The organism is Methyloversatilis thermotolerans, from assembly GCF_000372885.1.
Classification (GTDB): Bacteria; Pseudomonadota; Gammaproteobacteria; order Burkholderiales; family Rhodocyclaceae; genus Methyloversatilis; species Methyloversatilis thermotolerans.
In genome coordinates this window covers 2,175,698-2,403,419 of record NZ_KB889967.1, presented here as the reverse complement: position 1 = coordinate 2,403,419, position 227,722 = coordinate 2,175,698, and the positions used below count along the sequence as shown (strand labels likewise).

Here is a 227,722-nt window from a genome sequence, read left to right as displayed (position 1 = left end):
CCAGCGTGCTTCGCTGCTGAAGGCCGAGGACGCGATCGAGGCGGCAGCGCTCGACAAGTACGCTTACATTCGTGACGCCTACCTGCAACGTCGCCGTAGTCTGATCCATGATGGCAATCCGCCACGCGAGAAGGACGACGATTCTGCAGCGCTTCCGTTTGACAACCGGCAGCTCGTCGAGTCGCTGGAACCGACCTGGAACCTCATGCTGGTGGGCGATGGTTTCGATCCGAAGATTGAACTTCCCGCCGCGAATGGCGTCCCGGAAGAGGTTGCCAGCGTTTCCAACTGAGATCCGCGGCAGCGGCCCGAGCGGTCGCTGAGCGTGTCGGGATGGCCTGTCGCCTGGCGACAGGCCTTCTTTCATTTCAGGAGTACATGATGTTCAAGTGGATTGTTTCCCTGTGCCTGGCCTGCTTTGTCGCTGCCACATCCGCGCAGAACGCGCCCAAGGCGCCTGATGCGCTGGTCAAGGACGTGACAGAGGAAGTGCTTGCCGCCCTGCGGTCCGATCCGTCCATCAAGGCGGGCGATACCGCCAGGACGGCTGAACTGGTGGAAACCAAGGTGCTGCCGCACTTCAATTTCACGCGCATGACCGCGCTGGCCATGGGCAAGGAATGGCGTGCCACCACGCCGGAGCAGAAGAAGCAACTGACCGACGAGTTCCGCACCCTGCTGGTCCGTACCTACTCCAATGCACTGACCAGCTACAGGAATCAGACCATAGACTATCGGCCCTTCAAGATGGGGCCGAACGATACCGATGTGACGGTGCGCACGCAGATCAACCAGCCCGGCGGTCGCCCGATTCCGCTCGATTACGCACTCGAGATGAAGGATGGCGGCTGGAAGGTGTATGACGTGGTGGTGGCTGGCGTCAGTCTGGTGACCAATTATCGCGAAACCTTCGCCGCGGAAATCCGCGCCGGAGGGGTTGATGGACTGGTGAAGTCCTTGCGGGCGAAGAATGCGACCGGCGCAACCGCGCCTGCCGCCCCCACCGCATCGGTCGCCAAATGATTTCGCTGGAAGGGGATGTGCTGCGCGTCGGCGGTCCGATGCGCCTGCCCGAGGCCGCTGCTTTGCGCGATGCCGGTCTGGGTCTTCTGAAGGCCGCACGTTGCATCGACCTGTCGGCGGTAACCGAGGTGGACTCGTCCGCGATTGCCGTCCTGCTGGCGTGGGAGCGTGCCGGCGGCAATGGCAGCGCGCTGCCGGTGAATGGCGCTCCGGAAGGACTGACCAGTCTGGCCCGGCTGTACGAAGTGTCGTCGTTCTGCGGCCTGGAGGCCGTCACCCTCTGACTTTCCGCGAGCCGGCCCGACGCACCGCGCCGGCCGCTCCGCTGTAATCATGCCATCCTGTCCCGCCCTGATCATCGACGGCGTCTGCAAGCGTTTCGGCGCGCTGCGCGCGCTGGACGAGGTGTCCTTCGAGGTCGAGCAAGGCGAGTTCTTTGGTCTGCTTGGCCCCAATGGTGCCGGCAAGACGACACTCATTTCCTGCATGGCCGGGCTGGCCCGCCAGGACAGCGGACACATCCGCGTCATGGAGCACGACACCGTTTCGGACTACCGGGCGGCGCGGCGCAAGCTGGGTGTCGTTCCGCAGGAACTGGTGTTCGATCCGTTCTTCACGGTACGTGAAACTCTGCGCATCCAGTCCGGTTACTTCGGCTTGGGCAGGAACGATGACTGGATGGACGAAATTCTCGCGCGCCTCGATCTGACCGCCAAGGCGGACGTCAATATGCGCGCACTGTCGGGCGGCATGAAGCGGCGTGTGCTGGTGGCGCAGGCGCTGGTGCACCGACCACCGGTCATCGTGCTGGACGAGCCGACCGCCGGCGTCGATGTCGAACTGCGCAAGGGCTTGTGGGTGTTCATCCGCGAGCTGAACCGGCAAGGTCACACCATCGTGCTCACCACCCATTACCTGGAAGAGGCGGAAAGTCTGTGCAGTCGCATCGCGATGCTGAAGCAGGGCAGGGTGGTGGCACTGGAACGCACGGCCGATCTGCTGGCGCGTCGCGTACAGCAGACGCTGCGCCTGCGACTGGGCAATGGCGCATCCCTGCCCGCGGAATTCCTGGCGATCGCCCGCGCGACGCCGGACGGCCGGATCGAGCTTCTGCTCGACAGCGCCGACACGGTGGCGGACTGTGTCGCCCGGCTGCATGCCCATGGCGTCCGCTTCGACGACATCGAACTGGACAAGCCCGATCTGGAAGACGTGTTCATGGCCACGATGCAGGATGTGCCGGCATGAGCGTGGCGCTGCGCACTCTGCTCTACAAGGAGTTGCTGCGGTTCTGGAAGGTGAGCTTCCAGACCGTGGCGGCGCCGGTGCTCACCGCGCTGCTCTACCTGCTGGTGTTCGCCCATGTGCTGGACCGGCAGGTCGAGGTCTATGGTGGCGTGAGCTACACCGCCTTTCTGGTGCCCGGCCTGGTCATGATGAGCTTGTTGCAGAATGCGTTTTCCAACAGTTCGTCCTCGCTGATACAGTCCAAGGTCACCGGCAACATCGTGTTCGTGCTGCTGCCGCCGATCTCCTATCGCGAGTTCTTCACCGCGTACGTGGTGGCGGCGGTGATCCGCGGGCTGGTGGTGGGGGCCGGGGTCTGGCTGGTCACGCTGTGGTTCGTCGATCTGCCTTATGCGCAGCCGGCGTGGATACTTTTTTTCGCGCTGACCGGCGGCGCACTGCTGGCGACTCTGGGCATCATTGCGGGCATCTGGGCCGACAAGTTCGACCAGCTTGCCGCGTTCCAGAATTTTGTCGTGATGCCGCTCACCTTCCTGTCCGGTGTGTTCTACTCGATCCACAGCCTGCCGGACTTCTGGCAGGCGGTATCGCACCTGAACCCTTTCTTCTACATGATCGACGGCTTCCGTTACGGCTTCTTCGGACAGTCCGACGTGTCGCCCTGGATCAGCGCCCTTGTGGCGGGAGGCAGTTTCGCGGTGCTTGCGGGCATTACGCTGAGCATGCTCTCCAGAGGCTATAAATTGAGGAATTGAACATGGTGACTCCTGACAGCATCCGTGATTCCATTGTCGCCGGCATCGCCTGTGACCATTGCAATGTGGTCGGCGACGGCCAGCATTTCGAAGCCATCATCGTATCGTCGGCCTTCGACGGACTGCGCAGCATCAAGCGCCACCAGATGGTGTACGCGGCGCTCGGCGATCGCATGCGCGAGGAAATCCACGCCCTGTCGATGAAAACCCTTACCCCGGAAGAATGGAAGACCTGAGTAGCGGATGGATAAACTGTTGATCGAAGGTGGCCATCGCCTGAACGGCGAGGCCGAAATGTCCGGGGCCAAGAACGCGGCGCTGCCCATACTGTGCGCCGCCTTGTTGACGCGCGAAGCGCTGACGCTGACGAACGTTCCGCAGTTGAACGACATCGGCACCATGCTCAAGCTGCTGGCCCAGATGGGGGTCCGGGTCCAGCGCGAAGGACAGGTTGTCACGCTGGATGCAAGTGCGCTCGACAAGCCGGTTGCGCCCTACGAAATGGTGAAGACCATGCGCGCATCCATCCTCGTGCTCGGACCCTTGCTCGCCCGCTGTGGCGAGGCGCGGGTGTCCTTGCCCGGTGGCTGTGCGATCGGTGCCCGGCCGGTGGACCAGCACATCAAGGGCCTTACCGCCATGGGTGCGGATACCGAGGTCGAACAGGGGTACATCGTTGCGCGCGCGCAGCGGCTCAAGGGCGCGCGCCTGTTCACCGACATGGTGACCGTCACCGGGACCGAAAACCTGATGATGGCCGCTGTGCTGGCGGACGGCGAAACCGTCATCGAGAACGCCGCACGCGAGCCCGAGGTGGTCGATCTGGCGAATTGCCTGGTCGCCATGGGCGCGCGCATTTCGGGGGCCGGCACCGACGTGATCCGCATACAGGGCGTGGACCGCCTGCACGGCGCGACCCATCGCATCATGCCGGACCGCATCGAAACCGGAACCTATCTGTGCGCAGCCGCGGCCAGCGGCGGCGAGATCCGGCTTACCGGCACGTCGGCCGGCTACCTGGACGCGGTGATCGACAAGCTGATGGATGCCGGCTGCGACATCCGCACCGAGAAATCGCCATCCTTCGAAGCCATCGTGCTGAAGGCACCGGACAAGCTGAAGGCGGTATCGCTGCGCACCGCGCCCTATCCGGCGTTTCCGACCGACATGCAGGCGCAGTTCATGGCCATCAATACGGTGGCCGAGGGTGCCGCGGTAATCCGCGAAACCATCTTCGAGAACCGCTTCATGCATGCGGTGGAATTGGCTCGCCTGGGCGCGGACATCCGCATCGACGGCAATACCGCCTTCGTGCAGGGCGTGGCGGCGCTCAATGGCGCCACGGTCATGGCCACCGATCTGCGTGCCTCGGCCGGTCTCATCATCGCAGGCCTTGTGGCACGCGGTGAAACGCTGATAGAACGCATCTACCATCTGGACCGCGGCTACGAGCGCATCGAGCAGAAGCTCACCGCGCTGGGCGCGACAGTCCGCCGCGTGTCCTGACGGCACGCATCACACGAGGCCTATCCGTGCAAGGCATCACACTGGCGCTTTCCAAAGGGCGCATCTTCGAGGAAACGCTGCCGCTGCTGGCAGCGGCCGGCATCGTGCCCTCCGACGATCCGGAATCGTCGCGCAAGCTCATCATCGCTACCAACCGGCCCGATGTCCGTCTGGTCATCGTGCGCGCCTCCGACACCCCGACCTATGTGCAATACGGCGCAGCGGATCTGGGCATCGCCGGCAAGGACGTGCTGATCGAGCATGGAGGCGCGGGCCTGTATCAGCCCATCGATCTCAATATCGCGCGCTGCCGCATGAGCGTCGCCGTGCCGGCCGGTTTTGACTACGAACAGGCGGTGCGCCGTGGCGCCCGGCTCAAGGTGGCGACCAAATACCTGCACACCGCACGCGAACATTTCGCGGCCAAGGGCGTCCACGTCGACCTGATCAAGCTCTACGGATCGATGGAACTGGCGCCGCTGGTCGGTCTGGCAGACGCCATCGTCGATCTGGTGAGCAGCGGTGGCACGCTGCGCGCGAACAATCTGGTCGAGGTCGAACACATCATGGACATCAGTTCGCGTCTGGTCATCAATCAGGCGGCACTGAAGGTGAAGCACGCCCTGCTCACGCCGATACTCGAGGCGATCGAAGGAGCCGTACGTACATGAGCAACACCCCCATCAGCAGGCTGGACACCACTCAGGCCGATTTTCTGGCGCGGCTGGATGCGCTGCTCGCCTTCGAAAGCTCGACCGACGACGCGATCGAAGCCGCGGTTGCGGACATCCTGCGTGAGGTACGGACGCGTGGCGACGAAGCGGTGATCGAATTCACCCGCCGTTTCGACCGCCTGGACGTGGCGTCGATGGCGGCCCTGGAGCTGCCGCGCCAGGTGCTCGACGACGCGCTCGCGAGCCTGTCCGCCGCGCAGCGCGATGCGCTCACGCAGGCCGCCGAGCGGGTGCGCATCTATCACGAGCGCCAGAAGCAGGAATCGTGGGAGTACACCGAGGCCGATGGCACCCGGCTGGGGCAGAAGGTGACGCCGCTGGATCGCGTCGGGCTCTACGTGCCGGGCGGGCGCGCATCCTATCCCAGCTCGGTGCTGATGAACGCGGTGCCCGCAAAGGTGGCCGGGGTGAAGGAACTGATCATGGTGGTGCCGACGCCGGGGGGGGAACGCAATCCGCTGGTGCTCGCGGCGGCGGCCATCACCGGCGTGGACCGGGTGTTCACGATAGGCGGGGCGCAGGCGGTGGCTGCGCTCGCCTTCGGCACGCGGACCATTCCGCAGGTCGACAAGATCGTCGGCCCGGGCAATGCCTATGTCGCCAGCGCCAAGCGTCGTGTGTTCGGCACCGTGGGCATAGACATGGTGGCCGGACCGTCCGAGGTGCTGGTGATTTCCGACGGACACGGCGACCCGGACTGGGTGGCCATGGACCTGTTCGCCCAGGCGGAACACGACGAGCTCGCGCAGTCCATCCTGCTGTGCACCGACGCCGCCTTCATCGACCGCGTACACGCATCCATCGATGCGCTGCTCGCCGGCATGCCGCGCCGCGACACGATCGCCACGTCGCTGGCCAAGCGCGGCGCGCTGGTCAAGGTGCGCGATCTCGGCGAAGCGTGTGATATCGCCAACCGCATCGCCCCCGAGCACCTGGAAATCTGTACCGCCGACCCGCGCGCACTGGTTGATCGCATCCGGCATGCCGGCGCGATGTTCCTCGGCCATTATTCGGTCGAGGCGCTGGGCGACTACTGTGCCGGCCCCAATCATGTGCTGCCGACCATGCGCAGTGCACGCTTCTCCAGCCCGCTCGGCGTATACGATTTCCAGAAGCGTACGTCCATCCTGGACATTTCACCGGAGGGCGCCCAGACGCTGGGGCGCATCGCATCGGTGCTTGCTCACGGCGAGGGCCTGCAGGCACACGCCCGCTCCGCGGAAATGCGGCTGCGCTGACCTTCTGCCGCCCTGCTGACAGGGCGGGCGTGCGCCGAGGCTGTCGTGGATCGGTGTGTCGCACCGGCCACCCTTTGTCGGCGGCCTCTTCCATCTCCCTGAATCCGGGCGTAAATTCCGCGCACGGGGAACTTGACGCAGGTCAAGTTCCCCGGGTCTGCCCCGTCGGGCGGCGGGGTGACCGGTGCCAATGGAGGTGCTGGTATGGAACAGTCGGAAACATCCGTGCAGCCACAAGCTGCCGGCGATGCAATCGATCTGCCCTTCCCTGAAATCCGGGAAGTCGAGTTGTCCGATCCATTCGACTGGCTTGCGCGCGGCGCGCGCGATCTGCTCGCGATACGGGGCGCCAGTCTGTTCTACGGCTTCTGTTTTGCTGCCATGGGCTGGCTGCTGATGACGGTGTTCAGCCATGCCTACCAGCTCACATCGGCGCTGGTGTGCGGATTCCTGCTGGTGGGGCCGTTCTTCGCGCTCGGTCTGTACGATCTGTCGCGCCAGCGCGAGAGCGGTGAGGAACCGATGCTTGCGCACTCGCTGACCGCCGGACACCAGAACGCCGGCGCCATCGGCGTGTTCGCGGTCATCCTCATCATCGTGTTCCTGATCTGGGCACGCGCGTCGCTGGTCATATTCGCGCTGTTCTATACCGCTGAAATGCCGACTCTCAACCGTTTCCTGGAACAGGTGGTGTCGATGCAGAACCTCGAGTTCCTGATGGCCTACGCGGTGGTGGGTTTCGTGTTCGCATCGCTGGTGTTCGGCGCCAGCGTGGTGGCGATTCCGCTGATGCTGGATCGCAGACAGGACGCGGTTACCGCCATGCTCGCCAGTCTTGTCGCGCTGGGACGCAATCCGGGCCCCATGCTGGTCTGGGCGGTGCTCATCGTGAGTGCCACCCTGATCGGATTCATGACCTTTTTCCTCGGCCTCATCGTGCTGATGCCGCTGATAGGACATGCCACCTGGCACGCCTACAAGGCCCTGGTCGTGCCACTGCCCGGACGCTGAAGGCCGCGCGTCGGGGGCGGCCATGGGCGGATTTTCCGCGCATGGCCGCGACCGGCGTCAGTGCGGACTTTCGCTGCGCGTCAGCCGCAGAGCGGCTGCGGCGATCACGCCGAGACCGGCCAGCAGCAAGGAGGATCGATCGACTTCGGGAACCGCCGATACCGAAAATGCGCTTGTGTCGGGTACCGCGTCGGCGTGGTTACCGTCGGTGTAGACGGTCCAGTTCGTCTTGTCACCCAGCAGACCAAGATAGTCCGTCATCGAGGGCAGACCGCTGCGTGGCCCTGAATAGAACGCGTAGTCGGTGCCTGAGGGCAGCGCCAGCGCTTGCGCGCCTGCCCCCAGACCGGCCGCCGCGAGCGCTGCTGCCGCATTGGCCGCGGATTCCGAAGACACCCCGGCAAGGAACGCGTCCGGCGAAGCGGCGCTTGCCCCGACGAAGGCGAGCAGGGTGTCGCCGCTGCTGCTCAATGCCGCATTGCCGCTGCTGCTCAGGCTGCCGATGGAAACCGCACGCGCGGCCTGATCGATGGCGCTGAAGCGCACCACGGTGCCGGCAGCGATGACGCTGGCGCCGGAGTTCCAGCGATGCACACCTTCGGCGCTGGTGAAGGTCGCGCCGTCCCAGTTGCTGTCGGTGAAGTAAAGCGTGCTGTCCGCCGCCAGGTCCGACAGCACGACGATGGACCAGCCATCCTCGTCCGTGTTGTAGGCGGTGAAGGCGATATCGCCTGCCGACGGCGCGGCAAAAGCCGCGTGGATGGACAGGCTCAGCGACGCCAGGCACAGCAGTTTCCTTGAAGACATGACACCTCCCTGAATGCGATAGGTTTCCCCTCCCGGACGGAAGGGGCTGGGCGGGTGTGTCTCCGCAGATCGTCCGCGGCCGTGGCCGTGGTCATCGATGCGTTGTGAGTGTTGTGCGCGTGCGTGACCGCCCGCTGCCAATCTATGACATCGGGATTGAATATGTCAAATGCAAGTCAGCGTAAGGTCAGACCGGTCCAGCCCTGCTTGCGCATGCATTCATACAGTCCGCGCGTGACCGTACCGGCCGTGGTGTCCGGCGCATGAGCTTCACCCAGCGTGTCCAGGCAGCGCTTCTGGTCGGCGATCAGTTCCGCCGTGCCGGCACCCATCCTGGACCACATCGCGATGCGCACCCGGGCCATCGGATCGCGCGCTGCAGCCGTCGTGGACGGTGCGGTTCGCGCACTCGCACCCGCCGACGCGGGGGGCGGGGGCGCGGCGGCCGGGGCGGAAACACCGGCCGGAGCGGGCGTCGCGTGCGACGCGGCTGCATCCGCTTCGGCGGGGCTCATGGCGTCCTCCCCGGCCTGCTCGGTCTCGTCGACCGGCACCAGCGTGATCGTGGCCAGTTCTTCGGTGGATCGTGTCCACCAGCCCTTGGCTTCCATGCACTGCAGGAAGGCGGTGCGCTCCGTCGTGGTGCCCAGGCAGGCGCGTTCATCGCGCCTGTAGTCGGCACCCCCGGCGCCCTGCTTGAAGGAAATGCTGGAGCAGCCTGCCGCGAGCAGCGTTGCGATCGAACAGGCCAGAAGGCGGTGCATGCGTGTCATGACGGTTCCGGAAGTGTCGGTGTGAAAGGCCCGGTCCGCGGAGCAAGAAGCGCTCCAGCGACGGGTGCGTGCGCGTCAGACGAGGGACTGCAAGGCGTCGACCAGCGCGTTGCACTGGGCCGTGGTCCCGACCGTGATGCGCAGGAACTGGTCTATGCGCGCCGCCTTGAAGTGGCGCACCAGGATGCGCTGCTCGCGCAATGCGGCCGCCAGTTGTGCCGCATCGTGTTGCGGATGGCGCACGAAAAGGAAGTTCGCGGCGGATGGCAGGACTTCGAAGCCGAGCGATTCCAGTTCCTCGCTCAGGCGATCACGGCTGGCGGCGACGCGCCGCCGTGTCTGGTCGAACCACTCGCGATCGCGCACCGCCGCCGTGGCTCCGACCAGAGCCAGCCGGTCGAGCGGGTAGGAGTTGAAGCTGTCCTTGACCCGCGTCAGCGCATCGATCAAATGCGGCTGGCCGATCGCGAAGCCGACGCGCAGGCCGGCCAGCGAACGGGATTTGGACAGCGTCTGCGTGACCAGCAGGTTCGCGTGTTCGGCGATCAGCGCGACCGCGGATTCGCCGCCGAAATCGATATAGGCTTCGTCGATCACGACCGGGCTGTCCGGCAATGCGGACGCCAGGCGCGAAATGTCGGTCAGCGGCAGCAGACGGCCGGTCGGCGCGTTCGGATTGGGAAAGATGACCGCGCCCGGGCGAGCTTCGATGTAGTCATCGACGCGGATCGCGAAGCGCTCGTCCAGGGCGATCTGGCGGTAATCGATGCCATAAAGACCGCAATAGACCGGGTAGAAGCTGTAAGTGATGTCCGGAAACAGCAGCGGCCTGTCATGCTTGAGCAGGCCGATGAAGGTGTGGGCGAGCACCTCGTCCGAACTGTTGCCGACGAACACGTTCGTACTGTCTATCCCGAAGTGATCTGCCAGTGCCTCGCGCAGCATGAGGCCGGTCGGCTCCGGATAGAGCTTGAGCCGATCGCCGTCTTCGCCCAGTTCGGCCTGGATGGCCGCAACCGCGTGCGGGCTGGGCGGATAGGGGTTCTCGTTGGTGTTCAGCTTGATCAGCCCGTCCAGTTTTGGCTGCTCGCCCGGTGTGTACGGCGACAGGGCGTGGACGACAGGACTCCAGAAAATGCTCATGAGAACCGTGCGACAGGTGTTGTAAACAGGATGTTGCGCCCAGACCTGCTCGGAGTGGCGCGCCACAACTCGATGTTATCATCCGCCTGACCATGCTCCGGCCGTCGGCCGGGGCGGCAACGAAGCGAACTTTTCATGCGGCAAGCCGAAATCACGCGCAACACCCTGGAAACCCAGATCACGGTGCGCATCAACCTGGATGGAAGCGGGCAGGGCAAGCTCGATACCGGCGTGCCCTTCTTCGATCACATGCTCGATCAGATCGTTCGTCACGGCCTGATCGATCTGGACATCCAGGCCAGCGGCGACCTGCATATCGATGCCCATCACACGGTGGAAGACGTGGGCATCTCGCTGGGCCAGGCTTTTGCGAAGGCGATCGGCGACAAGAAGGGGCTGCGCCGTTACGGCCACGCCTATGTGCCGCTCGATGAAGCGCTTTCACGCGTCGTGGTGGATCTGTCCGGGCGCCCCGGGCTGGAATTCAACGTCGATTTCACCCGTGCGCGCATCGGCGATTTCGACGTCGACCTCACGCGCGAGTTCTTCCAGGGTTTCGTCAATCACGCCCTGGTGACCCTGCATATCGACAACCTGCGCGGCATCAACGCCCATCACCAGTGCGAAACCGTGTTCAAGGCTTTTGCCCGCGCCTTGCGCGCGGCCAGCGAACGCGACGAGCGCGCCGCCGACCAGATGCCCTCGACCAAGGGTACGCTCTGATCACGCACCTGTAATTTCTGCCTTTCATGAACCGAGTTGCCATCATCGACTATGGCATGGGCAATCTGCGATCGGTCGCGAAGGCGATCGAGCATGTCGCGCCCGATGCCGAAGTCGTCGTGACCAGCGATCCCGCGGTCGTGACTGCCGCCACCCGCGTCGTGTTTCCCGGACAGGGTGCCATGCCGGACTGCATGCGCGAACTGGATGCGCGCGGCTTGCGCGAAGGGGTGATCGAAGCGGCAGCGAACAAACCTTTTCTCGGCATCTGCATCGGCCTGCAGATGCTGTTCGAGCACAGTGAGGAAGGCGATGTACCGGGATTGTCCATTCTCCGGGGCACGGTGAAGCGCTTCGACGATCCGCACGATGCGGTGACCGGCGCACGACTGAAAGTGCCGCACATGGGATGGAACGGGGTGCAGCAGCTTGCGCCGCACCCCATGTGGGGCGGAATTTGCGACGACGAGCGCTTCTATTTCGTGCACAGCTATTACGTGGAGCCTGCCGAACCGGGCATTGTGGCCGGACTTACCGTCTATGGCGCACCCTTTACCGCCGCGATAGCCCGCGATAATATTTTTGCGGTGCAATTTCACCCGGAAAAGAGTGCGCAGGCCGGTCTGCGACTCCTGTCCAACTTCATTGGCTGGACGCCCTGACGCGCCGGAGCGCGAGCCCGCCCTCCGGCATCGATCCTTTTCCTTTCCTGACCTGACTTTAGCGCCATGCTGCTCATCCCTGCCATCGACCTCAAGGACGGTCACTGCGTACGCCTCAAGCAGGGCGACATGGAAGACGCCACCGTGTTTTCCGAGGATCCTGCTGCCATGGCCAGGCACTGGCTGAACGCCGGGGCGCGACGGCTTCACCTGGTGGATCTGAATGGTGCGATCGCCGGCAAGCCGAAGAACGAATCGGCCATCAAGGCCATCGTGCGCGAACTGGGTGACGAAATCCCGATACAGCTCGGCGGCGGTATCCGCGACCTGGATACGATAGAGCGCTATCTCGACGACGGCATCAGCTACGTCATCATCGGCACCGCGGCGGTCAAGAGCCCCGGTTTCGTCCACGATGCCTGCGGGGCGTTTCCCGGCCATATCATCGTCGGTCTCGATGCCAAGGAAGGAAAGGTGGCGGTGGATGGCTGGTCCAAGATGACCGGCCATGACGTGATCGACCTGGCGAAGAAGTTCGAGGACCAGGGCGTGGAAGCCATCGTCTATACCGATATCGGGCGCGATGGCATGTTGAATGGCGTGAATATCGAAGCGACCGTCAAGCTCGCCCAGGCACTGCGCATTCCGGTCATCGCATCGGGGGGCGTGACCAATCTGGACGATATCCGTGCGCTCTGTGCGGTCGAGGACGAGGGCGTCATGGGCGCCATCACCGGTCGCGCGATCTATGAAGGCACGCTGGACTTCACCGCGGCACAGACCGAAGCCGATCGCCTGAACGGCGAAGGCTGAGCTGCCGCCGCCCCCCATTTCATTGCACGCGCCAGGCGCGGAACCCCTATGCTGGCCAAGCGCATCATTCCCTGTCTCGACGTCAACGCCGGCCGTGTGGTCAAGGGCGTGAATTTCGTGTCGCTCAAGGACGCAGGCGATCCGGTCGAGATCGCCCGCCGTTACGACGAACAGGGCGCCGACGAACTGACGTTTCTCGACATCACCGCCAGTTCCGACGCGCGTGACATCATCCTGCATGTGGTCGAACAGGTCGCCGAACAGGTGTTCATCCCTCTGACGGTGGGCGGCGGCGTACGTGCGGTGGACGATGTCCGCCGCCTGCTCAATGCCGGTGCCGACAAGGTGAGCATGAATACTGCGGCGATCAAGGACCCCGATCTGGTTGCGCGTGCCTCGGGCAAGGTGGGCTCGCAGTGCATCGTGGTGGCGATCGACGCCAAGCGTGTCGACGACCGCGACGGCCGGCCGCGCTGGGAAGTGTTCACGCACGGGGGGCGCAATCCGACCGGCCTGGACGCGGTCGACTGGGCGCGGCGGGTCGAGGCGCTCGGCGCGGGAGAAATCCTGCTGACCAGCATGGACCGCGATGGCACGAAGAATGGTTTCGATCTGGCGCTCACCCGCGCGGTGAGCGACGCGGTACGCATTCCGGTCATCGCGTCCGGCGGCGTAGGCAATCTGGACCATCTGGTCGACGGCGTGCTGGACGGCGGTGCCGATGCAGTGCTCGCGGCCAGCATCTTCCATTTCGGCGAACATACCGTGCGTGAAGCCAAGGAACGCATGCGCGAACGCGGCATCGAGGTGAGACTGTGATCGCTCCGGACTGGATGAAGGATATCGCCTGGGACGACAACGGCCTGTTGCCGGTCATCGTGCAGGAAGCGGGCAGCGGTGACGTGCTCATGTTCGCGTGGATGAACCGTGAGGCGCTCGCACGCACGGTGGAACTGCGCGAGGGCGTCTACTGGTCGCGCTCGCGCGGCAAGCTCTGGCACAAGGGCGAGGAATCCGGTCACACGCAGAAGGTGCTGGACATCCGGCTCGATTGCGACCGCGATGTGTTGCTGCTGAAGGTCGAACAGACCGGCGGTATCGCCTGCCACACCGGGCGGCACAGTTGTTTCTTCCACTCCCTCGTCGATGACCGCTGGGATGAGGTCGAACCTGTCATCAAGAATCCGCACGATATCTACAAATGAGCGCCGGCTCGCCGGAACGGCATCGTGCGCACGGCGGCGAAGCCGCTGGCCGCGGGAACGGCAGGCGCCGGGCTGCATGCAACGGGGCCGTCGCGTCGCCTCCGTAACAGGGAATCAACCGAGGTTTTCAGGATGATCGATATCGAAGTGCTGCATCGCGTCGCCCAGACCATAGCCGAGCGCAAGGGGGCGGATCCGGCGTCGTCCTACGTGTCCTCGCTGTTCCACAAGGGCACCGACGCCATCTGCAAGAAGGTGGCGGAAGAGGCGGCGGAAACCATCATGGCGTCCAAGGACGGCGATCTGGGCCATGTGGTGCGTGAGGTGACCGACCTGTGGTTCCACAGCCTGGTGCTTCTGGCGCATCATGGTCTTACCGTGGATGACGTGCTGCACGAATTCCGGCGTCGCGAGGGTATTTCCGGCATCGACGAGAAGCGTTCGCGCGCGCCGGGTTGATTCCGCCCCGGGGCGACGCGCCCGTTTGCGCCTGCCGTGCGTGGCGATGACAGGTGCTGAGGCGACGGACGGCCGCTGACGCTCGCAATACGGTAATACACGTATTTGAAACTTCCGACCCCGAGGACAGACTGACACCATGCACGACCCCAACTGCATCTTCTGCAAGATCGTCGAAGGCAAGATCCCGTCGCGCAAGCTGTATGAAGACGATCTGATCTACGCCTTCCACGACATCAACCCGCAGGCCCCGGTGCACTTCCTCATCATTCCGAAGGCGCATGTCGCGACGCTGTACGACGCCGACGGAAATCACGAGGCGGTGCTGGGGCGAATGCTCGCGAAGGCCGGCGAACTGGCGCGGGCTGCCGGGCTTGGCGACGGCTTCCGCACCATCATCAACTGCGGAAGGGTGGGCCGGCAGGAGGTGTATCATCTTCACATGCATGTTCTGGGCGGCGAACACCCCCTGCCGCCCATGATCGTTTCCGAGAGGTAATCATGGGTTCTTTCAGCATCTGGCACTGGATCATCGTGCTCGTCATCGTGCTTCTGGTATTCGGCACCAAGAAGCTGCGCAACATCGGTTCCGATCTCGGTGGCGCGGTCAAGGGCTTCAAGGACGGCATGAAGGGCGCCGAGGCGGGTACGCCGTCGGCCGAGCAACCTTCTCAGCAGGTCGGCCACACGATAGACGTGAAAGCCGAAGAGAAGGTCAAGTCCTGATCACCGCGGCGTCTGCCGTCCAAACTGCACACGCGGTCGGCCTGACCGGGCGCGCGTGACCATCTCCCGCCTCCCATGTTCGACATCGGTTTTTCCGAATTTTTCGTGATCGGCATCGTGGCGCTGCTGGTGCTCGGTCCCGAGCGCCTGCCGCGTGTCGCACGCACAGCCGGGCATCTGCTCGGCCGCCTGCAGCGTTACGTGAACGACGTGAAGTCCGATATCTCGCGCGAAATGCAGCTCGACGAACTGCGCAAGCTGCAGGCGCAGGTCGAGCAGCAGGTGAGGGAGGTGGAACGTCAGGCACAGGATGCCGGCGAGTCGGTCAGCAAGGAAGTCGAAGGGCTGAGCGACCAGATGAAGGCGGCTCTGGCCGAGCAGGAGAAATACGCCGCCATCGAGAAGGCGGGCGTCGACAGCACCGGCGCCGACGTCCCCTCTGAACCGATGGCGCCGGTGGCCGACGCCGATGCGCAGCCGACCCCGACCCCGACCGCGCCTGCGGCCCAACTGTCGCTCGATATTCCGCCCGCGGATCCGCTGCCTCTTCCGACGTCCGAAAAGACGGTCGACAAAGCATGAACGAGCAGTCCGAAAGCTTCATTTCCCATCTCGTCGAACTGCGTGACCGTCTGCTGCGTGCAGTGGCGGCGGTGGTCATTGTGTTCATTTGCCTCATGCCGTGGGCGGCGGACATCTACGACCTGCTGGCACGTCCCTTGATGATCGCGTTGCCGGAAGGGACGAAGATGATTGCCACGGGAGTGGTGACGCCGTTCTTCGTGCCGGTCAAGGTGACCATGATGGTGGCCTTCCTGGTCGCACTGCCTGTGGTGCTCTACCAGGCCTGGGCCTTCGTCGCACCCGGCCTGTACGCGCATGAAAAACGCTTCGGTCTGCCGCTCATTGTTGCCGGCACGGCGCTGTTCATCGCCGGCATGGCCTTCTGCTATTTCTTCGTGTTCGGCGTGGTGTTCCACTTCATCGCCGAATTCGCCCCGAAAAGCATCACGCCGGCGCCGGACATCGAGCAGTACCTCAGCTTTGTGCTGACCATGTTCGCCGCCTTCGGCGTGACCTTCGAAGTGCCGGTGGTGGTGATCGTGCTGGTGCGCTTCGGACTGGTGAGCATCGAAAAGCTCAAGGAAGCGCGGCCGTATGTCATCGTCGGCGCCTTCGTCGTGGCTGCCGTGGTGACGCCGCCGGACGTCGTGTCGCAGCTCATGCTGGCGATCCCGCTCTGTCTGCTGTACGAGCTCGGGATCATACTGGCCCGTTTTACCGGCACCTCCAGCCGCAGCGAAGCCACGGACGCCGCAGGCTGAGGCTGGCGCGTTGCCGCGTTCTTCCCCGGACACGCTTCGTGCGCAATGGGTTGGGGGCAGCAGCCAGAGCGGAAGCCGCGCACGCGCGCTGGCGGGAACCGAGCCAGGGCAGCGCGAACGAGCGAACCTGCGCCGGGATTTGCAATCACGCGACGGCGCTGTTCCTCGGCGCTATTCCTGACTGGCCGACGCCTGTCCGTTCACCGGACGCTTGCCGACACCGACCGTGATCGAGCGTTCGCCGCCGCTGCGATAGACCTTCAGCGTGGCCTGCTGGCCCGGAACCAGTGCGGCGATGAGCTGCAGCATGCCGGAGGCGTCCTTCACCCGGGCGCCATTCACCTCGAGCAGTACGTCGCCCGGGCGCACGCCGCCCCGGTCTGCCGGGCTGCCGCGCATGACGCCGGCGATCAGCGCGCCGCCGGTCATCGGGTACTTGAAGCTGTCCGCCAGTTCGGGCGTCAGTTCCTGCACTTCGACGCCTATCCAGCCGCGCGTGACCGAGCCATTGGCCACGATCTGTTCCATGACGCTGCGCGCGGTGCTGACCGGAATCGCGAATCCGATACCGAGCGAGCCGCCGCTGCGTGAATAGATGGCGGTATTGATGCCCACCAGATTGCCATTGGCGTCGATCAGCGCACCGCCCGAATTGCCCGGATTGATCGCCGCGTCGGTCTGGATGAAGTTCTCGAAGGTATTGATGCCCAGCTGCGAACGACCGAGCGCGGACACGATGCCCATGGTGACGGTCTGGCCGACATCGAAGGGATTGCCGATGGCGAGCACGACATCGCCGATGCGCAGCGAGTCGCTGTCGGCGAAACTGGCGGCCGGCAGCTTGCTCGGTGCTTTCACGCGCAGCACCGCGAGATCGGATTCGGGATCACTGCCTATCAGGGTCGCCGAATACTTGCCGCCGTCGTAGAGCGACACTTCTATCTCGTCCGCAGCCTCGACCACATGGTTGTTGGTGAGCACCACGCCATCCTCGCTCACGATGACACCGGATCCGAGGCCCATCTGGCGTTGCGGCTGGCTGCCCAGGCGATCGCCGAAGAAGTGGCGGAAGATGGGGTCGTTCATCAGCGGATGCTGTGGCGTGCGCACCGCCTTCGTGGTGAAGATGTGCACCACGGCGGGCAGTGCCTTCTGGGCCGCGTCTGAGTAGCTCACGACGCGGGCTTCCTCGACCCGCGTCGTCACCGAAGGCGATGACTGCATCCATTGGCCGACCGAGGGAAGCGCCTGACTGACCGCCTCACCGGTTTCCCGGCCAGGGAGCCATTCGGGCTTCAATGTGGACACGACGAACAGGACGGCCAGTGCGACGGTGACCGATTGAGCAAAGACCAGCCACAGACGCTGCATAATTCGGAGTCGGATACAGGGGGACGATGGACGGGATGGACAGGATTCAATTGCTGCGCTACCTCGACGATCTGCTGGAAGCCGCGCGCTTCAAGGATTATTGCCCAAACGGCCTGCAAGTGGAAGGTCGCGCCGAGGTGTCGCGAGTGGTGTGCGGGGTGACCGCCAGCCTGGCCCTGATCGATGCCGCGATTGCCCACGGCGCGGATACGCTGCTGGTCCATCACGGCTGGTTCTGGCGCGGTGAGGACGGTCGCGTCACGGGCATGCGACGGGCGCGCATCGCCCGGGTGCTCGCGCACGATATCAATCTGATTGCCTACCACCTGCCGCTCGATGCTCATCCGGAACTGGGCAACAACGCCCAGCTCGCCCGCGTGCTCGGCCTGCAGCCGCGCGGTACGGCGGGCGACCAGGGGCTGCTGTGGCATGGCGAACCGGCGCAAGCCGCCTCGGCGGACGAACTGGCGGCCCGCTTCGGACGCATTCTGGGCCGCGGCGTGCTGTGCGTGGGTGGCGACGGGCGGCCAGTGCGACGGGTCGCCTGGTGTACCGGCGGGGCGCAGGGCATGTTCGAACAGGCCATCGATCTCGGGGTGGATCTGTACCTGTCCGGCGAGATATCGGAACAGACCACGCATCTGGCGCGCGAATCGGGTGTGGCTTACCTCGCCGCCGGCCATCATGCGACCGAGCGCTACGGCATCCGCGCTCTGGGTGAACACCTTGCCGGTACGTGCGGCGTGCAGGTCGACTTCGTCGATATCGACAATCCGGCCTGAACCGGCTGCCGCAGTCAGAGCAGCGCCAGGCGCGAGGTGTGGGTGGCGGTCACCGACGGGTTCGCGATCAGCCACTCGAGCACGCTCTTCAGCAGCAGGATGTCGTCGATCACACCGAGCGGGAAACCGACGCGCGCGCCGTCGCGGTTGTCGCGCAACAGCTCGGTCATGTAGTCGAGACAGGCCTGGTTGGGCCAGTCGGCCGCAATGCGTGCCATGATGTGCGGGAACTGTTCCACCGTTTCGGTCGTGATCGGACCCTTGAAATCGTCCCAGTCCGGCACCTTCACGTTGAATGCCCGGTTCAGCTTGGGTGCCAGGTCGTTGTATTCCCCTCGCTGTCCGTTCCGGTGATACAGATCGAGCAGCTTGAGCCACGGAATGATGGATTCCTTCGGGTAGTCGCGAAGGAATTCGGACAGCGTCTGTGCCGCACCCTCGGCGCGGCCGAATGACATCATGATTTCGGCCAGTTCGAGCACGTGTTCGTGCGACGGAGGCGTTTCCTCGTTGGCCGAACGCGCGCCCTGCTCGAATTGCAGTCCGCTGGTCGGCAGCGGGTCGCTGCTCACCAGGCGCAGTGCGCGCTCGTCGATCTGTGTGCGGATTCCGTCGTCCAGCGCATTTGCGCTGCCGACGAAGGAGTCGAATTCGAGATCAAGCCGGGTGGTCGCGTTCTCGCCGCTGTCAGGCATGTCCGCATCGCCGAGTTCGAAATCCAGCCGGGCCGGGACCTCCCTGACCGAGTCGGCCGTCGTCGTACCGTCGACCGCAGCCGGGGGCAGGAAGTGCAGATGCTCGATGTGTTCGTCCGGCGCCTCTCCCGGAAAGTGTTCGACCGATTCGACGGTGGGCGAGGTGGCTGCGGCTGCATTGGCGGCCGGCAGTTCACGGGCCGGCACCGGGCGGGACGGCGTGGCGTCCTCGCCGTGCTGCGCATACTCTACGTCGGCGGCACGCTGCTCGCGACGCGACTCCTGTTTTGCTGCGGCAAGCCGCGCATCCAGTTCGAGCTGTCGGCGAGCGCGCGCCTCGGCGATGGACCGGCTCCGGCGGCGCAGCAACCATCCGCCACCAAGTATCGCCGATGCGGCGCCAAGGCCGAGAGCGAGCACCGGCCAGTCCAGGCCGATCCCCGCCGGACCGGGTTCGGTGCTTGCGGCCGGCGCGCCATCCGGCGGCAATTTGGTGACTACGCGAACCGGCTCGTTGGTCAGACCAGGTGGCGGAGCCGGTGCCACCTCCCCTCCATCTTCTTCGGCGACCGTGATCGGCGCCGGCGCTTCGGTCCCGCCGTCAGCCAGCGGCGTGGCCATTGTCTCCACTGCGGCGACCGGCGGAACCGAGGGCGCTTGCCCGGCAGGAGACGGAGCACCCGCTCTGTCCAGCGCCTGGTCGGTCTGGCCCAGTTGCTGCTGCAACGCCTGCAGCCTCGCCTCAAGCTGGCGGACCTTCTCCGAAATGGCCAGATGGGTGGCGATCTGCTCGTCGAGCGCCGCCAGCAGCTTCTGTTCCGTGCGCAACGCTTCTCGTTCGGCCTCGCTCGCGGTCGGGCGCGATGACAGACCGGCCGACATCTGAAGCCCGCCGCCATCCGCTCCGGGCGCAACGAACAGCCGGTCGCGCAGGCGGTTCGCATCGGCCGCAGCCCTCTTTGTGCGGCGTTGACTGCGCGGCGTGTCGCCCGGAACCTTTCCTGCCGTGCTGTCTGCCGTCGTTGCGCGCGCCTGCGGTGGCGCGGCGGTGGTTGCGGCGTCTCCGCGTGTGTCCGCCGGCAGTCTCTTCCCGGCCATCGTGGCGCTGCCGACCGCCTCGGCATCCGGCAGGCGGGCGATGACGGGCTGCAGAAGGACCGTGTATTCGCGCGCGATCTCGTGACCGCAGCCGACGCGTATGCCCAGCATCAGCACCGGATCATTGATGGGCTGGCTGCTGCGTATGCTGAGTGTTCGACCGCGCACACTCAGCCGTGCCTGCGAGAGCCAGGGCAGATCGTCCACGCCGCTTGCGGCCGGAACATCGAGCGCAAAGCAGTTGCTCCCCGGTGTATCGCGATCGTCGCCGAGCAGCGCGATGTCGGCCCGGAATGTTTCGCCCAGCGCCGATTTCTGCGTCAGGCCACCCAATCCGAGCGCGCACGCCGACGAGGCATGAAGGCCCCCGGCGAGCAGGGCGGCGAGCAGGGTCGGACGCAGCCCGTGCCGCGCGCGTTTCTGCACCTTGTCGGACATCTGTATCTGGACCTTCACCGGCTGAACCTGCGCTTGGGGCAACCCCCGATACAGGCGTTTTCGGCCGTGGCAGGTGAAACTTTACTTTCGTGGCGGAGTGTCCGGAAACGCACATCCGCTGCCGCACAGCGCGCCGGGGCGGCGAACCGAATGTATAGAATTGATTCCTGGCATCCACCTGATGGCGTAAGGAACCGCATCCATGCGAGCGATTTTCGAGCTGCCACGCACCGTGCTGCGGATATGTGACAGCGCGCAGTGCTTCCCGGTACGCCGCATCTATTGCGTCGGCCGCAATTACGCCGAGCACGCGCGCGAAATGGGGCATGACCCGCAGGCGGAGGCGCCCTTCTTCTTTTCCAAGCCGGCCGATGCGGCACTGTCTGCCGGGCCGGAGCAGGGCGCGCGCGTGCCCTATCCGTCCAGCACCGCCGATCTGCAGCACGAGGTGGAACTGGTGGTGGCGCTGTCCTCCGGAGGCCGTGCACTGGACGCGGCGGCGGCACGCGACGCCATTTTTGCCTATGGTGTGGGGCTGGATCTGACCCGTCGCGATCTGCAGCGGGCCGCGCGCGACAAGGGGCATCCGTGGGACATGGCCAAAGGCTTCGACTTCAGCGCACCGGTGTCCGGTCTGGTGCCGGCCACCCGCTGCGGGCATCCGCGCAGCGGGCGCATCGAGCTGTCGGTCAATGGCGTGCTGCGCCAGTCGGGCGATCTGTCGGACATGATTCTGGATGTGGATGCACTGATCAGTCGCCTGTCGCAGCAAGTCGAGTTGAAGGCGGGGGACCTGCTGTTCACCGGTACGCCGGCGGGCGTTGCCGCCTTGCTGCCTGGTGATCGCGTCGCGGCTGCAATAGCGGGTGTGGGTTCGCTGGATCTGATGATCGCGCCCGCCCTGGACTGAGCAATTCTTATCCTGGCGTTCGCTGCAGTGCAGCGAACCGGGCATATAATTATGGATTACCTGATCCTGCATTCATGCCGGATCGGGTCGGTACCGCACGCTGACCGGCGCAGCGGTGCCCGACAAGATCCGCGAGGGCCACAACCCGAAGCGGGCATTCAACCATCCCGTGCAGACAACAAGGCGAGGAATACGCATGAAGATTCATGAGTATCAGGCGAAAGAGGTATTGCGCCGTTTCGGTGTCGTGACACCGCGTGGCGTACCGTGTTTCGCGGCGGAGGAGGCGGTGGCGGCGGCGCAGTCGCTGGGCGGCAGTGTGTGGGTCGTGAAGGCGCAGATCCATGCCGGTGGCCGTGGCAAGGGTGGCGGCGTCAAGGTGGCGAAGTCGCTCGACGAGGTGAAGCAGTTCGCCAGCCAGATCATGGGCATGCAGCTGATCACCCACCAGACCGGCCCGGAAGGCCAGAAGGTCCGTCGCCTGCTGATCGAGGAAGGCGCCGACATCCGCAAGGAATACTACGTTGCCGCGCTGACCGATCGTGCCACCCAGAAGGTGGTCATGATGGCCTCGTCGGAAGGCGGCATGGACATCGAGGAAGTCGCCCACAACACCCCGGAAAAGATCATCAAGGTGTTCATCGACCCGCTGGTCGGCATGACCGACGCCCAGGCGAAGGCGCTGGCGGTCGGCATCGGCGTTCCTGAAGCGTCGCAGGCGCAGGCGATGGACACTTTCAGGAAGCTGTATATCTGCTACATGGAAACCGATGCCTCGCTGGCGGAAATCAATCCGCTCATCCTCGAGGGCAACGGCAACATCAAGGCGCTGGACGCCAAGTTCAATTTCGATTCGAACGCGCTCTATCGTCACGAGGACATCGTGGCTTTCCGCGACCTCGATGAAGAGGACGCGGCGGAAATCGAGGCGTCGAAGTTCGATCTCAGCTATGTGTCGCTGGATGGCAATATCGGCTGCCTGGTGAATGGCGCCGGTCTGGCCATGGCCACCATGGACGTGATCAAGCTCTATGGCGCGGAGCCGGCCAACTTCCTCGACGTGGGCGGCGGCGCCACGACCGAGAAGGTGACCGAAGCGTTCAAGATCATGCTGCGCAATCCCAAGGTGCGCGGCATCCTCGTAAACATCTTCGGCGGCATCATGCGCTGCGACACCATCGCGACCGGCGTGGTTGCCGCGGCGCGCGAGGTGCACCTGACGGTGCCGCTGGTGGTGCGCATGAAGGGCACCAACGAAGACCTGGGCAAGCAGATCCTGGCGGAATCCGGTCTGCCCATCATTTCGGCCGACAGCATGGCGGATGCGGCACAGAAGATCGTGGCCGCCGTGGCCGGACACTGAGGGGAGAACCAGACATGTCGATTCTGATCAACAAGGACACCAAGGTCATCACCCAGGGCATCACCGGCAAGACCGGCCAGTTCCACACCCGCATGTGCCGCGACTACGCCAATGGCGCGAACTGTTTCGTCGCCGGCGTGAACCCGAAGAAGGCGGGTGAGGATTTCGAAGGCATTCCCATCCACGCGACGGTGGCGGACGCGAAGGCCGCCACCGGCGCCTCCGTGTCGGTCATCTACGTGCCGCCGCCGGGCGCCGCAGCGGCAATCTGGGAAGCGGTCGACGCCGACCTCGACCTGGTCATCTGCATCACTGAAGGCATTCCGGTGCGCGACATGCTGATGGTGCGCAACAAGATGAAGGCCAAGGTGGCGGCCGGTGGCAAGGAAACCCTGCTGCTCGGCCCGAACTGCCCGGGCCTGATCACGCCGGATGAAATCAAGATCGGCATCATGCCCGGTCATATCCACAGGAAGGGCCGCATCGGCGTGGTCAGCCGCTCCGGCACGCTGACCTATGAGGCCGTCGGCCAGTTGAGCGAAATCGGTCTCGGCCAGTCGAGCGCGGTCGGCATCGGCGGCGATCCGATCAACGGTCTCAAGCACATCGACGTGATGCGCATGTTCAACGACGATCCGGATACCGACGCCGTGATCATGATCGGCGAGATCGGCGGTCCGGACGAAGCCGAAGCGGCGCAGTGGTGCAAGGCCAACATGAAGAAACCCGTGGTCGGTTTCATTGCCGGCGTCACCGCTCCGCCGGGCAAGCGCATGGGCCACGCCGGTGCGCTGATTTCGGGCGGTGCCGACACCGCCGATGCCAAGCTCGCCATCATGGAAGAGTGCGGGTTCAAGGTGACCCGCAATCCTTCGGAAATGGGCAAGCTGCTGAAAAGCCTGCTGTGACGGACTGACCTCGCCACAGGAAGCCCCGGCCGGTCCGGGGCTTCCTGTTTCTCACGAGGGAGCGGGCGACCTCCCGCGTGCGGGGCAGGGCCGCGGGTGATCCGCTCCAGGTTCAGGTTTCTGCCCTTCACGAAGCGCGCAGCCGGTAGAATCCGCCCTTTCGATTTTTTCGAGCGCATTCCCGATGGACCTGACCTCCCCGGATTTCTGGCTTGCAGTCGGCCAGATCATCATGATCGACATCCTGCTCGGCGGCGACAACGCGGTGGTGATCGCGCTGGCCTGCCGCAAGCTGCCCGCCGCACAACGCAAGCTGGGCATCATGTGGGGCACGGCGGGCGCCGTGCTGCTCCGGGTCATCCTCATCATGTTCGCACTCACGCTGCTCAAGGTGCCCTTCCTCAAGGTGGTGGGCGCGCTGCTGCTGCTGTGGATAGGCATCAAGCTGCTGATGCCCGAGGATGAGGACGAACACGCCAATATCCAGTCCAGCGACAAGCTGTGGGGGGCGGTCAAGACCGTCATCGTGGCCGACCTGGTCATGAGCGTGGACAACGTGATCGCGATTGCCGGTGCAGCGGAAGGTGCCGGTGGCGACCACCAGTTGCCACTCGTGGTGTTCGGCCTGCTGGTGTCCATCCCCATCATCGTCTGGGGCAGCCAGATCGTGCTGGGCCTGATGACGCGCTTCCCCTTCATCGTGACGCTGGGCGCCATGCTGCTCGGCTGGATCGCGGGCACCATGCTGGTGACCGATCCGGGTGTCGTGCCCTATATGCCGCTCGCCGACACGAGCACCGAGGCCCGGCCGGAGGTGGCGGATGCGGTGCGCTACGGCGCAGGTGTCATCGGCGCACTCATCGTGCTGGCGGTGGGACGCATCGTCGCGTCGCGCCAGAAGCCGGTGGACTACCCGATACAGTGAATTCATGGCCGCGCTCTACCTGACCGAGGACGAAGTCAGGCAGGTGCTCACCCTGCCCGATGCGCTGGCTGCGGTCGAGGACGCGCATCGCTGGCATGCCACCGGTGAGGCCATCGATACGCCGCGCGCGCGCAGCCGCACCCCGAACTCTGCGCTGCACATCCTGCATGGCGCGGTACTGCCGCTCGGCATCATGGGGTACAAGAGCTACACCACCAGCCGTGAGGCAGCCCGCTTCTGGGTGCATCTGTTCGACGCCGCCAACGGGCGCCCGCTGGCGGTGCTGGAGGCCGACTATCTGGGCATGATGCGCACCGGGGCCGCCGGCGGCTTGGGCGCACGGGTGCTTGCGCGCGACGATGCGCAACGCGCTGTCGTATTCGGCGCCGGCTGGCAGGCGCGCAGCCAGATCGAGGCGCTGTGCGCGGTGCGTGCAATCGGCGACATCCAGGTGGTGGCGCGCAGGCGCGACCGGCTGGAATCCTTCTGTACCGAGCAGTCGGCCCGTCTGGGGCGGCCGATCCGCCCGGCCGATGACGTCGAGGCGGCGGTACGTGCCGCCGACGTGGTCATCACCATCACCACAGCAAGCGAACCCGTGTTCGACGGTCGCTGGCTGAAAGAGGGGGCGCACGTCACCGCGGCCGGTTCCAATGCGCTCATCCGTCGCGAAATTGACGAAGCGACGATACGTCGCGCCGCGCTGGTCGCGGTCGACGCCCGTGCCACCGCCCTGCGCGAGTCGGGCGACCTGCTTCCGGCACTGGAAAAAGGACGGCTGACCGAGCATGGCATGGTCGAACTGGGCGAACTGCTGCTTGGCATGCGACCGGGGCGTCGCAGCGACACCGACATCACGCTGTTCGAGTCGCAGGGGATGGCGATCCAGGATCTGGTGCTGGCGCAGCGCGTGCTGGTGCGCGCCCGCGAGGCCGGACTGGGCCGCACCCTGCCGTACTGACCGTCGTCACCGCGTCCGCTCCGCGATCCGGGTACCACCGCTTCCGACCCGGGAACGTGAAATTCCACCGGCTGCCGCGTTTCGGTGTTTGACTGTCTTCATGGCGAACTGCAAGAATATGCAACAGAGCCCTGTTTTCATGCAGAACCGGGTTTTCCGGGCGCCTTAGGCCGACAGCACATAACAACCGGTCGCCCCCTTCAGACAGCAAGGGGGCGTCGTCAAATTGCAGGGGGTGAGCGTGACCAGGGCCGCAATCTGGAAGACCGACTGGTTTCTCGGCTTGGCCATCAGCCTCGTCCTTCTGTTCGCGGCATCCGGCGATCTCATCCAGAGTCTGGAGCGCAAGGCCTACGATGTCGCGGTGGCGGCCACTGACCGCTCACCCAGCCCGCGCATCGCCGTGATCGCGATCGACCAGCGCAGCATCGACAACATCGGCCGCTGGCCCTGGCCGCGCGATGTGCATGCGAAGATGATCGACGCCCTCGGCCAAGCTCGGGCCAAGGTGGTCGGCACCACCATTTTTTTCGCCGAACCCCAGATCGATCCCGGTCTTGCCTATATCAACAAACTGATCGCGATCGAGCGCGAAGCGCGTGCCGCAGTGCCGCCGGCAGGCGAGGCGATGGACGGCGATGCGCCGACCGCCCCGGCTGCCGCGCTCGAAGCCTTTTCCGGCGTGCTGCACGAAGCCGAGGCGGCACTCAACACGGACCGGCGCCTGGCCGACAGCGTGGCGCGAGCCGGCAATGTCGCCTTGCCGATGCTGTTCCAGGACGGTGAGCCGCAGGGCCGACCGGACAAGCCGCTGCCCGATTTCATGCGTGCGATGGCGCTGAAGAACGTGGCGGGCAGCGAACCCTTGCCGCCGCTGACGCTGGACGTCGCCGCAGGGGTCATCGAGCCGCTGGGCAAGGTCGCTGCAGCGGTGGGTCACCTCAATCCACTGATCGACCGCGATGGCGGCTTGCGCGTGCAGCCGCTGGTGATGACCCATTTCGACCAGTTCTATCCGTCGCTGCCCTTGTTGCTCGCGGCGCGCAGCCTGAATCTGGCGGTCGATGACATCCGGCTCACGCTGGGGGAATCGGTCGCGCTCGGCAAGCTCAACATCGCCACCGATCCCGGGCTGGGCATGTACAGCTTCTACTACCGCGGAGCCGACGGCAAACCGGCCTTTCCGGTGGATTCCTTCTTCGATGTATTGACCGGCAAGATTCCGGCCGACAAGTATCGCGACAAGATCGTGCTGATCGGACAGACCGCTCCGGGCATCGGCAATTTCTATGCGACGCCGGTGTCTCCGGCAATGTCCTCGGTCGAGGTGATGGCGCACGGGCTGTCCAGCATCCTGCAGGAGCACTTCTTCGTCGTACCGCCGTGGGCGGGGGCGGCCGAGTTCGGCGTGTTCGTGCTGGTCGCCCTCTATCTCATCGTGTTGTTGCCGCGGCTGAAGGCCGGCATCGGCGCCGCGGTGACCGCCGTGCTGTTCGCCGCCCTGCTGGCCACGCATTTCGTGCTGATGACGAGGCAGCTCATGTGGCTTCAGCTCATGCTGCCGGCCACCCTGCTGCTGGTCGGCCATCTGCTGCTCACCACAAAGCGTTTCTTCCTGACCGAGCGCGGCAAGGTGAAGTCGGACGAACAGTCGGCCGAATCCAACCGCATGCTGGCGCTGGCCTTCCAAGGGCAGGGCCAGCTCGACATGGCGTGGGACAAGTTCCGGCTGGTGCCGCTGTCGGACGCGGTCATGGACAATCTGTACAACCTGGCACTCGACTTCGAACGCAAGCGCCAGTTCAACAAGGCCGAGACGGTGTTCCGTCACATGGCCGGGTTCGACCCGAAATTCAAGGACCTGGAAACCCGCGTCAAGCGCGCCAAGGCCATGTCGGAAACCGTCATGCTCGGCGGCGCGGGCGGCGGGCGCACCAATGCCAGCATGCTCGACGATGGCACCGTGGAAAAGCCCATGCTGGGGCGCTACCAGGTCGAGAAGGAACTGGGCAAAGGCGCCATGGGCGTGGTCTACCTCGGGCGCGATCCCAAGATCAATCGCGTCGTGGCGATCAAGACCATGGCCCTGTCGCAGGAATTCGACGAGGACGAACTGGCCGACGTCAAGCAGCGTTTCTTCCGCGAGGCGGAAACGGCCGGTCGGCTCAACCACCCGAACATCGTCACGATATTCGACGCGGGCGAGGAACACGATCTCGCCTACATCGCGATGGAGTTCCTGAAGGGGCGCGACCTGGTGCCGCAGACCAAGCCCGGCGCGCTCATGCCCTTGCCCAAGGTGATGGACATCGTCGCGCGCGTGGCCGATGCGCTGGCTTACGCGCACGGGCAGAACGTCGTGCATCGCGACGTGAAGCCGGCCAACATCATGTACGAGCCGGAATCGGATCAGATCAAGGTGACCGATTTCGGCATCGCCCGCATCACCGATTCGTCGCGCACCAAGACCGGCATGGTGCTGGGCACACCGTCCTACATGTCGCCCGAACAGCTCGCCGGCAAGAAGATCGACGGGCGCTCGGACCTGTTTTCGCTGGGCGTCATGCTGTTCCAGCTGGTGTCCGGCAAGCTGCCTTTCGAAGGCGATTCAATGGCGCAACTCATGTTCCGCATCGCCAACGAGCCGCATCCCGACATTCGCGACCTGCGCCCGGATGTGCCCGACTGTCTCGCCGCCATCCTCGACCGGGCGCTGGCGAAGGAGGCCGATGCGCGCTACCAGACCGGCAACGACATGGCGTCCGACCTGCGCGCCTGCGCCGGCAGCTTCACCCAATCCCTTTCGCAGGTCGATTTCAGCATCTGACATGACACAGGATCTCAGCCAAGCCCTCCGGATGGTGAGCCGCACCGACGCCGGCATGGTTCGCACGCACAACGAGGATGCCGTGATGACCGACGCCACGATTGGCGTGGCGATTCTGGCTGACGGCATGGGTGGCTACAACGCTGGCGAGGTCGCCAGCGGCATGGCCACCGCCGTCATCGGCACCGAAATTGCGCAGGGACTCCGCGAGGGGCGCAAATCGTTGCCGGCACTGATCGAGACCGTGATTGCCAGCGCCAACGAGGCGATCTATCGGGCCGCCGACAGCCAGCCCCAGTATTCCGGCATGGGCACTACGCTGGTGATGGCGGTATTCCACGATAACCGTATATCCGTCGCGCATATCGGCGATTCCCGCATGTACCGCATGCGCGGCGAACAGCTCGAGTGCATCACGCGCGATCATTCGCTGTTGCAGGAGCAAATCGACAGCGGCATGATTACAGAGGAAGAAGCGCGGCGATCACAGAACAAGAACCTCGTGACGCGGGCGCTGGGCGTGGATCCGATCGTCGAGCCGGAAATCCACACTTATGATGTCGAGGCAGGCGACGTCTATCTTTTCTGTTCCGATGGCCTGAACGACATGGTCGAGGGCGAGGACATCTCTCTCACCCTGCAGGCCCTGTCGGCCAATCTCGATCTTGCGGCCGATCAACTGGTGCAGATGGCAAACGACAATGGCGGGCGCGACAACGTGTCGGTGATACTGGTGAAGGTGCTGCAACCCTTCCCGGTGGCGCCGCGTGGCGTGTTGTCGCGCCTGCTCGCATGGTTGAAGTAAAGGACTGGAAAATGGCAAAACTCATACTCAGCATGGACGGTCTGGTCCTGAAGGAACTTCCGCTCTCCAAGGAGCGCACGACCATAGGCCGCAAGCCGCACAACGACATCCAGATCGACAATCTGGCGATCAGCGGCGAGCACGCGGTGATCGTGACCATACTGAACGATTCCTTCCTCGAAGACCTGAACAGCACCAACGGCACCTATGTGAACGGGCAGCCGATCAAGAAGCATTTCCTGCAGAACAACGACGTGGTCGAACTGGGCAAGTACCGCCTGAAGTACATCAACGACACGCCCAGCCAGGCGCCGTCGCCGGATTTCGAGAAAACCATGGTGCTGCGCCCGGACATGATGCGCAAGCCGCCCGCCGATGCGCCCGCGGCGCCGGCACGCGGACTGACCGAAACCCAGGCCGGTTTCCGCGCCGGTGCATCGGTTCCCGCCGGCACGTCGATGGGCGGCGGATTGCCGCCGTCTCCGCCCCCGCCGCCGGCACCTGCTCCGGCGCCGACCGCAGCGAGCCAGATCGGGGCGATACAGATACTCAATGGCGCCAATGCGGGTCGCGAACTCGAACTGACCAAGACCTTGACCACGCTGGGCAAACCAGGGCTGCAGGTGGCGGTGATCACCCGCCGTCCGCAAGGCTATTTCATCACCCATGTCGAGGGTGCCAGCTTCCCGGTGGTCAATGGTGCCCAGCTCGATGCCCAGGCGCATCCGCTGAACGATCACGACGTGATCGAGATTGCGGGCGTCAAGATGGAGTTCTTCATCAAGCGCTGAGTGGCGACGCCATGCTTCCGGTGAGCCCGGTGCGACGGCCCGGTCATGCACAGCGCGGGCGCCCCGGGGCGGTGGCGTGAGGCAGCACGCCCTGCGCTACGGGCTGGGGCTCGCCCTCATCCTGCTGCTGCTCGGCCACGCGGCGCGCTTCTACAGCCTGCCGGTGCTGGGCAATCTGGATCTGATCGCCTACGACACCAAGCTCGCGCTCACCATGCCGGGCACGCGTGATGATCGGATTGCCATTCTCGATATCGACGAGCGCTCGCTGGCCGAGGTCGGACGCTGGCCCTGGGGACGCGAGCGCCTCGCGACGCTGCTTGACCGCCTGTTCGACCATTACGGCGTCCTTCTGCTGGGTGTGGACGTGGTGTTCGCCGAGGCGGACACCAGTTCCGGCCTGCCGGCGCTGGAGGCGCTCGCGCGCGGCACGCTCGCCGACAACGATGCCTTCCGCGGTGAACTCGAGCGCTTGCGGCCCTCTCTCGACCACGATCGCCTGTTTGCCGCCGCGCTGAAGGATCGCCCCGTGCTGCTCGGCTATTACTTCAGCGATCGGGGCGAAGGGCTGAGTACCGGGCAACTGCCCGAGCCGGTACTGCCGGCCGGTACCTTCCGCGGCCGCTCCATCGCGTTTGCGCGCTTCGACAGTTTCGGCGCCAATCTGCCCGCCTTCCAGAGCGCGGCGCTGGGTGCCGGTCATTTCAATCCGCTGCCCGATTTCGATGGCCTGAACCGCCGCGTGCCCATGCTGGTCGAGTACAAGGGGGCCTATTACGAGTCACTGTCGCTGGCCATGGTCCGTACCCTGCTCGGCAGTCCCAAGCTTGCGCCCGGTTATGCGGAGGCGTCCTTCATGTCGGTGTCGCCGCGCGACTACGCCGGACTGGAGTGGCTGGAACTGAGCGCGAAGCAGGGCACGCTGCGCATTCCGGTCGACGAGAACGTGGCCGCGCTCATTCCCTTCCGCGGCCGTCAGGGCAGCTTTGCCTACCATTCGCTGGCCGATGTGCTCGCCGGGCGCACCCCGGTGGAGGCGCTGAAGGGACGCATCGTGCTGCTGGGCACCACCGCGCCCGGTCTGCTCGACCTGCGCGCCACGCCGGTGAGCGGCACCTATCCCGGCGTCGAGATACACGCCAACCTGATTGCCGGCATGCTGGACGGCCGCATCAAGCACCGGCCGCAGTACGTGACCGGATTCGACGTGGTGGTGCTGGCGCTGGTCGGCGGCCTGCTGCTGTTCCTGCTGCCGCGCCTGTCGCCGCTGCGTGCCACCGGTCTGTCGGCCGTCGTGCTGGTGCTGCTGGTGGCGATGAACTTCGCGTTCTGGCAGTACGCCGATTTCGTGCTGCCGGTCGCTGCCAGTCTGCTCATGGTGGCCGGCCTGTACGCGCTGAACATGTTCTACGGCTATTTCGTCGAAGCGCGCTCGAAGAGGCAGTTCGCCCGCATGTTCGGCCAGTATGTACCGCCCGAACTGGTGGAAGAAATGAGCCGAAACCCCGAGCACTACAGCATGGATGCCCGCACCGCCGAGCTCACCGTGATGTTTTCCGACGTGCGGGGGTTCACCGGCATTTCCGAGGGCCTGGAACCTCGCGAATTGACGCGACTCATGAACGAATACCTCGGTGCCATGACGTCGGTCATTCAGGATCAGCGCGGAACGCTCGACAAATACATCGGCGACGCCATCATGGCTTTCTGGGGCGCGCCGGTGGACGACGCCGATCATGCGCAGCACGGCGTGACGGCGGCGCTGCACATGCAGCAGCGGCTGGACGAGCTCAACCGCTCACTGACCGCCCGCGGCTGGCCGGAACTGAAGATAGGCATCGGTGTGAACAGCGGCACGATGACCGTGGGCGACATGGGTTCGCCGGTGCGCAAGGCTTATACAGTACTGGGGGATGCGGTCAATCTGGCGTCCCGGCTGGAGGGGCTCACCAAGCAGTACGGTGTGGGCATCCTGGTGGGAGAGGACACCCGGCGCGCGGTCAAGGGCATCGTGTTCCGGGAAATCGACCGCGTGCGGGTGAAGGGCAAGGACGAACCGGTGTCCATACACGAGCCGCTGGCATTCGAGGCGGAATTCGACCGCGGGCGTATCGAGGAACTGAAGCTCTGGAATCAGGCGCTGCGGCAATTCAGGGCGCAGGAATGGGATCAGGCAGAACTGTCCCTGTTCAATCTGCAACGCATGGCGCCGGATTGTCTGCTGTACGCTGCCTACGCGGAACAGATAGGACATTACCGCCGTTTTCCGCCCGGCAAGGGCTGGGATGGTGTGAGAACCTTCGAAACGAAATAGCGATTACGGACGGCAGATGCGGATACGTGTGCTCGGTTGCAGCGGTGGTATTGGTGGCGCACATCTGCGCACAACCTCGCTGCTCGTCGACGACGACATCCTGATCGATGCCGGCACCGGCGTCGGCGACCTTGCTCTGGCCGAGCTCGCCCGGATCGACCATGTGTTCGTGACGCACAGCCATCTCGATCACATCGCCTGCCTGCCGCTCATGATCGATACCGTGGGCGACCTGCGCGAGCGTCCTCTGACCGTATGGACCACCGCGGCGACGCTGGAAGTGCTGCGCCGGCACATCTTCAACTGGTCGATCTGGCCCGATTTCACCGAAATCCCGTCGGTCGACAAGCCCTTCATGTGTTTTCGCGAACTGAAGGTGGGGGACGAGATCGACATGGGCAGCCGCGCCATTCGCGTGCTGCCGGCCCTGCACACCGTGCCTGCGGTCGGTTACGCGGTGCGCGGCCCGGGCGGCACGCTGGCGTTTTCCGGCGATACCACGGCGTGCGATGAATTCTGGGCCGCCGTCAATGCCTTGCCCGATCTGCGCCATCTGATCATCGAAACCGCCTTTCCCGACCGCGACCGGCAGCTTGCCGTGATGTCGCGCCATCTGTGCCCGGAACTGCTGGCGAAGGAACTGACCAAGCTCCGGCATCCGGCGCAGATCCACATCACCCATCTCAAGCCCAGCCAGATGGACATGACCATGCGCGAGGTGATGGACACGCTCGGCGAACACATGCCGCGCATGTTGCGCAACAATCATGTTTTCGACTTCTGACCGCAGCCTGCGCCGTGCAGCCTGTCGTGATCGGAAGGGAAGGTGATGCGATGAGTGCAGTGGTACCTCCCGCCAGCGATCTGGCCACGATGAGCGACGTGTCCAGCCGTCTTGCGTTCTTCAAGAACCTGCAGGGCGTGACGACGCGTATCCACGCCACGACCAATATCGACGAAATCATGCTTGAGCTGTCGCAGGACATTTCTGCGCTGTTCAATGCCGACCGCCTCACCATCTATGTGCTCGGCGACGATCGCTCGACCATCGTGTCCAAGGTGAAGACCGGCCTCAATTCCTTCAAGGACCTGCGCCTGCCGCTGACCGAGCAGTCCATCGCCGGTTTCGTCGCGATGAGCCGCAAGCTGCTGAACATCCGCGACGTCTACGACGAAGCCGAGCTGCACAGCCACTCTCCCAGCCTGAAGTTCCTCGATGGCGTGGACAGGAAGACCGGCTATCGCACCCAGCAGATGCTGGTGGCGCCCATCGTCGATCCGGACAAGAAGGATCTGCTCGGCGTGGTGCAACTGATCAACAACAAGGCCGGCCAGCCCTTCTCGCCACTGGCCGAGGAAGGCCTGCTGAGCATGGCCCATACGCTGGCGGTGGCGTTCCAGCAGCGCAGCAAGCCGGCCCACGTGGTGAAGTCGAAGTACGACTACCTGGTGGTCGATGGTGTCATGTCGGCGCAGGAATTCGATCTCGCGTCGCGCGCCGCGCGGCGCAAGGGCATAGACATCGAGGACGTGCTGGTGCGCGACTTCCAGGTCAAGCTGCCGGCCATAGGCGCTTCGCTCGCCAAATTCTTCGGCGTGGCCTACGAAACCTTCAAGAGCGAACGGGTAAAGCCGTTCGATCTGATCAAGAACCTGAAGCGCGAATACCTCGAGGAACAGCAGTGGGTGCCGGTCGAGGAAACGTCGGAAGGCATAGGCATCGTCGCGCTTGACCCGGAGAAGGTGCGCAGTTCGCGTGTCGTGAACAACATCTTCCCGAAGGCAAAGCTCAATTTCCGCGTCACCACGACGCGCGAATTCGTGCAGACGCTGGATCAGTTCTATGGCGGCACCGCGATGGACGACACCACGGTCGGCGACCTGCTGTCCGACATGGCCGGGCAGGAGGACGATGCGCTCGATGCCGGCGGTGACGATGTCAGCGCGGCGGCCGACAACGAACTGGTGCGGCTGGTGAACAAGATCATCGTCGATGCCTACCAGCAGGGCGCGTCCGACATCCACATCGAACCGCGCCCGGGCAAGGACAAGACCCAGGTGCGCTTCCGCAAGGACGGTTCGCTGCACCCCTATATCGAAGTGCCGGCCAGCTATCGCAGCGCGCTGGTCACCCGGCTCAAGATCATGTGCGATCTCGACATTTCCGAGCGTCGCAAGCCGCAGGACGGCAAGATCAAGTTCCGCAAGTTCGGCCCGCTGGACATCGAGCTGCGGGTGGCCACCATCCCGTCGGCCGGCGGTGTCGAAGACGTGGTGATGCGCATACTCGCGGCCGGCGAACCGATACCGATGGACAAGCTGGGCGTGCTGCCGCACAACCTCGAGCGTCTGAAGAATGCGGTGAGCAAGCCCTACGGCCTGTTCTTCGTGTGCGGCCCGACCGGCTCCGGCAAGACCACCACGCTGCATTCCATACTGAGCCATATCAATACGCCGGAAACCAAGATCTGGACCGCCGAGGACCCGGTGGAAATCACGCAGAAGGGTCTGCGCCAGGTGCAGATCAACAAGAAGGCGGGCCTGGATTTCGCCGCCATCATGCGCGCCTTCCTGCGCGCCGACCCGGATGTGATCATGGTCGGTGAAATGCGCGACAAGGAAACGGTGGCCATAGGCATCGAGGCCTCGCTGACCGGTCACCTGGTGTTCTCCACGCTGCACACCAACAGCGCGCCCGAATCCATCGTCCGCCTGCTCGACATGGGCATGGACCCGTTCAACTTTGCCGACGCGCTGCTCGGCATACTGGCGCAGCGCCTCGCCAAGCGGCTGTGCCCGAGTTGCAAGCAGCCCTATCACCCGGACGCGGCGGAAATGAAGCACTTCCTCGACGAATACAGCGAGGAACTGGGCAATACCAGCGAATTCAAGATCGATGCCGAAGCCGCCAAGGACCGCATCCTGAAGGCCTGGATCAAGGCCTACGCCGACGACAAGGGGCGCTTCACGCTGTATCGCGCCCAGGGCTGCGCCGAATGCGGCAATACCGGCTACCGCGGCCGGCTCGGCCTGCACGAACTGATGATAGGCACCGACCGCATCAAGAAGAACATCCAGGAGCGCGAGCGTGTGGCGACCATGCTGGCCACCGCGCTGGAAGAAGGCATGCGCACGCTGAAGATGGATGGCATGGAAAAGGTGCTGTCGGGGCTCACCGACATGAAGCAGGTCCGTTCGGTCTGCATCAAGTAGGCGCCGCGATGGACAAGCTCGACGATCTGTTGCGGCGGCTTGAGGATCTCAACGAGATCGGCGCGGCACTGTCGAACGAGCGCAATATCGAAGCCCTGCTCGAAAAGATACTGCTGGCGGCCAAGGCCATCACCCATGCCGATGGCGGCACGCTTTACCGCACAGACGAAGCGGGCGGACATCTGCGCTTCGAAATCATGCGCACCGATTCGCTGGGCATCGCGATGGGCGGCAGCAGCGGCCGCCCGATACCCTTTGCACCGCTGCCGCTGCATCGCGATGACGGCACGCCCAATCTGTCCATGGTGGCGGCCTACAGCGCGCTGAACCGCTGTACCGTGAACATCGCCGATGCCTACGCGGCCGAAGGCTTCGACTTTTCCGGCACGCGCGACTTCGATGCGCGCACCGGTTATCGCTCCACCAGCTTCCTGACCGTGCCGATGATGAATCACGAAGGCGCGGTGATCGGCGTGCTGCAGCTCATCAATGCGCTGCATCCGGTGACCGGCGAGGTTGGCGTGTTTTCCGGTTCCGATCGCAAGCTGGCCGAATCGCTGGCCTCGCAGGCGGCGATCGCACTCACCAACCGACATCTGGTGAGCCAGCTCGAACAACTGTTCGAATCCTTCATCACCCTCATCAACAACGCCATCGACGAAAAGTCGCCCTATACCGGCGGCCATTGCCAGCGTGTGCCCACGCTCACCATGATGCTGGCCGAGGCGGTGAATGACACGCGCGACGGTCCGCTGGCCGATTTCACGATGAGCGACGCCGATCGCTACGAACTGAAGATCGCCGGCCTGCTGCACGACTGCGGCAAGGTGACCACGCCGGTCCATGTGGTCGACAAGGCGACCAAGCTGCAGACCATATTCGATCGCATCGAACTGATAGACACCCGTTTCGGCCTGATACGGCGCGACATCGAGATCGACACGCTGCGCGCCTGTGCCGCCGAGCCCGGCCGGCGCGCCGACTTCGAATCCGCGGCTGCCGCGCGCATGCAGGCGCTGGATGCCGACCGGCTCTTCCTGCGCCAGGCCAATATCGGGTCCGAACGCATGAGCGATGGCGATGTGGCCCGCGTTCAGGCCATCGCCGCGCGCTGGTCATGGACCGACAGCAGCGGCCGGACCCAGCCCTGTCTGAGCGCCGACGAGGTGGACAACCTCACGATACGCGCCGGCACGCTGACCGCTGCCGAACGCGAAATCATCAATTACCACATCGTATCGACGATACGCATGCTTGAAGCGCTGCCCTGGCCGCGTCACCTGACCAATGTGCCGGAATACGCCGGCGGTCATCACGAACGCATGGATGGCAAGGGCTATCCGCGCGGCCTGACCCGCGAGGAAATGAGCGTGCAGGCGCGCGTCATGGGCATCGCCGACATCTTCGAGGCGCTCACCGCCAAGGACAGGCCGTACAAGAAGCCGATGAAACTGTCCGAGGCGCTGCACATCCTCGGCAAGTTCCGCCTCAACGGCCATATCGATCCCGACCTGTTCGACGTGTTCGTGCGCAAGCAGGTCTATCTGCGCTACGCCGAACTGTTCCTCGACCCTGAGCAGATAGACGCGGTCGACCTCGACGCCATCCCCGGCTACAACCCCGCGCCGACCCCCGCCAACTGACAATTTTTGTCACAAGCTGCCGTCGCACGGCAGCTCCATCGGGCTTGCCGACCGTGAATATTTCACGCCCGTGCCGGAAAACCCTTGTGCATCAGACAACTGTAAAAAACTGCTAAAGCTGGCATCCGCCTTGCACGTAATGACCCGTGCGCCCCAGCGCCATTCCCGTCAACGAAGGAGAGACAGATGAAGAAGGTTCAACAAGGCTTTACGCTGATCGAACTGATGATCGTGGTCGCGATCATCGGCATCCTGGCCGCGATCGCGATTCCACAGTATCAGGATTACACCGTACGGGCCAAAGTCTCAAGTTTGCTGAGTGCTTTGAACTCGGTTAAGACTGCTGTTGGTATATGCATTCAAGAGAATGGTGGTGATGCCACCGCGTGTGATGCCGGTAGCAACAATATTCCTTCCACGCTCGTTACCAAAGAGATCACAACGCTTGCAGTTACTGATGGCGTTATTACAGCGACGCTCGCTAGCGGTATCGGAACGAACGTCAGCGGCAACATAGTCTTGCGTCCGACCGCATCTTCGACTGCAGCGAACATTACGTGGACCTGGGAAGGCACATCGATCACAAATACCGTAGCTCAACAAGCGATTGACAAGGTTTACACACGTGAAGGAGCCTCTTCCGGCTCCGGCTCCGGCTCCGGCTCCGGCTCCGGCTCCGGCTCCAGCTCGGGCGGCTAATCCGAGGCGCGTATTAGGAAGAGGCCCGAAAGGGCCTCTTTTTTTGCCATGCAAGTCATTATCCGCAGCTACCTTGCCACGCTGTTGTTTCTCGGGCTCGGTCTGACGTTCTACACACAGATCAGCCCGTGGCACTCAGCGGCATTGAACCGCATGCTCGAGTTCGGAAGTCATGGCGCTCTGGTGGGCTCAGTTTTCAATGCCTATATCTGGATCGTGCTTGTTTATGCTGCGCTACTGCCGTTCTACTACGCTCAGACAAAAGTCGAATCCAAGGCGCTGATCGTTTTGCAGCTTGCCTGGAGATTCACTTTCTTCGGGCGCTCGCCAACTGCCGAAGAGCCCCTCGCATTTCGTATTCTGCTTTTGAAATTCTTCTTTGCCCCCTTGATGGTAAGTTGGTTGCTGCAGCATCTCGCAGGGTTTTCGGATATGACCCTGTTTCCCCATGTGCGTGAGAACCTGAGCTGGATCGATCTGTATAACCAGCACATCCATGCGCCGCTGATCCATCTGGTGATCTTCGCCGATGTGCTGTGCTTTACCCTCGGGTATCTGATTGATCATCCAAGGCTGAAGAATGGCTTCGTCTCGGTTGATCCGACGTTGTCGGGCTGGCTGATCTGCATTATCTGCTACCCGCCCTTCAATCAGGGGTTGAAGGCATTCATCGGTTGGTACAGTAGCGACACACCGGTCGTCGGTGACGCTTACCTGCAGTTCGCGATCAACATCGCGGTGCTGCTGTCCTTTTCCATCTACAGCGCCGCCAGTGTCAATCTGGGCTTCAAGGCGTCCAACCTGACCAATCGAGGCATCGTCACCCATGGCGTGTATCGCTGGATGCGTCACCCCGCGTACACATTCAAGAATCTGGCGTGGTGGCTGGGAGCCATGCCGGCCTTGTGGACGGCTTGCGGACGCTCGGCCTTCGAGGTGATCGCGATACTGCTGTCCTTGTGCGGCTGGACGGCCATCTATGCGGCGCGCGCGCTGACCGAGGAACGGCATCTGCTCATGAGCGACAATGGTTATCGCCAGTACATGCAGAAGGTTCCCTGCCGTTTCATTCCGGGCGTGATCTGACTGAAGCCCTGCATTGCGCATGCGCCTCGGCCGCGGCGGACAGGGTTGCCAACCAGAGTTCGTTGAATTGTCGCCAGTCTTGCCGGCGCTGGGTGGCAAGCAGCACCGCGCTCCACTTTCCATCGTCCCGCTTGACCGCCACCGCCGTCACGCCGGGCAGTGAACCGTCTCGCCAGAACAGTCGCCGTCCGCGTGTCGGGTCGAGCAGCACATGGAAGATGAGGCCGTGGCATCGTCGCGGCCCGAGTCCGCGCGGGCAGTCCGGCGCCGAAGTATCGAGCGAGCCCAGCATTTCTGGCGGAAAGCCCGTATCCAGCAGTCGCGCCATGTCGGCTGCCGTCGCCTGCAGTCCTCCGGCTGCAAGCAAGGCATCGATGTTGAAACGGAACAGGCGCGGGTTGTCGCCGGCGTCGTCCGGGCTCGCATGCAATCGCAGTGCGCCTGAAGGCTGCCACCGCGCGAAGCTCGAATGTTCGCCAAGTCGCCGGCTTACGGTTGCCGCCAGCACATCGATGACGGGTGCGGAGGCGTTGTGGCTAAGCGCTTCGCCCAGCAGGCAGTAGCCGGTGTTGGAGTAGTCGAAGCCGCTGCCTGGGGGCCGTGCCAGGGGGATGGCAAGCAACTGCTGGCTGCGGCCGGGGCAACGGGGATGCGGGCGAAGCATTTCGTCCGGGCCAGGCAGGCGCAGGAAGCCGGCCCGGTGGCCCAACAGATCGCCGATGCGGATGCGCTCCACGCCGGCACCGACATGTGGCGAATTGACGCCGAGAATGTCGATCAGCCGGCTGTCCAGCGTCCAGCGTCCGTCCGCCACCGCATCAAGTACGGCCAGACCGGTCACGATCTTGCTCAGACTGGCGAGTGGCAGTGCATCGTCGACGCCAAGCGGTCGTCCCGGGCTCGCGTCGCCGATGGCGAAGGTGAAGGGGTGTTCGCCGGGCAGTTTCAGTGCGACCTGTGCAGCCGGCAGCGCAGCCGCGCGCAGGGACTGCACCACATCGATCCGGAAGTGTTCATCGCACTGGTCGGAGGCCCATGATGAATGCAGTGAGGCCGCAAGGCCGAGCGCTGCATAGACCGCCTTGCACAGCACCGCTCAGTCCGCGTCCAGCAAGTCGGGCGCGAGACAGGCGCGGAGTATGTGTTGGGCCTGTCCCTCCCGTACCCGGTTCGACAGCCACCAGACGGAACCTTTCTTGACCGACCAGTCGGTCTCCTGTCCGGAAAGCAGCAAAGCCGCTACCCGGCCCAGCGTCGGTTGATGTCCCACCACCAGCACCGAGCCGCCGGTCGGCCAGTCGGTGGCGGCGATCAGATCGGCGACCGAGGCGTCGGTGAACAGGGCGCGCGAAGTTTCGAATTCCAGGTCCAGGGCGGCCGCGGTCTGCTGGCAACGGGTGGCGGGGCTGACCAGGATGCGGGTATTGCGCGGCAGGCGGGGCTTGAGCCAGGCGGCCATCTGTTTCGCCTGCTTCTCGCCGCGCGCCGACAGCTTGCGCGTGGCATCGGGCACGGTGTCCAGCGCTTCGGCATGTCGCCACAGTATGAGGTCCATCGTTCAGTCCTGCTGTATGTCGGGCGGCCGCAGTGTCGGCGCGCGCGATGAACGGTTCATGACGGCTGCGTGTTCAGTTCAATTTCGGCAATCGGGACAGCGTGCGCAGCAGCTTGGGCGCGTGGTCGATGATCTGACGGTAGCGCGGCATGTGCAGCGCCGCGATCTGGCTCACCGCGCGCAGCATTGCGGCATCGCCGTCCGCCGCCAGCAGCAGGCGCGGGCCGGCCTGGCTCAGGTCATTGATGAATCCCAGTTTTTCCTGCGCTTCGGTGAGCAGGGCCAGCGTCCGCTGCGCCTTCTTGTGAGGCAGCAAGGGCATGAAGAACTCGACGGCGTAGCGCAAGCGCTTCACGTCGATGCGCAGCGCATGCAGCGCGGCGATGTCGCCGCCGCGCGCGTGGTCAACGGCGGCGGCGACGCGGCTGCGCGCGCGGGCCAGCCGTTTGCGCGCGAGCGCCTGCAGCGACAGCCGGTGCTCGGCGGGCGGGGCAGCATGCAGTGTCTGCAGCAGCGCGATCATGAGGCGCGCCTGACGACCGTCCTGCAGGGCGATCAACACCCGATCGCGCGTCTGCGACCGCGCTGCGGCCAGATGACGCTCGAGCTTCTTCAGCCCGGCGGAACGGTGCGCGACAAGTGCGGGTGACAGCAGTTCCTCGTGCAGCACATCGCGGTCGCGCAGTTCGCCCAGATCGCCCGCCAGTGCGCGCAGCCGGCCGGTCAGCCCGTCGGCCACACCTTCCGGCAGCGCGGGACCGAACACGCGCAGCGCGCTGCGCAAGCGGCGCAAAGCCACCCGCATCTGGTGCACGAATTCCGGCGCTTCGCTGGTGAGCGCGCCGTGCTCGTTGGCCTGGTAGTGCGCGATGCAGTCCAGCGCGATCGCCTTGAAGGCTTCGTCCGGAGTGGCCTCGGCAGACAGCGGGGAGCGGCTGGCGCGCACTGCGACCGGCGTACTGCCCGCCATCAGTTCGTAGCCGCGCTGCGCCTTGCTGCGCGATTCGGCGCGCAGCGGCAAACGCTCGGCCAGCCGGGCGGCGATGTCCAGCAGGGCGGGGACGCTCGCGCCGCCGGCAATCTCGAGTTCGATCTCGGAAATCGTTTCGCGGTGCTCGCCGGAAATGATGTGGCCGCGATCGGCCATCAGCAGGACTTCACCGCCTTCGGCCGCGAAGCGCCATTCGCGCCGCTCGAAATTCGTATCGAATACGGTGGCCAGTGCGCCGCGGTCGCGCAGGCTTTCCAGCTCCGCGCGCACCGCCTCATCATCGACTGCGGAAAAATCGAAATGACCGTCGAAAGGGGTTTCCCATTCCGGTCGCGCGGACAGTCCGGCACGGGCGGCCGCCGCGCATTTCACGGTCTGCACCCAGCGGCGGCCGGTCTGGCGAAGGCGCAGCGCCACGCGCTGGCGCTTCAGCGCCAGGTCCGGCGTGTCGAAGTACAGATTGCGCAATGACTGCCGGTGCGGCGCCGCGATCGCCTCGCGCAGCAGCGGATGTCGGGAGAAGGCCGGCCAGCCGTGTTCGGCCAGCGCCAGTTTGAGTTCGATTTCCTTGGCCATCGCGTCCTGTGCCGGAACGGGCGTCGGCGCCCGCAACCCCCGGATGGTAGAACAGATGGCCGGGATTTCGTCACCTTGACCGGAGCCGAGGGCCGTATTGCCCGCGATGCAGCCCGGGATGGAGCCGGCGGCCTGCATGTGCTGCATCGCGGCCAGAGGCCGCTCCCACAAAAGCTCGCCCAGGCCGCGAACGGAGCCGGGATAGTGGGTGAGCTCGCGGCAAACACGAACGGAGCCAGGGTGTGGTGGGAGCGGGCTTGCCCGCGATTCAGCCTGGAACGAAGCCTGCGGCCGGCATAAGCCGCATCGTGGCCAGAGGCCGCTCCCACAAAAGCTCGCCCAGGCCGCGAACGGAGCCGGGATAGTGGGTGAGCTCGCGGCAAACAAGAACGGAGCCAGGGTGTGGTGGGAGCGGGCTTGCCCGCGATTCAGCCTGGAACGAAGCCTGCGGCCTGCATGCGCTGCATCGCGGCCAGAGGCCGCTCCCACGTAAGCGCGCCCAGGCCGCGAACGGAGCCGGGATAGCGGGTGAGCTCGCGGCAAACACGAACGGAGCCAGGGTTTGGTGGGAGCGGGCTTGCCCGCGATTCAGCCTGGAACGAAGCCTGCGGCCTGCATGCGCCACATCGCGGCCAGAGGCCGCTCCCACATAAGCTCGCCCAGGCCGCGAACGCAGCCGATGAATGCGCGCTCAGCCGGCGGTCCAGTGCCCCGATTTGCCGCCCGCCTTTTCGAGCAGGCGGATGCCGTCTATGCGCATGCCGCGGTCGGCGGCCTTGCACATGTCGTAAATGGTGAGCAGGGCGACACCGACCGCAGTCAGCGCCTCCATTTCGACGCCGGTCTGGCCGGTGGTGTGCGCGGTCACTTCACAGTCGACACGGTGCGCGGCTTCGTCCAGCGAAAACTCGACGCTCACCCTGGTGAGCGCGATCGGGTGGCACAGCGGAATCAGGTCCGATGTGCGCTTGGCGGCCTGTATGCCGGCGATGCGCGCGACGCCCAGCACATCGCCCTTCTTCGCGGAGCCGTCACGCACCAGCGCAAAAGTGGCCGGCAGCATGGTGATGGAGCCGGCAGCCCGCGCGACGCGCGCGGTATGTGCCTTGTCGCCGACATCGACCATGTGGGCCTGGCCCTGCGCGTCGAAATGGGTGAGCGGGGAGGGCGTATCGGCACTCATCGTCTGCTCACCGGCTCATCAGCGAAGGATGCGGCGGCGGGATGTTCAGTTCCAGCCAGTAGCGCGCGAGCAGCGTCAGCGTTTCGGACAGGCTGACGAAATCGAGCGACTTGCGAACGAAGCTGTTGGCGCCCAGTTGCGCCGCGGTGCGGATGTCCTTCTGCTGCGACGACGCCGACACGATGACCACCGGCAGCACCCGCGTCTGCGCTTCGGCGCGGATCTGGCGCAGCACTTCCAGTCCGTCTATGCGCGGCAGGCTCAGATCGAGCATGACCAGGGCCGGCTGGTAGCGGGTGTCGCGACCGGCGAAGGCGCCGCGACCGAACAGGTAATCCAGCCCTTCCTCACCGGAGGCGGCCACCTGTATCTGTTCCGGCGGCACGATCTTGTTCAGTGCCGACATGATGAGCTTCACGTCTTCGGGAACGTCTTCGATCAGCAACAGCGCATGCGAACCAACCGGTAGCGAGGACATCGGAGCCAAATAGTCTGAACTGTGGAGCCGGATCCGGGATCCGGAGGATGTCCTTCGGCTGCGCCGGGGACCGTCTGTGATCATGCATGACCGGACGCCGGCCAGGGGGCGGATACACGCCCTCACCGACACACAGACGCGCGGTTCACATCGCGTCGGTATCATAGCATCCGCCATGAATCTCATTCCGCTCGCCCGTCCCGTCAAGCGTCTCGCGACGGCGCTGCTGTTCTGCCCCTTTGTCGCGGCCGCGGACAACAGCCTGCCCGATCTCGGCGATGTCGCCCAGGCCGATCTCCCGCCGTCACTCGAGCGACGCATCGGCGAATCGCTGTGGCAGGAAATGCGCGTGCGCCAGCGCAATTATCTGAACGACCCGGAAGTGAATGGCTATCTGAACCAGCTCGCGGACCGGCTGGTGTCCAAGTTGCCCAATTCGACACAGGATTTCGAACTGTTCGCGTTGAAGGATCCGACGCTGAACGCCTTTGCCTGGCCGGGCGGCTTCATTGGCGTGCATACCGGGCTGATCATGGCGGCGCAGAGCGAATCCGAACTGGCATCGGTCATTTCCCACGAAATTTCGCATGTGACCCAGCGCCACATCGCGCGGCTCTATTCCAAGCGCGGCGAAACGACAATGATTGCGCTCGCCTCGCTCATCGTCGCGGTGCTGGCGTCGCAGAGCAATTCGCAGGCGGCCCAGGCGGCGCTGGTCGGGGGGCAGGCTGCCGCGGTGGCGAGCCAGCTTGCCTATACCCGCGATTTCGAGCGCGAAGCCGACCGCATGGGCATACAGATGCTGGACGCGGCGGGCTTCGACCCGCGCGGCATGGCCGCTTTCTTCGAGCGCATGCAGCGTTCGGCGCGCTTCTACGAATCCCCTTCGAACGCCTATCTGCGTACCCATCCGTTGACGTCCGAACGCATTTCCGACGCATCGGCCCGCATCAACGAAACGACCTATCGCCAGGTGCCGGACAGCATGGATTTCCTGCTGGTGCGCGCCAAGCTGCGCGCCTACGACGGCGATGCGCGCGAAGCATTCAAGGAATTCGAGCGCCGCCTGCTCGATGTGCAGGGCAGCACGCGAACCGCCATGCGTTTCGGTCTGGCCCATGCGGCGCTGCGGCTGCGCGATTTCGAGCGTGCGGCGGCCGAGGTTCGCGCTCTGCGCGCAGAAGGGCTGGTGTCGCCCATGCTCGATCAGCTCGAAGGCCGCGTCGCGCTGGATGCCGGCGACCACGAAAAGGCGGCACGCCTGTTCCGCGACGGACTGAATCGCGTGCCCCAGGCCAAGGCGCTGACCTATGGACTGGTCGATGCGCTGCTGGCCGACAACCGGCCGGAGGAGGCGCTGGAGGTGGTGAACGCGGACATCACCGCGTTCACGCGCGACCCGCAGCTCTATCAGTACCAGGCGCAGAGCTATGCGATGCTCGGCCGCCGTCTGCCGCAGCATCGGGCACAGGCCGAGGCCTATGTGCTCAACGGGCAGTACCAGGCCGCGATCGAACAGCTCGAACTGGCACAGCGCGCGTCCGACGGCGATTTCTATCAGCAGTCCGCGGTCGACGCGCGCTTGCGCGAGCTGCGTCAGCGCCTGGCCGAACAGAAACGCGACGGACTGTAGGCACAGCTCGAGAGTGCGGGTATAAACGCGCTTCCGGAAAGGGAGGTGTTATGGAAATCGACAAGGAAATCGATACGCGCGGACTGAATTGCCCTCTGCCCATACTGCGCACCAAGAAGGCGCTGTCGGACATGAGCAGCGGCCAGGTGTTGCGCGTGCTCGCCACTGACCCGGGGTCGGTGCGTGATTTCGAGGCCTTCGCGCGGCAGACCGGCCACACGCTGCTGGAAACCAGCGAACAGAGCAGCGAATTCAGCTTCACTTTCCGCTGCAAGTAGGCAGCCCCGCATGATCAAGCTCATCCAGTTTCCGCCCGCGCTCGGCTTGCCCAATGCCAGCGGCTTCTGCCTGAAGCTCGAAACCTGGCTGCGCATGGCGGGGTTGCCGTACGAGAACGTGTATTCGATGAATCTGGGGCGCGCGCCCAAGGGCAAGATGCCCTATATCGTCGATGACGACGGCACGACGGTGGCCGACAGCGGGCTCATCATCGAACATCTGACGCGACGCCACGGGGTAAGGCTGGACAGCCATCTGGATGCGTCCGGGCGGGCCCAGTCGCTGCTGCTGCAGCGTACGCTGGAAGAGCACGCCTACTGGTGCGTGCTGTACTTCCGCTGGGCCGACGAGCGCTTCTGGCCCGCCACGCGGGCCGCTTTCTTCGGCGGCATGAGGGCGCCCTTGAAGTGGTTTGTTCCCGATCTGGCGCGCAAGGGCATGCTGCAGCAGGTGAAGTCCGTGGGCGTGGGCCGGCACTCGCCGGACGAAATCACCGAAATGGGCATGCGTGACATCGCCGCGATTGCCACCGTGCTCGGCGACAAGCCCTTCCTGTTCGGCCAGCCCTCCACCGCGGACGCCAGCGCTTACGGCATGCTGGCCAATGTGGTGTTCGTGGATCTCGATCTGCCGTTCAAGTCGCGCATCGAGCGCGAGCATCCATCCATCGTTCGCTACTGCGAGCGGATGAGGGAGGTTTACTGGAGGGGCTAGGGCCCAGGGCGCAGGGACCAGGGAGCAGGGACTGGAAAGTGTGTCCGGGCGGCTTGGCCGCCGGCAATCCGCTCGCCCCGAATCCCTGGCCCCAAACCCCTCAAGTCATCCCAGTCGCCCCACCTGTTCCTCGAGCTTGGCGAGCAGGGCGGCGAAGTCGGCCAGGCGCTTGCGTTCCTGATCGACCACGGCTGCCGGCGCGCGGCCGACGAAGCTGTCGTTGCCGAGCTTGGCTTCGCATTTGGCGATTTCGCCCTTCACGCGCGCGATTTCCTTGTTCACGCGCTCCCGCTCGGCGGCGACATCGATCTCTATCTTCAGCATGAGCCTGAATTCGCCGATCACCTGCACCGGAGCCGGAGAAGCGGGCAGTTCGTCGCCCACCGCCTGCACCTCGCTCAGCTTGGCCAGCGCGGCGAGATAGGGCGCGTAATCATGGACGGCGTCCACCTTGCCGGCTGCCAGCAGAGGCACTTTGGTGGCGGGCGAAATGCCCATTTCGCCGCGCAGGCTGCGGCAGGCATCCACCATGGATTTCAGTTCCGCCACCCAGGCATCCGCCGTCGCATCGACGCGTTCCATATTGGCCTGCGGGTAGGCCACAAGCTGGATGGAATCGGCGTCCTTGCGGCCGGCGAGCGGTGCCACCGTCTGCCACAGCTCCTCGGTGATGAAGGGGATGAGCGGATGCGCCAGGCGCAGCACGGTTTCCAGCACGCGCAGCAGGGTACGCCGGGTGGCGCGCTGCTGGCCGGGGGTGCCGTTCTGCAACTGCACCTTGGCCAGTTCCAGATACCAGTCGCAGTACTCGTCCCACACGAAGCGGTAGATCGCCTGCGCGACCAGATCGAAGCGGTAGTCGTTGAACTGCCTGTCGACTTCGGCTTCCACGCGCTGCAGTTCGCTCACGATCCACAGGTCCGGCGCCTGGAAGTGCAGCGGGCCATCCGGACCGCAGTCGTTGTTGCACGGTGCGAGGCCGCAGTCCTGGCCCTCGCAGTTCATCAGCACGAAGCGCGTGGCGTTCCACAGCTTGTTGCAGAAGTTGCGATAGCCCTCGCAGCGCTGCATGTCGAACTTGATGTCGCGACCCGGGCTGGCCAGCGAAGCGAAGGTGAAACGCAGCGCGTCGGTGCCGAAGGCGGGAATGCCCTCGGGGAATTCCTTGCGCGTGCGCTTTTCGATCTGTTCCGCCTGCTTCGGATTCATCAGGCCGGTGGTGCGCTTCTTCACCAGGTCGTCGAGCGATATGCCGTCGATCAGATCTATCGGGTCCAGCACATTGCCCTTGGATTTCGACATTTTCTGGCCTTCCGCGTCGCGGATCAGGCCGTGCACATAGACGTCGCGGAACGGAATCTTCCCGGTGATGTGCGTGGTCATCATGACCATGCGCGCCACCCAGAAGAAAATGATGTCGAAGCCGGTCACCAGCACCGACGACGGCAGGTAGAGGTCGAGCGCAGGATTGCTTGTGTCCGGGTTGCCCGGCTCCCGGTCTGGCGTCCACTCCGGTGTCCAGTCCAGCGTCGAGAACGGCCACAGCGCCGACGAGTACCAGGTGTCCAGCACGTCCTCGTCGCGCCTGAGCAGCGGCAGGTTTTCCTTGATCGCGTAGTTGCGGCCGACGTCCGGCAAGGTGTCGCCCGACATTTCGCGTGCCATCGCGGTGGCGACGGCCAGGCGCTTCAGGTCCGGGTTCGATTGCGCGAGGTGCTCGAAATACTTCTGGTAGGCCTCGGCTTCCGTGTGCGCGACGAACACATTGCCCTGATCGTCGTACCAGGCCGGAATCTGGTGGCCCCACCAGAGCTGGCGCGAAATGCACCAGTCCTGGATGTTGTTCAGCCACTGGTTGTAGGTGTTCACCCAGTTTTCCGGGTGAAAGCGGATCTCGCCGCTGGCCACCACATCGAGCGCCTTCTGCGTGATGCTCTTGCCGTCCGGACCCGGCTTGCTCATCGCGACGAACCACTGGTCGGTGAGCATGGGCTCGATCACTGCATTCGTGCGATCGCCACGCGGCACCTTGAGCGTGTGCTTGTCGGTCTTTTCCAGCAGGCCGGCGGCTTCGAGGTCGGCGACGATGCGCTTGCGGGCTTCGAAGCGGTCGAGACCGCGGTATTTTTCCGGCGCGTTGTCGTTGATCTTCGCATCCAGCGTCAGGATGGAAATCATCGGCAGGCCGTGGCGCTGGCCGACCGCGTAGTCGTTGAAGTCGTGCGCCGGGGTCACCTTGACAACGCCGGTGCCGAATTCGCGATCCACGTAGCTGTCGGCGATGACCGGAATCTCCCGGTCGGTCAGCGGCAGCTTCACCGTCTTGCCGATCAGCGCGCTGTAGCGCTCGTCTTCCGGATGCACCATGACCGCGACGTCGCCCAGCATGGTTTCCGGGCGGGTGGTGGCGACGGTCAGATGACCGGAGCCATCGGCCAGCGGGTAGCGGATGTGCCACAGCGAGCCGGCTTCCTCTTCCTGCACCACTTCGAGGTCGGATACCGCGGTGCCCAGCACCGGGTCCCAGTTCACCAGGCGCTTGCCACGGTAGATCAGACCTTCCTGGTACAGCCGCACGAAAGTCTGGGTGACCGTCTTCGACAGGCCTTCGTCCATCGTGAAGCGCTCGCGCGACCAGTCGGGCGAGGTACCCAGGCGGCGCATCTGGCGCGTGATGGTGGAGCCCGAATACTCCTTCCACTCCCACACCTTCTTCACGAACTCCTCGCGGCCGAGGTCGTGGCGCGACACGCCCTGCGCATCGAGCTGGCGCTCGACCACGATCTGGGTGGCGATGCCCGCGTGGTCGGTACCCGGCTGCCACAGCGTGTTGTCGCCACGCATGCGGTGATAGCGCGTCAGCGCGTCCATCAGGGTCTGGTTGAAGCCATGCCCCATGTGCAGCGTGCCGGTCACGTTCGGCGGCGGCAGCAGGATGCAGAAGTTCTTCTTGTCGGGGGTCTGCGTGTCCAGGCCGGCAGCGAAATAGCCGCGCGATTCCCACTCGGGGTACCAGCGGCGTTCGATGTCGGCCGGCTCGAAACTTTTGGCCAGCGTCATGACGGGTCTGCGAAAGTGCAAACCGCCGATTATAAGGGCTGGTCCGGGGCGCCCGCAGGCGACAGTGTGGCGTTCAGCACGGCCTGGCTGCGCTTTTCGATGTCGGCCGCGATCTGTTCGCGCAGATCGATCACCGCCTGTTCGCGTATGCGCGCGGCGGCGGTATCGACCGCGGCGCTCAGCGCCGCTTCGAGCGCGACCTGCATTTCTATGCTGACCAGCGCGGGCAGCGAGGTGGCGCACCAGTCGTCGATGCGCTGCTGTATGCGCTCCGGCAGATCGGCGAATTCGCGGCTCAGCGCATCCGAGGTCGCCTGCTGCAACTGCTCGGTCACGCGCGCGGCCACTTCACCGCTGACGCGTTCGGTCGCTTCGCGCAGCGCGGCCTCTCGCGCATCGTCCGCGACGCCGCTCAATGCGCCGAGGTCCACCTCGTCGGTGAGCAGCGGGATGCCGTCATCCGCTGGCGCAGTGGTCGTGCGGCCGGCGACGAAGGTGCGGCTGCGCCGCATCAGCGAATCGGCGCGTCCCAGGATGTCTTCGCTCATGTGTGGTCCGCCTCGGCCTTGAAGGTCTGCATGTCGAAGCCGCTCTGCCGGTAGCGCACGAAACGCGCGCGCGCGGCGTCGCGGTCGGCGGGGTCGCGGCCCACGATTTCGATGATGTGGCCGCGCTGTTCGAAACCAACCGGCACGTCGCCGGCCAGATTGAGCAGCACCGCCTCGGCCGGTGCCGCGGACGGATCTCGCCCGATGCGCACCGGCGTCTGCGCGCTCAGCGGATGCCCTTCGCGCACATGCGGTATGAAAGCCAGCGGCTCGAACAGCCACAGCATCTGGTCCAGCCGCGCCGCCAGCGGATCGCTGTCGCAATGTATCCACACCTGGCGGCCCTGTGCGTACAGCCGTGCCACCAGTGCGCAGGCGTGGCGCAGCCGGTCGGGCGCGTCATGGTGGAATTCGGCGACCGCCATCCGCTGCTCAGAGCTTGCCTGCGCGGTCCAGCAGGAAGTGCGTCAGCAGCGGTACCGGACGCCCGGTGCCGCCCTTGTCCTTGCCGCTCTTCCACGCCGTGCCGGCGATGTCCAGGTGGGCCCACTTGTACTTCTTCGCGAAGCGCGCGAGGAAGCAGGCAGCGGTGATGGAACCGGCGGGGCGGCCACCGATATTGCCCATGTCGGCGAAATTGCTCTTGAGCTGGTCCTGATAGTCGTCCCAGATCGGCATGCGCCACGCGCGATCCCAGGCATTCTGGCCTGCCGCCAGCAGTTCGTCGGCCAGCGCATCGTCGTTCGCCATGAGACCGCTGGTGACATGGCCGAGCGCGATGATGCAGGCGCCGGTCAGCGTCGCGATGTCGACCACGCAGGCCGGGTCGTAGCGCTCCGCGTAGGTGAGCGCATCGCACAGGATGAGCCGGCCCTCGGCATCGGTGTTGAGGATTTCTATGGTCTGGCCGGACATCGACTTCACGACATCGCCCGGACGGGTGGCCTTGCCGCCCGGCATGTTCTCGGTGGTCGGGATGAGTCCCACCACATTCAGCGGCAGCTTCATTTCGGCCAGGGCCTGGAAGGTACCGAGCACGCTGGCGGCGCCACACATGTCGTACTTCATTTCATCCATGCCTTCGCCCGGCTTCAGCGAAATGCCGCCCGTGTCGAAGGTGATGCCCTTGCCCACCAGCACGATGGGCGCGTCCGACTTCTTGCCGCCGCGGTACTCCATGGTGATGAACTTGGGCGGCTGGCGCGAGCCGTCCGACACCGACAGGAAGGAACCCATGCCCAGTTCTTCCAGTTCCGGGCGATCCAGCACGGTGACCGCGATGCCGTGGCTGTGGCCGAGCGCGACCGCCTGTTCGGCGAGGTAGGTGGGCGTGCAGACGTTCGCCGGCAGATTGCCCAGCGTTTTTGTGAGCGACATGCCGCGGCCGATCGCGGCGCCCTGGGCGAGCGCGCTTTCCGCCTTGCCGGCATCGGTTTTCTTCGGCAACGTGAATGCCAGTGCGCCCAGGCCGGTTTTGTCCGGTGCCTTGCGTCCCTGTCCGGGCGCTTCATAGCGGTAGCTCACGTCGAGTGCGATCAGTGCAGCCTGGCGCAACGCGCCGATCACGCCCAGCTTGCGCGGCGCGGTTTCCGCCAGCGCGACCACGGCGTCGGCCGCGCCGGTGTCCTTGAGCGCCCGCATCGAGGCCGCCACGGCATCGCGAAATTCCTTGAGGCCGAAGTCCTTCTCCCGGCCCAGGCCCACCAGCAGCACGCGGTCGGCTGCGACGCCCGGCAGCTTGTGCAGCAGCAGCGTGCCGCCCGCCTTGCCTTCCATGTCGCCACTGCCGACGATGTCCGCAATGCGCCCCTTGCTTGCCGCATCCAGTGCAGCCGCAGTGGCGGACAGCTTGCGCGATTCGAACACGCCCACCACGATGGCACCGGTGCGCAGTTTCTCGGGGCTGCCGCTCTTTATGCTAAATTCCACCCGCTTCTCCTTCAGTCCGGTTCGTGCTGCCGATCAATCGATTATCGACGTGAAAAAGCGCGCGAGTCAAAAAAGATCAGTGGCGGTCCGCTCTATGCGCGCCATCTTCTGCCCGGAGCCCCAGGCTTGATTTTCCAGCGCGCTGCCCTGCGCGAATTCGCCGGTACCGCGCTGACCGTGTTCGTCGCGCTGTTCGCCATCGTGCTGTCCACGCAACTGGTTCGCTTGCTGGGGCAGGCGGCCGGCGGCAAGGTCGCGTCCGAAGCCGTGATGGCCCTGCTGGGTTTCGGCGCCCTGCGCTACCTCGGCGTCATCCTGTCGCTGACCCTGTTCGTGTCCATCCTGCTCGCCATGTCGCGCACCTGGCGGGATTCGGAAATGGTGGTGTGGTTCGCGACCGGGCTGCCTCTTTCGCGCTGGGTGAGGCCGGTCATGCTGTTCGCGCTGCCCATGGTGCTGGGAGTGGCCGTGCTTTCGCTCTACCTGGCGCCCTGGTCGCAGGTGAAGAGCGCGGAGTACCGCACGCGGATGAGCAATCGCGATGACGTGGCACAGATGTCGCCCGGCAGTTTCCGCGAGTCCTCGCAGGCGAACCGCGTGTTTTTCGTGGAAAGCGGCGACGGCACCGATGGCGCGGTCAAGAACATCTTCGTCAGTTCTTCGGACAAGGGACGTTCGGGCGTTGTGGTGGCCGGAGACGGCTACACGCAAACACTGGAGAATGGCGACCGCTTCGTCGTGCTGTTGAACGGGCGGCGCTACGAGGGGGTGCCGGGCAGCCCTGAATACAGGATGATGGAGTTCGAGCGGTATGCTGTACGCATCGAAACCAAGGAGGCGCAGGGGGTCGAGTCACGGCCCTTCCTGCTGACGCTACCCGAGCTGCTTGACGATCCCAGCCCTGCCAATATGGGTGAGCTGGCGTTCCGCGTCGGATTGCCGATCGCAGCGCTCAACCTCGCCCTGCTGGCCATCCCGCTCTCCTTCGTCAATCCGCGCGCGGGCCGCACCAACAACCTGCTGATGGCGCTGCTCATCTATCTTGTCTACTCCAATCTGCTGAGCGTCACCCAGGCCTGGGTGGTGCAGGGCAAGCTGTCGTTCGGCGCGGTGCTGTGGGGGCTGCACGGCAGCATGTTCGTGCTCGCCGCCGCGCTTTTCGTGTGGCGAACCTACGGGCATCTGCCCCGGAGCTGGCTGAGCCGCTGAATCATGCAGATCCACAGACGCTACATCCGCCGCGAAGTGACGCTTGCGACGCTGCTCGTGCTGGCGGCCTTTCTCGGCCTGTTCGGCTTCTTCGACCTGATCAACGAACTCGACAATCTGGGGCGCGGCAATTACCGGCTCGAGCATGCGGTGATGTTCACGCTGCTCACGCTCCCCGGCCGTGCTTACGAGACGCTGCCCATCGCGGTGCTCATCGGCGGACTCTATTCGCTGACCACCCTGTCGCGGCATTCGGAAATTACCGTGCTTCGCGCATCCGGACTGTCCACCGCCCGCTTCCTCGGACTGCTCGGCGCGATCGGTCTGCCCTTTGTGCTGCTCACCTTCGCGACCGGAGAATTCGTCGCGCCGCCCGCCGAACGGATGGCACAGGAACTCAAGCTGTCGGCCCGTTCGCAACTGCTGACCAGCGAATTCCGCAGCGGTTTCTGGATCAAGGATGGTGACAGCTTCATCAATGTCGGCAGCGTGACGCCGGACGGCACGCTGAGAAATGTGAAGGTGTTCGAGTTCGACGATGATCGCGTGTTGCGCTCTGCCTATGAGGCGGCGACCGGCATCTATGCACAGAACACCGGCTGGACCTTGTCCGATGTGCGCCGCACCGATTTCGACGGCATGACCACGCGTACTTCGCATCTGCCTTCGATGGACTGGGCTGCGGGGCTTGACCCGGATGTGCTCAGCGTGATGCTGGTGGTGCCCGAGCGTATGTCGGTATGGAAGTTGTGGCAGTACATCGCGCATCTGTCCGAGAACCGCCAGGAGACCGGACGATACGAGATCGCCCTGTGGAAGAAGTTTACCTATCCGCTGGCTTGCCTGGTCATGCTGGCGCTTGCGCTGCCTTTCGCCTTCATGCACAACCGCAACACCGCAGTCAGCATCAAGGTATTCACCGGCGTCATGATAGGCGTGTTCTTCCACATGCTGAACGGCCTGTTCTCGAACCTGGGTGCGATCAATTCCTGGCCACCCTACGCGGCCGCATTGACGCCGGGCGCGCTGTTCCTGCTTGCGGCTGCCGTCATGCTGTGGTGGGAAGACCGGCGGTAGGCCTCACTTGATGCGGATGATGCGCGTGCCGGCCAGCCTGTCGTGCAGGAAGCGGTGTTCGCGGTCGAACAGTGCCCACACCAGGCCGGCGCCTCCGAACAGGAGCGAAGGCCAGCTCAGCAGGTAGCGCACGCAGGCGCGCTTGAACGTTGGAGGCCTGTCTTCGAGCGCATCGACCACCCGTATGCCCCAGGTCTGCATGGCCAGCGTCTGTCCGCCGCGCCGCCAATAGTGAACGAAGTAAAGTCCCAGCAGCATCGTGATGTGCAGCCAGGCGAACCAGCCCTGCGGCGATACCCCGAAAGCGAGGCCGACGACGAGGTAGGGAAGCATGAATCCGCCCGCCAGCACGCCAAGCAGAAGCAGCGACTCGTACAGGAGCGAGCTCAGTCGGCGGCGCAGGCCGGCCTCCGGGTATCGATAGGGTGCGTTCATGGGCAAGCCAGGCGGTTCCGCCTGCGAATCTATTTCCGGACCGGGGCCGCCAGCGGCGAGCCCGGTGTCTTCGACTTTGTCTTCTGACCGTCAAGAAGACGCTGGCGTTCTTCCGGTGACAGGCTTTCATAGGCTTCCCATTGCCGGCGCAGCGTTTCGCGCTGATCGGCGGGCAGCGACTGCAGGCGGCGATAGCGCTCGCGCGCCTCGATCCGTTCCTTCGCGCTGAGGCTTCCCCAATAGGCCATGCGCGTGCGCATGCGGGCCTGTTCGTCCAGCGTCATCGACGGGTATCGTGCCGCCAGTTCAAGCCAGCGGCGGCGGCGCTCCGTGTCAAAGCTGTCCCAGTCAGCGGCAAGCGGCGCAAGGATGGCCTGCTGTGCCTGGTCAAGTTGCGGCCAGTCGGTACCGCCACCGCCTGCAGCCAGCGCGCGCGTCAGTGCAAAGGACAGGAAAAGCGCCGCGACAAGGCGGCTACCGGGCCCCGTCATCGGGTTTCGCCCTGGCTGTCCAGCCAGGCGCCGAAACCGCGATCCAGATAGGCGTCGATCGGCAGGTCGTCGATCAGCAGCGCACTGTCGATATCGATCGATTCGTCGATGTGTTCGTCATGCCGTTGCTGATTGGCCAGCACCGCCAGCACCATCAACGCACTGACGGCAAGCGCGGATTTCAGGTTGGTGCGCATCCAGGCGCCCCCCAGCTCGGCGGGAACGCCTGCCAGGCTGGGCAACCGCGCGAAGCGGCGTTGTTTCCGGCCGGACGACCGGAGGGCGTTTTCGCGCGCCTGACGCAAACGGAACGCGATGTCCGGGGGGAGGGTGGCCGCCGAAGCTTCGAGCGCCGCATGAACGCGGCTGCCCAGTTCCGCCTCGATCGAGGCGGCCGGAATGTGGTGCGGGCTGGGATTCATAGCTTGATTCCACGCAATTTGAGTGCGGACGCCAGCGCGTGGGTGGCCCGGGAGCAGTGCGTTTTCACGCTGCCCTCGGAGCAGCCCATGACGCTGGCGGTCTCGGCAATATCCATTTCTTCCCAGTAACGCATCAGGAAGGCCTCGCGTTGACGGGCAGGCAGCCGGGAAATCTCCTTTTCTATCAAGGCCATGATTTCCGACTGTTCGAGGTTCTGTTCGGGTGTGCGTCCCAGGTCCGACGGGTCGTCTACCGCGAGGGTGTCCAGCGGATCGTGGTCTTCGTCCTCGTCGCCGCCACCGAATACGGACAGCAGCGTGGTCCAGGTCGAACGCACCTTGCGGCGTCGGAAGGCGTCGCGGATCACGTTCTGCAGGATGCGCTGGAACAGCATCGGAAACTCTTCGGCCGGCCGGCCGGCGTACTTTTCCGCGAGTTTCATCATCGCGTCCTGCACCGCATCCAGTGCGGATTCGTCGTCGCGCAGCGCGAACACCGCCTGCTTGAAGGCGCGGCGCTCGACGGCAGCAAGAAAACCGGACAGTTCTTCGCGGGAAGCCAGGGCGAGTCTTTCTCAGGGGGTCGTGATGCGGATCAGAACGGACCGCATGCTGCCTACAAATGCCTTGACCGTTAACTGGGCGGCAGCTACCCTTTGCGGCTTTTCCGGAATTTTTTTACAGGTGCAGCGATGCTTTTGACCGGAGCGGAAATTGTAGTCAGGTGCCTTCAGGAAGAAAAGGTCGATTATGTGTTCGGCTATCCTGGTGGCGCCGTCCTGTATCTCTACGATGAGCTCTTCAAGCAGGACAAGGTTCGCCACGTACTGGTGCGCCACGAGCAAGCTGCCCTGCACGCAGCCGACGCCTATTCGCGCTCGACCGAACGCGTGGGCGTTGCACTGGTGACGTCGGGCCCTGGCGTCACGAATGCCGTGACCGGCATCGCGACAGCCTACATGGACTCGATTCCGATGGTGATCATCACCGGCCAGGTGCCGACCGCGGCCATCGGACAGGATGCCTTCCAGGAGTGCGACACCGTGGGCATCACGCGCCCGTGCGTGAAGCACAACTTCCTGGTGAAGGATGTCAAGGACATCGCGCCGACCATCAAGAAGGCCTTCTTCATCGCCAAGACCGGCCGTCCGGGCCCGGTTCTGGTCGATATCCCGAAGGACATCACGATCGCCAAGGCCGAATTCGACTATCCGAAATCGGTCACGATGCGTTCCTACAACCCGATTACCAAGGGGCACCAGGGACAGATCAAGAAGGCGGTCCAGCTGCTGCTGGAAGCCAAGCGCCCCATGATCTATGCCGGCGGCGGCGTGGTGCTGTCCGACTGTTCCGACAAGCTCACCAAGCTGGTGCGCATGCTGGGCGCGCCGTGTACCAACACGCTGATGGGCCTGGGCGCCTACCCGGCGACCGACAGGCAGTTTGTCGGCATGCTGGGCATGCACGGCAACTATGAAGCCAATATGGCCATGCAGTACTGCGACGTGCTGCTTGCGGTCGGTGCCCGCTTCGATGACCGCGTGATCGGCAATCCCGCCGATTTCGCCCGTGTCGCCCGCAAGATCATCCACATCGACATCGATCCGTCGTCCATTTCCAAGCGTGTGAAGGTGGATGTGCCCATCGTCGGCAACCTGCCGGATGTGCTCGATGACGTGCTGCGCCTGCTCGAGGGATCGAGCGAGCGTCCGGACAAGGACGCGCTGGGTGAGTGGTGGAAGCAGATCGAGGAATGGCGCCGTCGCGACTGCCTGAAGTACAAGAACAGCGACGAGGTGATCAAGCCGCAGTTCGTGGTCGAGAAGCTGTGGGAAGTCACCAAGGGCGACGCCTTCGTGACCTCGGATGTAGGCCAGCACCAGATGTGGGCGGCACAGTACTACAAGTTCGACAAGCCGCGTCGCTGGCTCAATTCAGGGGGCCTCGGCACCATGGGCGTGGGTATTCCGTACGGCATCGGCGTGCAGCTCGCCCACCCGGGATCGCCGGTGGCTGTGGTGACCGGTGAAGGTTCGGTGCAGATGAACATCCAGGAACTGTCCACCTGCAAGCAGTACCGCATCCCGCTCAAGATATGCAGCCTGAACAACCGCTATCTCGGCATGGTGCGCCAGTGGCAGGAGTTCATTCACGGCAACCGCTATTCCGAGTCCTATATGGATTCGCTGCCCGATTTCGCCAAGCTGGCCGAGGCCTACGGCCACGTCGGCCTGCGCGTCGAGAAGCCGGGCGACGTGGAAGGTGCGTTGCGCGAGGCCTTCAAGCGCAAGAATGACCTCGTGTTCATCGACTTCCAGGTCGACCCGACCGAGAACGTTTATCCGATGGTGATGGGCGGCAAGGGTCTTACCGACATGATCCTGTCGGCCGAAGACCTGTAACGCAGTACTCCGACACTGCCGTATCGCGGACCCCGGCTGCCATGCACCGCCGGGGCTGCCCGGTCCGCTTACCGGCGGACCGGACAACGGGCACCGGCCTCCGGCAGCCCGCACCGTGGCGGCGGTTCTCCGATTTCCAGAAAGAGGCGCTCGCAATGAGGCATGTCATTTCCGTACTGATAGAGAACGAAGCCGGTGCGCTGTCGCGCGTGTCGGGCCTGTTCTCGGCTCGTGGCTACAACATCGAATCGCTCACCGTGGCGCCGACAGAAGATGGTTCGCTGTCGCGCATGACCATCATTTCGACCGGCTCGGATGACATCATCGAGCAGATCACCAAGCAGCTGAACAAGCTGATCGAGGTGGTAAAGGTGGTCGACCTGTCCGAGGCCGCGCACATCGAGCGCGAACTCATGCTGATCAAGGTGCGCGCCACCGGCAAGGACCGCGAGGAATTGAAGCGTGTGTCCGACATTTTCCGCGGCCGCATCATCGACGTGACCGATTCGACCTATGTGATCGAACTGACCGGCAACACCGCGAAGCTCGATTCCTTCGTCGGCGCGATCGACAGCTCGCTCATCCTGGAGACGGTGCGCACAGGCGTCGCCGGCATTGGCCGCGGCGACCGCATCCTCCGTCTCTGACGAAACACCCGCCTATCACACCGCACACCGCCACAACCCATACTGCACAAGGGAAAACCCATGAAAGTCTTCTACGACAAGGACGCTGACCTGTCGCTCATCAAGGGCAAGAAAGTCACCATCGTCGGCTACGGTTCGCAAGGCCACGCCCACGCACAGAACCTGTCCGATTCCGGCGTCAAGGTCACGGTCGGCCTGCGCAAGGGCGGTGCATCGTGGAAGAAGGCCGAAGGCGCCGGCCTGAAGGTGAAGGAAGTCGCCGATGCGGTGAAGGGCGCCGATCTGGTCATGATCCTGCTGCCGGACGAGAACATCCCGCAGGTGTATTACGGCGACATCGAGCCGAACATCAAGAAGGGCGCCACGCTGGCGTTCGCGCATGGCTTCAACATCCACTACAACCAGGTCGTGCCGCGCGAGGATCTGGATGTGGTCATGATCGCTCCGAAGGGCCCGGGCCACACCGTGCGTTCGGAATATCTGCGCGGAGGCGGCGTGCCGTCGCTGATCGCGGTGTACCAGGACAAGTCCGGCAAGGCGCGCGATCTGGCGCTGTCCTACGCTGCGGCCAATGGCGGCACCAAGGGCGGTGTGATCGAAACCACCTTCCGCGAAGAGACCGAAACCGATCTGTTCGGCGAACAGGCCGTGCTGTGTGGCGGTCTGGTCGAACTGATCAAGGCCGGCTACGAAACCCTGACGGAAGCCGGTTATGCGCCTGAAATGGCCTACTTCGAGTGCCTGCACGAAGTGAAGCTCATCGTCGACCTGATCTTCGAGGGCGGCATCGCGAACATGAACTACTCGATCTCGAACAACGCCGAATACGGTGAATACGTCACCGGCCCGCGCGTGATCGCCGGCGAGGCCCGCGCCGCGATGAAGGAATGCCTGACCAATATCCAGAACGGTCAGTATGCGAAGAACTTCATCCTCGAAGGTCGGACCAACTATCCGGAGATGACGGCACGTCGTCGCCTGACGGCTGCCCATGAGATCGAGAAGGTGGGCGCCCAGTTGCGCGGCATGATGCCGTGGATCACCAAGAACAAGCTGGTCGACCAGTCGAAGAACTGATTCCCGCCCCCGCCACACCCGGCGTATCCGGCACAATAGGGTGCGCCGGTCGCCGGGTTTTTTGTCGGATGTGGCGACCGGCACGCGCAGCATATGAGCGCGTCGGATCCGGCGCAACGCGCCCATGAGGTGTCAATCGCTGCCCCTGACAGGTCCGGAGTGAGTGCATGTCCGAATTCGATCCTCAGCACTGCATCAAGCCTGCCGATCCGGTGAAGCGCCGGCGCGGCATCTACATCCTGCCCAACCTGTTCACGACGGCCTCGCTGTTCTGCGGCTTCTACGCAATCGTGCAGGCGATGAACGGACGCTACGAATATTCGGCGGTCGCCATCTTCATCGCCATGGTGCTCGATGGCCTCGATGGACGCGTCGCACGTCTTACCCGGACGCAGTCCGCCTTCGGGGCCGAATACGATTCGCTGTCCGACATGGTGTCCTTCGGCGCCGCGCCGGCACTTATCGCCTATGAGTGGGCGATGCGCGGACTCGGCAAGTGGGGCTGGATCGCGGCCTTCATCTACTGCGCCGGAGCGGCTCTGCGGCTGGCGCGCTTCAACACGACGATAGGCACGGTAGACAAGCGCTATTTCCAGGGGCTGCCCAGTCCCGCCGCGGCCGCGCTGGTGGCCGGCCTGGTCTGGGTCGCCACCGATAATGACTTCTCGGGCGCGGACATGCGCTGGGCGGCTTTCGCGGTGACGCTGTTCGCCGGGCTGACCATGGTGAGCAATGTGAAGTTCTGGAGCGGCAAGGACATCAATCTGCGGCGCAGTGTGCCCTTCGTGGTCATCTTCGGTTTCGTGCTCGCTTTCGTCGCGGTCTCCCTGAATCCGCCGGTCGTACTGTTCAGTCTGTTCGTCGCCTATTGCCTGTCGGGTTACGTGATGTGGCTGTTTCGCCTCCGCCGCCGCGAAGCGGGCCCGCCAGCAGGCTGAATCCCGGCTTCATCCGAACATTGTCGCGTCGGCTCGCCCCCACTATATTTGCCGGCTCCGGCCGTCACCCGGCTTGCTGACCGTTTCCCCCGCATCACGTCCGGAGGCGTTCCGGATGATCTGGAGATTGCCATGACTGACCGCCTCATCATTTTCGATACCACGCTGCGTGACGGCGAACAGAGTCCCGGCGCATCGATGACGCGTGACGAGAAGCTGCGCATCGCGCGGCAGCTTGAAAAGATGCGTGTGGACGTGATCGAGGCGGGGTTCGCGGCGGCGTCCAACGGCGATTTCGAGTCGGTTCGCGCGGTGGCCGAAACGATACGCGAATCCACCGTCTGTTCGCTCGCCCGCGCCAGCGAGAACGACATCCGCCGCGCCGGCGAGGCGATCAAGCCGGCCGCCAGCGGCCGCATCCACACCTTCATCGCGACCAGCCCCATCCACATGGAAAAGAAGCTGCGCATGAGTCCGGATCAGGTCGTCGAGCAGGCTATCAAGGCGATAGGCTGGGCACGGCAGTACACGGACGACGTGGAGTTTTCGGCCGAGGATGCGGTCCGGTCCGACATCGATTTCCTGGTGCGCGTGTTCGGCGAGGTGATCAAGGCCGGGGCGAAAACCATCAACGTGCCGGATACCGTGGGCTATTCGGTGCCGGCGCAATGGGCCGAACGCATGCGCACGCTGATCGCGCGCGTGCCGGGGGCGGACAAGGTCGTGTGGTCCACCCATTGTCACAACGATCTCGGCATGGCGGTGGCCAATTCGCTGGCAGCCGTGATGGCCGGCGCGCGTCAGGTCGAATGCACGATCAACGGTCTGGGTGAGCGCGCCGGCAACGCGTCACTGGAAGAAGTGGTCATGTCGGTACGTACGCGCCGCGACGTGTTCGGCGTCGAAACCCGTATCGATGCCGCGCAGATCGTTCCGGCCTCGCGCCTGGTATCCACCATCACCGGCTACCCGGTGCAGCCGAACAAGGCCATCGTCGGTGCCAATGCGTTCGCGCACGAGTCCGGCATCCACCAGGACGGCGTGCTCAAGCACCGCGAAACCTACGAAATCATGCGTGCCGAGGATGTGGGCTGGAACACCAACAAGCTGGTGCTCGGCAAGCATTCGGGCCGCAACGCCTTCCGTGCGCGCCTGAACGAACTGGGCATCGTCGTCGAGTCCGAGGAACAGCTCAACGTCGCCTTTGCCGCGTTCAAGGAACTGGCGGACAAGAAGCACGAAATCTTCGATGAGGACCTGCAGGCGCTGATGAGCGACGAGGCGGTCACGCCTGAGGTCGAGCAGTACAAGCTGGTCGCCATGAGCGTGCGTTCGGAGACCGGCGAGGCGCCGCACGCGGCGGTCACGCTGACCGATCAGGGGCGCGAGGTCCGTGTCGAGTCGCAGGGCAGCGGACCGGTCGATGCATCCTTCCGCGCGATCGAGTCGGTGGCGCAGAGCGGCTCGGAACTGCTGCTCTACTCGGTGAATGCCATCACCACCGGCACCGATGCCCAGGGCGAGGTGACCGTGCGCCTGTCCCGGGGAGGGCGCATCGTCAACGGACAGGGCGCCGATACCGACATCATCGTCGCCTCCGCCAAGGCCTACATCAATGCCCTGAACAAGCTGCAGGGCAGCCAGAAACTCAATCCCCAGGGGGCCGAGAGCCCGATCTGAGCGGATTCAAGCGGCCTTGTCGGTGCCGGCAAGCCGGCTCGGTGCCGTATGCTTCGCATAGAAGGTGCAGCCGATGAACAGCAGGACGGACAGCAGCGTATAAAGCGCCGCGATCTGCGCCGACAGGCCGGTGTCGGAAGTGGCGCGTACGATGCCTTCGGTGAAATAGGCCATGCTCAGCAACGACATCCATTGATGGGTGTAGCGTTTTCCGCGCAGGATGCCGAACAGCGCGGCCAGCAACGGCAGTATCTTGAGCACCAGCCAGGACCCGCCCGGACGCAGTGGCGCGAGCCACAGTTCCCAGGCCAGTCCGAGCAGGATGAGGGCGATCAGGCTAGACGACGCGAGCAAGTTGAAGTGGCGGGCATTCATGTCAATCAGCCAGTTTGAGGGCAGCGTACGCCAGCCTGTGGCCGAGGGCGACCGCCAGACGCGTTTCCGCTTCCGACAGCGCTGAACGTCCGTCGTGCCCGGCGACATGGCTTGCACCGTAAGGCGTGCCCCCGTCCCTCGTGGATGAAAGATCCGGTTCACTGTACGGCAGCCCGACGATGAACATGCCGTGGTGCAGAAGCGGCAGCATCATGCTGATCAAGGTTGTTTCCTGGCCGCCGTGCATGGATGCGGAGGACGTGAATACGGCTGCCGGCTTGCCGGCGAGGGCGCCGGAAAGCCATTGCGGGCTGCTGCCATCAAGGAAATGCTTCAGCGGCGCAGCCATGTTGCCAAAGCGCGTGGGGCTGCCGAGCGCGAGGCCGACGCATTCCTCCAGGTCGGTCACCTCGGCGTACGGGGCGCCGCTGTCCGGAATCGCGGGCGCGGTTGCTTCGCACACGGTGGATACCGGCGGAACGGTGCGCAGCCGGGCGCAAGCGCCCGCGACGGAATCGATGCCGCGGGCGATCTGACGCGCAAGGTGCTGCGTGGCGCCGTGACGGCTGTAGTAGAGGACCAGTATTTCTTTCATACGAATTTCGTCGACTTGCCAGGACTCAAGCGAGGGTCGCCACCTTTCATGCAGGATTTCCAGCACTACGAGGGCGGGAGTTTAGCGTCATCGCGCCAGCGCGCCCGCAGACATCTGATGGATGCCCTGCTGCGTTGCGGGCGACTCTTGTCCGGCGCGGCGCGGCGGCACCGCGAAGGTCGTGCCGCACAGTCGGCGGCAGCCCTGGCATTTGCGCTGCTGTTCGCGCTGGTGCCACTGGTCGTATTGGCGCGGCAGTTGATGGCGCTGTTTCCGGACATGCTGCAGTTCGGGGCGCCCTTGCAGGCCTATCTGACAGGCGCCTTGCTGCCCGACGCGACGGGGTCATCCATCATCCGCCATACCGGTCGCTTCGTCGCCAAGGCGCGGCGGCTGTCTTCCGCGGAACTCCTGTTGCTGCTGGTGAGCGCCTGGATCTGGGTACGCACTGCAGACCATGCGATGAATGCCATGTGGTCGCGTGTTACGGCGCGCAAGCTCCGGCGTACGCTCATGCTTTACCTCACCATGCCGGTCATCGCTCCGCTCGCCCTGGGCCTTGCCGCAGCGCTGAGCGTCTACATCGTGACGGCGTCGCTGGGCACGGTCGATGAGCCGGCCTGGTTCAAGTACATGGTGGTCCGGATGGCGGCGGCTGCAGTGACCATCGCCTTCCTGTTCTGGCTCTACCGTCTGTTGCCGCGCACCACCGTGAGCGCCACTTCGGCGCTCACCGGTGCGCTGGTGGCGGGAGTGCTGCTCATGCTGCTGCAGAGGGCGCTCAGTCTGTACGTGGCCGAATTCCACGCCTATGCGCATGTATATGGTGCGCTGTCCACCTTGCCGGTTTTCCTGCTGTGGCTCTATCTGCTGTGGAGCACGGTGCTGTATGGTGCTGCGGTCGTCGCCGAAATGCAGGAAAACGGGGTGCGACGGTGAACGCCGTATCCGCTGTCCTGCGCATTCCCTTGCCTGCCGTTTCCGGGGCACGATGTTCAGCCGATCCGGATTCCGCCCCGATCAGGACGCGGGCAGGCCGCGTCCGCCGCTTCCGTTCTCCGATATTTCGTACAGGTCGAAAACGGGCGTCTGCAGGTCAAGCATGGAAAGCCTCGCTTCGCCAAGGCGGAAGCGTTCGCCCGCGACATGCGCGATCATCAGATCCGTCGACCCGACGCATCCTGTCGGCAGCATCAGCGCCGGGTGAGGGCGCAGGCTGGCCAGTGGCGGCAGCCGCAGCGCGCGGACCACATCCCGTCGCCCGCCCTGGTTGAATACCACCGTCGCCGCCTGGGCGCCATGGCTCAACAGCTCGACGCCGGCATCCACCTCTCCATGGCGGTTGCTGCGCGCCCAGCGCACGACGCAGATCATCCAGGTACGACTGCCGGCATTCTTGATCAGTACCGGGACACCGGGGCGCAGCAATTCCGTCGGCCCGCTGTCCATGCGCAAGGCAAGGCCGTTCGGGCTGTCGTTGAGCAGTGTCCATCCAGTCGTGTGTTGCTCCCAATCCATCGCCGCATCGCGGCGATCGAGTACCGTCCAGATGGCGTCGAGACCGATCAGCATGCGCAAGGCGCCCTGCCGTTCGCGACGCGCATGCTGCCGGCGGGGCGTGGCCATCCAGCGCGCCTGCAGGCCGCGCATGAGCCTGCGCGTGCGCGGCTGACCGAGGCAGGCCGGCAGATGCAGATCCGCCGCCGTGCCTCCCGCGTCGATCTGATCGAGATGGTGCCCCAGCATCTGCCCGAGACGCTGGCAAGAACAGTACAGGATGTGCCCGGCGCGTTCCGGGTCCGGTTTCTCGCGCAGCAAGGGTATGGGGCCCTCATCGTGCCCGTCGTCCAGCCAGAACCAGGAGTCGAGGTCTCGATGCGGCGGGGCATGCTGGATCTGGACCGCTCCCGAGTAGGCGCGCACATAGTCCCCGATATTGAAGAATTCCGGCGGTGACAGGTGGGGCGGCTGTGCCAGCGTCAATGCAAGCAGCTGTCGAAACATCTGTTCCGCATCGGCCCGGCCCGCGGACTGTGCGAGAGGGGTTGCCATGGCGCGCTGATGAACCAGCAATGTCAATGCCGTACGCCAGGTGCCCGGCACTGCGTCGGCGGCAATGAGCACGCACAGCGTGTACGACTCAAGCAGGCACTGCATGGCATGTCCTGCCGCACGATGCGGCCTGTGTACCGCCTTGAGCTGCAGCGCATCCAGATAGCCGGCAGCCAGCCGCATCAGTACGCCGGCCAGTGACAGGCCGGCACGATACGTCTGTTCGCCGACAGGAAGTCCGCTGGCGGCCAGATCGGGTTTGAGCATCTGGGCGCAGGCGAGGGCGCGGTCGTGAAAGATGTCGAGCACGCGGGCGCGCGCCGCGGGATCGAGCACAGCCGTATCGAGCAGCGCCAGGTGGCTGGCAAGCCCATGTGCGTGTGCGCCGGCATCGTCTGTGGCCGGGGTGTTCAGCCAGTCCAGTACCGACTGCAGAGCCGCGCCGCCCAAGGCTTTGGGCGCGACTGGAGTGGAGTCCGGGGATGCGGTGGGCATGGAAGTCGGGGGGCGGGATGGTCTTGGCGGCCTTGGCGTCCGGAGTCGATTCTAGTGCCTGCCAGGTGTTCACATCCGATTCCTGCGTCACACCGGCTTCACCGGCGGCAAACATCGACCGTCACGGGTAAACTGCGCGCTTTGCGAAGTGCGTTGACCGGGCGCGGACCCGTCGCCGTGAGCGGCTGCATGAATGTCCGGAAAGCGGGCATGCACGCGTACCCGGTGCGCACCCTGATGTTCCTAGCCAGAAGAATCCACCATGAACGCTTCCGTCCCGCCCCCCGCTTCCCGGCAGATAGAACCTGCCGACCGCCTCATCGTGGCTCTGGATGTGCCAACCGCCGAACAGGCCAGGGCCATCGTGGACCAGCTCGGAGACGCGGTCCGCTTCTACAAGATCGGACTCGAGCTGTTCATGAGCGGCAACTATTTCGACCTGCTGGACTGGCTCGTCGCGCGTGGAAAGAAGGTATTCGTCGATCTGAAGTTCTTCGATGTTCCCGAAACCGTGCGCTCCGCCGTGCGCGCGCTCTCCTCGAGCGGTGCCGCCTTTGCCACGGTGCACGGCAACCAGGCCATCATGGAAGCGGCCGGCCTGGACAAGGGGGCGGTGAAGATACTCGCGGTCACCGTCCTGACCAGTCTTGACCGCGGGGATCTCGATGACCTCGGGTTTGCCTGCGACGTCGATGCACTGGTGTTGTCACGAGCCCGGCGCGCACTGGCCGCCGGCTGCGACGGCGTCGTGTCGTCCGGGCTGGAGGCGCCGCGCATCCGTGCCGAAATGGGTGAGCGCCTGCTGGTCGTGACGCCGGGCATACGCCCGGTCGAAAACAAGCCGGTGGACGATCAGAAGCGGACCGTCGATGTTGCCCAGGCGCTGGCCAATGGCGCCGACTACCTGGTGGTGGGCCGACCGATACGCAACGCTGTCGATCCGGTCGCGGCGGCCTGGGCCATGCAGAAGCAGATCGCCGAGGCACTGGGCCGCGCAGTGTAAAGACTGTAAAGGCGTATCGCCGCCGGCCTCAGCCCTTCGGATGATGATGCGACGTTTCGACGTCGGGCATACTGGCCTGCCCTAACTTCCGACCGGATGGGTCCCGAGCGAGTGCTCGTGTCTTTCCAATCCTCACGATCCGCGCTGCGCCGGCTGGGCTGCTGTTGCCTGGCGGGCGTCCTGTCGCTTCTGTGCGCCTTCTTTCCCGCCTCCGCCGGGGCCGCTTCCGTGCTGCTCTTGCTCAGCGAGGCCGGCGGCGCCTACAACGAGTTTGCCGAAGCGCTCAAGACCGAGCGGAGTTCGCGCGGCGGTTTTTCGCTCACGGTCGCAACGCGTGCCGAGTTTTCTCCGGGCGATGTGTCCGGGCATGACATGGTGATCGCGGCGGGTGCGGGCGCATTGCGGGTGCTTGGTCAGACTGACGTTTCGGTTCCGGTCCTGGGTGTGCTGGTGCCCCAGGCTGCATTCGAGTCGATCGCGGCCGACCCGTCCCGACGCTGGTCGGCGATTTATATCGATCAGCCGTTTTCGCGGCAGCTGGCACTGATACGCATGGCGCTTCCGGCGGCACGGCGGGTCGGGGTGGTTGTCGATGCCGCCGCCGTCGACAAATTGCAGCCCTTGCGAAGCGCCGTGTCGGCGACACCGCTGCAGCTTTCCGTCGGCACTTTTTCAGGTGAGCCGGCCCTTTTTCCGGTGCTTGCACAGGTGCTGGAGAAGGCGGACGTGTTCCTTGCGCTCCCCGACCCGCAAATCCATAACGCCGGTACCGTGCGCAATCTGCTTCTGACATCGTTCCGCGCTCGTGTACCGGTGGTCGGCTTTTCGTCCGCCTATGCGCGAGCCGGGGCGGTCATGTCTCTGTATTCCTCCCCTGATCAGATCGCACGCCAGACTGCGGACGCGGTAACGCAGTGGATGCGGGACCGAAGCTGGCCACACCCGCAGCACCCCAGACATTTCACCGTCAGCGTGAACGCTCATGTGGCGCGCTCGCTGGGACTGAAGATGGATGATGGCGACCTGCTCCGCGACCGGCTCATCCGTCAGGAGCAGATGCCATGAAGCGCTGGGGAATCCGGCAGCGCGTGCTGCTCGTGGCGTTGGCACCCATGCTCGTGTTCGGCATCGCAGCCAGCATATGGGTGGTGTTGCACCGCCTGTCGGAGTTGGAAAACACACTGCTGGAAAGAGGGCGTGCGACCGCTCGCCAGGTTGCCGCGACCGCTGATTACGGCGTGTTCTCCGGCAATACAGAGGCGTTGGTCATGCTCATCGAAGCGGCGCGGCGTGAGCCCGATATCAGCGGCATCATGATTTCGAGCCGGGATGGCGATCTCGTCGTTTCGGGTGGCCATCTGAGCCCGCCGGCCTATCTGCCGGGAGAGCGCCCGCCTTCGCTGTCGGTATTCGAACTGGACCATTCGCTCATGTTCGTCGAACCCATTGCGCGCAGTGCCGTACTCGAAGAGGACATGTTCGACGGATTGGGCGAGTTGGCGACCGATCGTCGACCGGCGGGCTGGGTTCTGGTCGAGGTGTCGCGCCAGCGGGTCGATGCCCTCAAACGCGATTTCATCGTGTCGAGTGCACTGTTCGCCGCTGGCGCAATGCTGGTCGCCAGCCTGTTCGCCATCCGCATCAGCAGCACGGTTACCCGCCCGGTGCGCGAAGTGTCGCGCGCCGTTCGCCGCATCGGCGAGGGTGATCTGGGCGTGCGCGTATCGCACTCGGGCGGCGGTTCGTTGCGAGTCCTGGTCGAAGGCGTGAATGCGATGGCGGAGCGCCTGATGCGATCACGCGATGAAATGGAAGCCCGTATCGCCGATGCGACGCGACAGTTGCGCACACGCACCGACGAGGCGGAGCGTGCAAATCACGCGAAGTCACGCTTTCTTGCGGCGGCAAGTCACGATCTGCGTCAGCCCATGCATGCGCTTGGATTGTTCGTGGCTGAACTGGCGGAACGGTTGCGCGGATCGGAGCACCGCCGCCTGATACGTCAGATCGAGGAGTCGGTGGGGGCCATGGAGGACCTGCTCGATGCCCTGCTTGATATGTCCAAGCTTGACGCCGGTGGTGTCACGGCGCGCCGCTCCGAGTTCGCGCTGCAGCCCATGCTGTCCCGCCTGGTCGACGATTTCAACGTGGATGCGGTGCAGCGCGGCTTGCGTCTCAAATTGCGTCCCACTTCGCTATGGGTCGAATCCGATCCGGTGCTGCTCGAACGGATCATGATCAACCTTCTGTCCAACGCAGTGCGCTACACGCAGCGAGGTAGCGTGCTGGTGGCGGCCCGTCGCCGGGGAGACCATGTGGACATCGAAGTGCGGGATTCCGGGCCGGGAATCCCGGCCGAAGCGCACGACATGATCTTCGAAGAGTTCTACCAGTTGCAGAATCCCGCCCGTGCAAGAGGGCAAGGTCTTGGATTGGGGCTCGCCATCGTGAAGAGACTGACCCAATTGCTCGGCCATGATGTGACCATCCGCTCGCGACCCGGAGAGGGGTCGGTGTTCGCGCTGCGTGTGCCTGTCGTGAGAGAGCCGGTGGATGCGGTTCCTGACACCGAGAGCGAGGCAGCCGACGAGGTGCTGACGCTGACGGTCGTGGTGATCGACGACGACGCAGGATCGCGTGCCGGCATTTCCGGCTTGCTGGAGTCCTGGGGCTGTGAGGTCATGTGTTCGGCTTCGTTGTCCGAAGCTCGCGACGTGATCCGGCAGCACGACAGGTCGCCTGCACTCATCCTGTGTGATTTCCGGCTTGCTGCGGTCGCAAGCGGCATCGATGTGCTGGATGCGCTGCTCGCGGAGCAGACCGGGGAGGTGGCCGCGGCCCTGGTGACAGGCGACACCGACCCCCTGGTCCGGCGGCTTGCCGCGGCGCGCGGTTATCCGGTGCTGCACAAGCCGGTCCGCCCGGCACGTCTGCGGGCCCTTGTGCAGCAGGTTGCGCAGAGGCATCGGAATGCGGTCGGCTGAACTTTGGCCGCAATGGCTTGCGATTGCCGGGGGTTTTCGCTAAAGTCGCTGGTTTTCCTCGTTTTGAAGGAAGTGTAATGGTCGTCATCCGCCTTGCGCGTGGGGGTGCCAAGAAGCGCCCGTTCTTCAACATCATCGCTACCGATTCGCGCAACCGCCGCGACGGTCGTTTCATCGAGCGTGTCGGCTACTACAATCCGGTGGCTCCGGAAGGCACGACCTCGCTGTCGGTCAATGCCGAGCGTCTGGCTTACTGGCAAAGCGTCGGTGCGCAGCTCAGCCCGACCGTCGCGCGTCTGGTCAAGCAGAAGCCCGCCGCCTGATCTGTCGTTCCATGGTTGTTCTGGGGCGCATTGCCGCTCCTTTCGGGGTGCAGGGCTGGTTGCACATCCAGGTCTTCGGTGACGATCCGCAGACGTGGAAAGTGATCGAGCACTGGTATGCCAGTCGTGAGGCCGACGCGCCGGCGACAAGGTGGTCGTTGCTCGAGCCCGATGGTTTCAAGTTGCAGACCAAGGGGCCGGTCATCAGGTTCAGGGGCTACCCGGACCGGACGGCAGCGGAAGCCCTTGTGGGGTTTTACCTCGCCGTGCCGAAGCAGGATCTGCCCGACACGGGCGAAGGCGAGTATTACTGGGGTGACCTGGTCGGTCTCGAAGTCACCAACCTGCAGGGTCAGAGGCTGGGACGGGTTGAGCGCCTGATGGAAACCGGTGCCAACGATGTGCTGGTTGTCCGCGATGCCGTCGCGGGGACCGACAAAGCGGTGGAACGGCTCATCCCCTTCGTGTCGGCAGTCGTCAAGACGGTCGACCAGGAGGCTGGCAGGCTCAGCGTGGACTGGGATTTCCAGTGGTGAACGAGGTGGCGGATACACCCGAGAACCCGCAGATCACCTTCGAGGTGATTTCGCTGTTTCCGGAAATGTTCGCCGCGATCGAGCGCAGCGGCATCACTCGGCGCGCACTCGAACGGGGCTTGTGGGCGGTCCGGCATACCAATCCGCGGGATTTCGCCGGCGATGCCCACCGGACGGTCGATGACAGGCCTTACGGCGGCGGTCCCGGGATGGTCATGATGGCCGAACCGCTGGCGCAGGCGATCGCCAGTTGTCGGGCGCGTCATGCCACTCCGGTCAGGGTGGTGCATTTCTCCCCGGCAGGTGAGCGTCTGAACCACCTCCGGGTGATGGAGCTGGTTTCGGAAAGTGTGCTGGTGTTGCTGTGCGGCCGCTATGAAGGCATGGATCAGCGACTGATCGATCGTGAGGTCGATCTGGAAGTGTCGCTTGGAGATTTCGTTCTGTCGGGCGGCGAGTTGCCGGCGATGGCACTGATGGACGCGGTCATCCGGCAGTTGCCGGGTGCCTTGAATGATTCGAATTCGGCCGTCGAGGATTCATTCGTCGGCGGCCTGCTCGATTGCCCGCACTACACGCGGCCGGAGGTCTGGGACAACAGGCCGGTGCCGGAAGTGCTGCTGTCGGGTGATCATGCCCGTATCCGCCGCTGGCGGACCGAGCAGTCGCTGCGCCTGACGCATGAACGCCGGCCTGATCTGCTGGCCACGGCGGGAGGTGCAGCGAAATTGAAGCAGTCGTAGCAAGGGTTCATCTCGGCAGAGAAGTACCACAACAAGGATCGCGGACACGATGCAAGCATCACGTCCCGATTCCGGATAAACGTCCGCATCACGGTTCATCGTGCTCTGCGGCAAGGCAATGCCACTGAAACAGGAGCTTCAAATGAATCTGATCCAGCAGCTCGAGCAGGAAGAAATCGCCCGCCTCGGCAAGAACATTCCCGACTTCGCGCCGGGTGACACCGTCGTCGTGAACGTGAATGTGGTCGAAGGTGATCGCAAGCGCGTCCAGGCCTATGAAGGCGTCGTCATTGCCAAGCGCAACCGTGGCCTCAATTCCAACTTCATCGTGCGCAAGATTTCCAGCGGTGAAGGCGTGGAACGTACTTTCCAGACCTATTCGCCGCTGATCGCATCGATCGAAGTGAAGCGTCGCGGTGACGTGCGCCGCGCCAAGCTGTATTACCTGCGCGAGCGTTCCGGCAAGTCCGCGCGCATCAAGGAAAAGCTGGCCAAGCGTGTCGTTCAGCAGTCTGCTTGACAGCAGCCGCCTCCGCACTTGCCGGCGGCTGTCGCCGGCAAGTGCGCATTGCCCCCTTCCTTTCCGGTCCATCCGGCCGCCTGTAAGCGCGAAGCCGCATGCATGACGGCCTCAGAGCAGCGGGACATCGGCCCCGCAGTGCGACGAGACACCTTCCCGGAATGACGGATGGCCCTGTGCGTGTGACTCACGTGCGGCGCCAGTTCTGTCGCGGTGTGAGCGCAGAGAATGCCGCGCCGCCCTCCCGACCACGAACACAATCGCCTTCCCCGATGCGCACGCGAGCCCGCCCGCATATCGATGGCGCAGGAAGATTAAGAACCGGTCTCGTGATGCGGCGAGCTTCCTGCGTGCGCCAACCGCCGGTTCTGGTCGCCATGGGTTGCATGGCGCCGGGTGTTCGAGGTCGAGGTTTCGACGGACGGCCCCCTCAACCGGTGTTGCCACGCACTGATCGTGCCGTGCGCGAATGACGTTCAGCGCATCGGCGGAACCGGCCGATGCCGGCTGCGCCCGCCGCCCATCACGCTGTTCCAGACAGCACTATTTGCGGCATAGCAGCTGCAAGACGCAGCCTCCAGACCCTTTCGATCCAGTACCGTGATGCTGCCGCGCCGATAACTGATCAGTCCCTCCGTCTGCAGGGCGATCGCTGCATGCGTCACGCCTACGCGGCGCACTCCCAATGCATCGGCGAGGAGTGCATGGGTGAGTTGGACGCGAGGGGAATGTGTCCGGTCCTGTGTCATCAGCAGCCGCCGTGCCACGCGCGCCTTGACGGCGTGGCAGCGGGGGCAGGCGGCGGCCAGTGCCAGTTGCGCCATGGTTGCGTAAATGTAGCGTCCGAGAGCGCGCTGCAGCGCTGGCATTGCGCCCAGTTCCCTGCAGAACAGGCGGGCGTCCATGCAAAGGGCCATGCCACCACCCTGAACCCGCGCATGCAGTGGCGTGATGCCGACACCAAGAAGCAAGGTCGCGCCGAGCAGGCCTTCATTTCCCACCAGCCCGACTTCGATGCGTGTGCCTGCGTCGGCTGAGATCGTCAGGGAAATGATGCTGTCGATCGGAAAGTGAACCTGACGCACACGCTGACCCGATTCGGACAGGACGTCTTCCGGCATCAAGACGACCTCGTGGCAACCCGCCAGAAGTCGCAATCCTTGTGCGCGTGGCAATGCCGTGATGAATTCGTTGCTCACTATGGCGCTCGATCGAACGGGCACGGCGGCTTTCCTGACGTTGGGTGATTCGAGTGAAGCCAAGCATGCCCGCTCCACCACGCTACTGTCGGGACGGTAGCGCACACAGTTCGTCAGCGGCTGCGCTGACGATCGGGCTGTACCTTCGGTGCGGCAGCAGACAGACGAAGGCGGGCTGCACGGACATGCTGTTTCCGGAGCGCAGGAAAGGCTGAGAGCGCCCAGCTCATGCCGGTTTGCTGCTGCCGATCGTGCCGAGGATTCTATGGCCTCCGGCTGATCCGGCATGGCGGCCGCGCGAATCAGCGTATCGCTCGACTCCTTCATCCGCGCCGCAAGGCCTGTCCATTGGACCATGACGGCTGTGAAGCCATGGGCCGATGAGGCTGCGGAAGGTTGTGCGGTGAAGGTTCATGGCATGCATGCAACGACGGGAGTCCAAAATGAGGAAAGAATCCGGATGGTTCACGCACGGATGGGTCGCGGCAGCCTGCTTCGCTGCGCTGGCGGGTTGCCAGAAACAGGAGGGGGTGATGGAGCGTGCGGGAAAGCAGGGCGACCAGGCGGTCGAAGAGGCTGCGCGTGATGTAAAGCGTGTGACAGATCAGGCAGGCGAAAGCATGGACGAGGCCCGGCGGAAGGCTGGCGAGAGCCTCGAGAAGGCGGGGGAGAAGATGCAGGAATCTTCGGCAAAGTAATCTCGGTGCGACCCACCCGTCTCGTGCCGGTTTCCGAAGCCATGCGGCGCCCTTTCGATCGACTGTGGCTTGGTGATCACGCTGATGCTGCACTGATGATGGTTGGCCGGCCGGCATCCATGTCGCGACACATCGGTACGGTGGCGTACAGACGGGCGCGTGTTCAGAGCACACGATGGCATCCGGTTGTCCGTGGCAGGCAGATTGCGCGGCGACGACCTTGTCATCCCGCCGCCATGTCTCCAGACAGGCAACCGGTGGGCGATCCGATGCTGAACTGCTCCATGTTTGCAAGGGAGAACGTGATGTTGAGATGGTCTGTCCTGTTCTTCGTCATCGCCCTGATTGCGGCGGTACTGGGTTTCGGCGGCATTGCGGACGGCGCGACCGAAATCGCCAGGATACTGTTCTTCGTTTTCCTTGTTGTTTTCGTTGGCACACTCGTCGCGGGGCTCCTGCGACGCTGATCCTCGCTGCGACTGCGCGGCTGAATGACCCCTAGAAAGGATGCCTGATGACTATTGAGCCCAAATCTGAAAGTGCTCCGTCCGATACCGTGAAGGATGAGAAGGTGAAGGGCTGGCAGGCACAGGCTGTCGATGGTGCGGGAACTGCCGTACGTGCCGTGGAGGCCGAACTCGCGCTTGCACGCGCAAATATGGAAGCGGGCCTGCGCAACGCGAGGGCGCAGGTGCGCGATGCGCGCGTGGCCGCCGGTGAAGGCGTGCGTCACGCTGCAACTGCCACCCATGCCTATGTCAGCGAGAATCCATGGAAGGCTATGGTGATCGCCGCTGCGGCCGGACTGGTTGCGGCCCTCCTCTTCCGGCGGCGCTGAACCATTTCCAACCCATTCGGACGGGTCCGGGCGGCGGCCTATCGCGAGGCACCGGCTAATTGCGCGGCGCGTAGTGACCTCGAATCCGCAAAGACGAGAGCGGACGAGTCCGGGCCTTCGGCAGTGCTTGACCCCGATGGCCTGAACGCGCTTGACGCGTGGTGGCGCGCAGCCAATTACCTGGCGGTCGGGCAGATCTATCTGCTTGACAATCCCTTGCTGCGGCAACCGCTGCTTCGTGCGCACATCAAGCCCAGACTGCTCGGACACTGGGGGACGACGCCTGGGCTGAACTTCATCTACGCCCACATGAACCGGGCGATCCGTCACCACGACCTCGACATGATCTTCATCGCCGGCCCCGGTCATGGCGGTCCAGCGGTGGTCGCCAATACCTGGCTCGAGGGCAGCTACAGCACGGTCTATCCCGATGTGACGCAGGACGCTGACGGCATGCGCCGCCTGTTCCGCCAGTTCTCGTTCCCTGGCGGCATCCCGAGCCATGCAGCACCGGAGACGCCCGGTTCCATCCACGAAGGCGGCGAACTCGGCTACGCGCTGCTGCACGCCTATGGCGCGGTGTTCGACAACCCGGACCTGATCGCCTGCTGCGTGGTTGGCGATGGCGAAGCCGAAACCGGGCCGCTGGCTACCTCGTGGCACTCGAACAAATTCCTGAATCCACGCACCGACGGCGCCGTGCTGCCCGTTCTGCACCTGAACGGATACAAGATTGCCAGCCCGACCATACTCGCCCGCATCAGTCAAGCCGAACTGGAGAGCCTGCTCACCGGCTACGGTCACGCACCCATCTTTGTCGAGGGGGACGATCCGGTACAGATGCACGGTCTGATGGCAGCGGCGATCGGCAAGGCGATTGCGGCCATCCGCGACATCCAGCATCGGGCGCGCCAGGGCACCTACATGAGCCGGCCGCTGTGGCCGATGATCGTGCTGCGCTCGCCCAAGGGGTGGACCGGCCCGAAGGCGGTCGATGGCCTGAAGACCGAGGGCAGCTGGCGCTCGCACCAGGTGCCCTTCGGCGACATGGACAATCCGCAGCACCTGCGCCTGCTGGAACAGTGGATGCAGTCCTACCGGCCGGAGGAACTGTTCGATGCCAATGGCGTGCCCCGACCGGAACTGCTCGCACTGGCACCGCATGGTACGCGCCGCATGGGCGCCAATCCACACGCCAACGGTGGCACCCTTTTGCGCGATCTGCGCCTGCCGGATTTCCGCAGCCACGCGATCGACGTGCCGGCGCCTGGCGCGGTAGTGGCCGAGGCGACGCGGGTGATGGGCTGCTTCCTGCGTGATGTGATGCGCGACAACCCGCACAGCTTCCGCCTGTTCGGTCCGGACGAGACCGCGTCCAACCGGCTGGGGGCCGTATTCGAGGTTACCGGTCGCACCTGGATGGCACAGCGCTTCGATGCCGACGACCATCTCGCGCCTGATGGCCGGGTGATGGAAATGCTGTCGGAGCACGCCTGCCAGGGCTGGCTCGAGGGCTATCTGCTGAGCGGACGGCACGGCCTGTTCAGCTGCTACGAAGCCTTCATCCACATCGTCGATTCGATGTTCAACCAGCACGCCAAGTGGCTAAAGGTGTGCCGCGGCATACCGTGGCGCCGCCCGGTCGCCTCGCTCAACATCCTGCTCACCTCGCACGTCTGGCGGCAGGACCACAACGGCTTTTCGCATCAGGATCCCGGCTTCATCGATCACGTGGTGAACAAGAAGGCCGACATCATCCGCGTCTATCTGCCGCCGGACGCCAATACGCTGCTCTGCGTGACCGACGTCTGCCTGCGCAGCCGTGACCGGGTGAACGTGATCGTTGCCGGCAAGCATCCGGAACGGCAGTGGCTGTCGATGGAGGCAGCCATCGATCACGCCAAGGCCGGCATCGGCATGTGGGAGTGGGCGTGCAGCGACAGCGCGGGCGAGCCTGACGTGGTGCTCGCCGCTTCGGGGGACGTACCGACGCTGGAGATGCTGGCCGCCATCGACCTCTTGCGCGGCTTGGCTCCGACGGTCAAGGTGCGCTTCATCAACGTGGTCGACCTGATGACGCTGCAGCCGCGCGAGGAGCATCCGCACGGCCTGTCGGACGACGAGTTCGTGTCGCTGTTCCGGCCCGACGTTCCCATCCTGTTCGCGTATCACGGCTACCCGTGGCTGATCCACCGCTTGACCTACCGGCGGAGCAACCACGGCAACCTTCATGTGCGCGGCTACAAGGAGGAGGGCACCACGACCACGCCCTTCGACATGGTGGTGCTGAACATGCTCGACCGCTTCCACCTTGTCATGGACGTCGCCAGCCGCGTGCCGATGCTGCAGCCGCAGGCCGCGCACATCAAGCAGCGCATGCGCGACCGTCTGAACGCCCACCGCCAGTACATCCTCGATTATGGCGAAGACATGCCGGAGATACGCAACTGGCAATGGCCGACGCCGCCAGCCGCCTGAGCCTCCGCCAGCCCGGGCGCCACCGGGCTCAGTGCTCGTCCTCCGCCTGAAAACATGTTGCGTGCGCTGCCGTACATACCCATGTGCAGCCACTCGCTATTCTTTTCGTGCTGTGTCGGATTCCTCCGGATCCGTTGCGGCAGAAGGGCCTTGTTGATGATGTTCGCATCAGTCGAGCTGAGCGCCGGTGCGGGCCTGCAGTTTGCCGGCGCCTTGTGCCGCACCGGCGCTGCAAGGTGCCAAGTCCTCTCTATGGTGTCCCGTCAGGACATCGTCCCCATGCCTCATCAGGAGATTTCCATCATGAAACAACCGGGCAAATACCTCTCCGCAGTCATCCTTGCCGTGGCTCTCTTGACCGCGGGCGGTTGCGCATCCACCGCGAAGCAGGAGGGTACAGGCGAATATGTCGACGACACGGTCATCACGACCAAGGTGAAGGCGGCCATCCTTAATGACCCGGTGTTGAAGGTGGCAGAGATCAACGTCGAGACCTTCAAGGGTGTCGTGCAGCTGAGCGGCTTCGTCAGTACGCGGGTCATGATGGACAAGGCTGTCGCGGTGACGCGCGCAGTCGGTGGTGTGAAGTCGGTCAAGAACGACATGCGCATCAAGTGAGTGGTCGCCCACCGCAGCCCGTAGGCGCGAACAGGGTCCGGCCGGGGGCCGGATACACACTTCAGCCCGCACGTGCGGGCGCCGTTGCGGCCAGCGGAAGGTCTCAGCCGTGAGTGCCCTGCTGTCTGCCGGCGCGCGATGGCGCGCACGGAGACGACGTCGCCACGATGCGCGGCGCGTTGAGCGCGCGCCCGACGACGAAACGCCGCTGCGCGGTGGCTTGCTCAGCGCCGAACAGATGGCGCAGCACGGCAAGGAACTGGCCGCTTCGCACACACTGACTGCCGCTCGCCTGCCGGACCGGCTGCTGGCGCGACTGGCCGAGAACGAGGTCGAGCTCGCCGGCGTCAGCGCTCTGCTGGCCGAGGCAGCGACCGAAAGCCGGCGCATCACGCCGGCGGCCGACTGGCTGCTCGACAATTTCTACCTGATCGAAGAGCACATCCGCGCGGCCGAGCGGCATCTGCCCAAGGGCTACAGCCGCGAACTGCCGCGCCTCGCGCGCGGCCCGTCGGCCGGGCATCCGCGCGTGTATGACATCGCAATGGCCGCCGTGGCGCACGGCGACGGTCGCGTCGACACCGAAAGTCTGGGCCGCTTCGTGGCCGCCTACCAGACGGTATCGCCGCTGACGATAGGCGAGCTGTGGGCGGTGCCCATCATGCTGCGTCTTGCGCTGATCGAGAATCTGCGCCGGGTGGGCGCGCACGTGGCCGCCTGCTGGAATCAGCGCACGCTGGCCGGCGTCTGGGCCGACCGCATGACGGAGGCGGTCGAGCGCAACCCGGCTGGACTGATCCTCGTAATTGCCGACATGGCGCATTCGAAACCGCCCATGGTGGGCGCCTTCGTTGCCGAACTGGCGCGCAGGCTGCAGGGGCGCGGCCCGGCGCTGGCGCTGCCGCTGACCTGGATCGAACAGTATCTGTCCGAGTCCGCGCTGACGATCGAACAGCTCGTGCAGCAGGAGAACCAGCAGCAGGCAGCCGACCAGCTGTCGATCAGCAACAGCATCGGCAGCCTGCGCGTGCTCGGGGCTGCAGACTGGCGCGATTTCGTCGAAAGCCTCAGCGTGGTCGAGCAGATCCTGCGTCGGGACCCGGACGACATCTACGGCCGGATGGATTTCTGCAGCCGCGATCACTACCGCCATGCCGCCGAAGCCATCGCGCGACGCGGCGGCGTGAGCGAGAGCGAGGTCGCCCTGAAGGCGCTCGAACTGGCGAGCGCCGGTGCCGCGATCCAGCCCGGGCGCATCGGTCACGTCGGCTTCTACCTGGTGGACCGCGGACTGCCTGAACTGGAGCGCGCACTCGGTATTCGTCCGTCGGTCGCCAGCGCGTTGAGCCGCGCCTTCGATCGCGTGCCTCTGTTGCCCTATCTTGGCAGCATTGCGATGCTGACCGCGCTGGTCGAAGCCTGGCTGCTGGCCGGTGTGCCGCTCGATCGCGTGCCCGGCTGGGCGGGCGGACTGGCGCTTTACGCACTCGGACTGCTATTGCTGCCGGGCGTGAGTCAGCTCGCACTTTCGCTGGTGAACTGGCTGGTGACACTGCTGGTGACGGCGCACCCGCTGCCGCGCATGGATTATTCGGCGGGGGTGGAAGAGGGTGCCCGCACGCTGGTCGTGGTGCCGACGATGATCACCGGCGAGGCGGCCGTCGAATCGCTGGTGGAAGCGCTGGAGGTGCGCTTTCTCGCCAACCGCGACCCGCGCCTGCACTTCGGGCTGCTCACCGATTTTGCCGACGCGCCGGTGGCCACGCAGTCGGGCGATGATGCCCTGCTGGCATTGGCGCGCATGCGGATCGAGGAACTGAACGAGAAGTATGGCGACGCGTGTGCAACGCTGAGCGGCGACCGCTTCTTCCTGTTCCACCGCGCACGGCGCTGGAATCCGCAGCAGGGCGTCTGGATGGGCTACGAACGAAAGCGCGGCAAGCTGTCGGAGCTGAATGCGCTGCTGCGTGGCCGCTTGCCCGAACAGGACGGCGAGGTGTTCTCGCTGGTCGTCGGCAATACCTCGCCGCTGCGCGACGTGACCTATGTGATCACGCTGGATACCGACACCCAGCTGCCGCGCGACGCCGCCCGCCAGTTGGTCGGCGCCATGGCCCATCCGCTGAACCGGCCGCGCTACGACCCGGTGAAGCGACGCGTGGTCGAGGGCTACGGCATCCTGCAGCCGCGGGTGGTGACCAGCCTCCCGGCTGCTCGCCGGTCGCGCTTCGCGCGCATGCATGGCGGCGAGCCGGGCATCGATCCGTACACGCGGGCGGTGTCCGACGTCTATCAGGACGTGTTCGGCGAAGGCTCCTTCATCGGCAAGGGCATCTACGACGTCGATGCCTTCGAACAGTCGCTCGGCGGGCGCTTCGTGCCGAACCGCATCCTCAGTCATGACCTGCTGGAAGGCTGTTACGCACGCGCCGGGCTGCTCAGCGACGTACAGCTGTTCGAGGACCATCCGGCGCAGTACGGCGCCGACGTCGCACGCCGGCACCGCTGGATACGCGGCGACTGGCAGCTTGCCGGCTGGCTGAAGCGCCGCGTGCCCTGCATGTGCCTTTGCGACGCCGCGGAAGGAACACGCCTGCAGTCCAACCCGCTGTCGCTGCTGGCGCAATGGAAGCTCTTCGACAATCTGCGCCGCAGCCTGGTGCCACTGTCGCTCGTGCTGATGCTGCTGCTCGGCTGGACGCTGCTGTCCTCCGCCTGGATGTGGACCGCCGCGGCGCTCGCCGTCGTGCTGCTGCCGGCGCTGTGCGCGAGTCTGACCGATCTGCTGCGGAAACCTTCCGACGTGCTGCTGCACCAGCATCTGTCCATGGTCGGACGCGCTGCGCTGCGCCACCTCCGGCTGGCCGCTTTCGAACTGGCCTGCCTGCCGCATCAGGCGCTCTACAGCATGGACGCGATCACGCGCACGCTGTGGCGCATGCGGGTGTCGCACCGGCGCCTGCTGGAATGGAATCCGTCCGGCGAGGTGGATCGCCAAGCGGCGTTGCACAGCACACGCGCAGGCCACCTGAAGGCAATGTGGATAGGGCCGGCGCTGGCGGCAACGACCGCGCTGCACCTGGGCGTCGCCGTGCCGCAGTTGCTGCTGGCCGCCGCACCGGTGCTCCTGCTCTGGGCCAGCTCGCCGGCGATCGCCTGGTGGGTAAGCCAGCCGCTCAGACGCCGCGCCGTGCGGCTGTCGGCGGCACAGACCGATTTCCTGCGTGGCCTGGCGCGCCGCACCTGGGCCTACTTCGACAACCTGGTCGGCAGCGAGGACCACGGGCTGCCGCCGGACAACTACCAGGAGTACCGCGTCGCTGCCATCGCCCACCGCACCTCGCCGACGAATATGGGGCTGGCGCTGCTGGCCAACCTGTCGGCCTGGGACTTCGGCTATCTGTGCGCCGGACCGATGCTGGAACGCAGCGCATCGACGTTGCGCACGATGGCGGGGCTGGAACGGTACCGCGGCCACTTCTACAACTGGTACGACACGCAGACGCTGTTGCCCATGCCGCCGCTCTACGTGTCGTCGGTCGACAGCGGCAATCTGGCCGGCCATCTGCTGACGCTGCGCGCCGGCTTCGCAGCGATGGCCGATCAGCCGCTGCTGCCGGTCCGGCTGTTCGCCGGTCTTGACGACACCGCGGCGCTGCTCGCCGAAGCGGTCGAGGTCGACGCGGCACGGCGAGTGACCGTGCTGCGCGGCGAACTGCAGGCGCTGTGCGTTGCGCCGCCGGACAGCCTGATCGCCGTCGCCGCCGCCCTGCGACGCCTGCAGGTGCTGATCGGCGAGCTGGACCTGCCGCTTGCGCCGGGCAGTGATGCCGTTACGTCCGAGGCCGCGACGTGGGCTGCAGCGATGCGCCGCCAGTGCGCCGACGCCCTCGACGAACTTGCGCTGCTGACGCCCTGGATTTCGATGCCGCACCCGGCAGGCTGCCTGATGGATATGTCGCCGCTGCTTGAGGCGATGCCGACGCTGTCAGCGCTGGCCGGCATGGATCACGCGCTCGGCGCGGGCATCCGGCACAGGCTTTCCGCCCGTACGCAATTGGATGAATACGAGTGTTCGGCGGAACAACGAGCCTGGCTGGACGCGCTGCAGCACCATCTTGGCGAGGGCAGCCGCCGGGCGCGCGAGCGACTGGCGCAGCTCGCTGCGCTGGCCACGCAGGCGGCCAGTCTAGCCCGCATGGATTATGACTTTCTGTACGACTCCTCGCGTCATTTGCTGACCATCGGCTACAACGTGCAGGAGCGTCGCGCCGACAGCAGCTACTACGACCTGCTGGCGTCCGAGTCGCGCCTGTGCAGCTTCGTCGCCATCGCCCAGGGACAGTTGCCGCAGCAGGCGTGGTTCGCACTCGGACGTCTGCTCACGTCTGCGGGCGGCGAGCCGGTGCTGCTGTCCTGGAGCGGATCGATGTTCGAGTACCTGATGCCGATGCTGGTGATGCCGTCCTTCGACGGCACGCTGCTCGACCAGACCTGCCGCGCCGCGGTGGCGCGGCAGATCGAGTATGGACGGCAGCAAGGCGTGCCCTGGGGCATATCGGAGTCCGGCTACAACACGGTCGACGCGCATCTGAACTACCAGTACCGCGCCTTCGGTGTACCGGGCCTGGGCCTCAAGCGCGGTCTGGCCGACGATCTGGTGGTCGCGCCCTATGCATCGGTGCTCGCCTTGCTGGTAGCGCCGGATGAAGCCTGCACCAACCTGCAGCGCATGGCCAGAGAGGGATTCGTCGGGCGCTACGGCTTCTTCGAGGCCATCGATTACACGCCGGCCCGCCAACGGCGCGGTCAGACGCGCGTCGTCGTGCGTGCCTTCATGGCGCACCACCAGGGCATGAGCCTGCTTGCGCTGGCTTCGCTGTTGCTCGACCGTCCGATGCAACGGCGTTTCGCATCCGACCGACTCTTCCAGTCGGTCATGCTTCTTCTGCACGAACGCATTCCCAAGGCCTCCGCGCTGTTCAAGCATACGGCTCAGCTGCATGCGCTGCGCTCGACGTCGCTGGCATCGCAAACACCGATTCGCGCCTTCGACACACCGGACACGTCGATACCCGAAGTGCAACTGCTGTCCAACGGCCGTTATCACGTCATGGTGACCCAGGCCGGCGGCGGTTACAGCCGGTGGAAGGATCTGGCGGTCACGCGCTGGCGCGAGGACGGCACCTGCGACGACCGCGGCAGTTTCTGTTATCTGCGAGAGCTGGACGTCGCTGGCGGCGCGCCGAACATGTGGTCTGCCGCGCACCAGCCGGTGCAGGGGCGCGCACTGTCCTACGAGGCGATATTTTCCGAAGGCCGCGCCGAATTCCGCCGCCGCGACGCCAGCGCCGATGGCGACGGCGAGTTCGAGACGCATACCGAAATCGTGGTGTCGCCCGAGGACGACATCGAACTGCGCCGCGTGCGTGTCACCAACCGGACGTCGACGCGTCGGCGCATCGACGTCACCAGCTATGCCGAAGTGGTGATCGCGCCGGCAGCCTCAGACGCGTTGCATCCGGCATTCAGCAATCTTTTCGTGCAGACGGAGATCCTGCGCGACCGCCCGGTCATCCTGTGCACCCGGCGGCCGCGCTCGGACGGCGAGCCGGTGCCGTGGATGCTGCACCTGATGGCGGTGCATGGCGTCGATGCTGAGCAGGTGTCGTGCGAAACCGACCGCATGCGCTTCATCGGCCGCACCCGGACCTGCGCCGATGCACTGGCGATGGACACGGCGACGCTTTCTGGTACCGATGGCGCCGTACTCGATCCGGTGGTGGCCATACGCAGCGTGCTTGCGCTGGACGCTGGTCAGTCGGTCACGCTGGATATCGTGACCGGTGTGGCGGACAGCCGTGACGTTGCGCTGGGACTGGTCGACAAGTATCTCGACCGCCATTTGTCCGACCGCGTGGTCGATCTGACGTGGACGCACGGGCAGGTGGTGCTGCGCCAGCTAAACGCCACCGAAGCCGAGGCGCAGCTGTATGCGCGCCTCGCTGCTTCGGTGCTGTTCGCCAACCCCACGCTGCGCGCCGATCCGGCGGTGATGATGCGCAACCGGCGCGGGCAGTCCGGGCTGTGGGGGTACGCCATATCCGGTGACTTGCCCATCGTGCTTCTGCAGATTGCCGATGCCGCCAATATCGACCTCGTGCGCCAGATGGTTCAGGCGCACGCCTACTGGCGACTGAAGGGGCTGGCGGTCGATCTTGTGATCTGGAACGAGGATCACGCCGGCTACCGGCAGATGCTGCAGGAGCGGATTGCTGGGCTGATTGCCTCCGGCATGGAAGCCAGCGTGATCGATCGGCCGGGCGGCATCTTCGTCCGTCAGGCCGAGCAGATATCGGGCGAGGACCGGGGGCTGCTGCTGTCGGTTGCGCGCATCGTCGTATCCGATGGCAGAGGGTCATTGGTCGAGCAGATCGAACGGCGACCCATCTTGCCCGTCAGAGTGCCATGCTTCATCGCGCGGGTCGCCGTCCCCCCCGAGACTGCAACGCCCGACCGTGGCCCGGCGGATGCCGCGGGGCGGTCGCATTTCAATGGCCTGGGCGGGTTTTCGGGCGATGGCCGGGAGTACATCGTTTCACTGGCGCCGGGACAGGTCACGCCGGTGCCTTGGGTGAACGTACTGGCCAATCCTCACTTCGGCACCGTGGTATCCGAGAGCGGCAGTGCCTACACCTGGTGTGACAACGCGCACGAGTTCCGTCTGTCGCCCTGGTGCAACGACCCGGTCAGTGATGCCGGTGGCGAGGCGTTCTATCTGCGCGACGAAGAGAGTGGCTGCTTCTGGTCGCCTGCACCTTTTCCGGTGCGTGGGTCGAGTGCCTTCACCGTGCGCCATGGCTTCGGGTACAGCGTTTTCGAGACCGATCATGATGGTATTCACTCGGAGCTGTGGGTATTCGTAGCTATCGACGCGCCGGTCAAGTTCTCGCTGCTCCGCGTCCGCAATGTGTCCGGTCGAGCACGCAGCCTTTCGGCAACCGGCTATGTGGAATGGGTTCTGGGCGATTTGCGGGCAAAGTCCGGCATGCACGTGGTTACCGACATGGCGCTGCGCAGCGGTGCGGTCTGCGCGCGCAACTCGTACGGCACGGAGTTCGGCGAGCGGGTTGCCTTCTTCGATGTCGATGATCCCTCGCGTACGGTAACCGCCGATCGCACCGAGTTCATTGGTCGCAATGGCAGCTTGCGCTCGCCCGCCGCCATGCGGCGACAGCGCCTGTCTGGTCGGGTCGGCGCCGGCCTGGATCCGTGCGCCGCAATCCAGGTCGGTTTCGATCTGGACGACGGGCAGACGCGCGAAATCGTGTTCCGCCTCGGTAGCGGGCACAACCAGGAGGATGCCGGCCTTCAGATGCAGCGCTTCCGCGGTAGCGCTGCCGCCCACGCGGCGCTGGATGCGGTACGCGCGCGCTGGAATCGCACGCTGGGTACCTTGCAGGTGCGTACATCCGATCAGGCTCTCGACCTGCTGACCAACGGCTGGCTGATCTACCAGACGCTGGCATGCCGTGTCTGGGCGCGCAGTGGCTTCTATCAGTCTGGTGGTGCATTCGGTTTCCGCGATCAGTTGCAGGACATGATGGCTCTGGTGCACGCGGAGCCTCAGGCGGTGCGCGCGCATCTGCTGCTGTGCGCCAGCAGGCAGTTCGTAGAGGGCGATGTGCAGCACTGGTGGCATCCACCGTCCGGTCGTGGGGTACGCACGCGCTGTTCGGACGACTACCTTTGGATGCCATCCGCCGTATGTCGATATGTGGAGGCCAGCGGCGACATTGCGGTGCTGGATGAGGAGGTGCCCTTCATAGAAGGTCGTCCTGTTCACCCGGAGGATGATGCCTATTACGACCTGCCTGCACCAGCGACCGCAACGGCCAGCTTGTACGAGCACTGTGTTCGCGCCATTCGGCACGGACTGCGTTCAGGCAAGCACGGACTGCCGCTGATGGGCTCAGGCGACTGGAATGACGGAATGAACCGCGTCGGCATCAAGGGGCGCGGCGAGAGCGTCTGGCTGGGCTTCTTCCTGTGTCAGATTCTGCGACAGTTTGCCGTTCTTGCGCAGACACGGGGGGACAGTGTGATGGCCGATCTGTGCGCGGTCGAGCGAGCACGCCTGCTTCGCATGATCGAAGCGCACGCCTGGGATGGTGCCTGGTACCGTCGTGCCTGGTTCGACGATGGCACTCCGCTGGGCTCGGCGACGAATGCGGAATGCAGCATCGATTCGATTGCGCAGAGCTGGTCGGTATTGTCCGGCGCGAACGAGGGCGACATGGGCAGAGCGCGGCTTGCCATGCAGTCTCTTGAAGCCCGCCTGGTACGCCGCGCCGATGCACTGGTCCAGTTGCTTGATCCGCCGTTCGACGCGGGTGGCCTCAATCCTGGCTATATACGTGGTTATGTGCCAGGGGTACGCGAGAACGGCGGCCAGTACACTCAGGCGGCCGTCTGGGCGGCGATGGCCTTTGCGGAACTGGGGGATGGCGAGCGTGCCTGGACGCTGGCCGACATGATCAATCCGGTGAATCACGCGCTGTCACCGGAAGCGATGGCAGTCTATCGCGTCGAGCCCTATGTCATGGCGGCCGATGTCTGCGCGGCTGCTCCGCACACCGGGCGTGGTGGCTGGAGCTGGTACTCCGGCTCCGCTGGCTGGATGTACCGGCTCCTGCTCGAATCACTGCTCGGTTTCACACGCACGGGCGACACGCTGCGCATCCGGCCCTGCATGCCGCCGGAGTGGCGCGACTTCGTCATCGATTACCGCTTCGGCGAAACCTCGTACCACATCGTGGTGGAGCGCTCGGTGGCAGACCGCGAGCGGCCGGACAGCCTGGTCACGCTGGATGGCGCCTACTGTCGGGACGGCGCGGTGGTGCTGGTCGACGACCGGCAGCCCCACCGCGTCGAGGTGAGCCTGCCGGGCTGACCCGTCCGTCGGCATGTCGCATCTATGTACGACAGCGTACCGACCCTTCGCACACGAAGTCCTAATCTTCGTGTCATGCACCGGCGATTTCGCAGGTGTGTCAATCAGAGAGAGGGTATCCGATATGAACTGGGACACTGTTGAAGGCAACTGGAAGCAATTCAAGGGCACCGTCAAGGCGCGCTGGGGCAAGCTCACCGACGATGAGCTCGACATGATTGCCGGCAAGCGCATGGAACTGTCGGGCCGCATCCAGGAGGCCTACGGCCTTACCAAGGAGCAGGCGGAGCGGCAGATCGAACGCTTCGAAATCCTGCACAAGTAAGCGCCGGGAAAATCGTCCTCCGGGGCCGAGCTTCGCCGCGCCGACTGGCGTGATGGAGAAGAAGCGCCGTGAGGACGGCGAATCGGCGATTTCGCAGCCGGCGGTCGGTTCGGCCAACCGGGCCACCGTCGGCACTCGAGACGAGACGGAGATTCCGATGAATACACCCGCTATCGGCCGGGCCGGACGCAGCGACGATTCCGGCCATTACGCGAAAGGCATCCCGTGCCCCCGCTGCGGGCGCGCCGCCTACCGCGTACAACGCAATTTCATGGACCTGTTCATCAACATGTTCGTGTCCGTCCACCGCTACCGCTGCGGCTCGATGAGCTGCATCTGGGAAGGCAATGTGCGCCTCAAGCGCCTGCCCTGAGCCCGGAGATGCGCGATGGATGCCCACGACATCGATGCGGCGATGACCCGCGTGCTGATCATACATGCGGATGCTCAGGATGCCGGGCGGCTGCGCAACGCGCTTGAAGCGGAACAGGCACACGTGATGACCGGACGCCCATATCTGGTCGAGTGCGTCACGACGCTTGCTGATGCGCGTACACGTCTGGCCGAGGGTGGCGTCGCCGTCGTGTTGCTGGATCTCGCCTTCCCTTTTTTTGATGCCCTTGACACCTGCGAGCAGATACGCGTGCTCGCGCCGGAAGCGCTGGTTCTGGTGCTGGTCGAGTCCGGCGCCGAGGCACAGGCGCGCGAGGCGCTGCGGCGCGGCGCGCACGACTTCCTGCTTCGCGGCCGCACCGATGCGCACTGTGATGCGCACTGGCTGGCGCGCGCGGTGGATCACGCGATGCAAAGACGCGCAGCCGCACAGGCTCTGCGCATCAGCGAGGCGCGCTTCCGTGCGATCAGCAGCGCGTGTCCGCTCGGCATACTGGTCACCGATCCACAGGGGAAGTGCACCTACACCAACGCAGCGTTCCTCTCCATTTCCGGATTCGATTCCGGACAGACGGCCGGCGTGCACTGGAGCCATTTCATTCATCCCGATGATCGTGTGCGCGTGCAGCGGGCATGGGCTGCAGCGCGACGGATGGGGGTTCCGTTCGGAGAAGACATGCGCCTTCTGCACGACGATGGAAGCGTCGTATGGACGCGTCTGCATGCCTCCTTCATGATGGATGGTGGTGTGCTCCAGGGCTGTGTGCAGACTGTCGAGGACATCACCGGACGCAAGGCGGCCGAGGCGGTACTGCAGCGGGCGGAGGAGGCGCTCTTCGACGAGAAGGAGCGGGCACAGGTCACGCTTAACTCGATTGGCGATGCAGTGCTGGCTACGGACTTGTCCGGCCGTGTCAGCTACCTGAATCGCATGGCGGAGTCGATGACCGGCTGGACGGCAATCGACGCGCTGGGGAAACCGCTGACCGAGGTATTCTACGTGATCGACGGGACGACGCGAGCGGTGGCCGTCAATCCGGCGCAGCGTGCCGTTGCCGAGGACAGGACGGTCAGCCTGGCGATGGATTGTCTGCTTGTCCGTCGTGATGGTGTCGAATTGCCGATCGAGGATTCGGCGGCACCGATACATGACCGGCAAGGCAAGGTGACCGGTGCGGTGATCGTGTTCCATGATGTCAGCCAGTCCCGTGCCGTGACCATGCGCATGGCGCACATGGCGCAGCACGACTTCCTCACCGGGCTGCCGAACCGCGCCTTGCTGACCGAGCGCCTGGCCCAGGCCATCGGTCAGGCGGCGAGACATCACAAACAGGTTGCACTGCTGTTCATCGACCTCGATCACTTCAAGCGCATCAATGATTCGCTTGGTCATGCTCTCGGCGACCAGGTACTCCAGCACGTCGCCGGACGACTGGTGGGCTGTGTGCGCACCACCGATTCCGTCTGCCGCCAGGGTGGTGACGAGTTCGTCATCCTGCTGGCCGAGATCGAACGGCCGCAGGATGCCGCAGGCGTTGCCGAGAAGGTGCTTCAGGCCTTCTCGGAACCCCAGCAGATCGCCGGACACGCACTGTGCGTCACTCTGAGTGTGGGCATCAGCGTGTATCCGGACGACGGGGCGACCGCCGACGCCATGATGCGCAATGCCGACACCGCGATGTACCACGCCAAGGCTCAGGGCCGCGACCGCTGTCAGTTCTTCACGCCCGGTATGAATGCGAACGCGGTGCATCGCACGCGGGTCGAAGCCAGCCTTCGTCGGGCATTCTTCGAGCATGATCTGTTCCTGCACTATCAGCCCCAGATGAGCCTCGTATCCGGTTCGATGGTGGGGGTCGAGGCTCTGTTGCGCTGGCGTAATCCTGAGCAGGGTCTGACTCACCCCTCCCAATTCATGCAGATAGCGGAGGAGTGCGGTCTGAGCATACCGATAGGGCAGTGGGTGATCCGCGAGGCATGCGGGCAATTGCGTACCTGGCAGGACCTCGGGCTCGATGTCGTGCCGGTCTCCGTGAATGTCTCGGTACTCGAGTTATGGCATCCGGATTTTGCCAATAGCGTTGCACTCATTCTTCGCGAGACCGGCGTTGCGGCGCATCTGCTCGGAATCGAAGTGGCGGAAAGCCGCCTCATGCAGAACGCGGACCTTTCCTCCCTTGCGATGAAGTCGCTCAAGTGTCTGGGTGTGAAGGTCGTTCTCGACGACTTCGGCGGAGGCTTTTCCAGCCTGGGCCTCCTCAGTCGAGTGCCGTTTGACGCACTGAAGATCAGCCAGTCCTTCACGCGCGACCTCGATTCAGACCCGGGCGACGGTGGCGTCGTCGGGGCGCTGATCGGCATGGCTGCACATCTTCGCACGCAGGTGATCGCACCGGGCGTCGAAAGCGAGCGGCAGTTGGCCCTGCTGCGCGTACTGGGATGCGATGTCGGACAGGGGCATCTGCTGGGCCGCCCGGCTGGCCCCGACAGCATCGTCGCACTGCTCTCGGGCGCTGTACCGGTCCGACCTGGCGATGCCGCTGCGAGCGGCGGTTCACGCCTGCCGCAGCAGTGAGGCTGTCTGTCCGGGGGGGGCTGGTGCGCATTCCGGCTGCCAGCGATTCCACACCGCTTGTCGTGGCTGCCCCGCCGAAGGGATTCGCGTCCACCTCATTATCCATTCCAGTTCAGGTGGGTGCCTGCCGGCACCATCCTCAGGTGTGCGTGCCCGGTGAGCCGGTGCGCATCACTGTGCGGCTTGTGTTCGTTATCGAACACAGCATTCCGGCGATCACTTGCTATATTTGATCCAGATGCTTTCCGGTTGCGGGCAGACGCGCGTGCCCGATCGATCATCACTCTTGCCTGAGCAGGTCGAACGTGCCCCCTGACAATCCAAGGATCAATCGCCTGCTGGCGGTGCTTCCGGAAGCCGAATGGCTGCGCTGGCAGCCTCATCTCGAGTGGGTCGACATGTCGCTCGGCGCGGTGATCTGCGAATCGGGCCGCGTTCTCAGCCATGTGTACTTTCCGGTCAGCGCGATCGTGTCCTTGCTTTATGTGATGGAGAACGGTGCGTCGGCCGAGATTGCGGTGGTCGGCAATGAAGGTATCGTCGGAATTTCGCTGTTCATGGGCGGCGAGTCGACGCCAAGCCGTGCCGTCGTGCAGAGTGCGGGCTGGTGCGTGCGTCTGAGTGCCCGGGTGCTGAAGGAGGAGTTCAATCGCGCCGGGCCTGTCATGCATCTGCTGCTGCGCTACACGCAGGCGCTGATCACCCAGATGGCGCAGACCGCCGTCTGCAATCGCCACCATACGCTGGATCAGCAACTGTGCCGCTGGCTCTTATTGAGCCTCGATCGGCTGCCGGGCGACGAACTGATCATGACCCAGGAGCTGATCGCGAACATGCTTGGCGTGCGTCGGGAAGGCGTGACGGAAGCGGCACTCAAGCTTCAGAAGATCGGCCTGATCCATTACGCCCGCGGTCATATCCATGTGCTTGACAGGACCGGGCTCGAGCAGCGCACATGCGAGTGCTACCGGGTGGTGAAGAACGAATATGCACGGTTACTGCCGGAACGCACGCCGACCTGACCCGGGGCGGACGCGCCGCACGAGCCGCAATCGCAGCCGTGGCTCGCAGTCCGGCCTTACCGATCGAGAGCGGCCCGGACGCGCAGGCGTACGCCAGCTGCATCCAGTCCGGTTTCCGCATGCAACTGCGCGGGATCCCCATGGTCGACGAAACGGTCCGGCAACCCTATGCGCAGCACGCGACAGCTCAGCCCGGCCTCGTGGATCACGCGCTCGACCTCGCTGCCCGCACCTCCGATCACGGCGTTTTCCTCGAGCGTCACGATCAGTGCATGACGGGCCGCCAGTTCGAGGATCAGTGCCTGGTCCAGTGGCTTGGCAAAGCGCATGTTCGCGACGCTGGCGTCGAATTCATCCGCCACCGCCAGAGCCGGCGCCAGCATCGCGCCGAAGGCGAGCAAGGCAGGGCGGCCCTGTCCGCTGCGACGAAGCTCGCCACGACCGACAGGCAGCGCCTGCATGTCCTTCTGCGGCGCGATGCCCGGGCCACTGCCGCGCGGATAACGCACAGCGCTTGGCCCTTCGTGCAGATAGGCGGTATAAAGCATCTGCCGGCATTCGTTCTCGTCGCTCGGCGTCATGACGACGATGTTCGGCAGACAGAGCAGATAGGACAGGTCGAAGGCGCCATGGTGCGTGGCGCCATCCGCTCCCACCAGACCTGCGCGGTCCAGCGCCATCATGACCGGCAGGTTCTGCAGGCAGATGTCGTGAATGAGTTGATCGTAGGCGCGCTGCAGGAAGGTGGAGTAGATGGCGACGACCGGCTTCACGCCTTCACAGGCCAAGCCCGCCGCGAAAGTGAGGGCGTGCTGTTCGGCGATGCCCACATCGAAGTAGCGCTTCGGGTATTCCTCGGCGAAGCGCACCATGCCGGAGCCTTCGCGCATCGCCGGCGTCACCGCCATCAGACGGTCCGAACGGGCCGCCATGTCGCACAGCCAGTCGCCGAATACCTGGGTATAAGTGAGCTTGCCGCCGCCCTTGCCGGTCTCGATGCCCGCCTCATGATCGAACTTGCCTACGCCGTGATAGAGGATGGGGTCGGCTTCGGCCAGCTTGTAGCCGTATCCCTTTTTGGTGATCACGTGCAGGAACTTGGGGCCGGGCAGTTCGCGCAGGTTCTCCAGAGTCGGAATCAGTGCATCGAGATCGTGACCATCGATCGGACCGTAATAGTGGAATCCGAATTCCTCGAACAGGGTGCCGGGCGTGATCATGCCCTTCACGTGTTCCTCGGCGCGCTTGGCGAATTCGCGCAGCGAAGGGGCGATTTCGAGCACCCGGGCACCCGCGCGCCGGGCGGCATTGTAGGTGTGGCCGGACAGCAGGCGGGTCAGGTACTTGTTGAGCGCACCGACCGGTGGCGAGATCGACATGTCGTTGTCGTTGAGGATGACCAGCAGGTCGGCGTCCTCGACACCGGCATTGTTCAGGGCTTCGAAGGCCATTCCGGCGGTCATTGCGCCGTCGCCGATCACGGCGATGCTGTGCCGCCGCTGACCCAGCGCGCGGGCCGCGATCGCCATGCCCAGTGCCGCAGAGATCGAGGTCGACGAGTGTGCGGTGCCGAAGGTGTCGTACTCACTCTCGCAGCGGCGCGGGAAGCCGCTCACCCCTTTGTACTGCCGCAAGGTGGCCATGCCTTCGCGCCGGCCGGTCAGGATCTTGTGCGCGTAGGTCTGATGGCCGACGTCCCATACGATGCGATCGTGTGGCGTGTTGTAGACGTGATGCAGCGCCACCGTCAGTTCCACGGTGCCCAGGTTGGAGGACAGGTGACCGCCGGTACGCGACACGGATTCCACCAGGAAGGCGCGCAGTTCGGTCGCAAGCTGCAGCAGTTCCCGGTTGTCAAGCGACCTCACGTCGGCCGGGCTGTCGATTTTCTCGAGCAAGGGATAAGCGCTCGCGGTGTGCAAGGATCTGTCCATGTCAGTGCTTCCTCGTCAGCACGAAATCCGCCAGCTCACGCAGGCGGCGGGCGGGAGCGCCGAGCGAGGACAGGCTGTCCAGCGCTTCGGCGTGCAGCTCGCGGGCGCGCTCTCGCGCGCCCGTCAGTCCCAGCGTGCTGACATAGGTCGGTTTGTTCGCGGCAGCATCCTTGCCCGCGGTTTTTCCCAGCGCCTCGGTACTGGCTTCACAGTCGAGCACGTCGTCGACCACCTGGAACAGAAGGCCGACGGTAGCTGCATAGTGGTCCAGACGCGCGGCCGCGTCTACTTCGATTTCACCGCAGTGATAACCGAGCCGGATGGCGCAACGGATCAGTGCGCCGGTTTTGTGGATATGCATGTACTCGAGTTCGTGCACGCCCAGCGCCACACCGACCGAAGCGAGGTCTATCGCCTGGCCGCCCGCCATGCCGCGCGAACCGGATGCGATCGCCAGTTGATTCACCATGGTCACGCGTCTTTCCGGCGCAACCGGGCAATGTTCCGCCAGCAGGTGGAAGGCTAGAGACTGAAGACTGTCGCCGACCAGCAGGGCGGTGGCGTCGTCGTAGTGCACGTGCACGGTCGGTTTGCCGCGTCGAAGCACGTCATCGTCCATGCACGGCATATCGTCGTGTACCAGGGAATAGGCGTGTATCAGTTCGACCGCACAGGCGGCTGCATCGATCGCTTCGGGGGGGGCGCTTGCGAACTCGCCCGCCGCATGCGCGAGCAACGGGCGTACGCGCTTGCCGCCGCCCAGCACGGCATAGCGCATGGCCTCGTGCAGCCGCTGCGGGGCAAGCACCGAGGCTGGCAGGAAGTGCTCGAGCGCGCGCTCGGTGCGGGTCTGGACGTTGATGATCCAGTCGGCAAAGCCGGCTGCGGTATCACTCATCGCGCAGATCCCCGGTGCTGAAGTCCTTGAGCAGACCTTCCTCGAGAATCTGCACCTTCTGTTCGGCGGTATTCAGCGCCTCTTGGCAGAAACGTACAAGCTCGACGCCGCGCTGGTAACGATCCAGTGCGCCATCCAGGGGCAGCTTGCCGTCTTCCATGGCCCGCACGATGGATTCCAGTTCTTCGATGGCCTGCTCGAAGCTGGCGGGCGTGGACGCCGTGTCGGCTTTTCGGATCATGCGTACGGGGAGCTTCGGGTAAACGTTGAAAAATAGCTGATATGTATCAGTCGGTCAAACCGCCGAGGCGCTATACTGACCGGCTTTGTCACGCGTTTGCGTGCATCGCCGGCACGTCCATGGGCGTTGCGCGGCGGGGTCCGCGATGGGAGACACGCGGTTTTCCAACTTTGACGCAGGGGTTGGGGAATGTCCGATATACAGTCCATTACCCGCCTGGAGCCGGCTCAATCGCAGTTTCCGGTTTCCTGGTACTTTGACGAAGCGCTGTTCGAACTCGAAAAGCGCGTGCTTTTCGATAATGGCCCGGGCTACGTGGGCCATGAGTTGATGGTACCCACGGTCGGGGACTATCACACACTGGGCTGGGCCGACGACGCGTTGATGCTGGTGCGCAACGAATCCGGCGTCGAATTGCTGTCCAATGTCTGCCGCCACCGGCAGGCCATCATGATGAAGGGGCGCGGCAACACGCCCAATATCGTGTGCCCGGTCCACCGCTGGACCTACGACACACGTGGCGAACTGCTGGGCGCGCCGCATTTTCCCAACACACCCTGCCTGAATCTGAAGCGTCAGCCGCTGCAGAACTGGAAGGGACTGCTGTTCGCGGGCAAGCGCGACATCGTGTCCGATCTGGCCGGCATGCAGGTGGCGCGGGACCTCGATTTTTCCGGCTACATGCTGGATCACGTAGAGATGCACCTGTGCAACTACAACTGGAAAACCTTCATCGAGGTGTATCTCGAGGATTACCACGTCGAGCCCTTCCACCCGGGGCTGGGCAAGTTCGTGACCTGCGATGACCTGAGCTGGCAGTTCGCGCCGCACTATTCAGTGCAGAGGGTCGGTGTCAACAATCGACTGGCGCGACCCGGCTCGCCGACCTACGAGAAGTGGCACCGCGCCGTGCTCGACTTCTACCGAGGCGAGCTGCCGCCGCATGGTGCGATCTGGCTGACCTACTACCCGAACATCATGGTCGAGTGGTATCCGCACGTGCTGGTCGTGAGTACGCTGTACCCGCAGTCGCTGGACCGGACGATGAATGTGGTGGAGTTCTACTATCCCGAGGAAATCGTGCTGTTCGAGCGCGAATTCATTGAAGCTGAACGTGCCGCCTACATGGAAACCGCGCGCGAGGACGACGAGATCGGCGAGCGCATGGACGCCGGCCGGCGGGCGCTGCTCAAGCAGGGGCGCTCCGAGGTCGGTCCTTACCAGTCCCCCATGGAGGACGGCATGCAGCATTTCCACGAATGGTTCCGCCGCGAGATGGCGGACTACCTGTGAGGGATGTATCGCATGAATCCATGACAGGGCACCGCGGTGCCCTGTTTTTTTGACCGCACCGCGCGCGATGAAGTCCTTGTGGATGCTGCTGGCCAGCGTGTTGTTCGCGTCCATGGGCGTGTGCGTGAAGCTGGCCAGCGAGGCGCTGCCCGCGGCTGAAATTGCCTTCTACCGTTCCTTCATTTCGCTGCTGTTGATAGGCGTGTTCATGAAGCTGCGCGGTGCGCGTTTCGCGACACCCCATGCATCGGTCCATCTGAAGCGCGGCCTGTCGGGCGGTGTTTCTCTCGTCCTGTATTTCCAGGCCATCGCGTGGCTGCCGTTGCCCACCGCTGTCACACTGAACTACACCTCACCCTTGTTCATGGCGGCCTGGCTCGGTCTGACCTCGCGCGGCGAACTGTCCCGGCCGGTGGGCAGTGCGCTGCTGCTCGGTTTTGTCGGCGTCGTTCTGGTGCTGCAGCCATCGATGGCGGCCGATCAATGGCTGGGCGGGCTGTGCGGCCTGGCTTCAGGGCTGATCGCGGCTATGGCCTACCTCAGCGTGCGAGACCTTGGCCGGCTGGGCGAACCCGAATGGCGCATCGTGCTGTACTTTTCGCTGTGCGCGTCGCTGATCGCAGCGGCGTGGACCCTGGTCGACGGCGGTTTCCATTGGCCGGCACCCGGTACCTTGCTGCTGCTGGCCGGTGTCGGCAGCTTCGGCGCGGCCGCGCAACTATGCATGACGGCGGCCTACAAGGGCGGACCTACCTTGGTGTCGGCAAGCCTTGCCTACACCACGGTGGCGTTCTCAACGCTGTTCAGCCTGCTGCTGTGGAACGAAGCGCCAGCCGCCGTGGTCTGGGCCGGCATGGCACTGATCGTCGCCAGCGGGGTGCTGGCGCTGCTCCATCCGCCGTCGGCGAAGTTATAGTCCGGATATCAACACAGGAGGCGAATGATGATTACCACCGACCATGGTGGCCGGCTCGTGACCGTGACCGCGTTCGGCGAATTCACGGTGGCCGACTACAAGGAATTCGAGGAACTGGTCAATTACCGCATCAAGTTCGAAGGGGTGGTGAACCTGCTCATCGATCTGCGCCAGATGACCGATTTCACGCTGGACATGGCGCTGGAAGAACTGCGTTTCGCGCGCGCCCACAGTCACGACTTCGGACGCATCGCGGTCCTTGCGGGCAGCCCCTGGGTTGCGATGACAGCATGGCTGTCGCAGGTGTTCGTCGATGCCGAGGTGAGCGTGTTCGACGATGAGGTGATCGCGCGCGCCTGGCTGGAGGAGTCGCCGTGACATCGGCGCTGATATCGGCGGCCGAGCTGAAGGCGACATTTTCCGACCCGCAGCGGGTCATCGTTGACTGCCGCCACGATCTGCGTCTGACCGATGCCGGCGAGGACGCCTGGAAGCAGGGACATGTTCCGGGCGCGCTGTTCATGCACCTGGACCGCGATCTGTCCGGCGACAAGACGGGGCGCAACGGGCGCCATCCGCTGCCGTCCCCCGAGGGTTTCGTCCGCCTGCTCGGCGAACGTGGCATCACCCCCCGGCATCGCGTGGTCGCATATGACGATGCGGGCGGCATGTATGCCGCGCGCCTGTGGTGGATGTTGCGCTGGGTCGGACATCGCGATGTGTCGGTGCTGGACGGCGGGCTGCAGGCGTGGATTGCCGCCGGCGGCGCCATCGACACGACGGTGCACACATTGCCGCCCGCGACCTATCCTCTCGCCGCGATCGAACCTGTTTTCGATGCTGATGCGGTGCGGGCCAACCTTGAGGGCGGTGACCGCCTGCTGGTCGATGCGCGCGCGCCGGATCGTTTCCGCGGCGAGAACGAAACGCTGGATCCGGTCGGCGGCCACATTCCTGGTGCGCTGAACCGCTTCTTCAAGCTCAATCTGGGGGAAGACGGCCGCTTCAAGCCGGCCGACGTGTTGCGCGCCGAATGGCGCGAACTGATAGGCGGCCGCGATCCTGCCACCCTGGTCATGCAGTGCGGCAGCGGCGTAACCGCTTGCCATAATCTGCTGGCGCTCGAAGTGGCGGGCCTGCACGGCGCCCGGCTCTACCCCGGATCGTGGAGCGAGTGGTGCAGCGATCCGGCCCGTCCGATGGCGCGCTGATCGAGCAATTGCGCACCGCGCTGCTCGCGCTGCTGGCCGCGCGCTCAGGCGGTGCTTCCATCTGTCCGTCCGAAGTCGCGCGTGCCTGCGCGGCCGATTGGCGACCACTCATGCCTGCAGTAAAGGACCTTGCCCGCCGCCTCGCTCGCGAAGGCCTCGTAGTCATTACACAGCGTGGTCACCCGCTCGATCCCGACGCCGACTGGCTTGGTCCGATACGGGTGAGGCTCAAGGACGCGCCGGGCCGCCCCAAGCGTCCTTGACCCCCACGGGGGGAGGGCGGGCGCAGCCCGACCGGGGGGGCTTGCATCAGGACGCGCCGGGCCGCCCCAAGCGTCCTTGACCCTCCATGGCGGGCGCGCGCGCCGCTACGCGGACCGCTGTGCGCGGCGGTTTCAGGTGGATTCCAGCCGCGCGAACTGTTCGCCGAGGAAGTCGAGCAGCCGTCGCACGCGCAGCGGCATGTGGCGGCCGGCGGGCAGCATGGCGTGCAGCGGAAACAGTTCGCCGCGCCAGTCGGGCAGCAGTTCGATCAGCCGACCTGCCGCGATGTCCTGCAGGATGTCCAGTCTTGCCTTGGTGGCGATGCCCAGTCCCTGCAGCGCCCATTGCCGAACCAGAGCGCCGTCGTAGGCCAGCCGGTTGCCCTGTACCCGCACGGTCAGGTCTTCGCCGTCGCGCGAGAATGACCACGACAGGTGGGGTCGCCCGCTGCGATAGAGCGCCAGGCAGTTGTGATGCGCCAGTTCCGATGGATGCGCCGGCACGCCATGACGCGCGATGTAGTCGGGCGAGGCGACCAGCGCGCGCGGCGTCAGATGCAGGCGGCGCGCCACCAGCGACGAATCCGGCAAGTCGCCGTAGCGTATCGCCAGATCGACCCGCTCGCGCACAAGATCCTGCAGCGTGTCCGACACATAGAGCGTCAGACGCAGTTCAGGATGTTGTTCGATGAAGCGGTCCAGCAGGCTCGACACCAGACCCCGCCCAAGATCGGACGGTGCGGCGACATGGACATCGCCACTCAGCACCTCGCCGCTTGCGCCGATCAATGCACGGGCGTCATCCATGTCCCCCAGCGCGCGTCGCGCATGCTCGAGCAGCACCTCGCCCTCCGGCGTGAGGCGCATGGAGCGTGTCGAGCGCTCGACCAGCCGCGTCCCGAACGCGGACTCGATCCGCTTGAGTCCGGCACTGGCGGCAGCGGGCGTCAGCTGCAACTGGCGGGCGGCTGCGCTGAGCGAGCCGGCGTCGGCGATCCGCACGAATAGCTGCAGTTGCGACAGGGTGAGATCCAGCGGATTCATTTTCAATCCATGTTTGAAGATGATGTGAACCGTACCGGAATTATCAATCGAGCCCCAGGTACGTACCATGCCATCCATCCAAATGCCCTGGGATGTCCCGCATGAAAGCCATCGTCTTCCGCCACAACCTGCCGATCGAGGATGACAACAGTCTGATCGACGTCGAACTGCCTGTGCCCGACGCCACCGGTCGTGACCTGCTGGTGCGGGTAGAGGCCGTCGCGGTCAATCCGGTCGACACCAAGGTGCGCCGTTTTCACGCGCCGCCAGCCGATGGCAGCGGGCGCGTTCTCGGTTGGGATGCAGCGGGTGTGGTCGAGGCGGTCGGGGCGCAGGTGACGCGATTCCGGCCGGGCGACCGCGTGTGGTATGCCGGCGACCTGACCCGTCAGGGCAGCAACGCCGAGTATCAACCGGTCGATGAGCGCGTGGTCGGCCGCATGCCGGCCACGCTGGATTTCGCTCAGGCCGCCGCGCTGCCACTGACCGCCATCACCGCCTGGGAACTGTTGTTCGACCGGCTGCAACTGCGTGACGCCGAAGGCCGCCTGCTCGTCGTCGGCGCAGCTGGCGGCGTGGGATCCATCATGATCCAGCTCGCACGCGCGCTCACCCGCACCACCGTGATCGCCACCGCATCGCGGCCGGAAACCCGCGCCTGGGTCGAACAGCTTGGCGCGCACACGGTGATCGACCACAGCCAGCCGCTGGCGCAGGCCCTGCGCGAGGCGGGCTTCGAATCGGTCACCCATGCCGCCAGTCTGACCCAGACCGATCACCATTACGCCCAACTGGTCGAGGCGCTCGCGCCGCAGGGCAAGCTGGGACTGATCGACGACCCGGCACAGCCGCTCGACCTGCTGGCGCTCAAGCGCAAGAGCCTGTCCTTGCACTGGGAACTCATGTTCACCCGTTCGCTCTACCAGACGTCGGACATGGCCGAGCAGGGCCGCCTGCTGGATCAGGTGGCCGACATGGTCGATGCCGGCCTACTGCGCAGCACGCTGGGCGAGCACTTCGGCGTCATTACGGCGGCCAACCTCAGGCGTGCGCACGCCCTGCTCGAAAGCGGCCGGGCGCGCGGAAAGATCGTGCTGCAGGGTTTCTGACGCCATCATCTCGATGCGGACCGCGCGGGCACATCCGCCCGATCGTCATGCGGCGCGGCCGCACGTGTCATACAACAAACATGCCTGCGCATCCGTGCGGGCGATTTTCTGGAGATCACATGACCACGCTGTTCGAACCGACCCGACTGGGCGACATCGCTCTGGCCAACCGCATCGTCATGGCGCCGCTCACGCGCAACCGGGCACAGGCCGGTAATGTACCCGGACCGCTCACCGTGGAGTACTACCGGCAACGCGCGAGCGCCGGCCTCATCATTGCCGAAGCGACGCAGATTTCGCCGATGGGGCAGGGCTATCTCGATACGCCGGGCATCCATTCGCCGGAGCAGGTCGCCGGCTGGCGCAAGGTGACTGACGCGGTGCATGCCGGCGGCGGACGCATCGTGCTGCAACTGTGGCATGTCGGTCGCATTTCACACAGCTCTCTGCTGCCCGATGGCGCGCAGCCGGTGTCATCCAGCGCACACCGGCCGAATGCCAAGACCTTCACCCGCGAAGGTTTCGTCGATACCTCGGCGCCGCGCGCCTTGCGCGACGACGAGATTCCCGACCTGATCGAAGACTATCGCCGCGCCGCGGTCAACGCGATCGAAGCCGGATTCGACGGGGTCGAGGTGCACGCGGCGAACAACTATCTGCTCGACCAGTTCATGCGCGACAGCGTGAACGACCGCAGCGGCCCGTATGGTGGCTCCATCGCCAACCGGACCCGACTGGTGGTGGACATCATGAAGTCGGTGGCGGGCGCGATCGGTGCCGCACGCACCGGCATCCGGCTGTCACCGGTCACCACCTTCAATGACACGCCGCGCGACAGCGATCCGCAGGCGCTTTACGGCCACCTGATACGCGAACTCGCGCCGCTGGGGCTGGCTTTCGTGCACATGATCGAAGGCGAGACCGGTGGCGCACGCGCGCCGGCCGACCTCGTCACGCCTTTCGACTACGCGGCGCTGAAGCAGTCCTTCGCCGGGGGCTGGATCGTGAACAATGGCTATGACGCGCCCACCGCGACCAAGGTGGTGGCCGATGGCGCTGCCGATGCGGTGGCTTTTGGACGTCCCTTCATCAGCAACCCGGATCTGGTGCGCAGGCTGCGCGAGAACGCGCCGCTCAATCCGCTGCGTGCCGAACTGCTGTATGGCGGCGGCGCCGAGGGCTACACCGACTATCCGGCACTGCCCTGATCCGAGGATGGCGCGCCCGGCGGTTCAGGGCGCGTCCACATCCAGCAGGCCACGACCAGCAGGATGAGCCAGACAGTGCCGCGCAGCCACGCAGGCAGCGGGCTGAACCACAGCATGAGCGCGCTGCTGCACATCATCACGCTGGCCAGCCACTTCGCCCGCCTGGGTATGGCGCCGTGCCGGCGCCAGTCGAGAATGTAAGCGCCGTATTTCGGATGCGCGAGCAGTCGGGCTTCCAGCTCCGGCCAGCCGTGCCCGCCCGCCCAGGCAGCCAGCAGCAGGAAGGGCACGGTGGGCATGACCGGCAGGAAGGCGCCGATCACGCCGAGCGCGACGGACAGCGCGGCGAGCAGGCGCCACAGCAACTGGCGGGTCCAGTGAATCAAGACGGCTCATTCAGCGTGCGAAGCCTGCATTGTGCCGTACTGACCGGCGTCCCGCTCGCCGCCTCGCCACGCCTTCAGCGCCTCAGGTCCAGCGTGAACGGGAAGTTCGGGTTGCGTTCCTCCGGCGGCGCCGACACCGGTCCGGGGGTGTGGCCCATCGCGAAAAAGCGTGCCAGCCGCCGTCCTTCCGCTTCGTAGGCATTGACCGGGAAGGTTTCGAAATTCCGCCCGCCCGGATGAGCGACGTGATACTGGCAGCCGCCCATGGACCGCTGCATCCAGCTGTCCACCAGATCGAATACCAGCGGGTTGTGGGGCGGGATGGTCGGATGCAGGCAGGTCGGCGGCTGCCACGCGCGGTAACGCACGCCAGCGACGAATTCGCCGACGCGGCCGGTCGGCGCGAGCGGGACGCGGCGTCCGTTCACCGCCAGCACATGGCGATCGTCGATCAGGCCGGTCACCTTCACCTGCAGACGCTCGACCGAGGAGTCGACATAGCGCACGGTTCCGGCGATCGCACCTTCTTCGCCCATCACATGCCACGGTTCGAGCGCGCTGCGCAGTTCGACATTCACATTGCGCGCGGCGAAGCTGCCCATCTTCGGGAAGCGGAACTCGAAATGCGGCGCGAACCAGTCCAGTTCCATCGGATAGCCGAAAGCGCGCAATTCGTCGACCACATCGCGCAGATCGTCCCATACGAAGTAGGGCAGCATGAAGCGATCATGCAGTTCGGTGCCCCAGCGCTTCAGTCGGCGCGGCGCGTAGGGCTGTTGCCAGAAACGGGCGATCAGTGCGCGCAGAAGCAATTGCTGGGTGAGGCTCATGCGCGCGTGCGGCGGCATTTCGAAGGCGCGCATCTCCAGCAGGCCGAGACGTCCGGTCGGACCGTCGGGCGAGAACAACTTGTCGATGCAGAACTCGGTGCGATGCGTGTTGCCGGTGGAATCGACCAGCAGGTTGCGCAGGATGCGGTCGATCAGCCAGGGGGGCGTGTAACCCATGTCCCGGGTTCGTCGCTGTATCTCGCCGAAAGCGATCTCGATCTCGTACACCGCATCGTTGCGGGCCTCGTCGATGCGTGGTGCCTGGCTGGTCGGTCCGATGAACAGTCCGGAGAACAGGTAGGACAGAGCCGGATGGTTGTGCCAGTAGCTGATCAGGCTGCGCAGCAGGTCGGGTCGGCGCAGGAAGGGCGAATCGGCCACAGTGGCGCCGCCAAGGACGAAGTGGTTGCCGCCGCCGGTTCCCGAGTGGCGGCCATCCAGCATGAACTTCTCGGTACTGAGCCGGGTTTCGTGTGCGGCCTCATACAGGAAGGTGGTGCCCGCCACCATTTCGTCCCAGGAGTGGTAGGGCTGGATGTTCACTTCCAGCACACCCGGGTCCGGCGTGATGCGCAGCACCTCGACGCGTGCATCGCGCGGAGGCTCGTAGCCCTCGAGTATCACCGGGTGGCCGCAATCGGCGGCGGTCGCCTCGATGGCGGTCACCAGTTCCAGGTAATGTTCGAGCGAGGACAGCGGCGGCATGAAGATGTACATCACGCCATGTCTGACCTGGGTACACAGGGCCGTGCGCGTGATCCATGCGGCCGATTCGAACGGGCCCGGTTGCCGGTCGCCGCGCGCGGCATCGCCCGGGTGGCTGCCCGGGCCTTCTGGCGCATAGCCGAGGCGCCGCGCGCGATCGGCGGTCAGGTCGGCCAGCGGCGTCTGCATGCGGGTGGCGATATCCCGCCAGGGCGACAGAGGTCCTTGCGGTGCCATCGGGTCCGGTGCATGCACCCAGGGGTAGTCGGTGGCCGCGGTCCACGGCTGGGAATCGATAGGCAGACGGTAGCCCAGAGGTGAATCGCCAGGTACCAGGTAACAGCGTTCGGCCCGCAGGAACCACGGCCCGCTCTGCCAGGCGCTGCCATCCGCAGTGCGCGCCAGCGGCAGGACATGGCCGATCACGGCATCCAGTCCCTGGTCGAACACGCGGCGAACGCGTTCGCGTTCCAGCGGATCATCCAGCCGCGCATCGAAAGGATCGACATTCACCGGCAGGCGGCGCTCGCGCCACAGGTAGTACCACACGTCCTCATAGGCCGGGAAAACGTGCTTTGCGTCGATGCCGAGCCGTGAGGACAGTTGCTCCAGGAAACGCGCGGCATCCGCTTCTGTCAGCGCGTAGTCGACCGATTCATCGGCGAACAGACCGGGGTCGGTCCACATCGGCTCGCCGTCCCGGCGCCAGAACAGGGTGAGCGACCAGCGCGGCAACTGCTCTCCGGGGTACCACTTGCCCTGGCCATAGTGCAGCAGGCCGCCGGGCGCGTAGCGCGCCTTCAGCCGCGACAGCAGCGATGCGCCGAGCAGGCGCTTGGACGGGCGATCGGGTGGCGAGTCCGCCGTGGTATTCCATTCCGCACCATCGCGGTCATCGACCGACACGAAGGTCGGTTCGCCGCCCATGGTGAGCCGCACATCGTGACGCTTCAGATCCACGTCGATGCGATGGCCCAGATGTTCTATACGCGACCACTGTTCGTCCGAATAGGGCTTGGTCACGCGAGGGGCTTCCCATACCCGCTCGACCTTCATGTGATGCGCGAACTCGACCTCACACTTCTCGGCGAAACCGCTGACAGGCGCGGCCGAAGACGGTGCTGGCGAGCAGGCCAGCGGGATGTGGCCTTCGCCCGCGAACAGGCCGGACGTCGGGTCCAGCCCGATCCAGCCGGCGCCGGGCAGATAGACCTCGCACCATGCGTGCAAGTCGGTGAAGTCGGCCTCCGGTCCGCTGGGACCGTCGAGCGATTTCACGTCCGGCGTGAGCTGTATCAGATAGCCGGACACGAAACGCGCCGCCAGTCCGAGGTGACGCAGTACCTGCACCAGCAGCCATGCCGAATCGCGGCATGAACCGCTCGCCTTCTGCAGCGTGTCCTCCGGCGTCTGCACACCCGGTTCCAGCCGGATCAGATAACGGATGTCGTTCTGCAACTGCTGGTTCAGCGCAACCAGAAAGTCCACGCTTGCGCGCCCGCCATCGCACATCGCGCGGGCGTTGTCGACCCAGTGCGTGAAGCGCGGCGCGTTGTCGCGCCCGAGCGGCAGCCTGACCATATAAGGCGCCAGTTCGTGCGTCTGTTCAGGGTTGTAGGCGAAGGGAATCTTTTCCGCTTCCGGTTCAAGGAAGAAGTCGAAGGGATTGATCACCGACATTTCGGCGACCAGATCGACCTCGATCTTCAGCGACCGGGTGCGCTCGGGAAACACGAGCCGCGCCAGATAGTTCGATTGCGGGTCCTGCTGCCAGTTGATGAAGTGCTCGGCCGGCGTGACCTTGAGGGAATAGGACAGTACCGGCGTTCGGGTATGCGGCGCCGGGCGCAGCCGCACGACCTGAGGGCTGAGCAGTATCGGCCGGTCGTAGTGATAGTGAGTGACATGGTTCAGCGCGACGTGAATGGACACGACGTTCTCCGGCGGCGGGTTTGAAGGAGCGGCCCATCCTTCGAAGCAATTACCATGCTTGCCGGCAAATGCCTGTTTTCCCGCTTGTCATCATGCACTCCGGGATTGATGGCACCAATATGGTGCACGGCGCAGTCCGGCGTGCGCCCGGATGGGCGGCAAGGCGGAAGCTGCGCGAAGGACGGGCAGGTTCAGGCTACACTCGCGACATGTCCAAGGAATTGACACAGGTCGGCGGCGCATCACTTCGTCTGCGTCTGCGCAATGGCGGTGAGCTGGGCCCGGGCAAGATCGACCTGCTCGAACATCTGGCCAGGGAACGTTCGATATCCGGCGCTGCTCGTGCCATGGGCATGGCTTACCGGAAGGCCTGGCTCATGATCGATGATCTCAACCAGATGTTTGCCGAACCCGTGGTGCGCACCTTCCCCGGGCGTTCGCAGGGCGCCGGCGGCGCGGAGCTGACCGCGTTCGGCGAGCGCGTGATCGCGCTGTTCCGGGCCGCCGAACGGAGAACCAGGGACGCGGTCGCTCTTCAGCTTGTCGAACTCGAAGACGCCGTCAATCCGCAACGGCACGCAGAGGGGACGCTGCCTTCGCAGCGCTCTGACGCTTGCTGATGCCGCGTCCGTCCAGCGCCACCGATTTCACCAGGGCCCATACCGGGGTTCCCGGCTGCAACCCCAGGCGGTCACACGATTCGCGCGTGACCAGCGAGCGGAGCGTGCTGCTGCCGAGATCCACTACGACCTCTGCGTAAGGGCCATCCTCCGGCGTGATGCCGACCACGCGACCGGGCAGCTTGTTCATGATCGATACATCCATCGGCCGGGACAGGGCCAGGGTCACATCGCGGGTCTGGATGCGCACGCGCACCGCGGATCCGGGGTCGAGATCGACGCGCGGCACCCGCAACTGACCATCGGCGAAGTGCAGGGTTGTGAGCGCGTAGTCATCATTGTGTTGCGCTACCGTGCATTCGAGCACCGAGCCGGCTTCGTGCCGACCGATCAGCGTCGAATGTTCCGGGCGGGCCATCACATCCGCCAGTTCCCCGCTGGCCACGGTACGACCTTCGGCGACGATGACCAGGTGATCGGCCAGACGCGTCACCTCTTCGATGGAATGGCTCACATACAGCACCGGCAGCCCGAATTCGCCAGCCAGGCGTTCGATGTAGGGCAGCACCTCCGCCTTGCGCGGGGCATCCAGCGATGCCAGCGGCTCGTCCATCAGCAGCAGTGAAGGTTGGCTGAGCAAGGCGCGTCCGAGCGCGACTCGCTGCTTCTCGCCGCCCGACAGCAGGTGAGGCCGTCGCGTGAGCAGGTGTGACAGGCCAAGCACGCCGATCACGCTGTCCCAGTCGGTGCGCACCGGTCCTCGCGCCCGCCGCAGGCCGTAACGCAGGTTGGCCGCCACATCAAGATGTGGAAACAGACGCGCATCCTGGAACACGTATCCGATGCCACGTTTTTCGATTGGCAGGTTGACGCGGGCCTGGCTGTCGAAGAACACCCGCTGGTCGACCGCAATGCGTCCGTGATCCGGTGCAAGTATCCCTGCCACCGCGTTGATCAGACTGCTCTTGCCGGCGCCGCTGCGACCGAACAAGGCGGTCACGCCGCGCGACGGCAGGCTGACGTCCACCGCGAAATCGAGCGCGCCGAGCTTCTTGCGGAAATGCAGTTCTATCATTGTGAAAACCTTGGTTGACCGCGTGCCACCGTGCAGAAAACCCTGCCTGGTGAGTGATTGGCGAGCCGTCCCGCCAAGCGCGCTGCGCCGTACTGCCTGACAACCCTGTCCTGCATGCGCGCTGTCGCCGATCGGCGGCAGTTCTTGCGGTCACGACCGTCCGAGCCAGCGCTGGGTGCGCCTGTGCAGCCATTCCGACAGCGTGATCGCCGATACCGCGAGCAGCATGGACAGTCCGACCAGGCGAAGCGCGATCGCATCGCCGTCGGGTGTCTGGGTAGCCGTGTAGATCGCCAGTGGCAGGGTGCGGGTTTCCCCCTCGATATTGGATGCGAAGGTGATGGTGGCGCCGAACTCGCCCAGACTGGCGGCGAAGGCCATCATCGATCCGGACAGGATGCCCGGCAGCATGAGCGGCAAGGTGATGGTGAACAGCACGTCCAGACGACTGGCGCCCAATGTGCGGGCGGCCAGCTCCAGGCCCTGGTCCACCGCGTCCAGTGAAAGCCGTATGGCGCGTACCATGAGCGGAAAGGACATGACGGCCGCTGCGACCACCACGCCTTCCGTGGTGAATATGAGCTGGATGCCGAAATTCGCCTTCAGCCAGGCGCCCAGCGGCGCTCGCGTGCCCAGGGTGATCAGCAGCAGATAGCCTATGACGACAGGAGGCAGCACGAGCGGCGCATGGACGATGCCGTCGAGCAGCGCCTTGCCCGGAAGCCGGGTACGGGAAAGCAGCCACGCTGCGCCGACGGCGAAGGGCAGACACAGCAGCGTACTGGTCAGACCGACCCTGAGACTGAGCAACAGGGCTTCCCACGCGATTCCGTCCATTGATTCCTACTTGACGCTGAAGCCGTAGCGCTTGAACACGGTGCTGGCCGCGTCGCTGCGCAGATAAGTGTAGAAAGCGCGGGCCGCGGCGGAATCCTGCCCCGCAATGATGGCCGCAGGATAGGTGATCGGCGCATGACTGTCAGCAGGGAAGGTGGCCGCGACGCGCACTTTGGGCGTGACCGCTGCGTCGGTCGAATAGACGATGCCCGCCGGTACCTCGCCGCGCTCGACCAGAACCAGCGCAGCACGCACCGAATCCGCGCGTACCAGCCGGGGTTCGGCGATCCGCCACACGCCCAGATGGGTGAGCGCAGCCTGGGCGTACTTGCCGACCGGCACATGAGCCGGATCTCCGGTGGCCAGCCGGCCGTCGCCAAGCAGTGCGGCCAGATCAAAGCCTTTGGCGAGCGCGACGGTGGCCTTGCTGTCCGCAGGCGTCACCAGTACCAGACTGTTGCCCAGCAATGAAATCCTGCTGTCGGTGACGATCAGTTTGCGTTCGGCCAGATAGTCCATCCACTGTTCATCGGCGGACAGGAAGAGCTGCGCCTGGGCGCCCGACTCGATCTGTTTGGCCAGCGTTGAGGACGCCGCGAACGAGTACTTCACGGTATGGCCGGACTGCGCCTCGAAGCTCTTGCCGATATCCTGAAGCGCATTGGTCAGGCTGGCGGCCGCGAACACCACCAGGGTGTCGGCGCGCGCCACGGAGGCGAGCATGGTCAGCAGAAAAGCGGCCACCAGATGCACGAAGGACAGACGACGCATTGTGTTCTCCTATATAAATGTTGATACAGGAGACTATCGTAAGACGAAAATCGTACTGTGCGATGTGACAACCGGAAAAATGCTGCGCCGCGTTGCGACCGGAAAGAAAAAGGCCGGTGCACCGCACCGGCCCGCAGGTCCTTGCCGAGGGGGCGATCAGTCCGGCAGATCGGCTGACGACGGTGCGATTGCAGCAAACAGGTCGCCCATCATCGCCAGGCTGGCGGTCTGCAATGCGGCGGCCGGTACAAGGGCGCCGCCCGGTCCGGGCAGATCGCGCGTGGCGGTGGCCGAGGCGACCACGGTGACCTGGTAGCCAAGATTGAATGCGCCGCGTGCGGTCGAATTGACGCACATATGCGTCATGAAGCCGACCAGGACGAGTGATCGGATGCCGCTGCGCTTCAGTTCCTCGTCCAGCACGGTCTGCACGAAGCTGTTCGGGTAGTGCTTGGTGATGACGGCTTCGCCGGGGACGGGCGTGACCGGTGCGGCGATGCGTCCGATCGGACCGCGTATGTCGTACGGCGAACCGGGACCCGCATCATGCTGGATGTGGATGACCGGACGGCCCGTTTCGCGCGCACGCGAAAGCACATGGGCGGCTTCCAGCAGCGCCGGTTCGACGCCGCTCAACTGCATGACGCCCTCGCGATAGGTCTGCTGGCAGTCGATCAGTATCAGCGCCGATTCCGACAGTGCCGCGGGCGAGCTGTCCAGGCCGCTCAGATCGCGCAGTGTAGGTGTCGCAGCGCTCATGCCGCCTGTTGTGTGCCGTGGACCCGCTGCAGCGCTTCCACAACCAGAGGCAGCAGTCCGGTCTCTCCGCCCGATTGTGCATGGGCGAGGATGGCGTTGCGCATGCGCGGTTCCCAGAAGCGCTGGATATGGCCCGCCACGCCATCCACGGCTTCTTCGTGGTTGGGGTAGCTCTGGAAGAACTGACCGATCTGGTTGGCCATCTTGACGAGGTTCTGTATGTCCATCGCTGTTCCGTTCAGTGTTTGGGTTCGCTGTAGATCACCTTCTGACCATTGCGGACGAAGCCGCACAGCGTGATGCCGGCGCGGTTCGCCAGATCGATGGCCAGGCCGGTGGGGGCGGAAATCGCCGCCAGCAGGCCGCCGCCGAAGCTGGCGAGCTTGAGCACCATTTCATAACTGGCGCGACTGGTAACCAGCGCGATGCCGGAGGCCGGATCCACGCCCTGGTCGGCCAGCGCGCCGATCAGCTTGTCGAGTGCGTTGTGGCGGCCGACATCTTCGCGCAGCGCGATCAGTCCGCCCTGCAGGTCGGCCCAGGCCGCTGCATGCACAGCGCCGGTGAGCTTGTGCAGCACCTGCGCGTCGGCCATCGCCGAAAAAGCACGGTGGATGGCATCGGCGGCGGGTGCCGGACGCGCGGTGACCGCCTTCACTTCGCGTGCGACCTGAGCCAGGCTGTCGACGCCGCACAGCCCGCAACCCGTGCGTCCGGCGAGCGAGCGGCGCCGCGCCTTCAGTGCCTCGAAAGCGCGATGGGTGACCTGCATGCGCACCTCGATGCCGCCGCTGTGATGCGCGACCTCGATGTCCTGCAATTCGGCGCGCCGGTCGATGATGCCTTCGGCCAGGCTGAAACCCAGGCCGAAGTCCTCGAGGTCGGCCGGCGTCGCCAGCATGACGGCATGCGAAAGCCCGTTGTAGACCATGGCAACCGGCACTTCCTCGGCGACGCACTCGAAGCCGGGCGCACGCTGGCCGTCGCGCAGACGCGTGGCCGGCCGAAGGGTCTGCGTGGGATGCACATCCGCCGACAGCGGCACACTGCAGCCACCCGCTTCGGCATTCCCGTCGATGACCTCTCCGTCGGCCATGCTGCGTTACACCTTCTCGCGCGGCGACTTGGGCAGCAGATCCAGTTGCTGCTTCGTGAAGTCGCGGTAGCGCTGCTGCCATTCCGACGGCTGGGTGACGCGCGTCACCTGAACGGCGGTTACCTTGTACTCGGGGCAGTTCGTGGCCCAGTCCGAGTTGTCGGTGGTGATGACGTTGGCGCCCGATTCCGGGAAGTGGAAGGTGGTGTAGACCACGCCCGGCTGCATGCGCTCGGACACCACAGCGCGCAACACCGTCTCGCCGGCGCGCGAACTGATGCCGACCCAGTCACCCTCGTTGATGCCGCGCAATTCGGCATCGGTCGGATGGATTTCCAGGCGGTCCTCGTCGTGCCACATCGAGTTCGGTGTGCGGCGCGTCTGCGCCCCCACGTTGTACTGCGACAGAATGCGGCCGGTGGTGAGGATGAGCGGGAAGCGCGACGAAGTGCGCTCCTCGGTCGGTACGTACTCGGTGAGCATGAAACGTCCCTTGCCACGCACGAATTCGTCGATGTGCATGATGGGTGTCCCTTCCGGTGCCTGCTCGTTGCAGGGCCACTGAATGCTGCCCAGCTCGTCCAGGTGCTGATAGCTCACGCCGTGGAAAGTCGGCGTCAGGCGCGCGATCTCATCCATGATTTCCGACGGATGCGTGTAGTCCATCGGATAGCCGAGCGCATTCGACAGCATGCAGGTCACTTCCCAGTCGGCCTTCCCGGCCAGCGGCGGCATGGCCTTGCGCACGCGCGAGATGCGGCGCTCCGCATTGGTGAAGGTGCCGTCCTTTTCGAGGAAGCTGGAGCCCGGCAGGAACACGTGCGCGAACTTGGCGGTTTCGTTCAGGAAAAGATCCTGCACCACCACGCATTCCATCGCGCGCAGCGCGGCTTCGACGTGCTGGGTGTTCGGATCGGACTGGACGATGTCCTCGCCTTCGCAGTACAGGCCCATGAAGGAGCCTTCCATCGCGGCCTCGAACATGTTCGGGATGCGCAATCCCGGCTCCGGCTGCGGCTCCACACCCCACGCATCCTTGAACAAGGCGCGCGTGGCCGAATCGGACACATGGCGATAGCCCGGCAGTTCGTGCGGGAAGCTGCCCATGTCGCACGAGCCCTGCACATTGTTCTGACCGCGCAGCGGATTCACGCCCACGCCTTCGCGGCCGATGTTGCCGGTGGCCATCGCGAGGTTGGCGATGCCGATCACCGTGGTCGAACCCTGGCTGTGTTCGGTCACGCCCAGACCGTAGTAGATGGCTGCGTTGCCGCCGGTGGCGAACAGGCGGGCGGCGGCGCGCACTTCGGCTGCCGGCACGCCGGTATGGATTTCCATCGCTTCCGGCGAATTTTCCGGCTTGGACACGAAATCGCGCCATTGCTCGAAAGACACCCATTCGCAGCGCTCGCGCACGAAGTCCTCCTGCACCAGGCCTTCGGTCACGACCACGTGGGCCATGGCAGTGATGATGGCGACGTTGCTGCCCGGCTTGAGCTTCAGGTGATGCGTGGCCTGGATGTGCGGCGAGCGCACCAGGTCGATTGCACGCGGATCGACCACGATGAGCTTGGCGCCCTGGCGCAGACGACGTTTCATCTGCGAACCGAAAACCGGATGTCCATCGGTGGGGTTGGCACCCATCACCATGATCACATCCGATTTCATGACCGAATCGAAGGTCTGCGTGCCGGCCGACTCACCCAGGGTCTGCTTCAGGCCGTAACCGGTGGGCGAGTGGCAGACACGGGCGCAGGTGTCGACGTTGTTGTTGCCGAATGCCGCGCGTACCAGCTTCTGCACCAGATAGCCTTCTTCATTGGTGCAGCGGCTGGACACGATGCCGCCGATCGAATCGCGACCGTACTTCGCCTGGATGCGCTTGAATTCCGAAGCGGCATAGCCGATCGCCTCGTCCCAGCTCACCGGCTGCCATGCGTCCTCGATGCTCTTGCGTATCATCGGCGTGGTGATGCGATCCGGATGGGTCGCGTAGCCGAAGGCGAACCGGCCTTTCACGCAGGAGTGACCGTGGTTGGCGCCGCCGTCCTTGTTCGGCACCATGCGCACCACGGTCGTGCCCTTCACCTCGGCGTCGAACGAGCAGCCCACGCCGCAGTAGGCGCAGGTGGTGGTGACCTTCTTTTCCGCCTGACCATGCTCGATCACGCCCTTTTCCATCAGCGTGGCGGTCGGGCAGGCCTGCACGCAGGCGCCGCAGGACACGCATTCCGATTCCATGAAAGGCTGGCTCTCGCCCGGGCTCACGCGCGAATCGAAACCGCGGCCGGAAATGGTGAGCGCGAAGGTGCCCTGGGTTTCCTCGCACGCCCGCACGCACCGGTTGCAGACGATGCACTTGGAAGGATCGTAGGTGAAGTAGGGGTTGGATTCGTCCTTGCTGAGTGCCGACAGCAGATCGAAGTGGTTCTTGCCCTTCATGCCGTAGCGCACTTCGCGCAGGCCGACCACACCGGTCATGTCCTGCAGTTCGCAGTTCCCGTTGGCGGAGCAGGTGAGACAGTCCAGCGGATGGTCGGAAATGTAGAGCTCCATGACGCCGCGGCGGATTTCGGCCAGTTTGGGCGTCTGGGTGCGCACCTGCATGCCGGGTTCGACCAGCGTGGTACAGGACGCGGGGTAACCGCGGCGACCTTCGATCTCCACCAGACAGAGGCGGCAGGATCCGAAAGGCTCGAGGCTGTCGGTCGCGCACAGCTTGGGAATGCTGGCATCGCACTCCTGGGCGGCGCGCATGACCGAGGTGCCGGCCGGCACCGTGACTTCGATGCCGTCGATCGACAGCGTGACTTCCTTTTCGGATTCCCGGGCGGGGGTGCCGTAATCGGTATTGCGGGGTAGTGACATGGCGATTCTCCTCAGCTACGTGCCGTTCTTATGCCGCTTCGGTCTTGGAGATGCCGAAGTCTTCGGGGAAATGGTTCAGCGCCGACAGCACCGGATAGGGCGCCATGCCGCCCAGCGCGCAGAGCGAGCCGTTGAGCATGGTGTCGCACAGCGACTGCAGCAGCGCGATGTTCTTGCCGCGCTGTTCGTCGGCGATGATGCGGTCGATCACTTCTACGCCTCGCGTCGAACCGATGCGACAGGGCGTGCATTTGCCACAGGATTCGATCGCACAGAATTCCATCGCGTAGCGCGCCATACGGGACATGTCCACCGTGTCGTCGAACACCACGATGCCGCCGTGACCGATCATCGCCTGGCGCTTCGCGTATTCCTCGTAATCGAGCGGCACGTCGAACTGCGATGCCGGCACATACGCGCCGAGCGGGCCGCCGACCTGAACCGCACGCACCGGTCGTCCGGACAGCGTGCCGCCGCCGAAGTCGTAGATCAGTTCGTTCAGTGTCAGGCCGAATGCCTTTTCGACCAGTCCACCCCGCTTGATGTTTCCGGTGAGCTGGAACGGCAGCGTTCCGCGCGAGCGACCCATGCCGTAATCGCGATACCAGGCGCCGCCCCTGGCAAGGATGATGGGTACCGACGCCAGCGAAATCACGTTGTTGATGACCGTCGGTTTGCCGAACAGGCCCTGCAGCGCCGGCAGCGGCGGTTTGAAGCGCACGATGCCGCGCTTGCCTTCCAGGCTTTCCAGCAGCGAGGTTTCCTCACCGCAGATGTAGGCGCCGGCACCGAGGCGCACTTCCAGTTCGAACGCCTTGCCCGAACCGCGCACATCCTGGCCCAGCCAGCCGGCGGCGCGGGCGCGCCGGATCGCTTCCTTCAGCGTGGCGAAGGCATGCGGATACTCGGAACGCAGGTAGATATAGCCTTGGGTGGCGCCGACCGCGATGCCGGCGATGGTCATGCCCTCGATCAGCACATAGGGGTCGCCCTCCATGATCATGCGATCGGAGAAGGTGCCGGAATCGCCTTCGTCGGCGTTGCACACCACGTACTTCTGGTCGGCGCTGGCGCCGAGCACGGTATTCCACTTGATGCCGGTCGGGAAGGCTGCGCCGCCGCGGCCGCGCAGGCCGGAATCGGTCACTTCCTTGACGACGTCCGCCCCGCTCATCGCCAGGGCGTTCTTCAGGCCTTCGTAGCCGCCATGCGCGGTGTAGTCATCCAGGCTCAGGGGATCGGTGATGCCGATGCGCGCGCTGGTCAGGCGCTCCTGGTTCTTCAGGTAGGGAATTTCGTCGGCCGGACCGAGCGACAGCCCGTGCTGTCCGCCGCCGCTGATGAACCCCGCGTCGAACAGCGAAGCGACATCTTTCACCTGAACCGGACCGTAGGCCATGCGGCCAGCCGGGGTCTGCACTTCGACCATGGGTTCCAGGAAAAAGGCGCCACGCGAACCGTTGCGTACCAGTTCGATCGCGATGCCGCGGCGGGCTGCTTCGTCTGCGATCGCCTTGGCGACACGGCCGGCGCCGAGCGACAGCGCGCTCGAATCGATCGGAACGTAGATGCGGGTGCTCATGCGGCCACCTCCGCGCGCAGTTCGGCGATGATGTCGTCGAAACGTTCCGGGCTTACCCGGCCGATCACGTCGTCGCCGACGCGCACCGACGGGCCCAGCGCACAGTTGCCGAGGCAATACACCGCTTCGAGCGTGACCGCGCCATCCGCTGTTGTTTCATGGAAGTCGATGCCGAGGCACTTTTTCGCATGCGCTTCAAGTGCCGCCGCACCGACGGACTGACAGGCCTCCGCGCGACAGACCTGGACGACGTGGCGTCCAGGCGCATGGGTGCGGAAGTGGTGGTAGAAGGTGATCACGCCATGCACTTCGGCGCGGGATAGATTGAGGCTGCGTGCAATGACGGGCACGGCCTGTTCCGGAACGTGTCCGAATTCGTCCTGGATGGCGTGCAGCATGGGCAGAAGCGCGCCGGGCAGAGCGGCATGACTGTCGACCAGGCTTTTCAGCTTCTGGCCGTCGATGCCTGCGCCGGTGTGGTGCAATGACATGACTACTCTCCTCCGAATTCCTGCGGTCGACAGTCAACGGCCATTTGGGGATGTCCTGAAATCAGAACCGGCCAGCCATCGAATCGGAACTCTTGTTCATAATTGCGAAAAAGCCACCCTGCGGAAGATACAGTGGCTTCAAACTGAGGTTAGCAGCCGATATCCTTCTTAACGATATGAAAAAAACTTCCTAATCATGCGCATACAGATCGAGCCCGCGTGGCGCTTCAGGAATGCCGAAGGACGGGAAATCGACCCTTTGCTGTTCCAGGTGCTGGCCGCCGTGCAGCGCAGTGGAAAGTTGACCCAGGCGGCGCGTGAGGTGGGCTTTTCCTATCGGCATTGCTGGAACCTCATCCGCACCTGGTCGGCCTTCTTCGGCACGCCGCTGGTGGAGCTGTCGCAGGGGCGTGGCGCCGCGCTCACCCCGCTCGGAGAGAAGCTCACCTGGGCGGCGCAGCGCATCCAGGCGCGTCTGTCGCCGCAACTGGAAAACCTTTCGGTGGAGATCGATCGCGAGATCAATGCATCACTGATGAATACCCAGCCCGTGCTCCGTCTGCACGCGAGTCATGGTTATGCAGTGGCCCTCCTGCCCGATCTGATCGGCCGCATCGCCGGCGTGCGGCTCGAACTGCAGTATCTGGGTGCGATAGATGGTCTCAGTTCGATGGCGCGCGGAAGCTGCGACCTGTGCGGCTTTCACCTTCCCAGCGGAAGGTTGTCGCCGGATCTCACTGCGCAGCTGATGCGCCATCTGAAGCCGCGTGCGCATCGCATCATCCGGCTGGTCAGACGCACCCAGGGCCTGTTCGTCGCCACCGGCAACCCGCTCGGCATCCGTTCGCTGCAGGACCTCACCCGCAAGGATGTGCGTTTCATCAACCGGCAGGCCAGCTCGGGTACGCGCGTGCTGCTGGATCTCATGCTGGCCGAGGCCGGCATCGATGCGGACCGGGTTTCCGGCTATGAAACGGTGGAATTCACGCATGCGGCCGTTGCAGCACATATCGCGAGCGGCATGGCGGATACCGGCTTCGGCGTCGAGGCGGCGGCAACACAGTTCAAGCTGGATTTCGTGCCCATCGCCAAGGAGGATTACTTTCTCGCCTGTCGAGCCGAAGCGCTGGAACTGCCGTCTATGCAACGGCTGCTCGAAGCCTTGAAGTCGGCGGAATTTCTGGCGGCGGTGTCGCGCCTGCCCGGCTACTCGGCGGACGCACCCGGTGAAGTGCTGTCGGTGGTGGAGGCCTTGCGAGCTTAGGGGGCGCGAAGCGGCGCTTCGCGAAACTCCTGCTTCATCCACGGTTTGCCCTGCATGGCAAACCGGTTCGACAGGCGCAGCGCAGTGCGCTGCGAAACCCCTGTCTCACCCCCTTCGCATGGCGTCGAAGAATTCGCCGTTGCTCTTGGTGCTCTTTATCTTGTCGAGCAGGAATTCGATCGCTTCCAGGTCGTCCATGTTGTACAGCAGTTTGCGCAGCACCCAGATCTTCTGCAGGATTTCCGGAGCCAGCAGCAATTCCTCGCGGCGCGTGCCGGAACGATTGACGTTGATCGCGGGATAGACGCGCTTTTCCGCCATGCGCCGGTCAAGATGGATTTCCATATTGCCGGTGCCCTTGAATTCCTCGTAGATCACGTCGTCCATGCGGCTGCCGGTTTCGATCAGTGCGGTGGCGATGATGGTGAGGCTGCCGCCTTCCTCGACATTGCGCGCGGCGCCGAAGAACCGCTTGGGCTTTTGCAGCGCATTGGCGTCCACGCCGCCGGTCAGCACCTTGCCGGAGGCCGGCTGTACCGTGTTGTAGGCGCGCGCCAGACGGGTGATGGAATCGAGCAGGATGATCACGTCCTTCTTGTGCTCGACCAGGCGCTTGGCCTTCTCGATCACCATTTCGGCGACCTGCACGTGGCGGGTGGCCGGTTCGTCGAAGGTCGATGCGACGACTTCTCCCTTCACCGAACGCTGCATTTCGGTCACTTCTTCCGGACGTTCGTCGATCAGCAGCACGATGAGCATCGCTTCCGGGTGATTCACGGTAATGGCGTGCGCGATGTGCTGCATCATCACCGTCTTGCCGGTCTTGGGCGGTGCCACCAGCAGCGCGCGCTGGCCTTTGCCGATAGGCGCGATCATGTCGATCACGCGCGAAGTCGTGTTCTCCTCGCCGCGCATGTCGCGTTCGAGCTTGAGCGGCTCGGTCGGATGCAGTGGCGTCAGGTTCTCGAACAGGATCTTGTGCTTGGTCGCTTCCGGCGGCTCGCTGTTGATGCGATCCACCTTCACCAGTGCGAAGTAGCGCTCGCCATCCTTGGGGGTACGTATTTCGCCTTCTATCGTGTCGCCGGTATGCAGGTTGAAGCGACGGATCTGACTGGGCGATACGTAGATGTCGTCGGTGCCCGCGAGGTAACTCGCTTCCGGGGAGCGCAGGAAGCCGAAACCGTCGGGCAGTACTTCCAGCGCGCCGTCCCCATAGATGCTTTCGCCTTTCTTGGCGCGGTTGCGCAGGATGGCAAAGACGAGTTCCTGCTTGCGCAGCCGGTTGGCGCCTTCGATTTCGAAGGACTGCGCCATTTCGAGCAGCTGGCTGACGTGGAGTGCTTTCAGTTCTGAAAGGTGCATGGTGAAGATGTGCGGAAGGCGGGGTGGGGAGGGGCGCGTCAGGCGCCGGGTCGGGCCGGGCGCGGACGCGCCCGTGCCGCGGGGCGATGAATCAGAGGTGGCTGTCCAGGAAAGCGGTCAGTTGGGACTTTGAAAGTGCGCCGACCTTGGTCGCTTCGACGTTTCCGTCCTTGAACAACATCAGCGTCGGGATGCCGCGGATCCCGAAACGGGCCGGCGTTTCCTGGTTCTCGTCGATATTGAGCTTGGCGACCCGCAGCTTGCCTGCGTAATCGCGGGCCACTTCGTCGAGGATGGGCGCAATCATCTTGCACGGACCACACCATTCCGCCCAGTAATCGACCAGAACCGGCTGGTCCGACTTGATGACCTCGGCTTCGAAGCTGGCGTCAGTGACGTGGTGGATGTGTTCGCTCATTGTGTCCTCGCGGTGCTTGACTGGGAACGTGATCGGATGGATGGAGTCGGGGCACGCCAGAGACCTTCATGGTCACGGAATATGCCGGAGCGGTCTGGATGCGCCTGCATGCTGACCGACCGGTGGCGCGCCTGAAAAGGATATCGATTAGCTGGTTGGAGATGCCCGTCCGGCAGGCCACCGAATTGTTCTGGAGAATGAGCGTCGGCTCGTAGTTCCAGATTCCGCGACTGCGGGCTGACGGACCGGATTCATCCGGACGACTGCAGATGGTCATGGCAGTCATCAAGCCATGTCACGAATGCTAATACAAAAAACATCCGCTGGTGCAGTGCGTTGCCGCGACCCCTCACAAAAATTCATACCGGCATGTCGTACCGGCACGACAGGGAATGCCGCTCCGGCAGCAGCCGGATGGTAGACTTTGACCCCTCATTCCTGTTCCGGATGGTCGCTGCGGGCCATCGATGCGCCCGCGCGGGGTCTGCCAGTTGTCGCGCCGGCGCTGCAAAACGATGTCGCCGGACCCGCGCGCCATCCTGCATGTCGGCGGTTCCACGGAGAAATCATGACTTACGTCGTCACCGAATCCTGTATCAAGTGCAAGTACACCGACTGCGTCGATGTATGTCCGGTCGACTGCTTCCGCGAAGGCCCGAATTTCCTGGTGATCGATCCGGATGAGTGCATCGACTGCACGCTGTGCGTCGCCGAATGCCCGGCCGAAGCCATTTTCTCGGAAGACGATGTGCCGGCCGATCAGGTGCAGTTCATCGAATTGAATGCCGAACTGGCCAAGGAATGGCCCGCCATCATCGAACGCAAGGATCCCTTGCCGGACGCGGACGACTGGGCCAAGGTGAAGGACAAGCTGGGCATGCTGGAGCGCTGAGCCGCCTTTCGCCCTTGCCGGTCCAGGCTGCGGCCCGTATGAAGCTTCTCATCGCGGTGCGCACGTGCCTGTCATAGACACCGTTCTGCTTCCGCCGGGGCCGGACTTTTTCGCCGGGTTCGCCCGTCTGTTGATCGGTCGCCACGGCGATGCCCTGCGCGCATGCGATCTGGTGCTGCCTTCCTTCGCGCTCGCCGGACGCGTGCGTGCCGCGCTGCTCGCCCATGCCGGCACGGCAGTGTTCATGCCGCGACTGCTTACCGAAGCGACCCTTGCCGCGCGTTGGTCGGGCGATGTCGACGTCGATCCTCGGGCGCGTCGTCTGCTTTCCCTGGTCGACATGCTCAGACGGCAGGGCTGGCTCGGCAATGCCGACCTGTGGACGATTGCCCGCGAGCTGCTTGAACTGAGCGATGAACTGGCCGAGGTCGACCTCCCTGACGAGGATGAGCTTGCCGCCTTGTTTGCCCGCACGCACGCGCTGTCGGACTGTGGTGCGCTGTCGCTCGAAGCGCGGCTCGTGTCCGCCGTCTGGCAGAGCGATCGCATCGGCGCGCCGGGACACGCCCGGGCCCGCCAGCTCGCGCTGCTGCGCGCGGCCGCTTCGGCGACGCGGCCGCTGGTCGTGCTGCTCGACCGTCTCGCTCCGGTGCCGCGCTGGGTACTTTCCTGGGGCGAGCGGGCGGCGGTGACCGTGGTGCGCGCGCAGCGCCCGACACAGGGCACGCCGCTAGCGCGGGCGCTGCAGGCGGCGTGGCCGGTGGAAGGCGATGAAGCGCCGCCGCTGTTCCTGCGCCAGGTGGCAATGGGCGACATGCGCGAGCTGAGTCGCCGGGTACAGGTGTTCAGTGCCCAGTCGCTGGAACAGGAGGCGCGCCACGCGGCGGACTGCATTGCCGGCTGGCTGGTATCAGGCATGCGCGACATCGCCCTGGTGGCGGTGGATCGCGAGGCCGCCCGGCGCGCACGCGCGCTGCTGGAGCGACAACAGATACTGCTCGCCGACGAAACCGGCTGGAAGCTGTCGACCACGCGGGCTGCGGCGACGGTGGATGCCTTCCTGCAATGCCTTGCGTCCGATGGCTACTTCCGCGATCTGCTGGATCTGATCCGCTCCCCCTATATTGCGGGCGGGCTGGATGACGACGGTCATGCGCTGGCCATTCGTGCCATCGACGAGTGGGTGGTCGATGCCAATCATGTCGAGGGGCTGCATGCGCTGCTGGCCGATGCCTCCCGCGCACTGCCCGCAGGTCCGGCGGCCGGACTGATCCGTGCGCTCGCATCCGCGTTCGCGATGATGCCCACCGGGAAGGCCCCGGCCAGCTTCTGGACCGGCCGCCTGCTGGCCGCGCTCGATGCGCTGGGCGCGCGCGCCCGCCTGGCCGGCGATCTGGCTGGCGTTCAGGTGATCGCGCTGCTCGACACCCTGGTCGCCGACAGTGCGAACGTGGTCACTGCCTTCGAATTCGCGGAATGGCGGAAATGGCTGAACGCCGAGTTCGAACAGGCGCTGTTCCGCGATGACGAACTGGACAGCCCGGTGGTGCTGACCCATATCGCCGCAACGCGGCTTCGTCATTTCGATGCCGCCTACGTCATCGGCGCCGACAGCGATCATCTGTCGGCCGCGAGCCCGCGCGGCATCCTGGCACACGACGGCTTGCGCCGCGAACTGGGGCTGGCGGATGCCCGGGAGGCGGCGCGGCAACTGCAGGAGGATATTGCGTCGCTCGTGCTGTGTGCGGGCAGGGTCGTGTTCAGTTGGCAGGCGCAGCGCGATGGCGAAACCTGCCTGCCGGCGGCGGCGCTGCAGCGTCTCGACCGTGCCTGCGTGCGGTCGGGCCTGCCGTCCATCATGACGCCGGTACCGGTTCAGGCCGATCCTCCGGCGGCCGTCCTGCCGGCGTTCTCCGCCGCGCCCTCGCTGCCTGCAGAGCGCGTGCCGCAGCGCATTTCGGCCAGCGCGCTGGCCGATCTCGTCGCCTGCCCCTATCGCTATTTCGCGCGACGCGTGCTGCGTCTGGGGGTGCGCGACGAGGTCGAGGAAGTGCTTGGCAAGGGGCGCGTGGGCGAGCAGGTGCACGCGGTGCTGCATCGCTTCCACCGTGCGCACCCTCGATTGCAGGACGCGCCATTCGATGCGCTGGTTGACGACCTCGGGGCCGCGATCGCCGGATCTTTCGCGCAGGCGGTCGCCGCCAATTTCCAGGAGTACGCGTGGGCCGACCGCCTGCATCAGCGTGCAGCCGCCTACGTTCATTGGGCGCGCACGCGCGAGGCGGAAGGCTGGCAGTTCGAGGCCGGCGAAAGTGATCGCGAGCGCGCGCTGACGCTGTCTGACGGCGCATCCCTGGTGCTGCATGGCCGGATCGATCGCATCGACCGATCGGCGGGCGGTCACGCGCTGATCGATTACAAGCTGCGCAACGCCAAGGCAGTCCGCGCTTCGCTGGAATCGGACGAGGACACCCAGCTTGCGTTCTATACCTTGCTGCACGATGAGGACGTGGTCAGCGCCGCCTATGTCGCGCTGGACGAGGACAGTCCGATCGACGTTGCGCACCCGGCGCCGGTCGATGCCGCGGTTGTGCTTGGCGGCTTGCTCGACGACATGTTCGTCGCGCTGCGCGCCGGCGCCGCACTGCCGGCGCACGGCGATGCCGCTGCGTGCAGCCATTGCCAGATGCGCGGCCTGTGCAGGAAGGACTGGCGCTCATGAGCGACGCGCTCACCGCACTCGACCCCGGGCGCAGCGTCGTGATCGAGGCCTGCGCGGGAAGCGGCAAGACCTGGACCCTGGTGTCGCGCATCATCCGTCTGCTGCTGGCCGGCACCCAGCCGGGCGATATCCTGGCCATCACCTACACGCGCAAGGCGGCGCGCGAGATCGAAGAGCGGCTGCAAGGCTGGCTCGGCATGCTTGCCGTGGCGGATGACGATGCGGTCCGTCACTTCCTGTGCGAGCGTGGGCTGCATGCCGACGACGAAATGCTGATGCAGGCGCGCGCACTGTTCGAACGCCTGCTGTCGGCCCGGCCTGGCCTCACCATCAACACCTTCCACGGGTGGTTTTCGTCGCTGCTGTCGGCTGCGCCGCTCAGCGCCGGGCTGGGGGGGCTGCAACTTGCGGAGCGCACGGCGCGACTGCGCGACCAGGCGTGGCGCGTGCTGACGCGTCGCGCGGGCGCACGACCAGAGGGCGATCTGGCGCAGTCGCTGCGCTGGCTTTTTGCCTATGCGGGGCTTACGGGCGCGCGCGAAACGGCCGACGTGCTGATCGACCGTCGTGCCGAGTGGGAGGCGTGGAAGGCCGCCTGCGGCGGCGGCATGGAGGGTGTGCAGGCACACTTGCGGGCTTTCTTCGGAGGCGACGCGGAAGACCCGGTCCTTGCGCTGGCGGCCGATGGTCCGGTACGCGAAGCCGTCGCTGATCTGGCGCGCCTGCTCGGACAGGGAACCGATGCCCAGCAGAAGAAGGCGCATGCCTTGCTCGAGGCGTCCGCAGATCGCGACGCGCCGCGCTATCTGGCTCTGCTGCGATCCGCGCTGCTGACCCAGGCCGGCGTGCCCGTTGCATTCAAGCCCGGCCGGTCGCTCGAGAAGCGGGGCGTCGCCGAGCGCGCGCAGAGCCTGTTCTCCCAGGTCGTGTCGCGCCTCGACCAATGCATGCGGGCGTGTGCGGATCGCCACGCGTGGGCCGTCAACGTCCACGGACTGATGGTCGCCGAGGCCATGCTGGATGCCTATGACCAGGTCAAGCGGGCGGCCGGAGTGCTGGATTTCGGCGATCTCGAATGGCATGCGTCGCAACTGCTGGCCGATGCGCAGACCGGGCCGTTCATCCAGGCGCGCCTGGACGCACGCTACCGGCACGTGCTGCTGGATGAGTTCCAGGACACCAATCCCTTGCAATGGCAGGTGCTGATGCACTGGCTCGATGCCTACGCCCCGGACCAGGTCCAGCCCACGCTGTTCGTGGTCGGCGATCCCAAACAGTCCATCTACCGTTTCCGCCGCGCCGATCCGCGCATCTTCGCCCACGCGCGCGAAGCTTTCGGCCAGCGCTTCGGCGCTGCCGACATCCGGCGCAACGAAACCCGGCGCAGCAGCCCGGCCGTGGTGTCTCTGGTGAATGCTTTGTTCGGCCAGCTGGAAACATTCGAAGGATTCTCCGCGCACCACACGACGCAGCACGATCTGCCCGGCCGGGTCGAGGTGTTGCCGCCATTCGGCCATGATGCCCCGCCTGAGGACGCCGCGGCGCCGTCGGGTTTGCGCAATCCGCTGCTCGTTCCGCGCGCCGCGATCGAGGATGTGCGGCGCACGAACGAAGCGGACGCTCTGTGCAGGCGTTTGCGGGACATGGCGGGCAGACTGTGCGTACGTGATCCGCACACTGGCGAGGACAGGCCTGCTCGCTATGGGGACATGATGATCCTGTTGCGTCGGCGGACCGGCCTCGCCGTGTACGAAGCCGCCTTGCGTGCGCACGGAATCCCTTACTTCGGCGCCAGCCGCGGGCGTCTGCTGGAAACGCTGGAGGCGGCGGATCTGCGTGCGCTGCTCGGATTCCTCGCTGCGCCGGCCGATGCGCTGGCGCTGGCGCATGTGCTGCGCAGCCCCCTGTTCGCATTCACCGACGCCCATTTGCTGTTGCTCACGGAAGAGGGCGTCGAGCCCTGGGACGCGTTGCGTCGAGCGGACGCGGATGCAGCGCCGGAGTTGCGACGCGCCGCGACCTTGCTCGACGGGTGGCGGCTCGCCTCGGCACATTTGCCGGTGCATGATCTGCTCGATCGCATCCTGCACGAAGGCGATCTGCTCGCGCGCTATGCCGGTCGCGTTGATGAGCTGGCGTGGCCGGGGGTGCGCGCAAACATCGAAGCCTTCATGGAACTTGCCTTGCGCGTGGACAGCGGGCGCTATCCCAGCCTGCCGCGTTTCCTCGATGAGCTGGAACGGCTGCGCGTCGAACAGGACGAATCGCCGGACGAAGGACTCATTCTCGGCGACGACCCGAGCCGGGGACGAGTGCGCGTGCTGACGGTGCACGCCGCGAAAGGCCTGGAAGCGCCCATCGTGTGGCTGGCCGATGCCGCCGCGAAGCCGCGTGGCGACACTGGCGCACGCGTCGTGCTTTCCTGGCCGCCCGGGCAATCCGCACCCGAACATCTTTCCATCCTGTTGCGCAAGGAGGACCGGGGTTCGGTGCGTGAAGGTCTGCTCGCCGGCAGCGAGGCCGCCGCCGCACGCGAGGATGCCAATCTGCTCTATGTGGCGGTGACCCGCGCCCGCCAGTGCCTGTTCGTCAGCGGCGTCGAGCCGGCACGCGGCCGGCTCGACGATACCTGGCTTGAACGCGCCCGCAGCGCGGTGCAGTCCATCCCGAACGCCGTGCAGGATGACGCAGGCGGCTGCAGTACGTCGTTCGGTGAATTGTGCTGGACGGAGGATGCCGGCGCGTGCCAGCCTCCGCCCCTGTCGCGGGTCGAGCCGGTTGCACCGCCGGTTGGTGCGCGACGTGCCAGACAGACGATGAACGATGCCCAGATCTGGGGCAGCGGTCTGCATGCATGGCTGGAAGCGCTGACCAATGGCGAGCCTGCGCCGCCGCGACCGGCGGGTCTCGATGCGAGGCAGTGGAACGAACTCGAGGGCGCTGCGCGGATGCTGATCGCACGTCCCCCATTGCGCCGGTTCTTCGATCCGGCTCTTTACCGGCAAGCGCAGAACGAAGTCGAGTTCGTGCTGACCGATGGCCGGATCGGGCGCATGGACCGGCTGGTCGAGTTCGACGAGGACATCTGGATCATCGATTACAAGAGCGGATTCAGCGAATCCTTTGCGGACGGCTATGTCGAACAGATGAGGGGCTATGCGGACGCGGTGTCACAACTGTTGCCCGGAAAACCGGTGCGGGCGGCATTGCTGGGTCCCGATGGTGAGTTGCGTCAGATCGTCTAGCCACCCGTCGTGTGCTCGACGGGCATTTGGCGGGCCCGGTGGCAGGGAAGACACGGTGAGGGCTTCCCGCTGGTTCAACCGGCGTGCTGCGCTTCACGCGCAACGCTTTGCGCGCCACCGGTATTTGACTACCATCCAGCGCGAGGGCGCCCCTGCGCGCACGCTTTTACGGCAGAAGGGAGTCGTGATGCAAGTACATGAAATCCTGCGGATCAAGGGCACGGTGCTGTATACCGTTGCGCCGCAGCAGAATCTGGGCAATGCGGTTGTCACGATGACCGATCTGGACGTGGGTTCGCTTGTCGTGATGGAAAGCGGTCACATGGTCGGGCTGCTCAGTTTTCGTGAGGTGTTGCGGGCGGTGAGGGGGACGGGCGCCAACTGGCAGGCATTGTCGGTCGCCGATGTCATGCAGCGCGATCCGCAGACTGCGCATCCGGACATGGAGGTCGACGAGTTGCGGCGCCTCATGCTCGAGAACCGCTGCCGCTACCTTCCCATCATGGAAGGCGACACGCTGATGGGTGTGCTGTCCTTCCACGATGTCGCGCGTGCCATGCTCGAGGAACAGAGCTTCGAGAACCGCATGTTGAAGAGCTATATCCGTGACTGGCCGATGGACGACACGTCCGGCTGAGACACCGGCCGGACGAATTGCGGCGCCCCCGTTTTCCGGACCGGTTGTCGCCGCAGTGCGTGCCCGGCTGTGACCCATGTGTGAGGAGGCGGTATGGAGAAGGTGTGGCTCAGAAGCTACCCCGAAGGAGTGCCGGCCGAGATCGATCCCTCGGAATTCATGTCGATCGGTGAGGTGTTCGAACGCAGTTGCAGGGAATTCGCCACACGGGATGCCTTCGTCTGCATGGGCAAGGCACTTTCGTTTGCCGAACTGGACCGGCTGAGTGCCGCCTTCGGCGCACATCTGCAATCGGGACTCGGCCTGGCGCCCGGTACGCGCATAGCACTGATGATGCCGAATGTCCTGCAGTATCCGATCGCCATGTTCGGCGCGCTGCGTGCAGGCTATACCATCGTGAACTGCAATCCCCTGTATACGCCGCGGGAGCTCGAGCACCAGCTCAACGACAGCGGGGCGGAAGTCATCGTTGTCCTGGAGAATTTCGCCTCCACACTGCAGCGCGTGATTGCGCGCACTTCAGTGCGGCACGTCATTGTCACCGCGATAGGCGATCTGCTCGATGTACCCAAGGGCTGGCTGGTGAACTTCGTCGTGAGGCATGTCAAGAAGATGGTGCCTTCCTTCGATCTGCCGGATGCGCGCCGCTTCAACGACGTGCTGAAGCTGGGGCGTGGCGCGGGCCTCAACCCGGTCAGCGTGGTGCCCGAGGACATCGCCTTCCTGCAGTACACCGGAGGGACGACCGGCGTGGCCAAAGGGGCGATGCTCACGCATCGGAACATCGTGTCCAACATGATGCAGGCCCACGTCTGGATCCGCCCCTTCCTGAAGGGGGAGCAGGTCGTGATCACGGCGTTGCCGCTGTATCACATCTTTGCGCTCACCGCGAATTGCCTGGTGTTCTTCCAGCTCGGGGCGACCAATGTCCTGATCACCAATCCCAGGGATATTTCCGGATTCGTGAAGGAACTGGCCAAATACCGCTTCACCGTGATGACCGGTGTCAATACGCTGTTCAATGCCCTTTTGAACAATCCGGATTTCGCGAATCTCGATTTTTCCGCCCTGAAGGTTTCCCTGGGTGGTGGAATGGCAGTGCAGCGCGCGGTCGCGGATCGCTGGATGCGTGTGACCGGACAGCCGTTGATTGAAGCCTATGGCTTGACTGAAACCTCGCCAGCGGTATGTATCAACCGCCCCGATGAAACGTCGTTCACGGGGTCCATCGGGCTGCCGATTCCCTCGACTGAAATATCCATCCGCGACGATTCGGGCAACGAGCTCGGGATCGGTGATACAGGGGAATTGTGCGTGCGCGGGCCGCAGGTGATGAAGGGGTATTTCCGGCGTCCGGTGGAGACGGCGGAGATCACGACAGACGATGGATTCCTGCGAACCGGAGACATCGCGTCTGTCGACGAGCGAGGTTATGTCAAACTGGTCGACCGCAAGAAGGACATGATTCTGGTGTCCGGCTTCAACGTCTATCCCAATGAGGTCGAGGAGGTCATCGCAAGCTGCCCCGGAGTGCTCGAATGCTGTGCCATCGGGCTTCCGGACGAGCGTTCGGGGGAGGTGGTCAAGGTGTTCGTGGTGGCTCGGGATGCCAGCATCACCGAGCAGCAGGTGATCGAACACTGTCGCGGTCAGCTCACCTCGTACAAGATTCCGAAAAGTGTGGAATTCAGGAAAGAATTGCCCAAGACCAATGTCGGCAAGATCCTGCGCCGCGCATTGAAGGAAGAGGTGCGTAAATCCTGAGTACGCGATAGGGCGACAGAAAAGGCATATTGCGTTGCCTTTTCTGTCGCTGCTTATGCCGCGCTTTCCGTCGTGAATCAGGACACCCGGGCAGCCGCCAGCTCATCTGCGCTCATGGCCACCAGCCAACCGGGCTTGCGGCCAGCAGCGCCTACGTCCTTGATTTCTCCGGTAGCCGGATTGCGATACTTTCCAGGAGCGATCTTCAACTTGTTCGCGGAAGGGCCGCGTCCGCTCTTCCTGCCGGACATACCGGGCAGTCCGATATCGGATGCGGTGAGATTGTATTTTTTTACTTTCCCGCGGACATCGGCAATCACGGCGTCAAGTTCGGCACGGCGGGCGACTTCTGCCTGTTGCTGAAGCTCGGCGATCTTTGCCATCAATTCATCATAACTTTGACCGGACATTCCTGTGTCTCCATGTTCAGGGTTGGAAAATCATAAATGGAGAATTGCGAGCAGTAAATCAATTTCCGGAATTTCGTTGCCGGGCGGGCTTAATTTGCGCGCTAAACGAACCGTTAACGACGAAGTGCTCTGCCCGGCCACGGAGCACGCGTTGGAGTGGCTTGACGTGGGTCAAGGCTCCGGCCGGCGCGAGACATTAAGCTCCCGCCCCGATTATGCGTACGTGCGCCCGGCTGGGTGGGCTGTGCTATTTCAATGTAGGAGCAGGTAAAAATGAAAAGTGAAGCAACGGGGTCCGTCCAGGGCACCTACGACTACAGGGTCGTGAGGCAGTTCGCCATCATGACCGTGGTCTGGGGCATCGTGGGCATGCTGATGGGTGTGGTCATCGCTGCGCAGCTCGTCTGGCCGCAGCTCAACTTCGCCGAATGGTTCCATTTCGGACGTCTTCGCCCGCTCCACACCAATGCGGTGATCTTCGCATTCGGTGGCTGTGCGCTGATGGCGACCTCCTTCTTCGTTGTGCAGCGCACCTGCCACACCCGGCTGTTCGCTCCGTGGCTTGCTGAATTCGTTTTCTGGGGCTGGCAGCTTGTCATCGTTGCCGCCGCAATCACGCTGCCGCTCGGTATCACTTCGGGCAAGGAATATGCCGAGCTCGAGTGGCCGATCGACGTGCTGATCACCCTGGTGTGGGTTGCCTATGCCGTGGTGTTCTTCGGCACCATCGCCAAGCGCCGGACTTCGCACATCTACGTGGCCAACTGGTTCTACGGTGGCTTCATCCTTGCGGTCGCGCTGCTGCACGTGGTCAATAGCGCCGCCATTCCCGCAGGATTCTGGAAGTCTTACTCCGCCTATGCCGGCGTGCAGGATGCCATGGTGCAGTGGTGGTACGGTCACAATGCCGTGGGCTTTTTCCTGACCGCAGGCTTCCTCGGCATGATGTATTACTTCGTGCCCAAGCAGGCGGAACGCCCGGTGTATTCCTACCGGCTGTCGGTGGTGCACTTCTGGGCCCTCATCTTCACCTATATGTGGGCGGGTCCGCACCACCTGCATTACACCGCGCTGCCCGACTGGACGCAGTCGCTGGGCATGGTGTTCTCGCTCATCCTGCTGGCACCGAGCTGGGGCGGCATGATCAACGGCATCATGACCCTGTCGGGCGCATGGCACAAACTTCGCACCGACCCCATCCTCAAGTTCCTGATCACTTCGCTGTCCTTCTACGGCATGTCGACCTTCGAAGGTCCGATGATGGCGATCAAGACGGTGAATGCGCTTTCGCACTACACCGACTGGACCGTCGGCCACGTGCATTCCGGTGCGCTGGGCTGGGTGGCGATGATTTCCATCGGCTCGATCTACTACCTGATCCCGCGTCTGTTCGGCCAGGAACGCATGTATTCGGTCAAGGCGATCAACCTGCATTTCTGGATGGCCACCCTCGGTGTTGTGCTCTACATCGCGTCCATGTGGATCGCCGGCGTGATGCAAGGCCTGATGTGGCGCGCGATCAACGACGACGGCACGCTCACCTACACCTTCGTCGAAGCGGTCAAGGCCAGCTATCCGTTCTGGTTCATCCGGTTCGTGGGCGGTCTGCTCTATCTGTCCGGCATGTTCGTGATGGCCTGGAACGTCTGGAAGACGATTGCCAACAACAAGCCCTACAACGCCCCTGTTCTCGAACCGGCTGCCGCGCACGCCTGATAACTGGAGAAAGACATCATGGCTGCATCCAAGCACGAACTGGTCGAACGCAATATCGGCCTGCTGGCCATCCTGACCTTCATCACCATTGCCATCGGTGGTCTGGTCGAGATCGTCCCGCTGTTCTTCCAGCATTCGACGACCGAGCCGGTCAAGGGGGTCGAGCCGTACAGCCCTCTGCGACTGGCTGGCCGCGACATCTATGTCCGCGAGGGCTGCTACAACTGCCATTCGCAGATGATCCGTCCGTTCCGCGCCGAAACCGAGCGCTACGGCCACTACTCCGTTGCGGGCGAGTTCGTCTATGACCGCCCGTTCCAGTGGGGCTCCAAGCGTACCGGTCCGGACCTGGCGCGTGTCGGTGGTCGCTATTCCGACGAGTGGCACCGCGTGCACCTGATCAATCCGCGCGACGTGGTGCCGGAATCGAACATGCCGGCTTTCCCGTGGCTCGATCGCCCGGTCGACGGCAGCACCATCGAGCAGCGCATGCGTGCGCTGACGCTGGTCGGCACCCCCTACACCGAGGAGCAGATCAAGGGCGCAGCCGAAGAGCTCAAGGGCAAGACCGAGCTTGAGGCCCTGATCGCCTATCTGCAAGGCCTCGGGACGGCGATCAAGCGTGTGAATTGAGCGGGAGTTCCCTGCATGGACCTGGACATCAACACATTGCGCTCGATCGTGACGGTGGTGGGCTTCATCTGCTTCATCGCCATCGTGATCGTGGCCTGGCGCCCGAGTGCGCAGCGTGCCCATCAGGAAGCGGCCATGCTGCCCTTCCTCGATGACGATCGCGCCCGCCCTGAGAACGGAGAACACAAGTGAGCGACTTCATCAACAATTTCTGGAACATGTACGTGGTGGTGCTGGTAGTTGCCAGCCTGCTGTTCTGTGCATTCATCGTGCTCTCGAACCGCAGCGCACGCCCCAAGGGGCCGGTCGAACTGCACGGCCACCAGTGGGATGAAACCCTGGCCGAATGGAACAATCCGCTGCCGCGCTGGTGGGTGTGGCTGTTCTGGATCACCATCATTTTCTCGGTGATCTATCTGGTGGCCTATCCGGGCCTGGGCAGCCTGGGCAACGCGCTGGGCTGGTCGGCTACCGGCGCCTACGACAAGGAGGTTGCGACCGCCGAGGCCAAGGTGGCACCGCTGTTCGATCGTTACGCCGCCATGGATATCAAGCAGGTCGCTGCGGATCCCGAAGCGCGCGCGATGGGCGAGCGCCTGTTCCTGAACAACTGCGCTGTCTGCCATGGCACCGATGCGCGCGGCTCGCGTGGTTTCCCCAACCTCACCGACAAGGACTGGCTGTACGGCGGTGAGCCGGAAACCATCGTGGCCACGCTCACCAACGGACGCAACGGCGCCATGCCGGCCTTCGGCGGTGCGCTGGACAGCGAACAGGTGCGTGACGTCGCCAATTACGTACGTTCGCTGTCCGGCCTGGCGGCGGACAGCATCCGGGTGCAGCGCGGCAAGACCCTCTTCGCCACCAACTGTGTCGCCTGCCACGGTCCGGAAGGCAAGGGTAACCAGCTCATGGGGGCGCCCAACCTGACAGATGGCATCTGGCTGTACGGCAGCACCGAGCCCATCATCGTGCAGACGATCACCAAGGGACGCGCCGGCCACATGCCCGCACACGAAGAACTGCTCGGCGAGAAGAAGATCCATCTGCTGGCGGCCTATGTGTGGGGTCTTTCCAACAAGGGTGACGGAGCCAAGTAAATGTCCTCTCACCCCTCCCCAGTCGATGCCGGATCGGGCGGCGATGCTCCGCAGGCCAGGGTGATCCCGATAGCCCAGGCCGACAGCGACGAGGGAGGGCTCTACGCGGCGCGCAAGAAGATCCAGCCGCGCGCGATCAAGGGGCGCTTCAACACACTGCGGTGGGCCATGGTGTGGATCACGCAGCTGGTGTTCTACGGTCTGGCCTGGCTGCCGTGGAACGACCGCCAGGCGGTGCTGTTCCACCTGGTGGAACGCAAGTTCTACATTTTCGGGCTCATCCTGTGGCCGCAGGATGTGCTCTACCTCACCTTGCTCCTCATCATCAGTGCGCTCGGATTGTTCCTGGTCACCGCGGTTGCCGGGCGCGTCTGGTGCGGTTACGCCTGTCCGCAGTCGGTCTATACCGAAATCTTCATGTGGATAGAGCGCAAGATCGAAGGCGATCGCGCTGCGCGCATGAAGCTCGACGCCACACCTCTGGGCGTGCGCAAGCTCGCGCTGCGCGGCGCGAAGTACGGCGCGTGGGCGGCGCTCGCGCTATGGACCGGCTTCACCTTTGTCGGCTACTTCACGCCGATACGCGAACTGGCCGGCGAGGTGGCGAAATGGAGCCTGGGGCCGTGGGAAACCTTCTGGATGTTCTTCTACGCCGCCTTCACCTACATGTTCGCCGGCCATATGCGCGAACAGGTGTGCAAGTACATGTGCCCGTACGCGCGCTTCCAGAGCGTCATGTTCGACCCGGACACCCTGGTGGTGAGCTACGACTACAACCGTGGCGAGCCCCGTGGCAACAAGAAGCGTGCCAAGGACGGCCAGGCGGTCGGGGACTGCGTGGATTGCGACTGGTGCGTGCAGGTCTGTCCGACCGGCATCGATATCCGCAAGGGGCTGCAATACGAATGCATAGGCTGTGCGCTGTGCATCGATGCCTGTGACCAGGTGATGGACAAGCTTGGCCGGCCGCGCGGCCTGATCGCCTACACGACCGAGCGTACATTGCTCGACAAGAAGCCGGCGCACGAAGGCTGGCGCGAGGTTCTTGCCCACATCCTGCGCCCGCGTGTCATCCTTTATTGCAGTCTGCTCGCGCTCATCGTATCCGGATTCGCGTGGTCGCTGTTTACCCGTACACCGGTCAAGATGAATGTGTTGCGCGACCGGGCGACCCTGGCGCGGGAGGTCGAGGGCGGCCGGATCGAGAATGCCTATCGCGTGCGCATCATGAATACATCCGAGCACGCGCAGCGCTTCACGGTAACGCTGGAGGGACTGGATGGGGCCGAACTGGTCGGGTTGCGCGATATCGAGGTGGAAGCTTCCGGTTCGCGCGACGTTCCGGTTCAGGTGCAGATCGATGCTGGCGCTCTGGAGCCCGGCGCCCACGAAATCACATTCAATCTGCAGGCAATCGATGCGCCCGACGTCCGGGTGAAGGAGAAGACATCCTTCCTGCAGCCGAGGTAAGACATGCAGAAGGAAGGACCGAGCGTCCAGCCGTGGTACCGCCACCGCTGGCCCTGGATACTGATGGCAGGCCCGTTCATCGTGGTCGTTGCCGGCATCGTGACGGCCTGGCTTGCGATACGCAGCAACGATGCGCTGGTGGCCGATGACTATTACAAGCAGGGGCTGTCCATCAACCGGACGCTGGAACGCGAACGGCGGGCCGAAATGCTCGGGCTCGAGGTGACGTTGTCGGCGGTGCCGGAAGCAAATGATGCAACGCGTCTTGATGTCGTTCTGAAAGCGCGCGATGCTGCAGACCTGCCAACCCGGATCAGGATGTTGCTGGCTCATCCGACGCGGGGAGATCTCGATCGCGAGCTGCTGCTCGATGGTCAGGCAGGACATTACGGCGGTGTGGTCCGGGCTTTGCAGGCCACCCACTGGAAAGTCCTGATAGAAGATGAGGCACGAAGCTGGCGTGTGCAGGAGTCGCTGACCGTGGAGACCAAAGATGGTGGCCAACGATGACGGGCTTGAACTGCTTGAAACCCGCCGGGTACCGGGGCGTTACGAACGGCTGTTCGCAGTCGTGTCGTGGCCCTCGTTCCTGATTGCGGCGGTCGCGGAAATCGTCTTTTTCTGTCTGATCAATCCGCGCGAACTGTATCTGCTCGGGGAGCCGGCCCACTTTTCTGTGGTGGCCACCTACTCGATAGGGTTCTTCGGCTTCTGGTGCGTGGCCGGTGCGTCCAGCCTGCTCACCGCATGGCTGGCCGACCGATTGCCCTGAGCCAGCTCGTCGCAGCGCCGGGGCAGGCGGGGACCTCGGGCCGGCGTCGCGGGCGAACGATCAGCGCATGAAAAAGGGAGCCCGTGAGCTCCCTTTCGGCCGACGCGTACCGCGTGTCCCGGTTCAGCGGACGACCAGCACCGGTATCTTGGAATTCGACAGCACCTTCTGGGTGACGCTGCCAAGCAACAGGCTGGCCAGCCCGCGCCGGCTGTGCGACGCCATGAAAATCACGTCGGCACTGCGGCTCAGGGCGATTTCGATGATGGCTTTGTGTGGCTCGTCGTTGGTGACGGCTACGGTATCCACCGGTACGCCCTCTGCGCCGGCCTCGGCACGTGCCGCCTGCAGGATGCGGTCCGCGTGAGTACGCATCGCGTCGGTGAAATCGTTTGGCGCGATCGGGTCGATGTTTTCCTCGTCGTCCTCGCTGTGCAGCATGGAAACGTGATAGTCCTTCATCACGAACAGGAAGGTGACGCGGCCCTTGACATCCTTGGCAAAGCACACGGCGTGCTTGACAGCCGTCCTGGAAAGCTCCGAACCATCGATGGGTACCAGTACGTGGCGAAACATCCTTGACTCCTTCTCGTTGTTATCGACCGCTACCGCCACGGTAACGGCCTGGCTCAACTGTTCCGAAACTGCGTCCATGCAGATTCTATCGGCTATCCGTACATTATTTTGAGCGTCGAACCGCCATTTGGTTTGATCCAAGTAAAAAGCCGGAAGTGCGGAGCACTTCCGGCTTCTCGGGTGCGGCGGATGCGAATCAGATCGCGTAAGTCTTGAGACGCATCGAGAAATCCTGAAGTTGCTTGATGCCGCTTGATTCAGCCCGTGCGCACCAGTCCTGCAACTGTTTGAGCAACTGTTCGCTGGAGGCGGTGGAGCGTGCCCACAGGGAAATCAGCTCCTGACGCATCGCGTGCACGGTGGCCAGTCGGCTGCTGTGAGCGAGCACCGATTCCATTTCCGCGTCATCGCCCGCAGGCTGCGCATTTTCGCCGCGTGTCAGCCAGCGCTTGAAGCGGCTGAAGCGGTCGCCATCGGCCAGCGCTGCATGGGTCTTGCGCAGCTTCTCGACTTCTTCCGCATAGATCGAACGCAGTGACTTCATGTAGCGGGTCATCACGTCGTAGCGGTGGGTAATGATGGCTTCCAGCGTGTGCGTGTCAATCACGTTGCGTGCTTCGAAGCGCGGCTGCGGGATGGTCTTCTTGGCCTTGGCCAGCCCCAGCATTTCAAGGATGCGGATATACATCCAGCCGATATCGAATTCGTACCACTTCGATGACAGTTTGGCCGAAGTCGCGAAGGCATGGTGATTGTTGTGAAGCTCCTCGCCGCCGATGATGATGCCCCACGGCACGAGGTTGGTGGCCGCATCCGAGCAGTCGTAATTGCGATAGCCCCAGTAGTGACCGACGCCATTGACGATGCCGGCGGCCCAGAACGGGATCCACGCCATCTGTACCGCCCAGATGGTCAGACCTATCGGTCCGAACAGCAGCAGGTTCACGATCAGCATGATGCGTATGCCCAGACCGGAACGCGGCGTATACACATTGCGCTCCATCCAGTCGTCCGGCGTACCGTGGCCGTAGCGCTTCAGCGTTTCCTCGTTCTTCGCTTCACTCCGGTAAAGTTCGGCACCTTCCGACACCACCTTCTTCAGTCCGAGCACCTGAGGGCTGTGCGGATCTTCCGGCGTTTCGCACTTGGCGTGGTGCTTGCGATGGATCGCCGCCCACTCCTTGGTCACCATGCCTGTCGTCATCCACAGCCAGAAGCGGAAGAAATGGCTGGGGATGGGGTGCAGTTCGAGCGCCCGGTGCGCCTGATGGCGATGCAGATAGATCGTGACCGCCGCGATCGTGATGTGCGTCATGACCAGGGTGACGACGATATAGCCCCACCAGGGCAGGTCGATAAGACCAGTCAACATTAAGGATATTCCTTGGGACACGAAGTGAAGTAACGGATTCTACGCGACCGCGGCTAGCGGTCAATTTGCGCAGCGTCAAGGCCCGGCGTCACACGCTGGAGCCGCGGGTGGAGGGTTCAATAAACGTATCTCGCGTTGCGGGAAGGGAATTTCAATCCCCTCCTCGCGAAAGCGCCGCAATATCTCGAGCTGGACTGCCGAGCGGATGGCCAGGGTACCGTTCTCGGGGTCGGTGATCCAGACGCCCAGTTCGAGATTGATGCCTGAATCCCCGAAAGAGTGGAGAAAGGCCTTGGGCACCGGTTCGGGGCGCACCCGCTCGTGCGCGTGTGCACATTCCTCGATGATGGCCAGCGCGCGTTCCACATCTGTCGAGTAAGCGACCTGCACGGTCATCGCCAGTCTGACTTCGCGATCTGACAAGCCCTCGTTCTGTACGACCGAGCTGACCAGGGTTTCGTTCGGCACGATGGACTGTATGCCCGAAGGGCTGCGCAGGACGGTGTAACGCGTGGTGATCTGCTGCACCTGACCGCGTTCGCCGGCCACCGAAATGAGGTCGCCGATGCGGATGGAACGGTCGAGCAGGATGATGAAGCCCGACACGTAATTGGCCATGATCTTCTGCAGGCCGAAGCCCAGCCCCACACCCAGCGCACCGCCGAATACCGACAGTGCGGTGAGGTCTATGCCGACCAGCGGCAGCGTGACCATCAGCGCAAGGAATACAAGGGCCACCTTGGACAGCCGCGCCAGCACGATGCGCAGATTGCTGTCCATCGGTGCGCGCATCAGTTTGCGCTCGACCGAGGCCGACAGCCATATCGCCACGGTCAGGGTAACCATGACCCACGCGCCGCCCTGGAGCAGCGCCCACACCGACAGTTTCTGCTTGCCCAGTGCCACCTGCTGGTGATCCAGCCATTCGATCACCTCGGGCAGGATGTCCAGTGCGTGCAGCGCCCACGCGGTCCAGATGGTGAGGCCGATGAGGAATTCGAAGGTGCTCAGCCAGCCCGCCGGCGAAAACACCTGACGCAGGGCGAATACGATCATGCGTATCACGCCCATGGCGAACAGCATGGCGATCACCAGATGCATCAGCACCGGTCTTTCGTGGGTCGCGGTGTAGATCGCGCTGCCCAGGGACAGCAGTGCGATGCCGGTGAGCGGGAACAGCAGGCGCTGCAGACCATCCACGCCCAGCCGGGCCGCGGTGCCGAGCGAACTGGCGCCAGCGCTGCTGCGCTGGCGCCGTTTCAGATGGCGGGATAGACCTCCTGCCGCGAGCAGGATGAGCGCAATGATCGCCAGCTCGATGCGCGTGCTGTCCAGCGACAGCATGTGCAGCAATGCATCGAATGGAATACCGGTCATGGCCTTGCCGGTTCCTGTGCCCGGGTCTGGACGACCGCATCGGCGAAGCTGACCGACTGTGCGCGATGTCTTTTCCAGTTGTCGAGATAGCTCCGGGCGAGTGCGCGGTGGCCGGTCAGGATCAGCACGTTTTCCGCGTTTTCCGACTTGCCCGAGTGGCTGAAGTTGTACGAGCCGGTCACCACGACGGGCTCCTTGCCATCCGGGTCAATGATCATCACCTTGCTGTGGGCGGCCGCATGGTTGCCATCCAGCCACAGGGCGATGCCGTTGCCGGCGGCGCGCGGCAAGGCGCTGCGTTCGTCCTTGAGCACCTTGTCCCGGTCCGCCACCACCTCGACCCGCACGCCGCGTTCCGCTGCCGCGATCAGGGTTTTCACGATGTTGCGGCTGGTGAGCGTGTAGGCCTGGACATAGATCGCCTGGCGCGCGCCGTCGATCTGGTCCATCACCAGCCTCTCCACATCGTCCCAGGGCGCGAAGCCGACTTCCACGCGGCCTTCCGCCGGCAGGTTTGCGCCGGCGAACGCGGGCGCGGGCAGCGCGATGAGCAGTGTTCCGATCAGGCCGCAGAGCGGGCCGCGCAGGCGTGAAATCACGAAGGTTCTCCTTGTTTACCGGGAATGACGCGTTCGAGCACCGCGGCATAGAAACCATCCGTACCATGCTGGTCGGGACGCAGTTCCAGGTCGACGCCGGTATCGAGTTCGACGCGCGCGGCGGCCAGCAGGGCATTTGCCGGTTGTCTGACGAAGTCGGTGTGGCGCTCCAGGAAGTCATCGACGATGGCCCGGTTTTCCTCGTCCAGCAGACTGCACGTGGCATAGACCAGCCGGCCGCCAGGCTTTACCAGCCGCGCGGCCGCGGCCAGTATCGATGCCTGCTTGGCGCGCAGCTCGTCGACCGCTGCCGGCGTCTGTCGCCATTTCAGGTCGGGGTTGCGGCGCAGGGTGCCGAGGCCGGAGCAGGGCGCATCGACCAGTACCCGATCAATCTTCCCCGCCAGCCGCTTCACCTTGATATCGGTTTCGCTGTCTATCAGCACCGGGTGCACGTTCGACAGTCCGGACCGCGCGACCCGCGGGCGCATCTTGAGCAGGCGTTTTTCCGATACGTCGAAGGCGTAGAGGCGACCGGTCGACCGCATCATCGCGCCGAGGGCCAGTGTCTTGCCGCCTGCGCCGGCGCAGAAATCGACCACCATTTCGCCGCGCTTGGGCGCCAGCAGCAGTGCGAGCAACTGACTGCCTTCGTCCTGCACTTCGACGATGCCCTTTTCGTACAGCGGGTTCTTCGTCAGCGCCGGGCGCTCGGCCAGACGCAGCGCCCACGGCGACCAGCGACCGGCTTCTGCCGTGATGCCGTTGTTGGCCAGCGTGGCGGCAACGGCCTCGCGATCGCTTTTCATCAGGTTCACGCGCAGATCCAGCGGCGCTTGCTGGTTGAGTGCGCGTGCCAGCGACAGAAGCGAGGCTTCGTCCATGCGTGCCGACAGCCGCTCGATCACCCAGTCGGGCAGATCGGTGCGTTCTCCCAGGGACAGTTCGTCCGCGCGGCTCGGTGGCAGGCTCTCCAGCCACTGTGCCTCATTGCGCGACACCGCGGGAGCGAGCTGTTTCAGCCCCAGCCCTTCGATGCGGGCGAGCGCCGCGATGAGCAGCTTGCGCGGCCCGGCATTCTGGCCGGCGATGGCGCGCAGCCAGCGCAGCCGGCGCAGCACCAGATAGGCGTGCTCCGCTATGAAGGCGCGGTCGCGCGACTGCAGTGCGCGCTGTTCCCGGAAATAGGCCGACAGGACGCCATCGGCAGGGTATTCGAAGCGCAGCAGCCGGGCCAGTACGTCGGCCGTGGCATCGATCAGTTTGTCGGTGGGTTTCATCGCAGGAATATGGGAACGTCGGAATCGAAAGCCGGCGGCGCAGCGCGTTCGCCGGCTGGCGCAGATGCGCGTGTGTCCTGCGCGCTCAGGGTCTGGCCGGCAAAGGACATCCGGCGGATGCGTTGATCATAGGTTTCGCCCTTGCGGTCGGTAAACAGGATGCGCACCGGCAGCCAGCGCAGATTGGGCGCCAGCCAGACGTCGACCTGGTTGTCGCCGGGCAGTGCGCGCACATGAATGTGCTTGACCAGCAGCCGACCAAGGCCGGTTTCCAGGCTGGACAGCTCGTCGTCCGGTACGAACCAGCGTGGTGCGCTGCGGCGGCCGTTGGCGACTGCGAAGTCGAATTCGCCGCCTTCCTGGGCGCGCCAGATGATTTCCAGCCACAGGCTCACCATGTCCTGTGTCGCCGGCGCGAGTTCGTCGCTGCTGAGCCGGTCGCCGCTGCGCAGGGACAAGCGACCCGCGTCGCGGTCGAATATCACCTCTTCCGGCGGTGGTTTGGCCTGGCTCGCGGTCTGCACATAACGTTGCGGCTGAATGCCCCGGGCGTCCAGCATGCCTTCGCTGCGCTGCTCGATGCGCAGCGGTTTCAGCAGGCCGGCGAGACCGGTCGTTTCGGTCACCGTGTCGATGCGGTAGCGGCTGCCGTCATGGGCCCACTGGTAGTGGGTCCGTCCCAGGTGCAGGGAGCCGTTCCGATAGACATCGAATTCGAGTTCGGCCTCGCCGATCAGCGCATTCAGGGGCGACAGTTGCTCCGCATTGTCCATGACCGGCCCGTCCTTGGGGCGATCGGTGATGTCTCCATCCCGCTCGATGCGCGCCGCGGCCTGCATCCGACCGTCGTTCTCGTTCGTCGTGCTCGCTTCTCCCTCGGGCGGAACCGACGCCTGCTCGATCGCCGTGCCGGAGCGGGGAACGGTCGGCGCCGGAAGCGTTGTCGCCGGTGGCGTGCGAACCGGCCTCTCCTGCTTCGCTACCGGCACCGGCTTTGCCTCAGGCGCGGGCGGTTGCGCCGGTGGCGGCCTTGGCGCGGGCGGAGGGGGAAGCAGTACTGCGGTAATGGGTTCCACCGGCATCATGTCGCGTACGTGGTCAAAGCGCGCCAGGCCACCGAGAAGCAGTGCGTGCAGCAGCAGGGACAGCAGCAGGGCCGCCATGAGGCGGCCGCGCGTGAGCCGCTCAGACATCCGTCGCCGGTACGCGCAGCGCGGCCGATGAGGGCGTCGCTTCGCCGTGCAGATGGACGCGGCCGTCGCGCAGGGCGAGCCTTTCGTCGATGAACCAGCGTACGACCTGAGGATAGAGGATGTGCTCCTGGGCGAGCACGCGTGCCGCCAGCGCGTCCTCCGTGTCGTCCTGCAGCACCGGCACCGCGGCCTGCGCAATGATGGGACCGCCATCCAGTTCGCCGGTGACGAAATGCACCGTCGCACCGGCCAGGCGGCAGCCGGCCTCGATCGCGCGTCGATGCGTATGCAGGCCGGTGAACGCGGGCAGCAGCGACGGGTGGATGTTGATCATGCGGCCGCGGTAATGATCGACGAATTCCGGCGTCAGGATGCGCATGAAGCCCGCGAGCACGACCAGATCCGGCGCATGGCGGTCGATTTCGCGCGCCAGCGCGCGGTCGAAATGGGCGCGATCCGGGAATGCCATGTGGTCGACGACGGCGGTCGCTATGCCGCGTTCGCGTGCATGGGCCAGACCCGCCGCGTCCGGACGGTTGCTGATCACGGCGCGGATGTCCGCGGACAGTCCGGCGTCGACGATGGAGCGCATATTGCTGCCACGTCCGGATATCAGGATGACCAGGGATTTCATACGATAGGGTGTTGTGCCGACAAGCGGCTCGACCCCGGATTATCGCCCAGGACGCCTGCCGGCGTATCAACGGACAGGCAGGAACACGGCAGTGGCCAGCGACTGGAAGATGCGCGTGACCACGCGGCGGTTCTTGTCGGCAACGATCTGCGAACTCATGTCCAGCATGCTGATCATCTTGCCGATCTCGCGCTCGAAACTGAGGTTGCGTGTGCCGTCGGCCGTGATCTCGTTGGACAGCAGCAGCGGCTGCCCGATGGCATCCCTGGACTGTGCCAGTTTCCAGGCGGCAATCTCGATATTGCGCGCGCAGTTCGACAGTGCCTGCGGATCCAGCTCGTCCATGATGAACAGTTCGCTGCGATCGCCCCAGGCGGTCTGGATCATGCCGCCCATGCCGACGATGAGGGCGGCGACCCGATCGCCGGAAAATTCCGGTGCGAACGCCATGCGCATCACGTCGATGTCGCGCCGGCCGTCGAATTCCTTCAGCCGCCAGTCGTGTTCGGCCGAGAAGATCCGGGCCAGGGCCGCTTCGCGGCTTGCCAGGCCCACGTGCTTCCATTCCCTCGGATTGCGGCGATAGAGCTTGTCGGCGAGTCGTTCGAGAGTGACAAAAATTTCCCGGTGATGAGCTTCCAGCACGCGGTCGATGTCACTTTTAACAATCTGTTTAGGATGCATGGAATCGGCCACAGGAGCCGGTTTGTGGCCGTTGCCGGCACAGGCTGTGACCAAATTGGCTATCGCAGCGCAGCACAGGGCGCGCAGAATCGGCAGGCAGGCTGACCGGGCATCCATGTCCGACAGCGTACGCCATGGCGCCCGCTTTGTGTGAGCGCAATGGCATGTCGACCAATCCGTTGCGCAGGGGCCTCTGCAATGAAGATGGAACCGCTCGAATGCGTGCGTGCACCCGGTGTCCGGGCCGGCAGCCTGCGCTTCGGCCGGCTTCTGCGCAGCCTCACCCGTGTCGAGCGCGGCGGTGTGCTGATCTGTGGCGGGCTGGGCGTGCAGTGCGACGCGCTTGCGATGGCGCTCGCCCGCCTGCGCGACCAGCCTTTGCTGCGCCTCGACCTGGAAGCGGCAAACGATGCCGCACTGAGCGCTGAACATTGGCGCCCGTCGCTGGAACAGGCGCGCCAGCATTCAGCCTTGCTGTACGTGCACCTCGATGAGGCGGCGGCCGCCCTCTTCAGCCCGGGTGCCCGGCAGGCGGCCAACCACTGTGCAGAACACCTGCTGACCGACGTCGAGCGTGCCGGGGTGGTCGTGGTGCTGGCGGGTGCGACGCGCTACGGCGTCGCGCTTGAGGCCTGCTGGCCGCGCATCAGGCTGCCTGATCCGGAGCGCCGAATTTCGCCTTCACCCAGGCCACTGCCAGTGGCGCAAGTGAAATCGCGATGATGGCCAGGATGACCAGGGTCAGGTTCTGCTTCACCCAGGGCAGGTTGCCGAACCAGTAGCCAGCCAGCGTCAGCGACACCACCCAGATCACCGCGCCGCTCACGTTGAACAGCGCGAAGCGCGGGTAGCTCATCTGCGCCACGCCGGCGACGAAGGGGGCAAAGGTGCGGATGAGCGGCATGAAGCGCGCGATGATGACCGTCTTGCCGCCGTGCTTCTCGTAGAACGCGTGTGTGCGTTCGAACGCGGCACGGTTGAAGAAGCGCGAATCCTCCCAGCGGAACACCTTGGGCCCGAACCAGGCCCCCACGCTGTAGTTCACCGCGTCGCCGAGCACCGCCGCGACGATGAGCAGCACGATGAGCAGTCCGATGTGCATGCCACCGGCCGCCGCCAGCGCGCCTGCGACGAACAGCAGCGAATCGCCGGGCAGGAAGGGCGTGACCACCAGACCGGTTTCGCAGAACACGATGAGGAAGAGGATGGCGTACACCCACGCTCCATAGTTCTCGACCAGCATGGCGAGGTGGCGGTCGAGGTGCAGCAGGATGTCGATGAAGGTAGCGAGCAGTTCCATGGGGATGAGAAGCTTCGAGGACGGCCGATGATAGCGGATGCGCATGACGGGCCGTAGAATCGGGCGCTTTGGGCTGCTTCCCCCTCCGCTCCACCATGCCTTCCATCCGTCTGCTGCACGACCCGTTGATCAGCCAGATCGCCGCCGGCGAAGTTGTCGAGCGCCCGGCCTCCGTGTTGAAGGAATTGCTGGAAAACAGTCTTGATGCGGGCAGCCGCGACATTCGCGTGCAGCTCGAGGCCGGTGGCGTGAAGCGGCTGCGCGTGGCGGATGACGGTTGCGGCATGCCGCGCGAAGACCTTCCGCTCGCGCTGGCGCGGCATGCGACGTCGAAGATCGCGTCGCTCGACGATCTGGAATCGGTGTCGACCATGGGCTTCCGCGGCGAGGCGCTGGCGTCGATCGCCAGTGTGGCGCGGGTCACCGTCACCAGCCGTGAAGCGGGCAGCACGCATGCCTGGCGCATCGACCATGAAGGCAGGGTCGAACCCGCCGCGCTCGATGCCGGCACGGTGGTGGATGTCGCCGATCTGTACTACAACACGCCGGCACGCCGGAAGTTCCTGCGTACCGAACAGACCGAATACGGGCATTGTGACGACGTGTTCGGCCGCATCGCGCTGTCGATGCCTGCCGTGGCTTTCCAGCTCTCGCACAACGGCCGGCTCATGCAGCGGCTGCCGGCCACCGACATGGCGGGGCGCGTGCGGGCCTTGCTCGGCGATGAATTCATGCAGCACGCGCGCGTCGTCGATGCCGATGCGGGCGCGATCCGGGTGCGCGGCTTCGCGGCACAGCCCGCCTTTTCGCGCGCCGGGCGCGACGCCCAGTACTGTTTCGTCAATGGTCGTTTCGTGCGCGACCGGCTGCTCGCGCACGCTTTGCGCGAAGCTTACGCGGACGTGCTGCACGGCGCCCGCCATCCGGCGTACGTGGTGTTCATCGAGGTGGAGCCGCGCGCGGTCGACGTGAATGTGCATCCGGCCAAGACCGAGGTCAGATTCCGTGATTCACGCGCGGTGCATCAGTTCGTGTTCCATGCGGTCGAACGGGCGCTGGCACCGGCCGTGCAGGTGCCCGCGTCGCCAGCCGCCGATGCTGCGCCTGCGCAGCCGGGTATTGTCGCGTCGCCATGGCCGGCACGTCAGCAGGCGATGAATGTCGAGCAGCCCCTGGCCCGCTATTTCGATTTCGTGCGGCAGGACGCGGCCGCGCCCTCCGCGGCGGGCGCGGCGGTGATGCAGCGACCGGACCTGCCGGTGCAGGAGGAAGGTGCGCCGCCGCTGGGGTTCGCGATTGCCCAGTTGCATGGGGTGTATGTGCTGGCGCAGAACGCCGGCGGGCTGGTGCTGGTCGACATGCATGCCGCGCATGAGCGCATCCTGTACGAGCAGTTGAAGAAGTTGCTCGACGGCGAGCCCGCGGTGCAGCGACTGCTCATCCCGGCCGTGCTGGCGCTGGGCAGCGGCGAGGTCGCCACCGCGTTTGAGTACGCCGACGTGCTGGAAAAGCTTGGCTTCGACGTAGGCCAGGCCGGTCCGCAGGAATTGATGGTGCGCGCGGTGCCGGCACTGCTTGCGCGCGCCGATACCGGTGCGCTGCTGCGTGCCTTGCTGGAGGAACTGCGTGAGGCGCCCGCCAGCCAGGTGGTCGAACGCCGCCGCAATGAGCTGCTGGCCACCATGGCCTGCCACGGTGCAGTGCGGGCGAACCGGCTGCTGACCTTGCCGGAAATGAATGCGCTGCTGCGCGACATGGAAGCATGCGAGCGCGCCGATCAGTGCAATCACGGCCGGCCCACCTGGGTGCAACTGTCGATGGCCGAGCTGGATCGGCTGTTCATGCGTGGCCGATGAGCGGTCGCGCCTTCGCTCTGCTCGGGCCGACCGCCAGCGGCAAGACGGCGGCGGTCGAGCGCATTGCGCGCGCGCTGCCGGTCGAGGTGATCAGCGTCGACTCGGCGCTGGTGTTCCGCGACATGGACATCGGCACCGCCAAGCCGACGGCGGCGGAACGGGCGCTGTGTCCGCACCACTTGATAGACATCGTGTCGCCGGAGCAGGCCTATTCGGCCGCGCGCTTCGCCGAGGACGCGCGCCGCCTGATCGCGGACATCCTGGCGCGCGACCGCATTCCTCTGCTGGTGGGCGGCACCATGCTCTACATGAAGGCCCTGCGCGAAGGCTTGTCCGATCTGCCGGAGGCTGACGCCGGGTTGCGCGCGGACATCGACCGCCGTGCCGCGGAGCACGGTTGGCCGGCGGTGCACGCGCAACTGGCCGCGCTTGATCCCGATGCCGCGGCCCGGCTGGAGCCGAATGACGCGCAGCGGATACAGCGCGCGCTGGAAATCGTCATGCTCACTGGACGGCCGCTCGCCGAAAGCTATGCGCGGCGCGAAGCGGACAGTCCGCTGCCGCCGATGACCGTGCTGTCGCTGGAGCCGGCAGACCGTGCGTGGCTGCACGCGCGTATCGAGCGGCGTTTCGACCAGATGCTGGAACAAGGGCTGGTGGACGAGGTGCGCATGCTGCGCGAACGCTATCGCCTGGACGCCGGCATGCCGTCCATGCGTTGCGTCGGTTACCGCCAGGTGTGGGCCTATCTCGAAGGGCTGACCGACCCCTTGGTCATGCGCAACACCGGCATCTATGCGACGCGCCAACTCGCCAAGCGTCAGATCACCTGGCTGCGTTCGATGCCGATCGACGAAAGAGTGGACTGCATGCGTGCGGACGCGATGGACCGCCTGCTCGACCGGGTGGCTGGCGCAGGATGACGGCGCGCAGGCGAATTACAATGCGGGCCGATAGACAGTCCGGGTGGGCGACATGCTGAATCTGATGGCGGTGGGCGTGGGGGCGGCGGCAGGCGCCTGGCTGCGCTGGGGTCTTTCGCTCGCGCTGAATCCCCTGTTTGCGGGCTTCCCTCTGGGTACGCTGGCGGTGAATCTGATCGGCGGCCTGCTGATGGGGAGCGCGCTTGCCATGCTGCAGGCCTTCCCGGAACTGCCCGCGCATCTGCGACTGCTGCTCACTACCGGCTTCCTCGGCGGGCTCACCACCTTCTCCAGTTTTTCCGGCGAGGTGTTTGCACTGTTCGAAAGTGGCGAAACCGGCTGGGCGTTGCTGGCGGTGGCGGCCCACGTGCTCGGATCGCTGGCGATGACCGCGCTCGGCTGGTGGCTCTGGCATCGCCTTGCGGCCTGAGGCCGCCGGGCGGGATTCACCTTGCAAGCTTCAAGAAACCGGATTCAAGGCGCAAGTTCCACCGTGCACGGCCATCTCTGGCAGGCACCGCTTGAGCCTTGAGTCGTGCACCTCCCCGGTATGAGTGACATCGATTCCCTTCTCGAAACCTGCATGAGCCGTGACGCCGGCAGCATTGCGCGTGCGCTGCGCGATCTCGCGCCTGCGCTGCGCGCGCCGGACAGATGGCCCGCGAAACTGGCCGAACGCATCGCTGCTTCGCAGGCAAAGGTGGTCGCGCGTCGTGCGTCGGCGCCCGCGGTCGACTATCCGGAAGAACTGCCGGTGTCGTCCCGCCGCGACGAGATCGGCGCAGCGCTGGCTGCGAATCAGGTGATCATCGTGTGCGGCGAAACCGGCTCCGGCAAGACCACGCAGCTGCCCAAACTTTGCCTGGAACTGGGCCGCGGCGCACGCGGCCTGATCGGTCACACGCAGCCGCGACGCATCGCCGCGCGCGCCACTGCCGACCGGGTGGCGAAGGAACTGAAGGTGCCGCTCGGCCGCGAGGTCGGCTTTGCCATCCGCTTCACCGACCGTACCTCGGAAGACAGCCGAATCAAGCTCATGACCGACGGCATCCTGCTGGCGGAAACGCAGCACGACCGCTGGCTGTCGGCCTACGACACGCTCATCATCGACGAGGCGCACGAGCGCAGCCTGAACATCGATTTCCTGCTCGGCTACCTGCGCCAGCTCCTGCCGCGTCGGCCCGACCTCAAGGTGATCGTCACCTCGGCCACGCTGGACGCAGAGCGCTTCGCCAATCACTTCGCGCAGAACGGGCGGCCGGCACCGGTGATCGAGGTGAGTGGCCGGCTCTATCCGATCGAAATGCGCTGGCGGCCGTTCGACGCGAACAAGGAAAGAGACCTTTACGACGCAGTGGCCGACGCGGTGGATGAGGCCTTTTCCTGCGGTCCGGGCGACGTGCTGGTGTTCCTGCCGGGCGAGCGCGAAATCCGCGAATGCGCGGAAACGCTGCGCAAACATCATGGCCGGCTGCCCGGCGTGAAGCCCGACATCCTGCCGCTGTTCGCGCGCCAGTCGGCGCAGGAACAGTCACGCGTGTTCCAGGGCTCGAACGGACGCCGCGTCATCCTGTCGACCAATGTGGCCGAAACTTCGCTCACCGTGCCGGGCATCCGCTACGTGGTGGATACCGGCCTGGCGCGGGTGAAGCGCTACAGCTACCGCAACAAGGTGGAACAGTTGCAGGTCGAGCCGGTCGCGCAGTCGGCCGCCAAGCAGCGCGCCGGCCGCTGCGGCCGGGTGTCCAGCGGCGTGTGCTTCCGGCTGTACGACGAGGACGACTTCAAGCAGCGCGCTGCCCACACCGATCCGGAAATCCTGCGCTCGTCCCTGGCGGGCGTCATCCTGCGCATGAAGTCGCTGGGCCTGGCCGACGTCGAGGACTTTCCCTTCATCGACCGGCCGGCGCCGCGCGCGATCGCCGACGGCTACCAGTTGCTGCAGGAACTGGGCGCGGTGGATGAGGAACGCCGGCTCACCGCACTGGGCCGTGAACTGGCCAAGCTGCCGCTGGACCCGCGCGTCGGCCGCATGATCCTGGCGGCGCGCAGTCACTCTGCGCTGAAGGAAGTGCTCATCATCACCGCCGGGCTGTCGGTGCAGGATCCGCGCGAGCGGCCGGAAGAGCGCGCCGGCAGCGCCGACCAGGCGCATGCGAAGTTCGCTGACGAACGCAGCGAATTCCTGTGGTACCTGAAGGCCTGGTCGGCATTCGACGAGGTATGGCACCACCAGTCCCAGGCCAAGCAGCGCGCATGGTGCCGCGACCACTTCCTGAACTGGATGCGCATGCGCGAATGGCGCGACGTGCACACTCAACTGCACACGCTGTGCGCCGAACACGACTGGAAGGAAAACGAAAGGCCGGCCGCGGTCGAGGCGCTGCACCGCGCGCTGCTCACCGGCCTGCTGGGTAACCTCGGGCAGCGCATCGAGGACGCGCGCGCCGGCGAGCCGCCCTATCTGGGCGCGCGAGGCATCAAGTTCTGGCCGCACCCGGGTTCTTCGCTGGCCAGGAAGAGCGCCAAGTGGATCATGTGCGGCGAACTGGTCGAGACCACCCGCCTGTTCGCGCGCTGTCTCGCGCGCATCGAACCGGAGTGGGTGGAGGAGGTGGGCGCCCACCTGATACGCCGCTCGACCTATGAGCCGCACTGGTCGAAAAGCCGCGGTGAGACCGTGGCATGGGAGCGCGGCGTCATCCATGGCATCACGCTGTACGCCAAGCGCGCGGTGCAGTATGGCAAGACCGATCCGAAACTCGCCCGCGAACTGCTGATCCGCGAGGCGCTGGTCAATGGCGATGTGAGCGACATCGCGCTCAGGCAGATGAAATTCCTGCAGCACAACCTCGATCTGGTCGCGCAGATCGAGCGGCTGGAGGAAAAGCAGCGCCGGCAGGACCTGCTGGTCGATGAATCGCTGATCGAGGCCTTCTACGATGCCATCCTGCCGGCCGACGTGATCGACCTGCGCAGCCTGGATCGCTGGCGCCGCGACGCCGAGCGCGACAACCCCAAACTGCTCTACCTGACGCGCGAACAGTTGATGCGGCACGAGGCCGCAGGTGTGAGCAGCGAACGCTTCCCGGCAAAGATGGAATTGCTGGGGCAGAAGCTGAAGCTGGAGTACCGGCACGAACCGAACGCTGCCGATGACGGCGTGACCTTGACCGTGCCGCTCACGCTGCTCAACCAGATTCCGGCGGCGCGGCTGGACTGGCTGGTGCCCGGCTTGCTGGAAGAGAAGGTGGTGCAGCTTGCCAAGACCATTCCGCCCAAGCTGCGCCACCGCATCCAGCCGATCAGCGGCTTCGTCGATGAATTCCTCGGCCAGGAACACGACCATGGCGAGCCGCTGGTGAAGGTGCTGGCGCGCGCGATCGAGGTCTACGTCGGGCTCAAACTGCCGCCGGACGCGATACGCGCAGAAAACCTGCCGGCCCACCTCATCATGAATGTGCGGGTGATCGACGAGCACGGCCGCGTGCTCGGCCAGTCGCGCAATCTGGCCGAACTGCGTACCCGACTGAAGGACGAGGTGGCGCGCCGTTTCGAACAGGCGCGCATCGCGCTGCCGACCGCGCCGGCGCAGCCTGCCGCAGCGCCACGCGTGCTCACCGCCGGCCCCGCGCAGTCAGCCGCAACGGCGGCAACGCCTCCGCCGCATGCCGTGAAGGCCAGTGCTGCACGTGGCAGCATGGCCGATGCGCTGGCTGCGCTGGGGGCGCGCGACGCGGTCGCGAAGGCACCGGTGCCCGAACGTAGCGGAAAGAAGGGCAAGGCCGCCGCGGCGGCCGAGGCCGCAGTCCCGGCCACCGCGCACCCGGCCGGCGATGGCCGCCATACGAGCTGGGCCTTCGGCGAACTGCCCGAGCTGATGGAAGTCGAGGTGGCCGGACGCATGGTGATCGGCTTTCCGGCGCTGCAGGACGACGGTGACGCGGTCAGCGTGCGCGTGTTCGACACGCCGGAAGTGGCGCACCAGGTGCATCGCCGCGGTCTGCGCCGGCTGTTCGCGCTGGAGCTGCGCGAACAGGTGAAATTCATCGAGAAGAGCCTGCCCGGCCTGCGCGACATGGCCATGCAGTTCATGAGTCTGGGCAGCGAGGCGGAACTGCGTGCGCAACTCGTGGCAGCGACGATAGACCGCTGCTGCATGATGGAGCCATGGCCGACCGACCCCGCGAGTTTCGCCGCGCGACGCGACGAGGCGCGGCCGCGCATATCGCTGGTGGCGCAGGAAATCGGCCGGCTTGCCGGCACCGTGCTGACCGAGTACGTGGCGCTGAACAAGAAGCTGGCGGCATTGAAGGCGCATCCGGATGCCGGCGCCGACATGCGCGCGCAACTGGATGCGCTGGTGACCCGGCACTTCGTCGAATGTACGCCTTTCGAGCGCCTTGCTCATTTTCCGCGTTACCTGAAGGCGATCGCGCTGCGCATCGACAAATTGCGCAGCGATCCGGCGCGCGATGCGCGTGCGATGGCCGACTGGCAGTCCCTGGCCATGCTGTGGGAGCGCGAACGCATCGCGCGGGCGCGCGCTGGTGTGGCCGACCCTTTCCTGGAGGAGTTCCGCTGGCTGCTGGAGGAATTGCGCGTGAATCTGTTCGCGCAGGAACTGCGCACGCCGGTGCCGGTCTCGGTCAAGCGGCTGCAGAAGATCTGGGAATCCCGGGCGCGCGGCTGAGCACGCGCCGCGCCGCCGCAATCTCGTCCATATCCCGCCGGAGCCGTACGCGATGACTACCGATGAACTGCTGCGTCCGCTCGTCCATGCCTTCGAGTCGCTCACGCCCGGCTCGGTGGACGCGCTGGCAGCGCTGTACGCGGCGGATGCGCGCTTTCGCGATCCGTTCAATGATGTGCGTGGCCGCGAGGCGATCGCGCGCATCTTCCGCCACATGTACTCACAGGTGGATGCGCCGCGCTTCGAGGTATTGTCAGCGATGCGGCAGGGCGATGCGGCCTGGCTGGAATGGGTGATGCACTTCGAACTGCGTGGCCGGCCGCAATCCATCGTCGGAGCGAGCCGGCTCCGTTTCGATCGTGAAGGACGGGTAGCCGACCATCGCGACTACTGGGATGCGGCGCAGGAACTGTACGAGAAGCTGCCGCTGCTGGGCGGGCTGATGCGCTGGCTGAGGCGGCGTCTCGCCGCCTCCTGAGCTTACTTCTTCTGGCTGCCGGCGGTGTCGAGGCGCCGCGCCTCGTCGGCGGAAATGATTTCGAATATGGCCACGACGCGGCGCACGCCCGAGGTGGACGCAGCGACTTCCTTGGCGGCGCGGGCTTCGGCCTCGGTCAGCAGACCCATCAGGAACACCTTGCCCGACTCGGTCACCACCTTCACGTGATTGGCATTCACGCGCTGCGAATCGAGGATGCGCGCCTTCACCTTGGAGGTGATGACGGCGTCGCTGGAGCGTTGGGTCAGCGAGGACACGCCGGCGATATCGGTTTCATTGCTGATGCCGCGCACGTTCGGTACTTCGGACACGATGGTTGCCGCCTCGGCGCGCGTCGCCTCGTCGGCGACCTGGCCGGTCAGCAGCACATTGCGGTTGTAGCTCACCACGTTCACGTTGGCGCGGTTGCCGAGCTTTTCGCGCAGGCGGCTTTCAGCGCGCAATTCGATGCTTTCGTCCTCGACCTGGGTGCCGGTGGTGCGGCGATCCAGCGCCGACATGACGGCGGTGCCGGCGCCGGCGGCAACCACCGGGAAGCAGCCCTGCAGCAGCGGAACGGTTACGCCGATCGTGGCAGCCAGCAGCAGCGGGCGGATGAGGGAGGAGGGCGCGTGTCTGTTCATTCGAGTTGTGGTCATCATTCGGTTCCCAAAAGCATGCAGTCGATGCCGTCGCACAGGCAGTGCAGCGTCAGAAGATGGACTTCCTGGATGCGCGCAGTGCGCTGTGCCGGCACGCAGATGTGGATGTCGCGATCGCCCAGCAGTTCCGCAATGCGGCCACCGCCGCGGCCGGTCAGCGCCACCACGCGCATTTCGCGTTCGTGTGCGGCATGGATGGCTTCGATCACATTGCCCGAATTGCCGGAGGTCGATATCGCCAGCAGCACGTCCTGTGGTTGTCCGAGCGCACGCACCTGTTTGGCGAATATCTGGTCGAAGGCGTAGTCGTTGGCGATGGCGGTGAGGATGGAGCTGTCCACGGTCAGCGCAAGAGCGGCCAGTTCCGGCCGCTCGCGCTCGTAGCGTCCGACCAGTTCGGCCGCGAAATGCTGCGCGTCGGCGGCCGATCCGCCGTTGCCACAGGCCAGTATCTTGCCGGTCGCCATCAAGCTTTCCACCATGGCTTCCACCGCGTCCGCGATCGGCGCTGCCAGCACCTCGGTGGCGGCCAGCTTGGTCTGGGCGCTGTCGATGAAGTGCTCGGAAATGCGTGAGACAAGGTTCATGGGCGGTCGCGGCGGTTCAGGTGCCGCGAGTGTACCAAGTTCGCCACGACGCGCCCGGTTTGTGCGTCGTGCTTGCATTCGGATACCTCGGCTTGCAATTCTTTATCCGGTCAGCGGCGCTCGCCGGGGGGATGCAGATCCGCCCACACATCGATGCGCAGGCGCTTCCAGGGATCGGGGTCCGCCTGCATGTGGCCGACGCGGGCGCTCAGCCGGCGACCGGCATCCATTTCACCTGCCGCATCGAAGTTGGCTGCGCGCGGCAGGTAGCCGATCATGATGCCCCGCCATAACACGCGTATCGCCCGCTTGTCGTGCCGGTTGTCCGGTTCGCGCTCCAGCGCGAGCGCGTCGCCTTCCCGCATGCGGGGCCACGCCTCGGCCAGCCGGTGATACTGGGCGCCCGCCAGCGGTGAGCGTTGCACCAGCATGCGCAGGCCATCCGCCGATGCGGCCGCGGACAGCAGCAGTGCCGCCGTGGCGCAGAACAGACGTCTAGAGCGCGAATGCATCGCGTATCCAGTCGATGTCCTCCATGTGCAGACCGGACATCGCGATCACGTCGAAACGGGCGGGCCGTCCCTGCGCGCGTCGGCCGGCACCGGCCAGCCAGCGCTGTGCGGCGCGGATGAGGCGTGCCTGCTTCACGCCATCGACGCTGGCAGCCGCACCACCAAAGCGGCTGCTGCGGCGCAGCCTTACTTCGACGAACACGATGGTGTCGCCGTGTTCGCATATCAGGTCGAGCTCGCCATCGCGCCAGCGCAGGTTGCGGCCGATGATGCGCAGACCGCGCGCCTGCAGGAAGCGGGCAGCGAGTGCCTCGGCGGTCGCACCGGCGTGCTGGCCAGCGGTGTGTCCGGCTTGTGGCGCCTGCGTCGGGCGCTCAGAATGACGGGCCATTCGCGGGCCCCAGGAAAATGAATACAGACGACATGCCGCTCACCTCCGGAGACGATGCTTCTTCCGGGTTCATGACATCGACATTGTATGTCGTCGGCACGCCGATCGGACATCTCGGTGAGCTGTCCGCGCGCGCGGTCGCGGCGCTGCGGGCGGCCGACCTGATCGCCTGCGAGGACACGCGCGAGACATCGCGGCTGGCGCGTCACCTCGGACTGCGTGCACCTTTGATTGCGGTGCATGAGCACAACGAGCGTGCCGGTGCCGCGCGGCTGATCGCGGCGCTGGCTGCAGGCCGGCGGGTGGCACTGGTGTCGGATGCCGGCACCCCGGCGGTGTCCGATCCCGGCGCCCGCGTGGTGCGCGCGGTGCAGGACGCGGGCTATCGGGTGGTGCCGGTGAGCGGCCCCAGTGCCGCAATCGTGGCGCTGTCGGCCAGCGGCCTGCTCGATGCGCAGTTCCGCTTCGTCGGTTTCCTGCCGGTGAAAGCGGCGGCACGCCGCAGGGCGCTCGACAGTCTGCGCGACCACGACTGTGCTCTGGTGTTCTACGAGGCGCCGCACCGCATCGTCGAGTGTGTCGCCGATATTGCGGCGGTCATGCAGGCGGAACGCGAACTGGTGATCGCACGCGAACTGACCAAGCTGTTCGAACAGATCGTGCGGCTGCCGGTGGCCGAGGCTCCAGCCTGGCTGGCGGCGGACGCGAACCGGCAGCGTGGCGAATTCGTGCTGTTGCTGGCGGGGGCGCCGCAGCAGGACGGACTCGATGCGGTCGCGCAGCGCACTCTGGACGTACTGCTCGACGAACTGCCGCCCAGTCGCGCCGTCAAGGTGGCGCAGCACATCACGGGCGCGCCACGCAAGCTGCTGTACGACTACGCGATGGCACATGGCGTCGCCGCGACGCAGCAAGACGACACCGAGTGATGGGCGGCGGTCGCGACAGAGCGCCGGCCAAGGCCATTCACCCGTCCCGTCTGGGCCGGCGGATGACTATGCGGGATAATCGGGCGCTACCGCTCGCCGGCGTGGCGCCGACGGGTTTGCTGACTGGACTGGAGCGCCCTTGAATCGACTGACCCTCACCCGCCCCGACGACTGGCACCTCCATCTGCGCGATGGCGCCGTGCTGAAGGCCGTGCTGCCCGACACGGCGCGCCGCTTCGCGCGCGCCATCGTGATGCCCAATCTGCGGCCCCCGGTCACCACAGTGGCGCTGGCGGCAGCCTATCGCGACCGCATCCTCGCGGCGCATGCGGCCACACCGGGCCTGCCGCCCTTCGAGCCGCTGATGGTGCTCTACCTCACCGACAATACGTCGCCGGACGAGATCGATCGCGCCTGCGACAGCGGATTCGTGAAGGCGGTCAAGCTGTATCCGGCCGGTGCCACAACCAATTCCGATTCCGGCGTGACCGATGTACTGCGCTGTGATGCCACCATCGCACGCATGGCCGAGCGCGGCCTGCCACTGCTGATCCACGGGGAGGTGACCGATGGCGACGTCGATGTGTTCGACCGGGAAGCGGTATTCATCGAACGCATCCTGCGCCCCCTCCTGGCGCGTCATCCGGCGCTGCGCGTCGTGTTCGAGCACATCACGACGCGCGAGGCGGCGGAATTCGTCGCTGCAGCCGGCGACAACATCGCGGCCACGGTGACCGCCCATCATCTGCTGATGAACCGCAATGCGATATTCGCCGGTGGCATACGGCCGCATCACTACTGCCTGCCGGTGCTCAAGCGGGAAGTGCATCGCCAGGCCCTGGTGGCGGCGGTCACCTCGGGCAACCGTCGCTTCTTCCTGGGTACCGATTCGGCACCGCACGCACGCGGGGCCAAGGAAGCCGCCTGTGGCTGCGCCGGCTGCTATACCTCGCATGCCGGTGTCGAACTGTATGCCGAGGCCTTCGATGCCGCCGGCGCATTGGACAGGCTGGAGGCCTTTGCCAGCTTCAACGGCCCGGACTGGTACGGATTGCCGCGCAATACGTCGCAGATCACGCTGCTGCGCGAGGACTGGGAGGTCAAGCCCAGCCAGGAATTTGCCGATGGTGAGGTACTGGTGCCGCTGCGCGCAGGAGAGCGCGTGGCCTGGCGTCTCGAATGACGGTCCGACTCCGATGACACGATATCCGCGCCTGCTGCTCCCGCTGGCCCTGCTGCTGGCGGGCTGCGAAATAGACAACGCCGCCTACATGATTGAGGGCAAGGATCACGCCCTGACCATCAGCCGCGAGAAGCCCTATTTCTGGAGCGACCAGTACGAAATGGATGTCATCGTGTCGCGCATGCCGAGCTGCCAGCGACGCTACGACATGAAGCCGGCGCGGCTGACGACGGCCTTCGTGACCGTGTTCGAAGGTGGCGAACCCAACCGTTACCTGCTGCGACAGGGCTCCAGCCGTTGGTATGCGGTCAACACCAATGACTGCGTGTTCGCGGTGATACAGAAGCCCCAGGTCGAACCGCCGGTGATCGGCGTGTTCCGCGATCAGGGCGAGCAGTTCACCTTCGTTCGCAGCAAGCAGGCGGAAGCGTCGGGAGCACGCTGAAGCGTGTCTTCAGAGCCGTGGTCCGGCCCGCTGCATGCGGCCTACGGCACCCTGCTGCAGGAACTCGAGCTGGCGGACGTCGCGAACCCGGCGGCGCCAGCGCCATCGGCGGCCACGATCGATGCGCTGGCTGCGCGCATCGGGCGCCCGCTCTCGGCGGCGGGGGCGCCGATCCATTTCCGGCGGGATCTGCCGTCCGCTGGCGATTACGAATCCACGATCGCGCGTACCGGCGGGGTGTCCACACGCGATCACTGCTGGCACGACACCTTCAATGCCCTGGTATGGCTGCGCTATCCGTGCATCAAGGCCGCAATGAATGCGCGTCATTGCGAGGTGTTGGCGACTGCGACCGGGCCAGGGCGAGGTCCGGTGCGCGATGCATTGACGCTGTTCGACGAGGAAGGACTGGTCTTGATCAGCGACGATGCGGCCTTGCTGGATGATCTGCACGCGCAACGCTGGCGCGAAGCCATGCATGGCCGGCGTCCGGCGCTCGAACGCGCGACGCTGCATGTGATCGGTCATGCGCTGCTGGACAAGGCGCGCATGCCGTTTGTCGGCCTGTGCGCCAAGGTGCTGCTCCTGCATGCCGACGCGGCGCCACTCGAGTGTGCCGCGTTCGATCTCTGGCTGGCCGGCCGCATCCGCGCAGCCGACTGGCCCGCCTCTCCGCGCGACCTGCGCCCCTTGCCAGTACTCGGCCTGCCCGGCATGACACCGGAAAACCTGCATGCCGGCTATTTCGACGATGCGCGTCAGTTCCGGCCTGCCCGGGCGGTCATTACAGGCGACTGACGAACTGCCCGAGGCGCGCCAGACCTTCATCCAGCTCCGGCATCGATGTGGCGCAGGACAGGCGGACGAAGCGCGCAGCCGACTGCACGCTGAAATCGCGCCCCGGCGTCAGCGCCACGCCGGCCTCCAGCAGGGCGCGCTGGCAGAAGTCCCAGGCATCGAGGCCGCTGGCGCTGACGTCGAACCAGGCATAGAAGGCGCCGTCGGGTGCGACCGGCACGGCGAGGCCGATGCGTTCCAGCCCGGCCAGCACATGCGCGCGGCGACGCGAGAATTCGGCGCGGCGCGCTTCGCATACGGCGATCGATTCCGGCGTGAAGCAGGCCAGGGCGGCGCGCTGCGCGGTCACCGGAGGGCAGATGTAGTAGTTCTGCGCCAGCCGCTCGACCGCCATGACCAGCGCAGCGGGCAGCACGCACCAGCCCAGACGCCATCCGGTCATGCCGAAGTACTTGGAAAAGCTGTTGATGACGCAGACATCGGATGACAGCGCCAGTGCGCTGGTTGGCGCCCGGCCGGCCGCATCCGCGTCCTGCAGGTTCAGATAGATTTCGTCAACCAGGGTCCAGGCACCGCGCGCGGCGGTCCAGTCCAGCACGGCCGACAGTTCCGTCGGTGCGATGGAGGTGCCGGTGGGATTCGATGGCGTGGCCAGCATGACGCCGCGCGTGTGCGCGCTCCAGTGCGCGCGCGCCCGCTCGGCATCGAGCTGGAAGCGGCTGCCGGCATCGGTCGGCACGCGCGTCACCCGGGCGCCGAAGCCGGCGAGGAACTGGCTGTTGCAGGGGTAGGACGGGTCGCCCACCAGCACCTCGTCGCCGGGGTCGACCAGCGCCGCCGTGACCAGCAACAGCGCCGCCGACGCGCCCGCAGTCACCACGATGCGTGCCGGGTCGATGTCAAGTCCGTGCTGCGATGCATAGAAGCCGGCGATGGCCTGTCTCAGCTCCGGCAGTCCGAGGGCGGCGGAGTAGGGCAGTGGCCGGCCGTCGCACTGCGTGCGCAGCGCCTCGAGCACGGCCGGCGGCGCCCCCGAATCCGGTTCGCCGATATTGAGCTTGATGATGGAGCGGCCCTGCGCCTCCAGCGCCGCCGCCTGCTTGCCGATTTCCATCGCGAAGAAGGGCGCCACGGATTGTGCGCGCCGTGAAATCCTCATGAGCTGTCTCCTTGACGGGGAGCGCCTCCGGCACAAACGAAAAAGGCGGCCTGGGCCGCCTTCTTCATCGCCGGTCTGCGCTCAGGCCAGGCGGCCGTGGCATTGCTTGTACTTCTTGCCCGAACCGCACGGGCAGGGGTCGTTGCGGCCGACCTTGGGATAGGCCGGCATCGGGGTGGCGGCGGCATTGCCGCCCGCCGGCGGCGCCAGCGGATCGACATCCTCGCCCGCCATCGCCGGGTCGAAATCGGCATGGGTGAAGCGCATCGCATCGACCGGCGGTGGGGTAGGCTCGCTGTCCTCGATCTGCTCCGGTGAGCGGATTTCGACGTTCAGCAGTACGCGGGTGACCTCGGCGCGCACCTGGTCGAGCAGGGTTTCGAACAGTTCGAAGGCCTCGCGCTTGTATTCCTGTTTGGGGTTCTTCTGCGCATAACCGCGCAGATGTATGCCCTGACGCAGATGGTCGAGCGCGGCCAGGTGTTCGCGCCAGTGCGAATCCAGACTCTGCAGCATCACGTTGCGCTCGAACTGGCCGAAAGCCTCGGTGCCGACCAGTGCGACCTTCACTGCATACTGTTCGTCGGAAAGGTCCAGCGCGCGTTTCAGCAGGTCTTCGTCCGCCAGATTGGGTTCGGCGAGCAGCCATTCGGCGAACGGCGTGTCGAGCCGGAACTCGGACTGGAAGGCGGACTGGGCGCCCGCAAGATCCCACTGTTCCTCGACGCTTTCCAGCGGCACATACTGGCGGAACACGTCCTCCAGCACGCTGTGGCGCATCGCGGTAATGGTTTCGCCGATGTTCTCCGCTTCCAGCAATGCATTGCGCTGTTCGTAGATCACCTTGCGCTGGTCGTTCGACACGTCGTCGTATTCGAGCAGTTGCTTGCGGATGTCGAAATTGCGCTGTTCCACCTTGCGCTGCGCCGATTCCAGCGAGCGGTTCACCATCGCATGCTCGATCGCTTCGCCTTCCGGCATCTTCAGCCGCAGCATGATGGCATTCAGGCGCTCGCCGCCGAAGATGCGCATCAGCGGGTCTTCCAGCGACAGGTAGAAACGCGAGGATCCGGGGTCGCCCTGGCGGCCGGAACGACCGCGCAGCTGATTGTCGATGCGGCGGGATTCGTGGCGCTCGGTGCCGATGATGTGCAGGCCACCCGCACCCACCACCTGTTCATGCAGCGAAGACCATTCGCCGCGCAACTTTTCGATGCGGGTGCTGCGATCCGCATCGTTCATGCTTTCGTCGCGCTCCAGCGCCTGCACCTGTTTCTCGACATTGCCGCCGAGCACGATATCGGTACCACGGCCCGCCATATTGGTGGCGATGGTGATGACGCCGGGCCGACCGGCCTGGGCGATGATTTCCGCCTCGCGTTCGTGCTGCTTCGCGTTCAGCACCTGGTGCGGCAGCTTTTCCCTGTCGAGCAGCGAGGACAGCAGCTCCGAACTTTCGATCGAGGTCGTGCCCACCAGCACCGGCTGTCCGCGTTCGTGGCAGTCCTGGATGTCGGCGATCACCGCCGCGTACTTTTCCTTGGCCGTGCGGTAGACCAGATCGTTGTTGTCCTTGCGGATCATCGGCCGGTGGGTCGGGATGACCACTGTTTCCAGGCCGTAGATCTGGTGGAACTCGTACGCTTCGGTATCGGCCGTACCGGTCATGCCGGCCAGTTTGCCGTACATGCGGAAGTAGTTCTGGAAGGTGATGGACGCCAGCGTCTGGTTCTCCGCCTGGATTTTCACGCCTTCCTTCGCTTCCACCGCCTGATGCAGGCCGTCCGACCAGCGGCGGCCCGGCATCAGGCGGCCGGTGAATTCATCGACGATGATGATTTCGCCGTTCTGCACCACGTACTGCTGGTCGCGGTGATACAGGTTGTGCGCGCGCAGGCTGGCGTACAGGAAATGCACCAGCGTGATGTTGGCCGGTTCGTACAGGCTGCGCCCGGCCTCAAGCAGGCCATGCTGCGTCAGGATGTCTTCGGCGTGCTCGTGACCCTCCTCGGTCAGCAGCACGGTGTGCGCCTTCTCGTCCACCCAGTAGTCGCCCGGACCATCCTCGACCTCACAGCGCTTGAGCAGCGGCGCGACGGCATTGAGCTTGATGTAGAGGTCGGTGTGGTCGTCGGCCTGACCGGAAATGATGAGCGGGGTACGGGCTTCGTCGATCAGGATGGAGTCCACTTCGTCGACGATGGCGAAATTCAGTCCACGCTGCACGCGCTCAGCCGGCGAATACACCATGTTGTCGCGCAGGTAGTCGAAGCCGAATTCATTGTTCGTGCCATAGGTGATGTCGGCAGCGTAGGCCGTCTGCTTCCGGTCGTGCGGCATGCGCGACAGGTTCACGCCGGTGCTCATGCCGAGGAAGCCGTACAGCTTGCCCATCTGCTCGGCGTCGCGGCTGGCCAGATAATCGTTGACCGTCACCACATGCACGCCCTTGCCCGCCAGCGCATTCAGATACACCGGCAGCGTGGCGGTGAGCGTCTTGCCCTCGCCGGTGCGCATTTCGGCAATCTTTCCGGAATGCAGGACGAGGCCGCCAATCAGTTGCACATCGAAGTGACGCATGCCATGTACCCGCTTGCCGGCTTCGCGCACCACGGCGAAGGCCTCTGGCAACAACTCGTCCAGCGTCTGGCCATTCGCAACACGCTGCCTGAACTCGGCGGTCTTGCCGGCCAGGGCTTCGTCGCTCAGCGCCGACATGTCGGTTTCAAGCGCATTGATGCGGGCAATGATGGGGCGGTACTTCTTCAGCAGGCGATCGTTGCGGCTGCCGAACATCTTGGTGAACAGGGAGGCGATCATCGAACACAGGCCCGGGCCGGGCAAACCGATGGCAGAAAAGTCCGCGATTCTAACATGGGGGCGGGAGGCGTCCCGGGCGACTCGCCCGGCCGGCACGATGCGAAGGCCCGGGGCCAGGATCCGCCCGAAGCCGGGTGTTGCCGCTTCGTGCGCCGCTTCCGCTGTCTGCGCGGCGCCAGGAAGAACCTAGTGGTCGAGCCGTTCCGCCCGCGCCTGGGCGGCGCCCGGCGGCAGAGCCTTGCGCGCGAGTTCCAGGAAGCGATTGGGATTCTGGGCGACGTTCTTCACCCTGACTTCGAAGTGCAGATGCGGGCCGGTTGAACGGCCGGTGCTGCCGACCTCGCCGATCTTCTGCCCTCGCCGTACAACGGTGCCGGGCGTCACCAGCATGCGGCTTGCATGGGCGTAACGGGTGACCAGATCGCGTCCATGGTCGATCTCGATCATGTTGCCGTATTGCGGGTGGAAGGCGGCTGTGGTGACCACACCTGCTGCGGCGGCGACGATGGGGGTGCCGACCTCGGACACGAAATCGACGCCCTCATGCATCGCGCGCGCGCCGGTGAACGGGTCGATGCGCCAGCCAAAACCCGAGGCGTTCCAGGTGCCGCCGATGACCGGCAGTGTGGAGGGCACCAGCGACAGCGTGGCCTGATCGAGCAGCAATTCGGATTCGATCACGCCCAGGTAATCGTCCTGACGTGCCAGAAGTTCCGAGAAATACTTCATCTGCGCCTCGAGTTCCGCCGCGGTGATCGGCTGTTCCGCGACGAGGGGTCCGCCCTGGCCCGGAGGCACGGCCTGCACCGGTTCAGGCGGTTTGACGCCGGCCAGCTTGGCGAGACGTGTCCCGAGCGTGTCGAGTTGGATGAGTTGCGCCTGAAGCTGCCCGAGGCGCATCGCCATGGTGTTGATGTTCTCCCGCACGAACTGTTCGCTGCGCGCGATTTCCTCGTTGCGGGCTGCGGTCACCACCTCGTCGATGAAAGGGAGCTTGAGACTGTTCGCGTGCTTGAGCGTCAGAAAGGAGAACGCCGAGGCCAGCGCGAAAACAAGCAGCGTGAACGCGAAAAACACCCCGATCAGGTGCCAGGGCTGTATCGTGATGGCCTTGGCCGTCGACAGACGGCTCGAAACCAGAATGATCTGCACGTCCGCTCCTATCGTTCTTATGTCTGCCCGCCCCCTGTACGAACATGTTCGCGCACAGGACATGCTTGCAAATCTGTCGCTGCACGCTCAGCGGATTGCGCGCGCCCAGACAGCTTACGAAAAATTCATGCCGGCAGAACTGACACAGGTCAGTCGGGTCATGAATGTGAAGCAGGGTGTTGTCGTTGTCAGTGCCTCATCGAGTGCAGTGGCGCACCGGTTGAAGCAGCTTTTGCCCAGTCTCCGGCAGGCCATGCAGGAAAGTTGCGGCGAGGTTACAGAAGTCAAGGTGAAGGTGCAAGCATTTGATCCGCCAAGGATTCGCCCGGCATCGCCCGTGCGTCCGGTCAGTGTTCCCGCGCGCAAGGCGGTGCTTGAGGGAGCCGCCCGGCTGCGTGGTGACAGTCCGCTCAAGCAGGCCCTGGAGCATCTGGTGAGCCGCGCCCTGCGCAGCGACGGTGAGAGCGGGCAGGACTGAAGCCGCTGGCTTCACAGCACGATGACGCGTTCCAGCAGGAAGAGCGCGAGGACGCCAAGAGTCGCGATCACCGCATAGCGCAGCACGCGCCAGGCGAACTGCAGGTAACGCGTGTCGCGCGTCAGCACATAGGCGACGAAACTCGCGCCTACGGTGATGATGAGAAGGACGCCGATCAGGCGCAGGACCAGCATCGGCGGTCAGGCAAAGGCCGGAGCCGAGCCGTTGTCCTCGATCAGCGGGCGGTACTGGTTGGATACGGCGGAAGGCGTGTCCGACGGTTGCTCGAAACTTGCCCATTCCCAGGCGCCTTGATCCGCAAGCAGCGCGCGCAGCAGCGTGTTGTTCAGCGCATGCCCCGACTTGTGGGCCGAGAATGCCGCGAGTAGCGGATGACCCAATATGTAAAGATCGCCGATCGCATCCAGCACCTTGTGTTTCACGAACTCGTCGGCGTAGCGCAGGCCGTCGCTGTTGAGCACGCGGTACTCGTCCATGACGATGGCGTTGTCCAGGCTGCCGCCCTGGGCCAGTCCGTTCTGACGCAGGTATTCCACCTCGTGCATGAAACCGAAGGTGCGCGCGCGCGCGACGTCATTCACGTACGACTGCTGTGCGAAATCGATGCGCACCTTGGTGCCGGTCCGCTCGATGGCCGGGTGCCGGAACTCGATCGAGAAATCGAGGCTGAAACCCTCGTAGGGGTCGAGACGCGCCCACTTGTCGCCATCCTTCACCTCGACACCCTTGAGCACGCGCACGAATTTCTTCGCCGACTTCTGCTCGATCAGGCCGGCCTGCTGGATCAGATACACGAAAGTCGACGCCGAGCCGTCCATGATGGGCAGCTCCGGCGCATCGACATCGACGAAGGCATTGTCGACACCGAGGCCGGCGAGGGCTGACATCAGGTGTTCCACGGTCGAGATCGTCGCACCGTCGCGTCCGAGGCAGGAGGCAAGTCGGGTATCCCCGACCGCGTGGGCATCCGCGCGCAGTTCGACCACAGGATCGAGGTCGATACGGCGGAACACGATGCCGGTGTCGGCGGGCGCCGGGCGCAGCTCGAGATCGACCTTGAGGCCGGAGTGGAGTCCCACGCCGGTGGCGCGGACGATGGAACGGAGTGTGCGTTGCCGGATCATGGCTGAAACGACCGCTGTGGGCGAAAGCCCCAGTCTACCTCAGCGGCGCTTAATACTCCTGTAACAGTGCGTATCCACCCGTTCACATGCAGGAGGGGTGGATACGCAATCCCGCTTCAGTCGGCCTGCTTGCGCAGGAAGGCCGGGATGTCCAGCGTCTCCACGCCATTGGCGCGCATCGCCTCGACTGCGCTGGATGCGGTGCGGCCGCCGCGCCCGCGCATCACTGCAGGGATCTCGAGGTGTGAATAGTCGGTGCCGGTACCGGCCGACATGGCGACGTCGTCGGTGCCGGTGCGGATGATGGTCATCGGCGGCTTGCTGCTCATCGCGCGCGGTGCGCCCAGGCCGGTGGCGACCACGGTCACGCGCAGCCGGTCGTCCATCGCATCGTCGAACACGGTGCCGAAGATGACATGGGCGCCTTCGGCGGCAAAGGCGCGCACGGTTTCCATCGCGTCCTTCACTTCCTTCATCTTCAGCGAACGGCTCGCAGTGATGTTCACCAGCACGCCGCGCGCGCCGGACAGCTCGACGCCCTCCAGCAGCGGACTGGCGACGGCCTGTTCGGCTGCGATGCGGGCGCGGTCCATGCCCGCCGCCTCGGCCGAACCCATCATGGCGCGGCCCATCTCACCCATCACGGTACGCACGTCCTGGAAGTCGACGTTAACCAGGCCCGGGATGTTGATGATTTCCGCGATGCCGCCGACCGCGTTGCGCAGCACATTGTCGGCCGCCTTGAAGCCGTCCTCCAGACTGGCGTCCTCGCCGAGCACTTCCATCAGCTTCTCGTTCAGCACGACGATGAGGGAATCGACGTGGCGGGCCAGTTCCTCGATGCCGGATTCCGCCGCGCGCATGCGATTCTCGTAGTCGAACGGCTTGGTGACGACGGCGACGGTGAGGATGCCCATCTCCTTGGCCACCTCGGCGACGATGGGTGCGGCCCCGGTGCCGGTGCCGCCTCCCATGCCAGCGGTGATGAACACCATTTCGGCACCACGCAACTGGTCAGCGATGTGTTCGCGGTATTCCTCGGCGGCGGAGCGGCCCACTTCCGGCTTGGCACCTGCGCCGCGGCCGTTCTTGCCGAGCTGGATCTTGACCGGGGCCAGGTTGCGGTTCAGAGCCATGCCGTCCGTGTTGGCAGCGATGAATTCGACGCCATTCACGCCTTCACGAATCATGTGATCGACCGCATTGCCTCCGGCTCCACCGACGCCGATCACCTTGATCACTGCGCCTACCGGCTCCTTGTCGAGAATCTCGAACATACCCGCCCTCCTGTTTGCACGAATGCCGCAGAGCCGGATGACTCTTTCGGCAGAAAACCCGCGTCAGCACTAGATTTAGTGATTTATCGCGAGTATACGACTAAACTTAGTGCAACGCATGCCGTAAATGCCGTCTGCGCCGCAATTTCAGAAATTTCTTTCGAACCACGAGCGCATGTTCGCCAGCACCTGACGGACATTGCGCGTCTCGCGCGCCACCTGACCCCGGCGTCGCTGTGCAGCGCCTTCCATCACCAGCCCGATCACGGTCGCGTAGCGCGGGTGGCGCACCACGTCCGCCAGGTTTCCGCTGTACTCGGGGACGCCGACGCGCGACGGCAGATGGAACACATCCTCCGCCAGGTCGGTCATGCCGCGCATGGTCGCGCTCCCGCCGGTCAGCACGACGCCGGACGACAGCAGTTCCTCGTAGCCGCTGCGGCGCAGTTCCGCCTGTACCAGCTCGAAAAGTTCCGACACCCGGGGCTCGATCACGTCGGCCAGCGCCTGGCGCGACATGCGGCGCGGACCACGATCGCCGATGCCCGGGACTTCGATCATGTCCTCGGCGTCGGCCAGCGCCGACATCGCCACGCCGTAGCGCAGCTTGATGTCCTCGGCCTCGGCCGTCGGCGTGCGCAGTGCCATCGCGATGTCGTTGGTGATCTGGTCACCGGCGATCGGGATGACCGCCGTGTGGCGGATGGCGCCCTGGGTGAAGATGGCGATGTCGGTGGTGCCTCCACCGATGTCGACCAGGCAAACGCCGAGATCCTTCTCGTCCTCGGACAGGGTGGCCTGACTGGAGGCCAGCGGCTGCAGGACGAGGTCCACGACCTCCAGTCCGCAACGGCGCACGCATTTGATGATGTTCTGCGCCGCCGACACTGCGCCGGTCACGATATGTACGCGCACCTCGAGCCGCTTCCCGCTCATGCCTATCGGCTCACGCACGCCGTCCTGTCCGTCGATGATGAATTCCTGCGTCAGCGTATGCAGGATTTCCTGATCGGCGGGAATCGGCATCGCGCGCGCCGTCTCGACGACGCGTTCGAGATCAAGACGGGTGACTTCCTTGTCCTTGATCGCCACCACGCCATTCGAGTTGAAGCTGCGGATGTGGCTGCCGGCGATGCCGGTGAACACCTCACGCACTTTGCAGTCGGCCTGCAGTTCCACCTCCTGGATGACGCGCGAGATGGAATCGACCGTGGCTTCGATGTTCACCACGACGCCCTTCTTCAGACCCTGCGCCTCCTGCGACGCCAGGCCGAGGATGTCCAGCCGTCCGTCCGGCGCGAGCTGACTCACGACCGCCGATATTTTCGAGGTGCCTATGTCGAGACCGACGATGAGGTCTTTGCTGTCTCTTGTCATGGTTTTTCCTGGTGTTCGGTATTGCTCAAGCGCAGTGCGTAGCCATTCGGGTAACGCAGATCGGCGTAGATCACCTTCTGGTCCCTGTGTTGCAGGACCTCCGGCTGTGTCGCGACATAGCGTTCCAGGCGCTCGGCGATCGGCAGCTTGTCGTCGTCGCGTCCCAGCTCGAGCCGCGCGCCGTCGTCGAGCTGCACCTGCCATGCCTCGCGCCGGGTCAGTGTGAGTTTGCGGATCTGCCGGTGCAGCGGTGCCAGCGTGCCGGTCCATTCGATGTGCCGTGCGAGCATGGTCGAGGAGCGCTCGTCGGGGCCCGCGAACAGCGGCAGAGATGCTTCGTGTTCCGCGAAGAACAGCTCGCCCTGCGCATTCACCATGCGTGGCGGCGCGTTGTCGGGTACCCACCAGCGCGCCACCGGTACATGCTCTTCCAGCTCGATCTCGAGCGAGCCCGGCCAGACGCGACGCACCGACGCGTGGCGCACCCAGGGCAGGCTTTCGAATACGCTGCGCGCGCGTTCGATGTCCGTGGTCAGGAAGCTGCCATTCACTGCGCGCCGCGCGGCGTCTTCGATCTGCGCGCTGCTCAGGTTGGCCGGTGCGCGCGTGAGCGTGACCGCCTGCAGCGGCATGACCGGCATGCGGGTGACGAAGACCACCGCCGCGTAGCCGATGGCGACGCTCGCCAGCAGCAGTATCGCGTCGGCGATCAGGGTCAGTGCGCGCGGGCTGTCCCACAGGCCGCCGTCCTCGCGGCGCTGTGCGCTGACCTTGCGCGCGGCGGGTTTCCTAGCCAAGTCGGGCGGACTCCAGTATGCGCATGCACAGTTCGCCGAACTCGACGCCGACCGCGCGTGCGGCCATCGGCACCAGCGAATGCGAGGTCATGCCGGGCGAGGTGTTGATCTCGAGCAGCCAGGGACGATCGTCCTGGTCCAGCATCAGATCGGCACGCCCCCAGCCGCGGCAATCGATGAGGCGCGCGGCGCGCATCACCAGTTGCTGTATCTCGGATTCGAGATCGGCATCGAGGCCGCTCGGGCAGTGGTATTTCACGTCATCGGTGAAGTACTTGTTCTGGTAGTCGTAGTTGCCTTGCGGCGCCTCGATGCGGATCAGCGGCAAGGCCATGTCGCCGAGGAAGGGCGCGGTCAGCTCGCGGCCGGCAATGAACTGTTCGGCCAGTACCAGCGCATCGCAGCGCGCCGCCTTCTCGTAGGCCTCAGGCAACTGGTCGAGCGAAGTCACCCGGGTGGCGCCGACGCTGGATCCTTCGCGCGCCGGCTTGACGAACAGCGGCAGACCGAGGTCCCGGACCACGGCGGCGAAATCGCTGCCGGCATGCAGCAGCTTGTAGCGCGGCGTCGGCAATCCGGCGGACAACCACACCATCTTGGATCGCCACTTGTCCATGCCGATGGCCGAGGCCATGACGCCGCTGCCGGTGTAGGGAATGCCGAGGCATTCCAGGGCGCCCTGTATCGTGCCGTCCTCACCGCCGCGTCCGTGCAGCGCGATGAAGGCGCGTGCGAAGCCGTCGCGTTTCAGTTCCCACAGATCGCGCTCGGCCGGGTCGAAGGCATGGGCATCCACGCCCTGTTCCTTCAATGCGGCCAGCACCGCGCTGCCGGACATGATGGAGATTTCGCGTTCGGCGGACTGGCCGCCGAACAGCACGGCGACCTTGCCGAGGGAAGCAGGGGAATGGGCGGTCATTTCTGGATGTCCTGAAGGAATTTGGAGGGCAGCTGCCCGATGGAACCGGCGCCCATGCCGATCACGATGTCGCCGTCGCGCACCGTGTCGAGCAGGGTCTGCGGCAGGTCGTTGATGTCTTCGACGAATACCGGCTCGACCTTGCCGGCGACTCTCAGCGCGCGCGCCAGGGCGCGCCCGTCGGCGGCGACGATGGGGGCTTCGCCGGCGGCATAGACTTCGGTCAGTACCACCGCGTCGGCCGCCGACAGCACGCGCACGAAGTCCTCGAAGCAGTCGCGGGTGCGCGTATAGCGATGCGGCTGGAAGGCAAGCACGATGCGGCGGCCCGGGTAGGCGCCGCGCGCCGCTTCCAGCGTGGCCGCCATTTCGACCGGGTGGTGGCCATAGTCGTCGACCAGCGTGAAATGTCCGCCGGACGGCAGCGCCACCTCGCCGTGACGGGTGAAGCGACGGCCCACGCCCTTGAATTCGGCCAGCGCGCGCACGATGGCTGCATCAGGTACGCCCACTTCGTTGGCCACCGCGATGGCGGCCAGTGCATTGCGCACATTGTGCAGGCCGGGCAGATTCAGTTCGACCGGGATGCGCGTGGTCGAGCCATTCACGCGCACCGCATCGAACAGCATGCGGGTGCCGTCGGCCCGCACGTTTTCAGCGCGCACCTGGGCGTCCGGGTCCAGGCCGTAGCGGATGATCTGCTTCGGTACGTCGGCCATGATGTCGCGCACATTCGGGTCGTCCGCGCACAGCACCGCGACCCCGTAGAAGGGCAGGCGGTTCAGGAAGTCGACGAAGGCCTGCTTGAGCCGGCTGAAGTCATGGCCGTAGGTGTCCATGTGGTCGGCATCGATATTCGTCACCACCGATACCACCGGCGACAGGAACAGGAAGGACGCATCGGATTCGTCCGCCTCGGCCACCAGGAATTCACCCGTGCCCAGCCGCGCGTTCGCACCGGCCGAGTTGAGCCGGCCGCCGATCACGAAGGTCGGATCCAGCCCGCCTTCCGCCAGGCAGCTCGCGATGAGCGAGGTGGTGGTGGTCTTGCCATGGGTGCCCGCGACCGCCACGCCCTGCTTGATGCGCATCAGTTCGGCCAGCATCTGGGCACGCGGCACGATGGGGATGCGCCGTTCGCGGGCGCGCAGCACCTCCGGATTGTCGGCACTGACGGCGGTCGAGGTCACGACCGCGTCCGCGCCGGCGATGTTCTCGGCGGCATGGCCCCGCACCACGCGCGCGCCAAGCGAAGCAAGCCGGCGCGTGACCGCGTTGTCGGCGAGGTCGGAGCCGCTCACCACATAGCCCTGGTTGAGCAGCACCTCCGCGATGCCGCTCATGCCCGAGCCACCGATGCCTATGAAATGGATGTGGCTGATCTTGTGCTTCATGTGCGATGTCCTTGCGCCTGTGCGGCGCAGATGTCGGCGACCTCCGCGGTCGCGCCCGGGCGGGCCAGTGCGCGTGCGCGTTGCGCCATGTCGAGCAGGCGTGCGCGGTCCAGCGTATGCAGCAGCGCGGCGAGTCCGTCCGCGCTCAGCGTTTCCTGGGGCTGCAGCAGCGCGGCCCCGGCGTCGGCGAGGAAGCGCGCATTGCCGGTCTGGTGGTCATCGACCGCGTGGGGGAAGGGCACCAGGATGGCGGCCACGCCAGCCGCCGCGAGCTCGGCCACGGTGAGCGCGCCGGCGCGGCAGATGACCAGATCGGCCTGTGCGTAGGCGGTCGCCATGTCGTCGATGAAGGGCCGCAGGTCGCCGGGCACGCCGGCTTCGGCGTAGGCGGCCTGCAGCGCGGGAAGGTTGCGCTCGCCTGCCTGGTGCAGCACCTGCGGGCGTGCGTCGGCGGGCATGCGGGCCAGCGCCTGAGGCACGATGGTATTGAGCATCTGCGCGCCCAGACTGCCGCCCACCACGAGCAGCTTCAGGGGACCGTTGCGCGGCGCGAAGCGCTCGGCCGGTTCGGGCAGCGCAGCGATGTCGGCGCGTACCGGGTTGCCGGTCCACTGCGCCTTGGGCAACGCTCCCGGAAAGCCGGCCAGCACACGGTCGGCCACGCCGGCCAGCACGCGGTTGGCCAGCCCGGCGACCGAGTTCTGTTCGTGCAGCACCAGCGGAATGCCGCGCAGCGCGGCCATCATGCCGCCCGGGAAGGTGACATAGCCGCCGAGGCCGAGCACCACCTGCGGCTTCACCCGGCCGAGCACGGCGAGCGCCTGCCCGAAGCCTCGCAGCAGGTTGAACGGCAGCAGCAGTTTGCGCAGCAGCCCCTTGCCGCGCAGCGCGGTGAAGCGGATGGCTTGCATTTCATAACCGCGCGCCGGCACGATGCGCGCTTCCATGCCATCCGGATTGCCGAGCCACACGATGCGCCATCCACGCGCGCGCAGTTCGTCGGCGACCGCCAGTCCCGGGTAGATGTGTCCGCCGGTGCCGCCGGCCATGATCAGTGCAGTGCTCATCGACGGTTCTCCCAGTCGATGCGCAGGATGATGGCGAGCGCGATGCAATTGACCAGAATGCCCGATCCGCCGTAGCTCATGAGCGGCAGCGTGAGACCCTTGGTCGGCAGGATGCCCACGTTCACGCCCATATTGATGAAGGCCTGCACACCGAACCAGATGCCCACGCCCTGCGCGACCAGTCCGGCGTAGGCGCGCTCGAGCTGCAGCGCGCGGCGGCCGATGGCGAAGCAGCGGTGCACCACCAGCGCGAACAGGCCGATCACCGTGGCAACACCGACCAGCCCCAGTTCTTCGCCGATCACGGCGAGCAGGAAGTCGGTATGGGCTTCCGGCAGATAGAGCAGCTTTTCCACGCTGCCGCCCAGTCCGACGCCGAACCACTCGCCGCGGCCGAAGGCGATCAGCGAGTGGGTGAGCTGGTAACCCTTGCCCAGCGGATCGTTGTTGAACGGATCGAGGAAGGCGATGAAACGGCCCCAGCGCAATTCATTGAAGCGGATGATGACGGCGAAGCCGATCATCGCCACCAGGCCGAGCGAGAAGAACAGCTTGCCGTTGATCCCGCCCAGGAAAAGCATGCCGAAGGCGATCAGCACGATGACCACGAAAGCACCGTAATCGGGTTCGGCCACCAGCAGTGCGCCGACGAACAGGATGACCAGCGCCATCGGTACGAAGGCGCGCCGGAAGGAGTGCATTTCCGGCAAGCGCCGCACGATGTAGCTCGCCGCGTACAGCACGGTGAACAGCTTCACCAGCTCGGAGGGCTGCAGGTTCACCGGCCCGAGATTGATCCAGCGGCGCGAGTTGTTCACCACGCTGCCTATGCCGGGGATGAGCACCAGAAGCAGCATCACGATGCCGCCCAGGAACAGCCACATCGACCAGTGCTGCCAGGACCGGATCGGCACCTGGAAGGCCATCATTCCCGCCACGCCACCTATCGCGAGGAATACCGCCTGGCGGATCAGGAAGTATTCCTGCCTGCCCTGGGTGAAGCGCGCGCTGTCGGCGACCGCGATCGAAGCCGAATACACCATGATCAGCCCGAGCAGCAGCAGCGCGACCGCCGGCCACAACAGCCAGGGGTCGAGTTCGGCCGGGCGCGGCGATTCGCCGAAGCGCGGCGAATCCAGACGCATGCTGCCGCTCATCGGGTATCTCCTGAGGCGATGCGCTGCACCTCGGCGACGAAGACCGCCGCGCGATGCGCGTAGTTGCGGAACATGTCCAGGCTTGCGCAGGCGGGCGACAGCAGCACCGCATCGCCACGCTGCGCGGCGGCGTGCGCCGCGCGGGTCGCCTCCTCCAGCGTGGCGTAGCGACCGTGCGCGACGCCATGAGCGGCGAGCACGTCTGCGATGGCCGGCGCATCGCGTCCGATCAGTGCGCAGAAACGTGCATGCCGGGCGCACACCGGACCGAGCGGGGCGAAGTCCTGTCCCTTGCCGTCGCCGCCCAGGATGAGGCTCAGCGGCCGGCCGAGGCCTTCGATCGCGGCAACGGTGGCGCCGACATTGGTGCCCTTGGAGTCATCGATGAAGCGGATTCCGTCGATGTCCATCACGGTTTCCACTCGATGGGGCAGTCCGGCGAAATCCTTCAGTGCGGCGATGCAGAGCTCGAGCGGCAGTCCGATCGCCTCGCACAGCGCGAGTGCGGCCAGTGCGTTGTGCGCGTTGTGACGACCGGCGAGTTTCATGTCGTCCAGAGCCAGCAGTGCCCGCTTGCCGCGCGCCAGCACGAGCTGGCCGTCACGCGCGACCAGGCCGTAGTCGCCCTCATGCGGAGCACCGTCTCCGAACCGGATCGCGCGTGTGCCGTCACGACGCATGGCTATCGACCACCGGTCATCGCGATTGAGCACCTGCACCGTATCAGCACCGAAAACGCGCGCCTTGGCAGCCGCATATGCGGGCATGCCACCCGGGTGGCGGTCCAGGTGATCCTGCGTCACGTTCAGCACGGTGGCCGCGTCAGCGTCCAGCGTATCCGTCGTTTCCAGCTGGAAGCTGGACAGCTCGAGAACCCAGGCCTGGGGTACCCGGTCCTCGTCGAGCGCTGTCATCAGCGCATCGAGCGCCGCCGGCGAGATATTGCCGGCCACCTCGGTGGACAGCCCGCACGCGCGTACCAGCGCGCCGACAAGCGCGGTGGTGGTGGTCTTGCCATTGGTGCCGGTGACGGCGATCACCTTGGTGCGCTCGCGCCAGCCCAGTTCGCGCAGCGCGCGCGCGAACAGTTCGATTTCCCCCACCACTTCGATGCCGCGCCGCCGCGCTTCCTGAACCAGGGCCTCGTGCGGTGCCAGACCGGGCGACAGGGCCAGCAGGGCAATACCCTCGAGCAGCGCGGGGCCGAATGCGCCGCAGCGCAGCTCGGCATGCGGGCAGTCGCGGCGCAGTGCGTCCAGTCCGGGCGGCTCGGGCCGGTTGTCGGCCACGCGCAGTACCGCACCCTGGCGCACGCACCAGCGCGCCATCGCCAGCCCGGACTCACCGAGGCCCAGGACGAGAACATGGCATCCCGCAAGCGTCATCGCGCACTCCACCCTGGGCGAACGAAGTGGGCGTGGGGGGCGTTCTTCATCTCACCGCAGCTTCAGGGTGGACAGGCCGAACAGCACCAGCATCAACGTGATGATCCAGAAGCGGACCACCACCTGCGTTTCCTTCCAGCCGCCCAGCTCGTAATGGTGATGCAGAGGCGCCATGCGGAAGATGCGCTTGCCTCCGGACCACTTGAAATAGAGCACCTGGATCATCACCGACAGCGTTTCGGCGACGAACAGCCCGCCCATGATGAACAGAACGATTTCCTGCCGCACCACGACCGCCACGGTGCCGAGCGCGGCGCCGAGCGCCAGCGCGCCGACATCGCCCATGAACACCTCTGCCGGATAGGCGTTGAACCACAGGAAGCCCAGTCCGGCTCCGCACAGCGCGCCGCAGAAGATGGCCAGTTCGCCAGCGCCTGGAATGAAGGGCACGCCGAGATAGCGCGAGAACACGGCGTTGCCGGCCACGTAGGCAAAGATGGCGAGCGCGCCGCTCACCATTACGGCCGGCATGGTGGCCAGGCCATCCAGTCCGTCGGTGAGGTTCACCGCGTGACTGGTGCCGACGATGACGAAGTAGGTGAGGATCATGAAGCCGATGGCGCCCAGCGGGTAGGCCACGGTCTTGAAGAAGGGCACGATCAGCTCGAGCTGTGCCGGCTCCTGCGCGGTAAGCCCCAGATAGACGGCTGCACCGGCGGCGAATACCGAGGACCAGAGGAACTTCGGACGCGCCGGCAATCCCTTGGGGTCGCGATGCACCACCTTGCGCCAGTCATCCACCCAGCCGACCGCACCGAAGCCCAGCGTGACGATGAGCACCACCCACACATAGCGGTTGGACAGATCGGCCCAGAGCAGTGTGGTGACGCCGAGCGAAATGAGGATGAGCGCCCCGCCCATGGTGGGGGTGCCTGCCTTGGTCAGATGGGACTTGGGTCCATCGTCGCGCACCGCCTGACCGATCTTGTATTCGGTGAGCTTGCGGATGACCATGGGTCCGAAGATCCAGCACACGGCGAGCGAGGTCATCATCGCCAGTACCGCGCGCAGCGTGATGTAGTTGAATACGTTGAAGGCGCGGATGTCTTCCGCCAGCCAGCGGGCAAGTTCAAGAAGCATTTTCGGGTGTTCCCGTTGAGGCGAGCAGGGCCTCGACCACGCGTTCCATGCGCATGAAGCGCGAACCCTTGACCAGCACGGTGGTGCCGGCATCGAGCTGCGGACGCAGGATGTCGATGATCGAAGCGTTGTCGGGGCAGTGCAGCGCGGCACTGCCGAAGGCGGAAACGGCGTGTATCGATGCGTCGCCGGTGGCGTACAGCGCGTCGATACCGGCGGCACGGGCGAGGGCACCTGCTTCGCGATGGAAGTCGGCACCCTGTGCGCCGACTTCGCCCATGTCGCCGAGCACCAGTATCCGGCGGCCGGCGGCGCGACCGAGCACGTCGATGGCGGCGCGGACGGAATCCGGATTGGCGTTGTAGCTGTCGTCGATCAGCGTGCTGCCGGCGATGCCGGTGCGCACCTGTTGGCGGCCTCTTACGCCCTCGAAGTTGTTCAGTGCCCACACCACGGCCGACATGTCGGCGCCCGCTGCGAGTGCGGCGGTCGCCGCGCACACCGCATTGCGGGCATTGTGTACGCCGGGAATGCGCAGTGAAATGTCGGCCGTGCCGAATACGCCGTACAGCGACAGGCGGTGGCCGAAACCCTGGGGCGTCAACGTGGCGCCGACTTCGGCTGCGCGATCGAGTCCGAAGCGCAGCACGCGGCGGCCGGCATTGCGACTGCACCAGTAATCGGCGTATTCGTCGTCCGCATTGATCACGGCAATGCCATCGGCGCCGAGTGCGTCGAACACGTCGCCGTTCTCGCGTGCCACCTCGGCCACGCTGTGCATGAACTCAAGGTGTTCGCGCTGCGCGTTATTTACGAGCGCGACCGTGGGGCGAGCCATGCCGGCCAGCCATGCGATCTCGCCCGGGTGGTTCATGCCCATTTCGATCACCGCCAGGCGGTGGTCTGCGCGCAGTCCGAACAGCATGAGTGGCACGCCGATGTCGTTGTTCAGATTGCCGCGTGTTGCCAGTACCGATTGCTCCGGGTCCCAGCCCATGGATCGGGCGTGGGCGCGCAGGATGGCGGCGATCATTTCCTTGACCGTGGTCTTGCCATTGCTGCCGGTGACGCCGATCAGCGGCAGCGTGAAGCGGCTGCGCCAGGCGCGCGCGATGTCGCCCAGTGCGATGCGCGTGTCGGCGACGCGGACAAGTGTGCCGGCCGTGTGCGCACAGTCGCTGGCGACCACGGCGGCAGCGGCGCCCGCGACCTGTACCTCGGGCAGGAAATCGTGTGCGTCGAAGCGATCGCCGCGCAACGCGACGAACAGGTCGCCCGAGCGGATCGCGCGGCTGTCGGTCGAATAACCGCAAATTGCCACATCGGGTCCGTGCAGACTGCCGCCGCAGGCCCGCGCGACATCGGAAGTCATCCAGAGCGCCTTCATTGCGCCGACCTCCTGGCCGACAGCGCGGCCCTCGCCTGTTCCACATCGGACCACGGCGTGCGTACGCCGTTGCGCTCCTGGTAATTCTCGTGACCCTTGCCGGCGATCAGCACCACGTCGGCTGCGGCCGCCTCGGCCAGGGCGCCCTGTATCGCGCGCGCGCGATCGACCTCCCGCTCGACCGGCGAGCACGCGGGCAGCCCGTGCGCGATGTCGTCCAGTATGGCTTCCGGGTCCTCGCCGCGCGGATTGTCCGACGTGATCCAGATGCGATCGGCCTGCTCATGGGCGACCGCCGCCATCAGCGGACGCTTGCCTGCGTCGCGCTCACCGCCGCAGCCGAACATGCACACCAGACGTCCGCCGCGCGCCCCGGCGACCGGGCGAAGTGCGCGCAAGGCCTGTTCGAGCGCGTCCGGCGTGTGCGCATAGTCGATCACCACCAGCGGCTCGCCTGCGCCGCCCACCCGCTGCATGCGTCCGGGCGGTGCATGCAGCGCAGCCAGCACGCCCGGTACCGCGTCGAATGCCACACCCGCGTGGAGCAGGGCGCCGCTGACGGACATGAGGTTCTGGATGTTGAACTGACCGACCAGCGAAGTCGTCACGTGCAGGCTGTGTCCTGCATGCTCGAGGTCGAATGCCAGCCCGTGCGCCGGATCGGCATTGTGCGCATGCAGTCCGCCGACGCCCTCCGGCAGCGGCCGGGCCCAGGCGCAGCCGATGACCGGCAGATATCCTGCGATGCCTTCGGCCAGCGTGCGGCCGAAGGCATCGTCGGTGTTGATGACCGCGGCCTGCAGGCCGGGGTGCGAGAACAGCGACGCCTTGGCGGCCGCGTAATGCTGCATGTCGGGGTGATAGTCCAGATGGTCGCGCGTCAGATTGGTGAATACCGCGGTGTGGATGTGCACGGCGGCGACGCGACCCTGATCGAGTCCGATCGACGACACCTCCATTGCGCACGCCTGTGCGCCGGCTGCGCGCAGGTCGGCCAATGTCTGATGCAGCGTCACCGCATCCGGCGTCGTATTGGGCGAGTCGCTCAGTCCTCCGGGCAGTCCATTTCCCAGCGTGCCGACGACGCCGCAGCGCGTGCCCAGCGCGGCGAAGGCCTGGGCAATCCACTGACTGACCGAGGTCTTTCCGTTGGTGCCGGTAATGCCGATCACATGCATTGCGGCGGACGGGTGATCGAGCAGGGCATCGGCCAGTGCACCGGCGTGCAGGGCGAGGTCCGGAACCTCGATCACCGGCACGCCGACGGCGTCCTGTGCGGCACCCGGATCGCACAGCACCGCGCAGGCACCGCGCTCGATGGCCGACGCGATGAAGCGACGACCGTCGGTACGCTGTCCGGGCAGTGCGAAGAACAGTTCGCCAGCGGCTACATGGCGCGAGTCCGCGCGCAAGGCGCGCGGCGTCACGCCGTGCCGCGCCAGTTCGGCACGCACATGGCGGATCAGTCCGCTGCTCACCACGGCTCCTTGTCGGCCGCTGCATTGCGCGCCATCTGGATGTTTGCCACCGGCGCGTCCGGTGCCACGCCAGTGGCGCGCAACGCTGCGCTCATGATGTCGGAAAAGACCGGGGCGGCGACCTGGCCGCCGTAGTGCACGCCATTCGAGGGTTCGTCGATCATGACCGCGACGACGTATCGCGGGTCGGACACCGGCGCGAAGCCGACGAAGGAGGCGATGTACTTGTTCGCGTACGCGCCCCCTTCCAGCTTGTGCGCGGTGCCGGTCTTGCCCGCCACCCGGTAGCCCGGAATCTGCGCCTTGGGCGCGGTACCGCCGGGACCGGCGGCCATTTCCAGCATGCGACGCACCTCGCGCGCGGTCTGTGCGGAAAACACCTGCAGGCCGTTGACCGGCGGCGTATCGACACGGGTCAGCGACAGCGGGATCAGGTCGCCGTCGCGCGCGAACACGAGATAGGCGCGCGCCATCTGCATCAGGGTGACCGACATGCCGTGACCATAGGACATGGTGGCCTGCTCGACCGGCTTCCAGGTCGTGGCCGGCCGCAGCCGGCCGCCGGCCTCGCCCGGGAAGCCCAGACGCAGCGGTGTGCCGAATCCGAGTTCGTCATATACCTGCCACATGTCCGTCGGCTTGAAGGTGCCGGCCACCTTGGCCACGCCGACGTTGGACGATTTCTGGATCACCTCGGCCAGTGACAGCACGCCATGCGGATGCGGATCGCCGATGGATCGGCGGCCGAAGGTCAGTTTGCCGGCGCAGTCGATCGGGGAATCGAAGGTGTAGCGTCCGCTTTCCAGAGCCATTGCCGCGACAAAGGGCTTGATGGTGGATCCTGGCTCGTAGGTGTCGGTGAATGCGCGATTGCGCAGTGGCGGTCCGGCCAGTTGGGTGCGGTTGTTCGGGTTGTAGGTCGGCCAGTTCGCCAGTGCCAGCACCTCGCCGGTGCGCGAATCCAGGATGACGGCACTGCCCGCGCGCGCCTTGTGGTCCGCCACGGCCTGACGCAGGCGGCTGTGCACCATGAACTGCAGGCGCGTGTCGATGGACAGATGGACGTCGCCGCCATCGCGCGGAGGCTTCAGCACCTCGACATCCTCGACCACGTTGCGCCGCGCGTCGGTGATGACGCGGCGCTGCCCTACCTGGCCGGAAAGGGGGCGGTTCATCGCCAGCTCTATGCCCTCCAGCCCGTTGTCATCCATCCCGGTGAAGCCGACCACGTGCGCGCTCACTTCGCCGTGCGGGTAATAGCGGCGATATTCGGGTTCGGCGCGGATGCCCGGCAGTTTGAGAGCGAGAACCTGCTTCGCGATCTCCGGCGGCACCTGCCGCTTCAGGTAGCTGCGGCCGCGGTTCTCGGGAATCTTGCGCGCGATTTCCCGGTGGTCCATGTCCAGCAGCTCGGCAAGCTGCCGGATCTGGGCGGGCGACAGTCGTTCGGCGCCGATGTCCCTGGAGTTGGCCTTGGCGTCGCTGCGGGACGGTCGCGATTCGGCGACGATGGCGGCCACCTCGGTACTCATGGCCAGTACCTGTTCGTTGCGGTCGAGCACGCGGCCACGCGAAGCCGGCGTCGGAAGCACGCGCGAAAAGCGCTCTTCGCCCTTGCGCTGGTAGAACTCGTCATTGACCACCTGCAGCCAGAAGGCGCGCGCGACCAGACCGCCGAACAGCGCCATCATCACCACCAGCATGAGGCGCGCGCGCCAGGCCGGCAGCAGTTCGGCCAGCAGGGGATTGTCGGCGAACTTCATCGCGCGGCCTCCGGCGATTCGATCACCAGGATGCGCTCACGTTCGGGCGCGCGCATCTTCAGCCGGGTTTCGGCCAGAGTGGAAACACGGGCGTGCGCAGCCAGCGTACCCTGCTCGATCTGCAGCTGTCCCCACTCGGTTTCCAGCACGCGCATGCGCGCGATCTCCTTCTCGGTTTCGGTATGCAGCGCACGTGCGCGGTGCTGCGCCGACACCAGTGACAGGGCGCTGAGCACCAGTGCAGCAATGAGGACGATGTGAAGGCGAGCCATTCAAGCCACCTTCTCGGCCACGCGCAGCGTTGCGCTGCGCGCGCGCGGGTTGCGCTGCAATTCGTCGGTGCCCGGCCGGAAGCGGCCGATCTGCTTCATGGTGGGCTGCGGCAACTGATCGGCGCGCAAGGGCAGACCGCGCGGCGGTTGCGGTGGCGATGCCTGGTCGGCCATGAAGCGCTTGACGATCCGGTCCTCCAGCGAGTGGAAGGAAATGACCGCCAGCCGTCCGCCCGGCTTCAGCATCGACAGTGCGCGTGGCAGCACTAGCGACAGCTCTTCAAGCTCCTGATTGATGAAAATCCGTAGAGCCTGAAAGCTGCGCGTCGCCGGATGCTGGCCCGCCTCGCGCGTGCGGACAGCGGACGCCACGATCGCGGCAAGCTGGGCTGTTGAATCGACAGGCCGCTCGCACCGAGCAGCAACAATCGCCTTTGCAATCGCTGAAGCAAACCGTTCTTCGCCATAGTTTCTGATGATCTCCCTGATTTCCGCTTCTTCGGCGCGTGCAAGCCATTGCGCCACTGTTTCACCCCGGCTGGTATCCATGCGCATGTCCAGCGGTGCGTCCTGCCTGAAACTCATGCCCCGATCTGCTTCATCGAGCTGGGGCGAAGACACGCCTACGTCGAGCAGCACGCCATCGGCCGCGTCCAGGCCGAGTCCGGCGAGCACTTCGTCCATCTGCGCGAAACGTGCATGGACGAGCGTGAAACGGGGATCGACGATCGCCTTGCCGGCGGCGATCGCCGCCGGGTCGCGGTCGAGTGCGATCAGACGACCCTGTGGGCCGAGCCGGGCGAGCAGCGCACGGCTGTGGCCGCCGCGCCCGAAAGTGCCGTCCACGTAAACGCCATCGGGACGCACCGCCAGAGCGTCGAGCGCTTCAGCGAGCAGGACCGGTACGTGATCCATGTCAGCAGGTCCCGGGACGGCGCATGCATTGCGCAGTGACCGCGCTGGCCCGAACGGCGGGCAAGGCCCGGCCGGCTCCCGGCGAACGAAGTGAGCGTGGGGGGTGTAGCGGGGGTTTCGGCGAGCACTGCTCGTCGCCCGCGCAACCGGTCGGCTGTGCAAAGCCGACCGTGGGTGGCGCCGTACGAAGGGCCGTCCCGAGGACGGGCGCAGCCCCCTTGAGGGGGTGAGGCAGGGGTTTCGCGGCGCATTGCGCCGCGCCGGCCGAACGGGCCGGCTGTGCAAAGCCGGCCCTGTACGAACGAAGTGAGCGTGGGGGCCTCATCCTCAGAACCTGAACTCGCGCACTGCGTCCGAGGACAGCGACATCGCTTCGCTGCGGGCATCGCGGGCGATCGACTCGGCATTCCAGCGCGCTTCATCCCAGATTTCGAAACGGTTGCCGCGACCGACCAGGATGACGCTCTTGTGCAGACCGGCACGTTCGCGCAGTTCGGCTCCGAGCAGAAGTCGCCCGGCACGATCGATGGTTTCGTCGCGCGCATTGGCGGTGAAGCTCAGCTTGAAGTCGTTGGCGGTCTGGTCCAGATCGGGCAGGGATTCCAGGCGCGACATCAGCGATTCGAATTCAGGGAGCGGGTAGAGCAGCACGTGATCGCGCGTGCGCGCGGTCATCACGACCTCGCCTTCGCACATGTCCATGAACTTCTTGCGTGGACGAGCAGGGATGACGATGCGGTGCTTGTCATCCATGGTGAGTCGGGTCGTCCCGTAAAACATGTGCGTGCCCGTATCAGCGCGTCAGGAGCGGAGGGCTGGAGCGACGGTCTGGATTATTTCTCCCACAATCACTCCACTTTATATCCAATATTGCTCCACTTTAGCCATCGACAGCCCAGGGGTCAATAGTGGAGAGGGCGCAATTTCATTGATGCAACAAGGACTTAGCTGCGGTTTTGTACAGTCTGTTGAAATAAAAAACCTTTGTTTTTAATGGGATAGAAAATGAACTGAAAGTGAGGTGTGAGCAGATGTGTCGGCGCGTGATGGATACACGCCGACGGCGACCGTGATACAGCGCACGAAATGGCGGATTGCGCGTTCTGCCCGATGAAGAGGAAAGCGAGGACTGCGGAAAAGGAGAGGTGCGGACGGCGCCGCGCCGGATGCCTCAACAGGAGAGTGGAAGTCCGCCTGTAAGCCGGGTTCTGTTGTGCGCGAACGCACCGGCAACCATTCATCTGGGCGGCGTGTTGCCACGCCGCTCGAGCAGCCTACCCGGAAGCGACGCGAGCCGCGTCATGGCTTCCCTATTTGGCCTTGCCCCGGATGGGGTTTTGCGTGCCGTGCACGTTGCCGCGCACGCGGTGGGCTCTTACCCGGCGTTGCCGCCCGCCCGCAGGCGCACCATTTCAACCTTGCCTGTGCCTTGCGGCCATCGGCGGTATGTTTTCTGTTCCACTTTCCGTCGCCTTGGGCCGCACCTTCGCGCGGCTTGCTGCGCCCGGCCGTTAGCCGGCATCCTGCTCTGCGGGGCCCGGACTTTCCTCCACGCTTGCGCGCAGCGGTTGCCCGGCGGACTTCCGGCGCGGATTGTACCGGGTCGGAGACTGCTCCGGAGCGCCGCAGATGCCGGTTCAAGAAAGCCTGGCCCCCGGCCGTTCAAGATGGTTCATTCTCATGCCCGACCGATGAACCGTTCGCTTCCCGCATTCGCCCGCCGCTTGCTCCGCCACTGGTTGGGTGTCCTGCTGCTTGCCATTGTGCTGCTTCTGCTCGCGGTCGATCCTCTGGGTCTTTTCGGAGAAACGCTGCGGGCGCGATCAGCGGCGCAAGGCGCCAGCCTTTTCTGGGTTCCCCTGCTGCTGGTGTGCGTGGCGCTTGCCGTCACGGGTGCGCGACTCGATCACGCCCGCGCCGTGCTCGCCGTGGCCCGGGCGGATCTGGAGCGCGCCCAGGATCTGGGGCGCATCGGCGCGTGGACGCATTCGAGCGACGTCTTCCACTGGTCTGAACGCGCGCTGGATATCCTCGGTCTGCCGAAGGAAAGGGTCGTCACGCTGGAGGGGCTGCTCGCGCATGTCGATGCCGCGGATCGCGATGCGCTGCGGCGAGCCTGGCGGACCGCCCGCGCCGGCGCACGACATCGTGCCGAATTCTCCCTGCGCGTCGCGCATGACGAAACGCGGCGCCTGCTGTTCGAGGGCCGGCTGGAACCCGGGCCCGGAAGCACCGTCATCAGCGGCATCGTGCAGGACATGAGCGAGCGCTTCCGGATGGAGGGGGAGCTGCGACGGGCGATGCGTTACCAGCGCGCGCTGCTCGACAACTTCCCGTTCATGGTGTGGCTCAAGGACCGCGATCTGAAGATGCTCGCGATCAACAAGCCGCTCGCCGATGCGGCGGGCCTGTCGCATCCGGATGACGCGAGCGGCCTGGCTGACGAGGATCTGTGGCCGGCCGAGCTGGCCCGGGCTTATCGCGCGGAGGATGTGGAAGTCATGCATGGCCGCCACCCCGCCCCGTGCGAGAGGGTTGTCGACGACGCGGCTGGCCGCAAGTGGCTCGAAAGCTGGAGTGCTCCGGTATACGACGAGGACGGTGGCCTGCTTGGCCTGGTGGGTTACGCCCAGGACATCGGCGCACGCAAGCAGGCCGAAGCGGCGGTGGCGGCCAGCCGTGACCGCTTTGCCGCGCTGGGGTGTCTGCAGGCACGGTTCATCGCCGGCGATCCGCCGGACGAGGTGCATGCTGACGTGCTGCGCCTGCTGTACGAGGTGTCCGGCGCACATGAGGGCTTTCTCGGCGCCTGTCGCAGCGACGGTTCCGCCACGCTGCATGTCGATCTGCTGGCGTGTGGCAATACGGACTGGCTCGCCTGTCGTGCCGATCTGCTCGATCGCGCACTGTCGGTGACCCATGCATGCACCGGCGATCTGCTGGTTGCGGCGCCTGATTCCGAGGCCGGACCCGGCCTGCTGTGCATCGCGGCCGCGAGCGGGGGGCGCCTGATCGGCCTGATCGGTCTTGCTGCGCCGTCCGGGCAACTGGATCAGGACGGCATGGAGGCGGCGCGGGTGGTGGCACAGACCTTTGCCCTGCTGCTGGAGGCAGGACAACGCGAACAGGCGAGGCGGCATGCCGAGCGGGAACTGACGCGCCATCGCGACCGGCTCAGCGAAATGGTCGAGGAACAGGTGGCTGCCAGCCTTGAGGCGCAGCACGCCGCCGAACGCGCCAACAGCGCGAAAAGCGAATTCCTGGCGCGCGTGTCGCACGAGTTGCGCACGCCGATACATGCGATACAGGGCTTTGCCCGCATCGCGCTGCGTGACCGTCCCCCTTTGTGCGACACAACCCGCCATCGCTTCAAGGTCATCCTGGAAAGTGGCGAGCGTCTGCTGGCGCAGGTCGATGGTCTGCTCGACCTTTCGCGCCTGCAGGCGGGCACCTTGCCGCTTACCCGTTCGCGCTTCGATCTGGCGGACAAGATGCGCGAAATCGTGCTGGACCGGCGCGGCCAGGCGGCGGAATGCCGCGTCGCGGTATCGCTGACCCAGATGCCGTCCGAATCCGTGATCGAAGCCGATCCGTATCGACTGGAAGGATTGCTCACCGCGCTGCTCGATAACGCGATACGGGTGACGCCGGCCGACGGCGAGGTGAACATTCATCTGGCTGCTGCCGCCCGCGGCGGACTGCAGGGCGTCTGCCTGCGCATCTGCGATCAGGGGCCGGCGGTGGCCGACGCGGATTTCGAACATCTGTTCGATGCTTTCGAACAGATCAGCGCACGGCGCGGCCTGCTGGCCGCCAATGGACTGCAGATGGCGGTTTGCCGGGAACTGATGAAGGCCCTCGCCGGGCAGGTCCGGGGATATGGTGCCGCGGGTGGCGGCCTGTGCATCGAGTTGTGGCTGCCGCTGGCCCGACGCGCGATCACCGGCTCTGCCGATGAGCCGCGGACTCCGTCATGAACCGGGGTGAGCCGTACGTCATTGCGAGGGCATGGCCCGGCGGCTAGAGTGCTCGCTCGGGGGCTGGAACGATGTTCAGGCCGGGTGCGACGGTCGCGATGGGGCATCGACCGGGTGATCGGGCGGCGCTGTGACATTGCGCCGGGCAGGACGTGTGCCTGCCCTGCTCCGGCGGTGTGCGCACGAGGACATTGCGAGACGGGAGTCGGGGATGGGGATCGGTGATTTCATCAAGAAGCAGTTCGTCGATGTCCTGCAGTGGAACGAGGACGGTGATGGCGTGCTGGCCTGGCGTTATCCGATGCAGGATTTCGAGATCCAGTACGGTGCGCGGCTCACCGTGCGCGAATCGCAGAGGGCTGTATTCGTCAACGAGGGCAAGGTGGCCGATGTGTTCGGTCCTGGCCTGCACACTCTGAGCACCAACACGCTGCCGGTCCTCACCTCCCTGCAGAACTGGGACAAGCTGTTCGCATCTCCCTTCAAGAGCGATGTCTATTTCTTCAGCGCCCGGCTGCAGCTCGGCCGCAAGTGGGGAACGCCGCAGCCGGTGACCTTGCGCGACAAGGATTTCGGCATGGTGCGTCTGCGTGCCTTCGGCGTGTACTCATACAAGCTGGTCGATCCGGGCAGATTCTTCGCGGAGATCAGCGGCACACGCGAGTGCTATACCGTCGATGAACTCGAGATGCAGTTGCGCAATCTTGTGGTGACCGCGCTGAGCAGTACCCTGGGCGGGTCGGCCGTGCCCTTCCTCGACATGGCGGCCAATCTCGGGGTCCTTTCGGATGCCATGAAGGCGACGATGGCGCCGGTGTTCGAGCGCTACGGCGTGGCGCTGGACAGTTTCGCGGTCGAAAGCGTTTCGCTGCCGGAAGAACTGCAGAAGGCGCTGGATGCCCGCATCTCGATCGGCATGGCGGGCGATATGGGACTCTACACACAGTACCAGTCCGCCACTGCCATTCCTCTGGCGGCGCAGAACGAGGGCGGGCTGGCTGGCGTGGGCGCCGGTCTCGGTGCCGGTCTTGCGATCGGGCAGGCGATGACCGATGCGATGCAGGGTGGGCAGGCAGCCGGCACGGCTGCCGCGCGCGCGGCAATTGCTGCGTCTGACCCGGCCGAAGCGAAACTGGGCACGCTCAAGAACCTGCTTGATGGCGGCCTGATCACGCAAGCCGACTACGATGCGGCGAAGGCGGAAGTACTGAAGCAGATCACCGGCCGCTGAGCGGTTCCCGGGCAAGGTCGCGCGAGGCGCGACGGTACGGAGGGCGATCGCATCCGGGTACACTGTCGGGCTGGCTTATAGACAAGGCCCCGCCACAATGCTCAGACTGACCGAAATCAAGCTTCCCCTCGACCATCCCGAAGAGGCCCTGCGTGCCGCCGTGCTGGAGCGGCTGCGCATTCCCGATCGGGACCTGCTCGCCATCCGCGTGTTCCGCCGCGGCTACGACGCGCGGCGAAGGTCGGCCATTCATCTCATCTACACGCTGGATGTCGAACTGCGCGACGAGGCGGCAGTGCTCAAGGCACACAAGCCTTCGCCGCAACTGCAACCCGCGCCCGATACCACGTATCGCTTTGTCGCGCATGCGCCCGAAGGTCTGGCGGGCCGGCCTGTCGTGATCGGCATGGGGCCGTGCGGCTTCATGGCGGCGCTGGTGCTCGCGCAGATGGGCTTCCGCCCCATCGTGCTCGAACGCGGCCGTGCGGTGCGCGAGCGCACGCAGGACACCTGGGATCTGTGGCGCCGCCGCACGCTGCATCCGGAATCGAACGTGCAGTTCGGCGAGGGCGGTGCGGGTACCTTTTCCGATGGCAAGCTGTACAGCCAGATCAAGGACCCGAAGCACTACGGCCGCAAGGTGCTGACCGAGTTCGTGAAGGCTGGCGCGCCGGAGGAAATCCTCTATGTGAGCAAGCCGCACATCGGTACCTTCCGTCTGGTCGGCATGGTGGAGAAAATCCGTGCCGAGATCGAATCGCTGGGCGGCGAAATCCGCTTCCAGGCGCGAGTGGAGGACATCGCGATCGAGAACGGTGCGGTGCGTGGCGTGAAGCTCGCCGATGGCACCGAAATCGAGGCCGATCACGTGGTACTGGCGATCGGCCACAGCGCGCGCGACACCTTCCGCATGCTGCACGACAAGGGCGTGTACATTGAAGCCAAGCCCTTTTCGGTCGGTTTCCGCATCGAGCATCCACAGGGGCTGATCGATCGCGCGCGTTTCGGCGATTTCGCCGGGCATCCCGTTCTGGGCGCGGCCGACTACAAACTGGTGCATCACGCGAAGAACGGACGCTCGGTCTACAGCTTCTGCATGTGTCCCGGCGGCACGGTGGTTGCGGCCACGTCGGAACAAGGGCGGGTGGTGACCAATGGCATGAGCCAGTATTCGCGCAACGAGCGCAATGCCAATGCCGGCATCGTGGTCGGCATCACGCCGGAACTGGATTATCCGGAGCATCCGCTGGCCGGCATCGATCTGCAGCGCGCGCTGGAATCGCGTGCGTTCGAACTCGGGGGGGGCGACTACAGTGCGCCCGGGCAACTCGTGGGCGATTTCGTCGCCGGGCGGCCATCGAACTCGCTGGGCGACGTCGAACCGAGCTACAAGCCCGGCGTGAAGCTGGGCAGCCTGGCGAGCGCGCTGCCGGAGTATGCGATTACCGCGATGCGTGAGGCGCTGCCTGCCTTCGACCGCCAGATTCGCGGCTTCGCGATGCATGACGCGGTGCTGACCGGCGTGGAAACGCGCACGTCTTCGCCGATCCGCATCAAGCGCGATCCGGCGAACTACCAGAGCCTGAATACGCGCGGCCTGTATCCGGCGGGAGAAGGTGCGGGTTACGCCGGCGGCATCCTGTCGGCTGCGGTCGATGGCATCGAGGTGGCGGAGGCGGTGGCGTTGAGCATGACCGACGGACGCTGACGGAGGCGCCCCGCGTCTGCCTTCTTCCTTCGCGCTGGCGGCGCCCCGGCGTGCCGCCGCTTGCCGATCGGCTCAGCAGCCGTGCTCGAAAAAATGCAGCAGTCGCTGCGGCAGCCAGTCGACCTGTCCGCGCGGTGTGCCGCTGACATAGCCGACATGGCCGCCCTGCGGGGTGTATTCCGGTGTTACGTCCGGCGAAAGCTGCGCGGTCGTGGCCAGTGACCAGGTTGGCACCATGGGGTCGTTCAGTGCCTGCAGCAGCAGCAGGGGCGTGCGCACCGACTTCAGCAGGGGCTTGGCGGAACAGCGCGTCCAGTAGTCGTCCGCGTCGATGAAGCCGTGAACGCGGGAGGTGTAGGCGTCGTCGAATCCGCGTATTGAATTGCAGGCCGCGAGTGCGCTGGCATCCAGCTCGCCGGGGAAGCGACTGGCCTTGTCCAGCGCGCGCGGTTTCATCGTGCGCAGGAAGTACTGCGCGTAGACGCGGTTGAATCCGCGGTCCAGTGCGCGTCCCGCTGCAGCGAGATCGACCGGAGCGCACACCGACGCCGCGCCGGTGAGCCAGTGCGAGGCGGCCTGACCCTGTTCGCCCAGCCATTTGCACAGCACATTGCCGCCCAGCGACACGCCGACGGCGAACAGCGGTGCGCCGGCCGCTCGCGCATGAAGACGTGGCAGCAACCATTCGAGTTCGGCACTGTCACCGGAGTGATAGGCGCGCAACAGGCGGTTGGGCTCGCCGGAACAGCCCCGGGCGTGCACGACCACACCGTTCCAGCCGCGCGCCGCGACCGCGCGCATGAGCGCTTTCGCATAATGGCTGCCCGAGCTGCCTTCCAGGCCGTGCAGAAGAAGCACGACAGGCTGACCCGCTTGCTGCGGCAGCCAGTCGAGGTCGATGAAGTCTCCATCCGGCGTATCCACGCGTTCGCGCGTCATGGCGGGTCGGGCAAGCGGAATGAAGCGCGGCCAGATGGTCTGCGCATGGCCGCCGGGCAGCCAGCGCGCCGGATCGAATACCGGAGGGCGGGCGGTCAATGCAGGATTTTCGGCAACTCGGCGCTGTCCTGCGCGGCGGGCAGCGCCGAGGCGTGATGCAACACGAGGTGCCAGCCAAGCGGACCGCGCACGTAGACGTTGGTGACGGCAAGTGCTGCCCGCGGCGAACGCTCGCCCGACGCCGTGAGCGTTTCATGCACGCTGTGTATCGCCTGCAGTGCGCCCTGCATCACGACTGCGTTGCCGGTGCGCACGGTGGTCTGAGCACCGGCAAACATCCTGCGCCAGGCTTCCCTTACGGCTTCGTAACCACTCGCGCGCTGGCAACCTTCGAGGATGCACACGATGTCATCCTCGTCCGCCCAGACCGCCATCATGCCCTCGATGTCGCCCCGGTTCCGTGCGTCGTAGAAGGCCGCTTCGGCTTCCTGCGGCGACGCGAAGAAGGCCTTGCGCTGCGTGTCCACGAGAGGCTCAGTGACCGGCGGGCGCCGGGCCGTGGAAGCTGTAGCGGGTGCCGCAGTAGGGGCAGGCGGCCTGCCCGGTCTTGGTCACATCGAGGAACACGCGCGGGTGACGTGCCCACAGCGGCGCCCCGGGCAGCGGGCAGTGCAGCGGAAGGTCTTTCGCGCCGACTTCGATTTCGCGTGCCTGGTCGCGGCTGGAATCGTTACCTGCTTGGGTCATGGATAGGGACTCCGGACAGTGTGAGTGGCGAGGGCGATCAGATCCGGGTGAGCCAGCGGTGATATTCCGGCGCACGGCCGTTCACCACATCGAAGAAGCGCGCCTGGATCTTTTCGGTGACCGGGCCGCGCGTGCCACTGCCGATCTGGCGACCGTCGAGTTCCCGGATTGGCGTCACTTCGGCAGCGGTGCCGGTGAAGAAGGCTTCATCGGCGGTATAGATGTCGTCGCGCGTGAGGCGCTTGGACACCACCGGGTAACCCAGTTCGGCGGCGATGTCGATCACCGATGCGCGGGTGATGCCGACCAGCGCCGACGCGATCTCCGGTTCATAGATCCTGTTGTCCTTGATCACGAACAGGTTCTCGCCGGCACCCTCGGCGACGAAACCATCGACGTCCAGCAGCAGCGCCTCGTCATAGCCCTGTTCGGTGGCTTCCATATTGGCGAGGATGGAATTGGCATAGGTGCCCGAGTACTTGGCGCGGCACATCGACACGTTCACATGGTGACGCGAGTACGACGAGGTTTTCACGCGTATGCCCTTCTTCAGGCCGTCCTCGCCCAGGTAGGCGCCCCAGGGCCAGGCGGCGACCGCGACATGCACCGACGCGCCGCGCGTGGAAATGCCCATCTTCTCCGAACCGAAGAAGGCGATCGGGCGGATGTAGCAGGACTCCAGCCGGTTCGCGCGCACCACCTCGAGCTGGGCCTCCATGACCTCCTCGCGGGAGTACGGCATCTTCATCATGTAGATGTGGGCCGAATTGAACAGGCGGTCGGTGTGTTCCTTCAGGCGGAAGATTGCCGTACCGATTTCGGTGTTGTAGGCGCGCACCCCTTCGAAGACAGCCAGACCGTAGTGCAGCGAATGTGTCAGTACGTGCGTGGTGGCCTCGCGCCAGGGCACCAGCTTGCCGTCGTACCAGATATAACCGTCGCGGTCGGCCATCGACATGGGAAACACTCCAGAGATTGCGGTAAACCCGTGATTTTAGCCGAATCGGACGCGACGGCGGCGGTTGCCACGCGTGCCGCGCGTTAAAATCAGCGCATGAGTGAACGTATCTGGAAGCCCAATGTGACTGTGGCGGCGCTGATGGAAGACCGGGGCCGCTTCCTGATGGTGGAGGAGCACACCTCCGGTGGCTTGCTGCTGAACCAGCCGGCGGGGCATCTCGAAGAGGGCGAATCCCTGGTCGAGGCCTGCGCCCGCGAGGCACTCGAGGAAACCGCGCATGTGTTTGCGCCACGCGAACTGGTGGGCATCTACCAGTGGCGACGGCCGGATGGCGAGGTGACCTATCTGCGTTTTGCCTTTTCCGGCGACAGCGGGGAGGAAATCGCCGGTCGGGCGCTGGACGCCGGCATCGTGCGCGCGATCTGGATGACTGCGGACGAGATCGAAGCCAGCCGCGGCCGTCATCGCAGCCCGCTGGTGTGGGCTTGCGTGAAGGACTGGCTGGATGGCACGCGCATGCCGTTGTCCGTCATCCGCCACCATTGCTGATGCGCACCCTGCTGCTCGGCGCCGCACTGCTGGCGGTCGCGGCGCCGTTGCGTGCGGCGGTCGACGCCGAGGTGGAGGTCTGTTTCAACTACGGATGTCTGGCCAGACAGACCGTGCATTTCAGCGCGGACGACATGCAGGCGGTGCACGACGCCTTGCAGCCGGCAATCGATGCGGCCGATGAACGTCAGCGTCTGGCGGATGTGATCGGAAGCATGTATCGCCGGGCGGGCGAGCAGTCGCCTATCCATGCCGACCGCGCCGGCGATTTTCTTGACGATGGCGTGTATGGCCGCATGGACTGCATCGATCATGCTCACACCACGGCCCGCCTGCTTGAACGCATCGAACAGACCGGGGCGCTGCGCTTCCACCGGGTAACGGCCATCGAGCGTCGCACGAGCTGGCTCATCCTGCAGCATTTCAGCGCCACCATGGAAGCGCTCGATGATGGTACGCGGTGGGCGGTCGATACCTGGTTTCGGGACCACGGCAGACCAGCCGTGGTGATGGATCTGGATACATGGAAGGACGGGGGATACCCGGATGAATGAAGCTCTGGCGGGCATTGCGCCCGGCAATGGGGAAACCGTGGTGGTGGGCCTGTCGGGCGGCGTTGATTCGTCGGTGTCGGCCTTGTTGCTCAAGCGCGCTGGTTACCACGTTGTCGGTCTGTTCATGAAGAACTGGGAGGATGACGACACCGACGAATACTGTTCCACCCGGCAGGATCTGATCGATGCGGTGTCCGCAGCCGAAGTGATCGGCATCGACATCGAGGTGGTCAATTTCTCGGCCGAGTACAAGGACCGGGTGTTCGCCAGCTTCCTGAGGGAATACCAGGCCGGACGCACGCCCAATCCCGACGTGCTGTGCAACGCCGAAATCAAGTTCGCGGCCTTTCTCGATCACGCCATGCAGCTCGGCGCCACCCGCATCGCGACCGGACACTATGCCCAGGTGAGGTTGTTCGAGGGGCTGTTCCAGTTGATGAAGGGCGAGGACGGCAACAAGGACCAGAGCTATTTCCTGCACCGGCTGAACCAGGCCCAGCTCTCGCGCACGATGTTCCCGGTGGGTCATCTGTACAAGCGCGAAGTCCGCCGCATCGCGGCGGAGGCGGGGCTGGCCAATGCGGACAAGAAGGATTCGACCGGCATCTGTTTCGTCGGCGAGCGGCCGTTCCGCGAATTCCTGCAGCGCTACCTGCCGCTCGCGCCGGGTGAAATCCGCGATCTGGACAGTGAGCGCGTTGTTGGCCGTCACGAAGGGCTGATGTATCACACGATAGGGCAGCGCAAGGGCCTGGGCATCGGCGGGCTCAAGGGCATGGCGGATCATGCCGGCGAGCACGATGCGTGGTATGCCGCGCGCAAGGACATGCAGAACAATGTGCTGTACGTGGTGCGCGGCCATGATCATCCTGCGCTGCAATCCGGCCGCCTGGTGGCGGGCGACCTGTCATGGGTGTCCGGTCGCGCGCCGCACACGCACTGGGTGTACGCCGCCAAGACACGCTATCGGCAGCCGGACGCGCCGTGCAGCATCGACGTGGTCGATGCATCGCGCTGCGAAATCGTGTTTGCCGAGCCGCAGTGGGCGGTCACACCGGGGCAGAGCGTGGTCGTATACGAAAGCAAGGTGTGCCTGGGTGGCGGCATCATCCTGTCTTCAGGCGAATAGCGCGCAGCCCTGGAGAGGGGCGCGCCGGACCAGGGGTTCGCCCGCATCACGGCGTCCGGCCGCGAAGCGCGGTCACCGGACATCCGGGCGGCGCGACCGCGATTGTCGCGCCGCTCCGGTTATTCGTGCGGAACGGTGTCGGCGAGCGACGGCCTCTGCATGAGCTTGTCCTGCAGCCGGCCCAGATTGGGGTGTGCTGCCCGCCAATCGATCTGCGGCATGCGGAAATCGAGATAGCCCAGCGCACAGCCGACGGCAATGTCGGCCAGCGAAACGCCATTGCCATGGCACCACGCATTGTCGCCGACATCGTGCGCGAGCGCGGCAAGCGCGCGTTCGATCTTGGCCTGATGGCGTTCCATCCAGGCCGCACTGCGCTCTGCGTCGGGACGCTTCTTCTCGAGCACGATGACGACCGCGGCGTCGATCAGGCCGTCGGCCAGGGCCTCCCAGCGCTTGACCAGCGCGCGTTCGCGCGCCGGCGTAGGGAGCAGCTTGTTGTTTGGCGCCACGCCGTCAAGGTACTCGACGATGACGCGCGAGTCGTACAGGCAGGAGTCATCGTCCAGCACCAGAACCGGAATCTTGCCTAGCGGATTCAGGTCGGGAACACCGGTGGTATCGGGCCACGGCGAATCCACGACGAACTCGCAGTCGATCTTCTTTTCGGCAAGAACGGCGCGCGCCTTGCGGACATAGGGGCTGGTGTAGGAACCGACGAGTTTCATGGGCTGCACCGATAGACGACATCGGATTATACCGTCGGGCCAGTACTTGCCGCGCCGGAGGCTCGTTGCGCGCATGATAAAATTCGCAGTACGTCATGGATCAGCGTCCGCGCAGGCCGCGCCATGACGGTCTTTCACATCCATCTTTCCCGCAGGTTCCTCATGAGTGCCCATTCCCTTTCCGCGTTGTCGCCGCTGGACGGCCGTTACGCCGCCAAACTCGACCCCTTGCGCGGTCACTTCAGCGAATATGGCCTGATACGCAATCGCGTGCGCGTCGAGATCGCGTGGCTGCGCGCGCTCGCGGGCGCGCCGCAGGTAGCCGAGGTAAAGGCCTTCTCGCAGGCCACGCTGGACGAGCTGGATGCCGTCGTGCGCGATTTCGGCCTGGAGGACGCCGCTGCCATCAAGACTATCGAAGCGCGCACCAACCATGACGTGAAAGCCATGGAGTACTGGCTGAAGGAACGACTGGCGAAGAATGCCGAGGTGACCGGCGTATCGGAATTCATACATTTCGCCTGCACGTCGGAAGACATCAACAATGTGTCGCATGCGCTGATGCTGGAAGAAGGTCGGCGCGACGTGCTGCTGCCGGCGCTCGACGCCGCGATCGAACGCCTGCGCGCCATGGCGCACGAACTGGCCGATCTGCCCATGCTGTCGCGCACGCATGGACAACCCGCCAGCCCGACCACCCTGGGCAAGGAAATGGCCAATATTGCGGCGCGCCTCATGCGCGCCCGCGCACGCATCGCCGAAGTCAGCCTGACCGCCAAGTTCAATGGCGCGGTCGGCAATTACAACGCCCATCTGTCGGCCTATCCGGACATCGACTGGCCGCAGTTCAATCGCGTGTTCGTCGAATCCTTCGGGCTTGAATTCAATCCCTACACGATACAGATCGAGCCGCACGACGGGATGGCCGAACTGTTCGATGCAATGGCCCGCTGCAACACGATATTGCTCGACGCGGCGCGCGATTTCTGGATGTATATCTCGCTCGGTTACTTCAAGCAGAAGCTGAAGGAGGGCGAGATCGGCAGTTCCACCATGCCGCACAAGGTCAACCCGATCGATTTCGAGAATGCCGAAGGCAATCTCGGGCTGGCCAATGCCGTTCTTCGTCACCTGTCGGAAAAGCTGCCGGTATCGCGCATGCAGCGCGATCTGACCGATTCCACCGTACTGCGCAATATGGGCGTGGCGTTCGGTTACAGCGTGCTGGCGCTGGATTCGCTGTCGCGTGGCCTGAGCAAGCTGCTCGCCGCGCCCGAGGCACTGGCTGCCGATCTCGATGCCTGCTGGGAAGTGCTGGCGGAACCGGTGCAGACGGTGATGCGCCGCTATGGCGTGGCCAATCCGTACGAGCAGTTGAAGGCACTGACCCGCGGGCGCGGCATCGATCGTGACGCTCTGCATGCCTTCATATCCGGGCTGGACATACCGGCTGCCGAACGCGAGCGCCTGCTCGCCATGACGCCGGCCAGCTATATCGGCGAGGCGGCTCGCCTGGCGCGCGCCATCTGAGTCATCGAAGGAGTTGCAATGAGTTTCGCCGATACCCTGAAAACCTTGCCCGGCGTGTCCCATCTGTCCGCCATACAGTTGCTGGATGCCGCGGGTGAAGTGGTCGCCACGATAGAGAACAAGCCGGGGCAGGCCGGCTCGCTGGCGGTCTATAACCATCTCGCCCAGTTGCATGGCGCGATCGATGGCGATGCCGCCCGTCATGGTCTGGAGCTGTATGGCGAACATACCGCCGATGCGCAGGCCAATCCGGGCAAGCACCCGAATATCGATCGTCTGGCGGGGCTGCTGGAGAGCGGGCAATCCCTGCGCGTGAAACAGGTGTTCGCCCAGCCCTGATTTCCAGCCTCGCGCCCACAAAAAACCCGGCCATGGCCGGGTTTTTTGTGGGCGCGACCGGGCGGACTGTCAGACCACGGCTTCCTGCTTCTGCTTGGGCGGCTTCACCAGTTGTTCGCGCTTCACGCCCAGCCACATCACGAGCGGGCTGGCCACCAGCACCGACGAATAGATGCCGAAGCAGATGCCTATGGTCAGCGCAACCGCGAAGTAGTGCAGGGCCTGACCACCGAACAGCAGCATGGACAGCACCATCATCTGGGTGGACCCGTGCGTGATGATGGTGCGCGAAATGGTGCTGGTGATCGCGTGGTCCAGCACCTGTGGCACGGCCATGGTGCGCTTGCGGGGATTGCGGAACACCTCGCGCACCCGGTCGAACACCACCACCGATTCATTGACCGAATAACCCAGCACGGCCAGTACGGCGGCCAGGACAGGCAGCGAGAACTCCCACTGGAAGGCGGCGAAGAAGCCGAGAATGATCACCACGTCGTGCAGGTTGGCGATGATGGCAGCCACCGCGAAGCGCCATTCGAAGCGCATCGCGAGGTAGATCATGATGCCGATGATCACGAGCATGAGCGCGAGCGAGCCGTCCGCCGCCAGTTCCTTGCCCACCTGCGGGCCGACGTATTCGACCCGGCGCAGTTCCGGTTGCGGACCGGGCGCCGCGGCCAGCGCGCCCATCACGTGCTGGCTCACCTTGGCCGAATCGCTGTCCTTGATGAGGGGCAGACGGATCATCACGTCACGCGCGGTACCGAACTTCTGCACCTGAGGATCGCTGTAGCCGGCATCGGTCAGCGTCTTGCGTACCGCTTCGAGTTCCGGTGCCTCGCTGTAATTCACCTCCATCAGCGTGCCGCCGGTGAACTCCACCGACAGATGCAGGCCGCGCGTGGCCAGGAAGAACACGGCGAGCACGAAGGTGATGAGGGAAATGATGTTGAACACCAGCGCGTGCCGCATGAAAGGGATGTCGCGCCGGATGCGGAAGAATTCCATGGCTGTTCTTTTCCTGGCTGGGTTTCAGGCGCCGGTACCCGGCTTCCATACGGTGCCGATGGACACCTTCTCGAGCTTGCGGGCCCGGCCATACACGACATTGACCAGTGCGCGCGACACGACGACCGCGCTGAACATCGAGGTCAGGATGCCCAGGCAGTGCACCACGGCGAAGCCGCGCACCGGACCCGAGCCGAAAATGAGCAAGGCAAGGCCGGCGATCAGCGTCGTGATGTTGGAATCGAGAATCGTCGCCCAGGCGCGGTCGTAACCGGCGGCGATGGCTGCCTGCGGCGTGACACCGTTGCGCAGTTCCTCGCGCACCCGTTCGTTGATCAGCACATTGGCGTCGATCGCCATGCCCAGCGTGAGCGCGATCGCGGCGATGCCGGGCAGCGTGAGCGTGGCCTGCAAAAGCGACAGCAGTGCGATCAGGAACAGCAGGTTGGAAGCCAGTGCGGCGGTCGAAATGAAGCCGAACACCATGTAGTAGCCGATCATGAACACGGCGATGGCGACGAAGCCCCACAGCGTGGAATCGAAGCCTTTCTGGATGTTCTCGGCGCCCAGCGAAGGACCGATCACGCGTTCCTCGACGATTTCCATCGGCGCCGCGAGCGCACCGGAACGGATCAGGATGGCCAGCGTATTCGTTTCCTGCGGCGAGAACTGGCCGGTGATCTGGAAGCGGTCACCGAACTCGCCCTGGATGGTGGCGACCGAAATCGCCTCACCGCGCCCCTTCTCGAACAGCAGGATGGCCATCATCTTTTTCAGGTTCTCGCGCGTCACCGTGCGCATGATGCGGCCGCCGGTGGCGTCGAGCTTCACCGCCACCGCCGGGCGGTTGGCGTCGTCGAACGAGGCCTGCGCGGTTTCGAAGCGCTCGCCGGTCAGGATGACCTGCTTTTTGACCGGGACCTGGTTGATGTCGCCATTGCGCGAGCGCTCCGGGAACACGTCCAGCCCTTCGGTGACGCCGCTGATCATCGCTTCCTGGTCGACCAGACGCACTTCCAGCGTGGCGGTGCGGCCGATCAGATCCTTGGCCTTCGCCACGTCCTGCACCCCCGGCAACTGCACGACGATGCGGTCGGCGCCCTGCTGCTGGATGATGGGCTCGGCCACCCCCAGTTCATTGACCCGCTTCTGCAGCGTCAGGATGTTCTGCTTGATCGCCGATTCGCGCAGATCCTTTTCCGCGATCTCCTTCATGCGCCCGGTGTACACGTAATCCGCGCCGGACTGACTGGCCACCCATGCGAGATCGGGCAGGGCATCCTCGATGGCCCCCCGCGCGGCGCTGCGGCCCGCTTCGTCACGGAAGCGCAGCGTGATCGCATCGCCTTCGCGGTTGATGCCACCATGCCGGATGTTCTTCTCGCGCAGTTGAATGCGCAGGTCGGAGGCCATGGAATCCAGCCGCTTGGTCATCGCGCCCTTCATGTCCACCTGCAGCAGGAAGTGCACACCGCCGCGCAGGTCGAGGCCGAGGTACATCGGCAAGGCACCGACCGAATGCAGCCATTCCGGCGACTTGGAGAGCAGGTTCAGCGCCACCACGTAATGCGGATCCGCGGGATCCGGATTGAGAGCCCTTTCCAGGGCGTCGCGCGTCTTCAGTTGCGTGTCGGTATCGCCCAGCCGCACGCGCACGCCGGCGGTGTCGAGCGTGAGGCCGGTGTGCGCGATCGAGGCCTCCTTCAGGGATGTCTCGACGCGCGCCATCAGCGCGTTGTCCAGTGCGACGCCGGGCCGGGTGGTCGACACCTGCACGGCAGGCGCTTCGCCGTAGAAGTTGGGCAGGGTGTAGATCAGCCCGAGCAGCAGCGCCACGATCACCAGCGCGTTTTTCCAGAGCGGGTAGCGGTTCATTGCGGGGCGGGGGGCAGGGGAGGGATGGGGAAAATCGGGAGCGGGTGGCCGGACCACCCGCCGGATCGGCTCACAGCGCCTTCAACGTGCCCTTGGGCAGCACATTGGCGACGGCCTGGCGCTGCACCGCGACTTCGACGTTCGGGGCCAGTTCTATCGTCACGAAGGCGTCGCCGACCTTGGTGATGCGACCCGCCATGCCGCCCTGGGTGACCACCTCGTCACCCTTGGCAAGTGCCTCGACCAGGGCCTTGTGTTCCTTGGCGCGCTTCATCTGCGGACGGATCATCAGGAACCAGATCACGCCGAACATCAGGATGATGGGCAGCAGACCCATAAGGCCGCCGGTCGGATCCGAGGCACCGCCGGTTTGCGCGTAGGCAGGAGAAATGAACACTGAAGTCTCCGGATGGAATTGTTGGAAAGCGCGCAAGTATATCAGCCGCGCCATGACAGCCCGGGTGCGCCGGACGGAAGGGCCGGCGTGTGCGGGCGCTCACACGCCGCGCCTGCGATCGGCCAGAAAGGCGGCCGACCACTGGGCGAAATGCCCCGCTTCGATCGCCTCGCGCGCCTCGCGCGTGAACTGCTGGTAAAAATGCAGGTTGTGCAAGGTATTGAGTCGTGCGCCGAGCATTTCGTTGCAGCGGTGCAGGTGGTGCAGGTAGGCGCGCGTATAGCGGGTGCAGGTCGGGCATTCGCAGCTCGGGTCGACCGGTCCGGTGTCCTCCTTGTAGCGCGCGTTCTTCAGTTTGATGTCGCCGTAACGGGTGAACAGCCAGCCATTGCGCGCGTTGCGGGTCGGCATGACGCAGTCGAACATGTCGATGCCGTGCGCGATCGCGTGCACGATGTCCTCCGGTGTGCCCACACCCATCAGGTAATGCGGAGCGCTCGCCGGCAGTTTCGGCGCGGTGTGCGCGAGGATGCGCTGCATGTCTTCCTTCGGCTCGCCGACCGACAGTCCGCCGATCGCATAGCCATCGAAACCGATGTCCTCGAGCCCGGCGAGCGATTCGTCGCGCAGGTCCTCGTGCATGCCGCCCTGCACGATGGCGAACAGCGCATTGGTGTTGCCCAGCCGGTCGTGCGCATCGCGCGAACGGCGCGCCCAGCGCAGCGAAAGCCGCATCGATTCGGCAGCCTGCGCATGATCGGCCGGGTAGGGGGTGCATTCGTCGAAAATCATCACCACGTCGGAATCCAGGTCGTGCTGGATGCGCATCGATTCCTCCGGCGTGAGCATCAGCCGGTCGCCATTGATCGGGCTGGCAAAGCGCACGCCCTCCTCGCTGATCTTGCGCAGCGCGCCGAGCGAGAACACCTGGAAGCCACCCGAATCAGTCAGTATCGGCCGCTCCCAGCCCATGAAGCGATGCAGGCCGCGGTGTTTGCGGACGATGTCCGTACCGGGGCGCAGCCACAGGTGGAAGGTATTGCCGAGCACGATACGCGCGCCCATGTCCGCGAGTTCGTCCGGGTCCACGCCCTTGACCGTACCGTAGGTGCCGACCGGCATGAACACCGGCGTGTCGACCGTGCCGTGGGCCAGTGTGATGCGGCCGCGGCGAGCCTGTCCATCGGTGGCAATCAGTTCAAACTTCATCGGAATCCTTCATGCGCGCCGGAATGAACATGGCGTCGCCGTAGCTGAAAAAGCGGTAGCGCTGCGCCACGGCATGCGCGTAAGCGTCCAGGATGCGGCGCCGGCCCGCAAGCGCGGATACCAGCATGAGCAGGGTGGACTTTGGCAGATGAAAATTGGTGAGCAGTGCGTCCACTACGCGGAAGTCATAGCCCGGCGTGATGAACAGCCGGGTATCGCCGCTGCAGGCGGCCAGCGGACGGTCGCCACAGGCGGCCGCCGCCGATTCAAGGCAGCGCAGGCTGGTGGTGCCGACAGCGATCACGCGCCGACCGGCGGCCCGGGTGTCGGCGACCGCCTGCGCGGTTTCAGCGGAAAGATGGAAGCGTTCGCTGTGCATGCGGTGCTCCGCCAGGTTGTCCACCCGCACCGGCTGGAAGGTGCCGGCGCCGACATGCAAGGTCACGCGTGCAGTGCGCACACCCCGCGCTTCCACCGCGGCGAGCAGCGCATGGTCGAAGTGCAGGCCCGCGGTCGGTGCGGCCACCGAACCGGTCTCGCGCGCGAAGACGGTCTGGTAGCGTTCTTCGTCCGCCGGCGCGGCGGCGCGGTCGATATAGGGCGGCAGCGGCAGTCTGCCGTGCCTTTCCAGCAATTCGAGCAAAGGTGCGTCGGCCAGGCTGCGCAGCATGAAGAACTCGCCCTGGCGCCCGAGCACTTCGACCTCGAATGCGTCCTCGAGCTGCAGGCGACTGCCTGGCCGGGGTGTCTTGCTGGCCCGCACCTGGGCCAGCGCTTCGCGCTCACCGGTCAGCCGTTCGACCAGTACCTCGACCTGGCCGCCACTGTCCTTGCGGCCATACAGTCGGGCGTGCATCACGCGCGTGTCGTTGAACACCAGCAGGTCGCCCGGCTGCAGCCACTGCGGCAGTTCGCGGATGCCTGCATCCACGGGGGCGCGTTCGCCCAGCACCAGCAAGCGGCTGGCGCTGCGTTCCGGCAGAGGTGCCTGGGCGATCAGTTCTTCGGGCAGCGGGTAGTCGAAATCGGAAAGTGAGTGCACGGCGGTGTATTCGGGCAGGCGCAGCGCGGCGAACACTGCGAAAAACCGCGCATTGTACCGTCGGGTGACTTGCCGGACCCCGCCGGTCGCCCGCATAATCCCGCCTCTTCCCTGCCGGGATGGCGGAATCGGTAGACGCAGCGGATTCAAAATCCGCCGCCGCAAGGTGTGGGGGTTCGAGTCCCCCTCCCGGCACCACGATGTGGACAGGTATACTTGCCGGTTTTCACGCGTAGTGGCGAGCACGCCCAAACCACGTCCATCCGTGCAGGTCTTCCGCGCAATCCCGAATCATGCCGATACGCCCGTCGTGCTCACGATAGGCAACTTCGACGGCGTACACGTCGGCCACCAGGCACTGCTTGCCCGGCTTGCGGAGCGCGCGGCCGCGCTCGCCATGCCCGCGGCGGTCATGACCTTCGAGCCTCACCCGCGCGAATTCTTCCTGCACGAAAAAAGGCCTACCCGGCTGACCAGCCTGCGCGAGAAGCTCCAGCTCTTCGCTCACGCCGGTGTGCGCCGCGTATACGTCTGTCGCTTCAACGCGCGTTTTGCCGCGCTCGATGCGCAGGCTTTCATCGACGATCTGCTGGTGCGCGGCCTGGCGGTGCGTCATCTCATCGTCGGCGATGACTTCCGTTTCGGGCGCGGTCGCGAGGGCGATTTCGCCCGCTTGCACGAAGCCGGGCGCCAGTACGGTTTCGATGTCGCAAGCATGGATACGGTCGAGGTCGGCGGTGAGCGCGCATCCAGTTCGGCCGTGCGCGATGCGCTGGAAAAGGGCGAGCTGACGCGCGCGCGCCGGCTGCTGGGGCGGCCCTACGCAATCAGCGGACGGGTTGAACATGGCCAGAAAATCGGGCGGCAGCTTGGTTTTCCGACCGCCAACGTGCAACTGAAACATCGTTCGCTGCCACTGACAGGTATTTTTGCGGTCACGGTGACCGGCGGCGGCCTGGTCGACGCGCCGGGTGCGGCCAGCGTCGGCGTGCGCCCCACCATTGCCGATGGGCTGAAACCGACCTGCGAGGTCTACGTGCTGGACCGGGACGTGGATCTTTACGACAGGCATGTGACCGTACGCTTCTGCCACAAATTGCGCGACGAAGCCCGCTACGAAGGGCTGGACGCACTGCGTGCGGCGATCGCTCAGGACGTGGACGACACCCGCGCCTGGTTCGCCGCGCACCCGATTTCCGAAGACCGAACTGGCTGATCAAAGATGGCTGATTACCGCACGACGCTGAACCTGCCCGACACCGCTTTCCCGATGCGCGGTGACCTGCCCAAGCGCGAGCCCGGCTGGGTACAGCAATGGCAGCAGAGCCAGCTCTACCGCCGCATCCGCGAAAAGACGAAAGGTCGTCCGAAATTCGTGCTGCACGATGGCCCGCCCTATGCGAACGGCGATATTCACCTCGGTCACGCGGTCAACAAGATCCTGAAGGACATCATCGTCCGCTCCAAGACGCTGGCTGGTTTCGATGCGCCCTATGTGCCGGGCTGGGACTGCCACGGCCTGCCGATCGAGCACCAGATCGAGAAGAAGCACGGCAAGAACCTGCCTGCGTCCGAAGTGCGCAAGCTGTGTCGTGCCTTTGCCGCGGAGCAGGTGGACATCCAGAAGAAGGGTTTCATCCGCCTCGGCGTGCTGGCCGATTGGGACCGCCCCTACCGCACCATGGATTTCGGCAACGAGGCGGGCGAAATCCGCGCACTGGCCGAAATGGTGAAGAAGGGCTGGGTGTACCGCGGCCTGAAGCCAGTGAACTGGTGTTTCGACTGCGGATCGGCGCTGGCCGAAGCCGAGGTCGAATACCAGGACAAGGCGAGCCCGGCGGTGGATGTCGGCTTCCCGCTCGCGGAGCGCGAGCGTGCGCGCCTGGCGGCCGCCTTCGGCCTGGCCGGACTGCCCGCCGGCAGTGTGCATGCGGTGATCTGGACCACCACGCCATGGACGATACCGGCCAACCAGGCGCTCAACATGCATCCGGAGCATGTGTATGCGCTGGTGCAGACCGACGCCGGCTGTCTGGTGCTGGCCGAGGCGCTGGTCGACCAGAGCCTGAAGCGCTTCGGTCGCGAGGGGCGCGTGCTCGCCACCGCGACCGGCAACAAGCTGGAGCGCATCGCCTTCCACCACCCGCTTTACGAGCGCGAATCGCCGGTCTTCCTGGCCGACTACGTGGGCATCGACGCCGGCACCGGCATCGTGCACTGCGCGCCGGCCTATGGCGTGGATGACTTCAACTCCTGCATGAAGAACGGCCTGACCGTGGCCGACGTGTTGAATCCGGTACAGAGCAACGGCGTGTATGCCGAGTCCCTGCCCTTGTTCGGCGGCCTGCACATCTGGAAGGCGAATCCGGTCATCGTCGAGAAGCTGGCGGAGGTCGGCGCGCTGTTTTCGCACGAAAAGATCCAGCACAGCTACATGCACTGCTGGCGCCACAAGACGCCGCTCATCTACCGCGCCACCGCGCAGTGGTTCGTCGGCATGGACCTCAAGCCCGAAGGCGGCCTCAGCCTGCGCGAATCGGCGCTGGCCGCGATCGACAACACCGCGTTCTACCCGGACTGGGGCAAGGCACGGCTGGCGGCCATGATCGCCAACCGGCCGGACTGGTGCATCTCGCGCCAGCGCAACTGGGGCGTGCCGATTCCGTTCTTCATCCATCGCGAAAGCGGCGAGCTGCATCCGCGCACGGTCGAACTGATGGAAGCGGTGGCGACCCGCGTGGACGCTGAAGGCATCGACGCCTGGTTCAATCTCGACGCCACCGAACTGCTGGGCGCGGATGCGGCGCAGTACGAGAAGATCAGCGACACGCTGGACGTGTGGTTCGATTCCGGCGCTACCCACTGGCATGTGCTGCGCGGCTCGCACGCCGATCTGGCGCGCACCGACGGCGGCCCCGTGGCCGACCTCTACCTCGAAGGTTCGGATCAGCACCGCGGCTGGTTCCACTCATCGCTGCTGACCGGCTGCGCGATCGACGGCCAGGCGCCGTACCGCGCGCTGCTGACCCACGGTTTTACGGTCGACGCGCAGGGCCGCAAGATGTCCAAGTCGCTCGGCAACGGCATCGAACCGCAGGAAGTCGGCAACAAGCTGGGCATCGAAATCCTGCGCCTGTGGCTGGCGTCCACCGATTACTCGGGCGAGTTGTCGATCTCGAAGGAAATCCTTGACCGCGTGGTTGAAACCTACCGCCGGCTGCGCAATACGGTGCGCTTCCTGCTCGCCAACATCGCCGATTTCGACGCGCAGGCCGACATGCTGCCGGCCAACCAGTGGCTCACCATAGACCGCTACGCGCTGGCCCTGACGCGCGACCTGCAGGCGCGCGTGACCGCCGATTACGAGCGCTACGAGTTTCACCGCGTGGTGCAGGCGCTGCAGCACTTTGCGTCGGAAGACCTCGGCGCCTTCTACCTCGATGTACTGAAGGATCGCCTGTACACCACGGCCCCCGCGTCCCTCGCCCGCCGCTCGGCGCAGTCGGCGCTGTGGCATGTCGCCCAGACCCTGGTACGGCTGATGGCGCCGGTACTGGCCTTCACCGCCGAGGAAATCTGGACCGTGCTCGGCGACAAGGATGCCGACAGCGTCATGCTCACCACCTGGCATGTGCTGCCGGAACAGGCGGACGAAGCGGCACTGATGGCGAGCTGGAGCCGCATACGGGCACTGCGGGCGGAATCGGCGCGGGTGCTCGAGAACCTGCGATCGGAGGGCGGCATCGGTTCGTCGCTGCAGGCCGAAGTCGAGGTCGCGGCGTCGGGCGAGCTGTACGAGGATCTGGCGGCGCTCGGCGACGATCTGCGCTTTGTGTTGATCACCTCGGCGGCGACGCTGAAAAAGGTCGGAAACGAAGCGGAGCAGGGCGTCACGGCTGCGCCGAGCGCGCACGCGAAGTGCGCCCGCTGCTGGCACTACTGCGCGGATGTGGGCAGCAATCCGGAACATCCGGAACTGTGCGGCCGTTGCGATGCCAATCTGCACGGTGCGGGCGAAGCCCGCGAACATGCCTGACATGACGATGAATGCGCGCCTGCTCCTGTGGTTCGTCCTGGCTCTCGCGGTGGTGGGCGTGGACCAGCTCACCAAGCAGCTCATGATGGGCTGGCTGTCCTATGGCCAGAGCTGGCCGGTCACGCCATTCTTCGATCTGGTCCTGGTGTTCAACCCAGGTGCGGCCTTCAGCTTTCTCGCCGATCATGACGGATGGCAGCGCTGGTTCTTCATTGTCCTCACATCGGCGGTATCGGTGTGGCTGGTCCATCTGATACGCCGGCACGCACAGGAACGCCTGATGCCGACCGGCCTGTCACTGATACTGGGCGGGGCCATCGGCAACCTGATCGACCGCGTGCATTTCGGCGCGGTGATCGATTTCCTGTATTTTCACGCTGGCGGGCACGGTTTTCCGGCGTTCAATGTGGCGGATTCCGCCATCACCGTGGGCGTGGTGCTCATGCTGGCCGACCAGTTCGGACTCGCATCGCGCGCCTCCCGCGTGGAGAATGAAGCATGAGTGATACGGTGAAGCCGGACAGTCTGGTGACGCTGCATTTCCGCATTGCCCTGCCCGAGGGCGGGGCTGCGCTGATCAGTACCTTTGAATCGACGCCGGCCACGCTGCAGCTCGGTCGTGGCGAACTGGCGCCGGCGCTTGAGGCGCGACTCACCGGACTCGCCGTCGGGCGGCACGAGGTATTCGATCTGGCGCCGGGCGAGGTGTTCGGCGAGCACAAGCCGGATCTGGTCGAGCGTTTCGCGCGCCGCGACATTCCGGCCGATATCGAACTGGATGTGCATACCGTCATCGAATTCACCGACAACGACGGCAACAAGTTTCCCGGGCTGGTGCGCGAACTGGACGATCAGTCCGCGCTGATCGATTTCAACCATCCACTGGCGGGCCGGGCGGTCCGCTTTGAAGTCGAGGTGATCGGTGTCTCCTGATACTGCTGCATCCGAGGTCCTGCTTGCCAATCCGCGCGGCTTCTGTGCCGGCGTGGAGCGTGCGATCGCCATCGTCGAGCGCGCGCTGGAACAGTTCGGCGCCCCGATCTATGTACGCCATGAGGTGGTGCACAACAAGTTCGTCGTCGACAGCCTGCGCGCCAAGGGCGCCATATTCATCGATGATCTCGCGCTGGTACCCGCTGGCGCCACGCTCATCTTCAGCGCCCACGGTGTGCCGCAGGCGGTGCGCCACGATGCCGCCGGTCGAGGGCTGCGCGTGTTCGACGCCACGTGTCCGCTGGTGACCAAGGTGCACGTCGAAGTCGCGAAGATGCGCGAAGCGGGGCGGGAGATCATCATGATCGGCCACAAGGGGCATCCCGAGGTCGAGGGTACGATGGGACAGTCCGAAGGTGGCATGCATCTGGTCGAGACGGTGGCCGATGTCGCTGCGCTGAGCATCGTCGACCCCGACAAGCTGGCCTATGTCACGCAGACCACGCTGTCGGTCGACGACGCCCAGACCATTGTCGACGCCCTGCGCGCCCGATTTCCGGCCATCGTCGGTCCGAAGCGTGACGACATCTGTTACGCGACCCAGAACCGCCAGGATGCGGTCAAATTCATGGCACCGCGCAGCGATCTGGTTCTGGTGGTCGGGTCCATCAACAGTTCCAATTCGAACCGTCTGCGCGAGGTCGCGGAGCAGTACGGGGTACCGGCGCATCTGATCGACAACGCGAGCCAGATCGATCCGGCGTGGCTGGTCGGCCGCAAACGCATCGGTGTCACGGCGGGTGCTTCCGCACCGGAAGTGCTGGTGGATGAGGTGATCGCGCGCCTGCGAGACCTGGGCGCCGCTGCAGTACGTACGCTGGAGGGCACCCCCGAGAACGTCAGTTTTCCACTGCCGCGAGAATTGAATGCCTGAGGTGTGTTGATGATTGTTTCTTCAGTGCTTTTCCGCTCGCCGGACCGTGCCGCAGCACTTTGCGTGTTGCGCCGCCGTTTCATATACTGGCAGTCATGAAGACTTTCCTTACACGCGATCAGGTGGTCGAGCTGCTGCGCAGCCGCGATATCAACCTCACCCAGCCGCGCATAGACATTGCGCATGTGCTGTTTTCGCGCATGGAACACCTGTCGGCCGACCAGATTCTTTCCCTGGTCAACGAAAGTTCGCCCTCGGCATCCAAGGCCACCGTATACAACACGCTCAAGGTGCTGCGCGAGGCCGGCCTGATCCGTGAAGTCATCGTTGATCCGACTCGTGTGTTCTTCGATCCGAATACCGAACCTCATCACCATCTGTTCGACGTGGTGAGCGGCTGTCTGACCGACATTCCGGATCATTCATTGCGCATCGAAGGCATGCCGGTGCTGCCGGAAGGCATGGTGGCCGACGGAATAGACATCATCGTCCGCGTGCGTCCTGCCGGAGCGCAGGAAACCCTTGTCGCGTGAGCGCGCGATTGGCGCAGATTCGCATTGATTTCGGCTTCCCGTGCGGCTATCATGCGCGCTCTTTTGCAGGGCCGCTGTAGCTCAGTCGGTAGAGCAGCGCATTCGTAATGCGAAGGTCACCAGTTCGATTCCGGTCAGCGGCACCAGTTTGCAAGGCATACAGGCCAGTCCTTCGGGACTGGCTTTTTGCTTTCCGGAGCCCGAAAAAGCAGACGCCACTGTTTCGCAGTGGCAAAGAAAAGACGGCTGTTCGGCTGCGGCAAAGAAAAAAGCCGCTGTTCGGCAGCGGCTTTGGACGGCAGGGCGGCGATGGGATCCGGTCAGCCGTTGACGCGTCTTTCTTCGTCGACCGTCCGGACCGTCGCCGACATCGACAGCGGCACGCTGTGCGTGCGCAGCGCGGCAGTCACGAAATGCATGGGCGCGATTTCGTGGCGGAACAGGTAGGCAAGTACCTTCTGCGTATTCCACGACTCGGGCAGTGCGATGTGAATGGCGCTCGCGGCATCGGGTTCGAGAGCGGTCGCGACCAGCCAGGCACCGATCTGTTCGCGCAACAGGAAGCGACTTTTCAGCGGGCTTGCCGCGAGCGACATGCCGGGCGCTTCGGACAGCCGGATGGCCAGAGCGCGGGCGAGGGGAATCCAGTCCGCCTCGACATTCTGACCATGGCATGCGGCCAGCGAGGCATGTTCGCGTTTCAGGAAATCGGCAAGCAGTGCGGCAAGATCGCTGGCCGTCCAGTGGCGCGATCCGGCAAGCGTTTCGCCAGCGGCGTTCGCGTGGCGCGGAGCATTGGCAGAAAAGCGCGGCCAGCCTGACCCTGCCCGGATGGGCAGGGTGGCGCCATCGACCGCCTGCGGTCGATGGACCTCTTTCCCCTCGTTCAGACGTGCACCCATGGCATACCTTTTGATTTGTTGGTTCGATGGTAATGCTGCGATGTGTCATTCCTGAGAACTTAGGTCACCCGGACTAAGGGTATACCCTGGTCTCGCAGCCGGCCATCGTGCGCTGTGCATGCAGGTCGCCGGCTCCGATCCACCGTGAAGGTCGATCGGATGCAAGCCTCGTCTCAAGTTCCGCCGGTTGGGTGTGCTGCAGTACAGTGCCTCCAGAGGGAATCCTGCATGTTCCGTCTGGTCCGAACAAGAACCCTGACTGTTATCGACACAGAAAGACAAAAATGAAGAACTCTTTTGCCCGTGCGATCCATCTTCGCGACTACCGTGCTCCCGCCTGGTGGGTCGATACCGTCGATCTGGATGTGTCCATCGCCGACGATGGCTCGACGGAGGTGACGGCCCGGCTGGCAGTGCGCCGGAATGCCGCCGTGCCGGCGCAGGTGCTTGCGCTGGATGGCGAGGAACTCGAACTGCTCGGCCTGGCGGTCGACGGGCGGCCGCTGCCGGCGCCGGCCAGCTTCATTCGCGACGGCAGGCTGGAACTGGCTGACCTGCCGGAACAGTGCACGCTGGAGACACGGGTCCGTATCCAGCCCGATCGCAACACCACGCTGTCCGGCCTCTATCGTTCGCGCGACGGCTACTTCACCCAGTGCGAGGCGGAGGGCTTTCGCCGCATCACCTGGTTTCCCGACCGGCCGGACGTCATGTCACGCTACACCGTGACGCTGCATGCCGACCGGACGCGCTTCCCGGAGCTGCTCGCAAACGGCAATCTGGTTGCGAGCGGTGACGAGGCGGGCGGGCGCCACTGGGCGCGCTGGGTCGATCCCTTTCCCAAGCCTTGCTACCTGTTCGCCATGGTGGCCGCGAAGCTGGACCGGCTGGATGATCGCTACACGACCGCGTCCGGCCGGGCGGTTGACCTGGCGATCTACGTCGAACCGGGCAAGCTGGATCAATGCGGTTTCGCGATGCATGCGCTGAAGAAATCGATGCGCTGGGACGAGCGGCGTTTCGGACTCGAACTGGATCTAGATCGCTACATGATCGTCGCCGTCGGCGATTTCAACATGGGCGCGATGGAGAACAAGGGTCTGAACATCTTCAACACCAAGTATGTGCTGGCGCGGCCCGATATCGCGACCGATGTCGATTACATGAACATCGACCGCGTGGTGGCGCACGAGTACTTCCACAACTGGACCGGCAACCGCGTCACCTGCCGCGACTGGTTCCAGCTTTCGTTGAAGGAAGGGCTCACCGTGTTCCGCGACCAGGAATACGGTTCCGACGAGTATTCGCGCGCGGTGCAGCGCATTCAGGAGGTGCGCGGCCTGCGCGCCGCGCAGTTCCCGGAGGATGCCGGTCCGATGGCCCATCCGGTGCGGCCGGCCAGCTACGAGGAAATCAACAACTTCTATACCGCCACGGTCTATGAAAAGGGCGCCGAGGTGGTCCGCATGATCCACACCCTGCTCGGCGAGGACGGATTCCAGCGTGGCATGAAGCTCTATTTCCAGCGGCACGACGGGCAGGCGGTCACCTGCGACGATTTCGTGTCGGCCATGCAGGACGCATCCGGCGTGGACCTCACACAGTTCCGGCGCTGGTACGAACAGGCCGGCACGCCCCGTGTGAACGCCGAAACCTCATTCGATGCCGCGCTCGGCCGGTGGACGCTCACGCTGTCGCAGTCCAATCCGGAAACCGCCTACGAGAAAAGGTTGAAGGAGGAGGGGCTGAGCTTCCCGCGCGGTCCCCTTCACATTCCGGTGGCGCTCGGCCTGCTCGACGCCGACGGTCGCGAAGTCCTGCCGACCACAGTGCTGTCGCTGACCGACACGACCCAGACCTTCACCTTCGATCTGTCGCAGTGCGGATTGAAAGCCGCGCCGCTGCCGTCGCTGCTGCGCAATTTCTCGGCCCCGGTCGCACTCGATTTCGAATGCGACGACCGCGCGCTGGCCACGCTGATGGCGCATGACAAGGACGAATTCAATCGCTGGGAGGCGGGCCAGCGGCTCGCCACCCGGCTCATGCTGGCGCAGGTAGCGCAACTGCAGGCGGGGCGTGAAGCGCTCGTGCCGCCCCTGTTCGTCGAGGCCTTCGCCGCCGTGCTCGCGCAGTCGGATGCCGATCCGGCTTTCGCTGCGGAAGCGCTCACGCTGCCGTCCGAAGCCTGGCTGGGCGACCAGATGGCAATCATTGACCCGGATGCCATCCATGCGGTGCGCCGACTGTTCCGTCGCACGCTTGCCGAACGGCTGCGCGGGCCGTTCGAGCAGGTGATGGCGCGCATGTCGGCACCGGGCCCTTATGCGCCGGAACCGGCGGCCATGGGACGGCGTGCGCTGCGCAACCTGGCGCTCGGCTATCTGATGGCGCTCGACGACAGCGCGGTGCAGTTGCGTGCCTTGTCGCAGTTCCGCGAGGCCGACAACATGACCGACCAGTTCGCCGCGTTTTCGCTGCTGGCGCATAGTGAAACGCCGCTGCGCGAAGTCGTGCTGAACGAGTTCCTCGCACGCTGGAAGGACGAGGCGCTGGTGGTCGACAAATGGCTGTCGGTGCAGGCCACCTCGCCCTTGCCCGACACGCGCGCGCGTGTGCGCGAACTGATGGCCCATCCGGCCTTCGACCTGAAGAATCCGAACAAGGTGTATGCGCTGGTGCGCACCTTCTGCGCCGCCAATCCGCTGCATTTCCACGCTGCGGACGGATCGGGCTACGCCTATGCGGCGGGCGTCATCCGCGAGCTGGATCCGGTGAATCCGCAGGTCGCCTCCCGCGTCGCCCGCGCCTTCGATCGCTGGAAGCGCTTCGACGAAGGCCGTCAGGGCCATGCCCGCAAGGCGCTCGAAAGCATACGCGATCTGCCGGGCCTGTCGGCCGATGTGGCGGAGGTGGTGGGTCGGGCGCTGGCCTGAGCGAGATACCCGGGGGCAGGGCGGAGCCGGCCTTGCGGCCGGCATTTTTCCCGTTCCCCTTTCCTGGCGCGCGGCCCGGGCGTCAAACCGGCCGCATGTAGGTGTGCAGGCGCACCGTCGTGTCGCGCAGGCGCTGCGCCAGGGTACGCGCCAGATTGGCGTACAGGGTGGCGGCGATGTCGGGAGCGTCGCGTTGCAGTCGTTCCAGCGCGGCGCGGTCGAGCACCAGCGCTTCCACCGTGGTGTCGGCAATCGCGTCGGCCGCCCGCGCTTTGTTTTCGATCAGACCCATCTCGCCCACCGTCAGGCCCGCGCTGATGCAGGCCACGCGCACCGCGCTGCCGCCGTTCTCGCTGCGCATGATGCTCACGCTGCCGGCCAGCAGCACGTACATCGCATCGCTGTCCTCGCCGGCGCGGAACAGCGTCTGCCCGCGCGCGAAGGCGCCCGGTTTCATCAGACTTCCCAGGCGTTGTGCCTGCTCGCGCGTCATGCCGGCGCACAGATCCAGCCGGTGCAGCGAGCTCGTGTCTTCCAGCCGGCGGGTCGCCGACTGCGACTCGAGCACCTGGTTCTCCACCCATTCGAGCGCGGCGTCCGCGTTGGGGAACCAGCTGCCTGCCGGCAGCACGCGTTTCAGTCCGCTGCGTGCAAGAAATACGCCGCGCGGCCCTTCCGGGTCCAGTCCGGCGATCACCAGACGGGTGCGTCGTGTGCGCAGTCTGTGCGCCATGCGCTGCAGTACCTGCGCGGCGGACAGATCGATGTCCACCAGGCGCGAACAGTCGAGCACGATGTAACGGGCGCGAGGCACGCGCGTCTCTATCGCCTCTTCAAGTTCCTCCGCGGTGCCGAAGAACAACAGGCCCTCCAGCTCGATCAGGGCATAGCGATGCGCCTGTGCGGTCAGGCGCAACTGCTGCCACAGCGGCCGCATCTGCAGGCTGGCGGCGACGCTGCCATCCACCACCTGACGCAGCACGCTGCGGCTGTGGTCGCGCGCGAACAGGAACATGGCGCCGATCAGGCCGGCGGCCACCGCTTCGAGCAATCCGACCAGAACCGCGACCAGCGTGACCAGTGCGCTGATCGCCAGATTGGACATCAGTCGCCGGTCCGGGAAAGATCGTCCGACTCGGCATTCGAGCAGGGCCTGGACGCTCCAGCGGTCGATCACGCCGATCGACAGCAATATCAGGCTGGCACCCACGGTGGCGCGTGGAATCAGCTCGAGCAATCCGCCGCCGCACAGCCACAGCAGCATCAGGACGCACACGTATACCAGCGCCGGCACGCGCGTGCGCGCTCCGGCGGCAAACGCGGTGGTGGCGCGTGATACCGCGGCGGCGGCGGGCAGTCCGCCCGCCGGTGCGAGCGCCAGATTGGCGATACCCACCGCGGCTAGTTCGCGCCGCGTGTCGTGACGCACATGGGTCAGTCCATCGAGACGACTGGCCGCGAAAAGCGTTTCCAGCGACGAAACGAGGGCGATCGCGACGCTCGCTCCGGCGACGCTCCTCAACCAGTCGCCGTCGGCACCGAGGATGGCCGGAAGATGCGTCAATGGTTCGAAGGACAGGCTGGCGCCTGCCGGCGAACCCAGCATGCGCCCCGCGTCCATCCCGGCCGCGGCCAGAGCGTGATGCAGCGCCGCCGAAATGGCCAGCAGCGCAGGAAGAACCGGCCACGCCGGCCAGCGGCGCGGCAGCAGCAGACCGGGAAGGACGACCACGGCGGTGACGGCGAGCAATCCCGGGGTCAGCATCCAGTGGCCGTGTTCGACGAACACGAGCTTGAGGCCGCCCGCCATCATCAGTATCGCCACGCCGTTGAAGAAGCCGGCCTGTACCGGATAGGGCACGAAACGCACGAAACGCGCCCAGCCGGCCAGCGCGGCCACGATCTGCAGCAACGCTGCACCGGCCACGGCCAGCGTCACCGCCAGCAGGGCGGACGTACCCGCGGCCAGCCCGGGCAGCGATGCGGGCGATGCGTTCACCTGGCTGATCAGACCGGCAACGATGAGCGCCAGAGCCGGTCTGGCGCCATGGATCTGGCCGGTGCGGCAGCCGGCGATCTGTGCGGCCGCCGCGCCGAGCATGCCGGCCAGCATGGCCGCCAGCATGCCGTGCCCTTCATGCGCGCTGCCCAGCGCGGCGAAGGCGAGCAGCCCGTAGCTCAGTTCGTTCGGGATGGAGGTGGTGGCGACAGTGAGTCCGGCGGCGATTTCCCGCAGCCAGCGCTTCACCGGGCGCGCGGGCTGCTCATCTGGCTGAGAATCGGTCATGAGGTCGAGTGCCGTGATCCACGCCGACGGGGGCGTCACCCAAACTCTCAAGCATAAGGCGGAAGGGATGTCAGTTTGACGACAGGCGCTGACCGGATCGCTCCAGCAAGCCTGACCGCAGCTTGCCCCTCCCCTCAGTCCGTCGCGATCATCGCCTCGAACGCCAGCGCGGCCGGGCTGAGCGGGCGGCGCGGAAGGCGCAGGCGATAGAGCTGGCGGGTCAGTTCGATGCCCGCCAGCGTGAGCGTGGCGACCTTGCCCAGTGCGATCTGGTCGGCAGAACTGACGCGCGGCACCATGGACACGCCGCCTCCCGCGGCCACCATCTGTATCACCGATTCGGTGCTGCCGGCTTCTATCGTGTGGGCGGGCGAGATGCCCAGTGTGTCGAGCCAGCGGTTCATCACCTCGCGGGTGCCGGAACCCGGCTCGCGCACGATCCAGGTCACGTCCTTCAGATCGTCGGCACTCACCGTGCCGGCACGGGCCAGTTCGCTGTCGGGCGGGGCCACGATGAGCAGGATTTCGTCGCGCCACGGGCGCGATTCGATACGCTCGTCCTCAACCGGACCCTCGACCAGTGCGATGTCTATCTCGCAGGCGAGCAGGCGTTCCGCGATGGTCTGCGTGTTGGCGCTGGTCAGGCTGAGCGAAATGCCCGGGTGTGCCTGGGCGAAATCGGCCACATAGCCCGGCAGCCAGTACCCGGCCACGGTGAGGCTGGCGCCGATGCGCAGGCGGCCACGCTCCAGGTTGGAATAGGCCTGCAGTGCTTCCAGCGCCGCGCGCTCCATGGCGAAGATGGCCGCCGCATGCTCGAACAGCACCTGGCCCGCTTCGGTCAGCGACACCACGCGCGCACCGCGTTCGATCAGCACCACGTCGAGCTGATCCTCCAGTTCGCGCAAGGCCTTGGATACTGCCGGCTGGCTGATGCCCAGGTGTTCGGCGGCGCGCGAGAAGCTCGCATGCTCGCCGACGGTGTGGAAGATGCGCAGCAGATGCAGGTTCATGGACGGATGCCGGGTTCAGAAGGGCGCATTGTTTCCATTGTTTCATATCCGCGGAAACGACAAGGCCCGCACGAGGCGGGCCTGTCCGGTCGGCGGCGGGGTGGCCGGCAGGTGTCAGCCGGCCATCTGCACCGGAATCTGTCCGCGCCTGTCGACGATGCGGTTCTTGCTGTCGACATAGACCAGTTTCGGTTCGTAGCGCGCCAGTTCCAGTTCGGAGTACTGCGCGTAGCAGGCGATGATGAGCAGATCGCCCGCCGCCGCCTTGCGGGCGGCAGCGCCATTGACCGAAATGATGCCGGAGCCGCGTTCCGCGCTGATGGCGTAGGTCGAGAAACGCTCGCCGTTATCGACGTTGTAGATGTCGATGGCCTGGTACTCGCGGATGTCCGCGGCGTCGAGCAGGTCCTGGTCGATGGCACACGAACCTTCGTAATGCAGTTCCGAGTGCGTGGTGGTGACGCGGTGCAGCTTGGACTGAAGCATCGTACGTTGCATGAGGCGCTCCTCAAATATCGCGCTGTTCGGACAACACGCGCACGCGGGGCATGCGCGACAGTGCGCTACTGGAACGCCACCGGCCTGAGCGCATCGTGGCGACCTACACTTCCAGATTGTCGATCAGGCGCGTCGTCCCGAGCAGGGCGGCGGCCAGGATCACCAGTCTGGATTCGTGAGCGGCCGGCGATTGTAAGTCGGCTTGTCGTCGCACCGCAATATATTGTGGTGACCAGCCACTGTCACGAAGTCGGGACAGTGCGTCCGCCTCGATGCGCGGGTAGTCCCGGTCGCCCGCGCGTACGGCCTCGCGTGCCGCCGACAGTACCTGGAACAGCAAGACCGCCCGCGCGCGTTCATCCGGCGACAGATAGCCATTGCGCGAGGACAAGGCCAGGCCGTCGCCGGCGCGCAGGGTTTCGCCGCCGACGATGGCGATGGGCAGCGCCAGCTGCTGCACCAGTTGCCGTATCACCATGAGCTGCTGGTAGTCCTTCTTGCCGAACAGCGCGATGTGCGGCTGCACGATATTGAACAGCTTGCACACCACGGTCGCGACGCCGGTGAAGAAGCCGGGCCGGAAGGCGCCTTCCAGGATGTCGGACAGAGCCGGGTCGGGCACCACGCGCAGGGTCTGGGCCTGCGGGTAGAGCTCGGATTCGTCCGGCGCGAATACGTGGGCCACGCCGGCGTCACGCATGCGCGCGCAGTCGGCGTCCAGCGTGCGCGGATAGCGGTCGAAATCCTCGTTCGGACCGAACTGCAGCCGGTTCACGAACACGCTGGCGACCACCACGTCCGCCATGTCCCGCCCCTGCGTCATCAGCGAGGCATGACCTTCGTGCAGATTGCCCATGGTGGGCACGAAGGCGATGCGCGCGCCGCGCGCGCGCTCGGCATCCAGGGCGGCACGCAGGCCGGCTATCGTCGGATGGATCTGCATCGGCTTCAGTAACAGTGTTCCGGACCGGGGAAGCTGCCGTCCTTGACCGCCGCGACATAGCGGCACAGCGCGTCATGCACGTCGTCGGCGCCCGGCATGAAGTTGCGCACGAAGCGCGGGCGCCGCCCCGGGAACAGGCCCAGCACATCGTGCAGCACCAGCACCTGGCCGCTGCACTGCGGACCGGCCCCTATGCCTATCGTGATCAGGCGCGTAGCGGCGGTCACGTCCGCCGCCAGCCGGGCGGGCACCATTTCCAGCACCATCATCGAGGCGCCGGCTTCGTCGAGCAGCCGCGCGTCGGCCAGCAGTCGCGCAGCCGAGGCTTCGGTCACGCCCTGGGCGCGATAGCCACCGAGCTGGTGCACCGATTGCGGCGTCAATCCGAGGTGGGCGCACACCGGCACGCCGCGCTCGACCAGAAAGCGCACGGTGTCGGCCATGTGACTGCCGCCTTCCAGCTTGATCATCTGGGCGCCCGCAGTCATGAGCCTTGCCGCCGAGCGCATGGCCTGTTCCCGGCTTTCCTGATAGCTGCCGAAGGGCAGATCGGCGATCAGGAAGGCGCGACCGTCGACATTGGCCAGACCGCGCGCGACGCAGCCGGTGTGATAGGCCATGTCGTCCAGCGTCACCGGCAGCGTGGTGTCATGGCCCTGCAGCACATTGCCCAGCGAATCGCCGACCAGCAGCACCTCGGCACCCGCGGTTTCGCACACGGCGGCGAAGGTCGAGTCGTAACAGGTGAGCATGGCGATGCGCTCGCCCTGGCTGCGCATGCGGGCAAGCGTATTCAGCGTGACCGGGCGGCGGGCTGGATCGGAGTCGCGCATATAGGTCATGTGGCGTACCCGAAAAATTCGCGGAATGAGCGCATCTGGCCCAGACGTTCCACCAGCAGCGCGAAATCGTCGTCGCTGTCGACCGGGTTCAGTTCTTCCGCATTGACGATGAACAGCGGACTGGCGTCGTACTGATAGAAGAAGCGCGCGTAACGCTCGACCACGCGTGCGAGATAGCTTTCACTGATGCGCCGTTCGGCATCGATGCCGCGCCTGCGCACGCGTTCGGCCAGCGTATCCGCGTCCGCCTGCAGGTAGATGACCAGATCCGGCGCCGGCGCCTGCAGCTTGAGCGACGCAAAGATCTGACGGTATAGCGCGTACTCGTCGTCGGACAGGTTCATCGACGCGAACAGCGGATCCTTGTCGATCAGGAAGTCGGCCACCAGGCGGCCGGAAAAGAGGTCGTCCTGCATCACCTCGCGCAGCTGTTCCATGCGCTGGAACAGGAAGAACAACTGGGTCTGCAGCGCATAGCGCTCCATGTTCTGGTAGAAGCGCGCCAGGAAAGGATTTTCTTCCGGCTTCTCGAACAGCGTGGGGGCCTGCAGATGCTCGGCCAGTCGCCGGGCGAGCGAGGTCTTGCCCACGCCTATGGGGCCTTCGACGACGATGTAGCGTGCTTTGTCCAGCATCGATGCGGCGTTCCGGTCGGGGAGGTTTCAGCGGAAGATGAAATACACCGCGCCCAGCATACACAGCGCGGCCCACACATAGTCAAGCTTGAACGGCTGATCCATGTAGAACACGGCGAACGGCACGAATACGGTCAGCGTGATCACTTCCTGCATGATCTTGAGCTGGCCGAGCGAAAGCTGCGTGTGGCCGATGCGGTTGGCCGGCACCTGCAGCAGGTATTCGAACAGCGCGATGCTCCATGAGATCAGCGCGGCCACCCACCAGGGCCGGTGGTTCAGATCCTTCAGGTGGGCATACCACGCGAAGGTCATGAACACATTCGATGCGACCAGCAGGCCGGCCGCCTGCACCCAGGCGGGCAGTTGCGCGAAATTCATGCAGCCGCGGCCGGGCCGGCGCCGCCCGTGGGCTTGCGCCGCGGCCGACGACGTTTCTTCGGCGCCTCGTCCGGCCGCAGCATGGCCTCCCGCTGCGCAGCGTCGGCGGCGGCGAAATCGGTCCACCAGTCGGCCAGTTCCTGTTCCACCTCGCCGCTGCCGGCGCGCAACAGCAGGAAGTCGTAGGCGGCGCGGAAGCGCGGCAATTCGAGCATGCGGTACGGGCGCTTGCCGGAACGCTGCTCGAAGCGCGGCTGCAACGCCCAGATCTCACGGATGTCGGTGGCGATGCGCCGGGTGATGGCCAGTTTTTCCGCCTGCTGGTCGAGCACGCTGGTCATCGCGTCGAACAGCGCCGGGATCGCCGGTTCGTTCGCCTGCTTGCGCTTTTCCCAGTCGGCAAGCACTTCGTGCCACAGCAGCGTTGCAAACAGGAAGCTGGGAGAGATGGACTTGTCCTCGCGCACCCGTTCGTCGGTGCGTTCCAGCGACAGCATGACGAAGCGCTCGCCCATCGGCTGGTCCAGGATCACGTCCAGCAGCGGCAGCAGGCCGTGGTGCAGGCCTTCCTCGCGCAGTTGCCGCACGCAGCGCACGGCGTGGCCGCTGGTGAGCAGCTTGAGCATTTCGTCGAACAGGCGGGCCGGCGGCACGTTTTCCAGCAAGTCGGCCATGGCGCGTATCGGCTCGCGCGCGGCGGGGTCGATGGACAGGCCAAGCTTGGCAGCCAGTCGCACGGCGCGCAGCATGCGCACCGGATCCTCGCGGTAGCGCCGTATCGGTTCGCCTATCATGCGCAGCGTCTTCTGCTGGAGGTCGGCCACGCCGTGGTGGAAATCGACCACGGTTTCGGACGACGGATCGTAGTACAGCGCATTCACGGTGAAATCGCGGCGTGCCGCATCTTCCTCCATGGTGCCGAATACATTGTCGTGCAGGATGCGTCCATGCTCGTCGGTCACCGCCTCGGCGTCACCGCGGAAGGTGGTCACCTCTATCGTGTCGCGCCCGAACATGACGTGCACGATCTTGAAGCGGCGCCCGATCAGGCGCGCGCGGCGGAACACCGCCGTTACCTGTTCCGGTGTCGCGCTGGTGGCAACGTCGAAGTCCTTGGGTTCGATGCCGGCGATGAGGTCGCGCACGGCGCCACCGACCACATAGGCCTGGTAGCCCTCGGCCTGCAGTGCATCGCATACCTTGCGCGCCGCCGGCAGGATGTGTTCCCGCGCAATGCCGTGGCGGTCGCGCGGAATATGAACCGGGCCGCGGGGCCGGTGCGTGGATGTGTTGTCTTCAGGACGGCGGAGAATGCGCCGCAGCAACTTTCTGATCATCAGTGTGAGGCTTTCTGGCGGAACGGAGCGGGCTGCGCGTTCGTGCAATGCACGACATGTTAACGCATGCGAGCCGCGTCGGCCCGTCATGCCGTCCGTCAGGCCTTCACCGGCCGCTTCATCAGCTTGCGCTGCAAGGTGCGGCGATGCATCTTCAGAGCACGTGCGGTGGCCGAAATATTGCCTTCGTGCTCCTTGAGCACACGCTGGATATGTTCCCACTCCAGCCGACCGACCGACAGCGGCTCCGCGTCCAGCGGCGCATCGGTACGGGCGTCGACGCCCGATTCGAAGGCCGACAGGATGGCGTCGACCTCGACCGGTTTGGCCAGATACTGGATGGCGCCGAGCTTGATCGCATCGACTGCCGTCGTGATGCTGGCGTAGCCGGTCAGCACGACGATGCGCACCTGCGGCAGTCTTTCCAGCAGCGGCCGCACCAGGGCGAGCCCGGAGCTGCCTGCCAGATTGAGGTCCAGCACGATACGCGAGGGCTGCAGCGTACGCGCGACATCGACCGCCCGCTCGGCTTCGCAGCATCCGTCCGCGACATGGCCACGGCGGCGCAATGCCTGCACCAGCACAGCATTGAAAATTTCATCGTCGTCGATGACCAGGATGCTGTCAGCCATGCAGCCCCACGCGCGCAAGCGGAAGAAGGACGCGGACCCGCGCGCCCCCGGTCCACGGATTGTCCAGTTCCAGCCGGCCACCCAGGCGTTCCACGCTGGCGGTGACCAGCAGCAGGCCGATACCCCGTCCTTCCGCGTGCTCGCCGAAGGTCTGCCGTCCGGCGCGCTGAAGGACATCGGCGGCGAAGCCCGGGCCGCTGTCGCGGATTTCTATCGTGAGATGGTCGGCATCCCAGTCCAGCGCCAGATCGACCGGTCCGCCGGCGCGCAGCGCGTTGTCCAGCAGGCTCACCACGCTCTGGCCCAGTGTCGGCTCCACCACGATGACCGGCGGCGGGCTTTCGCCGCTGGCAAGCAGCGTGAACGTCGAATCGCTGTGCCCGCGCAGGCTGCGCCAGGCCGCATGGAGGCCCTCCAGCCAGGTATCGCAGCGCATCGACTCCGCTCCTTCGCTGCGTTGCTGGCCGGCGTCCTCGGTCAGACGCGTGATGATGCGCTTGCAGTAGGCGATCTGCTCGCGCATCAGCTTGAGATCGGCGGCATTGTCGCTGTCCGGCGCGGCTGCGCGCTCCAGTTCGCCCGCGAGCACCGCCAGCGTGGCCAGGGGGGAGCCCAGCTCATGGGCGGCACCGGCCGCCAGCGCGCCCAGCGCCAGTACGCGCTCGTTGCGCAAGGTCTGTTCGCGTGCCAGGGCCAGTTCGGCGTCGCGGCGGCGCATCGCGTCGGTGGTGCGCATCACGAACCAGGCCAGCATGGCCGCGGATACGACGAAGGTGAGCCACATGCCGGTCAGATGCAGCATGGCCGCGCGTTGCGGATCGGCAACCGGCAGCGGAACGAAACTCACCATGAGCAGCGAGTACAGCAGGATGGCCAGGGTCGCCAGCGCGGCGACGGCGCGGCGCGACAGCAGCAGCGCGGACAGCACGACCGGCAACAGCAGCATGGACACCAGAGGATTGGTCGCGCCGCCGCTGAAATGCAGCAGGCCGGCGAATGCAAGGAGGTCAACGCACAACTGCAGGAGACACGAAGTGGCGTCTGAACTGTGTCCCTGTCTCGCCTGCCAGAACAGCGATCCGTTCCAGAGGGCGACCGTCGCCAGAATGAGCAGCATCGGGGTGAGCGGCAGCGCTGCGTCGAGCAGGGCCGGCGTGCCCAGCGTCGCGGCCAGCAGCAGCGCCAGAGCCCACCAGCGGGCCCGTATCAGACCGGCGACGCGATCGGCAGGCAGCGAGAGCGGGCGATGGAGTGGGGGCGACATCGACAGGCGTGACGTGACGTGGGCATTCATCGGCAAAGGGCGTGGCAAGGCGCGCGTCACGATTGTATCGGGCACGGCTTGCCCGCACGCAACAGCGCATGCATAGTCGGACGCGCCGGGTCGCTGGGTCCGGCATGGCCGACCCCGATAGCGCGATGGACAGCATGACCTTCCGTTCCACCTTGCCGCACACCCTGGCGGTTCTGGCACTGCTTGCCGTGGTGCTGCTGTGGCCGCGCGCCGAATTGCGCGACAGCCTGCCGACGCGCGTCGTCGTGCCGCCACCGTGCAGGCTGGAGCGCGACCGTTGCCGGGCCGACATCGCCGACGGCCGGCAGGTGCTGCTGTCGCTGATGCCGCGTCCTGTTCCCGCCGGCACACCGTTCCGGGCACTGCTGCAATTGCGTGGATTCGATGCGGAGGAAGCGGCGCTCGAGTTCGACGGCGTCGACATGAGCATGGGTGTGTATCGCGAAGCGCTGCGGCGCGATGCATCCGGTCAGTGGTCCGCTGCAGTCACCCTGCCGGTCTGCGTGACCGGCGCAATGCGCTGGAACGCCCGGCTGTTCGTCGTCACGCGCAGCGAACGGCTGGAGCTGCCGTTCCGGCTGCAGACCGGGAGCGCGCAGGCTGCCGCTCCCGCGTCCTGACATCAGCGCGACATCCTGCGGCGCGCGGCAGCGCCGATCAGCCCGAGGCCGGACAGCAGCAGCGCATAGGTTTCCGGCTCCGGCACGGCCGCCACCGTCAGCGTGGCCGTCATGCCGTAGGACGGCAGTGTCGGATCGAGCTGGGCGATGTAGTTCGCGCCGCCGACAAATATGCTGTAGTCGCCCGCGGCCAGCGTGAAGGTGCCGCTTACCTGACCGTCCAGGTCGGTATCGGCCGCATACCCCATGAAGGTGAAGTTGGAGAACAGCCCATCGTCATTGGCGATGCGCCAGTCGGCGAGCGCTCGGAACGCGCCTTCCTTGGCCACGCCGCCCAGAGATTCGAGATAGTCGATGCTGGCAGCCGCGGTGTCGTGATCGGCCTTGAAGGGTGACACGTGGGCCAGGCCCGAAAAGATGGAAAAGCCCGGAATCAGCCCGGCTACCGAGCTGGCTGTGGCGCCGGGATTGGCCGCCACGCTGAAGGTGATGGTCGTTTCCGTGCCCAGCGTGAAGCGGAAGGCACGCAGCCGGTGCGAATCGCCGAAATCGTCGTCCAGGCCGTCCGCCCAGCCGTAGTTGCCGGACACCGCCTGGTTGGAAAGGGTGACGCTGCCACCGGCGGCGTCGAAGCTGCCGAAATTGCGCCCGTTGTATCCGATGTGCGCGTGCGCGAAAGTCGGCAGGGTGAGTGCAGTGGCCAGCAGGGCAAATGTTGTTTTCATGGTTGTCTTCCTCCGGGAGGCGTGGGTGATGGATAGCGATCTGTCTCAACCCGCATGCCTCGCTGCGGATCAAGCGGTGTACTGGCAAGCGACCAATGCTCCGGTATTCCAGCCAAGAACTCCGCATCGGGGAATGCGGCAAAAGGTCGCATGCCGCTGGCGATGGAATTACGACGCGTAGTGACCCGAGGCAATATGTGGCGCAAGCCAGTCTGCAACTTCGTCCATACGCTTGCTGTAGTGCTTCCAGCGTCCGACTGCGGCGCCGTAAAGGGGGCGGGCCACATCGGCGAAGCTGGGCGTTGCGATCGGCCGCGAATGAAGATGGAAGTCCAGGATGCGAGCGTCCCACGACAGTCCCTCGCGTCGCAGCACCGGGGCTAGTACCGCCTGCGGGTCACGAATCAGGTCCTCATAGCGAAGGATCTGCTGCATATGCTGAAGCACTGTCTGCGTCGCCTGCATGTGCCGCATCACCTCGTCGAAGAAGCGAGCCGCGCCCTGCCATTCAAGCAGCAGGCAGGTCAATGCGGAGGGCTCGAATGACTGCAGGCAGGCGCTGATCAGAACATCGCGCGGGTCACGCCGTGCGAACACGATCCGCGCACGTGGAAAGAGCGCATTGACAAGGCCGAGATGGATACTGTTCATCGTCGTCTTGTCCATGAGCACCATTCCCGGCGATCTTGGGCCGATCGCGCGCTCGGCGCTGCGGAAGTACACATCCCTCAGATGTTCCGCGATACCTGGACCCAATGCCTCCCAGCGTTGGGTCCAGTGCAGGCCCGGTGCCGGTTGCATCCGCACCAGCTCGCGGTGGACCGCCGGCAGCAGTGCCGCTTCTCCGCTGCTCTGGATGTGCGGGTGGCTGGCAAGCATCTGGTCGAGCAGAGTCGTGCCCGATCGATAGAAGCCGACCACGAAGAGAGGATCGTCGCGTCCGTCATCACCGTGAAAGCCATGCCGATTCAGCCACTCGGCCGTGCACAGCGCACGTTCGCGCGCCAGTTCCCGCGTCAGCCAGCCGGCATCGAATCCGCCGGCGTGCGCAGCTTCGAGCTGCAGGCGCTGAGCCGCTTGCATGGTGACGAAAGCCGTGTCGAACGCCTGGCAACGGTCGAGCACGCGCGCGAGTTCGTGCAAGGCTCGCGCGCGCAGGCCCGGCGGGCGCGCTTGATCGCACAGGGGCTGCAGCCGTTGGCGGGAGCTATCGAGCATGTCGCAGCGCGCCTCAAGCACGGCCAGTTGCAACTGGGCATTGCCTTCGTCCGGCGCGAGCTTCGCGGCTCGCTGTGCGCTGAGCAAGGCGTCCTCGATCCGGTTGGCGCGCTCCAGAGCCTGGGAAAGCAGGTGATGCGCGCGAGCATGATCGGGATTCTTCTGCACGACGGTTTCGATCAGCGCCACTGACCGATCATGCGCGAACAGTCTGTGCATTTCGAACGCGACGTCCAGAGCCGCATCCGCGGAGATGTTCGTCCCGAGTCCCTGCTGCGCCAGATGGGCCGCCCTCTCGAGCGATGCGATGGCCTCGATGCGATGACCGAGATGTCCGGCGCAGCGACCCAAACCCGCCCACGCGATTATCTGATCCGGCCGTTGTTGCGCCAGCGCACGAAAATTCTCCAGTGCTTCGGCATGGCGGCCGGCGTGCATGCGTGCAATCGCCAGGGGGAGCAGGTCGTCGTGAGTGGCGGGCGTGGCGTGTGGGGGCGATTTCATGGAACGGGCGCATTCGGAAAATGTGAATGATGAGCACCTGCGTTCGCGGGCGGTAGCGGTGCGACAACGTGTCACATGGTGCGATCGGGGCCGCGTCGCTAGTCTGCTCCGACTCGATTGCCCCGTTGGTCGCCAGCACGAGCGACCCGGATCGAACCACCACAGGAGCCACCATGAACGCAATCCGTATCTCGGCGCTGAACGCGGCCGTCGTCGGCGCATTTGCACTGACTGCACCGGCAGTCCACGCCGACAATTCGATCACTTTCAAGACCTGGAACGATGGCTTGGGTACCTCGCCCAATCTGGCGATCGGCGAATCGATCACGGCCACCCGCACTCCGGGCTCGAACAACTACGCCGACAATGCCAGTCTGATGAATGCGGCATGGGCGCATTCCGGCAACTCGCCCTGGTACACCTTCTACCTGACCGGCGAAGCCGACGTGTCGATCACCCTCGCGCCGACGTCTGATGCGTCTGCGCTGTTCAACCCCGGCATGACGGTCTGGGCATCGGGTGACACCAAGTTCAACGGAGGCACTGCGGATTTCTCCGACGTGGCGGCCAACGAATGGAATTCGCCGCACTCGTTCAATGCGGTCGGTCAGATCGGTGATGCCGGCACGCTCTGGGCCACCGGCAGCAACGGCAATCTGCTCGAGACGCTGGCTTACGCGGTGACCGGCGAGAGCCACAGCGATCCCGCGCAGAACGGCTGGGGCGAAGTCATCCTGAATGGCGTGCATGATGTCAGCGTGAGCGACACTTTCGAGCGCGGTGTGACCGGTACTGCCGTCGGCAATACCATCACGCTGAATTTCAATGACATGCAGGCAGGCTGGTACACCGTGTTCTTCGGTGGCACGAATACCGACTACACCGCGGTCAGCTACACACTCAGCGTGAGCGCAGTGGCGGCAGTGCCCGAACCCGAATCCTGGGCCATGCTGCTGGGCGGTCTTGGGCTGATCGCAGCGATCGCACGCCGCCGTATTGTCTGACACGGTCGCGTTTGCGCGCTGGGCCATGAGGGGCACCCGTTCCGTCGGGTGCCTCTTTTCGCTTCCAGGTCAAGTTTTGCCGGAGCTGCAATGTTTCTCAAGTCGTTGTTGAATCGTCCCGGACTGCGCCGGATGGGCGCGCGCTCCGGCCTCTTTATCCTGTGTGCCGCTGCGATCGCGTGCGCGCTGCTGCTACCGCGGGGCGCGTCAGCCGATGCCGAACTCGATGCGATTGCAGCATTCGGCCCGGTTCCGATGTCGCTGAAAGGCGTCAGCCCGCCCACGGTACCGGGTCTGCTGGATGGCCCTTCACCGATCATCGTCGATCGCGCGAAGGCGATCGCTTTGGGCAAGGCCCTGTTCTGGGACAGCAATCTGGGCAGCGATGGCGTGGCCTGTGCGACCTGTCATTTTCATGCCGGCGCTGACCGGCGCACGCGCAATCAGGTTTCTCCCGCCGGGCGCGGGCATGATGCGGCGGTGAGCTTCGAGCCCGGCGTCGATGGCCTGGCTCGTGGAGCCAACTATCGCCTGCGCAAGGGCGATTTCCCCTTCACCGAAATGCGCGAGCCGCTGAACGAAACGGCGCTGACCAGTTATCTGCGTCAGTCGGACGATGTCACCGGTTCGGCGGGCAGCTTTGGTGGCCAGTTCCAGTCGGTGGCGCTCAGTGGTTCCGGCATCGATCCGTGCGATCGCTCGGCGAGCGAGCTGTTCCACGTAAGGGGCGTCGGCGCGCGGGCGGTGACGCCGCGCAATGCACCCAGCGTGATCAACGCGGTTTTCAATCATCGCGGTTTCTGGGACGGTCGCGCCAACAACGTATTCAATGGCAGCAGTTCATGGGGCATGCGCGATCAGGCAGCGGGAGTGTGGGTCAGGCGTGCCGATGGTTCGGTCGGCCTCGAGCGTCTTGCTCTGGTGAATTCGGCGCTTGCTTCGCAGGCCGTGGCGCCGCCGCGTGACAGCGCGGAAATGAGCTGTGCCGGTCGCACCCTCGCCGACATCGGGCGCAAGCTCTTGCTACGCAAGCCGCTCGAGACGCAGCGCGTGCACTGGAACGATTCGGTACTGGGCTCCTATGCCAACAGCACGCCCGGCGTGTTGCGTACCGGCCTCAAGAACACCTATCTGACGCTGATACGCCAGACCTTCAACGCGACATACTGGTCGTATGGCTCACGCGGGCCATTCGGCGCACCCTCGTCGAGCCAGACCGATGACCAGCCCGTTCCGTACAGTCAGGTCGAGGCGAACTTCGGCATGTTCATGGCACTGGCATTGCAGATGTATCAGTCCGCGCTGGTGTCCGACGATAGCCCTTTCGACCGCAGCCGACGTGACGAGCAGGGCTTGCCTATCGATCTGACGCCTGCCCAGGTGCGGGGTTTCCAGCACTTCCGCGCTGCTCACTGCGCGATGTGTCACATCGGGCCGGCATTCACGTCGGCTGCGCTGGCGACCAATGCCGAACTGGCTAAGACGCATCCTTCAGCGTTCGGCGATGCGGGCTTCCGGGTCAGTACCACCAGCAATGTGCTGGATCGCGGTCGCAATCTGTCGGGTGCCGGTTTCACCGACATCGGTTTCGCAGCATCGGGCGTGAGCGCGCCTGACGGCGACATCGGGCTGGGCGGGGAGGATGACTTCGGCAATCCCTTGTCCTTCGCGCGACAGTTCCTGCACTACCTTGCAGGCAATCAGGCTGCGGTGCTGGATCCGCCGGTAAGTCTCGTACGCGCCTGCGATCTCAGCCTGGCGGTCGCACGCAATATCGCCAGCCCGGCCTTCATGTTCTCACCGGCCGATGGTGTACGTGCCCAAACGGAATCGACGGTGGCATGCTTCAACCCCACGGCGGCATGGCTCCCCACAGTGGAGGCGGCTGCGCGCGAACTGGCCAGGCCCGACACACGAAAAATGGTGGCCCAGGTCGATGGCGCCTTCAAGGTACCGGGCTTGCGCAATGTTGAACTGACCGGTCCGTACATGCACGACGGCAGCATGTCCACGCTGGAGCAAGTGGTCGAGTTCTATGCGCGGGGCGGCAACTATGCGCCTGGAGCCAAGCCGTTCGGGCTCATATTTCCGCAGGTCGAACTGCAGACATCGGCACAGGCGCGCGCCGATCTGATCGAGTTCCTCAAGTCGTTGACCGATGATCGCGTGCGCTATCGCCGCGCGCCCTTCGATCACCCCGAGCTGTCGGTACCGGTCGGCCATGTCGGGGATCATGTCCAGATGCGCGCTGGCGGGTCGCTGGGCGCAGGTCTGGCGGCCGATCTGTTGGAAACGATACCCGCCGTCGGTGCCGAGGGCAGCGGCGACGCGCTCAAGCCATTCGTGGAGTATCTCGATGATTGACCGGCTTGTGTTCGTGCGCGGCCTCCGGCGTGCCGCCGCTACGCTCTGGCTGCTGTCCTCCATTGTGTCGGCGCACCAGGGACCTTTACCGCTTTCGTTGAAAGGGGTGCCAATCCCTGAAGTGCCGGGCCTCCTCGACGGACCTGAGCCGGTGGTGGTGGATCATGCGGCCGCCATCGCGCTGGGCAAGGCCTTGTTCTGGGACAGCAATGTGGGCAGCGACGGCATGGCATGTGCTTCCTGTCATTTCCACGCCGGGGCCGATCGTCGCGTACGGAATCAGGTGGCGCCGAACGGTGCCGCGCGCATGCCAGCGTCGACCAGCTTCGAGCCGGGCGTTGATGGCCAGAGCCGTGGTGCCAACTACACGCTGCGCCGTGGCGATTTTCCGCTGGTCGAGGCGGCAAGCCCACTCGAGGCCATCGAGCGCTATGGCTTCCTGCGCACATCCGATGACGTCGTCGGATCGGCTGGCAGCTTCAGCGGGCAGTTCGGCAGCGTATCCATCGAGCCAGGCGAGCAGGATCGCTGCGCGCGCGAGGCTGACGACGTGTTTCACGTGCGGGGCGTCGGCGCACGCAAGGTGACCCAGCGCAATGCGCCCTCGGTGATCAATGCGGTATTCAATCACCGAAATTTCTGGGACGGCCGCGCGAACAACGTATTCAACGGCTCCAGCACCTGGGGCGACCGCGACCCGGATGCCGGCGTATGGGTGCGCCAGGCCGATGGCCGTGTCGCGAAGGAACGACTCAGGCTGGTGAATGCCTCACTGGCGTCGCTCGCGCTGTCGCCACCGGTCGACGTGACGGAAATGAGCTGCAGCGGTCGCACCTTCGCTGATCTGGGCCGCAAGCTCATGTGGCGCCGACCTCTGGAATCCCAGCGTGTGCACCCCGAGGACAGCGTACTCGGCCCGCTCGCACTCAGTTCCGCCACGCAACTGCGTCCGGGCCTCAATACCTGGTACGCACTGTTGATACGCAAGGCCTTCAACCGCAAGTACTGGTCCTACGGCTCGCGCGGCGCTTTCGGTGCCCCCGCTGCCCAGGGCGGCGAAGCAGCGCTTCCCTACAGTCAGATGGAGGCCAATTTCGGCATGTTCTTCGGGCTGGCCCTGCAGACCTATATGGCGACGCTGGTGTCCGATGACACACCCTTCGATCGCAGCGCGCGCGATGCAGACGGCACGCCGATCGATCTGACGGCGCAGCAGCAGCGAGGTTTCGTGCTGTTCCGCGAAGCCCATTGCAATCAGTGCCATGTTGGCCCGGCATTCACCTCGGTCGCGCTCGATGCGATCGCACGGCAGGTGCGCGCCGACCGGTCGGTGCTGGGCGCGGAGTTCCCGGCCAGTGCCACCGGCAGCGTCGTCACCCGCTTCCCGACGCTGGGCGGTACCGGCTTCCAGGATGCAGGCTTCATGGCAACCGGCGTCGTGGAGGACGACTGGGATGTCGGCATCGCCGGGCTTGATCCGTGGGGACATCCTTTGTCATTCGCGGTCCAGTACATGGATTTCCTGGCGGGTAACGATGACGGGGTGGTCGATGCCGAGGTGCGGTCAGTGCGCGCCTGCGACATGGCGGTATCGATGACCCTGAATCTGCCGGTCGCCAATGCCAGCTTCTTCACGCAGCGTGATGGTCTGCTGCCGCAGCCGGTGAGCACCGAGAACTGTTTCAATGCGTCGGCTGTTCACATTCCCGTACCGGCGGCGGCCCAAGCGGCGCGGGAGAGCGGCTCGCGCAAGATGCGCAGCGCCATTTCGGCGAGCTTCAAGATACCCGGATTGCGCAATGTAGAGCTGACCGGCCCCTATATGCACAACGGCAGCATGGCCACGCTGGAACAGGTGATCGAGTTCTATACGCGTGGCGGGAATTTTTCCGGACAGAGCAAGCAGATCAATTTCGTGTTCGAGCAGACACAGTTGCTCGAAGCCGAAGCACGCGCCGACCTGCTTGCTTTCCTGAAATCCCTGACCGACGACAGGGTGCGATATGCCCGCGCCCCTTTTGATCATCCGGAGCTGATCGTGCCGCATGGTCATCCGGGTGACCATCTGACGATGTCGACTGGCGCTGTCTGGGGCAGCGATCTGGCCAGTGATGTCCTGCTGCAGATTCCTGCGGTCGGCGCACGTGGAATGGATGAGGCCTTGCCCAGTT

Annotated in this window: 210 protein-coding genes, 2 tRNA genes and 1 other RNA gene (2 of these 213 cut by a window edge); 116 read left to right on the top strand and 97 right to left on the bottom strand. The window is 65.1% G+C overall.

Annotated elements, in window-relative coordinates; translation table 11 throughout:
- The 10 genes from A3Q7_RS0110630 to A3Q7_RS0110585 form a co-directional block, all read left to right on the top strand.
- Window positions 1-292: the final stretch of an MlaA family lipoprotein gene (locus A3Q7_RS0110630; protein WP_018411857.1), read on the top strand. It extends 587 nt beyond the left edge of the window; only the last 292 of its 879 coding nucleotides appear in the window; its start codon lies beyond the left edge, outside the window; it ends in the stop codon at window positions 290-292.
- Window positions 293-381: 89 nt separating this feature from the next.
- Entirely contained in the window at window positions 382-1,023 is a 642-nt protein-coding gene (locus tag A3Q7_RS0110625) for an MlaC/ttg2D family ABC transporter substrate-binding protein (protein WP_026224708.1), read from the top strand.
- On the top strand, window positions 1,020-1,307 hold the full coding sequence (locus A3Q7_RS0110620; RefSeq protein ID WP_018411855.1) for an STAS domain-containing protein: 288 nt from the start codon (window positions 1,020-1,022) through the stop codon (window positions 1,305-1,307). The genes A3Q7_RS0110625 and A3Q7_RS0110620 overlap by 4 nt, the downstream gene beginning before the upstream one ends.
- Window positions 1,308-1,356: 49 nt before the next feature.
- Window positions 1,357-2,271, top strand: a complete 915-nt coding sequence (locus A3Q7_RS0110615) for an ABC transporter ATP-binding protein (protein WP_018411854.1) — start codon at window positions 1,357-1,359, stop codon at window positions 2,269-2,271.
- On the top strand, window positions 2,268-3,026 hold the full coding sequence (locus A3Q7_RS0110610) for an ABC transporter permease (RefSeq protein WP_018411853.1): 759 nt from the start codon (window positions 2,268-2,270) through the stop codon (window positions 3,024-3,026). Before A3Q7_RS0110615 ends, A3Q7_RS0110610 begins: the two co-directional genes overlap by 4 nt.
- Window positions 3,027-3,028: 2 nt before the next feature.
- Window positions 3,029-3,262 carry a BolA family protein gene (locus tag A3Q7_RS0110605; RefSeq protein WP_026224707.1) on the top strand — a complete coding sequence of 78 codons (234 nt, stop codon included), beginning with the start codon at window positions 3,029-3,031 and terminating at the stop codon, window positions 3,260-3,262.
- A 7-nt stretch (window positions 3,263-3,269) separates the two neighbouring features.
- Entirely contained in the window at window positions 3,270-4,532 is a 1,263-nt protein-coding gene (murA, locus tag A3Q7_RS0110600; protein ID WP_018411851.1) for a UDP-N-acetylglucosamine 1-carboxyvinyltransferase, read from the top strand.
- 26 nt (window positions 4,533-4,558) lie between these two features.
- Window positions 4,559-5,203 carry an ATP phosphoribosyltransferase gene (gene hisG, locus A3Q7_RS0110595; RefSeq protein WP_018411850.1) on the top strand — a complete coding sequence of 215 codons (645 nt, stop codon included), beginning with the start codon at window positions 4,559-4,561 and terminating at the stop codon, window positions 5,201-5,203.
- Entirely contained in the window at window positions 5,200-6,504 is a 1,305-nt protein-coding gene (gene hisD, locus A3Q7_RS0110590; protein ID WP_018411849.1) for a histidinol dehydrogenase, read from the top strand. Before hisG ends, hisD begins: the two co-directional genes overlap by 4 nt.
- A 225-nt stretch (window positions 6,505-6,729) precedes the next feature.
- Window positions 6,730-7,515 carry a DUF2189 domain-containing protein gene (locus A3Q7_RS0110585; RefSeq protein ID WP_232417930.1) on the top strand — a complete coding sequence of 262 codons (786 nt, stop codon included), beginning with the start codon at window positions 6,730-6,732 and terminating at the stop codon, window positions 7,513-7,515.
- Window positions 7,516-7,572: 57 nt separating this feature from the next.
- Here A3Q7_RS0110585 and A3Q7_RS0110580 read toward each other — a convergent pair whose 3' ends face one another.
- The 3 genes from A3Q7_RS0110580 to hisC form a co-directional block, all read right to left on the bottom strand.
- Window positions 7,573-8,322, bottom strand: a complete 750-nt coding sequence (locus tag A3Q7_RS0110580) for a hypothetical protein (RefSeq protein ID WP_018411847.1) — start codon at window positions 8,320-8,322, stop codon at window positions 7,573-7,575.
- Window positions 8,323-8,498: 176 nt separating this feature from the next.
- Window positions 8,499-9,095, bottom strand: a complete 597-nt coding sequence (locus A3Q7_RS0110575; RefSeq protein WP_018411846.1) for a hypothetical protein — start codon at window positions 9,093-9,095, stop codon at window positions 8,499-8,501.
- Window positions 9,096-9,170: 75 nt separating this feature from the next.
- Complete coding sequence (hisC, locus tag A3Q7_RS0110570) at window positions 9,171-10,238, bottom strand: histidinol-phosphate transaminase (protein WP_018411845.1); 1,068 nt, start codon at window positions 10,236-10,238, stop codon at window positions 9,171-9,173.
- A gap of 135 nt (window positions 10,239-10,373) precedes the next feature.
- On the opposite strand from hisC, the gene hisB reads away from it, so the two are divergent.
- From hisB to tatC, 10 genes are all read left to right on the top strand, one after another.
- Entirely contained in the window at window positions 10,374-10,961 is a 588-nt protein-coding gene (hisB, locus tag A3Q7_RS0110565; RefSeq protein ID WP_018411844.1) for an imidazoleglycerol-phosphate dehydratase HisB, read from the top strand.
- A 26-nt stretch (window positions 10,962-10,987) separates the two neighbouring features.
- The gene (gene hisH, locus A3Q7_RS0110560) at window positions 10,988-11,623 is read left to right on the top strand and encodes an imidazole glycerol phosphate synthase subunit HisH (RefSeq protein WP_018411843.1); all 636 of its coding nucleotides are present in this window, start codon (window positions 10,988-10,990) and stop codon (window positions 11,621-11,623) included.
- A 66-nt stretch (window positions 11,624-11,689) separates the two neighbouring features.
- Window positions 11,690-12,436, top strand: coding sequence for a 1-(5-phosphoribosyl)-5-[(5-phosphoribosylamino)methylideneamino]imidazole-4-carboxamide isomerase (gene hisA / locus A3Q7_RS0110555; protein ID WP_018411842.1), 747 nt, complete (start codon window positions 11,690-11,692; stop codon window positions 12,434-12,436).
- A 48-nt stretch (window positions 12,437-12,484) separates the two neighbouring features.
- Complete coding sequence (gene hisF, locus A3Q7_RS0110550; protein ID WP_018411841.1) at window positions 12,485-13,255, top strand: imidazole glycerol phosphate synthase subunit HisF; 771 nt, start codon at window positions 12,485-12,487, stop codon at window positions 13,253-13,255.
- Window positions 13,252-13,641, top strand: a complete 390-nt coding sequence (hisI, locus tag A3Q7_RS0110545; protein ID WP_018411840.1) for a phosphoribosyl-AMP cyclohydrolase — start codon at window positions 13,252-13,254, stop codon at window positions 13,639-13,641. The genes hisF and hisI overlap by 4 nt, the downstream gene beginning before the upstream one ends.
- A 132-nt stretch (window positions 13,642-13,773) precedes the next feature.
- Entirely contained in the window at window positions 13,774-14,100 is a 327-nt protein-coding gene (locus tag A3Q7_RS0110540) for a phosphoribosyl-ATP diphosphatase (protein ID WP_018411839.1), read from the top strand.
- A 139-nt stretch (window positions 14,101-14,239) separates the two neighbouring features.
- Complete coding sequence (locus A3Q7_RS0110535) at window positions 14,240-14,599, top strand: histidine triad nucleotide-binding protein (RefSeq protein WP_018411838.1); 360 nt, start codon at window positions 14,240-14,242, stop codon at window positions 14,597-14,599.
- Between the two features lie 2 nt (window positions 14,600-14,601).
- Window positions 14,602-14,826: a Sec-independent protein translocase subunit TatA gene (tatA, locus tag A3Q7_RS0110530; RefSeq protein WP_018411837.1), complete on the top strand. Its 225-nt coding sequence runs from the start codon at window positions 14,602-14,604 to the stop codon at window positions 14,824-14,826.
- 75 nt (window positions 14,827-14,901) lie between these two features.
- Entirely contained in the window at window positions 14,902-15,408 is a 507-nt protein-coding gene (gene tatB, locus A3Q7_RS0110525; protein WP_018411836.1) for a Sec-independent protein translocase protein TatB, read from the top strand.
- Window positions 15,405-16,151 carry a twin-arginine translocase subunit TatC gene (gene tatC / locus A3Q7_RS0110520; RefSeq protein WP_018411835.1) on the top strand — a complete coding sequence of 249 codons (747 nt, stop codon included), beginning with the start codon at window positions 15,405-15,407 and terminating at the stop codon, window positions 16,149-16,151. Before tatB ends, tatC begins: the two co-directional genes overlap by 4 nt.
- A gap of 171 nt (window positions 16,152-16,322) precedes the next feature.
- Here tatC and A3Q7_RS0110515 read toward each other — a convergent pair whose 3' ends face one another.
- Complete coding sequence (locus A3Q7_RS0110515; RefSeq protein WP_018411834.1) at window positions 16,323-17,522, bottom strand: Do family serine endopeptidase; 1,200 nt, start codon at window positions 17,520-17,522, stop codon at window positions 16,323-16,325.
- A gap of 35 nt (window positions 17,523-17,557) precedes the next feature.
- On the opposite strand from A3Q7_RS0110515, the gene A3Q7_RS0110510 reads away from it, so the two are divergent.
- Complete coding sequence (locus A3Q7_RS0110510) at window positions 17,558-18,304, top strand: Nif3-like dinuclear metal center hexameric protein (protein ID WP_018411833.1); 747 nt, start codon at window positions 17,558-17,560, stop codon at window positions 18,302-18,304.
- 14 nt (window positions 18,305-18,318) lie between these two features.
- On the opposite strand, the gene A3Q7_RS0110505 is transcribed toward A3Q7_RS0110510, so the two are convergent.
- Complete coding sequence (locus A3Q7_RS0110505) at window positions 18,319-20,553, bottom strand: type IV pilus assembly protein FimV (RefSeq protein WP_232417927.1); 2,235 nt, start codon at window positions 20,551-20,553, stop codon at window positions 18,319-18,321.
- 184 nt (window positions 20,554-20,737) lie between these two features.
- On the opposite strand from A3Q7_RS0110505, the gene A3Q7_RS0110500 reads away from it, so the two are divergent.
- From A3Q7_RS0110500 to A3Q7_RS0110435, 14 genes are all read left to right on the top strand, one after another.
- Complete coding sequence (locus A3Q7_RS0110500) at window positions 20,738-21,445, top strand: fumarylacetoacetate hydrolase family protein (protein WP_018411831.1); 708 nt, start codon at window positions 20,738-20,740, stop codon at window positions 21,443-21,445.
- A gap of 196 nt (window positions 21,446-21,641) precedes the next feature.
- Entirely contained in the window at window positions 21,642-22,808 is a 1,167-nt protein-coding gene (sucC, locus tag A3Q7_RS0110495; protein ID WP_018411830.1) for an ADP-forming succinate--CoA ligase subunit beta, read from the top strand.
- A 14-nt stretch (window positions 22,809-22,822) separates the two neighbouring features.
- Window positions 22,823-23,716 carry a succinate--CoA ligase subunit alpha gene (gene sucD, locus A3Q7_RS0110490; protein ID WP_018411829.1) on the top strand — a complete coding sequence of 298 codons (894 nt, stop codon included), beginning with the start codon at window positions 22,823-22,825 and terminating at the stop codon, window positions 23,714-23,716.
- A gap of 184 nt (window positions 23,717-23,900) precedes the next feature.
- Window positions 23,901-24,641, top strand: coding sequence for a TerC family protein (locus A3Q7_RS0110485; RefSeq protein WP_018411828.1), 741 nt, complete (start codon window positions 23,901-23,903; stop codon window positions 24,639-24,641).
- Window positions 24,642-24,645: 4 nt separating this feature from the next.
- Window positions 24,646-25,602, top strand: a complete 957-nt coding sequence (locus tag A3Q7_RS0110480) for an ornithine cyclodeaminase family protein (RefSeq protein WP_018411827.1) — start codon at window positions 24,646-24,648, stop codon at window positions 25,600-25,602.
- Window positions 25,603-25,837: 235 nt separating this feature from the next.
- Window positions 25,838-28,429 carry a CHASE2 domain-containing serine/threonine-protein kinase gene (locus tag A3Q7_RS0110475; RefSeq protein WP_018411826.1) on the top strand — a complete coding sequence of 864 codons (2,592 nt, stop codon included), beginning with the start codon at window positions 25,838-25,840 and terminating at the stop codon, window positions 28,427-28,429.
- Between the two features lie 31 nt (window positions 28,430-28,460).
- Window positions 28,461-29,234, top strand: coding sequence for a Stp1/IreP family PP2C-type Ser/Thr phosphatase (locus A3Q7_RS0110470; RefSeq protein WP_018411825.1), 774 nt, complete (start codon window positions 28,461-28,463; stop codon window positions 29,232-29,234).
- 11 nt (window positions 29,235-29,245) lie between these two features.
- Window positions 29,246-30,025 carry an FHA domain-containing protein gene (locus tag A3Q7_RS0110465; RefSeq protein WP_018411824.1) on the top strand — a complete coding sequence of 260 codons (780 nt, stop codon included), beginning with the start codon at window positions 29,246-29,248 and terminating at the stop codon, window positions 30,023-30,025.
- Window positions 30,026-30,101: 76 nt separating this feature from the next.
- Complete coding sequence (locus A3Q7_RS0110460) at window positions 30,102-32,339, top strand: CHASE2 domain-containing protein (protein ID WP_018411823.1); 2,238 nt, start codon at window positions 30,102-30,104, stop codon at window positions 32,337-32,339.
- A 16-nt stretch (window positions 32,340-32,355) separates the two neighbouring features.
- Window positions 32,356-33,123 (top strand): MBL fold metallo-hydrolase, encoded by a 768-nt coding sequence (locus tag A3Q7_RS0110455; protein ID WP_018411822.1) that lies wholly within the window; start codon window positions 32,356-32,358, stop codon window positions 33,121-33,123.
- 50 nt (window positions 33,124-33,173) lie between these two features.
- The gene (locus A3Q7_RS0110450; RefSeq protein WP_018411821.1) at window positions 33,174-35,552 is read left to right on the top strand and encodes a GspE/PulE family protein; all 2,379 of its coding nucleotides are present in this window, start codon (window positions 33,174-33,176) and stop codon (window positions 35,550-35,552) included.
- 8 nt (window positions 35,553-35,560) lie between these two features.
- Window positions 35,561-37,195 (top strand): HD domain-containing phosphohydrolase, encoded by a 1,635-nt coding sequence (locus A3Q7_RS0110445; protein ID WP_018411820.1) that lies wholly within the window; start codon window positions 35,561-35,563, stop codon window positions 37,193-37,195.
- Between the two features lie 186 nt (window positions 37,196-37,381).
- The gene (locus A3Q7_RS0110440; protein ID WP_018411819.1) at window positions 37,382-37,894 is read left to right on the top strand and encodes a pilin; all 513 of its coding nucleotides are present in this window, start codon (window positions 37,382-37,384) and stop codon (window positions 37,892-37,894) included.
- A gap of 48 nt (window positions 37,895-37,942) precedes the next feature.
- The gene (locus A3Q7_RS0110435; RefSeq protein WP_018411818.1) at window positions 37,943-38,980 is read left to right on the top strand and encodes a methyltransferase family protein; all 1,038 of its coding nucleotides are present in this window, start codon (window positions 37,943-37,945) and stop codon (window positions 38,978-38,980) included.
- On the opposite strand, the gene A3Q7_RS0110430 is transcribed toward A3Q7_RS0110435, so the two are convergent.
- From A3Q7_RS0110430 to A3Q7_RS0110410, 5 genes are all read right to left on the bottom strand, one after another.
- Window positions 38,961-40,073 carry a serine hydrolase domain-containing protein gene (locus A3Q7_RS0110430; RefSeq protein ID WP_018411817.1) on the bottom strand — a complete coding sequence of 371 codons (1,113 nt, stop codon included), beginning with the start codon at window positions 40,071-40,073 and terminating at the stop codon, window positions 38,961-38,963. The two genes, A3Q7_RS0110435 and A3Q7_RS0110430, sit on opposite strands and share 20 nt — an antisense overlap.
- Before the next feature lie 3 nt (window positions 40,074-40,076).
- A complete protein-coding gene (locus tag A3Q7_RS0110425) occupies window positions 40,077-40,535 on the bottom strand; it encodes a SixA phosphatase family protein (RefSeq protein WP_018411816.1) in 459 nt (152 codons plus the stop codon).
- 73 nt (window positions 40,536-40,608) lie between these two features.
- Window positions 40,609-42,102: a CYTH and CHAD domain-containing protein gene (locus tag A3Q7_RS0110420; protein WP_026224705.1), complete on the bottom strand. Its 1,494-nt coding sequence runs from the start codon at window positions 42,100-42,102 to the stop codon at window positions 40,609-40,611.
- Between the two features lie 691 nt (window positions 42,103-42,793).
- Window positions 42,794-43,285 carry a cyclic pyranopterin monophosphate synthase MoaC gene (gene moaC / locus A3Q7_RS0110415; RefSeq protein WP_018411814.1) on the bottom strand — a complete coding sequence of 164 codons (492 nt, stop codon included), beginning with the start codon at window positions 43,283-43,285 and terminating at the stop codon, window positions 42,794-42,796.
- Between the two features lie 7 nt (window positions 43,286-43,292).
- Window positions 43,293-43,763, bottom strand: a complete 471-nt coding sequence (locus A3Q7_RS0110410) for a response regulator (protein ID WP_018411813.1) — start codon at window positions 43,761-43,763, stop codon at window positions 43,293-43,295.
- Between the two features lie 175 nt (window positions 43,764-43,938).
- Here A3Q7_RS0110410 and A3Q7_RS0110405 point away from each other — a divergent pair, with 175 nt between their 5' ends.
- The 3 genes from A3Q7_RS0110405 to A3Q7_RS0110395 are packed head-to-tail and all read left to right on the top strand — an operon-like array spanning window position 43,939 to window position 46,389.
- Complete coding sequence (locus tag A3Q7_RS0110405; protein WP_018411812.1) at window positions 43,939-45,396, top strand: M48 family metalloprotease; 1,458 nt, start codon at window positions 43,939-43,941, stop codon at window positions 45,394-45,396.
- A 50-nt stretch (window positions 45,397-45,446) separates the two neighbouring features.
- A complete protein-coding gene (locus tag A3Q7_RS0110400) occupies window positions 45,447-45,674 on the top strand; it encodes a sulfurtransferase TusA family protein (RefSeq protein WP_018411811.1) in 228 nt (75 codons plus the stop codon).
- Window positions 45,675-45,684: 10 nt separating this feature from the next.
- Window positions 45,685-46,389, top strand: a complete 705-nt coding sequence (locus A3Q7_RS0110395; protein ID WP_018411810.1) for a glutathione S-transferase family protein — start codon at window positions 45,685-45,687, stop codon at window positions 46,387-46,389.
- Between the two features lie 105 nt (window positions 46,390-46,494).
- On the opposite strand, the gene A3Q7_RS0110390 is transcribed toward A3Q7_RS0110395, so the two are convergent.
- From A3Q7_RS0110390 to A3Q7_RS0110375, 4 genes are read right to left on the bottom strand one after another with little or no spacing between them, the layout of a single operon-like run.
- On the bottom strand, window positions 46,495-49,449 hold the full coding sequence (locus tag A3Q7_RS0110390) for a valine--tRNA ligase (protein ID WP_018411809.1): 2,955 nt from the start codon (window positions 49,447-49,449) through the stop codon (window positions 46,495-46,497).
- Between the two features lie 29 nt (window positions 49,450-49,478).
- Complete coding sequence (locus A3Q7_RS0110385; RefSeq protein WP_018411808.1) at window positions 49,479-49,997, bottom strand: hypothetical protein; 519 nt, start codon at window positions 49,995-49,997, stop codon at window positions 49,479-49,481.
- Entirely contained in the window at window positions 49,994-50,422 is a 429-nt protein-coding gene (locus A3Q7_RS0110380) for a DNA polymerase III subunit chi (RefSeq protein ID WP_018411807.1), read from the bottom strand. Before A3Q7_RS0110380 ends, A3Q7_RS0110385 begins: the two co-directional genes overlap by 4 nt.
- Window positions 50,423-50,429: 7 nt before the next feature.
- Window positions 50,430-51,926, bottom strand: coding sequence for a leucyl aminopeptidase (locus tag A3Q7_RS0110375; RefSeq protein WP_018411806.1), 1,497 nt, complete (start codon window positions 51,924-51,926; stop codon window positions 50,430-50,432).
- Window positions 51,927-52,052: 126 nt separating this feature from the next.
- Between A3Q7_RS0110375 and lptF the strand changes: the two genes are divergently transcribed.
- Both lptF and lptG read left to right on the top strand, forming a co-directional pair.
- Window positions 52,053-53,135, top strand: coding sequence for an LPS export ABC transporter permease LptF (gene lptF / locus A3Q7_RS0110370; protein WP_018411805.1), 1,083 nt, complete (start codon window positions 52,053-52,055; stop codon window positions 53,133-53,135).
- Between the two features lie 3 nt (window positions 53,136-53,138).
- Complete coding sequence (gene lptG / locus A3Q7_RS0110365; protein WP_018411804.1) at window positions 53,139-54,212, top strand: LPS export ABC transporter permease LptG; 1,074 nt, start codon at window positions 53,139-53,141, stop codon at window positions 54,210-54,212.
- Between the two features lie 3 nt (window positions 54,213-54,215).
- Here the strand turns inward: lptG and A3Q7_RS0110360 are convergent, their stop codons facing one another.
- Genes A3Q7_RS0110360 through A3Q7_RS0110345 form a run of 4 tightly spaced genes read right to left on the bottom strand, consistent with a single transcriptional unit; the run spans window position 54,216 to window position 56,123 of the window.
- On the bottom strand, window positions 54,216-54,647 hold the full coding sequence (locus A3Q7_RS0110360; protein WP_018411803.1) for an RDD family protein: 432 nt from the start codon (window positions 54,645-54,647) through the stop codon (window positions 54,216-54,218).
- A gap of 29 nt (window positions 54,648-54,676) precedes the next feature.
- Window positions 54,677-55,138, bottom strand: coding sequence for a DUF3106 domain-containing protein (locus A3Q7_RS0110355; protein WP_018411802.1), 462 nt, complete (start codon window positions 55,136-55,138; stop codon window positions 54,677-54,679).
- Window positions 55,135-55,560, bottom strand: coding sequence for a DUF3619 family protein (locus tag A3Q7_RS0110350; RefSeq protein ID WP_018411801.1), 426 nt, complete (start codon window positions 55,558-55,560; stop codon window positions 55,135-55,137). The genes A3Q7_RS0110355 and A3Q7_RS0110350 overlap by 4 nt, the downstream gene beginning before the upstream one ends.
- Complete coding sequence (locus A3Q7_RS0110345) at window positions 55,557-56,123, bottom strand: RNA polymerase sigma factor (RefSeq protein WP_026224704.1); 567 nt, start codon at window positions 56,121-56,123, stop codon at window positions 55,557-55,559. Before A3Q7_RS0110345 ends, A3Q7_RS0110350 begins: the two co-directional genes overlap by 4 nt.
- A 129-nt stretch (window positions 56,124-56,252) precedes the next feature.
- Between A3Q7_RS0110345 and A3Q7_RS0110340 the strand changes: the two genes are divergently transcribed.
- The 5 genes from A3Q7_RS0110340 to A3Q7_RS0110320 all read left to right on the top strand — a co-directional run bounded on the left by A3Q7_RS0110340 (window position 56,253) and on the right by A3Q7_RS0110320 (window position 62,304).
- Entirely contained in the window at window positions 56,253-57,962 is a 1,710-nt protein-coding gene (locus A3Q7_RS0110340; protein ID WP_018411799.1) for an acetolactate synthase 3 catalytic subunit, read from the top strand.
- Between the two features lie 155 nt (window positions 57,963-58,117).
- On the top strand, window positions 58,118-58,609 hold the full coding sequence (gene ilvN, locus A3Q7_RS0110335) for an acetolactate synthase small subunit (protein WP_018411798.1): 492 nt from the start codon (window positions 58,118-58,120) through the stop codon (window positions 58,607-58,609).
- 60 nt (window positions 58,610-58,669) lie between these two features.
- Window positions 58,670-59,686 carry a ketol-acid reductoisomerase gene (gene ilvC / locus A3Q7_RS0110330; RefSeq protein ID WP_018411797.1) on the top strand — a complete coding sequence of 339 codons (1,017 nt, stop codon included), beginning with the start codon at window positions 58,670-58,672 and terminating at the stop codon, window positions 59,684-59,686.
- Between the two features lie 167 nt (window positions 59,687-59,853).
- Window positions 59,854-60,624, top strand: coding sequence for a CDP-diacylglycerol--serine O-phosphatidyltransferase (gene pssA / locus A3Q7_RS0110325; RefSeq protein ID WP_018411796.1), 771 nt, complete (start codon window positions 59,854-59,856; stop codon window positions 60,622-60,624).
- Window positions 60,625-60,756: 132 nt separating this feature from the next.
- Window positions 60,757-62,304, top strand: coding sequence for a 2-isopropylmalate synthase (locus tag A3Q7_RS0110320; RefSeq protein ID WP_026224703.1), 1,548 nt, complete (start codon window positions 60,757-60,759; stop codon window positions 62,302-62,304).
- A 6-nt stretch (window positions 62,305-62,310) separates the two neighbouring features.
- Here the strand turns inward: A3Q7_RS0110320 and A3Q7_RS0110315 are convergent, their stop codons facing one another.
- Together A3Q7_RS0110315 and wrbA are read right to left on the bottom strand one after the other, a co-directional pair.
- Window positions 62,311-62,679: a DUF2069 domain-containing protein gene (locus tag A3Q7_RS0110315; protein WP_018411794.1), complete on the bottom strand. Its 369-nt coding sequence runs from the start codon at window positions 62,677-62,679 to the stop codon at window positions 62,311-62,313.
- Between the two features lies 1 nt (window position 62,680).
- Entirely contained in the window at window positions 62,681-63,274 is a 594-nt protein-coding gene (wrbA, locus tag A3Q7_RS0110310; RefSeq protein WP_018411793.1) for an NAD(P)H:quinone oxidoreductase, read from the bottom strand.
- A 117-nt stretch (window positions 63,275-63,391) separates the two neighbouring features.
- Here wrbA and A3Q7_RS0110305 point away from each other — a divergent pair, with 117 nt between their 5' ends.
- Window positions 63,392-64,213, top strand: a complete 822-nt coding sequence (locus A3Q7_RS0110305) for a YhjD/YihY/BrkB family envelope integrity protein (protein ID WP_018411792.1) — start codon at window positions 63,392-63,394, stop codon at window positions 64,211-64,213.
- A gap of 81 nt (window positions 64,214-64,294) precedes the next feature.
- On the opposite strand, the gene A3Q7_RS0110300 is transcribed toward A3Q7_RS0110305, so the two are convergent.
- Window positions 64,295-65,821, bottom strand: a complete 1,527-nt coding sequence (locus A3Q7_RS0110300; RefSeq protein WP_051079130.1) for a hypothetical protein — start codon at window positions 65,819-65,821, stop codon at window positions 64,295-64,297.
- A 262-nt stretch (window positions 65,822-66,083) separates the two neighbouring features.
- Between A3Q7_RS0110300 and pyrF the strand changes: the two genes are divergently transcribed.
- The 7 genes from pyrF (at window position 66,084) to rplS (ending at window position 71,930) form a co-directional block, all read left to right on the top strand.
- Window positions 66,084-66,824 (top strand): orotidine-5'-phosphate decarboxylase, encoded by a 741-nt coding sequence (pyrF, locus tag A3Q7_RS0110295; RefSeq protein WP_026224701.1) that lies wholly within the window; start codon window positions 66,084-66,086, stop codon window positions 66,822-66,824.
- A gap of 372 nt (window positions 66,825-67,196) precedes the next feature.
- Window positions 67,197-67,889, top strand: a complete 693-nt coding sequence (locus tag A3Q7_RS0110290; protein WP_232417920.1) for an ABC transporter substrate-binding protein — start codon at window positions 67,197-67,199, stop codon at window positions 67,887-67,889.
- The gene (locus A3Q7_RS0110285) at window positions 67,886-69,808 is read left to right on the top strand and encodes a hybrid sensor histidine kinase/response regulator (protein WP_018411788.1); all 1,923 of its coding nucleotides are present in this window, start codon (window positions 67,886-67,888) and stop codon (window positions 69,806-69,808) included. Before A3Q7_RS0110290 ends, A3Q7_RS0110285 begins: the two co-directional genes overlap by 4 nt.
- 77 nt (window positions 69,809-69,885) lie before the next feature.
- A complete protein-coding gene (gene rpsP, locus A3Q7_RS0110280; RefSeq protein ID WP_018411787.1) occupies window positions 69,886-70,131 on the top strand; it encodes a 30S ribosomal protein S16 in 246 nt (81 codons plus the stop codon).
- Window positions 70,132-70,142: 11 nt separating this feature from the next.
- Window positions 70,143-70,667: a ribosome maturation factor RimM gene (rimM, locus tag A3Q7_RS0110275; RefSeq protein WP_018411786.1), complete on the top strand. Its 525-nt coding sequence runs from the start codon at window positions 70,143-70,145 to the stop codon at window positions 70,665-70,667.
- Complete coding sequence (trmD, locus tag A3Q7_RS19765) at window positions 70,661-71,410, top strand: tRNA (guanosine(37)-N1)-methyltransferase TrmD (RefSeq protein WP_018411785.1); 750 nt, start codon at window positions 70,661-70,663, stop codon at window positions 71,408-71,410. Before rimM ends, trmD begins: the two co-directional genes overlap by 7 nt.
- A 142-nt stretch (window positions 71,411-71,552) precedes the next feature.
- Complete coding sequence (rplS, locus tag A3Q7_RS0110265; protein ID WP_026224699.1) at window positions 71,553-71,930, top strand: 50S ribosomal protein L19; 378 nt, start codon at window positions 71,553-71,555, stop codon at window positions 71,928-71,930.
- A 476-nt stretch (window positions 71,931-72,406) separates the two neighbouring features.
- Here rplS and A3Q7_RS19760 read toward each other — a convergent pair whose 3' ends face one another.
- On the bottom strand, window positions 72,407-73,192 hold the full coding sequence (locus A3Q7_RS19760; protein ID WP_232417917.1) for a Crp/Fnr family transcriptional regulator: 786 nt from the start codon (window positions 73,190-73,192) through the stop codon (window positions 72,407-72,409).
- Window positions 73,193-73,572: 380 nt separating this feature from the next.
- Here A3Q7_RS19760 and A3Q7_RS19755 point away from each other — a divergent pair, with 380 nt between their 5' ends.
- The 10 genes from A3Q7_RS19755 (at window position 73,573) to A3Q7_RS0110210 (ending at window position 91,029) form a co-directional block, all read left to right on the top strand.
- The gene (locus A3Q7_RS19755) at window positions 73,573-73,827 is read left to right on the top strand and encodes a hypothetical protein (protein WP_018411782.1); all 255 of its coding nucleotides are present in this window, start codon (window positions 73,573-73,575) and stop codon (window positions 73,825-73,827) included.
- Window positions 73,828-74,132: 305 nt separating this feature from the next.
- Window positions 74,133-74,294 carry a DUF1328 domain-containing protein gene (locus tag A3Q7_RS0110250; protein WP_026224698.1) on the top strand — a complete coding sequence of 54 codons (162 nt, stop codon included), beginning with the start codon at window positions 74,133-74,135 and terminating at the stop codon, window positions 74,292-74,294.
- A gap of 47 nt (window positions 74,295-74,341) precedes the next feature.
- On the top strand, window positions 74,342-74,665 hold the full coding sequence (locus A3Q7_RS19750) for a glycine zipper domain-containing protein (RefSeq protein WP_077231350.1): 324 nt from the start codon (window positions 74,342-74,344) through the stop codon (window positions 74,663-74,665).
- 123 nt (window positions 74,666-74,788) lie between these two features.
- On the top strand, window positions 74,789-77,143 hold the full coding sequence (locus tag A3Q7_RS0110240) for a phosphoketolase family protein (protein WP_018411779.1): 2,355 nt from the start codon (window positions 74,789-74,791) through the stop codon (window positions 77,141-77,143).
- A 303-nt stretch (window positions 77,144-77,446) separates the two neighbouring features.
- A complete protein-coding gene (locus A3Q7_RS0110235) occupies window positions 77,447-77,761 on the top strand; it encodes a BON domain-containing protein (RefSeq protein WP_026224697.1) in 315 nt (104 codons plus the stop codon).
- Window positions 77,762-77,870: 109 nt separating this feature from the next.
- Complete coding sequence (locus tag A3Q7_RS0110230) at window positions 77,871-86,714, top strand: GH36-type glycosyl hydrolase domain-containing protein (RefSeq protein WP_018411777.1); 8,844 nt, start codon at window positions 77,871-77,873, stop codon at window positions 86,712-86,714.
- 124 nt (window positions 86,715-86,838) lie between these two features.
- Complete coding sequence (locus tag A3Q7_RS0110225; RefSeq protein ID WP_018411776.1) at window positions 86,839-87,039, top strand: CsbD family protein; 201 nt, start codon at window positions 86,839-86,841, stop codon at window positions 87,037-87,039.
- 157 nt (window positions 87,040-87,196) lie between these two features.
- Window positions 87,197-87,412 (top strand): hypothetical protein, encoded by a 216-nt coding sequence (locus tag A3Q7_RS0110220; RefSeq protein WP_157278169.1) that lies wholly within the window; start codon window positions 87,197-87,199, stop codon window positions 87,410-87,412.
- 15 nt (window positions 87,413-87,427) lie between these two features.
- Window positions 87,428-90,007, top strand: a complete 2,580-nt coding sequence (locus A3Q7_RS0110215; protein ID WP_018411774.1) for a bifunctional diguanylate cyclase/phosphodiesterase — start codon at window positions 87,428-87,430, stop codon at window positions 90,005-90,007.
- A 398-nt stretch (window positions 90,008-90,405) separates the two neighbouring features.
- Entirely contained in the window at window positions 90,406-91,029 is a 624-nt protein-coding gene (locus A3Q7_RS0110210; protein WP_232417914.1) for a Crp/Fnr family transcriptional regulator, read from the top strand.
- Window positions 91,030-91,085: 56 nt separating this feature from the next.
- Here the strand turns inward: A3Q7_RS0110210 and dxs are convergent, their stop codons facing one another.
- Genes dxs through A3Q7_RS0110195 form a run of 3 tightly spaced genes read right to left on the bottom strand, consistent with a single transcriptional unit; the run spans window position 91,086 to window position 94,102 of the window.
- Window positions 91,086-92,963, bottom strand: a complete 1,878-nt coding sequence (gene dxs / locus A3Q7_RS0110205; RefSeq protein ID WP_018411772.1) for a 1-deoxy-D-xylulose-5-phosphate synthase — start codon at window positions 92,961-92,963, stop codon at window positions 91,086-91,088.
- A 1-nt stretch (window position 92,964) separates the two neighbouring features.
- A complete protein-coding gene (locus A3Q7_RS0110200; protein WP_018411771.1) occupies window positions 92,965-93,861 on the bottom strand; it encodes a polyprenyl synthetase family protein in 897 nt (298 codons plus the stop codon).
- Entirely contained in the window at window positions 93,854-94,102 is a 249-nt protein-coding gene (locus tag A3Q7_RS0110195) for an exodeoxyribonuclease VII small subunit (protein WP_018411770.1), read from the bottom strand. The genes A3Q7_RS0110200 and A3Q7_RS0110195 overlap by 8 nt, the downstream gene beginning before the upstream one ends.
- 189 nt (window positions 94,103-94,291) lie before the next feature.
- On the opposite strand from A3Q7_RS0110195, the gene A3Q7_RS0110190 reads away from it, so the two are divergent.
- From A3Q7_RS0110190 to A3Q7_RS0110170, 5 genes are all read left to right on the top strand, one after another.
- A complete protein-coding gene (locus A3Q7_RS0110190) occupies window positions 94,292-95,395 on the top strand; it encodes an aromatic ring-hydroxylating oxygenase subunit alpha (protein WP_018411769.1) in 1,104 nt (367 codons plus the stop codon).
- Window positions 95,396-95,462: 67 nt separating this feature from the next.
- Window positions 95,463-96,311 (top strand): DMT family transporter, encoded by an 849-nt coding sequence (locus A3Q7_RS0110185; protein WP_026224696.1) that lies wholly within the window; start codon window positions 95,463-95,465, stop codon window positions 96,309-96,311.
- Between the two features lie 24 nt (window positions 96,312-96,335).
- Complete coding sequence (locus A3Q7_RS0110180) at window positions 96,336-96,689, top strand: SpoIIAA family protein (RefSeq protein WP_018411767.1); 354 nt, start codon at window positions 96,336-96,338, stop codon at window positions 96,687-96,689.
- Window positions 96,686-97,522 carry a sulfurtransferase gene (locus A3Q7_RS0110175; protein WP_018411766.1) on the top strand — a complete coding sequence of 279 codons (837 nt, stop codon included), beginning with the start codon at window positions 96,686-96,688 and terminating at the stop codon, window positions 97,520-97,522. Before A3Q7_RS0110180 ends, A3Q7_RS0110175 begins: the two co-directional genes overlap by 4 nt.
- Window positions 97,489-97,785: a DUF3253 domain-containing protein gene (locus A3Q7_RS0110170; RefSeq protein ID WP_157278166.1), complete on the top strand. Its 297-nt coding sequence runs from the start codon at window positions 97,489-97,491 to the stop codon at window positions 97,783-97,785. The genes A3Q7_RS0110175 and A3Q7_RS0110170 overlap by 34 nt, the downstream gene beginning before the upstream one ends.
- Window positions 97,786-97,917: 132 nt before the next feature.
- Here the strand turns inward: A3Q7_RS0110170 and A3Q7_RS0110165 are convergent, their stop codons facing one another.
- Entirely contained in the window at window positions 97,918-98,829 is a 912-nt protein-coding gene (locus A3Q7_RS0110165; protein ID WP_026224694.1) for a LysR family transcriptional regulator, read from the bottom strand.
- Window positions 98,830-98,930: 101 nt separating this feature from the next.
- On the opposite strand from A3Q7_RS0110165, the gene A3Q7_RS0110160 reads away from it, so the two are divergent.
- Window positions 98,931-99,938: a zinc-binding alcohol dehydrogenase family protein gene (locus tag A3Q7_RS0110160; RefSeq protein ID WP_026224693.1), complete on the top strand. Its 1,008-nt coding sequence runs from the start codon at window positions 98,931-98,933 to the stop codon at window positions 99,936-99,938.
- 119 nt (window positions 99,939-100,057) lie between these two features.
- Window positions 100,058-101,146, top strand: coding sequence for an alkene reductase (locus A3Q7_RS0110155; RefSeq protein ID WP_018411762.1), 1,089 nt, complete (start codon window positions 100,058-100,060; stop codon window positions 101,144-101,146).
- Here the strand turns inward: A3Q7_RS0110155 and A3Q7_RS19745 are convergent.
- Together A3Q7_RS19745 and A3Q7_RS0110145 are read right to left on the bottom strand one after the other, a co-directional pair.
- Window positions 101,128-101,532 carry a YbaN family protein gene (locus tag A3Q7_RS19745; protein WP_051079127.1) on the bottom strand — a complete coding sequence of 135 codons (405 nt, stop codon included), beginning with the start codon at window positions 101,530-101,532 and terminating at the stop codon, window positions 101,128-101,130. The genes A3Q7_RS0110155 and A3Q7_RS19745 overlap by 19 nt on opposite strands.
- Before the next feature lie 74 nt (window positions 101,533-101,606).
- Window positions 101,607-104,999, bottom strand: coding sequence for a transglutaminase family protein (locus A3Q7_RS0110145; RefSeq protein WP_018411760.1), 3,393 nt, complete (start codon window positions 104,997-104,999; stop codon window positions 101,607-101,609).
- A 20-nt stretch (window positions 105,000-105,019) separates the two neighbouring features.
- Between A3Q7_RS0110145 and A3Q7_RS0110140 the strand changes: the two genes are divergently transcribed.
- Window positions 105,020-105,619 carry a winged helix-turn-helix domain-containing protein gene (locus A3Q7_RS0110140; protein WP_232417912.1) on the top strand — a complete coding sequence of 200 codons (600 nt, stop codon included), beginning with the start codon at window positions 105,020-105,022 and terminating at the stop codon, window positions 105,617-105,619.
- On the opposite strand, the gene modC is transcribed toward A3Q7_RS0110140, so the two are convergent.
- The 9 genes from modC to A3Q7_RS0110095 form a co-directional block, all read right to left on the bottom strand.
- Complete coding sequence (modC, locus tag A3Q7_RS0110135; RefSeq protein ID WP_018411758.1) at window positions 105,561-106,694, bottom strand: molybdenum ABC transporter ATP-binding protein; 1,134 nt, start codon at window positions 106,692-106,694, stop codon at window positions 105,561-105,563. The two genes, A3Q7_RS0110140 and modC, sit on opposite strands and share 59 nt — an antisense overlap.
- A 150-nt stretch (window positions 106,695-106,844) precedes the next feature.
- Window positions 106,845-107,531, bottom strand: coding sequence for a molybdate ABC transporter permease subunit (modB, locus tag A3Q7_RS0110130; RefSeq protein ID WP_018411757.1), 687 nt, complete (start codon window positions 107,529-107,531; stop codon window positions 106,845-106,847).
- A gap of 6 nt (window positions 107,532-107,537) precedes the next feature.
- Window positions 107,538-108,302: a molybdate ABC transporter substrate-binding protein gene (gene modA / locus A3Q7_RS0110125; protein WP_018411756.1), complete on the bottom strand. Its 765-nt coding sequence runs from the start codon at window positions 108,300-108,302 to the stop codon at window positions 107,538-107,540.
- A 156-nt stretch (window positions 108,303-108,458) separates the two neighbouring features.
- Window positions 108,459-109,061: a cysteine hydrolase family protein gene (locus A3Q7_RS0110120; RefSeq protein WP_018411755.1), complete on the bottom strand. Its 603-nt coding sequence runs from the start codon at window positions 109,059-109,061 to the stop codon at window positions 108,459-108,461.
- Complete coding sequence (locus tag A3Q7_RS0110115; RefSeq protein ID WP_018411754.1) at window positions 109,058-109,288, bottom strand: formate dehydrogenase subunit delta; 231 nt, start codon at window positions 109,286-109,288, stop codon at window positions 109,058-109,060. Before A3Q7_RS0110115 ends, A3Q7_RS0110120 begins: the two co-directional genes overlap by 4 nt.
- 11 nt (window positions 109,289-109,299) lie before the next feature.
- Window positions 109,300-110,157 (bottom strand): formate dehydrogenase accessory sulfurtransferase FdhD, encoded by an 858-nt coding sequence (fdhD, locus tag A3Q7_RS0110110; protein ID WP_018411753.1) that lies wholly within the window; start codon window positions 110,155-110,157, stop codon window positions 109,300-109,302.
- Window positions 110,158-110,163: 6 nt separating this feature from the next.
- Window positions 110,164-113,025, bottom strand: a complete 2,862-nt coding sequence (gene fdhF, locus A3Q7_RS0110105) for a formate dehydrogenase subunit alpha (protein WP_018411752.1) — start codon at window positions 113,023-113,025, stop codon at window positions 110,164-110,166.
- A gap of 28 nt (window positions 113,026-113,053) precedes the next feature.
- On the bottom strand, window positions 113,054-114,607 hold the full coding sequence (locus A3Q7_RS0110100) for a formate dehydrogenase beta subunit (RefSeq protein WP_018411751.1): 1,554 nt from the start codon (window positions 114,605-114,607) through the stop codon (window positions 113,054-113,056).
- Entirely contained in the window at window positions 114,604-115,098 is a 495-nt protein-coding gene (locus A3Q7_RS0110095; protein ID WP_018411750.1) for a formate dehydrogenase subunit gamma, read from the bottom strand. The genes A3Q7_RS0110100 and A3Q7_RS0110095 overlap by 4 nt, the downstream gene beginning before the upstream one ends.
- A gap of 196 nt (window positions 115,099-115,294) precedes the next feature.
- Between A3Q7_RS0110095 and A3Q7_RS0110090 the strand changes: the two genes are divergently transcribed.
- A complete protein-coding gene (locus A3Q7_RS0110090) occupies window positions 115,295-116,362 on the top strand; it encodes a substrate-binding domain-containing protein (protein ID WP_018411749.1) in 1,068 nt (355 codons plus the stop codon).
- 105 nt (window positions 116,363-116,467) lie between these two features.
- On the opposite strand, the gene rho is transcribed toward A3Q7_RS0110090, so the two are convergent.
- Together rho and trxA are read right to left on the bottom strand one after the other, a co-directional pair.
- Window positions 116,468-117,727: a transcription termination factor Rho gene (rho, locus tag A3Q7_RS0110085; RefSeq protein WP_018411748.1), complete on the bottom strand. Its 1,260-nt coding sequence runs from the start codon at window positions 117,725-117,727 to the stop codon at window positions 116,468-116,470.
- Window positions 117,728-117,818: 91 nt separating this feature from the next.
- On the bottom strand, window positions 117,819-118,145 hold the full coding sequence (gene trxA / locus A3Q7_RS0110080) for a thioredoxin TrxA (protein WP_018411747.1): 327 nt from the start codon (window positions 118,143-118,145) through the stop codon (window positions 117,819-117,821).
- A gap of 568 nt (window positions 118,146-118,713) precedes the next feature.
- Between trxA and fdxA the strand changes: the two genes are divergently transcribed.
- The 5 genes from fdxA (at window position 118,714) to A3Q7_RS0110050 (ending at window position 127,405) form a co-directional block, all read left to right on the top strand.
- The gene (fdxA, locus tag A3Q7_RS0110070; RefSeq protein ID WP_018411744.1) at window positions 118,714-119,037 is read left to right on the top strand and encodes a ferredoxin FdxA; all 324 of its coding nucleotides are present in this window, start codon (window positions 118,714-118,716) and stop codon (window positions 119,035-119,037) included.
- Between the two features lie 64 nt (window positions 119,038-119,101).
- Window positions 119,102-121,759 (top strand): PD-(D/E)XK nuclease family protein, encoded by a 2,658-nt coding sequence (locus A3Q7_RS0110065; protein ID WP_018411743.1) that lies wholly within the window; start codon window positions 119,102-119,104, stop codon window positions 121,757-121,759.
- The gene (locus tag A3Q7_RS0110060; protein WP_026224691.1) at window positions 121,756-125,004 is read left to right on the top strand and encodes a UvrD-helicase domain-containing protein; all 3,249 of its coding nucleotides are present in this window, start codon (window positions 121,756-121,758) and stop codon (window positions 125,002-125,004) included. Before A3Q7_RS0110065 ends, A3Q7_RS0110060 begins: the two co-directional genes overlap by 4 nt.
- A 187-nt stretch (window positions 125,005-125,191) precedes the next feature.
- A complete protein-coding gene (locus A3Q7_RS0110055; RefSeq protein ID WP_018411741.1) occupies window positions 125,192-125,641 on the top strand; it encodes a CBS domain-containing protein in 450 nt (149 codons plus the stop codon).
- Between the two features lie 93 nt (window positions 125,642-125,734).
- Window positions 125,735-127,405 (top strand): long-chain-fatty-acid--CoA ligase, encoded by a 1,671-nt coding sequence (locus A3Q7_RS0110050; protein WP_018411740.1) that lies wholly within the window; start codon window positions 125,735-125,737, stop codon window positions 127,403-127,405.
- Window positions 127,406-127,482: 77 nt separating this feature from the next.
- Here the strand turns inward: A3Q7_RS0110050 and A3Q7_RS0110045 are convergent, their stop codons facing one another.
- On the bottom strand, window positions 127,483-127,815 hold the full coding sequence (locus A3Q7_RS0110045; protein WP_018411739.1) for an H-NS histone family protein: 333 nt from the start codon (window positions 127,813-127,815) through the stop codon (window positions 127,483-127,485).
- 273 nt (window positions 127,816-128,088) lie between these two features.
- Between A3Q7_RS0110045 and ccoN the strand changes: the two genes are divergently transcribed.
- The 7 genes from ccoN to A3Q7_RS0110010 are packed head-to-tail and all read left to right on the top strand — an operon-like array spanning window position 128,089 to window position 133,506.
- Window positions 128,089-129,531, top strand: coding sequence for a cytochrome-c oxidase, cbb3-type subunit I (gene ccoN, locus A3Q7_RS0110040; RefSeq protein ID WP_018411738.1), 1,443 nt, complete (start codon window positions 128,089-128,091; stop codon window positions 129,529-129,531).
- 18 nt (window positions 129,532-129,549) lie between these two features.
- Window positions 129,550-130,164 carry a cytochrome-c oxidase, cbb3-type subunit II gene (ccoO, locus tag A3Q7_RS0110035; RefSeq protein WP_018411737.1) on the top strand — a complete coding sequence of 205 codons (615 nt, stop codon included), beginning with the start codon at window positions 129,550-129,552 and terminating at the stop codon, window positions 130,162-130,164.
- A 15-nt stretch (window positions 130,165-130,179) separates the two neighbouring features.
- A complete protein-coding gene (locus A3Q7_RS0110030) occupies window positions 130,180-130,356 on the top strand; it encodes a cbb3-type cytochrome oxidase subunit 3 (RefSeq protein WP_018411736.1) in 177 nt (58 codons plus the stop codon).
- Window positions 130,353-131,264 carry a cytochrome-c oxidase, cbb3-type subunit III gene (gene ccoP, locus A3Q7_RS0110025; protein WP_018411735.1) on the top strand — a complete coding sequence of 304 codons (912 nt, stop codon included), beginning with the start codon at window positions 130,353-130,355 and terminating at the stop codon, window positions 131,262-131,264. Before A3Q7_RS0110030 ends, ccoP begins: the two co-directional genes overlap by 4 nt.
- On the top strand, window positions 131,265-132,734 hold the full coding sequence (gene ccoG, locus A3Q7_RS0110020; RefSeq protein ID WP_018411734.1) for a cytochrome c oxidase accessory protein CcoG: 1,470 nt from the start codon (window positions 131,265-131,267) through the stop codon (window positions 132,732-132,734).
- Between the two features lie 3 nt (window positions 132,735-132,737).
- Window positions 132,738-133,244, top strand: a complete 507-nt coding sequence (locus A3Q7_RS0110015; RefSeq protein WP_018411733.1) for a FixH family protein — start codon at window positions 132,738-132,740, stop codon at window positions 133,242-133,244.
- Window positions 133,228-133,506: a hypothetical protein gene (locus A3Q7_RS0110010; RefSeq protein WP_018411732.1), complete on the top strand. Its 279-nt coding sequence runs from the start codon at window positions 133,228-133,230 to the stop codon at window positions 133,504-133,506. Before A3Q7_RS0110015 ends, A3Q7_RS0110010 begins: the two co-directional genes overlap by 17 nt.
- Before the next feature lie 123 nt (window positions 133,507-133,629).
- Here the strand turns inward: A3Q7_RS0110010 and A3Q7_RS0110005 are convergent, their stop codons facing one another.
- The 8 genes from A3Q7_RS0110005 to A3Q7_RS0109970 form a co-directional block, all read right to left on the bottom strand.
- Entirely contained in the window at window positions 133,630-134,160 is a 531-nt protein-coding gene (locus A3Q7_RS0110005) for a universal stress protein (protein ID WP_018411731.1), read from the bottom strand.
- 118 nt (window positions 134,161-134,278) lie between these two features.
- The gene (locus A3Q7_RS0110000; protein ID WP_018411730.1) at window positions 134,279-135,454 is read right to left on the bottom strand and encodes a DesA family fatty acid desaturase; all 1,176 of its coding nucleotides are present in this window, start codon (window positions 135,452-135,454) and stop codon (window positions 134,279-134,281) included.
- A 75-nt stretch (window positions 135,455-135,529) separates the two neighbouring features.
- A complete protein-coding gene (locus tag A3Q7_RS19740) occupies window positions 135,530-136,831 on the bottom strand; it encodes a mechanosensitive ion channel family protein (RefSeq protein ID WP_051079126.1) in 1,302 nt (433 codons plus the stop codon).
- The gene (locus A3Q7_RS0109990) at window positions 136,828-137,430 is read right to left on the bottom strand and encodes a phospholipase D family nuclease (RefSeq protein WP_018411728.1); all 603 of its coding nucleotides are present in this window, start codon (window positions 137,428-137,430) and stop codon (window positions 136,828-136,830) included. Before A3Q7_RS0109990 ends, A3Q7_RS19740 begins: the two co-directional genes overlap by 4 nt.
- The gene (locus A3Q7_RS0109985; RefSeq protein ID WP_018411727.1) at window positions 137,427-138,710 is read right to left on the bottom strand and encodes an RsmB/NOP family class I SAM-dependent RNA methyltransferase; all 1,284 of its coding nucleotides are present in this window, start codon (window positions 138,708-138,710) and stop codon (window positions 137,427-137,429) included. Before A3Q7_RS0109985 ends, A3Q7_RS0109990 begins: the two co-directional genes overlap by 4 nt.
- Window positions 138,707-139,903: a DUF3108 domain-containing protein gene (locus A3Q7_RS0109980; RefSeq protein ID WP_018411726.1), complete on the bottom strand. Its 1,197-nt coding sequence runs from the start codon at window positions 139,901-139,903 to the stop codon at window positions 138,707-138,709. The genes A3Q7_RS0109985 and A3Q7_RS0109980 overlap by 4 nt, the downstream gene beginning before the upstream one ends.
- Window positions 139,896-140,537: a phosphoribosylglycinamide formyltransferase gene (gene purN, locus A3Q7_RS0109975; protein WP_018411725.1), complete on the bottom strand. Its 642-nt coding sequence runs from the start codon at window positions 140,535-140,537 to the stop codon at window positions 139,896-139,898. The genes A3Q7_RS0109980 and purN overlap by 8 nt, the downstream gene beginning before the upstream one ends.
- Before the next feature lie 66 nt (window positions 140,538-140,603).
- Entirely contained in the window at window positions 140,604-141,221 is a 618-nt protein-coding gene (locus A3Q7_RS0109970) for a hypothetical protein (protein WP_232417909.1), read from the bottom strand.
- Window positions 141,222-141,419: 198 nt separating this feature from the next.
- Here A3Q7_RS0109970 and A3Q7_RS0109965 point away from each other — a divergent pair, with 198 nt between their 5' ends.
- On the top strand, window positions 141,420-141,944 hold the full coding sequence (locus tag A3Q7_RS0109965) for a hypothetical protein (protein WP_018411723.1): 525 nt from the start codon (window positions 141,420-141,422) through the stop codon (window positions 141,942-141,944).
- Here A3Q7_RS0109965 and A3Q7_RS0109960 read toward each other — a convergent pair.
- Complete coding sequence (locus A3Q7_RS0109960; protein ID WP_018411722.1) at window positions 141,868-142,521, bottom strand: DedA family protein; 654 nt, start codon at window positions 142,519-142,521, stop codon at window positions 141,868-141,870. The genes A3Q7_RS0109965 and A3Q7_RS0109960 overlap by 77 nt on opposite strands.
- Window positions 142,522-142,616: 95 nt before the next feature.
- Here A3Q7_RS0109960 and mutL point away from each other — a divergent pair, with 95 nt between their 5' ends.
- The 5 genes from mutL (at window position 142,617) to A3Q7_RS0109935 (ending at window position 150,471) form a co-directional block, all read left to right on the top strand.
- Entirely contained in the window at window positions 142,617-144,377 is a 1,761-nt protein-coding gene (mutL, locus tag A3Q7_RS0109955) for a DNA mismatch repair endonuclease MutL (protein ID WP_018411721.1), read from the top strand.
- A complete protein-coding gene (gene miaA / locus A3Q7_RS0109950) occupies window positions 144,374-145,300 on the top strand; it encodes a tRNA (adenosine(37)-N6)-dimethylallyltransferase MiaA (protein WP_018411720.1) in 927 nt (308 codons plus the stop codon). The genes mutL and miaA overlap by 4 nt, the downstream gene beginning before the upstream one ends.
- Before the next feature lie 52 nt (window positions 145,301-145,352).
- On the top strand, window positions 145,353-145,730 hold the full coding sequence (crcB, locus tag A3Q7_RS0109945; protein ID WP_026224686.1) for a fluoride efflux transporter CrcB: 378 nt from the start codon (window positions 145,353-145,355) through the stop codon (window positions 145,728-145,730).
- Window positions 145,731-145,850: 120 nt separating this feature from the next.
- Window positions 145,851-149,993 carry an ATP-dependent RNA helicase HrpA gene (hrpA, locus tag A3Q7_RS0109940; protein ID WP_018411718.1) on the top strand — a complete coding sequence of 1,381 codons (4,143 nt, stop codon included), beginning with the start codon at window positions 145,851-145,853 and terminating at the stop codon, window positions 149,991-149,993.
- A 52-nt stretch (window positions 149,994-150,045) separates the two neighbouring features.
- Window positions 150,046-150,471, top strand: a complete 426-nt coding sequence (locus A3Q7_RS0109935) for a nuclear transport factor 2 family protein (RefSeq protein ID WP_018411717.1) — start codon at window positions 150,046-150,048, stop codon at window positions 150,469-150,471.
- Window positions 150,472-150,473: 2 nt separating this feature from the next.
- Here A3Q7_RS0109935 and A3Q7_RS0109930 read toward each other — a convergent pair whose 3' ends face one another.
- From A3Q7_RS0109930 to A3Q7_RS0109915, 4 genes are all read right to left on the bottom strand, one after another.
- Window positions 150,474-151,115, bottom strand: coding sequence for a BON domain-containing protein (locus A3Q7_RS0109930; protein ID WP_018411716.1), 642 nt, complete (start codon window positions 151,113-151,115; stop codon window positions 150,474-150,476).
- A gap of 14 nt (window positions 151,116-151,129) precedes the next feature.
- A complete protein-coding gene (locus A3Q7_RS0109925) occupies window positions 151,130-151,720 on the bottom strand; it encodes a phosphoheptose isomerase (RefSeq protein WP_018411715.1) in 591 nt (196 codons plus the stop codon).
- A gap of 110 nt (window positions 151,721-151,830) precedes the next feature.
- On the bottom strand, window positions 151,831-152,232 hold the full coding sequence (locus A3Q7_RS0109920) for an HIRAN domain-containing protein (protein WP_018411714.1): 402 nt from the start codon (window positions 152,230-152,232) through the stop codon (window positions 151,831-151,833).
- The gene (locus tag A3Q7_RS0109915) at window positions 152,216-152,623 is read right to left on the bottom strand and encodes a YraN family protein (RefSeq protein WP_018411713.1); all 408 of its coding nucleotides are present in this window, start codon (window positions 152,621-152,623) and stop codon (window positions 152,216-152,218) included. The genes A3Q7_RS0109920 and A3Q7_RS0109915 overlap by 17 nt, the downstream gene beginning before the upstream one ends.
- An 83-nt stretch (window positions 152,624-152,706) precedes the next feature.
- Here A3Q7_RS0109915 and rsmI point away from each other — a divergent pair, with 83 nt between their 5' ends.
- From rsmI to A3Q7_RS0109895, 4 genes are all read left to right on the top strand, one after another.
- Window positions 152,707-153,552 carry a 16S rRNA (cytidine(1402)-2'-O)-methyltransferase gene (gene rsmI, locus A3Q7_RS0109910; RefSeq protein WP_026224684.1) on the top strand — a complete coding sequence of 282 codons (846 nt, stop codon included), beginning with the start codon at window positions 152,707-152,709 and terminating at the stop codon, window positions 153,550-153,552.
- Between the two features lie 139 nt (window positions 153,553-153,691).
- A complete protein-coding gene (gene pyrC, locus A3Q7_RS0109905) occupies window positions 153,692-154,735 on the top strand; it encodes a dihydroorotase (protein WP_018411711.1) in 1,044 nt (347 codons plus the stop codon).
- Between the two features lie 13 nt (window positions 154,736-154,748).
- Complete coding sequence (locus A3Q7_RS0109900) at window positions 154,749-155,180, top strand: hypothetical protein (protein ID WP_018411710.1); 432 nt, start codon at window positions 154,749-154,751, stop codon at window positions 155,178-155,180.
- A gap of 3 nt (window positions 155,181-155,183) precedes the next feature.
- Window positions 155,184-155,978 carry a DUF3025 domain-containing protein gene (locus A3Q7_RS0109895; protein WP_018411709.1) on the top strand — a complete coding sequence of 265 codons (795 nt, stop codon included), beginning with the start codon at window positions 155,184-155,186 and terminating at the stop codon, window positions 155,976-155,978.
- Here the strand turns inward: A3Q7_RS0109895 and A3Q7_RS0109890 are convergent.
- The 3 genes from A3Q7_RS0109890 to A3Q7_RS0109880 all read right to left on the bottom strand — a co-directional run bounded on the left by A3Q7_RS0109890 (window position 155,965) and on the right by A3Q7_RS0109880 (window position 161,109).
- Complete coding sequence (locus A3Q7_RS0109890) at window positions 155,965-157,137, bottom strand: pyridoxal phosphate-dependent aminotransferase (protein ID WP_026224683.1); 1,173 nt, start codon at window positions 157,135-157,137, stop codon at window positions 155,965-155,967. The two genes, A3Q7_RS0109895 and A3Q7_RS0109890, sit on opposite strands and share 14 nt — an antisense overlap.
- Before the next feature lie 81 nt (window positions 157,138-157,218).
- On the bottom strand, window positions 157,219-159,957 hold the full coding sequence (secA, locus tag A3Q7_RS0109885) for a preprotein translocase subunit SecA (protein WP_018411707.1): 2,739 nt from the start codon (window positions 159,955-159,957) through the stop codon (window positions 157,219-157,221).
- 186 nt (window positions 159,958-160,143) lie between these two features.
- Window positions 160,144-161,109, bottom strand: a complete 966-nt coding sequence (locus A3Q7_RS0109880; RefSeq protein ID WP_018411706.1) for a M23 family metallopeptidase — start codon at window positions 161,107-161,109, stop codon at window positions 160,144-160,146.
- Window positions 161,110-161,170: 61 nt separating this feature from the next.
- Between A3Q7_RS0109880 and A3Q7_RS0109875 the strand changes: the two genes are divergently transcribed.
- A complete protein-coding gene (locus A3Q7_RS0109875) occupies window positions 161,171-161,587 on the top strand; it encodes a DciA family protein (RefSeq protein WP_232417907.1) in 417 nt (138 codons plus the stop codon).
- A gap of 11 nt (window positions 161,588-161,598) precedes the next feature.
- Here A3Q7_RS0109875 and A3Q7_RS0109870 read toward each other — a convergent pair whose 3' ends face one another.
- The 18 genes from A3Q7_RS0109870 to rnpB form a co-directional block, all read right to left on the bottom strand.
- Complete coding sequence (locus A3Q7_RS0109870; protein WP_018411704.1) at window positions 161,599-161,781, bottom strand: hypothetical protein; 183 nt, start codon at window positions 161,779-161,781, stop codon at window positions 161,599-161,601.
- A gap of 6 nt (window positions 161,782-161,787) precedes the next feature.
- Window positions 161,788-162,732: a UDP-3-O-acyl-N-acetylglucosamine deacetylase gene (gene lpxC, locus A3Q7_RS0109865; protein ID WP_018411703.1), complete on the bottom strand. Its 945-nt coding sequence runs from the start codon at window positions 162,730-162,732 to the stop codon at window positions 161,788-161,790.
- 116 nt (window positions 162,733-162,848) lie between these two features.
- Complete coding sequence (gene ftsZ / locus A3Q7_RS0109860; RefSeq protein ID WP_018411702.1) at window positions 162,849-164,009, bottom strand: cell division protein FtsZ; 1,161 nt, start codon at window positions 164,007-164,009, stop codon at window positions 162,849-162,851.
- A 147-nt stretch (window positions 164,010-164,156) separates the two neighbouring features.
- Window positions 164,157-165,386, bottom strand: coding sequence for a cell division protein FtsA (ftsA, locus tag A3Q7_RS0109855; RefSeq protein ID WP_018411701.1), 1,230 nt, complete (start codon window positions 165,384-165,386; stop codon window positions 164,157-164,159).
- Complete coding sequence (locus tag A3Q7_RS0109850; protein ID WP_018411700.1) at window positions 165,383-166,183, bottom strand: cell division protein FtsQ/DivIB; 801 nt, start codon at window positions 166,181-166,183, stop codon at window positions 165,383-165,385. The genes ftsA and A3Q7_RS0109850 overlap by 4 nt, the downstream gene beginning before the upstream one ends.
- Window positions 166,176-167,102 (bottom strand): D-alanine--D-alanine ligase, encoded by a 927-nt coding sequence (locus A3Q7_RS0109845; protein ID WP_018411699.1) that lies wholly within the window; start codon window positions 167,100-167,102, stop codon window positions 166,176-166,178. Before A3Q7_RS0109845 ends, A3Q7_RS0109850 begins: the two co-directional genes overlap by 8 nt.
- A complete protein-coding gene (murC, locus tag A3Q7_RS0109840; RefSeq protein WP_018411698.1) occupies window positions 167,099-168,496 on the bottom strand; it encodes a UDP-N-acetylmuramate--L-alanine ligase in 1,398 nt (465 codons plus the stop codon). The genes A3Q7_RS0109845 and murC overlap by 4 nt, the downstream gene beginning before the upstream one ends.
- Window positions 168,493-169,563, bottom strand: a complete 1,071-nt coding sequence (gene murG, locus A3Q7_RS0109835) for an undecaprenyldiphospho-muramoylpentapeptide beta-N-acetylglucosaminyltransferase (RefSeq protein ID WP_018411697.1) — start codon at window positions 169,561-169,563, stop codon at window positions 168,493-168,495. The genes murC and murG overlap by 4 nt, the downstream gene beginning before the upstream one ends.
- Window positions 169,560-170,720, bottom strand: a complete 1,161-nt coding sequence (gene ftsW / locus A3Q7_RS0109830; RefSeq protein WP_018411696.1) for a putative lipid II flippase FtsW — start codon at window positions 170,718-170,720, stop codon at window positions 169,560-169,562. Before ftsW ends, murG begins: the two co-directional genes overlap by 4 nt.
- Window positions 170,717-172,105 (bottom strand): UDP-N-acetylmuramoyl-L-alanine--D-glutamate ligase, encoded by a 1,389-nt coding sequence (murD, locus tag A3Q7_RS0109825; protein WP_018411695.1) that lies wholly within the window; start codon window positions 172,103-172,105, stop codon window positions 170,717-170,719. Before murD ends, ftsW begins: the two co-directional genes overlap by 4 nt.
- Before the next feature lie 51 nt (window positions 172,106-172,156).
- Window positions 172,157-173,245, bottom strand: a complete 1,089-nt coding sequence (gene mraY / locus A3Q7_RS0109820) for a phospho-N-acetylmuramoyl-pentapeptide-transferase (RefSeq protein WP_018411694.1) — start codon at window positions 173,243-173,245, stop codon at window positions 172,157-172,159.
- The gene (locus tag A3Q7_RS0109815) at window positions 173,235-174,632 is read right to left on the bottom strand and encodes a UDP-N-acetylmuramoyl-tripeptide--D-alanyl-D-alanine ligase (RefSeq protein WP_018411693.1); all 1,398 of its coding nucleotides are present in this window, start codon (window positions 174,630-174,632) and stop codon (window positions 173,235-173,237) included. The genes mraY and A3Q7_RS0109815 overlap by 11 nt, the downstream gene beginning before the upstream one ends.
- On the bottom strand, window positions 174,629-176,113 hold the full coding sequence (locus A3Q7_RS0109810; protein WP_018411692.1) for a UDP-N-acetylmuramoyl-L-alanyl-D-glutamate--2,6-diaminopimelate ligase: 1,485 nt from the start codon (window positions 176,111-176,113) through the stop codon (window positions 174,629-174,631). The genes A3Q7_RS0109815 and A3Q7_RS0109810 overlap by 4 nt, the downstream gene beginning before the upstream one ends.
- Window positions 176,107-177,873, bottom strand: a complete 1,767-nt coding sequence (locus A3Q7_RS0109805; protein ID WP_018411691.1) for a peptidoglycan D,D-transpeptidase FtsI family protein — start codon at window positions 177,871-177,873, stop codon at window positions 176,107-176,109. The genes A3Q7_RS0109810 and A3Q7_RS0109805 overlap by 7 nt, the downstream gene beginning before the upstream one ends.
- The gene (ftsL, locus tag A3Q7_RS0109800) at window positions 177,870-178,145 is read right to left on the bottom strand and encodes a cell division protein FtsL (protein ID WP_018411690.1); all 276 of its coding nucleotides are present in this window, start codon (window positions 178,143-178,145) and stop codon (window positions 177,870-177,872) included. Before ftsL ends, A3Q7_RS0109805 begins: the two co-directional genes overlap by 4 nt.
- Window positions 178,146-179,060 carry a 16S rRNA (cytosine(1402)-N(4))-methyltransferase RsmH gene (gene rsmH, locus A3Q7_RS0109795; RefSeq protein WP_018411689.1) on the bottom strand — a complete coding sequence of 305 codons (915 nt, stop codon included), beginning with the start codon at window positions 179,058-179,060 and terminating at the stop codon, window positions 178,146-178,148.
- 327 nt (window positions 179,061-179,387) lie between these two features.
- Window positions 179,388-179,840 (bottom strand): division/cell wall cluster transcriptional repressor MraZ, encoded by a 453-nt coding sequence (mraZ, locus tag A3Q7_RS0109790; RefSeq protein WP_026224681.1) that lies wholly within the window; start codon window positions 179,838-179,840, stop codon window positions 179,388-179,390.
- Between the two features lie 401 nt (window positions 179,841-180,241).
- Window positions 180,242-180,644: RNase P RNA component class A (gene rnpB, locus A3Q7_RS20360), an RNA gene on the bottom strand.
- Window positions 180,645-180,751: 107 nt separating this feature from the next.
- Between rnpB and A3Q7_RS0109785 the strand changes: the two genes are divergently transcribed.
- The 3 genes from A3Q7_RS0109785 to A3Q7_RS0109775 all read left to right on the top strand — a co-directional run bounded on the left by A3Q7_RS0109785 (window position 180,752) and on the right by A3Q7_RS0109775 (window position 185,976).
- A complete protein-coding gene (locus A3Q7_RS0109785; protein ID WP_018411687.1) occupies window positions 180,752-183,037 on the top strand; it encodes a PAS domain-containing sensor histidine kinase in 2,286 nt (761 codons plus the stop codon).
- A gap of 211 nt (window positions 183,038-183,248) precedes the next feature.
- Window positions 183,249-184,268, top strand: a complete 1,020-nt coding sequence (locus A3Q7_RS0109780) for an SPFH domain-containing protein (protein WP_018411686.1) — start codon at window positions 183,249-183,251, stop codon at window positions 184,266-184,268.
- 97 nt (window positions 184,269-184,365) lie between these two features.
- A complete protein-coding gene (locus A3Q7_RS0109775; RefSeq protein WP_018411685.1) occupies window positions 184,366-185,976 on the top strand; it encodes an NAD(P)/FAD-dependent oxidoreductase in 1,611 nt (536 codons plus the stop codon).
- A 72-nt stretch (window positions 185,977-186,048) separates the two neighbouring features.
- On the opposite strand, the gene A3Q7_RS0109770 is transcribed toward A3Q7_RS0109775, so the two are convergent.
- Genes A3Q7_RS0109770 through A3Q7_RS0109755 form a run of 4 tightly spaced genes read right to left on the bottom strand, consistent with a single transcriptional unit; the run spans window position 186,049 to window position 188,620 of the window.
- Window positions 186,049-187,014, bottom strand: coding sequence for a hydrolase (locus tag A3Q7_RS0109770; protein ID WP_018411684.1), 966 nt, complete (start codon window positions 187,012-187,014; stop codon window positions 186,049-186,051).
- On the bottom strand, window positions 187,011-187,442 hold the full coding sequence (locus A3Q7_RS0109765; RefSeq protein WP_018411683.1) for a YybH family protein: 432 nt from the start codon (window positions 187,440-187,442) through the stop codon (window positions 187,011-187,013). The genes A3Q7_RS0109770 and A3Q7_RS0109765 overlap by 4 nt, the downstream gene beginning before the upstream one ends.
- 7 nt (window positions 187,443-187,449) lie before the next feature.
- A complete protein-coding gene (locus A3Q7_RS0109760; RefSeq protein ID WP_018411682.1) occupies window positions 187,450-187,662 on the bottom strand; it encodes a zinc-finger domain-containing protein in 213 nt (70 codons plus the stop codon).
- A 37-nt stretch (window positions 187,663-187,699) separates the two neighbouring features.
- A complete protein-coding gene (locus A3Q7_RS0109755; RefSeq protein WP_018411681.1) occupies window positions 187,700-188,620 on the bottom strand; it encodes a branched-chain amino acid transaminase in 921 nt (306 codons plus the stop codon).
- Between the two features lie 96 nt (window positions 188,621-188,716).
- Here A3Q7_RS0109755 and A3Q7_RS0109750 point away from each other — a divergent pair, with 96 nt between their 5' ends.
- The 3 genes from A3Q7_RS0109750 to mnmA are packed head-to-tail and all read left to right on the top strand — an operon-like array spanning window position 188,717 to window position 190,855.
- Entirely contained in the window at window positions 188,717-189,172 is a 456-nt protein-coding gene (locus A3Q7_RS0109750) for an NUDIX hydrolase (RefSeq protein WP_018411680.1), read from the top strand.
- Window positions 189,172-189,726 (top strand): hypothetical protein, encoded by a 555-nt coding sequence (locus A3Q7_RS0109745; protein WP_018411679.1) that lies wholly within the window; start codon window positions 189,172-189,174, stop codon window positions 189,724-189,726. Before A3Q7_RS0109750 ends, A3Q7_RS0109745 begins: the two co-directional genes overlap by 1 nt.
- Window positions 189,719-190,855 carry a tRNA 2-thiouridine(34) synthase MnmA gene (mnmA, locus tag A3Q7_RS0109740; protein WP_018411678.1) on the top strand — a complete coding sequence of 379 codons (1,137 nt, stop codon included), beginning with the start codon at window positions 189,719-189,721 and terminating at the stop codon, window positions 190,853-190,855. Before A3Q7_RS0109745 ends, mnmA begins: the two co-directional genes overlap by 8 nt.
- A gap of 119 nt (window positions 190,856-190,974) precedes the next feature.
- Here the strand turns inward: mnmA and A3Q7_RS0109735 are convergent, their stop codons facing one another.
- Window positions 190,975-191,583: a glutathione S-transferase gene (locus A3Q7_RS0109735; RefSeq protein ID WP_018411677.1), complete on the bottom strand. Its 609-nt coding sequence runs from the start codon at window positions 191,581-191,583 to the stop codon at window positions 190,975-190,977.
- A 162-nt stretch (window positions 191,584-191,745) separates the two neighbouring features.
- Here A3Q7_RS0109735 and purB point away from each other — a divergent pair, with 162 nt between their 5' ends.
- Together purB and A3Q7_RS0109725 are read left to right on the top strand one after the other, a co-directional pair.
- Window positions 191,746-193,113 (top strand): adenylosuccinate lyase, encoded by a 1,368-nt coding sequence (gene purB / locus A3Q7_RS0109730; RefSeq protein WP_018411676.1) that lies wholly within the window; start codon window positions 191,746-191,748, stop codon window positions 193,111-193,113.
- A gap of 18 nt (window positions 193,114-193,131) precedes the next feature.
- Window positions 193,132-193,452, top strand: coding sequence for a DUF2322 family protein (locus tag A3Q7_RS0109725; RefSeq protein WP_018411675.1), 321 nt, complete (start codon window positions 193,132-193,134; stop codon window positions 193,450-193,452).
- Window positions 193,453-193,521: 69 nt separating this feature from the next.
- Here A3Q7_RS0109725 and secF read toward each other — a convergent pair whose 3' ends face one another.
- From secF to queA, 5 genes are all read right to left on the bottom strand, one after another.
- Complete coding sequence (gene secF / locus A3Q7_RS0109720) at window positions 193,522-194,460, bottom strand: protein translocase subunit SecF (protein ID WP_018411674.1); 939 nt, start codon at window positions 194,458-194,460, stop codon at window positions 193,522-193,524.
- Window positions 194,461-194,484: 24 nt separating this feature from the next.
- Window positions 194,485-196,335: a protein translocase subunit SecD gene (gene secD, locus A3Q7_RS0109715; RefSeq protein ID WP_018411673.1), complete on the bottom strand. Its 1,851-nt coding sequence runs from the start codon at window positions 196,333-196,335 to the stop codon at window positions 194,485-194,487.
- Between the two features lie 70 nt (window positions 196,336-196,405).
- Entirely contained in the window at window positions 196,406-196,732 is a 327-nt protein-coding gene (yajC, locus tag A3Q7_RS0109710; protein WP_026224679.1) for a preprotein translocase subunit YajC, read from the bottom strand.
- A 99-nt stretch (window positions 196,733-196,831) separates the two neighbouring features.
- Entirely contained in the window at window positions 196,832-197,941 is a 1,110-nt protein-coding gene (tgt, locus tag A3Q7_RS0109705; RefSeq protein ID WP_018411671.1) for a tRNA guanosine(34) transglycosylase Tgt, read from the bottom strand.
- Window positions 197,931-198,983: a tRNA preQ1(34) S-adenosylmethionine ribosyltransferase-isomerase QueA gene (queA, locus tag A3Q7_RS0109700; RefSeq protein ID WP_040570910.1), complete on the bottom strand. Its 1,053-nt coding sequence runs from the start codon at window positions 198,981-198,983 to the stop codon at window positions 197,931-197,933. Before queA ends, tgt begins: the two co-directional genes overlap by 11 nt.
- Before the next feature lie 113 nt (window positions 198,984-199,096).
- Here queA and A3Q7_RS0109695 point away from each other — a divergent pair.
- From A3Q7_RS0109695 to A3Q7_RS0109660, 8 genes are all read left to right on the top strand, one after another.
- Window positions 199,097-199,181 (top strand) — tRNA-Leu (locus A3Q7_RS0109695).
- Between the two features lie 67 nt (window positions 199,182-199,248).
- The gene (locus tag A3Q7_RS0109690; RefSeq protein ID WP_018411669.1) at window positions 199,249-200,199 is read left to right on the top strand and encodes a bifunctional riboflavin kinase/FAD synthetase; all 951 of its coding nucleotides are present in this window, start codon (window positions 199,249-199,251) and stop codon (window positions 200,197-200,199) included.
- Window positions 200,200-200,205: 6 nt separating this feature from the next.
- Window positions 200,206-203,019 (top strand): isoleucine--tRNA ligase, encoded by a 2,814-nt coding sequence (gene ileS, locus A3Q7_RS0109685; RefSeq protein WP_018411668.1) that lies wholly within the window; start codon window positions 200,206-200,208, stop codon window positions 203,017-203,019.
- A 7-nt stretch (window positions 203,020-203,026) separates the two neighbouring features.
- Complete coding sequence (gene lspA, locus A3Q7_RS0109680) at window positions 203,027-203,521, top strand: signal peptidase II (RefSeq protein ID WP_026224677.1); 495 nt, start codon at window positions 203,027-203,029, stop codon at window positions 203,519-203,521.
- Window positions 203,518-203,952 (top strand): FKBP-type peptidyl-prolyl cis-trans isomerase, encoded by a 435-nt coding sequence (gene fkpB, locus A3Q7_RS0109675; RefSeq protein ID WP_018411666.1) that lies wholly within the window; start codon window positions 203,518-203,520, stop codon window positions 203,950-203,952. Before lspA ends, fkpB begins: the two co-directional genes overlap by 4 nt.
- Window positions 203,942-204,886, top strand: coding sequence for a 4-hydroxy-3-methylbut-2-enyl diphosphate reductase (ispH, locus tag A3Q7_RS0109670; protein ID WP_018411665.1), 945 nt, complete (start codon window positions 203,942-203,944; stop codon window positions 204,884-204,886). The genes fkpB and ispH overlap by 11 nt, the downstream gene beginning before the upstream one ends.
- Before the next feature lie 95 nt (window positions 204,887-204,981).
- Window positions 204,982-205,419 (top strand): Fur family transcriptional regulator, encoded by a 438-nt coding sequence (locus A3Q7_RS0109665; RefSeq protein ID WP_018411664.1) that lies wholly within the window; start codon window positions 204,982-204,984, stop codon window positions 205,417-205,419.
- 70 nt (window positions 205,420-205,489) lie between these two features.
- Window positions 205,490-205,565 (top strand) — tRNA-Thr (locus A3Q7_RS0109660).
- Between the two features lie 174 nt (window positions 205,566-205,739).
- Here the strand turns inward: A3Q7_RS0109660 and A3Q7_RS0109655 are convergent.
- Complete coding sequence (locus A3Q7_RS0109655) at window positions 205,740-206,321, bottom strand: hypothetical protein (RefSeq protein WP_018411663.1); 582 nt, start codon at window positions 206,319-206,321, stop codon at window positions 205,740-205,742.
- A 284-nt stretch (window positions 206,322-206,605) separates the two neighbouring features.
- Here A3Q7_RS0109655 and pepN point away from each other — a divergent pair, with 284 nt between their 5' ends.
- On the top strand, window positions 206,606-209,254 hold the full coding sequence (gene pepN / locus A3Q7_RS0109650) for an aminopeptidase N (RefSeq protein ID WP_018411662.1): 2,649 nt from the start codon (window positions 206,606-206,608) through the stop codon (window positions 209,252-209,254).
- Between the two features lie 82 nt (window positions 209,255-209,336).
- Here pepN and A3Q7_RS0109645 read toward each other — a convergent pair whose 3' ends face one another.
- The 10 genes from A3Q7_RS0109645 to A3Q7_RS0109600 all read right to left on the bottom strand — a co-directional run bounded on the left by A3Q7_RS0109645 (window position 209,337) and on the right by A3Q7_RS0109600 (window position 219,161).
- Window positions 209,337-211,580, bottom strand: coding sequence for an SLC26A/SulP transporter family protein (locus A3Q7_RS0109645; protein WP_157278160.1), 2,244 nt, complete (start codon window positions 211,578-211,580; stop codon window positions 209,337-209,339).
- 95 nt (window positions 211,581-211,675) lie between these two features.
- Window positions 211,676-212,554: a LysR family transcriptional regulator gene (locus A3Q7_RS0109640; RefSeq protein ID WP_018411660.1), complete on the bottom strand. Its 879-nt coding sequence runs from the start codon at window positions 212,552-212,554 to the stop codon at window positions 211,676-211,678.
- 114 nt (window positions 212,555-212,668) lie between these two features.
- Window positions 212,669-213,052, bottom strand: a complete 384-nt coding sequence (gene panD / locus A3Q7_RS0109635) for an aspartate 1-decarboxylase (RefSeq protein ID WP_026224676.1) — start codon at window positions 213,050-213,052, stop codon at window positions 212,669-212,671.
- A 103-nt stretch (window positions 213,053-213,155) separates the two neighbouring features.
- Complete coding sequence (gene panC / locus A3Q7_RS0109630; RefSeq protein WP_018411658.1) at window positions 213,156-213,995, bottom strand: pantoate--beta-alanine ligase; 840 nt, start codon at window positions 213,993-213,995, stop codon at window positions 213,156-213,158.
- A gap of 5 nt (window positions 213,996-214,000) precedes the next feature.
- A complete protein-coding gene (gene panB, locus A3Q7_RS0109625) occupies window positions 214,001-214,837 on the bottom strand; it encodes a 3-methyl-2-oxobutanoate hydroxymethyltransferase (protein WP_018411657.1) in 837 nt (278 codons plus the stop codon).
- Window positions 214,834-215,472, bottom strand: coding sequence for a deoxynucleoside kinase (locus A3Q7_RS0109620; protein WP_018411656.1), 639 nt, complete (start codon window positions 215,470-215,472; stop codon window positions 214,834-214,836). Before A3Q7_RS0109620 ends, panB begins: the two co-directional genes overlap by 4 nt.
- 27 nt (window positions 215,473-215,499) lie before the next feature.
- Window positions 215,500-215,853 (bottom strand): DMT family protein, encoded by a 354-nt coding sequence (locus A3Q7_RS0109615; protein WP_018411655.1) that lies wholly within the window; start codon window positions 215,851-215,853, stop codon window positions 215,500-215,502.
- Window positions 215,850-217,190: a polynucleotide adenylyltransferase PcnB gene (gene pcnB, locus A3Q7_RS0109610; RefSeq protein ID WP_018411654.1), complete on the bottom strand. Its 1,341-nt coding sequence runs from the start codon at window positions 217,188-217,190 to the stop codon at window positions 215,850-215,852. The genes A3Q7_RS0109615 and pcnB overlap by 4 nt, the downstream gene beginning before the upstream one ends.
- 98 nt (window positions 217,191-217,288) lie before the next feature.
- Entirely contained in the window at window positions 217,289-217,822 is a 534-nt protein-coding gene (locus tag A3Q7_RS0109605; protein ID WP_018411653.1) for a response regulator transcription factor, read from the bottom strand.
- Window positions 217,815-219,161, bottom strand: a complete 1,347-nt coding sequence (locus tag A3Q7_RS0109600) for a sensor histidine kinase (protein ID WP_232417901.1) — start codon at window positions 219,159-219,161, stop codon at window positions 217,815-217,817. Before A3Q7_RS0109600 ends, A3Q7_RS0109605 begins: the two co-directional genes overlap by 8 nt.
- A 59-nt stretch (window positions 219,162-219,220) precedes the next feature.
- Here A3Q7_RS0109600 and A3Q7_RS0109595 point away from each other — a divergent pair, with 59 nt between their 5' ends.
- A complete protein-coding gene (locus tag A3Q7_RS0109595; protein ID WP_018411651.1) occupies window positions 219,221-219,736 on the top strand; it encodes a hypothetical protein in 516 nt (171 codons plus the stop codon).
- 2 nt (window positions 219,737-219,738) lie between these two features.
- Here A3Q7_RS0109595 and A3Q7_RS0109590 read toward each other — a convergent pair whose 3' ends face one another.
- Entirely contained in the window at window positions 219,739-220,461 is a 723-nt protein-coding gene (locus tag A3Q7_RS0109590; protein WP_018411650.1) for an FxDxF family PEP-CTERM protein, read from the bottom strand.
- Window positions 220,462-220,629: 168 nt separating this feature from the next.
- Window positions 220,630-222,117, bottom strand: a complete 1,488-nt coding sequence (locus tag A3Q7_RS0109585; protein ID WP_026224674.1) for a tetratricopeptide repeat-containing sulfotransferase family protein — start codon at window positions 222,115-222,117, stop codon at window positions 220,630-220,632.
- A gap of 239 nt (window positions 222,118-222,356) precedes the next feature.
- On the opposite strand from A3Q7_RS0109585, the gene A3Q7_RS19735 reads away from it, so the two are divergent.
- The 3 genes from A3Q7_RS19735 to A3Q7_RS0109570 all read left to right on the top strand — a co-directional run.
- A complete protein-coding gene (locus A3Q7_RS19735) occupies window positions 222,357-223,187 on the top strand; it encodes an FxDxF family PEP-CTERM protein (protein WP_018411648.1) in 831 nt (276 codons plus the stop codon).
- A gap of 255 nt (window positions 223,188-223,442) precedes the next feature.
- Window positions 223,443-225,551, top strand: a complete 2,109-nt coding sequence (locus A3Q7_RS21275; protein WP_040570909.1) for a cytochrome-c peroxidase — start codon at window positions 223,443-223,445, stop codon at window positions 225,549-225,551.
- A 106-nt stretch (window positions 225,552-225,657) separates the two neighbouring features.
- Window positions 225,658-227,722, top strand: the 5' portion of a protein-coding gene (locus A3Q7_RS0109570) for a cytochrome-c peroxidase (RefSeq protein WP_232417898.1). 23 nt of this gene lie beyond the right edge of the window; 2,065 of the gene's 2,088 nt are visible here — the first part of the coding sequence; its start codon is at window positions 225,658-225,660; the stop codon falls past the right edge of the window.

Excerpts from the sequence above, each read along its gene's own strand:
- A3Q7_RS0110625 (WP_026224708.1), top strand. The coding sequence starts at position 382 with ATGTTCAAGTGGATTGTTTCCCTGTGCCTGGCCTGCTTTGTCGCTGCC.
- A3Q7_RS0110620 (WP_018411855.1), top strand. The coding sequence starts at position 1,020 with ATGATTTCGCTGGAAGGGGATGTGCTGCGCGTCGGCGGTCCGATGCGC.
- A3Q7_RS0110615 (WP_018411854.1), top strand. The coding sequence starts at position 1,357 with ATGCCATCCTGTCCCGCCCTGATCATCGACGGCGTCTGCAAGCGTTTC.
- A3Q7_RS0110610 (WP_018411853.1), top strand. The coding sequence starts at position 2,268 with ATGAGCGTGGCGCTGCGCACTCTGCTCTACAAGGAGTTGCTGCGGTTC.
- A3Q7_RS0110605 (WP_026224707.1), top strand. The coding sequence starts at position 3,029 with ATGGTGACTCCTGACAGCATCCGTGATTCCATTGTCGCCGGCATCGCC.
- murA (WP_018411851.1), top strand. The coding sequence starts at position 3,270 with ATGGATAAACTGTTGATCGAAGGTGGCCATCGCCTGAACGGCGAGGCC.
- hisD (WP_018411849.1), top strand. The coding sequence starts at position 5,200 with ATGAGCAACACCCCCATCAGCAGGCTGGACACCACTCAGGCCGATTTT.
- A3Q7_RS0110580 (WP_018411847.1), bottom strand. The coding sequence starts at position 8,322 with ATGTCTTCAAGGAAACTGCTGTGCCTGGCGTCGCTGAGCCTGTCCATC.
- A3Q7_RS0110575 (WP_018411846.1), bottom strand. The coding sequence starts at position 9,095 with ATGACACGCATGCACCGCCTTCTGGCCTGTTCGATCGCAACGCTGCTC.
- hisC (WP_018411845.1), bottom strand. The coding sequence starts at position 10,238 with ATGAGCATTTTCTGGAGTCCTGTCGTCCACGCCCTGTCGCCGTACACA.
- hisB (WP_018411844.1), top strand. The coding sequence starts at position 10,374 with ATGCGGCAAGCCGAAATCACGCGCAACACCCTGGAAACCCAGATCACG.
- hisH (WP_018411843.1), top strand. The coding sequence starts at position 10,988 with ATGAACCGAGTTGCCATCATCGACTATGGCATGGGCAATCTGCGATCG.
- hisA (WP_018411842.1), top strand. The coding sequence starts at position 11,690 with ATGCTGCTCATCCCTGCCATCGACCTCAAGGACGGTCACTGCGTACGC.
- hisF (WP_018411841.1), top strand. The coding sequence starts at position 12,485 with ATGCTGGCCAAGCGCATCATTCCCTGTCTCGACGTCAACGCCGGCCGT.
- A3Q7_RS0110540 (WP_018411839.1), top strand. The coding sequence starts at position 13,774 with ATGATCGATATCGAAGTGCTGCATCGCGTCGCCCAGACCATAGCCGAG.
- A3Q7_RS0110535 (WP_018411838.1), top strand. The coding sequence starts at position 14,240 with ATGCACGACCCCAACTGCATCTTCTGCAAGATCGTCGAAGGCAAGATC.
- tatA (WP_018411837.1), top strand. The coding sequence starts at position 14,602 with ATGGGTTCTTTCAGCATCTGGCACTGGATCATCGTGCTCGTCATCGTG.
- tatB (WP_018411836.1), top strand. The coding sequence starts at position 14,902 with ATGTTCGACATCGGTTTTTCCGAATTTTTCGTGATCGGCATCGTGGCG.
- tatC (WP_018411835.1), top strand. The coding sequence starts at position 15,405 with ATGAACGAGCAGTCCGAAAGCTTCATTTCCCATCTCGTCGAACTGCGT.
- A3Q7_RS0110515 (WP_018411834.1), bottom strand. The coding sequence starts at position 17,522 with ATGCAGCGTCTGTGGCTGGTCTTTGCTCAATCGGTCACCGTCGCACTG.
- A3Q7_RS0110510 (WP_018411833.1), top strand. The coding sequence starts at position 17,558 with ATGGACAGGATTCAATTGCTGCGCTACCTCGACGATCTGCTGGAAGCC.
- A3Q7_RS0110500 (WP_018411831.1), top strand. The coding sequence starts at position 20,738 with ATGCGAGCGATTTTCGAGCTGCCACGCACCGTGCTGCGGATATGTGAC.
- sucC (WP_018411830.1), top strand. The coding sequence starts at position 21,642 with ATGAAGATTCATGAGTATCAGGCGAAAGAGGTATTGCGCCGTTTCGGT.
- sucD (WP_018411829.1), top strand. The coding sequence starts at position 22,823 with ATGTCGATTCTGATCAACAAGGACACCAAGGTCATCACCCAGGGCATC.
- A3Q7_RS0110485 (WP_018411828.1), top strand. The coding sequence starts at position 23,901 with ATGGACCTGACCTCCCCGGATTTCTGGCTTGCAGTCGGCCAGATCATC.
- A3Q7_RS0110480 (WP_018411827.1), top strand. The coding sequence starts at position 24,646 with ATGGCCGCGCTCTACCTGACCGAGGACGAAGTCAGGCAGGTGCTCACC.
- A3Q7_RS0110470 (WP_018411825.1), top strand. The coding sequence starts at position 28,461 with ATGGTGAGCCGCACCGACGCCGGCATGGTTCGCACGCACAACGAGGAT.
- A3Q7_RS0110465 (WP_018411824.1), top strand. The coding sequence starts at position 29,246 with ATGGCAAAACTCATACTCAGCATGGACGGTCTGGTCCTGAAGGAACTT.
- A3Q7_RS0110455 (WP_018411822.1), top strand. The coding sequence starts at position 32,356 with ATGCGGATACGTGTGCTCGGTTGCAGCGGTGGTATTGGTGGCGCACAT.
- A3Q7_RS0110450 (WP_018411821.1), top strand. The coding sequence starts at position 33,174 with ATGAGTGCAGTGGTACCTCCCGCCAGCGATCTGGCCACGATGAGCGAC.
- A3Q7_RS0110445 (WP_018411820.1), top strand. The coding sequence starts at position 35,561 with ATGGACAAGCTCGACGATCTGTTGCGGCGGCTTGAGGATCTCAACGAG.
- A3Q7_RS0110440 (WP_018411819.1), top strand. The coding sequence starts at position 37,382 with ATGAAGAAGGTTCAACAAGGCTTTACGCTGATCGAACTGATGATCGTG.
- A3Q7_RS0110435 (WP_018411818.1), top strand. The coding sequence starts at position 37,943 with ATGCAAGTCATTATCCGCAGCTACCTTGCCACGCTGTTGTTTCTCGGG.
- A3Q7_RS0110425 (WP_018411816.1), bottom strand. The coding sequence starts at position 40,535 with ATGGACCTCATACTGTGGCGACATGCCGAAGCGCTGGACACCGTGCCC.
- A3Q7_RS0110420 (WP_026224705.1), bottom strand. The coding sequence starts at position 42,102 with ATGGCCAAGGAAATCGAACTCAAACTGGCGCTGGCCGAACACGGCTGG.
- moaC (WP_018411814.1), bottom strand. The coding sequence starts at position 43,285 with ATGAGTGCCGATACGCCCTCCCCGCTCACCCATTTCGACGCGCAGGGC.
- A3Q7_RS0110410 (WP_018411813.1), bottom strand. The coding sequence starts at position 43,763 with ATGTCCTCGCTACCGGTTGGTTCGCATGCGCTGTTGCTGATCGAAGAC.
- A3Q7_RS0110405 (WP_018411812.1), top strand. The coding sequence starts at position 43,939 with ATGAATCTCATTCCGCTCGCCCGTCCCGTCAAGCGTCTCGCGACGGCG.
- A3Q7_RS0110400 (WP_018411811.1), top strand. The coding sequence starts at position 45,447 with ATGGAAATCGACAAGGAAATCGATACGCGCGGACTGAATTGCCCTCTG.
- A3Q7_RS0110395 (WP_018411810.1), top strand. The coding sequence starts at position 45,685 with ATGATCAAGCTCATCCAGTTTCCGCCCGCGCTCGGCTTGCCCAATGCC.
- A3Q7_RS0110390 (WP_018411809.1), bottom strand. The coding sequence starts at position 49,449 with ATGACGCTGGCCAAAAGTTTCGAGCCGGCCGACATCGAACGCCGCTGG.
- A3Q7_RS0110385 (WP_018411808.1), bottom strand. The coding sequence starts at position 49,997 with ATGAGCGAAGACATCCTGGGACGCGCCGATTCGCTGATGCGGCGCAGC.
- A3Q7_RS0110380 (WP_018411807.1), bottom strand. The coding sequence starts at position 50,422 with ATGGCGGTCGCCGAATTCCACCATGACGCGCCCGACCGGCTGCGCCAC.
- lptG (WP_018411804.1), top strand. The coding sequence starts at position 53,139 with ATGCAGATCCACAGACGCTACATCCGCCGCGAAGTGACGCTTGCGACG.
- A3Q7_RS0110360 (WP_018411803.1), bottom strand. The coding sequence starts at position 54,647 with ATGAACGCACCCTATCGATACCCGGAGGCCGGCCTGCGCCGCCGACTG.
- A3Q7_RS0110355 (WP_018411802.1), bottom strand. The coding sequence starts at position 55,138 with ATGACGGGGCCCGGTAGCCGCCTTGTCGCGGCGCTTTTCCTGTCCTTT.
- A3Q7_RS0110350 (WP_018411801.1), bottom strand. The coding sequence starts at position 55,560 with ATGAATCCCAGCCCGCACCACATTCCGGCCGCCTCGATCGAGGCGGAA.
- A3Q7_RS0110340 (WP_018411799.1), top strand. The coding sequence starts at position 56,253 with ATGCTTTTGACCGGAGCGGAAATTGTAGTCAGGTGCCTTCAGGAAGAA.
- ilvN (WP_018411798.1), top strand. The coding sequence starts at position 58,118 with ATGAGGCATGTCATTTCCGTACTGATAGAGAACGAAGCCGGTGCGCTG.
- ilvC (WP_018411797.1), top strand. The coding sequence starts at position 58,670 with ATGAAAGTCTTCTACGACAAGGACGCTGACCTGTCGCTCATCAAGGGC.
- pssA (WP_018411796.1), top strand. The coding sequence starts at position 59,854 with ATGTCCGAATTCGATCCTCAGCACTGCATCAAGCCTGCCGATCCGGTG.
- A3Q7_RS0110320 (WP_026224703.1), top strand. The coding sequence starts at position 60,757 with ATGACTGACCGCCTCATCATTTTCGATACCACGCTGCGTGACGGCGAA.
- A3Q7_RS0110315 (WP_018411794.1), bottom strand. The coding sequence starts at position 62,679 with ATGAATGCCCGCCACTTCAACTTGCTCGCGTCGTCTAGCCTGATCGCC.
- wrbA (WP_018411793.1), bottom strand. The coding sequence starts at position 63,274 with ATGAAAGAAATACTGGTCCTCTACTACAGCCGTCACGGCGCCACGCAG.
- A3Q7_RS0110305 (WP_018411792.1), top strand. The coding sequence starts at position 63,392 with ATGGATGCCCTGCTGCGTTGCGGGCGACTCTTGTCCGGCGCGGCGCGG.
- A3Q7_RS0110300 (WP_051079130.1), bottom strand. The coding sequence starts at position 65,821 with ATGCCCACCGCATCCCCGGACTCCACTCCAGTCGCGCCCAAAGCCTTG.
- pyrF (WP_026224701.1), top strand. The coding sequence starts at position 66,084 with ATGAACGCTTCCGTCCCGCCCCCCGCTTCCCGGCAGATAGAACCTGCC.
- A3Q7_RS0110290 (WP_232417920.1), top strand. The coding sequence starts at position 67,197 with ATGGTGATCGCGGCGGGTGCGGGCGCATTGCGGGTGCTTGGTCAGACT.
- A3Q7_RS0110285 (WP_018411788.1), top strand. The coding sequence starts at position 67,886 with ATGAAGCGCTGGGGAATCCGGCAGCGCGTGCTGCTCGTGGCGTTGGCA.
- rpsP (WP_018411787.1), top strand. The coding sequence starts at position 69,886 with ATGGTCGTCATCCGCCTTGCGCGTGGGGGTGCCAAGAAGCGCCCGTTC.
- rimM (WP_018411786.1), top strand. The coding sequence starts at position 70,143 with ATGGTTGTTCTGGGGCGCATTGCCGCTCCTTTCGGGGTGCAGGGCTGG.
- rplS (WP_026224699.1), top strand. The coding sequence starts at position 71,553 with ATGAATCTGATCCAGCAGCTCGAGCAGGAAGAAATCGCCCGCCTCGGC.
- A3Q7_RS19755 (WP_018411782.1), top strand. The coding sequence starts at position 73,573 with ATGAGGAAAGAATCCGGATGGTTCACGCACGGATGGGTCGCGGCAGCC.
- A3Q7_RS0110250 (WP_026224698.1), top strand. The coding sequence starts at position 74,133 with ATGTTGAGATGGTCTGTCCTGTTCTTCGTCATCGCCCTGATTGCGGCG.
- A3Q7_RS19750 (WP_077231350.1), top strand. The coding sequence starts at position 74,342 with ATGACTATTGAGCCCAAATCTGAAAGTGCTCCGTCCGATACCGTGAAG.
- A3Q7_RS0110235 (WP_026224697.1), top strand. The coding sequence starts at position 77,447 with ATGAAACAACCGGGCAAATACCTCTCCGCAGTCATCCTTGCCGTGGCT.
- A3Q7_RS0110225 (WP_018411776.1), top strand. The coding sequence starts at position 86,839 with ATGAACTGGGACACTGTTGAAGGCAACTGGAAGCAATTCAAGGGCACC.
- A3Q7_RS0110220 (WP_157278169.1), top strand. The coding sequence starts at position 87,197 with ATGAATACACCCGCTATCGGCCGGGCCGGACGCAGCGACGATTCCGGC.
- A3Q7_RS0110215 (WP_018411774.1), top strand. The coding sequence starts at position 87,428 with ATGGATGCCCACGACATCGATGCGGCGATGACCCGCGTGCTGATCATA.
- A3Q7_RS0110210 (WP_232417914.1), top strand. The coding sequence starts at position 90,406 with ATGTCGCTCGGCGCGGTGATCTGCGAATCGGGCCGCGTTCTCAGCCAT.
- dxs (WP_018411772.1), bottom strand. The coding sequence starts at position 92,963 with ATGGACAGATCCTTGCACACCGCGAGCGCTTATCCCTTGCTCGAGAAA.
- A3Q7_RS0110200 (WP_018411771.1), bottom strand. The coding sequence starts at position 93,861 with ATGAGTGATACCGCAGCCGGCTTTGCCGACTGGATCATCAACGTCCAG.
- A3Q7_RS0110195 (WP_018411770.1), bottom strand. The coding sequence starts at position 94,102 with ATGATCCGAAAAGCCGACACGGCGTCCACGCCCGCCAGCTTCGAGCAG.
- A3Q7_RS0110190 (WP_018411769.1), top strand. The coding sequence starts at position 94,292 with ATGTCCGATATACAGTCCATTACCCGCCTGGAGCCGGCTCAATCGCAG.
- A3Q7_RS0110185 (WP_026224696.1), top strand. The coding sequence starts at position 95,463 with ATGAAGTCCTTGTGGATGCTGCTGGCCAGCGTGTTGTTCGCGTCCATG.
- A3Q7_RS0110180 (WP_018411767.1), top strand. The coding sequence starts at position 96,336 with ATGATGATTACCACCGACCATGGTGGCCGGCTCGTGACCGTGACCGCG.
- A3Q7_RS0110165 (WP_026224694.1), bottom strand. The coding sequence starts at position 98,829 with ATGAATCCGCTGGATCTCACCCTGTCGCAACTGCAGCTATTCGTGCGG.
- A3Q7_RS0110160 (WP_026224693.1), top strand. The coding sequence starts at position 98,931 with ATGAAAGCCATCGTCTTCCGCCACAACCTGCCGATCGAGGATGACAAC.
- A3Q7_RS0110155 (WP_018411762.1), top strand. The coding sequence starts at position 100,058 with ATGACCACGCTGTTCGAACCGACCCGACTGGGCGACATCGCTCTGGCC.
- modC (WP_018411758.1), bottom strand. The coding sequence starts at position 106,694 with ATGATAGAACTGCATTTCCGCAAGAAGCTCGGCGCGCTCGATTTCGCG.
- modB (WP_018411757.1), bottom strand. The coding sequence starts at position 107,531 with ATGGACGGAATCGCGTGGGAAGCCCTGTTGCTCAGTCTCAGGGTCGGT.
- modA (WP_018411756.1), bottom strand. The coding sequence starts at position 108,302 with ATGCGTCGTCTGTCCTTCGTGCATCTGGTGGCCGCTTTTCTGCTGACC.
- A3Q7_RS0110120 (WP_018411755.1), bottom strand. The coding sequence starts at position 109,061 with ATGAGCGCTGCGACACCTACACTGCGCGATCTGAGCGGCCTGGACAGC.
- A3Q7_RS0110115 (WP_018411754.1), bottom strand. The coding sequence starts at position 109,288 with ATGGACATACAGAACCTCGTCAAGATGGCCAACCAGATCGGTCAGTTC.
- fdhD (WP_018411753.1), bottom strand. The coding sequence starts at position 110,157 with ATGGCCGACGGAGAGGTCATCGACGGGAATGCCGAAGCGGGTGGCTGC.
- fdhF (WP_018411752.1), bottom strand. The coding sequence starts at position 113,025 with ATGTCACTACCCCGCAATACCGATTACGGCACCCCCGCCCGGGAATCC.
- A3Q7_RS0110100 (WP_018411751.1), bottom strand. The coding sequence starts at position 114,607 with ATGAGCACCCGCATCTACGTTCCGATCGATTCGAGCGCGCTGTCGCTC.
- A3Q7_RS0110095 (WP_018411750.1), bottom strand. The coding sequence starts at position 115,098 with ATGTCATTGCACCACACCGGCGCAGGCATCGACGGCCAGAAGCTGAAA.
- A3Q7_RS0110090 (WP_018411749.1), top strand. The coding sequence starts at position 115,295 with ATGCGCATACAGATCGAGCCCGCGTGGCGCTTCAGGAATGCCGAAGGA.
- rho (WP_018411748.1), bottom strand. The coding sequence starts at position 117,727 with ATGCACCTTTCAGAACTGAAAGCACTCCACGTCAGCCAGCTGCTCGAA.
- trxA (WP_018411747.1), bottom strand. The coding sequence starts at position 118,145 with ATGAGCGAACACATCCACCACGTCACTGACGCCAGCTTCGAAGCCGAG.
- fdxA (WP_018411744.1), top strand. The coding sequence starts at position 118,714 with ATGACTTACGTCGTCACCGAATCCTGTATCAAGTGCAAGTACACCGAC.
- A3Q7_RS0110060 (WP_026224691.1), top strand. The coding sequence starts at position 121,756 with ATGAGCGACGCGCTCACCGCACTCGACCCCGGGCGCAGCGTCGTGATC.
- A3Q7_RS0110055 (WP_018411741.1), top strand. The coding sequence starts at position 125,192 with ATGCAAGTACATGAAATCCTGCGGATCAAGGGCACGGTGCTGTATACC.
- A3Q7_RS0110050 (WP_018411740.1), top strand. The coding sequence starts at position 125,735 with ATGGAGAAGGTGTGGCTCAGAAGCTACCCCGAAGGAGTGCCGGCCGAG.
- A3Q7_RS0110045 (WP_018411739.1), bottom strand. The coding sequence starts at position 127,815 with ATGTCCGGTCAAAGTTATGATGAATTGATGGCAAAGATCGCCGAGCTT.
- ccoN (WP_018411738.1), top strand. The coding sequence starts at position 128,089 with ATGAAAAGTGAAGCAACGGGGTCCGTCCAGGGCACCTACGACTACAGG.
- ccoO (WP_018411737.1), top strand. The coding sequence starts at position 129,550 with ATGGCTGCATCCAAGCACGAACTGGTCGAACGCAATATCGGCCTGCTG.
- A3Q7_RS0110030 (WP_018411736.1), top strand. The coding sequence starts at position 130,180 with ATGGACCTGGACATCAACACATTGCGCTCGATCGTGACGGTGGTGGGC.
- ccoG (WP_018411734.1), top strand. The coding sequence starts at position 131,265 with ATGTCCTCTCACCCCTCCCCAGTCGATGCCGGATCGGGCGGCGATGCT.
- A3Q7_RS0110015 (WP_018411733.1), top strand. The coding sequence starts at position 132,738 with ATGCAGAAGGAAGGACCGAGCGTCCAGCCGTGGTACCGCCACCGCTGG.
- A3Q7_RS0110010 (WP_018411732.1), top strand. The coding sequence starts at position 133,228 with ATGGTGGCCAACGATGACGGGCTTGAACTGCTTGAAACCCGCCGGGTA.
- A3Q7_RS0110005 (WP_018411731.1), bottom strand. The coding sequence starts at position 134,160 with ATGGACGCAGTTTCGGAACAGTTGAGCCAGGCCGTTACCGTGGCGGTA.
- A3Q7_RS0110000 (WP_018411730.1), bottom strand. The coding sequence starts at position 135,454 with ATGTTGACTGGTCTTATCGACCTGCCCTGGTGGGGCTATATCGTCGTC.
- A3Q7_RS19740 (WP_051079126.1), bottom strand. The coding sequence starts at position 136,831 with ATGACCGGTATTCCATTCGATGCATTGCTGCACATGCTGTCGCTGGAC.
- A3Q7_RS0109985 (WP_018411727.1), bottom strand. The coding sequence starts at position 138,710 with ATGAAACCCACCGACAAACTGATCGATGCCACGGCCGACGTACTGGCC.
- A3Q7_RS0109980 (WP_018411726.1), bottom strand. The coding sequence starts at position 139,903 with ATGTCTGAGCGGCTCACGCGCGGCCGCCTCATGGCGGCCCTGCTGCTG.
- purN (WP_018411725.1), bottom strand. The coding sequence starts at position 140,537 with ATGAAATCCCTGGTCATCCTGATATCCGGACGTGGCAGCAATATGCGC.
- A3Q7_RS0109970 (WP_232417909.1), bottom strand. The coding sequence starts at position 141,221 with ATGCATCCTAAACAGATTGTTAAAAGTGACATCGACCGCGTGCTGGAA.
- A3Q7_RS0109965 (WP_018411723.1), top strand. The coding sequence starts at position 141,420 with ATGAAGATGGAACCGCTCGAATGCGTGCGTGCACCCGGTGTCCGGGCC.
- A3Q7_RS0109960 (WP_018411722.1), bottom strand. The coding sequence starts at position 142,521 with ATGGAACTGCTCGCTACCTTCATCGACATCCTGCTGCACCTCGACCGC.
- mutL (WP_018411721.1), top strand. The coding sequence starts at position 142,617 with ATGCCTTCCATCCGTCTGCTGCACGACCCGTTGATCAGCCAGATCGCC.
- miaA (WP_018411720.1), top strand. The coding sequence starts at position 144,374 with ATGAGCGGTCGCGCCTTCGCTCTGCTCGGGCCGACCGCCAGCGGCAAG.
- crcB (WP_026224686.1), top strand. The coding sequence starts at position 145,353 with ATGCTGAATCTGATGGCGGTGGGCGTGGGGGCGGCGGCAGGCGCCTGG.
- hrpA (WP_018411718.1), top strand. The coding sequence starts at position 145,851 with ATGAGTGACATCGATTCCCTTCTCGAAACCTGCATGAGCCGTGACGCC.
- A3Q7_RS0109935 (WP_018411717.1), top strand. The coding sequence starts at position 150,046 with ATGACTACCGATGAACTGCTGCGTCCGCTCGTCCATGCCTTCGAGTCG.
- A3Q7_RS0109930 (WP_018411716.1), bottom strand. The coding sequence starts at position 151,115 with ATGAACAGACACGCGCCCTCCTCCCTCATCCGCCCGCTGCTGCTGGCT.
- A3Q7_RS0109925 (WP_018411715.1), bottom strand. The coding sequence starts at position 151,720 with ATGAACCTTGTCTCACGCATTTCCGAGCACTTCATCGACAGCGCCCAG.
- A3Q7_RS0109920 (WP_018411714.1), bottom strand. The coding sequence starts at position 152,232 with ATGCATTCGCGCTCTAGACGTCTGTTCTGCGCCACGGCGGCACTGCTG.
- A3Q7_RS0109915 (WP_018411713.1), bottom strand. The coding sequence starts at position 152,623 with ATGGCCCGTCATTCTGAGCGCCCGACGCAGGCGCCACAAGCCGGACAC.
- A3Q7_RS0109900 (WP_018411710.1), top strand. The coding sequence starts at position 154,749 with ATGACACGATATCCGCGCCTGCTGCTCCCGCTGGCCCTGCTGCTGGCG.
- A3Q7_RS0109890 (WP_026224683.1), bottom strand. The coding sequence starts at position 157,137 with ATGAGGATTTCACGGCGCGCACAATCCGTGGCGCCCTTCTTCGCGATG.
- secA (WP_018411707.1), bottom strand. The coding sequence starts at position 159,957 with ATGATCGCCTCCCTGTTCACCAAGATGTTCGGCAGCCGCAACGATCGC.
- A3Q7_RS0109875 (WP_232417907.1), top strand. The coding sequence starts at position 161,171 with ATGCTTGCAAATCTGTCGCTGCACGCTCAGCGGATTGCGCGCGCCCAG.
- A3Q7_RS0109870 (WP_018411704.1), bottom strand. The coding sequence starts at position 161,781 with ATGCTGGTCCTGCGCCTGATCGGCGTCCTTCTCATCATCACCGTAGGC.
- lpxC (WP_018411703.1), bottom strand. The coding sequence starts at position 162,732 with ATGATCCGGCAACGCACACTCCGTTCCATCGTCCGCGCCACCGGCGTG.
- ftsZ (WP_018411702.1), bottom strand. The coding sequence starts at position 164,009 with ATGTTCGAGATTCTCGACAAGGAGCCGGTAGGCGCAGTGATCAAGGTG.
- ftsA (WP_018411701.1), bottom strand. The coding sequence starts at position 165,386 with ATGACAAGAGACAGCAAAGACCTCATCGTCGGTCTCGACATAGGCACC.
- A3Q7_RS0109845 (WP_018411699.1), bottom strand. The coding sequence starts at position 167,102 with ATGACCGCCCATTCCCCTGCTTCCCTCGGCAAGGTCGCCGTGCTGTTC.
- murC (WP_018411698.1), bottom strand. The coding sequence starts at position 168,496 with ATGAAGCACAAGATCAGCCACATCCATTTCATAGGCATCGGTGGCTCG.
- murG (WP_018411697.1), bottom strand. The coding sequence starts at position 169,563 with ATGAGCACTGCACTGATCATGGCCGGCGGCACCGGCGGACACATCTAC.
- ftsW (WP_018411696.1), bottom strand. The coding sequence starts at position 170,720 with ATGAGCGGCAGCATGCGTCTGGATTCGCCGCGCTTCGGCGAATCGCCG.
- murD (WP_018411695.1), bottom strand. The coding sequence starts at position 172,105 with ATGACGCTTGCGGGATGCCATGTTCTCGTCCTGGGCCTCGGTGAGTCC.
- mraY (WP_018411694.1), bottom strand. The coding sequence starts at position 173,245 with ATGCTTCTTGAACTTGCCCGCTGGCTGGCGGAAGACATCCGCGCCTTC.
- A3Q7_RS0109815 (WP_018411693.1), bottom strand. The coding sequence starts at position 174,632 with ATGAAGGCGCTCTGGATGACTTCCGATGTCGCGCGGGCCTGCGGCGGC.
- A3Q7_RS0109805 (WP_018411691.1), bottom strand. The coding sequence starts at position 177,873 with ATGAAGTTCGCCGACAATCCCCTGCTGGCCGAACTGCTGCCGGCCTGG.
- ftsL (WP_018411690.1), bottom strand. The coding sequence starts at position 178,145 with ATGGCTCGCCTTCACATCGTCCTCATTGCTGCACTGGTGCTCAGCGCC.
- rsmH (WP_018411689.1), bottom strand. The coding sequence starts at position 179,060 with ATGGATCACGTACCGGTCCTGCTCGCTGAAGCGCTCGACGCTCTGGCG.
- mraZ (WP_026224681.1), bottom strand. The coding sequence starts at position 179,840 with ATGTTTTACGGGACGACCCGACTCACCATGGATGACAAGCACCGCATC.
- A3Q7_RS0109785 (WP_018411687.1), top strand. The coding sequence starts at position 180,752 with ATGAACCGTTCGCTTCCCGCATTCGCCCGCCGCTTGCTCCGCCACTGG.
- A3Q7_RS0109780 (WP_018411686.1), top strand. The coding sequence starts at position 183,249 with ATGGGGATCGGTGATTTCATCAAGAAGCAGTTCGTCGATGTCCTGCAG.
- A3Q7_RS0109775 (WP_018411685.1), top strand. The coding sequence starts at position 184,366 with ATGCTCAGACTGACCGAAATCAAGCTTCCCCTCGACCATCCCGAAGAG.
- A3Q7_RS0109760 (WP_018411682.1), bottom strand. The coding sequence starts at position 187,662 with ATGACCCAAGCAGGTAACGATTCCAGCCGCGACCAGGCACGCGAAATC.
- A3Q7_RS0109755 (WP_018411681.1), bottom strand. The coding sequence starts at position 188,620 with ATGTCGATGGCCGACCGCGACGGTTATATCTGGTACGACGGCAAGCTG.
- A3Q7_RS0109750 (WP_018411680.1), top strand. The coding sequence starts at position 188,717 with ATGAGTGAACGTATCTGGAAGCCCAATGTGACTGTGGCGGCGCTGATG.
- A3Q7_RS0109745 (WP_018411679.1), top strand. The coding sequence starts at position 189,172 with ATGCGCACCCTGCTGCTCGGCGCCGCACTGCTGGCGGTCGCGGCGCCG.
- mnmA (WP_018411678.1), top strand. The coding sequence starts at position 189,719 with ATGAATGAAGCTCTGGCGGGCATTGCGCCCGGCAATGGGGAAACCGTG.
- A3Q7_RS0109735 (WP_018411677.1), bottom strand. The coding sequence starts at position 191,583 with ATGAAACTCGTCGGTTCCTACACCAGCCCCTATGTCCGCAAGGCGCGC.
- purB (WP_018411676.1), top strand. The coding sequence starts at position 191,746 with ATGAGTGCCCATTCCCTTTCCGCGTTGTCGCCGCTGGACGGCCGTTAC.
- A3Q7_RS0109725 (WP_018411675.1), top strand. The coding sequence starts at position 193,132 with ATGAGTTTCGCCGATACCCTGAAAACCTTGCCCGGCGTGTCCCATCTG.
- secF (WP_018411674.1), bottom strand. The coding sequence starts at position 194,460 with ATGGAATTCTTCCGCATCCGGCGCGACATCCCTTTCATGCGGCACGCG.
- secD (WP_018411673.1), bottom strand. The coding sequence starts at position 196,335 with ATGAACCGCTACCCGCTCTGGAAAAACGCGCTGGTGATCGTGGCGCTG.
- tgt (WP_018411671.1), bottom strand. The coding sequence starts at position 197,941 with ATGAAGTTTGAACTGATTGCCACCGATGGACAGGCTCGCCGCGGCCGC.
- ileS (WP_018411668.1), top strand. The coding sequence starts at position 200,206 with ATGGCTGATTACCGCACGACGCTGAACCTGCCCGACACCGCTTTCCCG.
- lspA (WP_026224677.1), top strand. The coding sequence starts at position 203,027 with ATGAATGCGCGCCTGCTCCTGTGGTTCGTCCTGGCTCTCGCGGTGGTG.
- fkpB (WP_018411666.1), top strand. The coding sequence starts at position 203,518 with ATGAGTGATACGGTGAAGCCGGACAGTCTGGTGACGCTGCATTTCCGC.
- A3Q7_RS0109665 (WP_018411664.1), top strand. The coding sequence starts at position 204,982 with ATGAAGACTTTCCTTACACGCGATCAGGTGGTCGAGCTGCTGCGCAGC.
- A3Q7_RS0109655 (WP_018411663.1), bottom strand. The coding sequence starts at position 206,321 with ATGGGTGCACGTCTGAACGAGGGGAAAGAGGTCCATCGACCGCAGGCG.
- pepN (WP_018411662.1), top strand. The coding sequence starts at position 206,606 with ATGAAGAACTCTTTTGCCCGTGCGATCCATCTTCGCGACTACCGTGCT.
- A3Q7_RS0109640 (WP_018411660.1), bottom strand. The coding sequence starts at position 212,554 with ATGAACCTGCATCTGCTGCGCATCTTCCACACCGTCGGCGAGCATGCG.
- panD (WP_026224676.1), bottom strand. The coding sequence starts at position 213,052 with ATGCAACGTACGATGCTTCAGTCCAAGCTGCACCGCGTCACCACCACG.
- panC (WP_018411658.1), bottom strand. The coding sequence starts at position 213,995 with ATGCAGATCCATCCGACGATAGCCGGCCTGCGTGCCGCCCTGGATGCC.
- panB (WP_018411657.1), bottom strand. The coding sequence starts at position 214,837 with ATGACCTATATGCGCGACTCCGATCCAGCCCGCCGCCCGGTCACGCTG.
- A3Q7_RS0109620 (WP_018411656.1), bottom strand. The coding sequence starts at position 215,472 with ATGCTGGACAAAGCACGCTACATCGTCGTCGAAGGCCCCATAGGCGTG.
- A3Q7_RS0109615 (WP_018411655.1), bottom strand. The coding sequence starts at position 215,853 with ATGAATTTCGCGCAACTGCCCGCCTGGGTGCAGGCGGCCGGCCTGCTG.
- pcnB (WP_018411654.1), bottom strand. The coding sequence starts at position 217,190 with ATGATCAGAAAGTTGCTGCGGCGCATTCTCCGCCGTCCTGAAGACAAC.
- A3Q7_RS0109605 (WP_018411653.1), bottom strand. The coding sequence starts at position 217,822 with ATGGCTGACAGCATCCTGGTCATCGACGACGATGAAATTTTCAATGCT.
- A3Q7_RS0109595 (WP_018411651.1), top strand. The coding sequence starts at position 219,221 with ATGGCCGACCCCGATAGCGCGATGGACAGCATGACCTTCCGTTCCACC.
- A3Q7_RS0109590 (WP_018411650.1), bottom strand. The coding sequence starts at position 220,461 with ATGAAAACAACATTTGCCCTGCTGGCCACTGCACTCACCCTGCCGACT.
- A3Q7_RS0109585 (WP_026224674.1), bottom strand. The coding sequence starts at position 222,117 with ATGCACGCCGGCCGCCATGCCGAAGCACTGGAGAATTTTCGTGCGCTG.
- A3Q7_RS19735 (WP_018411648.1), top strand. The coding sequence starts at position 222,357 with ATGAACGCAATCCGTATCTCGGCGCTGAACGCGGCCGTCGTCGGCGCA.
- A3Q7_RS21275 (WP_040570909.1), top strand. The coding sequence starts at position 223,443 with ATGTCGCTGAAAGGCGTCAGCCCGCCCACGGTACCGGGTCTGCTGGAT.